170 protein-coding genes, 3 tRNA genes, 1 other RNA gene and 5 pseudogenes are annotated in these 205,844 nt (G+C 61.9%); 107 read left to right on the top strand and 72 right to left on the bottom strand.

Going from position 1 to position 205,844, the window contains the following annotated elements:
• Window positions 1-133 precede the first annotated feature (133 nt).
• From recC to J4D52_RS05665, 6 genes are all read left to right on the top strand, one after another.
• Window positions 134-3,586: an exodeoxyribonuclease V subunit gamma gene (gene recC / locus J4D52_RS05690; protein WP_102676222.1), complete on the top strand. Its 3,453-nt coding sequence runs from the start codon at window positions 134-136 to the stop codon at window positions 3,584-3,586.
• On the top strand, window positions 3,583-7,275 hold the full coding sequence (recB, locus tag J4D52_RS05685; protein WP_063428203.1) for an exodeoxyribonuclease V subunit beta: 3,693 nt from the start codon (window positions 3,583-3,585) through the stop codon (window positions 7,273-7,275). Before recC ends, recB begins: the two co-directional genes overlap by 4 nt.
• Window positions 7,272-9,347, top strand: a complete 2,076-nt coding sequence (gene recD, locus J4D52_RS05680) for an exodeoxyribonuclease V subunit alpha (protein WP_063428205.1) — start codon at window positions 7,272-7,274, stop codon at window positions 9,345-9,347. Before recB ends, recD begins: the two co-directional genes overlap by 4 nt.
• Before the next feature lie 438 nt (window positions 9,348-9,785).
• The gene (locus tag J4D52_RS05675) at window positions 9,786-10,364 is read left to right on the top strand and encodes a YfiR family protein (RefSeq protein WP_063428207.1); all 579 of its coding nucleotides are present in this window, start codon (window positions 9,786-9,788) and stop codon (window positions 10,362-10,364) included.
• Complete coding sequence (locus J4D52_RS05670) at window positions 10,361-11,629, top strand: diguanylate cyclase domain-containing protein (protein WP_063428209.1); 1,269 nt, start codon at window positions 10,361-10,363, stop codon at window positions 11,627-11,629. The genes J4D52_RS05675 and J4D52_RS05670 overlap by 4 nt, the downstream gene beginning before the upstream one ends.
• A 4-nt stretch (window positions 11,630-11,633) precedes the next feature.
• Entirely contained in the window at window positions 11,634-12,137 is a 504-nt protein-coding gene (locus J4D52_RS05665; protein WP_063428212.1) for an OmpA family protein, read from the top strand.
• 133 nt (window positions 12,138-12,270) lie between these two features.
• Here the strand turns inward: J4D52_RS05665 and J4D52_RS30475 are convergent, their stop codons facing one another.
• From J4D52_RS30475 to J4D52_RS05650, 5 genes and pseudogenes are all read right to left on the bottom strand, one after another.
• Window positions 12,271-12,693, bottom strand: a complete 423-nt coding sequence (locus J4D52_RS30475; protein WP_081251607.1) for a hypothetical protein — start codon at window positions 12,691-12,693, stop codon at window positions 12,271-12,273.
• Window positions 12,662-12,934 (bottom strand): annotated as a pseudogene (locus J4D52_RS30470) (hypothetical protein); the annotation flags it as partial. The gene J4D52_RS30475 and the pseudogene J4D52_RS30470, both read right to left, overlap by 32 nt.
• A 152-nt stretch (window positions 12,935-13,086) precedes the next feature.
• A complete protein-coding gene (locus tag J4D52_RS05660; protein WP_063428217.1) occupies window positions 13,087-13,662 on the bottom strand; it encodes a hypothetical protein in 576 nt (191 codons plus the stop codon).
• Window positions 13,643-14,914, bottom strand: a complete 1,272-nt coding sequence (locus J4D52_RS05655) for a PAAR domain-containing protein (protein ID WP_063428219.1) — start codon at window positions 14,912-14,914, stop codon at window positions 13,643-13,645. Before J4D52_RS05655 ends, J4D52_RS05660 begins: the two co-directional genes overlap by 20 nt.
• 230 nt (window positions 14,915-15,144) lie before the next feature.
• A complete protein-coding gene (locus J4D52_RS05650; RefSeq protein ID WP_063428221.1) occupies window positions 15,145-16,095 on the bottom strand; it encodes a LysR family transcriptional regulator in 951 nt (316 codons plus the stop codon).
• A 153-nt stretch (window positions 16,096-16,248) separates the two neighbouring features.
• On the opposite strand from J4D52_RS05650, the gene J4D52_RS05645 reads away from it, so the two are divergent.
• The 4 genes from J4D52_RS05645 to J4D52_RS05630 all read left to right on the top strand — a co-directional run bounded on the left by J4D52_RS05645 (window position 16,249) and on the right by J4D52_RS05630 (window position 20,087).
• The gene (locus J4D52_RS05645; protein ID WP_025809939.1) at window positions 16,249-17,775 is read left to right on the top strand and encodes a CoA-acylating methylmalonate-semialdehyde dehydrogenase; all 1,527 of its coding nucleotides are present in this window, start codon (window positions 16,249-16,251) and stop codon (window positions 17,773-17,775) included.
• A gap of 11 nt (window positions 17,776-17,786) precedes the next feature.
• The gene (gene mmsB / locus J4D52_RS05640) at window positions 17,787-18,674 is read left to right on the top strand and encodes a 3-hydroxyisobutyrate dehydrogenase (protein WP_063428223.1); all 888 of its coding nucleotides are present in this window, start codon (window positions 17,787-17,789) and stop codon (window positions 18,672-18,674) included.
• A 248-nt stretch (window positions 18,675-18,922) separates the two neighbouring features.
• Window positions 18,923-19,321: a hypothetical protein gene (locus J4D52_RS05635; RefSeq protein ID WP_063428225.1), complete on the top strand. Its 399-nt coding sequence runs from the start codon at window positions 18,923-18,925 to the stop codon at window positions 19,319-19,321.
• A gap of 67 nt (window positions 19,322-19,388) precedes the next feature.
• On the top strand, window positions 19,389-20,087 hold the full coding sequence (locus J4D52_RS05630; protein ID WP_063428227.1) for a hypothetical protein: 699 nt from the start codon (window positions 19,389-19,391) through the stop codon (window positions 20,085-20,087).
• A gap of 122 nt (window positions 20,088-20,209) precedes the next feature.
• Here J4D52_RS05630 and J4D52_RS05625 read toward each other — a convergent pair whose 3' ends face one another.
• The gene (locus J4D52_RS05625) at window positions 20,210-20,560 is read right to left on the bottom strand and encodes a cupin domain-containing protein (RefSeq protein WP_023969491.1); all 351 of its coding nucleotides are present in this window, start codon (window positions 20,558-20,560) and stop codon (window positions 20,210-20,212) included.
• Window positions 20,561-20,826: 266 nt separating this feature from the next.
• Between J4D52_RS05625 and kynB the strand changes: the two genes are divergently transcribed.
• Window positions 20,827-21,468 (top strand): arylformamidase, encoded by a 642-nt coding sequence (gene kynB / locus J4D52_RS05620; protein ID WP_063429354.1) that lies wholly within the window; start codon window positions 20,827-20,829, stop codon window positions 21,466-21,468.
• A 107-nt stretch (window positions 21,469-21,575) separates the two neighbouring features.
• A complete protein-coding gene (kynA, locus tag J4D52_RS05615) occupies window positions 21,576-22,430 on the top strand; it encodes a tryptophan 2,3-dioxygenase (protein WP_063428229.1) in 855 nt (284 codons plus the stop codon).
• A 197-nt stretch (window positions 22,431-22,627) separates the two neighbouring features.
• On the opposite strand, the gene J4D52_RS05610 is transcribed toward kynA, so the two are convergent.
• The 4 genes from J4D52_RS05610 to antA form a co-directional block, all read right to left on the bottom strand.
• A complete protein-coding gene (locus J4D52_RS05610; RefSeq protein ID WP_063428231.1) occupies window positions 22,628-24,025 on the bottom strand; it encodes an amino acid permease in 1,398 nt (465 codons plus the stop codon).
• 73 nt (window positions 24,026-24,098) lie between these two features.
• Window positions 24,099-25,118, bottom strand: coding sequence for an anthranilate 1,2-dioxygenase electron transfer component AntC (antC, locus tag J4D52_RS05605; RefSeq protein WP_063428233.1), 1,020 nt, complete (start codon window positions 25,116-25,118; stop codon window positions 24,099-24,101).
• A gap of 12 nt (window positions 25,119-25,130) precedes the next feature.
• Window positions 25,131-25,622: an anthranilate 1,2-dioxygenase small subunit gene (gene antB, locus J4D52_RS05600; RefSeq protein WP_025809954.1), complete on the bottom strand. Its 492-nt coding sequence runs from the start codon at window positions 25,620-25,622 to the stop codon at window positions 25,131-25,133.
• Window positions 25,623-25,624: 2 nt separating this feature from the next.
• Entirely contained in the window at window positions 25,625-27,010 is a 1,386-nt protein-coding gene (antA, locus tag J4D52_RS05595) for an anthranilate 1,2-dioxygenase large subunit (protein WP_063428235.1), read from the bottom strand.
• Between the two features lie 500 nt (window positions 27,011-27,510).
• Between antA and J4D52_RS05590 the strand changes: the two genes are divergently transcribed.
• A complete protein-coding gene (locus J4D52_RS05590) occupies window positions 27,511-28,524 on the top strand; it encodes a helix-turn-helix domain-containing protein (RefSeq protein ID WP_025809956.1) in 1,014 nt (337 codons plus the stop codon).
• 3 nt (window positions 28,525-28,527) lie between these two features.
• Here J4D52_RS05590 and J4D52_RS05585 read toward each other — a convergent pair whose 3' ends face one another.
• Window positions 28,528-29,001, bottom strand: coding sequence for an Lrp/AsnC family transcriptional regulator (locus tag J4D52_RS05585; RefSeq protein WP_009046863.1), 474 nt, complete (start codon window positions 28,999-29,001; stop codon window positions 28,528-28,530).
• 186 nt (window positions 29,002-29,187) lie between these two features.
• Here J4D52_RS05585 and kynU point away from each other — a divergent pair, with 186 nt between their 5' ends.
• Window positions 29,188-30,438 (top strand): kynureninase, encoded by a 1,251-nt coding sequence (kynU, locus tag J4D52_RS05580; protein WP_102676223.1) that lies wholly within the window; start codon window positions 29,188-29,190, stop codon window positions 30,436-30,438.
• Between the two features lie 206 nt (window positions 30,439-30,644).
• Window positions 30,645-32,057, top strand: a complete 1,413-nt coding sequence (locus J4D52_RS05575; RefSeq protein ID WP_164486994.1) for an amino acid permease — start codon at window positions 30,645-30,647, stop codon at window positions 32,055-32,057.
• A gap of 106 nt (window positions 32,058-32,163) precedes the next feature.
• On the opposite strand, the gene J4D52_RS05570 is transcribed toward J4D52_RS05575, so the two are convergent.
• Window positions 32,164-33,048, bottom strand: coding sequence for a LysR substrate-binding domain-containing protein (locus tag J4D52_RS05570; protein ID WP_102676224.1), 885 nt, complete (start codon window positions 33,046-33,048; stop codon window positions 32,164-32,166).
• Window positions 33,049-33,252: 204 nt separating this feature from the next.
• Between J4D52_RS05570 and J4D52_RS05565 the strand changes: the two genes are divergently transcribed.
• On the top strand, window positions 33,253-34,017 hold the full coding sequence (locus tag J4D52_RS05565) for a sulfite exporter TauE/SafE family protein (RefSeq protein ID WP_102676225.1): 765 nt from the start codon (window positions 33,253-33,255) through the stop codon (window positions 34,015-34,017).
• Here the strand turns inward: J4D52_RS05565 and J4D52_RS05560 are convergent.
• Window positions 34,007-34,321 (bottom strand): putative quinol monooxygenase, encoded by a 315-nt coding sequence (locus tag J4D52_RS05560; RefSeq protein ID WP_102676226.1) that lies wholly within the window; start codon window positions 34,319-34,321, stop codon window positions 34,007-34,009. The two genes, J4D52_RS05565 and J4D52_RS05560, sit on opposite strands and share 11 nt — an antisense overlap.
• 202 nt (window positions 34,322-34,523) lie before the next feature.
• On the opposite strand from J4D52_RS05560, the gene J4D52_RS05555 reads away from it, so the two are divergent.
• The 8 genes from J4D52_RS05555 to J4D52_RS05520 all read left to right on the top strand — a co-directional run bounded on the left by J4D52_RS05555 (window position 34,524) and on the right by J4D52_RS05520 (window position 43,884).
• Entirely contained in the window at window positions 34,524-35,114 is a 591-nt protein-coding gene (locus J4D52_RS05555; protein WP_102676227.1) for an NAD(P)H-dependent oxidoreductase, read from the top strand.
• A 170-nt stretch (window positions 35,115-35,284) separates the two neighbouring features.
• Window positions 35,285-36,196 carry a LysR family transcriptional regulator gene (locus J4D52_RS05550; RefSeq protein WP_053277355.1) on the top strand — a complete coding sequence of 304 codons (912 nt, stop codon included), beginning with the start codon at window positions 35,285-35,287 and terminating at the stop codon, window positions 36,194-36,196.
• 229 nt (window positions 36,197-36,425) lie between these two features.
• Entirely contained in the window at window positions 36,426-37,319 is an 894-nt protein-coding gene (locus J4D52_RS05545) for an NAD-dependent epimerase/dehydratase family protein (protein WP_102676228.1), read from the top strand.
• A gap of 377 nt (window positions 37,320-37,696) precedes the next feature.
• Window positions 37,697-39,364 carry a gamma-glutamyltransferase gene (ggt, locus tag J4D52_RS05540; protein WP_102676229.1) on the top strand — a complete coding sequence of 556 codons (1,668 nt, stop codon included), beginning with the start codon at window positions 37,697-37,699 and terminating at the stop codon, window positions 39,362-39,364.
• Window positions 39,365-39,696: 332 nt separating this feature from the next.
• Entirely contained in the window at window positions 39,697-41,046 is a 1,350-nt protein-coding gene (locus J4D52_RS05535) for a gluconate:H+ symporter (protein WP_025809973.1), read from the top strand.
• A 15-nt stretch (window positions 41,047-41,061) separates the two neighbouring features.
• The gene (locus J4D52_RS05530) at window positions 41,062-41,922 is read left to right on the top strand and encodes a MurR/RpiR family transcriptional regulator (RefSeq protein ID WP_102676230.1); all 861 of its coding nucleotides are present in this window, start codon (window positions 41,062-41,064) and stop codon (window positions 41,920-41,922) included.
• A gap of 1 nt (window position 41,923) precedes the next feature.
• Window positions 41,924-43,384: an amidohydrolase family protein gene (locus tag J4D52_RS05525; protein ID WP_102676231.1), complete on the top strand. Its 1,461-nt coding sequence runs from the start codon at window positions 41,924-41,926 to the stop codon at window positions 43,382-43,384.
• A gap of 131 nt (window positions 43,385-43,515) precedes the next feature.
• Window positions 43,516-43,884, top strand: a complete 369-nt coding sequence (locus J4D52_RS05520; protein WP_009046877.1) for a glyoxalase superfamily protein — start codon at window positions 43,516-43,518, stop codon at window positions 43,882-43,884.
• Between the two features lie 106 nt (window positions 43,885-43,990).
• Here the strand turns inward: J4D52_RS05520 and J4D52_RS05515 are convergent, their stop codons facing one another.
• Complete coding sequence (locus J4D52_RS05515; RefSeq protein WP_063428249.1) at window positions 43,991-45,004, bottom strand: AraC family transcriptional regulator; 1,014 nt, start codon at window positions 45,002-45,004, stop codon at window positions 43,991-43,993.
• A 257-nt stretch (window positions 45,005-45,261) separates the two neighbouring features.
• Between J4D52_RS05515 and J4D52_RS05510 the strand changes: the two genes are divergently transcribed.
• The 3 genes and pseudogenes from J4D52_RS05510 to J4D52_RS05500 all read left to right on the top strand — a co-directional run.
• Window positions 45,262-45,822, top strand: a complete 561-nt coding sequence (locus J4D52_RS05510; protein ID WP_063428250.1) for a hypothetical protein — start codon at window positions 45,262-45,264, stop codon at window positions 45,820-45,822.
• A gap of 1,092 nt (window positions 45,823-46,914) precedes the next feature.
• A complete protein-coding gene (locus tag J4D52_RS05505; protein WP_063428252.1) occupies window positions 46,915-47,319 on the top strand; it encodes a DUF3077 domain-containing protein in 405 nt (134 codons plus the stop codon).
• Between the two features lie 379 nt (window positions 47,320-47,698).
• Window positions 47,699-47,890 (top strand): annotated as a pseudogene (locus J4D52_RS05500) (hypothetical protein); the annotation flags it as partial.
• Window positions 47,891-47,959: 69 nt separating this feature from the next.
• Here J4D52_RS05500 and J4D52_RS30725 read toward each other — a convergent pair.
• Together J4D52_RS30725 and J4D52_RS30720 are read right to left on the bottom strand one after the other, a co-directional pair.
• Window positions 47,960-48,664, bottom strand: a complete 705-nt coding sequence (locus tag J4D52_RS30725; RefSeq protein ID WP_404940393.1) for a methyl-accepting chemotaxis protein — start codon at window positions 48,662-48,664, stop codon at window positions 47,960-47,962.
• Window positions 48,665-48,865: 201 nt separating this feature from the next.
• A pseudogene (locus tag J4D52_RS30720) lies at window positions 48,866-49,744 on the bottom strand (methyl-accepting chemotaxis protein); the annotation flags it as partial.
• A gap of 460 nt (window positions 49,745-50,204) precedes the next feature.
• On the opposite strand from J4D52_RS30720, the gene J4D52_RS05490 reads away from it, so the two are divergent.
• From J4D52_RS05490 to J4D52_RS05480, 3 genes are all read left to right on the top strand, one after another.
• Entirely contained in the window at window positions 50,205-50,915 is a 711-nt protein-coding gene (locus J4D52_RS05490) for a histidine phosphatase family protein (protein WP_219736184.1), read from the top strand.
• A gap of 25 nt (window positions 50,916-50,940) precedes the next feature.
• Complete coding sequence (locus J4D52_RS05485) at window positions 50,941-51,798, top strand: phosphatase PAP2 family protein (protein WP_102676234.1); 858 nt, start codon at window positions 50,941-50,943, stop codon at window positions 51,796-51,798.
• 163 nt (window positions 51,799-51,961) lie between these two features.
• Window positions 51,962-52,297, top strand: coding sequence for a hypothetical protein (locus J4D52_RS05480; protein WP_063428261.1), 336 nt, complete (start codon window positions 51,962-51,964; stop codon window positions 52,295-52,297).
• 89 nt (window positions 52,298-52,386) lie between these two features.
• Here the strand turns inward: J4D52_RS05480 and J4D52_RS05475 are convergent, their stop codons facing one another.
• Window positions 52,387-53,841: a glycosyltransferase family 39 protein gene (locus J4D52_RS05475; protein ID WP_102676235.1), complete on the bottom strand. Its 1,455-nt coding sequence runs from the start codon at window positions 53,839-53,841 to the stop codon at window positions 52,387-52,389.
• Window positions 53,842-54,114: 273 nt separating this feature from the next.
• On the opposite strand from J4D52_RS05475, the gene J4D52_RS05470 reads away from it, so the two are divergent.
• The gene (locus J4D52_RS05470; RefSeq protein WP_053277373.1) at window positions 54,115-54,459 is read left to right on the top strand and encodes a hypothetical protein; all 345 of its coding nucleotides are present in this window, start codon (window positions 54,115-54,117) and stop codon (window positions 54,457-54,459) included.
• A gap of 6 nt (window positions 54,460-54,465) precedes the next feature.
• On the opposite strand, the gene J4D52_RS05465 is transcribed toward J4D52_RS05470, so the two are convergent.
• Entirely contained in the window at window positions 54,466-55,020 is a 555-nt protein-coding gene (locus tag J4D52_RS05465) for a GNAT family N-acetyltransferase (protein ID WP_102676236.1), read from the bottom strand.
• A gap of 342 nt (window positions 55,021-55,362) precedes the next feature.
• On the opposite strand from J4D52_RS05465, the gene J4D52_RS05460 reads away from it, so the two are divergent.
• Complete coding sequence (locus J4D52_RS05460; RefSeq protein WP_009046893.1) at window positions 55,363-55,680, top strand: hypothetical protein; 318 nt, start codon at window positions 55,363-55,365, stop codon at window positions 55,678-55,680.
• Between the two features lie 80 nt (window positions 55,681-55,760).
• Here the strand turns inward: J4D52_RS05460 and J4D52_RS05455 are convergent, their stop codons facing one another.
• The gene (locus J4D52_RS05455) at window positions 55,761-56,366 is read right to left on the bottom strand and encodes a TetR/AcrR family transcriptional regulator (protein ID WP_102676237.1); all 606 of its coding nucleotides are present in this window, start codon (window positions 56,364-56,366) and stop codon (window positions 55,761-55,763) included.
• 130 nt (window positions 56,367-56,496) lie between these two features.
• On the opposite strand from J4D52_RS05455, the gene J4D52_RS05450 reads away from it, so the two are divergent.
• The 3 genes from J4D52_RS05450 (at window position 56,497) to J4D52_RS05440 (ending at window position 60,259) form a co-directional block, all read left to right on the top strand.
• Window positions 56,497-57,573: a sugar phosphate isomerase/epimerase gene (locus J4D52_RS05450; protein WP_102676238.1), complete on the top strand. Its 1,077-nt coding sequence runs from the start codon at window positions 56,497-56,499 to the stop codon at window positions 57,571-57,573.
• Between the two features lie 2 nt (window positions 57,574-57,575).
• Window positions 57,576-58,457 (top strand): alpha/beta fold hydrolase, encoded by an 882-nt coding sequence (locus J4D52_RS05445; RefSeq protein ID WP_102676239.1) that lies wholly within the window; start codon window positions 57,576-57,578, stop codon window positions 58,455-58,457.
• Window positions 58,458-58,621: 164 nt separating this feature from the next.
• Window positions 58,622-60,259, top strand: coding sequence for a glycosyltransferase family 39 protein (locus J4D52_RS05440; RefSeq protein WP_102676240.1), 1,638 nt, complete (start codon window positions 58,622-58,624; stop codon window positions 60,257-60,259).
• Window positions 60,260-60,301: 42 nt separating this feature from the next.
• On the opposite strand, the gene J4D52_RS05435 is transcribed toward J4D52_RS05440, so the two are convergent.
• Together J4D52_RS05435 and J4D52_RS05430 are read right to left on the bottom strand one after the other, a co-directional pair.
• Window positions 60,302-61,402, bottom strand: a complete 1,101-nt coding sequence (locus J4D52_RS05435; protein ID WP_102676241.1) for a polyamine ABC transporter substrate-binding protein — start codon at window positions 61,400-61,402, stop codon at window positions 60,302-60,304.
• 245 nt (window positions 61,403-61,647) lie between these two features.
• Window positions 61,648-62,553: a LysR family transcriptional regulator gene (locus tag J4D52_RS05430; protein WP_102676242.1), complete on the bottom strand. Its 906-nt coding sequence runs from the start codon at window positions 62,551-62,553 to the stop codon at window positions 61,648-61,650.
• Window positions 62,554-62,662: 109 nt separating this feature from the next.
• Between J4D52_RS05430 and J4D52_RS05425 the strand changes: the two genes are divergently transcribed.
• Window positions 62,663-63,901, top strand: coding sequence for an SGNH/GDSL hydrolase family protein (locus J4D52_RS05425; protein WP_102676243.1), 1,239 nt, complete (start codon window positions 62,663-62,665; stop codon window positions 63,899-63,901).
• Between the two features lie 69 nt (window positions 63,902-63,970).
• Here J4D52_RS05425 and J4D52_RS05420 read toward each other — a convergent pair whose 3' ends face one another.
• The gene (locus tag J4D52_RS05420; RefSeq protein WP_102676244.1) at window positions 63,971-64,357 is read right to left on the bottom strand and encodes a DUF6124 family protein; all 387 of its coding nucleotides are present in this window, start codon (window positions 64,355-64,357) and stop codon (window positions 63,971-63,973) included.
• 511 nt (window positions 64,358-64,868) lie between these two features.
• Window positions 64,869-65,612 (bottom strand): hypothetical protein, encoded by a 744-nt coding sequence (locus J4D52_RS05415; RefSeq protein WP_146017989.1) that lies wholly within the window; start codon window positions 65,610-65,612, stop codon window positions 64,869-64,871.
• 573 nt (window positions 65,613-66,185) lie between these two features.
• On the opposite strand from J4D52_RS05415, the gene J4D52_RS05410 reads away from it, so the two are divergent.
• The 5 genes from J4D52_RS05410 to J4D52_RS05390 all read left to right on the top strand — a co-directional run bounded on the left by J4D52_RS05410 (window position 66,186) and on the right by J4D52_RS05390 (window position 72,248).
• Complete coding sequence (locus tag J4D52_RS05410) at window positions 66,186-67,358, top strand: hypothetical protein (RefSeq protein WP_102676245.1); 1,173 nt, start codon at window positions 66,186-66,188, stop codon at window positions 67,356-67,358.
• Window positions 67,351-67,812 carry a three component ABC system middle component gene (locus J4D52_RS05405; protein ID WP_102676246.1) on the top strand — a complete coding sequence of 154 codons (462 nt, stop codon included), beginning with the start codon at window positions 67,351-67,353 and terminating at the stop codon, window positions 67,810-67,812. Before J4D52_RS05410 ends, J4D52_RS05405 begins: the two co-directional genes overlap by 8 nt.
• Window positions 67,809-69,803 carry a DUF3732 domain-containing protein gene (locus J4D52_RS05400; RefSeq protein WP_102676247.1) on the top strand — a complete coding sequence of 665 codons (1,995 nt, stop codon included), beginning with the start codon at window positions 67,809-67,811 and terminating at the stop codon, window positions 69,801-69,803. Before J4D52_RS05405 ends, J4D52_RS05400 begins: the two co-directional genes overlap by 4 nt.
• Before the next feature lie 162 nt (window positions 69,804-69,965).
• A complete protein-coding gene (locus tag J4D52_RS05395) occupies window positions 69,966-70,688 on the top strand; it encodes a methyltransferase domain-containing protein (protein ID WP_102676248.1) in 723 nt (240 codons plus the stop codon).
• Window positions 70,689-70,862: 174 nt separating this feature from the next.
• Window positions 70,863-72,248, top strand: coding sequence for a hypothetical protein (locus J4D52_RS05390; RefSeq protein WP_102676249.1), 1,386 nt, complete (start codon window positions 70,863-70,865; stop codon window positions 72,246-72,248).
• 74 nt (window positions 72,249-72,322) lie between these two features.
• Here J4D52_RS05390 and J4D52_RS30465 read toward each other — a convergent pair.
• From J4D52_RS30465 to J4D52_RS05355, 8 genes and pseudogenes are all read right to left on the bottom strand, one after another.
• Window positions 72,323-72,460 (bottom strand): annotated as a pseudogene (locus J4D52_RS30465) (transposase); the annotation flags it as partial.
• Between the two features lie 574 nt (window positions 72,461-73,034).
• Window positions 73,035-73,426: a transfer-messenger RNA gene (gene ssrA / locus J4D52_RS05385) on the bottom strand.
• 85 nt (window positions 73,427-73,511) lie between these two features.
• Window positions 73,512-73,793, bottom strand: a complete 282-nt coding sequence (locus J4D52_RS05380; protein WP_063428292.1) for a hypothetical protein — start codon at window positions 73,791-73,793, stop codon at window positions 73,512-73,514.
• Window positions 73,794-74,098: 305 nt separating this feature from the next.
• Window positions 74,099-76,909, bottom strand: coding sequence for an FAD-binding and (Fe-S)-binding domain-containing protein (locus tag J4D52_RS05375; protein WP_063428293.1), 2,811 nt, complete (start codon window positions 76,907-76,909; stop codon window positions 74,099-74,101).
• Window positions 76,906-77,577: a lactate utilization protein gene (locus J4D52_RS05370; RefSeq protein WP_063428295.1), complete on the bottom strand. Its 672-nt coding sequence runs from the start codon at window positions 77,575-77,577 to the stop codon at window positions 76,906-76,908. Before J4D52_RS05370 ends, J4D52_RS05375 begins: the two co-directional genes overlap by 4 nt.
• The gene (locus J4D52_RS05365) at window positions 77,574-79,031 is read right to left on the bottom strand and encodes a LutB/LldF family L-lactate oxidation iron-sulfur protein (protein WP_102676250.1); all 1,458 of its coding nucleotides are present in this window, start codon (window positions 79,029-79,031) and stop codon (window positions 77,574-77,576) included. Before J4D52_RS05365 ends, J4D52_RS05370 begins: the two co-directional genes overlap by 4 nt.
• A complete protein-coding gene (locus J4D52_RS05360; RefSeq protein ID WP_028681631.1) occupies window positions 79,028-79,852 on the bottom strand; it encodes a (Fe-S)-binding protein in 825 nt (274 codons plus the stop codon). Before J4D52_RS05360 ends, J4D52_RS05365 begins: the two co-directional genes overlap by 4 nt.
• Before the next feature lie 144 nt (window positions 79,853-79,996).
• Complete coding sequence (locus tag J4D52_RS05355) at window positions 79,997-81,682, bottom strand: lactate permease LctP family transporter (RefSeq protein WP_102676251.1); 1,686 nt, start codon at window positions 81,680-81,682, stop codon at window positions 79,997-79,999.
• Window positions 81,683-81,943: 261 nt separating this feature from the next.
• Here J4D52_RS05355 and J4D52_RS05350 point away from each other — a divergent pair, with 261 nt between their 5' ends.
• Window positions 81,944-82,711 (top strand): FCD domain-containing protein, encoded by a 768-nt coding sequence (locus J4D52_RS05350; protein ID WP_102676252.1) that lies wholly within the window; start codon window positions 81,944-81,946, stop codon window positions 82,709-82,711.
• Between the two features lie 81 nt (window positions 82,712-82,792).
• Here J4D52_RS05350 and smpB read toward each other — a convergent pair whose 3' ends face one another.
• The gene (gene smpB / locus J4D52_RS05345; RefSeq protein WP_009042112.1) at window positions 82,793-83,275 is read right to left on the bottom strand and encodes an SsrA-binding protein SmpB; all 483 of its coding nucleotides are present in this window, start codon (window positions 83,273-83,275) and stop codon (window positions 82,793-82,795) included.
• Window positions 83,276-83,392: 117 nt separating this feature from the next.
• Between smpB and J4D52_RS05340 the strand changes: the two genes are divergently transcribed.
• The 3 genes from J4D52_RS05340 to J4D52_RS05330 are packed head-to-tail and all read left to right on the top strand — an operon-like array spanning window position 83,393 to window position 85,551.
• Window positions 83,393-84,796, top strand: a complete 1,404-nt coding sequence (locus tag J4D52_RS05340; protein WP_102676278.1) for a sodium-dependent transporter — start codon at window positions 83,393-83,395, stop codon at window positions 84,794-84,796.
• Between the two features lie 7 nt (window positions 84,797-84,803).
• Window positions 84,804-85,238 carry a type II toxin-antitoxin system RatA family toxin gene (locus J4D52_RS05335; protein WP_053277400.1) on the top strand — a complete coding sequence of 145 codons (435 nt, stop codon included), beginning with the start codon at window positions 84,804-84,806 and terminating at the stop codon, window positions 85,236-85,238.
• Window positions 85,231-85,551 (top strand): RnfH family protein, encoded by a 321-nt coding sequence (locus J4D52_RS05330; RefSeq protein ID WP_173678527.1) that lies wholly within the window; start codon window positions 85,231-85,233, stop codon window positions 85,549-85,551. The genes J4D52_RS05335 and J4D52_RS05330 overlap by 8 nt, the downstream gene beginning before the upstream one ends.
• Window positions 85,552-85,609: 58 nt before the next feature.
• Here the strand turns inward: J4D52_RS05330 and J4D52_RS05325 are convergent, their stop codons facing one another.
• Complete coding sequence (locus J4D52_RS05325; protein WP_025810030.1) at window positions 85,610-86,137, bottom strand: outer membrane protein assembly factor BamE; 528 nt, start codon at window positions 86,135-86,137, stop codon at window positions 85,610-85,612.
• A gap of 98 nt (window positions 86,138-86,235) precedes the next feature.
• On the opposite strand from J4D52_RS05325, the gene fur reads away from it, so the two are divergent.
• The gene (gene fur / locus J4D52_RS05320; RefSeq protein ID WP_007920840.1) at window positions 86,236-86,640 is read left to right on the top strand and encodes a ferric iron uptake transcriptional regulator; all 405 of its coding nucleotides are present in this window, start codon (window positions 86,236-86,238) and stop codon (window positions 86,638-86,640) included.
• A 90-nt stretch (window positions 86,641-86,730) separates the two neighbouring features.
• Here the strand turns inward: fur and recN are convergent, their stop codons facing one another.
• Window positions 86,731-88,404 carry a DNA repair protein RecN gene (gene recN / locus J4D52_RS05315; protein ID WP_102676253.1) on the bottom strand — a complete coding sequence of 558 codons (1,674 nt, stop codon included), beginning with the start codon at window positions 88,402-88,404 and terminating at the stop codon, window positions 86,731-86,733.
• A gap of 252 nt (window positions 88,405-88,656) precedes the next feature.
• On the opposite strand from recN, the gene grpE reads away from it, so the two are divergent.
• The 8 genes from grpE to J4D52_RS05275 all read left to right on the top strand — a co-directional run bounded on the left by grpE (window position 88,657) and on the right by J4D52_RS05275 (window position 99,135).
• Window positions 88,657-89,223, top strand: a complete 567-nt coding sequence (gene grpE / locus J4D52_RS05310) for a nucleotide exchange factor GrpE (protein ID WP_053277403.1) — start codon at window positions 88,657-88,659, stop codon at window positions 89,221-89,223.
• Window positions 89,224-89,325: 102 nt separating this feature from the next.
• A complete protein-coding gene (gene dnaK, locus J4D52_RS05305) occupies window positions 89,326-91,242 on the top strand; it encodes a molecular chaperone DnaK (protein ID WP_102676254.1) in 1,917 nt (638 codons plus the stop codon).
• Window positions 91,243-91,566: 324 nt separating this feature from the next.
• On the top strand, window positions 91,567-92,691 hold the full coding sequence (gene dnaJ / locus J4D52_RS05300) for a molecular chaperone DnaJ (RefSeq protein ID WP_007920853.1): 1,125 nt from the start codon (window positions 91,567-91,569) through the stop codon (window positions 92,689-92,691).
• Window positions 92,692-92,701: 10 nt separating this feature from the next.
• Window positions 92,702-93,508, top strand: coding sequence for a 4-hydroxy-tetrahydrodipicolinate reductase (gene dapB, locus J4D52_RS05295; protein WP_063428302.1), 807 nt, complete (start codon window positions 92,702-92,704; stop codon window positions 93,506-93,508).
• Window positions 93,509-93,766: 258 nt separating this feature from the next.
• Window positions 93,767-94,903, top strand: a complete 1,137-nt coding sequence (gene carA / locus J4D52_RS05290) for a glutamine-hydrolyzing carbamoyl-phosphate synthase small subunit (RefSeq protein WP_102676255.1) — start codon at window positions 93,767-93,769, stop codon at window positions 94,901-94,903.
• A 104-nt stretch (window positions 94,904-95,007) separates the two neighbouring features.
• The gene (gene carB, locus J4D52_RS05285; RefSeq protein ID WP_007920860.1) at window positions 95,008-98,229 is read left to right on the top strand and encodes a carbamoyl-phosphate synthase large subunit; all 3,222 of its coding nucleotides are present in this window, start codon (window positions 95,008-95,010) and stop codon (window positions 98,227-98,229) included.
• Window positions 98,226-98,702, top strand: a complete 477-nt coding sequence (gene greA / locus J4D52_RS05280) for a transcription elongation factor GreA (protein WP_025810040.1) — start codon at window positions 98,226-98,228, stop codon at window positions 98,700-98,702. The genes carB and greA overlap by 4 nt, the downstream gene beginning before the upstream one ends.
• Window positions 98,703-98,730: 28 nt before the next feature.
• Complete coding sequence (locus J4D52_RS05275) at window positions 98,731-99,135, top strand: hypothetical protein (protein ID WP_063428304.1); 405 nt, start codon at window positions 98,731-98,733, stop codon at window positions 99,133-99,135.
• Between the two features lie 12 nt (window positions 99,136-99,147).
• Here J4D52_RS05275 and J4D52_RS05270 read toward each other — a convergent pair whose 3' ends face one another.
• Complete coding sequence (locus J4D52_RS05270; RefSeq protein ID WP_007920867.1) at window positions 99,148-99,456, bottom strand: YhbY family RNA-binding protein; 309 nt, start codon at window positions 99,454-99,456, stop codon at window positions 99,148-99,150.
• A 106-nt stretch (window positions 99,457-99,562) separates the two neighbouring features.
• On the opposite strand from J4D52_RS05270, the gene rlmE reads away from it, so the two are divergent.
• The 16 genes from rlmE to J4D52_RS05190 all read left to right on the top strand — a co-directional run bounded on the left by rlmE (window position 99,563) and on the right by J4D52_RS05190 (window position 115,068).
• Complete coding sequence (gene rlmE / locus J4D52_RS05265) at window positions 99,563-100,192, top strand: 23S rRNA (uridine(2552)-2'-O)-methyltransferase RlmE (RefSeq protein WP_007920869.1); 630 nt, start codon at window positions 99,563-99,565, stop codon at window positions 100,190-100,192.
• Window positions 100,193-100,393: 201 nt separating this feature from the next.
• On the top strand, window positions 100,394-102,298 hold the full coding sequence (gene ftsH / locus J4D52_RS05260) for an ATP-dependent zinc metalloprotease FtsH (RefSeq protein WP_009046930.1): 1,905 nt from the start codon (window positions 100,394-100,396) through the stop codon (window positions 102,296-102,298).
• Between the two features lie 8 nt (window positions 102,299-102,306).
• Window positions 102,307-103,158: a dihydropteroate synthase gene (folP, locus tag J4D52_RS05255; RefSeq protein WP_097305652.1), complete on the top strand. Its 852-nt coding sequence runs from the start codon at window positions 102,307-102,309 to the stop codon at window positions 103,156-103,158.
• Between the two features lie 16 nt (window positions 103,159-103,174).
• Window positions 103,175-104,512 carry a phosphoglucosamine mutase gene (gene glmM, locus J4D52_RS05250; protein WP_009046932.1) on the top strand — a complete coding sequence of 446 codons (1,338 nt, stop codon included), beginning with the start codon at window positions 103,175-103,177 and terminating at the stop codon, window positions 104,510-104,512.
• A gap of 66 nt (window positions 104,513-104,578) precedes the next feature.
• Window positions 104,579-105,334: a triose-phosphate isomerase gene (gene tpiA, locus J4D52_RS05245; protein WP_102676256.1), complete on the top strand. Its 756-nt coding sequence runs from the start codon at window positions 104,579-104,581 to the stop codon at window positions 105,332-105,334.
• A gap of 4 nt (window positions 105,335-105,338) precedes the next feature.
• Window positions 105,339-105,722 (top strand): preprotein translocase subunit SecG, encoded by a 384-nt coding sequence (secG, locus tag J4D52_RS05240; RefSeq protein WP_009042126.1) that lies wholly within the window; start codon window positions 105,339-105,341, stop codon window positions 105,720-105,722.
• 29 nt (window positions 105,723-105,751) lie between these two features.
• Window positions 105,752-105,837: transfer RNA gene (locus J4D52_RS05235), tRNA-Leu, on the top strand.
• 96 nt (window positions 105,838-105,933) lie between these two features.
• Window positions 105,934-106,010, top strand: a tRNA-Met gene (locus tag J4D52_RS05230).
• Window positions 106,011-106,140: 130 nt separating this feature from the next.
• Window positions 106,141-106,599, top strand: coding sequence for a ribosome maturation factor RimP (gene rimP / locus J4D52_RS05225; protein ID WP_007920877.1), 459 nt, complete (start codon window positions 106,141-106,143; stop codon window positions 106,597-106,599).
• A 47-nt stretch (window positions 106,600-106,646) separates the two neighbouring features.
• Window positions 106,647-108,128 (top strand): transcription termination factor NusA, encoded by a 1,482-nt coding sequence (gene nusA, locus J4D52_RS05220; protein ID WP_009046934.1) that lies wholly within the window; start codon window positions 106,647-106,649, stop codon window positions 108,126-108,128.
• A gap of 26 nt (window positions 108,129-108,154) precedes the next feature.
• A complete protein-coding gene (gene infB / locus J4D52_RS05215; RefSeq protein WP_053277412.1) occupies window positions 108,155-110,668 on the top strand; it encodes a translation initiation factor IF-2 in 2,514 nt (837 codons plus the stop codon).
• Between the two features lie 159 nt (window positions 110,669-110,827).
• Entirely contained in the window at window positions 110,828-111,223 is a 396-nt protein-coding gene (gene rbfA / locus J4D52_RS05210) for a 30S ribosome-binding factor RbfA (protein WP_009046936.1), read from the top strand.
• A 3-nt stretch (window positions 111,224-111,226) separates the two neighbouring features.
• A complete protein-coding gene (truB, locus tag J4D52_RS05205) occupies window positions 111,227-112,144 on the top strand; it encodes a tRNA pseudouridine(55) synthase TruB (protein ID WP_007920884.1) in 918 nt (305 codons plus the stop codon).
• 140 nt (window positions 112,145-112,284) lie between these two features.
• Window positions 112,285-112,554, top strand: coding sequence for a 30S ribosomal protein S15 (gene rpsO, locus J4D52_RS05200; protein WP_009042128.1), 270 nt, complete (start codon window positions 112,285-112,287; stop codon window positions 112,552-112,554).
• A gap of 195 nt (window positions 112,555-112,749) precedes the next feature.
• A complete protein-coding gene (pnp, locus tag J4D52_RS05195) occupies window positions 112,750-114,855 on the top strand; it encodes a polyribonucleotide nucleotidyltransferase (RefSeq protein WP_063428311.1) in 2,106 nt (701 codons plus the stop codon).
• 137 nt (window positions 114,856-114,992) lie between these two features.
• A tRNA-Thr gene (locus J4D52_RS05190) sits at window positions 114,993-115,068 on the top strand.
• A 106-nt stretch (window positions 115,069-115,174) separates the two neighbouring features.
• On the opposite strand, the gene J4D52_RS05185 is transcribed toward J4D52_RS05190, so the two are convergent.
• Window positions 115,175-116,035 carry a LysR substrate-binding domain-containing protein gene (locus J4D52_RS05185; protein WP_063428312.1) on the bottom strand — a complete coding sequence of 287 codons (861 nt, stop codon included), beginning with the start codon at window positions 116,033-116,035 and terminating at the stop codon, window positions 115,175-115,177.
• A gap of 133 nt (window positions 116,036-116,168) precedes the next feature.
• Here J4D52_RS05185 and J4D52_RS05180 point away from each other — a divergent pair, with 133 nt between their 5' ends.
• The 4 genes from J4D52_RS05180 to J4D52_RS05165 all read left to right on the top strand — a co-directional run bounded on the left by J4D52_RS05180 (window position 116,169) and on the right by J4D52_RS05165 (window position 120,444).
• Window positions 116,169-117,218: an agmatine/peptidylarginine deiminase gene (locus J4D52_RS05180; RefSeq protein ID WP_102676257.1), complete on the top strand. Its 1,050-nt coding sequence runs from the start codon at window positions 116,169-116,171 to the stop codon at window positions 117,216-117,218.
• Window positions 117,219-117,222: 4 nt separating this feature from the next.
• Window positions 117,223-118,131, top strand: a complete 909-nt coding sequence (aguB, locus tag J4D52_RS05175; RefSeq protein ID WP_102676258.1) for an N-carbamoylputrescine amidase — start codon at window positions 117,223-117,225, stop codon at window positions 118,129-118,131.
• Window positions 118,132-118,133: 2 nt separating this feature from the next.
• Entirely contained in the window at window positions 118,134-119,237 is a 1,104-nt protein-coding gene (locus tag J4D52_RS05170; protein ID WP_102676259.1) for an extracellular solute-binding protein, read from the top strand.
• An 82-nt stretch (window positions 119,238-119,319) separates the two neighbouring features.
• Window positions 119,320-120,444: an agmatine/peptidylarginine deiminase gene (locus J4D52_RS05165; RefSeq protein WP_102676260.1), complete on the top strand. Its 1,125-nt coding sequence runs from the start codon at window positions 119,320-119,322 to the stop codon at window positions 120,442-120,444.
• A 368-nt stretch (window positions 120,445-120,812) separates the two neighbouring features.
• Here J4D52_RS05165 and J4D52_RS05160 read toward each other — a convergent pair whose 3' ends face one another.
• The 3 genes from J4D52_RS05160 to J4D52_RS05150 form a co-directional block, all read right to left on the bottom strand.
• Complete coding sequence (locus tag J4D52_RS05160) at window positions 120,813-121,667, bottom strand: 3-hydroxyacyl-CoA dehydrogenase family protein (protein ID WP_197678039.1); 855 nt, start codon at window positions 121,665-121,667, stop codon at window positions 120,813-120,815.
• A 14-nt stretch (window positions 121,668-121,681) separates the two neighbouring features.
• Window positions 121,682-122,338 (bottom strand): acetyltransferase, encoded by a 657-nt coding sequence (locus tag J4D52_RS05155; protein ID WP_097305643.1) that lies wholly within the window; start codon window positions 122,336-122,338, stop codon window positions 121,682-121,684.
• Window positions 122,339-122,807: 469 nt separating this feature from the next.
• Window positions 122,808-123,938 (bottom strand): hypothetical protein, encoded by a 1,131-nt coding sequence (locus J4D52_RS05150; protein ID WP_256581456.1) that lies wholly within the window; start codon window positions 123,936-123,938, stop codon window positions 122,808-122,810.
• A 338-nt stretch (window positions 123,939-124,276) separates the two neighbouring features.
• Between J4D52_RS05150 and J4D52_RS05145 the strand changes: the two genes are divergently transcribed.
• Window positions 124,277-124,573 (top strand): DUF6388 family protein, encoded by a 297-nt coding sequence (locus J4D52_RS05145; RefSeq protein ID WP_025810064.1) that lies wholly within the window; start codon window positions 124,277-124,279, stop codon window positions 124,571-124,573.
• Window positions 124,574-124,639: 66 nt separating this feature from the next.
• Here the strand turns inward: J4D52_RS05145 and nadC are convergent, their stop codons facing one another.
• Window positions 124,640-125,488: a carboxylating nicotinate-nucleotide diphosphorylase gene (gene nadC, locus J4D52_RS05140; protein WP_097305641.1), complete on the bottom strand. Its 849-nt coding sequence runs from the start codon at window positions 125,486-125,488 to the stop codon at window positions 124,640-124,642.
• Between the two features lie 342 nt (window positions 125,489-125,830).
• On the opposite strand from nadC, the gene J4D52_RS05135 reads away from it, so the two are divergent.
• From J4D52_RS05135 to J4D52_RS30710, 5 genes and pseudogenes are all read left to right on the top strand, one after another.
• Window positions 125,831-128,035, top strand: coding sequence for a DUF1631 domain-containing protein (locus J4D52_RS05135; RefSeq protein ID WP_102676261.1), 2,205 nt, complete (start codon window positions 125,831-125,833; stop codon window positions 128,033-128,035).
• 62 nt (window positions 128,036-128,097) lie between these two features.
• The gene (gene ampD, locus J4D52_RS05130) at window positions 128,098-128,658 is read left to right on the top strand and encodes a 1,6-anhydro-N-acetylmuramyl-L-alanine amidase AmpD (protein ID WP_007922273.1); all 561 of its coding nucleotides are present in this window, start codon (window positions 128,098-128,100) and stop codon (window positions 128,656-128,658) included.
• The gene (gene ampE, locus J4D52_RS05125; RefSeq protein ID WP_025810068.1) at window positions 128,655-129,491 is read left to right on the top strand and encodes a regulatory signaling modulator protein AmpE; all 837 of its coding nucleotides are present in this window, start codon (window positions 128,655-128,657) and stop codon (window positions 129,489-129,491) included. Before ampD ends, ampE begins: the two co-directional genes overlap by 4 nt.
• Before the next feature lie 240 nt (window positions 129,492-129,731).
• A pseudogene (locus J4D52_RS30715) lies at window positions 129,732-130,871 on the top strand (HAMP domain-containing protein); the annotation flags it as partial.
• Between the two features lie 144 nt (window positions 130,872-131,015).
• Window positions 131,016-131,729 (top strand): methyl-accepting chemotaxis protein, encoded by a 714-nt coding sequence (locus tag J4D52_RS30710; RefSeq protein WP_408980326.1) that lies wholly within the window; start codon window positions 131,016-131,018, stop codon window positions 131,727-131,729.
• A 1-nt stretch (window position 131,730) separates the two neighbouring features.
• On the opposite strand, the gene J4D52_RS05115 is transcribed toward J4D52_RS30710, so the two are convergent.
• Both J4D52_RS05115 and cra read right to left on the bottom strand, forming a co-directional pair.
• Complete coding sequence (locus tag J4D52_RS05115) at window positions 131,731-132,519, bottom strand: TatD family hydrolase (RefSeq protein ID WP_063428327.1); 789 nt, start codon at window positions 132,517-132,519, stop codon at window positions 131,731-131,733.
• Between the two features lie 2 nt (window positions 132,520-132,521).
• A complete protein-coding gene (gene cra, locus J4D52_RS05110; RefSeq protein WP_063428329.1) occupies window positions 132,522-133,517 on the bottom strand; it encodes a catabolite repressor/activator in 996 nt (331 codons plus the stop codon).
• Window positions 133,518-133,813: 296 nt separating this feature from the next.
• Here cra and ptsP point away from each other — a divergent pair, with 296 nt between their 5' ends.
• From ptsP to J4D52_RS05090, 4 genes are all read left to right on the top strand, one after another.
• Window positions 133,814-136,675 (top strand): phosphoenolpyruvate--protein phosphotransferase, encoded by a 2,862-nt coding sequence (ptsP, locus tag J4D52_RS05105; protein ID WP_102676262.1) that lies wholly within the window; start codon window positions 133,814-133,816, stop codon window positions 136,673-136,675.
• Window positions 136,675-137,616 (top strand): 1-phosphofructokinase, encoded by a 942-nt coding sequence (gene pfkB, locus J4D52_RS05100; RefSeq protein WP_063428332.1) that lies wholly within the window; start codon window positions 136,675-136,677, stop codon window positions 137,614-137,616. Before ptsP ends, pfkB begins: the two co-directional genes overlap by 1 nt.
• 11 nt (window positions 137,617-137,627) lie before the next feature.
• The gene (locus tag J4D52_RS05095) at window positions 137,628-139,370 is read left to right on the top strand and encodes a PTS fructose-like transporter subunit IIB (protein ID WP_063428334.1); all 1,743 of its coding nucleotides are present in this window, start codon (window positions 137,628-137,630) and stop codon (window positions 139,368-139,370) included.
• Between the two features lie 864 nt (window positions 139,371-140,234).
• Window positions 140,235-140,567 carry a DUF6124 family protein gene (locus tag J4D52_RS05090; protein ID WP_036998027.1) on the top strand — a complete coding sequence of 111 codons (333 nt, stop codon included), beginning with the start codon at window positions 140,235-140,237 and terminating at the stop codon, window positions 140,565-140,567.
• A 198-nt stretch (window positions 140,568-140,765) separates the two neighbouring features.
• Here J4D52_RS05090 and J4D52_RS05085 read toward each other — a convergent pair whose 3' ends face one another.
• The 3 genes from J4D52_RS05085 to J4D52_RS05075 all read right to left on the bottom strand — a co-directional run bounded on the left by J4D52_RS05085 (window position 140,766) and on the right by J4D52_RS05075 (window position 143,628).
• On the bottom strand, window positions 140,766-141,989 hold the full coding sequence (locus tag J4D52_RS05085) for an MFS transporter (protein ID WP_063428336.1): 1,224 nt from the start codon (window positions 141,987-141,989) through the stop codon (window positions 140,766-140,768).
• Between the two features lie 71 nt (window positions 141,990-142,060).
• A complete protein-coding gene (locus J4D52_RS05080) occupies window positions 142,061-142,927 on the bottom strand; it encodes an NAD(P)-dependent oxidoreductase (RefSeq protein WP_063428337.1) in 867 nt (288 codons plus the stop codon).
• Window positions 142,928-143,046: 119 nt separating this feature from the next.
• A complete protein-coding gene (locus J4D52_RS05075) occupies window positions 143,047-143,628 on the bottom strand; it encodes a TetR/AcrR family transcriptional regulator (protein ID WP_025806380.1) in 582 nt (193 codons plus the stop codon).
• A gap of 220 nt (window positions 143,629-143,848) precedes the next feature.
• On the opposite strand from J4D52_RS05075, the gene J4D52_RS05070 reads away from it, so the two are divergent.
• The gene (locus tag J4D52_RS05070) at window positions 143,849-145,390 is read left to right on the top strand and encodes an alkaline phosphatase (RefSeq protein WP_025806381.1); all 1,542 of its coding nucleotides are present in this window, start codon (window positions 143,849-143,851) and stop codon (window positions 145,388-145,390) included.
• 99 nt (window positions 145,391-145,489) lie between these two features.
• Here the strand turns inward: J4D52_RS05070 and J4D52_RS05065 are convergent, their stop codons facing one another.
• Both J4D52_RS05065 and J4D52_RS05060 read right to left on the bottom strand, forming a co-directional pair.
• Window positions 145,490-148,015, bottom strand: coding sequence for a sulfite reductase flavoprotein subunit alpha (locus J4D52_RS05065; protein WP_102676264.1), 2,526 nt, complete (start codon window positions 148,013-148,015; stop codon window positions 145,490-145,492).
• A gap of 167 nt (window positions 148,016-148,182) precedes the next feature.
• Window positions 148,183-150,456, bottom strand: a complete 2,274-nt coding sequence (locus tag J4D52_RS05060) for a TonB-dependent siderophore receptor (RefSeq protein ID WP_102676265.1) — start codon at window positions 150,454-150,456, stop codon at window positions 148,183-148,185.
• A 205-nt stretch (window positions 150,457-150,661) separates the two neighbouring features.
• On the opposite strand from J4D52_RS05060, the gene J4D52_RS05055 reads away from it, so the two are divergent.
• Together J4D52_RS05055 and J4D52_RS05050 are read left to right on the top strand one after the other, a co-directional pair.
• The gene (locus J4D52_RS05055; RefSeq protein WP_102676266.1) at window positions 150,662-151,342 is read left to right on the top strand and encodes a Fe2+-dependent dioxygenase; all 681 of its coding nucleotides are present in this window, start codon (window positions 150,662-150,664) and stop codon (window positions 151,340-151,342) included.
• 3 nt (window positions 151,343-151,345) lie between these two features.
• Entirely contained in the window at window positions 151,346-152,134 is a 789-nt protein-coding gene (locus tag J4D52_RS05050; protein ID WP_102676267.1) for a tetratricopeptide repeat protein, read from the top strand.
• A 176-nt stretch (window positions 152,135-152,310) separates the two neighbouring features.
• Here J4D52_RS05050 and J4D52_RS05045 read toward each other — a convergent pair whose 3' ends face one another.
• The 5 genes from J4D52_RS05045 to J4D52_RS05025 all read right to left on the bottom strand — a co-directional run bounded on the left by J4D52_RS05045 (window position 152,311) and on the right by J4D52_RS05025 (window position 157,581).
• Window positions 152,311-153,474: a type III PLP-dependent enzyme gene (locus J4D52_RS05045; RefSeq protein WP_025806386.1), complete on the bottom strand. Its 1,164-nt coding sequence runs from the start codon at window positions 153,472-153,474 to the stop codon at window positions 152,311-152,313.
• A gap of 654 nt (window positions 153,475-154,128) precedes the next feature.
• Window positions 154,129-155,286: a betaine/proline/choline family ABC transporter ATP-binding protein gene (locus J4D52_RS05040; RefSeq protein ID WP_025806387.1), complete on the bottom strand. Its 1,158-nt coding sequence runs from the start codon at window positions 155,284-155,286 to the stop codon at window positions 154,129-154,131.
• Complete coding sequence (locus J4D52_RS05035) at window positions 155,283-155,936, bottom strand: ABC transporter permease (RefSeq protein ID WP_025806388.1); 654 nt, start codon at window positions 155,934-155,936, stop codon at window positions 155,283-155,285. The genes J4D52_RS05040 and J4D52_RS05035 overlap by 4 nt, the downstream gene beginning before the upstream one ends.
• A gap of 14 nt (window positions 155,937-155,950) precedes the next feature.
• Window positions 155,951-156,844 (bottom strand): glycine betaine ABC transporter substrate-binding protein, encoded by an 894-nt coding sequence (locus J4D52_RS05030; RefSeq protein ID WP_102676268.1) that lies wholly within the window; start codon window positions 156,842-156,844, stop codon window positions 155,951-155,953.
• 20 nt (window positions 156,845-156,864) lie between these two features.
• The gene (locus tag J4D52_RS05025) at window positions 156,865-157,581 is read right to left on the bottom strand and encodes an ABC transporter permease (RefSeq protein ID WP_028681655.1); all 717 of its coding nucleotides are present in this window, start codon (window positions 157,579-157,581) and stop codon (window positions 156,865-156,867) included.
• Between the two features lie 520 nt (window positions 157,582-158,101).
• Between J4D52_RS05025 and J4D52_RS05020 the strand changes: the two genes are divergently transcribed.
• Together J4D52_RS05020 and J4D52_RS05015 are read left to right on the top strand one after the other, a co-directional pair.
• Window positions 158,102-159,685 (top strand): peptide chain release factor 3, encoded by a 1,584-nt coding sequence (locus J4D52_RS05020; RefSeq protein ID WP_053277444.1) that lies wholly within the window; start codon window positions 158,102-158,104, stop codon window positions 159,683-159,685.
• A gap of 378 nt (window positions 159,686-160,063) precedes the next feature.
• The gene (locus tag J4D52_RS05015) at window positions 160,064-160,324 is read left to right on the top strand and encodes a hypothetical protein (protein WP_063428352.1); all 261 of its coding nucleotides are present in this window, start codon (window positions 160,064-160,066) and stop codon (window positions 160,322-160,324) included.
• Between the two features lie 120 nt (window positions 160,325-160,444).
• On the opposite strand, the gene J4D52_RS05010 is transcribed toward J4D52_RS05015, so the two are convergent.
• The 11 genes from J4D52_RS05010 to J4D52_RS04960 all read right to left on the bottom strand — a co-directional run bounded on the left by J4D52_RS05010 (window position 160,445) and on the right by J4D52_RS04960 (window position 173,537).
• Window positions 160,445-161,416, bottom strand: a complete 972-nt coding sequence (locus J4D52_RS05010) for a peptide ABC transporter ATP-binding protein (RefSeq protein ID WP_053277446.1) — start codon at window positions 161,414-161,416, stop codon at window positions 160,445-160,447.
• Window positions 161,416-162,384, bottom strand: coding sequence for an ABC transporter ATP-binding protein (locus J4D52_RS05005; protein ID WP_009046966.1), 969 nt, complete (start codon window positions 162,382-162,384; stop codon window positions 161,416-161,418). The genes J4D52_RS05010 and J4D52_RS05005 overlap by 1 nt, the downstream gene beginning before the upstream one ends.
• Before the next feature lie 10 nt (window positions 162,385-162,394).
• On the bottom strand, window positions 162,395-163,321 hold the full coding sequence (locus tag J4D52_RS05000; RefSeq protein ID WP_007927027.1) for an ABC transporter permease subunit: 927 nt from the start codon (window positions 163,319-163,321) through the stop codon (window positions 162,395-162,397).
• 11 nt (window positions 163,322-163,332) lie between these two features.
• The gene (locus J4D52_RS04995; RefSeq protein ID WP_007927028.1) at window positions 163,333-164,343 is read right to left on the bottom strand and encodes an ABC transporter permease subunit; all 1,011 of its coding nucleotides are present in this window, start codon (window positions 164,341-164,343) and stop codon (window positions 163,333-163,335) included.
• 73 nt (window positions 164,344-164,416) lie between these two features.
• On the bottom strand, window positions 164,417-166,012 hold the full coding sequence (locus J4D52_RS04990) for an ABC transporter substrate-binding protein (RefSeq protein ID WP_102676269.1): 1,596 nt from the start codon (window positions 166,010-166,012) through the stop codon (window positions 164,417-164,419).
• A gap of 81 nt (window positions 166,013-166,093) precedes the next feature.
• Window positions 166,094-167,515, bottom strand: coding sequence for an OprD family porin (locus J4D52_RS04985; protein WP_063428356.1), 1,422 nt, complete (start codon window positions 167,513-167,515; stop codon window positions 166,094-166,096).
• Window positions 167,516-167,687: 172 nt separating this feature from the next.
• A complete protein-coding gene (locus J4D52_RS04980) occupies window positions 167,688-169,289 on the bottom strand; it encodes an ABC transporter substrate-binding protein (protein WP_063428358.1) in 1,602 nt (533 codons plus the stop codon).
• 305 nt (window positions 169,290-169,594) lie between these two features.
• Window positions 169,595-171,220 carry an ABC transporter substrate-binding protein gene (locus tag J4D52_RS04975; protein WP_102676270.1) on the bottom strand — a complete coding sequence of 542 codons (1,626 nt, stop codon included), beginning with the start codon at window positions 171,218-171,220 and terminating at the stop codon, window positions 169,595-169,597.
• Window positions 171,221-171,286: 66 nt separating this feature from the next.
• Window positions 171,287-171,772 carry a hypothetical protein gene (locus J4D52_RS04970; RefSeq protein ID WP_173678528.1) on the bottom strand — a complete coding sequence of 162 codons (486 nt, stop codon included), beginning with the start codon at window positions 171,770-171,772 and terminating at the stop codon, window positions 171,287-171,289.
• A gap of 262 nt (window positions 171,773-172,034) precedes the next feature.
• Window positions 172,035-172,598, bottom strand: coding sequence for a cupin domain-containing protein (locus tag J4D52_RS04965; RefSeq protein WP_038582113.1), 564 nt, complete (start codon window positions 172,596-172,598; stop codon window positions 172,035-172,037).
• Between the two features lie 222 nt (window positions 172,599-172,820).
• Complete coding sequence (locus J4D52_RS04960) at window positions 172,821-173,537, bottom strand: SIMPL domain-containing protein (RefSeq protein WP_025806400.1); 717 nt, start codon at window positions 173,535-173,537, stop codon at window positions 172,821-172,823.
• 314 nt (window positions 173,538-173,851) lie between these two features.
• On the opposite strand from J4D52_RS04960, the gene J4D52_RS04955 reads away from it, so the two are divergent.
• From J4D52_RS04955 to J4D52_RS04940, 4 genes are all read left to right on the top strand, one after another.
• On the top strand, window positions 173,852-175,114 hold the full coding sequence (locus tag J4D52_RS04955) for an ATP-binding protein (RefSeq protein ID WP_009046974.1): 1,263 nt from the start codon (window positions 173,852-173,854) through the stop codon (window positions 175,112-175,114).
• Window positions 175,107-175,667, top strand: a complete 561-nt coding sequence (locus J4D52_RS04950) for a response regulator transcription factor (RefSeq protein WP_009046975.1) — start codon at window positions 175,107-175,109, stop codon at window positions 175,665-175,667. Before J4D52_RS04955 ends, J4D52_RS04950 begins: the two co-directional genes overlap by 8 nt.
• 97 nt (window positions 175,668-175,764) lie before the next feature.
• A complete protein-coding gene (locus J4D52_RS04945) occupies window positions 175,765-177,492 on the top strand; it encodes an ABC transporter ATP-binding protein/permease (RefSeq protein ID WP_102676279.1) in 1,728 nt (575 codons plus the stop codon).
• A gap of 67 nt (window positions 177,493-177,559) precedes the next feature.
• Window positions 177,560-178,309, top strand: a complete 750-nt coding sequence (locus J4D52_RS04940; protein ID WP_025806403.1) for a FadR/GntR family transcriptional regulator — start codon at window positions 177,560-177,562, stop codon at window positions 178,307-178,309.
• Window positions 178,310-178,533: 224 nt separating this feature from the next.
• Here J4D52_RS04940 and J4D52_RS04935 read toward each other — a convergent pair whose 3' ends face one another.
• Both J4D52_RS04935 and J4D52_RS04930 read right to left on the bottom strand, forming a co-directional pair.
• Complete coding sequence (locus J4D52_RS04935; protein ID WP_102676271.1) at window positions 178,534-178,725, bottom strand: hypothetical protein; 192 nt, start codon at window positions 178,723-178,725, stop codon at window positions 178,534-178,536.
• Window positions 178,726-178,738: 13 nt separating this feature from the next.
• Window positions 178,739-180,376: a phospholipase gene (locus J4D52_RS04930; RefSeq protein ID WP_102676272.1), complete on the bottom strand. Its 1,638-nt coding sequence runs from the start codon at window positions 180,374-180,376 to the stop codon at window positions 178,739-178,741.
• 234 nt (window positions 180,377-180,610) lie between these two features.
• On the opposite strand from J4D52_RS04930, the gene kdgD reads away from it, so the two are divergent.
• From kdgD to J4D52_RS04905, 5 genes are all read left to right on the top strand, one after another.
• The gene (gene kdgD, locus J4D52_RS04925) at window positions 180,611-181,522 is read left to right on the top strand and encodes a 5-dehydro-4-deoxyglucarate dehydratase (protein ID WP_025806406.1); all 912 of its coding nucleotides are present in this window, start codon (window positions 180,611-180,613) and stop codon (window positions 181,520-181,522) included.
• A gap of 67 nt (window positions 181,523-181,589) precedes the next feature.
• Window positions 181,590-183,035, top strand: coding sequence for an aldehyde dehydrogenase family protein (locus tag J4D52_RS04920; RefSeq protein WP_102676273.1), 1,446 nt, complete (start codon window positions 181,590-181,592; stop codon window positions 183,033-183,035).
• 98 nt (window positions 183,036-183,133) lie between these two features.
• On the top strand, window positions 183,134-184,495 hold the full coding sequence (locus J4D52_RS04915; RefSeq protein ID WP_025806408.1) for an MFS transporter: 1,362 nt from the start codon (window positions 183,134-183,136) through the stop codon (window positions 184,493-184,495).
• Between the two features lie 12 nt (window positions 184,496-184,507).
• Window positions 184,508-186,061, top strand: coding sequence for a galactarate dehydratase (gene garD, locus J4D52_RS04910; RefSeq protein ID WP_102676274.1), 1,554 nt, complete (start codon window positions 184,508-184,510; stop codon window positions 186,059-186,061).
• 169 nt (window positions 186,062-186,230) lie between these two features.
• Window positions 186,231-187,172, top strand: a complete 942-nt coding sequence (locus J4D52_RS04905; protein WP_102676275.1) for an AEC family transporter — start codon at window positions 186,231-186,233, stop codon at window positions 187,170-187,172.
• A gap of 83 nt (window positions 187,173-187,255) precedes the next feature.
• Here the strand turns inward: J4D52_RS04905 and J4D52_RS04900 are convergent, their stop codons facing one another.
• The 6 genes from J4D52_RS04900 to gatC form a co-directional block, all read right to left on the bottom strand.
• The gene (locus tag J4D52_RS04900) at window positions 187,256-187,636 is read right to left on the bottom strand and encodes a carboxymuconolactone decarboxylase family protein (RefSeq protein ID WP_025806411.1); all 381 of its coding nucleotides are present in this window, start codon (window positions 187,634-187,636) and stop codon (window positions 187,256-187,258) included.
• A complete protein-coding gene (locus J4D52_RS04895) occupies window positions 187,633-188,706 on the bottom strand; it encodes a calcium/sodium antiporter (protein ID WP_256581458.1) in 1,074 nt (357 codons plus the stop codon). The genes J4D52_RS04900 and J4D52_RS04895 overlap by 4 nt, the downstream gene beginning before the upstream one ends.
• Before the next feature lie 41 nt (window positions 188,707-188,747).
• Entirely contained in the window at window positions 188,748-189,119 is a 372-nt protein-coding gene (locus tag J4D52_RS04890) for a septal ring lytic transglycosylase RlpA family protein (protein WP_102676277.1), read from the bottom strand.
• A gap of 133 nt (window positions 189,120-189,252) precedes the next feature.
• Entirely contained in the window at window positions 189,253-190,698 is a 1,446-nt protein-coding gene (gene gatB / locus J4D52_RS04885) for an Asp-tRNA(Asn)/Glu-tRNA(Gln) amidotransferase subunit GatB (protein WP_025806413.1), read from the bottom strand.
• A 10-nt stretch (window positions 190,699-190,708) separates the two neighbouring features.
• The gene (gatA, locus tag J4D52_RS04880; RefSeq protein WP_063428366.1) at window positions 190,709-192,160 is read right to left on the bottom strand and encodes an Asp-tRNA(Asn)/Glu-tRNA(Gln) amidotransferase subunit GatA; all 1,452 of its coding nucleotides are present in this window, start codon (window positions 192,158-192,160) and stop codon (window positions 190,709-190,711) included.
• Between the two features lie 16 nt (window positions 192,161-192,176).
• Window positions 192,177-192,464, bottom strand: a complete 288-nt coding sequence (gene gatC / locus J4D52_RS04875) for an Asp-tRNA(Asn)/Glu-tRNA(Gln) amidotransferase subunit GatC (RefSeq protein WP_009042181.1) — start codon at window positions 192,462-192,464, stop codon at window positions 192,177-192,179.
• Between the two features lie 210 nt (window positions 192,465-192,674).
• Between gatC and mreB the strand changes: the two genes are divergently transcribed.
• From mreB to tldD, 8 genes are all read left to right on the top strand, one after another.
• Window positions 192,675-193,712: a rod shape-determining protein MreB gene (gene mreB / locus J4D52_RS04870; RefSeq protein ID WP_002555108.1), complete on the top strand. Its 1,038-nt coding sequence runs from the start codon at window positions 192,675-192,677 to the stop codon at window positions 193,710-193,712.
• 141 nt (window positions 193,713-193,853) lie between these two features.
• On the top strand, window positions 193,854-194,960 hold the full coding sequence (gene mreC, locus J4D52_RS04865) for a rod shape-determining protein MreC (RefSeq protein WP_081251592.1): 1,107 nt from the start codon (window positions 193,854-193,856) through the stop codon (window positions 194,958-194,960).
• Window positions 194,960-195,436: a rod shape-determining protein MreD gene (gene mreD, locus J4D52_RS04860; protein ID WP_009042183.1), complete on the top strand. Its 477-nt coding sequence runs from the start codon at window positions 194,960-194,962 to the stop codon at window positions 195,434-195,436. The genes mreC and mreD overlap by 1 nt, the downstream gene beginning before the upstream one ends.
• Before the next feature lie 43 nt (window positions 195,437-195,479).
• Window positions 195,480-196,079: a nucleoside triphosphate pyrophosphatase gene (locus tag J4D52_RS04855; RefSeq protein ID WP_025806416.1), complete on the top strand. Its 600-nt coding sequence runs from the start codon at window positions 195,480-195,482 to the stop codon at window positions 196,077-196,079.
• Between the two features lie 58 nt (window positions 196,080-196,137).
• Complete coding sequence (gene rng / locus J4D52_RS04850; RefSeq protein ID WP_007929907.1) at window positions 196,138-197,595, top strand: ribonuclease G; 1,458 nt, start codon at window positions 196,138-196,140, stop codon at window positions 197,593-197,595.
• A 75-nt stretch (window positions 197,596-197,670) separates the two neighbouring features.
• Complete coding sequence (locus J4D52_RS04845; RefSeq protein ID WP_063428368.1) at window positions 197,671-201,474, top strand: YhdP family protein; 3,804 nt, start codon at window positions 197,671-197,673, stop codon at window positions 201,472-201,474.
• Window positions 201,475-201,532: 58 nt separating this feature from the next.
• A complete protein-coding gene (locus tag J4D52_RS04840) occupies window positions 201,533-202,372 on the top strand; it encodes a carbon-nitrogen hydrolase family protein (protein WP_025806418.1) in 840 nt (279 codons plus the stop codon).
• Window positions 202,373-202,399: 27 nt separating this feature from the next.
• Window positions 202,400-203,842, top strand: coding sequence for a metalloprotease TldD (gene tldD / locus J4D52_RS04835; protein WP_007929903.1), 1,443 nt, complete (start codon window positions 202,400-202,402; stop codon window positions 203,840-203,842).
• Window positions 203,843-203,890: 48 nt separating this feature from the next.
• On the opposite strand, the gene yjgA is transcribed toward tldD, so the two are convergent.
• Window positions 203,891-204,412 (bottom strand): ribosome biogenesis factor YjgA, encoded by a 522-nt coding sequence (gene yjgA / locus J4D52_RS04830; RefSeq protein WP_063428370.1) that lies wholly within the window; start codon window positions 204,410-204,412, stop codon window positions 203,891-203,893.
• 108 nt (window positions 204,413-204,520) lie between these two features.
• On the opposite strand from yjgA, the gene pmbA reads away from it, so the two are divergent.
• Window positions 204,521-205,844, top strand: a 1,324-nt coding sequence (gene pmbA, locus J4D52_RS04825) for a metalloprotease PmbA (RefSeq protein WP_207272116.1), incomplete at its 3' end; no start/stop codon positions are given.

Raw genomic sequence — 205,844 nt, 5'->3', positions numbered from 1 at the left:
GTTGGGGTTTTGTTTTTGTGCGACAAAAAATGCCTCATCCCTCGCAACACTCATGTTGGTCCTCTCAGCTGTCACCGCTGCGCGACAGTGCTAAGGTTCGGCCCTAGCTTTTGCATTTTCCAAGGAAGCCCTTATGCCGGACGCCATGTCCCTCAGCGCTGGTTTTATGGTGGTTCACGGTAACCGCCTGGACGAATTGCGCAGCCTGGTGGTCAGCTGGATGCGGCGTTATCCCTTGGCGCCTCTGGAGAATGAGATCGCCCTGGTGCAGAGCAACGGCATTGCCCAATGGCTGAAGCTGGCACTGGCTGAGGATCCCGAGGAAGACGACATGGGCGGCTGCGGCATCGCCGCCGCCATCGACGTGCAACTCCCCGGCAGTTTCATGTGGCAGCTTTATCGCATGGTGCTGGGACGGGATGAAATTCCGCCTAAATCCCTGCTGGATAAAGCGCCGCTGACCTGGCGCCTGATGCGGCTCTTGCCCGAGCTGATCGATCAGCCTCACTTCGAACCGCTGCGACGCTTCCTCACTCACGACACGGATCTGCGCAAGCGCTATCAATTGGCCGAGCGCCTGGCTGACCTGTTCGACCAATATCAGGTCTATCGTGCCGACTGGCTGGAAGACTGGGCCGCAGGACGGCATCAGCTGCGCAGTGCTCGAGGCGAGCCCAAGGCCCTGACCCCCGCCAACTGCTGGCAGGCCGAACTGTGGCGTGCATTGTTGCTTGATGTGGGAGAGGAGGGCATGGCGCAGAGTCGCGCCGGCGTTCACCAACGGTTCATCGAACGCATCCTCAGCCTGGAAACGGCGCCCCAGGGATTACCCTCGCGAGTGATCGTTTTCGGGATTTCCTCTCTGCCGGCACAAGCCCTTGAAGCCCTGGCCGGATTGGCCCGCTTCAGTCAGGTCCTGCTGTGTGTGCACAACCCTTGTCGTCACCATTGGGCGGATATCGTCGCCGACAAGGACCTGCTGCGCCATCAATACAAACGTCAGGCGCGCAAGGCGGGAATGCCCGCAGTGCTTGACCCGCAGACCCTGCATCAACATGCCCACCCGCTGCTCGCCGCCTGGGGTAAACAGGGCCGTGACTACATCAACCTGCTCGACAGCTACGACGATCCCAACAGCTATCGTTCGGCCTTTCGCGACGGCCGTATCGATCTGTTCAGCGAGAGTCAGCCGCAGACCCTGCTGAACCAGCTGCAGGACGATATTCTCGAATTGCGCCCGCTGGAGGAGACCCGTCAGTTATGGCCGGCGGTCGATCTGCAGCAGGACAAGTCGATCCGTTTTCACATTGCCCACAGTGCCCAGCGCGAAGTGGAGATTCTCCACGACCAACTGCTAGCGCGCTTCAGTGAGGACCCCGAATTGCGCCCGCGGGATGTGATCGTGATGGTCCCTGACATCGACAGTTACGCGCCGCATATTCGCGCGGTCTTCGGCCAGCTGGAGCGTGACGATCGGCGTTTCATTCCATTCACCCTGACGGACCAGGGCCAGCGTGGCCGTGACCCACTGCTGATTGCCGTGGAGCATCTGCTCAAGCTGCCGGACAGCCGTTTCCCCGTCAGTGAAATCCTCGACTTGTTGGACGTCCCTGCATTACGCGCACGTTTTTCTGTGGATGAAGCCGATCTGCCGACCTTGCATCGCTGGATCGAAGGCGCCGGCATCCGCTGGGGCATGAACGCCGAACAACGGGCCGACCTGGGACTGCCAGAAGAACTGGAGCAAAACAGTTGGTGTTTCGGCCTGCGCCGCATGTTGCTGGGCTACGCCGTGGGGCGCTCCGATGCCTGTGAGGGAATCGAGCCTTACGATGAAATCGGTGGCCTGGACGCGGCACTGATCGGGCCGCTGGTGGCCTTGCTCGATGCACTGGAGACGGCGTATCAGAACCTCACCTTGCCGGCTTCGCCGCCGCAGTGGGGCGAGCGCCTGCAAGCCCTCACGCAGCAGTTCTTCCTGGCCAGTACCGAGCATGACGACTATCTGCTGAGCCAACTTGAAGACTTGCGCGAAACCTGGCTGGAAACCTGCGAGTCGGTCGGCCTGCACGATGAGTTGCCGCTGACCGTGGTCCGCGAAGCCTGGCTGGCCGGCCTGGACCAGGGGCGCTTGTCCCAACGTTTCCTGGCTGGTGCGGTGAATTTCTGCACGCTGATGCCGATGCGTGCGATTCCATTCAAGCTGGTATGCCTGCTGGGGATGAACGACGGTGACTACCCGCGGGCACAACCGCCGCTGGACTTCGACCTGATGGGCAGCGACTACCGGCCCGGCGACCGCTCGCGGCGCGAGGACGACCGTTACCTGTTGCTGGAGGCACTGCTTTCGGCGCGGGATCAGTTGTACGTCAGCTGGGTTGGTCGCAGCATTCGCGACAACAGCGAACGTCCGGCCTCGGTGCTGATTGGCCAGTTGCGCGATCACCTGGCCAGCGGCTGGAAGTTGGCGAATGACCAGGACGACCTGCTCGACGCCATGACCCAGGAGCACCCACTGCAACCTTTCAGTGCCCGCTACTTCCATGAAGGCAATGGGCTATTCAGCTATGCCCGGGAGTGGCAGCTGTTGCACCAGGCTCAAGCGGCTCCTCAAACAGTCGAGCTTCTGGCGCCCTATGTCCAGGAAGAGCCTTTGAGCCTGGGGCAGTTGCAGGATTTCCTGCGTAACCCGGTGCGGCACTTCTTCAGCCAGCGTCTCAAGGTGTTCTTCGAGGCGGCCGACGCACCCTTGGCCGACGAAGAACCTTTTGTGCTCGACGCGCTGCAACGCTACAGCCTGAGCGATAGTCTGTTGGAAGCGGCGTTGAACAGCGTCGATGACCCGGACCAGGCCTTGCAAACCCAGGCGCAGCGGCTGCAGGCCAGCGGTTTGCTGCCCATGGTCGGTTTTGGCGAGAGCCTGCAAAGAGAGCTGATTGAGCCCTTGCCGGATTTGCTGATGCGCTATCGGCAATTGCTGGAGCTATGGCCAACGCCGGTCACCAGTGCCTTGCCAATTACCCTTGAACTCAAGGACGTGAAGCTCGAAGGCTGGCTGAGCGGCCTGCATCAACGCAGCGATGGCGGGCTGCTGTCGGTCACTACTATCCCCAACAGCATCGGCTCGCCCAAGACCCGCAAGTGGCACCGCTTGACCCGGCCCTGGGTCAATCACCTGGTGGCCTGTGCCAGCGGCTATACCTTGACCACTGCGCTGGTGGCCAGCGACGACACCTTATTGCTGCCACCTCTGGACCGCGATTCGGCGTTGCAGAGTCTCGGCGACCTGCTGCTGGCCTGGCAGGCGGGTATGTGCCAGCCGCTGCCGGTAGCCGTGAAAACCGCTTTTGCCTGGCTGGGCCAGAGCGACCCGGGCAAGGCCGACGCGGCGGCGCGCAAAGCTTATGAGGGCGACGGCCAGACCAGCGATGGCGAGCGTCGGGAAAGCCCGGCCCTGGCGCGCCAGTACCCGGACTACAACGCACTGATCGCCGACGAAACCTTCAGTGGTTGGGTTGATGTCTTGTACCGTCCACTATTACAGGCGCCCTGGCGCTCCGCGGCCAATGGGGAGTCTGACGCATGACCCGGCAAGCACCTTTGGCCCTGGCGTTCCCGCTACGGGGCAGCCAACTGATCGAAGCCAGCGCCGGTACTGGCAAGACCTTTACCATCTCGGCGCTTTACCTGCGCCTGGTGCTGGGGCACGGCGGCGAGCAGGCCGGGTTCGACCGCGAGTTGTTGCCACCGCAAATTCTGGTGGTGACCTTTACCGACGCGGCAACCAAGGAACTGCGCGAACGGATCCGCACCCGCCTGGCTGAAGCCGCGCGCTTCTTCCGCGAGGAAACCACCGCGCCTGACGCGCTGATTGCCGAGTTGCGCGATCAGTTCGCCGCCGAGCAATGGCCGGGTTGCGCCAGCCGCCTGGATATCGCCGCGCAATGGATGGATGAGGCTGCGGTCTCGACCATCCACAGTTGGTGCCAGCGCATGCTGCGCGAGCACGCGTTCGACAGCGGCAGCCTGTTTACCCAGACCCTGGAAACCGACCACAGCGATCTGCTGGGCGAAGTGTTGCGCGACTACTGGCGCCTGTTTTGCTACCCGATGCAGGGCGATGCCCTGAACTGGGTACGGGCCAACTGGGGCGGGCCCGCGGCCTTGCTGCCCAGGGTGCGGGCGCTGTTCGGCAGCGAGCGTGAAGTGGACCAGGAGCAGACGCCAGCACAGCTGATCGAAGCCTGCCTGCTGGAGCGCCGCGCCGCCCTGGTGCAGCTCAAGGCACCCTGGCTGCAATGGGCTGCGCAGTTGCGGGAGATCTGCTTGCAGGGCGTCGCCAGCAAGGCGGTCGATGGCCGCAAGATGCAGGCGCGTTACTTCGAGCCCTGGTTCGAAAAGATCACGGCCTGGGCCGAAGACGAATCCATAGAGCAATTGGATATCGGCACCGGCTTCAGTCGCCTGACCCCCGAAGGCATGGCCGAGGCCTGGAAGGGCGATGCGCCGGATCATCCCGCGCTGGAGGCCATGGCTGGGCTCAAGGCCACGCTCGATGCCTTGCCGAGCCCTGACGCCGCGGTGTTGCAACACGCCGCGCGCTGGGTCGGCGCGCGCTTCGAGGAGGAGAAGCGTCGGCGGGCCGAGATGGGCTTCGACGACATGCTGTTGCGCCTCGACGCGGCGTTGCAGGCCGAGGGCGGCGAGCGTCTGGCGACGCTGATTCGCGAGCAGTTTCCGGTGGCCCTGATCGACGAATTCCAGGATACCGACCCGGTGCAGTACCGGATCTTCGAAAGCATCTACCGCATCGAGGACAACAACCCCGAGACCGGGCTGTTCCTGATCGGCGACCCCAAGCAGGCGATCTACGCCTTCCGCGGCGCGGACATTTACACCTACCTGCGCGCTCGCCAGGCCACCAGCGGCCGTTTGCACACCCTGGGTACCAACTTCCGTTCCAGCCACGCCATGGTCAAGGCGGTGAACCATGTGTTCGAGCGTGCCGAGCGCCGTGAGCAAGGACGCGGCGCGTTCCTGTTCCGGGAGAAAAGCGGAGAGAACCCGGTGCCGTTCCTGTCGGTGGCATCGCAGGGGCGCAAAGAGCAGCTACAGAGAGAAGGGCAGGTGGTACCGGCGCTGAATATCTGGCACCTGGCCACGGAGCAAGCCATTTCCGGTGCGCTGTACCGGCAGCAACTGGCGGCGGCCTGCGCCAGCGAAATCGTCGCCTTGCTCAACGGCGGGCAGCAGGCCAGCGCCGGTTTCGCCCGTGACGGCCAGCCCTTCAAGGGGTTGCTGCCGGCGGACATCGCCATTCTGGTCCGTGATGGCAAGGAGGCTCAGGCCGTGCGTGGCGAGCTGGCCGCACGCGGAGTGCGCAGCGTGTACCTGTCGGACAAGGACTCGGTGTTCGCCGCCCAGGAAGCCCAGGACCTGCTGGCCTGGCTCAAGGCCTGTGCCGAACCGGATATCGAGCGTCCGCTGCGTGCCGCGCTGGCCTCCATCACCCTGAATCTACCGCTGGTTGAGCTGGAGCGCCTGAACCAGGACGAGCTGGCCTGGGAGAGCCGGGTCATGCAGTTCCGCGGTTATCGCCTGATCTGGCGCACCCAGGGTGTGCTGCCGATGCTGCGGCGCCTGCTGCATGACTTCCAGTTGCCCCAGGCCTTGATCGCTCGCAGCGATGGCGAACGGGTCCTGACCAACCTGTTGCACCTGTCCGAACTGTTGCAGCAGGCGGCTGCCGAACTGGATGGCGAACAAGCGCTGATCCGCCATCTGGCCGAGCACCTGGCCTTGTCCGGGCAGGCTGGCGAAGAACAGATCCTGCGCCTGGAAAGCGACGAACAGCTGGTCAAGGTGGTGACCATCCACAAGTCCAAGGGCCTGGAGTATCCGCTGGTGTTCCTGCCGTTCATCTGTTCGGCCAAGCCGGTGGATGGCAGTCGCCTGCCGCTGCACTACCACGATGAGTCGGGCAAGGCCCAGGTGACGCTGCGGCCGACCCCGGAGCTGATTGCCCAGGCCGACGACGAACGCCTGGCCGAGGACCTGCGCCTGCTCTACGTGGCCCTGACTCGCGCCCAGCATGCCTGCTGGCTGGGTGTCGCCGACCTCAAGCGCGGCAACCACAACAGCTCGGTGTTGCACCTCTCTGCCCTGGGTTACCTGTTGGGCGGCGGTGCGCTGTTGAGCGAGTCGAGCGGTCTGGCTCGCTGGCTGCAAGACCTGCAACAAGGCTGCGAGGCCATGAGTGTCAGGGAAATGCCCAGCGCCACCGACAGCTGCTTCCATCCACCGCGCAACGACGCCACCCTGTTGGCGCCCCTGGCTCCCAAGCGGCGTGCCGCGGAAAACTGGTGGATCGCTTCCTATAGCGCCCTGCGCATCAGCGACAGCCTGGGGGCCGGTAGTACCGAGGCGCCGGAAAGCCCGCAGGCGCAGAAACTCTTCGACGACGAACGCCTCGACCCCGATGCCCCACGTGAAGTCGTGGCCAGCGGCGCGGACATCCATCGGTTCCCCCGTGGACCGAACCCCGGGACTTTCCTCCATGGCCTGCTGGAATGGGCCGGTGATGAGGGTTTTGCCGCCGACCCCGCTGCCATCGAGGATGCCATTGGTCGTCGCTGCAATCGCCGCGGTTGGGAAGGCTGGATTCGCACATTGAGCGACTGGTTGCGGCACCTGTTGCAACTGCCTTTGCCAGCCGGAGCGGGACGATCACCGGTGGTGCTCGCGCAATTGACCCAGTATCGGGTCGAGATGGAGTTCTGGTTCGCCAGCCACAAGGTCGATGTGCTCAAGCTCGACGAACTGGTGCGCCAGTACACCCATCAAGGCGTGCCGCGGGTGACCGCCGAACCGGTACTGCTCAATGGCATGTTCAAGGGCTTTATCGACCTGACCTTCGAGCATGAAGGGCGTTATTACGTGGCCGACTACAAATCCAACTGGCTGGGCGTGGATGACGCCGCCTATACCGAGCAGGCCATGGAACAATCGATTCTCGACAACCGTTACGACCTGCAATACGTGCTGTACCTGCTGGCCCTGCATCGCCAGTTGCGGGCACGCCTGGCGGACTACGATTACGACCGGCACATGGGCGGCGCCCTGTATCTATTCTTGCGCGGTACAGGCTCGGCCAGCCGCGGCGTGTTTTTCACCCGGCCACCCCGTGAGCTGATCGAGCGCCTGGACCGCCTGTTCCAGGGCAAACCCGAGCAGCCCAGGGCCGAGCCGGCGTGGGAACAGGGAGTATTGCTGTGATCGAGGACCTGCTGACGCCACTGCAACCCCAGCCCCAGTCCGACCTGGCGCCCCTGGTACGGGCCGCCGATCTGCTGCTGTTGCTCGATCGTTGGGTCGAGCGCGGCTGGCTACGCGCCCTGGACAAGGCTTTTGTAGGCTTCCTGCATGAACTGGAGCCGCAAGGCGATCCTCTGGTGCTGATGGCCGCTGCATTGACCAGCCATCAACTGGGCCACGGTCATGTCTGCCTGGACCTGTTCGAAACCCTCAAGGAGCCGGATTTCGCCCTGTCCCTGCCGCCGGAAGGCGATCTGCAAAGCACCGCGGCGGTGCTGCCGTCGCAGGTGCTGGCGACGCTGGACGGGGCGCACTGGTGCAAGGCTCTGGCGGCCAGTCGCCTGGTGGCGCTGGCGGCCGACCAGAGCGAGCAGGCCCGCCAGCGGCCCCTGGTGTTGTCGGGCAAGCGCCTGTATCTGCGCCGCTACTGGGCCTATGAGCGGCGCATCGACAATGCCTTGCGCCAGCGCCTGGCGGTGCAGGAGGAAACCCCCGAGGACCTGGCCGAGCGCCTCGGCGGCTTGTTCGGCGCGGCCAAGGCGACAGGGCCGGTCGACTGGCAGAAGCTCGCCTGTGCCCTGGCCACTCGTGGTGCCTTCAGCATCATTACCGGTGGGCCCGGTACCGGTAAAACCACCACTGTGGTGCGCCTGCTGGCCTTGCTTCAGGCGCCGGCTGTCGAAGCCGGCAAGCCTTTGCGTATCCGCCTCGCGGCACCCACCGGCAAGGCGGCGGCGCGTCTGACCGAATCCATCAGCTTGCAAGTGCGTTCCCTGTCGGTGGATGACAGCGTGCGTGAGAAAATTCCCAGTGACGTAACCACCGTGCACCGGCTGTTGGGCAATCGTCCGGGTACCCGACACTTCCGTCATCACGCCGGTAACCGCTTGCCGCTGGATGTGCTGGTGGTTGACGAAGCCTCGATGATCGACCTGGAGATGATGGCCAATCTGCTCGACGCGTTGCCGGTGCACGCGCGCCTGGTGTTGCTCGGGGACAAGGATCAACTGGCCTCGGTGGAAGCCGGCGCGGTGCTCGGCGATCTGTGCCGCGACGCCGAGGCCGGCTGGTACAACCCACAGACCCGCAGCTGGCTCGAGGCCGTCAGCGGCGAACAGTTGGCGGACAGCGGTCTGCAGGAAGACAACGCCGGCACTCACCCACTGGCCCAGCAGGTGGTGATGCTGCGCCACTCCCGGCGCTTCGGCGAAGGCAGCGGCATCGGCCAACTGGCGCGCTGGGTCAACCAGCAGCAGGCCGAGGAAGCGCGTCGTCTGTTGGCCGCTCGCAGTCACGCCGACCTGTATGGCTTGAGCCTCAAGGGCGAGCAGGACCGCGCCCTGGAGCGCTTGCTGCTGGAGGGCCATGGTGACGGGCCGCAGGGTTATCGGCATTACCTGAGCCTGCTGCGTGGCCAGCGCCCGCCCGCCGGTACGGCGCTGGAAGATCCGCGCTGGACCGCCTGGGCCCGCGATGTACTGCAGGCTTTCGACCAGTTCCAGTTGCTCTGCGCGGTGCGCAAGGGACCTTGGGGTGTCGAGGGGTTGAACCAGCGGATCACCGCCGCCCTGTTCAAGGCGCGGCTGATTGAAAGCGATCAGCAGTGGTACGAAGGTCGTCCGGTGCTGATGACCCGCAACGATTACGGCCTGGGCTTGATGAACGGCGATATCGGCATTGCCCTGAAACTGCCTGAGCACGAAGGCACGCAGGACGGGCGCCTGGTGCTGCGGGTGGCCTTCCCGCGCAACGACGGCCAGGGTGGTGTGCGTTTCGTGTTGCCGAGCCGGCTCAACGATGTGGAAACCGTGTACGCCATGACCGTGCACAAATCCCAGGGCTCGGAATTCGCCCACACCGCGCTGATCCTGCCCGAAGCGCTGAACCCGGTGCTGACCAAGGAGCTGATCTACACCGGCATCACCCGAGCCAAGGACTGGTTCAGCCTGATCGAGCCGCGGGCTGGGGTGTTCGAAGAGGCGGTGCGGCGCAAGGTCAAGCGTCTGAGCGGGTTGATGCTCGACCTGGGTTGAGCATCGGGCATCAGATCAGTGGCGCCCCCCGATTCCAAGGCGATTGTCCCGCAGAAAAGGCCGAATTCGCCGTGTTGGCGAGCTTGCAAAGGGCTGCGGGCTTCCCTACCGTCGAACCCGCCGCCAGCAGTTCATCGATTGCCTGGTTCGCTGGCGCCATAACCCTTGAATGCGCGGAATATTTCCAGTTGCATCGGCTAACCTCAAAGAGGTCTTGGTTCCGCAGCGGCACATGGCCGAGGGCGATGCAGGCGGCTCATTCTGACGCTGATCTTGGGTGGGCAAAATGCAGGCTATGAAGAACAGGAAGACTCAAATTGGAACTGCGTTTTTTTCTGCCCCGATAGTCCGCTCCGCATGCCTGGGAGCCTCGCGGCCATTTCACCGGCTGTGCTATCGTTGCGGCATCATTGTATGAAGATCAAAGAGAATCCCTGCATGAACGTGGCTGTCTCGGCGACAGAGCGCTTTTCGGGCTGGAGGCAGGTACTGCTGTCCGCCCTGGTCTGTCTGCTGAGCACTTTTGCCGTCGCGCAACCCGAGCCTGCCGCTGTCAGCCTGGCGGACCAGCGCGCCAAGGCAGTGACTCAAGTGGTTCTGGGCATCCTCAGTTATGCACGCTGGCCGGTGGAGCCGGCACAGCTGCGTCTGTGCGTGGTGGGGCCGACCGAATACACCGACGACCTGGTCAAGGGTACGACCCAGGCCACCGGTCGCCCGGTCCTGGTGCGGCGCTTGCTGGCCGACAACCCGACCATCGTCAGCGAGTGCGATGCGGTGTACATCGGCAAGCTGACCGACGACCAGCGCGCCCGCCTGTTCACTTCCCTGGTCGGTCATCCGGTGTTGAGCATCAGCGAGGGCGGCGACCAGTGCACGGTCGGCAGCCTATTCTGCCTGCGCGTCAGTGACAATCAGGTGTCATTCGAGGTCAACCTGGATTCGGTGGCCCGCAGTGGCGTGCGGATTCATCCAAGCGTGCTGCAACTTTCCCGTCGTCGACCGGCGGCGCCATGAGCTTCTTCAAGTCGCCTGCTCGCCCTACATTGCGTTCGGTCATTGGCCGCGGGCATCTGATTGTCGCCCTGCTGGCCATTTCCATGGCCAGCCTGTCCCTGACATTGCTCGGGGTGCTGGCGTTGCGGGTGTATGCCGATCACAACCTGCACCTGATCGCGCGTTCGATCAACTACACGGTCGAGGCAGCGGTGGTGTTCAACGACAGCGCCGCGGCGACCGAGGCCCTGGCCCTGATTGCCTCCACCGAAGAGGTGGCCGATGCCCAGGTACTCGACGCCCGGGGCCGCGTGCTGGCCCACTGGGAGCGGCCAGAAACCGGTTTGCTGACCGATCTGGAAATGCAGATCGCCCGCGCCTTTCTCGAGAAGCCCATCACGGTGCCGATCATGCATCAGGGCCAGGAAATCGGCAGCATCGCCTTGACCGGGCACGGCGGCAGCCTGCTGCGCTTCTTGCTCAGTGGGCTGGTGGGGATTGTCCTGTGCATCGCGGTGAGTGCCTGGGTGGCGCTGTACCTGGCGCGCCGTCAGTTGCGCGGCATTACCGGGCCGCTGCGCAGCCTGGCCGATGTGGCCCATGCCGCGCGCCGCGAGCGGGCATTCGACGTACGGGTGCCGCCGGCGGAAATTGCCGAGCTGGACAACCTGGGCAACGACTTCAATGCCCTGCTCGATGAGCTGGAAGCCTGGCAAACCCATTTGCAGAGTGAAAACGAAACCCTGGCCCACCAGGCCAGCCACGACAGCCTGACCGGGTTGCCGAACCGGGCGTTTTTCGAGGGCCGGCTGATCCGCGCATTGCGCAGCGCCAGCAAGCTCAACGAACGGGTGGCGGTGCTGTTTCTCGACAGCGACCGCTTCAAGGGCATCAACGACAACTTCGGTCACGCCGCCGGCGATGCGGTGCTGATGGCGGTGGCGTCGCGGGTGCGGGCACAGTTGCGCGAGGAAGACCTGGTGGCGCGCCTGGGGGGCGACGAGTTCGCCATTTTGCTGACCCCGCTGCACCGCATCGAGGACGCCGAGCGTATCGCCGAAAAAATCATCGCCAGCATGGAGATGCCGATTGCCTTGCCAGGCAGTACTTCGGTACTGACTTCGCTCAGTATCGGTATTGCCGTCTACCCTGATCATGGCACCACCCCGGGTGCTCTGCTCAACGCCGCCGATGCGGCGATGTATCAGGCCAAGCGTGTCTCTCGAGGCGGGCAACACACTGCGGGGTCGGAGCCCCCCGTCGTTCACGTTCAATCCAGGAGCTAATTCTTTGTTTTCACTGACTCGACCTTTCTTGCGACTTTTCACCACCGGCCTGCTGCTGGCGCTGCTTTCATTGACCGGCTGCCAGAGCGTGCCGCCCAAGGGGCTGACCCCGCAGCAAGTAGCGGTGCTCAAGCAGGAGGGCTTCGAGCTGACGGATGAGGGCTGGGCCTTCGGCCTGTCCGGCAAGGTGCTGTTCGGCAGCGATATCGAGACACTGAATGCCGCCAGTACCGAGATCGTCGAGCGTATCGGCAAGGCCCTGGTCAGCGTGCACATCGACAAGGTCCGGGTCGATGGCCACACCGATGCCTCGGGCAAGGAGACCTATAACCAGCAACTGTCCCTGCGTCGGGCAAAAAGCGTGAGCAAGGTGCTGGTGGCCACGGGCATGCGCGAAGAAAACATCCAACTGCGCGGCCTCGGCAGCAGCGAACCGGTGGCCTCCAACACCACGGTGGCCGGACGTACCGAAAACCGTCGCGTTTCGATCGTGGTCATCGCCGACTAATCGGCAAACACCATCCCCCGGGTCTGCCCCATCAGCAGGCCCTGATTCTGTTTGGTCACGTTGCTGATGTAGTCCCAGAACAGGGTGATCCCGCTTGAGTTTGCAGTTCTTCGCGGCGTTGTTGGCAGGAAGCTTAGGGCCGGAAAGGATCAGGCTCGCCCGGGCATTGTTTCAAGCGGGAAATGACGTCAGGGCCGGTTTTTGAGGTGTCGACTCTCCCTGTTGCATCAAGGTAGATATCTATCTTTCTTCCCCATTTGGGAGTGATATCGATACATCTCTGAGCACCCTTCTCGGTTCCCCAAAAGAACACCATGAAAAACTCTGCGTTAGGGAAGATATGACCAGTGTCTACCGTGGCTTGGCCTGGAAGAATCCTCTCCCTATAAATGCGATGCTGCGTGTCCCATATTGAGCGCAGTTCCTCGGTCCCCTCTTTGGAGTAATGAACAATTACGCTGGGGGTCGCGGCATACCAAAACGCCAAAGGAGCCAGTAAGAGGAATAGAACTATGTAGCGAGTCTTAAATTTTTTTGCATGTGTGGACACGGACACCTTCCCCCCATTGTTCTGGTGCGACTGCAAGGACTTCGGCCATTATCATTTCTGCCGTGATTCCACCGTTAGGATGCTGACTAAATAGCTTGATGCCGATACTGATTGATATCCGATCTGGGGCGTCATCCCAAGCGCGAAGCCCGTCAACGCCTTCTGCGCGCTGCGGCCCCTTCCGTTTCTGCTCCTCCTTTGGAGTTGACGCCATCTCCTGCAATTTCCTTAGCGAGTCCGAGGCAATAGCTGATCCGCGGGAGAAAAACTCGGCTCCTTGTGGAGCTTTGCGAACCTAGCAAGTGGCGATGGGCAAGGCTTTAGGAGGATTCTGAACTTGGATGGAGTCTGGTGACCTCATAGCGGCACTGGTAGAGAACAATCGGCAAACTGATGCCTTTACTGTGGAGCAGGGCAGCTCTTGATGGCGGCCTGGAGCGCCTTGGCGTAGTCCACGTATGTTTTGGGGTCATAGGGTTCGGCGGTTACTTTGAAGCTGGATTTGCCGTAGTAGCTGATTGACTGGTCTACCTCCACAGCCCATGACCGGCCAGCGTGCTGGGCGACCAGATAGAACGCATGGGAATTCAAGTCGCTGCTCTCATCCAGTGCGGAGTAGAGATAGCGCAGATTCTTATACCAGTCGCGAATGCCCGTAACAGCCCTCAATGCCTCCTTGGCAGGCTGCTCGTCTACCTCTTTCAGGAAGGCATTCCCAATGGTGAGTCTCCCTGCACTTTCCAGTTCGGAGAGCGGGACTGGCAGCGGCTCACGGCTGATCAGTCGCGAATACTCGCAGTCGAACACCCAGCGGCCGGTCTTCACGTAATCGTCGGCATAGATCACTACACCGTTGCCCAAGTCCGTCTTGTATACACTCGTCATTACCTTGAATCCGTAGTTGGCCGCCATCAGCAGCAAAGGAGAAATAATGGTGAAGGCTATCCAGAAGCCTTTACTTCGGTAGAAACTCAAAATGGCCTCCTGGTACGCCAATAGGCGTGTCGCCTGAGATCACAGGGTTGATGGCCCCCATGGTCTGATAGGTGAACCTATGTTTCTTGTGAGATAGCTTTCGCTCGTCCTTCAGTGTGCCCCATTTCCTACACCATTCTTTCCCAGGTGCTGCGTTGTCACTAATTCCGCAAAGATCGCCCATGCGGCGCTCTTCGAACGAACCCCAGGTGTTCTTGTAGTCCGAACGCCTAACAAAGGCATGCACTTTGATCCGCAGGTGGTTGGCCAGCAACTGCGCCAGACTTTCGTTGGTCTGTGGAAAGAACTGGATGCCATCTTCGACAGGGAAGTCCGACCGATTGCCCATACCGGTCCTACAGGCGTAGCTGTTGATCTGCGCCGAACTGGCAAACGCCGAAGGTGAAATCTTGTCGTAGCTCAGTACGTCCAGGGACATTTGGAAGTCCCCGGCAAGCTGATAGCCGAAGGCGATCCGATGCGGCACGCCGTGGCTGAACAGCGATAAGTGTTCGATGGGTGATTGCTTGCGGTCCTTGCCTTGGTTCAGGTAGTCGATCAGCTCCTGGGCGTCCGTCACGGTGACAACACCAGCACCATAGCCTTTGGCAGATCCACGTGCCGCACTGAGCATTGCTTCACTGTACGACGGGGTGAATATTACCAGCGTGCGCGTCAGGTCAGGTTTGCTGCGTTTGAACTCGGCCAGTTCGCGCACGGCTTGGCCGATGAACATCATTTGGTTGCCCGAGCTTTTGTCGTGCTGGCTTCCGGCGATTGCGATTAGCTCGGGAGTCAGCGGTTCCTCAGGGGCTGTTGAGGAGGAACTGCCAGGTTGTACCAGAGCGCCCGAGAGCAAAGCACGCTGCTCCAGCTGTGGATCGGCCAACAGGGTAGCCATCTTCTCATCATCTACAGAGCCATCCGGCCTGATTGCCCCGAGCGCCGCGAAGTTGATGATGGCAGCCCCAGGAGTGGGCCCCATGACAAAGCCACCGAAGGTGTCACCCGACCCCGTGATGATCGTCCCACCGTGACTGGTAGGGCTCCCCAGGTGGGCCATAGGGCGACCATTCAGGAGGATCGAGGGAAACCCCGTGGTGATGACGGCACCACAGCCGCAAGTGTCACCCACACGGGCCGCGCCCATGGAGTTGATATTGATGTCGGAGGAGGCTGAGGCAATCGGGGTGGTACCGTGACCGGGAAGAGGGCAGACGTGTTTGTCGCCCAGGCGAGCAGAAGAGAGCATTTTATCGTCCCTGCGTTGACTGATCCGCGAGGCTCTTTGTAGAGCTTTGCGAACCTAGCAAGTGGCGATGGGCAAGGCTTTAGGACGATTCTGAACTTGGATGGAGCCTGGTGAGGCTGAGAGTCTGGTCGGAAAGTCTGAATGATCAGCGCATTGTGCCTACGTGTGCTGGTTCCTCCGTAGGCTCTCGCGTTGGCAAAGGCCTGCTGCCCTCCTGATTCCTCGTATGACTATGAATCCGCAAACACCATCCCCCGGCTCTGCCCCATCAGCAGGTCCTGATTCTGTTCGGTCACGTTGCGGATGTAGTCCCACAGCAGGGTGATCCGCTTGAGCTTGCGCAGGTCCTCGCGGCAGTACATCCAGAACTGCCGGGTGATGTCTATTTCCTTCGGCAGCACTGGCAGCAGGCGTGGGTCCTGGGCTGCCAGGAAGCAGGGCAGGATCGCCAGCGAGCGCCCTTGCTGCGCCGCCACGTACTGGGCGATGACGCTGGTGCTGCGCAGGTTGGCGCTGGCGCCGGGCAGCACATTGGCCAGGTACAAGAGCTCCGAACTGAACGCCAGGTCGTCCACGTAGCTGATGAATTGATGCTCGCTCAAGTCCGCAGGGCGGCGGATCGGTGGGTGCTGGTCGAGGTATTCCTGGGTCGCATAGAGCTGCAGGCGGTAGTCGCAGAGCTTGCAGCAGACATAGGGGCCATGTTCCGGGCGCTCCAGGGCGATGACGATATCGGCTTCGCGCTTGGACAGGCTGATGAAGTGCGGCAGCGGCAGGATGTCCACCGAGATCGCCGGGTAGGCGTCGACGAAATGGCTCAACTGCGGGGTGATGAAAAAGCTGCCGAAACCTTCGGTGCAGCCCATGCGCACATGGCCGGACAGGGCCACGCCCGAGCCTGAAACCTGCTCGCAGGCCATGTGCAGGGTGCTTTCGATCGACTCGGCATAACCCAGCAGGCGTTGGCCCTCGGCGGTCAGGACAAAGCCGTTGGTCCGGGACTTTTCGAACAGCAGGGTGCCCAGCGCGCCTTCCAGCGAACCGATGCGCCGCGACACCGTGGTGTAGTCCACTGCCAGGCGCTTGGCCGCGCTGCTGGCCTTGCGGGTACGGGCCACTTCGAGGAAAAACTTCAGGTCGTCCCAGTTCAGCGAGCCGAGGGATGTGATGTTTTTTTGCATGATGGACCGGCTTTTATGTGCGTTCTTATTAGAAGTTTGCACATCTATACTCCAAAAACAGTCCGACAACCAACTCGCGACGCACGCCTCATTTCAAGGCGGTCCCACGCCTTGGCTCCCTGCATAAGAACCTCAAGAAGTCAGGAGACCCGTATGAACGCATCCCTCAATCCCGACGGCACCACTTTGCAGCAGGTCAAGCTGCTGATCGACGGTCAGTGGGTCGAATCCCGGACCAGCGAGTGGCACGACATCACTAACCCGGCCACCCAGCAGGTGCTGGCCAAGGTGCCTTTCGCCACGGCGGATGAAGTCGACGCCGCCATCGAAGCTGCGCAGCGCGCCTTCCAGACCTGGAAACTGACCCCGATCGGCGCGCGGATGCGCATCATGCTCAAGCTGCAGGCGCTGATCCGCGAACACTCCAAGCGCATTGCCCAGGTGCTTAGCGCCGAACAGGGCAAAACCATCGCCGATGCCGAAGGCGACATCTTCCGCGGCCTGGAAGTGGTCGAGCATGCCTGCTCGATCGGCAGCCTGCAGATGGGCGAGTTCGCCGAGAACGTCGCCGGTGGCGTCGATACCTACACCCTGCGCCAGCCGATCGGCGTCTGCGCCGGGATCACCCCGTTCAACTTCCCGGCGATGATTCCGCTGTGGATGTTCCCGATGGCCATCGCCTGCGGTAACACCTTCGTCCTCAAGCCTTCGGAGCAGGACCCGCTGTCGACCATGCTGCTGGTGGAACTGGCGCTGGAAGCCGGGGTTCCGCCTGGCGTGCTCAACGTGGTGCATGGCGGCAAGGACGTGGTGGACAAGCTGTGCACCCACCCGCACATCAAGGCGGTGTCGTTCGTTGGCTCCACGGCGGTGGGCACCCACGTCTACGACCTGGCGGGCAAACACGGCAAGCGCGTGCAGTCGATGATGGGCGCGAAGAACCACGCCGTGGTGCTGCCCGACGCCAACCGCGAACAGGCGCTCAATGCCCTGGTTGGTGCCGGTTTCGGCGCGGCCGGCCAGCGTTGCATGGCCACCTCGGTAGTGGTCCTGGTGGGCGCGGCGAAACAATGGCTGCCGGACCTCAAGGCGCTGGCGCAGAAGCTCAAGGTGAATGCCGGCAGCGAGCCGGGCACCGATGTTGGGCCGCTGATTTCCAAGCGCGCCAAGGAGCGTGTGCTGAGCCTGATCGAAAGCGGCATCAAGGAAGGCGCCAAGCTGGAATTGGACGGTCGCGACGTCAAGGTGCCGGGTTTCGAGCAGGGCAACTTCGTCGGCCCAACCCTGTTCTCCGGGGTGACCACCGACATGCAGATCTACACCCAGGAAATCTTCGGCCCGGTGCTGGTGGTGCTGGAAGTGGACACCCTCGACCAGGCCATCGCCCTGGTCAACAGCAACCCCTTCGGCAACGGCACCGGCCTGTTCACCCAGAGCGGCGCGGCGGCCCGCAAGTTCCAGACCGAAATCGATGTCGGCCAGGTCGGGATCAACATCCCGATTCCGGTACCTGTGCCGTTTTTCAGCTTCACCGGTTCCCGCGGTTCCAAGCTGGGCGACCTGGGCCCTTACGGTAAGCAAGTGGTGCAGTTCTACACTCAGACCAAGACTGTCACCAGTCGCTGGTTCGACGATGACAGCGTCAACGATGGCGTGAACACCACCATCCATTTGCGTTGAGGAGTCGGCTCATGAAAATCGCATTCATCGGTCTGGGCAACATGGGCGCACCCATGGCGCGCAACCTGCTCAAGGCCGGGCATCAGTTGAACCTGTTCGACCTGAACCAGGCCGTGCTCAAGGAACTGGCTGAACTGGGCGGCAGCATTAGTACCTCGCCGCGCGCCGCCGCCGAAGACAGCGAGCTGGTGATCACCATGCTGCCGGCCGCGCCCCATGTGCGCAGCGTCTGGCTGGGTGACGATGGGGTGCTGGCGGGTATCGCCCGTGGCACGCCGGCGGTGGATTGCAGCACCATCGACCCGCAGGCCGCCCGCGACGTGGCCGCGGCCGCCGCCAAGCAAGGCGTGGCCGTGGCCGATGCGCCGGTATCCGGCGGTACCGGCGGCGCGGCGGCAGGCACCCTGACCTTCATGGTCGGCGCCAGCGCCGAACTGTTCGCCACCCTGCAGCCGGTGCTGGCGCAGATGGGCCGCAATATTGTGCACTGCGGTGAAGTGGGGACCGGGCAGATCGCCAAGATCTGCAACAACCTGCTGCTGGGCATTTCGATGATCGGCGTCAGCGAGGCCATGGCCCTGGGCGATGCCTTGGGGATCGACACCAAGGTGCTGGCGGGCATCATCAACAGCTCCACCGGGCGCTGCTGGAGCTCCGACACCTACAACCCCTGGCCCGGCGTGATAGAGACCGCACCGGCCGCCCGCGGCTACACCGGCGGCTTCGGCGCCGAGCTGATGCTCAAGGACCTTGGGCTGGCCACCGAGGCCGCCCGCCAGGCACATCAGCCGGTGGTACTGGGCGCCGTGGCGCAGCAGCTGTACCAGGCCATGAGCCAGCGCGGGGAAGGGGGCATGGACTTCTCGGCTATCGTCAACAGCTATCGCAAGCCGACCTAGGCCCTACCAAGCCTGCGCTCTTTAAAGAGCGCAGGCTTCGCCAGCCTTTGTGAACGCTGCAAACTTTCCGGGACTCACGTCGGGTGGGCTCCCGGTTTTTTGCACGTGTATCCGGGGGCATGTGGATTTGGTGCGCGCTCGTAGTAGCACTGCGAAATCACTGGCTATTCCCGTTATTCTGATCGGTTACAAGTGGGCTCTTGATGGCGATCTACAGTCAATCTGAATGCCACAGGGAGGGCTGAAAGATGATTGATGAACTGACGCATGCCAAGGAGATTCTGGCCGCTCAAGAGCAGAAATACCGCAGGTCAGCTTTCAAGTGGAAGCTTGGCTACAGGACCCTCTTGATCATCTCGGCAGTTCTAGCTTCCGCTGCGGCAATCGTCTCGAAGCTACACTTTATCGAAAGTAAGGAAACTGCCGCCGACTTGTCATCAATCTTGGCGGGCGCTGCGGCTGTGGCCATGACCATCATTGCTTCGCTGGATTTCGAGTCGAACTTCCGCATAAATCGACGTTCTCGTCATCAGGTCCAGCTCCTGCTGCTCGAGGCGCAGAAGTCCCAGGTTAAAGCGGATACTTTGCTGGATGGGCTGAAGGACGTAGTCAACCGTCGTACTCTTGAACTGGACAAACCTGATTGATCTTCGCTGTAGAGAGCATTAGGGGTAAGCCGACTCATGAGCGCTGAGCTTCGACAGGAGAGCCAATATGACAATGGAAGAGCAGATCGCAAGGCTGGAGTCAGAGGTAGCGAAGCTCAAGGATCGGGGAAAAGACGGTTGGGACAAGTTTGGTGTCGCCTGCTCGGCGCTGATACCGATCGCCATTGCCGGTGTGGGTGGGTATTACTCCTACCATTCTCAGCACACGGCTACGGCGGTGGCGGATATTCGGGCGGCGGCCGAGTCAAAAATCAAGCAGGCTGAACTGGTCTCGAAGTTTTTCGAGCCCTTGATGGGTAACGATCCAAAGCGAAGCGAATTTGCCGTGCGGGCGCTTCTGGTGGCGGCCCCGGACTATGGTCCGACCCTGGTTCGTGTCGTCGCCGAAAATACCAGGGCGCCCGCCGAGGCGGCCTATGCAAGCGATGCTCTGAGCGAGCGACGGGATGCGCTGATCAGGCAGATGTTCAGTGATGATGCTCGTCAGCGAGTGGACGGCTACCAGCAGTTGCTGGCGTCTTGGGGAAGCGACGAACTCTTGATCCCAGCGGTCATCGCCTATGGCAGTGGCAATACGTCCAATGGCAATGGTATTTACAACTCATTGGTACTACTGAGTCATATGCAACGCGACACCATTCAAAAGCGTAAGGTCGACATCATCGCCTTCACTAAATTGGTGGAAGGAAAGGGCGATAAAATTCGCGAGCGTGCGGATGTCCTGCGTTCACGTCTTGGGGCCTGAGGCCTGGTTTTTGAGGTTTTCAGGGGGGCGGTCCGGCTGGTGAAAGGAAGAGAAGCAGTTCCTCGATAGGGATTGCAGCAACCTGTATCGAAGCATTTGTTTCTCTCCTTTCCGGATATTCGTTAAGCAAAAACGAAATACTTGCGCACGGTCTCCACCACTTCCCAGGTGCCTTTCATCCCCGGCTCGACCACGAAGATATCGCCGGCGCGCAGGTGGATAGGTTCCATGCCGTCCGGGGTGATCACGCAGTAGCCTTCCTGGAAATGGCAGTACTCCCATTTCACGTAGTCCACGCGCCATTTGCCGGGCGTGCAGATCCAGGTGCCCATGATCTTGCTGCCGTCTTCGCTGGTGTAGGCGTTGAGGTTGACGGTATGCGGGTCGCCTTCGAGTTTTTCCCATTTGCAGGCATCAAGCACCGGCAGCGGGTGAGTGTCGCGCAGAACGGTGATGGGGGCAGTCGCGGTCATGAGGACTCCGGGGTCTTGGCTGAGAACTGAAGTCGCACCCTATAGCGCCCGGCGCCCGGTCAGTTGTCTGTACTCGACATCGGGGTGCCCAGAAACGCAGTATCCGCCCGCGAAGTGTTGCCGGGGTTTGCATTGAAATTTCCAAGCGTGAATCAGTGATTTCCTGGCAGTTCTTGCGAAAGATTCGGCGGTCGCCGGAGCATTTCGCAAGAATCTTCACGGGCATCGCTCGTATGATTCAGGTCGAAGTGGCCGAGAGCAGCGCTATGAACACAACCCCAAGCTGGTGGGACATCAGCCCGCCCCTGAGTACCGCGACCCCGATCTGGCCCGGCGACACGCCGTTCCAGGAAGAGCGGGTCTGGCAGTACGGACCCGAGTGCCCGGTGAATGTCGGGCGCATCACCCTGTCGCCGCACACCGGTGCCCATGTCGACGCGCCGCTGCATTACAGCGCCGATGGCGCGCCGATCGGCGAGGTGCCACTGGACGTCTACCTCGGCCCGTGCCGGGTGGTGCATTGCCTGGGCTGTGGCCCGCTGGTATTGCCCCAACACCTGGAAGGCCACCTCGACAACCTGCCCGAGCGGGTGCTGTTGCGCACCTATCGCCAGGCGCCGTTGAGCACCTGGGACCCGGACTTCAGCGCCGTGGCCAAGGAAACCGTCGAGCTGCTGGCCAGCCACGGCGTGCGCCTGATCGGCATCGATACCCCGTCCCTCGACCCGCAGCAATCGAAAACCATGGATGCCCATAACGCTGTGGCCCGCCATGGGCTGGCGATTCTCGAAGGCATCGTGCTCGACGAAGTGGCCGAGGGCGACTACGAACTGATCGCGCTGCCCCTGCGTTTCGCTCATCTGGATGCGAGCCCGGTGCGCGCCATCCTGCGGCCTTTGCCGCGATAATTCCTACAATAGTATTTACAACAACAAAGCTTCGACCCCGCGCGCCCTCGATCAAGACTGGCACCGGGTGATCGATCAGCCGCGACCTGACATGAGGAGCCCACGCGATGAGTCAATGTCCCTATTCGAGCAACCCGCCGCCCGATGGCTGGCATAACGCCGAGCTGAATTTTTCCAATTCCATGAGCTACGGCGACTACCTGGACCTGGAGCGCATCCTCAATGCCCAGCACCCCTTGTCGCCGGACCACAACGAAATGCTCTTCATCATCCAGCACCAAACCTCGGAGCTGTGGATGAAACTGATGCTGCACGAGCTCAATGCGGCTCGCGAGCATGTGCATCAGGGGCAGTTGCAGCCAGCGTTCAAGATGCTGGCGCGGGTGTCGCGGATCTTCGACCAGCTGGTGCATGCCTGGGCGGTGCTGGCGACCATGACCCCGTCCGAGTACAAGTCGATCCGGCCCTACCTGGGGCACTCGTCGGGCTTCCAGTCGTTCCAGTACCGCGAGATTGAGTTCATCCTCGGCAACAAGAGCGAGACCTTGCTGCGTCCCCATGCCCATCGTCCGGAACTGCTCAAGGAACTGGAGCTGGCGATCGCCACGCCGTCGCTGTACGACGAAGCCATCGGCCTGATGGCCAAGGCCGGCCTGGCCATCGACCCCGAGCGCCTGGCCCTGAACAGCAAGGCGCCGACCCAGCATGACCCGTCGGTGGAAGCCGCCTGGCGCGAGGTCTACACCGACCCGTCGCGCTACTGGGACCTGTACCAGTTGGCGGAGAAATTCATCGACCTGGAGGATTCCTTCCGCCAGTGGCGCTTCCGCCATGTGACCACGGTGGAACGCATCATCGGCTTCCAGCCCGGCACCGGCGGCACCGAAGGCGTCGGTTACTTGCGCAAGATGCTCGACACCGTATTGTTCCCCGAGCTGTGGCGCGTGCGTTCGACGCTGTAAGCGACAGGCCAATAAAAAGGCCCGGCATTCATCGAATGCCGGGCCTTTTTATTGGCTGAACACGTGGCGTTGTAATCAGGGCCACCCTGTCATCACCAATCGCGGGCAAGCCTCGCTCCTACGGTAACGACGTTCATCGCGAGCAAGCTCCGTTTCTGTAGGAGCGAGGCTTGCCCGCGATGGGCGCGCCGCCGTTGTCAGGCCACCGCCCGAGTACCAGTCCTGGCCACCCGCATGCGGTAGAACACCCAGATCAGCGCGACCCACACCGGGATGGCGTAGACCGAAACCCGTATCCCGGGAATCATCAGCATCACGCTGACGATCATCAGCATGAAGGCCAGGCACAGGTAATTGCTGAAGGGGAACCAGAAGGTCTTGAACGACGGTACTATGCCTTGCTGGCCCATGGACTTGCGGAACTTCAGGTGGGTCAGGCTGATCAGCGCCCAGTTGATCATCAGGGAGGCAACGACCAGGGCCATCAGCAGTTCCAGCGCTTCCTGCGGCGCCAGGTAGTTGACCACCACGCAGAGCAGGGTGATCAGCGCCGAAACGCCCAGGGCCAGCAATGGCACCCCCTGTTTGTTCAGCTTCATCATCGCCTTGGGCGCGTCGCCCTGTTCGGCCAGGCCGTAGAGCATACGGCTGTTGCAGTACACGCCGCTGTTGTAGACCGACAGCGCCGCGGTCAGGACCACGAAGTTGAGGATATGCGCCGCGGTGTCGCTGCCGATCAGGGCAAAGATCTGCACGAACGGGCTGCCGCTGTAGGAGTCGCCGGAAGCGTTGAGGGTCTGCAGCAACTGGTCCCAGGGGTACAGCGACAGCAGCACAGTGAGGGCGCCGACGTAGAAGATCAGCACCCGGTACACCACCTGGTTGATCGCCTTGGGGATCACTTTGCGCGGTTCGCTGGCCTCGGCGGCGGTGATGCCCACCAGTTCCAGGCCGCCGAAGGAAAACATGATGAAGGCCATGGCCATCAGCAGGCCGGTGCCGCCATTGGGGAAGAACCCGCCGTGGCTCCACAGGTTGCTCACCGCGGCCTGCGGGCCGCCGCTGCCGCTGGCCAGCATGTAGCAGCCCAGGGCGATCATGCCGATGATGGCCACCACCTTGATGATGGCGAACCAGAACTCGGCTTCGCCGAAGAACTTTACGTTCATCATGTTGATCAGGTTGACCAGCACGAAGAACACCGCCGCACTGACCCAGGACGGGATTTCCGGCCACCAGAACTGCACGTACTTGCCCACGGCCGTGAGTTCGGCCATGCCCACCAGCACATAGAGCACCCAGTAGTTCCAGCCGGCGAGGAAGCCGAAGTAACCGCCCCAGTACTTGTGCGCGAAGTGGCTGAAGGACCCGGCCACCGGCTCCTCGACGATCATTTCGCCAAGCTGGCGCATGATCAGGAAGGCGATGAACCCGGCAATCGCATAACCGAGGATCATCGAAGGGCCGGCGGACTTGAGCACGCCGGCGGAGCCAAGGAACAGGCCGGTGCCGATCGCCCCGCCCAGGGCAATCAGCTGAATATGGCGGTTCTTCAAGCCACGCTTGAGTTCGCCGGGTTTCAGGATTTCATCCACTAATCACGCTCTCTTCTCATTGTTATCGGATCTGTCCGTGTTCGCGGCCAGATCGCGGCTGACTGCGGACGGATCAGATATTACTCTCGGTGAACTTCTCGTAATACAGCTGAACGCTCTCAAGTCGCTGATCTTGCAACCAGTTCTTGATCGACTCGACCATCGGTGGCGGTCCGCAGACGTACATGTCCACCGGACTATCGCGCAGTTCGGCGCAGTCGAAATGCTCGGCGATATAGCCGCGCTTGCCCGGCCAGTCCGCCGTCGGCTCGCTGATCACCGCAGTGTAGCGAAAGCCCGGCAGCTGGCCGGCATAGGCCTCGATACGCGCGGTTTCGCACAGGTCGGCGACGTTGCGCACTCCGTAGTACAGGTGCACCGGCTGGGTGCAGCCGTCGGCGACCAGCTGTTCGAGCATCGCCAGCAGCGCCGACAGCCCGGTGCCGCCGGCCACCAGTACCAGCGGCCGGACGATATGGCGCAGATAGAAGGCCCCCAGCGGCGCCTCCAGCTCGATACGGTCGCCGACCTGGCAACGTTCGCGGATGTAGTTGCCCATGGCCCCGTCGGGCAGCAGGCGCACGAGGAATTGCAGCTGCTGGCTGCCCGAGCGGTTGGCGAACGAGTAGGAGCGTTTGCTCGAAGTGCCGGGGACCGACAGCCGGGCGTATTGCCCTGGCAGGAAGTCCAGCGCCGCCTGGTCCTGGTCGAGTTGCAGTTGCAGGATCGCCGTGCTGTCGGAGACCTGGCGCACCTCGCTGACCGTAGCGCCCAGCTGTGCGGGCCCCGCGGCGCTGCACAGGCTGGAATCGAAATCGAAGTAGAAGGTGGCATCGGACTGCACCCGGGTCTGGCAACTGAGCATCTTGCGTTGCTCCAGGTCCGCGCTGGAGAGGGCTTCCTCGTCCACGTAGTCCTGGCTGTAGGTGCCCGATTCGCAGCGGCCCTGGCAGGTGCCGCAGACACCTTCGCGGCAGTCGAGGGGGATCTTGATGCCGTTGCGCAGGGCGGCATCGAGCAGTATTTCGTTGGCGTGTACGGGGAAGAACAGCGTCTTGCCATCGGCAAAGCTGAACGCGACCTTGTGGTTCATGCCCGGTCTCCGTCAGAGGTGGTAGAAATCGAGCACCGAGTTGATGGTGTCGTTGAGCAGCAGCACATGCTTGCGGGTGATCAGCCAGCTGTCGCCGTGGGCCTTGAGGTTGTAGGTGGCGTGGCCGAAGAACTGCTCGGCGGTGGCCAGGCGATAGAACAGGGTGTGCCAGTTCAGCCGTACTTGCAGGCTGCCATCGGCCTGCTCGGCGATCCGCACATTGCTGATGTTGTGCAGGGTGCGCGGCATCGGAATGGTCGAGGCGGCCTTGCCGGTGCGGATACGGAACACCCGGTCCTCCAGGCCCGAGCGGTTGGCGTAGTAGATCAGCGACATGCCGCGTTTCGGGTCGGTGGTGTAGACATGCTCGGAATCCCACTGCGGCAGGTGGAACTCGCTCTGCGGGTCGAAGAGTTCGAGGTAGGCGTCCCAGTCCTGGGCGTCGCACAGCTCGGACTTGCGATAGAAAAACTGCTCGATACGGTATTGCAGTTGCGCACTCATGTTCACACCTCACGCAGTTTCAGGGATTGTCTGGCCAGCCCGTCGAGGAGGAATTTCTGCCAGTTGCGGTGCTGGTTGACGTACAGCCCTTCGTGGGTGAATTCGGTGCCGGTCATGGCCGGCTGGATGCCGATGGCCTCGCTGTTGCGGGTCGGCCCGGTTGCCCAGCGGTGGCTGCCGCGGGAGATGTCGCTCCAGCGTTCCAGGCGGCCCTGGAAGCCGCGCTGGGCTTCGCGGAATTCCACCAGGTCGTCGGGGGTGCCCATGCCCGAGACGTTGAAGAAGTCCTCGAACTGGCGGATGCGGTTTTCCCGGTCGGCGTCGGATTCGCCCTTGACCCCGATGCACTGGCTGATGATCTCGGTCTTGTTCCAGGCCAGCGGGCGGATGATCCGCAGCTGCGAGCTGATCTGGTCGAGGAAGAACAGGCTCGGGTAGACGTTGAGGTTGCGCAGGCGGTGCATCATCCATTCGGCCTTTTCCTGGCCGTACTCCTCCACCAGCCGCGGCATGATGGTGGCGTAGCCGGAGCGCACCGAAGGGTTGGGCATGTCGCTGAACAGCACGCTGTGGCCGTTGTTGAAGGCGAACCAGCCGTCGTCGGTGTTGGCGTCGCCGGCGCCGAGCTTGCTGTAGTCGAGGGTGGCGCTGGCGCCGCCGTTTTCGCTGTTGACCTGCTGGCGGTGCTGCACCGTGGCCACGTAGTTGTAGTGCACGGTGCTCACGTGATAACCGTCGAGGCCGTTCTCGTTCTGCAGTTTCCAGTTGCCGTCGTAGGTGTAGGCGGACTTGCCGGGCAGGACTTCCAGTTCACCGGTGGGTGACTGGGCGACCATCATGTCGAAGAACACCTTTGCGTCGCCGAGGAAGTCCTCCAGGGAGTTGTCGGCGTGGACGTCGAGGCTGATGAAGACAAAGCCCTTGTAGCTGTCGATGCGGGCCTTCTTCAGGCCGCGGGTGGCCTTGTCGAAGTCTTCGGGATATTCCCCCGGCGCCTTGACCTTCACCAGGCGCCCGTCGCTTTTGTAGCACCAGGCATGGAACGGACAGGTGAAGGTGGACTGGTTGCCCTTGCCGACCCGGGTCAGGGTGGTGCCGCGGTGCTGGCAGGCGTTGATCAGCGCGTTGAGCCGGCCTTCGCCGTCGCGGGTGATGATCATCGGCTGGCGCCCGGCGCGCAGGGTGACGAAGTCGTGGTTGTTGGCCAGCTCGCTTTCGTGACAGGCGTAGATCCAGTTCTTCTCGAAGATCAGCTCCATCTCCAGGTCGAACAGCTCGGGTTCGGTGAACATGTCCCGGGCAATGCGGAATACGCCGTCGTCCGGACGAAAGTCCAGGCAGCCGTCGATGAAGCTTTTCCATTGTTCTGCGTTTCTTGCACCACTCATGAGTGATTACCTTTTTTATAGATGCGGTTTTATTCAGGCCAATCAGTGGGTGCATTAGAGGGAGTGCGGGGCAGGGGTGGCTATCCGCTTAGTCGGCCAAGGCCATCCATAAAATTGAATGGCGCTGAGGGCTTCTGTAGGAGCGAAGCTTGCTCGCGATAAAGGATCACGCGGTGCATCCGCCAAAGCGCGCCGTACCCATCGCGGGTAAGCCTCGCTCCTACGGGCGCGGGGGGTAACACCTGGGGGCTGAATACCCACGGCCTGCGCCCCAGGCGATCAACGGCTGCACTGCGATGTCGCGATGAGCTACTGTTTGGCGCAGTCTTGCGTGGGTTTTGCGTACCGGGTGGAGAGGCTCTATCCACTTAGTTGGCGATTGCTATCCAGTCGGTTGGCAGTGCCGGGCGGTGGCGCAAAACTTGCTCTTGCAGGTCAGGACTTCAAATCAGACGCGCCGTCAGAGCGCGCAAAAAAAATATTGCCGTGGGTGCGCCGTGATGAATAGCAAGGCTGATTCGCAGTTTCGCGATATTCGTATCGATCGCTACGACCTCGAGGGGGCGAGAAGCTGGATGTCCGGCATTTGCGGGCCACACCGGCTCGAGACCAGCACCCCCGAGCGCATCCGCTTTCACCACAGTGCCAACGTGTTCAAGTCGCGGGCCACGACCCTGGGCACCATCGAGTACGGCACCGACGTCACTATCGACATCGAAGACGCCGAGCATTTCAGCAGCTACAGCCTGAGCCTGCCACTGAGCGGCGATCAGGAGCTGAGCAAGGACGGCCGGCTGCTGCGTTCCAACCGCGACCAGGGGGTGATCATCGCGCCCAACGAAAGCCAGATGCTGGCGATCTCCGGCGACTGCCGCAAAGTCCAGGTGGTGATTACCCGGGCGGCCATGAGCGAAGCGCTGGAGGCTTTGCTGCAACGGCCACCGGAAGCGCCGCTGCGCTTCGAGGCGGTGATGGATGCGGTGGAAGGGGCCTCGGCGTCCTGGTGGCGCATGGCGCGCTATTTCATCGCCGAACTGGAGCGCAGCAGCGAGCTGTACGAACAGCTGGCCTTCACCCGCGACCTGGAAAGCTCATTGATCAAGGGCCTGATCCTCGCCCAACCGAACAACTACTCGGCGGAGCTGCGCGAGGTGCTGGAGGTCAAGTTGCCTCACTACCTGGTCCGCGCCCGCCAATACATTCACGCCAACGCCCGCGAACCGCTGTGCCTGGAGGACCTGGAAGCCGCCGCGGGGGTCTCGCGCTTCAAGCTGTTCGAGGCCTTCAAGAAGTATTTCGCCCTGTCGCCGATGGTCTACCTGAAGAAGTACCGGCTCAATGCGGTGCGCCAGGAGATCCTCGAACATGGCTCGGCGCGGACCATTTCCGAGATCGCCCTGGGCTGGGGCTTCAGCCATCTGGGGCGGTTCTCCGCCGAATACCGCAAGCTGTTTGGCGAGTCGCCCAGCACCACCCTGCAGCGCCACGATGCGCGGCGCCTGGGTGGTTTCTAGGGCTTACTTGCGCAGCACCAGGTCGAGCAGGCCGTCCTGTTCCTTGATTTTCTGCAGGACGATTTCCGAACGGATGTCAGTGACCCCGGACGTGCGGTTCAGGTGATTGACGATGAAATCCGAGAAGTGCTTGAGGTTGCGCGCCTGGACCCGCAGAACATAGTTGCTGGCGCCGGTGATCACATAGGCGGTCACCACTTCCGGCCACTGCTGGACCTTCTTGATAAAGGTCTCGTGCCAGTCCGCCACGTCCTGGCGCAGCGACACGTGGACGATGGCCTCCAGCTCGATCCCCAGGCGCTCGGCGTTGAGCACTGCGCGATAACCGCTGATGATGCCTTCGCCCTCCAGCAGACGCAGGCGCCGCAGGCAGGCCGAGGGCGAGAGGGCGACTTTCTCCGCCAGCTCCTGGTTGCTGATACGGCCGTCCTGTTGCAGGAAGTGCAGGATTCGCAGGTCTGTCGAGTCGAGAATCATGGTTGGCATTTATCCGCGTTTTTTTAAGTTGTAGTCGAATAATCTTCGAGGCTGTGCCGCTCTCATAGCGCATTTTGCACGAAAATTCTCCAGGGCTTCGTTCATTATTTCTTCACCGTGCAGCCGCCGATACCTCCCTCGGCATCGCGTGCGTTGCCGCATGCCATAGTGAAAACAGGACCTCCCATGACAACAAGAAACCACTGCCTGGCCCTCGACGCACAGGACCCGCTGGCGCCGCTGCGCAACCAGTTCGCGCTGCCCGACGGGGTGATCTATCTCGACGGCAACTCCCTCGGCGCGCGCCCGGTCGCGGCCCTGCAACGGGCGCAACAGGTGATTGCCGAGGAATGGGGCAATGGCCTGATCCGCAGCTGGAACACCGCCGGCTGGCGCGACCTGTCGCAGCGCCTCGGCGACCGCCTGGCCCGGCTGATCGGCGCCGATGCCAACGAAGTGGTGATCACCGATACCACCTCGATCAACCTGTTCAAGGTGCTTAGCGCGGCCTTGCGCGTGCAGGCGCTCAAGGCGCCGCAGCGGCGGGTGATCGTCAGCGAGAGCAGTAACTTTCCCACCGACCTGTACATCGCCGAAGGCCTGACCGAGATGCTGCAGCAGGGTTATTCCCTGCGCCTGGTGGACAGCCCCGAGGAGCTGCCCCTGGCCATTGGCGAAGACACCGCGGTGGTCATGCTCACCCACGTCAACTACAAGACCGGCTACATGCACGACATGCAGGCGGTGACCGCGCTGACTCACGAATGTGGCGCGCTGAGCCTGTGGGACCTGGCCCACTCCGCTGGCGCGGTGCCGGTGGACCTGAAGCAGGCCGGCGCCGACTACGCCATCGGCTGCACCTACAAGTACCTCAACGGTGGCCCGGGTTCCCAGGCCTTCGCCTGGGTTTCGCCGGCGCTCTGCGACCTGGTCAAGCAGCCGCTGTCCGGCTGGTTCGGCCATGCGCGGCAGTTCGACATGGAAGCGCAATACCGGCCGAGCAGCGGCATCGCCCGCTACCTGTGCGGCACCCAGCCGATCACTTCGCTGGCCATGGTCGAGTGCGGCCTGGAGATCTTCGAACAGACCGACATGGCCAGCCTGCGGCGCAAGTCCCTGGCCCTGACCGACCTGTTCATCGAACTGGTGGAGCAGCGCTGCGCGGCCCATGGCCTGAAGCTGGTCACCCCGCGCGAACACGACAAGCGCGGCAGCCATGTCAGCTTCGAACACCCCGAAGGTTATGCGGTGATCCAGGCCCTGATCGCCCGGGGCGTGATCGGCGACTACCGCGAACCGCGGATCATGCGCTTCGGTTTCACGCCGCTGTACACCCGCTTCAGCGAAGTCTGGGACGCGGTGCAGATCCTCGGTGAAATCCTCGACGAAAAGACCTGGGCCCAGCCGCAGTTCCAGATCCGCCACAGCGTGACCTGACCCGTAGCCGCTGCCGCAGGCTGCGATCGGCGGCGCAGCCGTCGCAAACCCGGAGGCCACGGTCTGCCTGATAGACCGCGGCGCCTGGAAGTGCGAGTCCTGCGGCCTCGAGCGCAGCCTGCGGCAGCGGCTACAGGGCGATACCAGAACCGGCCAGGGACGGCTCGCGACACCGATCAACGCGTGCAAACAATAATAAGAGGCTGATGAACGTGACCACGACCAACAAGGGTTTTGCAGCGATTTCCAATCGTGAACAGGGCTTGCGCCGCCAGCTCACGGCCGGGCAGATGAGCATGATCGCCATCGGCGGGGCGATCGGCACCGGGCTGTTCATGGGCAGCGCCTACGCCATCGGTTACGCCGGCCCCAGCGTGCTGCTCAGCTACGCCATCGGCGCGGTCATCACCCTGCTGCTGATGGGCTGCCTGGCGGAAATGACCGTGGCCCATTCCACCTCCGGCTCCTTCGGCGCCTATGCCGAGTTCTACATCAGCCCGCTGGCCGGGTTCCTGGTGCGCTACGCCTACTGGGCGGCCATCGTCCTGGCGGTCGGCGCCGAGGTCACGGCCATCGCCATGTACATGAAGTACTGGTTCGCCCACGTGCCGGAATGGGTGTGGATCGTCTCGTTCTCCAGCGTGCTGATCCTGCTCAACGCCATCAGCGTGAAAACCTTCGGCAACTTCGAGTACTGGTTCTCCACCATCAAGATCGCCGCCATCGTCGGCTTCATCATCCTCGCGGTGTACGTGGTGTTCGGCTCCGGCAATGCCGACTACGGCCTGCACAACTACAGCGCCCACGGCGGCTTTTTCCCCAACGGTGTGCAGGGCATGTGGATCGCGGTGATCGTCTCGATCTTCAGCTACCTGAGCGTGGAGATGATCGCAGTGGCCGCCGGCGAAGCCGAGGACCCGCAGCGGGCGGTGAAAAAGGCCTTTCGCGCGACCATGGTGCGGCTGGTGGTGTTCTACCTGCTGACCCTGGCGCTGATGCTGGCCATCGTGCCCTGGGTCCAGGCCGGCAAGGCGCAGAGCCCGTTCGTCACGGTGATGCAGACCATCGGCATTCCCGGCGCCACCGGGGTGATGAACTTCGTGATCCTGATCGCCGCGCTGTCGGCGATGAACAGCCAGCTGTACATCACCACGCGCATGATGTTCAGCCTGTCCCGTGGCGGTTATGCGCCCAAGTCCATGGGCGCCCTGAGCAAGAGCGGCATCCCGCTGAACGCCTTGCTGCTGTCCAGTTCGGGCATCGGCCTGGCGACCCTGATCAACGTGCTGTACCCGGAAAGCTCGTTCACCCTGATGATGGCGATCTCGATGTTCGGCGCGATCTTCACCTGGTTCATGATCTTTCTCACCCACTACTGCTTCCGCCGTTACCACCAGCGCCACGGCGAGCAGCAGCTGTCGTTCCGCATGCGCCTGTTCCCCTGGAGCACACTGCTGGGCCTGGTGCTGATGGGCGCGGTGATGATCACCACCTACTTCACCGAAGCCTTCAAGATGACCCTGGTGTTCGGCGTGCCGTTCCTGGCGATCCTGACCCTGGCGTACTGGCTGTTCTTCAGGAAATCCCGGGCGCCGGCAGGGGCGCTGTCCAAGGTCTGACTCAAAACCTGTAGGAGCGAAGCTTGCTCGCGATAGCGTTCGTCGCGACGCCGCAGTGGATGGCCGCTGCGCGGATTGCGAGCAATCGAGCGTCGACCGGCTGCTCCTACAGTTGGCTCAGGGTTTCCAGGAGGGCCTTGGCGTAGGCGGGCAACTGCTCGAAATTCCGGGCGCACAGCAGCAGCTTGCGTTGCGCCCAGGCCTCCATCAGCGGCAGCACTGTGAGCGATGCATCCGGCCCCCGGCGCTCGACGGCGGCCCGGGGCACCACCGACAGCCCGGCGCCCCGGGCGACCATGCGCATCACCCCATCGAAGCCGTCGGCGCGAATGCGGATCGGCATCCGCAGTCCCAGGTGCAAGGCCTGTTCTTCCAGGTACACGGCCAGGGCGCTGTGGGCGGCGAGGCCGACATAGTCGTGGTGCAGGCTGTCGCTGAAACTCACGGCCCGACCGTCCGCCAGCGGGTGCTGGGCGGGCAGGACCAGCACCAGCGGGTCGTCGCGAAAGGCCTGGGTCTGCAGGTCCTGGGTATCCACCGCGTCGGACACTATTCCCAGGTCCGCCGCGCCCTGGCGCAGGGCGTGGGTGATGCGCAGGCTGGGCAGTTCCTGCAGGTCGATATCCAGGTTGGGGTGGGCGCAGAGAAAGTCTGCCAGCGGCTCCGGCAGGTATTCGCTGAGCGCCGTGGTGTTGCACAACAGGCGCACCTGGCCTTTGACGCCCCGGGCGTATTCGGCCAGATCCTGCTGCAGGTGTTCGGCCTGTTGCAGCAGGCCGCGCGCATGCTGGGCCAGGGCCTTGCCAGCGGGTGTCGGGCTGACGCCACGGCGGCCACGCTGCAGGAACTCGGTGCCCAGGGAGGCCTCCATGGCGCGGATCCGCGCACTGGCCGCGGCCAGGGACAAATGGCTGCGGCTGGCGCCGGCGGTGATATTGCCGGCGTCGAGGATGTTCAGGTACAGGCGCAGGTCGGTCAGGTCGAAGTGCATGGGGCGGGTCCCTTGAAAGCGCCGCTGCGCGGCTATCGCGGGCAAGCCTCGCTCCTACAAGGACAGTGCAATACCTGTAGGAGCGAGGCTTGCCCGCGATAAGGCCATCACAGCCGCCGAAAATCCAGAGCCTCTCGCCAAGCAAGAGGCTGCCTCAGTATATGGCAGATTTTCAGCCCACCACCGCCGGCGCAGGATAGCGCCATGAACACTTCCCTCGCGTTTTACCAGAACCTCGGTTTGCTCCTGTCCCTGCTGGTGATCGGCACCTTTGTCCTGGCCGGCATGATCAAGGGCGTGATCGGCCTCGGCCTGCCGACCATCGCCATGGGCCTGCTCGGCCTGGCTATGGCGCCGACGCAGGCTGCGGCCTTGCTGATCATTCCGGCGACCCTGACCAATGTCTGGCAACTGGCGTTCGGCGGGCACCTGTGGGCTTTGCTCAAGCGGTTGTGGCCGATGCTGCTGGCGATCTTTATCGGCACCGGCCTGGGCAGCCTGTGGCTGGGGATCGACGGTGGGCGCTGGGTGGTGCGGGCGCTGGGAGCTGCGTTATTGCTCTATGCCCTGAGCGGATTGCTGCTGCCGACCCTGCGGCTGCGGCCGCGAATGGAAACCTGGCTGGGCCCGGCCTGTGGCCTGGTGACGGGGGTCATCACCTCGGCCACCGGGGTGTTCGTGATTCCGGCGGTGCCTTATCTGCAAGCCTTGGGCTTGCACAAGGATGAGCTGGTGCAGGCCCTGGGGCTGTCGTTCACCGTCTCGACCCTGGCCCTGGCAGCCGGCCTGTACTGGCGCGGCGCCCTGGGCGGCGGCGAACTCAGCGCCTCGCTGCTGGCGCTGATCCCGGCCCTGCTCGGCATGTGGCTGGGCCAGGCGTTGCGCCAGCGCATCAGCGCCGTGCTGTTCAAGCGGGTGTTCTTTTGTGGCCTTGGGTTACTCGGCGGCCACCTATTAATCAACGGCTAGCAGACGACAGGCTGAGCATATCGATGCGGCGGATATCGAAGTCCCGTTCCAGGTAATCCATGCGCTTGTCGAAGAACGCCTTCATGTGCGGCAGGTTGGAGTGCACGTCCAGGTGCGCCTGGGATTCCCAGATCTCATAGAAGATGAACAGGCTTGGGTCCTGCTGGTCGCGCAGCATGTGGTACTCGATGCAGCCGGGCTCGGCGCGGCTCGGCTCGACATAGGCGCGAAACAGCGCCTCGAAGGCCTCGGACATTTCCGGGCGGGTCTTGGCGTGGAGGATAAAACCGTGCTGTGCGGACATGCTGCGTTCCTGGGTAAGGGTGTTTTAAAAATTCTACGACACGAATCCGCCGCCTATTCGTGCGTATTGGTCAAATGTTTTTTGCCTGGACCGCGCTTATTCATATCGTCTTTCGACGATATTCTCCGCCCCATCGTTTTTAATCTTCTCGACCCGGCCTTGCAGCGCAGCGCCAAAGGGTTGTTCCTGATGAGGCTGGATCATGAAAAAAGTACTGTTGCTCAACGGTGGCAAGAAGTTCGCCCACTCCGACGGCCGCTACAACGCGACCCTGCATGAAACCGCGGTGGCGGTGCTGGACCGTGGTGGCGTGGACGTGAAAGTCACCCACATCGACGAGGGCTACGACATTAAAGAAGAAGTGGCCAAGTTCCTCTGGGCCGACGTGATCGTCTACCAGATGCCGGGCTGGTGGATGGGCGCGCCCTGGACCGTGAAAAAGTACATCGACGAAGTCTTCACCGAGGGCCACGGCAGCCTCTACGCCAGCGACGGCCGTACCCGCTCCGACGCCTCGCAGAAATACGGCAGCGGCGGCCTGATCCACGACAAGCAGTACATGCTGTCGCTGACCTGGAACGCTCCGCAGCAAGCCTTCGACGACCCGACCGACTTCTTCGAAGCCAAGGGCGTGGATGCGGTGTACTTCCCGTTCCACAAGGCCAACCAGTTCCTCGGCATGCGCGGCCTGCCGACCTTCCTCTGCGTCGATGTGATGAAGCGCCCGAACATCGAAGCCGATGTGCAGCGTTACGAAGAACACCTCAAGGCGGTGTTCAACCTCCCCGCGTAAATCCGGCTACTATCGGTGGCGTGCCACAAGCCCGACACAGGATGTAGCCGCTGCCGTAGGCTGCGATCGCCACCGAAGGGGGCGCAAGGTCGTGAGATCGTTGAAGGCCTTCGGCCTTATCGCAGCCTGCGGCAGCGGCTACAGGCGCCCAACCGAGATAGAGGACTTACGTGAAAGCCAGATCCGACGAACTCCAGATCTTCGTCTGCGTCATCGAGTGCGGTTCGATTTCCGCGGCGGCCGAGCAGGTCGGGCAGACGCCGTCGGCGGTCAGCCGCACCCTGTCGCGCCTGGAAGCCAAGCTCGATACCACACTGATCAACCGCACCACGCGGCGCATGGACCTGACCGAAGAGGGCAAGTACTTCTTCGAGCAGGCCAAGCTGATCCTCGACCAGATGGACGAGCTCGAAGAACGCCTGTCGTCCCGCCAGCAAACACCATCCGGGCGCTTGCGGATCAACGCCGCCTCGCCGTTCATGCTGCACGCCATCGTGCCCTACATCGCCGAGTTCCGTAGCCTGTACCCGGACATCCAGCTGGAGCTCAACAGCAACGACCTGATCATCGACCTGCTGGAACAGAGCACCGATATCGCGATCCGCATCGGCACCCTGGCGGACTCGACCCTGCATGCGCGTTCGCTCGGTTGCAGCCCGCTGCACATCCTCGCCAGCCCCGCCTACCTGAAGCAGCACGGCACACCCGCCACCGTGGCTGAGCTGAGCGAACATACCCTGCTGGGCTTCACCCAGACCGAAACCCTCAACCACTGGCCGCTGCGCCATGTGCACGGCGACCGCTGGCCGATCCAGCCGGGCATCAGCGCCTCCAGCGGTGAGACGGTGCGTCACCTGGCGCTGGAAGGGCAGGGCATCGCCTGCCTGTCGCACTTCATGACCATCGACGACATCCGCGCCGGGCGCCTCACGCCGATCCTCGCCCAGTTCAACAGCGGCTATCGCCAGCCGATCAACGCCGTGTACTACCGCAACTCGCAGCTGGCCCTGCGTATCCAGTGCTTCCTCGACTTTATCCAGGGCAAGCTGGCCGATTACGCCAACCCGCTGTTCGAAGGCTGAGGCCTTGTCCCTGTAGGAGCCGGCTGCCGGCGATAGGGCCGGGCGCCTTGCACCGCCCGGGCAGGCGCCGTCGCTGGCAAGCCAGCTCCTACACAGGTCAATTCCCGTGGGAAGGCTGATCCCTGATTCGTGATCCCTGCGCAAGAGTGATTTGGGCCAGCCTGCCTGTTTCGGCAGGAGTCGCCCGCCGATACTGGCGCCATCACTTATCCACCCAGGGAGTTTCTCCATGAATGTATTCGTCACCGGCGCCGCGGGTTTTATCGGTGGTTCCATCGCCACCGGCCTGGTCCGGGCCGGCCATCAAGTCACCGGCCTGGTGCGCAGCGCCGAACAGGCCGCCGAACTCACTGCCCTGGGCATCAAGCCGGTGCTCGGCAGCCTGGACGGCAGCGCCGTGCTGACCGAGCAGGCCCGCGCCGCCGATGCGGTGATCAACGCCGCCAGCAGCGACCATCGTGGCGCGGTGGAGGTCCTGCTCGCAGCCCTCAAGGGCTCGAACAAGGTCTTCCTGCACACCAGCGGTTCGAGCATCGTTGGCGACGCTTCGGGCGGCAAGGCCAGCGACGTCATCTACTATGAAGACCAGTTGCCGGAGCCGACTGTCGACAAGGCCGCGCGTGTGGCCATCGACAACCTGGTGCTGGCCGCGGCCAGGGACGGGGTCAACTCGGCGGTGCTCTGCAACACCCTGATCTACGGCCACAGCCTCGGGGTGAAACGCGACAGCGTGCAGCTGCCGCGGCTGCTCAAGCAGGCGCGCAACAGCGGCGTGGTGCGGCATGTCGGGCCGGGGCAGAACATCTGGTCCAACGTGCATATCGAAGACGTGGTGGCGCTGTACCTGCTGGCGCTGACCTGCAACATTGCGGGCACCTTCTACTTCGTCGAAAGCGGTGAGGCCTCGTTCATCGACATGACCACCGCCATGGCCCAGGCCCTGCACCTCGCTGCCCCGCAAGACTGGCCGCTGGCCCAGGCCGAAGCCGAGTGGGGCTATGAAATGGCCAACTACGGCCTGGGCTCCAACAGCCGCGTACGCGGCAAGAACGCCCGCGAACTGCTGGGCTGGGTACCGCGGCGCACCTCGGTGCTGGAGTGGATTCGCAACGAGATGGTCTGACCCGCTATCCCTGTAGCCGCTGTTGAGCGCCAGCGAGGCTGCGCTCGGCGGCGCAGCCGTCGTAAATCGGCTGGCGCGTTTTTCCAGGCAGTTCGCGGGTTCAGGTTTTGCGGCAACTGCGTTGCCGATCGCAGCCTCGCAGGCTCGGCAGCGGCTACACGGGCAGCGTGATCCTGTAGCCGCTGTCGCAGGCTCGGGCCGCGTTCGGACGATCGACCGGTACGGTCGTGACGACCTCAAGCGCGGCACCGTAGCTACCGTCACTCTTCCCCTCGCCAGACGGCCGCTTCAAGCGGCCGTTTTTATTTGCCGATTGCTCCACCCTCGATCTTGCCCCTATCGTTCGACCTGCCAAAAACAATAAAAGGACGGACCTTATGCGCATTGTTCTGTTTAAGACCTTGGCTCTGACAGCGGCCATCGCCGCCAGCTCGCCGGCTTTCGCCGCGCTGCTGGAAGGGGGCGCGGTCGCCGCGCCGAACCAGTATGGCGCCGACGTCGCGGCGCAGATTCTGAAGAAGGGCGGTAACGCGGTGGATGCCGCGGTCGCCACCGCCTTCACCCTGGCGGTGACCTACCCCGAGGCCGGCAACATTGGTGGCGGTGGTTTTATGACCCTGTTCATCGACGGCAAACCCTACTTCCTCGACTACCGCGAAACCGCGCCCAAGGCCGCGACCCGCGACATGTACCTGAACGAAAAAGGCGAGGTCATCGAGAACCTCAGCCTGGTCGGCGCGCGCGCCGCGGGGGTGCCGGGCACGGTGATGGGCCTGTGGGAAGCGCACAAGAAGTTCGGCAAGCTGCCCTGGAGCGAGCTGATCACCCCGGCGGTGGGCTATGCGAAAAACGGCTTCAAGGTCGCCGACAAGCAGTACCAGTACCGCGAGGACGCGCTGAAGCTGTTCAAGGACAGCACCAACTTCGGCGACTATTTCGGCAGCATGAAAGCCGGCGAAACCTTCCGCCAGCCGGAACTGGCTGCGACCCTGGAGCGCATCGCCGACCAGGGCGTCAAGGATTTCTACGAAGGCAAGACCGCCGACCTGCTGGTGGCGCAGATGCAGGCCGACAAAGGCCTGATCACCAAGCAGGACCTGCAGGACTACAAGGTCGCCTGGCGTGAGCCGCTACAGGTCAACTGGCGCGGCAACACCCTGTACACCGCGCCGCCGCCCAGCTCCGGCGGTGTGGCCCTGGCGCAGTTGATGACCATCAAGGAAGAGCGCACGGCGGACTTCAAGGGCGTCGAGCTGAACTCGGCCAAGTACATCCACCTGCTGGCGGAAATCGAAAAACGCGTGTTCGCCGACCGCGCCGATTACCTCGGCGACCCGGCGTTCTCCGAGGTGCCGGTCAAGCAGCTGACCGACCCGGCCTACCTGAAAAAACGCGCCGCCGAGATCAACCCGACGGCCATCTCGCCCACCGAAAAAGTCCGCCCGGGCCTGGAGCGGCACCAGACCACCCACTTCTCCATCGTCGACGCCGATGGCAACGCGGTGAGCAATACCTACACCCTCAACTGGGACTACGGCAGCGGTGTGGTGGTCAAGGGCGCGGGGTTCCTGCTCAACGACGAAATGGACGACTTCAGCGCCAAGCCCGGGGTGGCCAACGCCTTTGGCGTGGTCGGCGGCGATGCCAACGCCATCGCGCCGGGCAAGCGCATGCTGTCGTCCATGAGCCCGAGCCTGGTGACCCGCGACGGCAAGGTCACCCTGGTGCTGGGCACGCCAGGCGGGTCGCGGATCTTCACCTCGATCTTCCAGGTGCTGAACAACCTCTACGACTTCAACCTGCCGCTGGAAAAAGCCGTGGCCGCGCAGCGTGTGCATCACCAGTTGCTGCCCAAGGACACCATCTACTACGACGCCTACGCACCGCTCAGCGGCAAGGTCGCCGACGAGCTGAAAGCCATGGGCTACACCCTGGAAGACCAGGGCTGGGAGATGGGCGATATCCAGGCGATCCGGGTCACCGGCAGCCAGCTGGAAACGGCCTCCGACCCGCGCGGGCGCGGCGTGGGCAAAGTCGTCAAATAACCCTTCGATCACGAGCAAGCTTCTGTAGGAGCGAAGCTTGCTCGCGATTATCGGGGCCCCGCGGTGTGTCAGAAACGACGCCATCGCGGGCAAGCCTCGCTCCTACAGAACCGCACTCAACCTTCACCTCTCCCCCCAGAAGCTCTATCTCTTCCGCTACAGCGGATGAAAATACCCCTCGCCGATTTTCATTATTCGCGACACGACTTGTCTGTCCGCGACAAAGCTTGTCTCTATACGAAAGTTACTTTCATGCGGTTTGAAAATCCGGTCACGAAATGATTTATGAGTTTCACAAGCATTCGACGTGACCCTTTTTCGAGGAGTACCGCATGACACCTGCATTGGGCTACTGGCTGCTGGGCTATGCCGCCATCGCCATCATCGCGCTGATCGTCCTGATCGCGCGTTACCGGATCAACCCGTTCATTGTCATCACCCTGGTCTCGGTGGGCCTGGCGCTGATGGCCGGGATGCCGCCGTCCGGCGTGGTCGGGGCCTACGAGGCGGGTGTTGGCAAAACCCTCGGGCACATCGCCCTGGTGGTGGCCCTAGGCACCATGCTCGGCAAGATGATGGCCGAGTCCGGTGGCGCGGAGCAGGTGGCACGGACCCTGATCGACCGTTTCGGCGAGCGCAACGCGCACTGGGCGATGGTCTGCATCGCCTTCCTGGTGGGCCTGCCGCTGTTCTTCGAGGTCGGTTTCGTGTTGCTGGTGCCGATCGCCTTCACCGTGGCGAAGCGTGTCGGCGTGTCGATCCTGATGGTCGGCCTGCCGATGGTCGCCGGCCTGTCGGTGGTGCATGCCCTGGTGCCGCCGCACCCGGCGGCGATGCTGGCGGTGCAGGCCTATCAGGCGTCGGTGGGGCAGACCCTGCTGTACGCGATCCTGATCGGCATTCCCACGGCGATCATCGCCGGCCCCGTGTATGCCAAATTCATCGTGCCGCGCATCCAGCTGCCGGCGGAGAACCCGCTGGCGCGCCAGTTCCTCGACCGTGAGCCGCGCACCCGCCTGCCCAGTTTTTCGATCACCATGGCCACCATTCTGTTGCCGGTGGTGCTGATGCTGATCGGCGGCTGGGCCAACCTGATTTCCACCCCGGGCAGCGGCCTCAACCAGTTCCTGCTGTTTATCGGCAACTCGGTGATCGCCCTGTTGCTGGCGACCCTGCTGAGCTTCTGGACCCTCGGCCTGGCCCAGGGCTTCAACCGCGAATCGATCCTCAGGTTCACCAACGAATGCCTGGCGCCGACCGCCAGCATCACCCTGCTGGTGGGCGCCGGTGGTGGCCTCAACCGGATCCTGGTGGACGCCGGGGTCACCGACCAGATCGTCGGCCTGGCCCATGAGTTCCAGCTGTCGCCGCTGCTGATGGGCTGGTTGTTTGCCGCGCTGATGCGCATCGCCACCGGCTCGGCCACCGTGGCCATGACCACCGCCTCGGGCGTGGTGGCGCCGGTGGCCATCGGCCTGGGTTACCCCCATCCGGAACTGTTGGTGCTGGCCACCGGCGCCGGCTCGGTGATCTTTTCCCACGTCAACGACGGCGGCTTTTGGCTGATCAAGGAATACTTCAATATGACCGTGACCCAGACCTTCAAGACCTGGACGGTGCTGGAGACCCTGATCTCGGTGGTCGCCTTCGCCCTGACCGTCGGTCTTGCCCAACTGCTTTGAGCCCAGGTGCCGCCCATGGACATCCTCTACCAGATCCGCTCCCGCCAGGATTCCTTCAGCGCCGGCGAAGGCCGCATCGCCCGCTTGATGCTGGATGACGTCGGTTTCGCCGCCTCGGCCAGCCTGGAAGAACTGGCGCAGCAGGCGGAAGTCAGCGCCGCCACCCTGTCGCGTTTTGCCCGCAGCGTGGGCTGTCGCGACCTGCGCGACCTGCGCCTGCAACTGGCCCAGGCCAGCGGGGTTGGCAGCCGCTTTCTCGATCCAGCGGACGCGCCGGAGCAGTCGGGGTTCTACCGGCAGATCGTCGGCGATATTGAGTCGACCCTGCACCAGCACCTGGCGGGGTTCGACGAGTCGCGCTTTGGCGACGCGGTGCGCTTGCTGGGCAAGGCGCAGATGATCCACGCCTTCGGCATGGGCGGCTGTTCCACCTTGTGCAGCGACGAATTGCAGGTGCGCCTGGTGCGCCTCGGCTATCCCATCGCCGCCTGCCACGACCCGGTGATGATGCGGGTGACCGCCGCGGCTTTGGGCCCGCAACACGCGCTGATCGCCTGCTCCCTGACCGGCATCACCCCCGAATTGCTGGAGACCGTCGAACTGGCCCGCAGCTACGGCGCCAGCGTGCTCGCCATCACCCTGGCCGACTCGCCGCTGGCGCAGCTGGCGAACGTGCTGCTGCCGCTGCAAAGCGCCGAGACCTCCTTTATCTACAAACCCACGGCCGCGCGCTACGGCATGTTGCTGGCCATCGATGTACTGGCCACCGAGCTGGCGCTGGCCCTGCCCGAAGACAACCAGGAACGCCTGCGCCGGATCAAACTGGCCCTGGACGATTACCGCGGTGGTGACGATTGCCTGCCGCTGGGAGACTGACATGCTTTACGACACCCTGATCCGCAACGCCCTGGTGATCGACGGCAGCGACCGCCCGGCTTACCCCGCCGATGTCGCCCTGCTCGATGGCCGCATCGCCCGCATCGGCGACCTGCAAGGCGCCCGCGCCAGCGAAGAAATCGACGCCGCCGGGCAGGTGCTGGCCCCCGGCTTTATCGATGTGCACACCCACGACGACACCGTGGTGATCCGCCAGCCGCAGATGCTGCCCAAGCTCAGCCAGGGCGTGACCACGGTGATCGTCGGCAACTGCGGCATCAGCGCCTCGCCGGTGAGTCTGCGCGCCGAACCACCGGACCCGATGAACCTGCTGGGCAGCCAGGCGGCCTTCGTCTACCCGCGATTTCGCGACTACCGCGACGCGGTGGACGCCGCGCAACCGGCGGTCAATGTGGCGGCGCTGATCGGCCACACGGCGCTGCGCAGCAACCATCTGGACGACCTGTATCGCACCGCTACGGCCGAGGAAATCGCTGCCATGCGCGAGCAACTGCGCGCCAGCCTGGAAGACGGTGCCCTGGGCTTATCCACCGGCCTGGCCTACGCCAGCGCCTTCTCGGCCGAGACCGACGAGGTGCTGCAACTGGCCGAGGAACTGAGCGCCTTCGGCGCGGTGTACACCACCCACCTGCGCAGTGAATTCGAGCCGGTGCTGGAGGCCATGGACGAGGCGTTCCTGATTGGCCGCCACGCCAAGGCGCCGGTGATCATTTCCCACCTCAAATGCGCGGGGGCGGGTAACTGGGGGCGCAGTCCGCAGTTGCTGGCGTCCTTGGAGCAGGCGGCGAAAGACCATCCGGTGGGCTGCGACTGCTACCCCTACGCGGCCAGTTCCTCGACCCTCGACCTCAAGCAGGTCACCGACGCCTTTCGCATCACCATCACCTGGTCCACCCCGCACCCGGAACTGGGTGGCCGCGACCTGATAGACATCGCCATCGAGTGGGGCACGACCCTGGTTGAGGCCGCGCGACGCCTGCAACCGGCCGGCGCGGTGTACTACGGCATGGACGAAGCCGATGTGCGGCGCATCCTTTCCCACCCGCTGTCGATGATCGGTTCCGACGGTCTGCCGGAAGACCCGTTCCCCCATCCACGGTTGTGGGGCGCCTTTCCGCGGGTGCTCGGGCACTTCAGCCGCGACCTCGGCCTGTTCCCGCTGCACACCGCCGTGCACAAGATGACCGGGCTGTCGGCGGCGCGCTTCGGCCTCAAGCAGCGTGGCGAAATCCGCGAAGGCTACTGGGCCGACCTGGTGCTGTTCGACCCGGCGCGGGTCCGCGATGTCGCTGACTTCAAAAGCCCGCAACAGGCTGCCGAGGGGATCGAGGGCGTATGGGTCAACGGCGTGCGCAGCTATGCCGAAGGCCAGGCCAACGGCCGCAGGCAAGGGCGCTTCCTGGCGCGGGAAGGGGACTTGCGCGAAGGGTTCAACGGCTGAAGGCGCGCGGCGCCGAATAGGTGAACGCCGTCACAGTGATGGCCTGATGATATTAAAGAAAGCCTTGGCCTAGCCGAAGTGCTGACATCCACCTGCTATACCGTGGACATCTTTCATCAGGGAGTCGCGCAATGAGCTTTGGCAAAACCACCCCCATCCTGCGGATCTTCGACGAGGCCAAGGCGCGGGAGTTCTATATCGACTTCCTGGGCTTCACGCTCGATTGGCAGCACCGCTTCGAAGACAACTTCCCGCTGTATATGCAGGTGTCGCGTGGGGAGTGCGTGCTGCACCTGTCGGAGCACCATGGCGACAGCACGCCGGGCTCCGCGTTGCGCATCGAGACCGACGAGCTGGAGGCCTTCCAACAGCAGTTGCTGGCCAAGGATTACCGCTTCGCCCACCCGCAGATCCAGGCCATGCCCTGGGGCAGCCAGGACATGACGGTGCTCGATCCGTTCGGCAATCGGCTGGTGTTCACCAACGCCATTTGCGTGTAGTTCGAAGGCCCTATCGCGGGCAAGCCTCGCTCCTACAGAAGAGCACTGCGTACTTTGTAGGAGCGAGGCTTGCCCGCGATAGGGCCCGTAAGAACACCCACGACCCTCACTTGCCGCGCTGCCGAAACTCCCCCGGCGTCATCCCGGTCCGCCCCTTGAACGTGCGGTGAAACGAGCGCGGTTCGGTAAAGCCCAGGTAATAGGAAATGTCCTGGATCGGCAGGTCGCTGTGCAGCAGGTAATGCTCGGCCAGTTCCTGGCGCAGGTCGTCGAGGATCTGCTGGTAGGAGGTGCCGGCCTGCTGCAACTGGCGCTGCATGGTGCGCGGCGACATTGCCAGCAGATCGGCCACCTGTTCCTTGCGCGGCAAACCTTCCTTGAGCAACTGCCGCAGGGCGTTCTTCACCTGCAGCGCCAACGGTGCCTCTTCCAGCGACGCCATCAGGCTCATGGCGTGCTCTTCCAGGGTTCGCAGCAGCTGGGCGTCGGCCTGGCGCAACGGCAGTTGCAGGTAACTCAGCGGTGCCAGCAAGGCCGAGCAGCTTTGTTCGAACAGCACCGGGCAAGCAAAAAACGCTTCGTATTGTTCCAGTGTGGTACCGGCTGGCAGCGGGTGTTCGAACCACACGGCGCTCGGTGAGAGCTGGGTGTCGGCAATCCAGCGGGCATAAAGCAGCCAGGAGGCGAGCACGTTTTCCACCAGCTGGCGGCGAGTGTCGGAGGTCGGCAGGCGGCAGCTCCAGATCAGGCGGACCTGCTCCTCGGCCATCTCGATGCGGCTCACCCCCATGTCGCCTACCAGTTTCTCGAACGGCATGATCCGGCTCATGGCTTCGCCCAGTGTGGCACAGTTCATGGTGATGTAGCCGAGCACGCTCCAGGAGTTGGGCAGCACGTAGCGGGCGGCGTTGAGGCCGAACAGCGGGTCGCCGGAGTGTTGGCAGAAATACCCCAGCAGGCGTTCGTGGACCTCGACGGGCAGGCGCAGGCTGTTGTCGTTCAGTTGTTCGGCGGCAAGGCCCGCGGCCTGCAGCGCGGGGGCTGTTGGCAGGCCGAGGTGTTCGGCGTGGCGCAGGTATTTGAGCAGCGGTGGGACCGAGGTGTAACCAAGGGGCTGCATGGTGGGGTTCCTGGCGGTGGACGCGCTTTTTGAGGGTAAAGGTAATGGGCCGGGACCGTGGGTGCAACGCTGGTCTTGCGGCCACGGCGGGTGGACGTCCGATTGTCCGCGATGGCGGTCGGTTCTGCGGTCACAGGCGGCGATGGGTTCAAGACTGTCGGCCGATGGCCGATCTGTGAAGGGTGGGCATGCGGCAGGGATTGACCCACTTATGGGGGCGATGGCTCCCTTCATCCTTCAAGGAACGGAATTCAACGATGAATGCACCCATGGTGTGGCCGGAGGTTTTTCTCGGGGCTTTTGCTGCGATCAGCGAGCGCATGGCGCAGGTATTGGAGCTGAGCGATTGCCGGGAGCACTGGATTCAGGCGGAACTCAGCCTGTATGCCTGGCAGCAGGGTTATCCGGATATCTGGACCGGCGGCAACGCCGGTGGACGCACGAAAGTCGACCTGTACACGGAAGATCTCGACATGGCGGCCGAGGTGAAATGCCTGGGGGATGTGTCTTTTGCCAAGTGCCTGATGGGCAAGGGGATGGGCGAGACCCGATCCGTTCTTCGAGAGGATGGCGATGGGCGACTCTGGTTTCCGCAGGTTGATCCGGATGAGTCCGTTGAGTGGTCGGTGTTTGCGGATCTGCGCCGTTTGCAACGGATGGTGGGGGTTCGGAATAAGTTTCTTGTTCTGGTGATTGCCAGGAACTACGTGGCTAAGACGGAGATGGGGGAGACGCTGCAGCGGCTTCGTCTATCGGAAGAGGAGTGGTCGGTTGAGTTGGAGAAAAATGTCACCGTGCGGATCTGGCGTATCGAGTAACTCAGGTACAGCGTGCTTCTGTAGGAGCGAGGCTTGCTCGCGATAGCGGTGGTTCTGGCGCTGCATTTTTTGGATGGTGTACATATCCGTTCCTGCGGTAACGGCCACTTATGGTTTCGCCCTTACGGCGAGTCCCTTTTTACAAACGCCTAAAAAGGAACCAAAAACGCTTGCCCCTGCGTACGGCCTTCGCTGCGCTCAGGTTCCCTCGCTCCGGCGTCCATCAGGGGGCATCGACTCCGGTCGGCTTCGCTTCGACCTCCATACGATGTCCTCGACTGCGTCGAGGGGCGCTGCGCGCCATCCCCCTGATGAACACCTCCACTCGGCCTCCCGATGGGGCGGGTAGATCAAAAGCAAGATCAAAAGCCAAAGCCAAAGCCGGGCGCGACCTGCTGGTCGGCGCTGAACCCTGTAGCCGCTGCCGAGCCTGCGAGGCTGCGATCGACCCCGAAGGGGGCGCAAAGTTTGGAGACCGCTGGAGGACCTTCGGTCCTATCGCAGCCTGCGGCAGCGGCTACAGGGAGGGTGTTTGTAGTGATTGTTTCGTGTGGCGCGTACGGTTTTTCTCTTTGATTTGTAGGGCGTTTCCGAGAGAATCGCCGGGTTACATTTCAGTGGTTTTGGCGTCTTGTGCCTGCTGAATGTTCGGGGCTAGGCTGCCCCGGTCGCTGCAAAATCAGCGACTGGGTTTGGTAGCCCGAACGATCTTCAGGCGCATAGAGCGTCGCTATTCCTTTGGCAGATATTCATTCTGCTGTTGCGTTATGGCGGCTGTGCGCAGGGCACCTTGTGTGCGCTGGGTTCCTGGAGTCCCGGTCTACCAACCTGTGTACAGCCGCCACCCTTTCGTTTGGTAGCGATTCGTGGCGGCACCCACTTCTCCAGGAGTTGTGCCATGAAAAAAGTCGTTCCTGATCCGCCCATTCACCCTGCATCAAAAAAGGCTGCCTGGGTGTCTATGGCAGTTGCGTGCGAGAGGTCTACGGATCTGCCAGGTTTGCTTCTTCCTGGTCTTGCAGACTCGCATGCCGCTGCCACCTACTCTCTGCGTGACGTTGGCTATCGCCGTGGAAGAGGGGGCCTTGGATCATGAAGAAAATCATTTCCGAGTCTCTTATCCCTCAACCCAGTCGCGCCCTGATCACTGAGCTGGAGTCCCCCAATCGCTCCCTGCTCGACGCTTTGCAAGACAACGCGTCCGGTCATCCTTTGCATCAGGCGTTGGTTGAAACCGGCAGTACGTCTTTCGGTTGTCGCGACGGTAACGGTCGGCCGTTGTTTGCGGTGCGTGCCGGGGTCAGTGCCGAGGAGGCGTTGTTGCATGTGTCGTTATTGCTCAAGTGCGCCGAGGAGACGGCGGATGAGATCACCAGTGCCAGCGGCATCGAGCGTGGCCTGATCTGGTCGATGATCCATTCGGTGGAGATGGCGCGGGCGGTGGTGGATGCGTTGTTGGATGGAACGGGCCGGCGGCGGGATGTAGAGGTGGGTTGAGGGCGGTCTACTACAAGTACGCTCGCTCCTACATGGGGTCATACATTCCTGGAGGAGCGAGCATCAGATCGCCTGGATGACGCTTTTTGTCGTGCAAGGCGCAGTCTTAAGGTGAGGCTCTTCTCTTTCTTTCGTAAGGCATTTCCGAGAAGCTCCGGGCCGCTTGCGTCCGGGGTGGGGGCTGTCTAGCCTCGGGTGTCGCTGGTTTTTCAGTGATCGGGTTTAGCTGCTCGCTTCCAAGTCACGCCGGTATCGCTGTCAGCTCAACCCATCTTTCTCGGTTGCTGTTATGGCGGCTGTGCGTGGGGCGCCTTCGGGTGCGCCGGGATTCTTGGCCCGGTCTGCTAACCCGCGTACAGCTGCCACCCTCATTTGCAACGAAGAGACGTTGTTGCATGTGTCGATCCTGCTAAAGGCAGCTGAAGAGGTTTCCGATGAAATTACCGAGCGTGCCAGCGGCATCGAGCGTGGCTTGATCTGGTCGATGATCCATTCGGTGGAGATGGCGCGGGCGGTGGTGGATGCGTTGCTGGATGGCGCGGGCCGGCAGGGGGTGTTGCGGGAGGGGTGATTGCGCGGTGGCGATGGGGGCCCACTTCCTTGTGGGCGCCTCGTTTTTCCCGTGGTGGGAAGGCGAGGGTCAGACGCGGAAGTGGCTGACCATCATTTGCAGCTGGTTGCCCAGGCGGGCCAGTTCGACGCTGGAGGCGGCGGTTTCATCGCTGGCGGCGGCGGTCTGTTCCGAGACGTCGCGCACGTTGATGATGCTGCGGCTGATTTCCTCGGCCACGGCGCTCTGTTCTTCGGCAGCGGCGGCGATCTGCTGGTTCATCGACTGGATGTTCGACACCGTGCGGGTGATGTTCTCCAGGGAGGCACCGGCCTTGCGGGTCAGGTCGACGCTGCTGTCGGTCAGGCTGCGGCTGTTGTTCATCACCAGGGCCACTTGCTGGGTGCCGTTCTGCAGGCCGGCCACCAGGCCTTCGATTTCCTCGGTGGATTTCTGCGTGCGTTGCGCCAGGGCACGGACTTCGTCGGCGACCACGGCGAAACCACGACCGGCTTCACCGGCGCGGGCGGCTTCGATGGCGGCGTTCAGGGCCAGCAGGTTGGTCTGTTCGGCCACGGCCTTGATCACGTCCATGACGCTGCCGATCTTCTGGCTTTCCTGTTGCAGCACGGTCATGGCGTCGGTGGAGCGCACCACTTCGCTGGCCAGGCGTTCGATCTGGGCGATGGCTTCGGCCACCACCTTGTCGCCTTCGCGGGCTTCGCCGTCGGCGGCGGAGGCGGCTTGCGAGGCTTCTTCGGCGTTGCGCGCGACTTCCTGCACGGTGGCGGTCATCTCGTGCATGGCGGTGGCCACCTGGTCGGTCTCGATCTTCTGGCTGTTGACCCCGGCGCTGGTTTCTTCGGTCACCGCCGACAGTTCTTCGGCGGCGCTGGCGATCTGGGTCACGCCGTCGCGGATGCCGCCGATCAGTTCGCGCAGGGTCACGCCCATGCGGCCGATGCCTTGTTGCAGCACACCGAGCTCGTCGCGGCGGGTGACGCGCACGTCCTGGGTCAGGTCGCCGGAAGCGATGCGCTCGACCACGGTCATGGTTTCACGCAGCGGACGGGTGATCTGGCGGGTGATGACCACCGCGGCCAGGATGCCCACCAGCAGCGCCAGCAGGGTGCTGATCATTTGCAGGCTGCGGGCCTGGACGCTTTCTTCGTCGCGGCGGTCGAGCTGGAACTGGTACAGCTCTTCGCTCTGGCTGACGATCAGGGCGCCTTGTTCGGTCATTTCCTTGCGCGCCTGGCCGGCTTCGCCGACGGCGGTCTTGAAGGTCAGCAGGGAGGTGCGGTAGTCGCCCAGGGCGGCTTTGAGCTGACGCAGGGCATCGCCCTGGGTGCTGCTGAAATGGCTGTCCAGGGGGCCCAGTGCGGCAATCGCGGCGTCCATTTGCGCGACGGCGTTGCGTTCGGCGTCCGGGGTGCTGTTGTAGATGTATTCACGGGCTTCGAAGCGCGCCAGCAGGAATTCTTCGCGGGCCTTGGTGATGGCCTGGAACTGCTCGAAGCGCTGGTCGCTCAGGGGCATCTGCTGCACGTGCGCGGTGATGGAGTTGATCAGGTTGCGCGCCGCTTCGGAGTTACCGTTCATCACCACGCGGGCGGCATTGGCGTTGCGGTAGGCGTTGCGCATCTTGTTCAGGGACGCTTGGTAGGCGCTGATGGTGGCGCCCTGTTCCTTGAGCAGCTTGACGTTGGCCGGGTTCTTGAAGCTGTTCTGCAGCTTCTGCTGCTGGGTCGAGAAGTCGTCCAGGGTGGTCTGCACATTCTGCGCGGCGGTTTCGTCACCGTTGGTCAGCATGTATTGCAGGCGGGTCACGCGCAGCTTGGTCAGCCCGGCGTTCAATTGGGTGATGTCGCTCATCCAGTTGCTGCGGTCGATCAGACCGCCCAGGCTGGTCCAGCCCGTGATGGCGAGAATGGTAGTCAGGGCCAGGACCAGGCCGAAGCCCAGGCCTAACTTGAGATTGACGCTGATGTTGCCGAACCAGCTATTCATGCAATTCCTCCAGGAACGTTGTGCTTCTTGATCGTGTATCGCTGGAAGATTGTTGTTATTGGTGGCCAGCAAGGATTTGTTCGCAGGTGTGTATCGGCGGCAAGGGCAATAGCTGAAACGATTTCATCGGATTAGTTTTGTGCACCATTTTGGGGCTTTCCAAGGGCCTGATTTCCCTACGGAAACCGTCTGGCCGATTGAGATTTTTTTCACATCCGTTTCACCCCTGGCCCACGCCAGGCTCCCTAGAGTCCGCCCATCGATCGGGTGCCTCGCGCTCGATTGTCATGGGCGGCGGTTAGCTTGGGCGGCGCTGCTCGATTTTATGTCTGGTGGTCATAGGGGCGGCTCGAACGTGACGTCAGGACTCAGTCTTCCGGTGGTAAAACCCGCGCTTGTCGCGAGCCGTTTTGCCCGTTATCGCAACACCCTGGTGATAAGCCTGGTGGCCTTGCTGGTGCTGCCGCTGGTGTTCTTTCTGCTCAAGCCCGCGGCGGTGCCGGACCTGGCCCACGGCAACCTGGCCGGAGCCAAGGCGCTGAGCGCCGGTTGGGCCAAGGGCCAGATGATTGTGCTGATTCGTCACGTCGAGCGTTGCGACCATTCCAGGGCCGCTTGCCTGAACCTGCCCGATGGCATCACCGACCGTGCCCGTGACGTGGCGGTGGGCGTCGGCGCGCAGTTCGAGCACCTGGGGCTGGACAAGGCCGACATCTATCACAGCCCGCTGACCCGCGCGGTGCAGACCTCGGGCTATATGTTCAGCAAGGCCGGCAGCGGCGAAGACTGGCTGATCAACTGCAAACGCAGCATGTTGCGCGATGCCCTGGCGCACAAAGTGGCCGGGCGCAACCTGGTGCTGGTGACCCACAGCGAATGCATGGCCGCGCTGGAGAAGGCGCTGAAGCTGCCGTCTTCGACCCTGGGCTACGGCGCCTCGTTGTTCGTCTCCACCGATACCCCAGGCGGGCGTCCGCACATGCTCGGCTTCATCGAAGCCAGCGACTGGCGCTCCGTTGCCTTCAATCGTCCCTGACCGTCCCTTGCCCGAGACCCTGACTATGCAGGCGCTTTCCCGTTCCCGCGCTGATGCGTGGCGTTTTTATGGATGGAACCTTGGCCTCCCGCTGCTGTGCGCGGCGCTGGTGTTCCTGATGTTCGACATGACCAAGATCGACATCGCCTTCAGTGACCTGTTCTTCGATCCGGTGAGCCAGACTTTCCCGCTGGACCATTCCCACCTGTTTGAGAAGATCACCCACAAATGGGCGCGGATCATTCCCAACTGGACGGGCGAGTTGGCGCTTATCGGGCTGCTGCTGTCATTCGTCTGGCCGCTGTTCAAGGGCGCAAGGTTCGGCCGCGGCAAGGCTTTGCTGGAGAAGATCCGGGTAGCGCCGGTGCTGCGTTTTACCGCGCGCCATCGCCGGGACTTTTTGTTCGTGGTGGTGGCCTTCGCCCTGTGCACCGGGGCGATTCACTACCTCAAGGGCCACACCAGCGTGTACTGCCCGGTGGAAACCACCCAGTACGCCGGCAAGATCGAGCACAAGGAGTGGTACCAGAACTTCGAGCTGTTGAAGACCGCCGGTGACGGCCGCTGCTGGCCGGGCGGCCATGCCTCGGGCGGTTTCACCATGCTGGCGCTGTACTTCGTGGCCCGGCGTTATCGCTGGCGCCATTCCAAGGCGCTGCTGCACGGCTCGCTGCTGCTGGGCTTCGTCTATGGCACCACCCGGGTGCTGCAGGGCTGGCACTACATGTCCCATACCTTCTGGGCGGGCATCGTGGTGTGGCTCACCTGCCTGCTGGTCGCGCTGCTGTTTTATGGCCGGGAGCGCCTGGAACAGCCGGTGCTGGCGCACACCGAACCGGGGCCCGTCCCGTCCGCGGTGCCGATCGCAGCGGCGGACCGATAAGGGGGCTGCAGTAGCTGACCCAATCGTCGTTGCCAGGCACCTGGCGGGAGAGGGCCAAAGGGCAATTTTTGGCGCTTGCCGAGGTTTTTTTGCTGATCAGAACTGTTAGGGTGCGCGCCCCCGGAGAAAAGAGTTCCCGGGTTCCTGGTTTATGGAGTCATGCATGAAACACTTGAGCAAAATCGCCGCCTCTGCGCTGGTTGTCCTGGTCCTGGCCGGCTGCACCGGCACCGCGATGAAAACTCAGCAACTTGATAGTAGCCAGTACACCGTGGTCGGTCACAGCGAAGCAACGGCTACCGGCATCATGCTGTTCGGGGTCATTCCAATCCGGCAGAACAACCGCTTCGTCCGCGCCCAGACCGCCGCCATCCAGGCCAAGGGCGGTGACGCAATGATCAACACCCAGATCCAGGAAAACTGGTTCTGGGCCTGGGTACTGAGCGGTTACACCACCAAGGTCTCCGGCGATGTGGTCAAGCTGAAAACCGTTCAGTGAGCCATGGCGGCGCCGGCGCGAAAGCCTGGCGACGAGATTGAAAAAGGCACCCATGAGGGTGCCTTTTTTATGGGCGCTCACTGTGCCGGTCATTGGCTGACAAAGTAGTAGGCCTGGCGACTGACCGTGATCTTCTTCAGTACCTTGAGCGGTGGCTTGGGGTCTTCCTGCAGGGCCATGACCGCCACGTGAGTTGGCGAAGCGCTGAGGTATTCCTGCAACTGGGCCTCGGTCTGCACATCCTTGAGCAGGCTCTGGGTGTAGAACACGCTGGCGCCGCCCGTGCGCTCGTTGGCCTGATACAGCGCCACCTGTTGCCCGGCGGCCTGCAGCGTCTGGATCTCAGTGATCAGCGGCACGAAGGACAGCTTGCGATCGGCGCGTGGCGCGGCCCACTGCGCGGCCACCAGGTAACTGCACACCACCAGCGTCAGCACGCCAATGGCCAGACCGCGGCGCTGGCGCCCCACGGCACTCCAGAATCCCTCACCGGCGGCGCGCAGGCGCAGGCGTTCGTACAGTACTGTCGCGTATTCGGCGGCCAGCACCGCCGCGGCCGGGGTCAGCGACATCAGGTACACGGTGCGCTTGCTCGACGCCAGGCACAGCAGGGTGAACTGGGCCACCAGCCACAGGCTGAAAAACAGCAGGTAGCGGTTTTTCACCAGGCTTTTGCGAAAGTGCCACAGGCCCAGGTAGACCAGGATGTTCCACGGCAGGAAGGCTTGCGGCAGCTTGGCCAGGTAGTAATAGAACGGCTCGTAATGCCCGGCCTCGACAAAGGAGCCATCGAAGCGCCCGACGCTGTTGGTCCACAGCACTTCGCCCAGGGCGTGCAGGCCTCCGCGCTGGTACAGCAGGTAGAGCCAGATCAGCAGGGGGACCAGGCCGAGGAGGGTGAGCAGGCCGGGCTTGAGCCAGTGGCCGAGGGCGAAGCGCTTTTCGATCAGGCTGTCGGCCAGCAGGTAAGCGAAGATCACCACGCCCGGCATCGCCAGGCCCAGCACGCCCTTGCTCAGGGTGGCGATGGCGATGCCGAGGGCGAACAGCAGCCAGCTCAGGGTGGCCGGCTGGCGTTCGGCCTGGCGTCGTTGCGTCTGGAAAAACGCCAGCAGCGCCAGGGTCACGCCGAGGCTGAGCAGGGCATCTTCACCGACCCCGCGCACATTGCCCCAGTAACTGGCCATGGTCGCCAGCATGGCGCCGGCCACCCAGGCCACCACCTTAGGGCGGCCGAAGCGGCGCAGCATGGCGTACAGCAGCATGACGCTGAACAGCCCGGCGAAGGCCGAGGCCAGGCGCACCGCCCACGGCGTGCCACCGAATACGCGGATGGCGCTGGCGTCGAGCCACAGGCTCAGCGGCGGTTTTTCCAGGAAGGGCTGGCCGAACAGGCGGGGCGTCACCCAGTCATCGTCCAGGTGCATCTGCATGGCGATCCCGGCCACCCGGGCTTCGGTGGAGCCTTGCAACTGGTGGTTGCCCAGGGCGAAGAAGAACAGCAGAGCGGCAAGCAGAAGCAACAACGGTGCGGGTCGCGACATGGGGGAACTGCCGAAGAGGTTGCGCCGGGGAGGATCAGGCGCTCCGAGTATACGGAGGCGATTCTTAACAAATCGTGAACGAGCGAGGGATCGGATTGCAGGACAAGTCCTGCCTGTTTTCCCTGCTGAATGTGGCACACCACGGGACGTTGGACGGCCACAGGCAGGTTGTGGCAATCGTCACTACGCTGGAAGGTGCGCCCGGCGGGCCTTCAGGCCCCTGAAAACGCTCCGGGCGCCTTTCTTCCCCGCGGCTGAACAGGTGCCTTGAACATGCGCAAACTGTGGCGAAAGTATCTGGATCTGCTGGACGGCGACCTGAATACGCGGGTCTTCGACAACTTCAAGAACCTGCTGGTCTGTGCCTTGCTGTTCGCCGCCGGGACCAATGCGCTGCACAGCGAGCAACATGTGTTCATGGGCCTGTTCGGCTCCCGCCTGACCGGCTGGGGGCTGATCGCGGTGTCGGCGCTGCTGATGCTGCTCAATGTCAGCGACGGCCTGCGCCGGCTGGCCAAGCTGCCTTATCACCGGGTGCTGCAGGTCGCGCTGTTCCTGCTGTACCTGATCCTGGCGGTGCGGCTGGTGGAGATCGTCTGGAACTTCCGGGCCGAGTAACGCCCGTCAAACCAGGGCGTCATTGACCCGGGCGGTGAGCACATGATCCTGCCAGCGTCCGGCGATCTGCAGGTAGGCCCTGGCATAACCTTCACGCTCGAACCCCAGGCGTTCCAGCAACGCGGCACTGCGCTGGTTGTCGGGGATGTAGTTGGCCATGATCCGGTGCAGCTTCAGCTCGTCGAACATATGGCCGATGGCGGTCTGCAGCGCCTCGTGCATCAATCCCCGGCCCTGATGGGCCGCGGCAAGGGAATAACCCAGGTAACAGGCCTGGAACGCTCCGCGCATGATCCCGGTGAAATTGCACGTGCCGACCATCTGGCCGCTGGTCTTTTCCAGCAGGGCGAAATGCACGGCATTGCCGAAACCGTAGGCGACCGCCTGCTGTTCCAGGCGCAGGCGCACCTGTTCGGGGTTGTAGTAGTGGGCAGGGCGCAACGGCGACCAGGGCGCCAGGTGCTGCTGGTTGTCCAGGTGGTAGGCGCTTTCGAGTTCGGCCTGGGCCGGGGCCAGCACCACCAGGTCGAGGCGGGCGCTGTGGAGTTCAAGGAGGGCCATGGATGCATCTCGAATAAGGAGGACAAAGGCTTGCCGGGGCATCATCGCGACAACACACAAATGCACTACAAAAAACGCATGTCGACCGCCTCGGAAATACCCTATACAGATAGCGGCCCGCAACCGCCCATGGCGCCAGCGGGCGCCCGTACCACCCACTACGCAGGAGATGGACATGTTCAGGTTCCTTATGGTCACTGAATTAGAGCAAACCCCTCGGCATCGTCATGGCGGCTCCGTCAGCGGAGCCATTGCTGCCTGGGAGCTGAAAAATCTGGCTCTCAATACCAAGGGGTTTGTCATATGTCCAAAGAATTACTCGGAGTTTCTGCTGTAGGGCTGATGGTGCTGGGCGAGTTTTGCGCGATCTACAGCGAAGTGGTCGCCGCCCGCCTGGCGCATACGGGCAATACGTCATGGCCGGACCTGGCGTTGCCCGTGCTGATCATGTGTTTCGCCGGTATCTGTCTGATTGGCGCCTATTGGCTGGGCTACCTGGCGGTCGGCGATATCTGGATGATCACGGTGGTGTCGGTGACCTCGCTGTTGCTGCTCGAACCGCTGGTGATCTGGTCGGTGTTCCGTGAGTTGCCGGGACGCGGCACCCTGATCGGCTGTTGCCTGGGCGCGCTGGGCATGCTCTCGGCGGTCTTTCTGTAACTCGCGCAATGACTCGAATGCGGCCTGGCGGTGATCCCGCCGGGCCGTTTTTATGTCCGCGGTTGGCGGTTCGGTGAGGGCTATGTGGCCGCTTCGCTTTGCGCATCGAAGGCCGCCATGGCCATGGGAATCATCGCCAGCAGTCGCGACTTGCCGATGCCGTCCCGGGCCTGCACCGACAGCCCATGCAGCACCGTGGCATAGCAGTCCCCGAGGGACATCACGTCGGTGCGCTTGGGCAGCTCGCCAGAGCGCACGGCCTGCTCCAGGCGCTCGATGATGGAGCGGGTCCTGTCGCGGCGGTGTTCGGCCAGCCATTCTCTGATGCCGTCGTTGTCCGCCGAGCAATTGGTGGCGGAGGACACCACCATGCAGCCCAGGGGCCGGTCGGGCTGGGTGTAGAGTTCGACGGCTTCCCTGAGCATGCGCTCGATGGCATCGCGGGCACTGATGTCGTCGCCCAGGGCGGCATCGGCAAAGGCGCCGTCGCCCGACTCGTAGGCTTCGATGGCCTCGCGAAACAGCGCTTCCTTGGAACCGAAGGCCGCATAGATGCGCGCCGAGGCAATGCCCAGCGCGTCCACCAGGTCGGACATGGACGTGGCCTCGAAGCCGCGCTGCCAGAACACATCACGCGCCTTGTACAGGGCCTGCTTTCGGTCGAATTCGCGGGGTCTGCCAGCCATGTCCAGTTCTCGATGCAAAGGGAGTGCTGCCAATTATTGGTCGATCGACAAAAAAATCAAGTCGCCGTATTGACGGTGTGCCGAGGCTCACCCTATTGTTTGTCGGTCGACAAATAATAGGAGGTTGACGATGAAAACCCTCAAGGGACCGAGCCTGCACCTGGCTCAATTCAGTGACGCGGCGCCGCCATTCAATACCCTGCCCGCCATTGCCGCGTGGGCGGCGGGGCTGGGGTTCAAGGCGCTTCAAGTGCCGGCCTGGGATGAGCGCCTGTTCGATGTGCGCCTGGCGGCCAGCAGCCAGGATTATTGCGATGAAGTCAGCGGCACCCTGGCCGAACATGGCCTGGTGATCAGCGAACTGACCACCCACCTGTTCGGCCAGTTGGTGGCTGTGCATCCCGCCTACGACACCCTGTGCGACGGCTTCGCCCCACCGGCCCTGCGGGGCGACAGTGGCGCCAAGACCCAGTGGGCCCTCGAACAGCTGAAGCTGTCCGCCAAGGCGTCTCGCCGGCTGGGCCTCAGCGATATGGGGACCTTTTCCGGCTCGTTCGCCTGGCCCTATTTCTTTCCCTTTCCACAGCGCCCGGAAGGCCTGGTCGACTCGGCGTTCAATGAACTGGCCAAGCGCTGGCTGCCGATTCTCGACGCTTGTGACGAGCAGGGGGTGAACCTGTGCTACGAGATCCACCCGGGCGAGGACCTGCATGACGGCGTGACCTTCGAGATGTTCCTGGAGCGGGTCGGCAACCATCCGCGCTGCAAGATGCTCTTCGACCCCAGCCATTTTGTCCTGCAGCAGCTCAATTACCTGGACTACCTGGATATCTACCACGAGTTCATTCGCATGTTTCATGTGAAGGACGCCGAGTTCAATCCCAGCGGCCGCCAGGGCATTTACGGCGGTTATCAGCCCTGGGCCGACCGGGCCGGGCGGTTCCGTTCGCTGGGCGACGGGCAGGTGGATTTCAAGGGGATCTTTTCCAAGCTGGCGCTTTATGACTATGCCGGCTGGGCGACCCTGGAATGGGAGTGCTGCCTGAAAGACCAGGAGCAGGGCGCGCGCGAGGGCGTGGCCTTTATCAACCAGCACATCATCCAGGTGACGGACAAAGTCTTCGACGACTTCGCCGGCGCGCCGCTGGACCAGACCCAGATCAACCGACTGCTGGGCATTGCCCAGCCCTCTCATCAAGGACGCTGAGCATGGATCTTTTCGAACAGCAGGCTTTTGCCGGGCGTGACTACCACCATGGCTACGTACAGGTGGACGGCGGGCGCATTCACTATGTCAGCGAGGGCCAGGGCCGGCCTGTGCTGTTGATCCCCGGGTGGCCGCAGACCTGGTTCACTTGGCGCCACGTCATGCAGGCGCTGGCCGGGCAGGGTTACCGGGCGATCGCGGTCGACCTCCCCGGCATGGGCCTGTCCGACCGTCCCGAGCAGGGCTACGACACCGGCAGCACGGCGTCTCGCCTGCAGGCCTTGATGCTGGCGCTGGGTTACAGCCAGTACTCGGTGGTGGGGCATGACGTCGGCATGTGGGTGGCCTACGCCTTGGCCAGCGACTATCCGCAGGCGGTGGAGAAACTGGCCCTGACGGAGGCGGTGATTCCCGGCCTGGCCGAGGCGCCGGCGATCTTCGCGCCGCCCGGGCAGAACATCTTTCTCTGGCACTTCATGTTCAACCAGTTGCAGGACCTGCCGGAGATGCTGATCGCCGGGCGCGAGGCGCAGTACTTGGCCTACATGTTCGAACAGTGGTCGGTGCACCAGGAGCGGGTGGCGGTCGAGACCTATGTCAAAGCCTACTCGGTACCCGGCGGACTGCGGGGTGGGTTCGCCTATTACCGGGCCATCCCCGAGAGCATCCGGCAGAACCGCGAGCGCGCCAGCCGCCCGCTGGAAATGCCGGTCCTGGCCATTGGCGCCGAACATGCCACCCATGACGCGCCGCTGCTGACGATGCAGGGCAACGCGCTGAATCTTCAGGGGGCGATAGTGCCGGGGTGTGGTCACTTCATCACCGAGGAGGCGCCCGAGGCCTTTATTGCTCATCTGCTGCCGTTTCTTCGGCAGGAGGACTGAGTACGCCAGGCTGAGTGGGGCGTCAGCCTGTCTTTGCGAGTAGGGTTGATGGCAGGGCCGGGATTTTTTTGCGGCCTGTTCAGGGATGGTTCAGGGCCTGCGGCTGCAACATGGCAGCCGGCATGCCCAAGCCTTCGGGCAATGCACCCTCTGACGGATCGTCCATGAACCACCACCGCATTCGCCTCGAGATGTTGGGCGTCTTTCTGCTCGCCCTGCTGCTGTTCACGTTCGGCATCTGGGACCAGCCAGCACAAGGTTTCGACGGGCGCTGGTGGTTGTTTTTGCAGGAGATGTTCCGCCACGGCGCGAGCCTGTTCCCCACCACCTACGGCGAGCCTTACCCGGACTATCCGGGCACCGCCACCTTGTTCAGCTATGGCTTTGCCCAGCTGTTCGGCGCGCCCAACCAATTGGCCAATATCCTGCCCACGGCGCTGGCCTCGGCCGGGGTGCTGGCGCTGCTGTACCGCCTGCTGGCGCCGCTCGATCGCACCTGGGCATTGCTGGCGGTGCTGCTGACGGTGTTGACCACCCAGTTGCTGGAGAAGTCGCGCTCGGTGTGCCTGGACCAGATGGTCTCGCTGCTCTGCCTGGGCTGTTTTTACCTGCTGCACAGCGGCGAGCAGATGGGCTCTAAATGGCGGCAGTACGCGATTTTCCCGTTGTTCGTTATTGCCTTCGCCATCCGTGGCCCCCTGGGGCTGATCGAGGTCTGCGGCGTGGCCTGCACCTATTGGGCGCTGGGGCGTTACCGTTTCCGGGACGACGCCTGGCGGCTGGCGAGGAAGGTGATGGTCCATGGGGCGATCGGCCTGCTCCTGCTGGCCGCCTGCTGGTGGTCGTTGATGCAGCTGGCGCAGTTCAGCGGCGGCGAGGCTTTCGCCCGGCAGGTCTACCAGATGCAGGTGAGCGGGCGTCTGGATGAAAGCGGCGAGCCGTTCTACTTCTACTTCCAGCTCAGCCTCTACCGTTACTTCCCCGTGGTGCCGCTGGCGCTGGCGACCCTGTTCGTCCTGCGCCGGCAATGGTCCGCGCGGCATACGGACGATCAGGTGCAATTGCTGGTGCGCCTGGGCGCCTGCGGACTGATGATCCTGCTCGGCTTATCGGTGCCGCACTTCAAGCGTGCCTATTACATCCTGCCCATGGTGCCGATGTTCGCGGCGGTCGCGGCTTACGGCCTGCTCAAGCCGCAGCGCTGGCTGGTTGGGGCGCGGCGGTTTTATCTCGGCCTGGTGGCGCTGTTGCCGGGGTTGTGTGTCGTGGTGCTGCTGGTCTGCCGGCACAGCTGGCAGAAGCACGGTTATTGGCCGGCGCTGTCATTGCCGCTGATGATTGCGGTCTTTCTCGGTTTGCAGGGGCTGGCGCTGTACTGCTGGCGAACCACTCGCGACTTGCCGGGGCGGCGCCTGGTGCTGCTCAGCCTGTTGGCCCTGGCGGCACAGTGGTGGCTGCTGGTGAAGGTGATCGAGCCGGCCAAGGACCTGCAATTCGACACCCGGGGTTTTGTCGGGCAGGTGGAGCAGCTGCGTGGGGAGGACCGCGGAACCCTGGTATTTCTCAACCTGGGCAAAGACACCTGGGCGGTGCGCTACATGATGAACCTGGACCACGACGAGCAGCCGCGGTTTATCAGCAAGGACGATCTGTCGCCGCTGGCCTCGTTGCCGCGTCCGGCCTGGGTGATCCTGGCGCGCAAGGATCGGGCGTTATTGGCGGGGACTGCGTTGGAGCAGGCGACCCCAGTGTTCGAAGGGCGTTTGAATGACAATCCCTGCCTGGTGTTCGAATTGAAGTGAAGACCAGGCAGCCCCAGGGCGGGGGCTGCCTGAGGGGGCGGATCATTTATCCGACTTGATGCTGGTCCAGACCCGGGTCCGCACCCGCTCCAGCTTTTGCGGCAAAGGCTGCACTACATAGAGTTTCTTCAGGGCCTCGCTGGTGGGCGTCAGGTCGGTGTTGCCGGTGATAGCCTTGTCGATCAGCGCGATCGAGTCCTTGTTGGCATTGGGGTAGCCAAGGAAGTCACTGATGGGCGCGATGACTTTCGGGTCCAGTAGAGTGTTGAGGAACTCATGGGCCTCGGCGACATTTTTCGCGCTCTTGGGAATGGCGAAGGTGTCGAACCAGATCGGCGCGCCTTCCTTGGGCAGGCGCCAGTCCACCACCACGCCGTTGCCGGCCTCTTTGGCGCGATTGCCGAACTGGTAGAAACTGCCGGAGTAACCGATGGCCACGCAGATGTCGCCGTTGGCGATATCGGTCATGTACTTGGCCGAGTTGAAGTAGGTGACGTAGGGGCGGATTTTCAGCATCAGCTCCTTGGCTTTTTCGTAGTCCTGCGGGTTCTGGCTGTTGGGGTCCAGCCCCAGGTAATGCAGGGCCAGCGGCAGGATTTCCGACGGCGAGTCGAGCATGGCCACGCCGCAGGATTTGAGCTTCTCCATATTCTCCGGCTTGAACACCAGGTCCCAGCTGTCCACCGGCGCGTTGTCGCCCAGCGCTGCCTTGACCAAGGCCTTGTTGAAGCCGATCAGCACCGTGCCGTACATGTAGGGCACGCCGTATTGGTTACCCGGGTCGTTGCTGTCCAGCAGCTTGAGCAGCGCCGGGTCCTGGTGCTGCCAGTTGGGCAGCTTGGACTTGTCAAGCTTCTGGAACACCCCGGCCTTGATCTGGGTATCGAGGAACTGGTTCGACGGCACCACCAGGTCATAGCCCGAGTTGCCGGTTAGCAGCTTGGCTTCGAGGGATTCGTTGGTATCGAAGGTGTCCCAGGTGACCTTGATGCCGCTGTTCTTGGCGAAGTCCTTGGGCACCGACGGCAGGATGTAGTCGGCCCAGTTGTACACCCGCAGCTCGCGCTGCTCGGCCTGCGCCGCGCCGGCCAGCAGCGACAGCCCACAAACGGTGGCACTCAGTATGGTTTTCATAGTGGCCATGAATTTTTTCCCCAGCGTGGCGATGGTTTTTATGTTCTGTACGCGGCAGGCGGTCCTTTAAAAGGGCAAAGGACAAAGAGGGTCAAGGTTCACAAGGGCGGTTCTGGTGACAGCCTGGGTCACTGAGTCAGTGGTCCGGGTTCGATTCTTGCCGACGCCCCCTGGGATTCACAGCACGGGGTTGGCCAAAAGGGGATCGTAATGGCCATTGATCGTGTCCGGGGCAGGCATCGATGTTTATTGGGTCAGGCAATGAAGCCGGGTAGCTGCGGTACCCGTTCGGCCAGGTACTCCATGAGCAAGCGCACGCGCAGGGGCCGGTAGCGGCGCTCGGGGTAGATCAGGAACGCCTCGTTCGCTGGCCCGCTCCAGTCGGGCAGGACCCGCACCAGTTGCCCGCTGTCCAGCAGGTCACTGACCAGCCAGGCCGGGGTGATACAGAGCCCGGCGCCCTGCAGCACGCCATCGCGAATGGCCAATGAGCTGTTGCTCCGGTAGCGCCCTTGGGCGGTGACGCTGACCTTTTCGCCGCTCGGGCCGCTCAGCTCCAGGCGGTCGCCCGTCGCCAGCCAGGCGAAGCGCAGGAAGTTGTGTGCACTCAGGTCGGCCGGGCTGTTCAAGGGCGAATGTTGGCGCAGGTATTCCGGCGCCGCCACCAGGTAGCGCGGCGATGTCGCGATGCGCCGGGCGATGGCGTTGGGCGGCAGGTCACCGCCCAGGCGCAGGGCCAGGTCGACGTTCTCCTCGGTGAGATCGACGAAACGATCGTTGAGGATCAGCTCCACCTCGATGTCCGGGTATTGCACCATGAATGCCAGCAGCAACGCATTCAGGCGCAACACCCCCAGGCTCACCGGCACATTGACCCGCAGCACGCCCTCGGGGCGCTCGGTCAGGCCGCGTACTTCGGCCACTGCTTCGCTATATTCCTCCAGCACGGCTTTCGCCCGCTCGTAGAAACGCTTGCCTTGTTCGGTGGGTGTCAGCCCGCTGGTGCCCCGGGTGAGCAGGCGGGTACCCAACTGCTGTTCCAGGGCCGCCACCAGCTTGCTGACAGTGGGTTGCGTGCTGCCCAGCTCCCGGGCGGCCGATGACAGGCTGCCCAGCTCGACGGCGCGGACGAAGCAATGCATCGCTTTGAGGCTGTCCATGGGTATTCGATATCAGAATGGGCTGTATGAACTTATGCCTTCTATCACGGTTATTTCGAATGGAGCAATCTGGCTCGCCTCAGCCTTACTGCCTCAAGGAGCTACCCGGATGAAAGCCCTGCACTTGCGATTTTCCCTGCCGCTGATAGTCACCGCCCTGCTTGCCGCGGGTCCTGCCCTGGCCCAGGACAATTGGCTCACCACCTGGATGGCCAGCCCGCAACCGACCTGGGGCAACGAGTTGCCGCTGCCCACGCGGATTCCCGAGGCCCTGTCCGACAGCACCATTCACCAGAAGCTGCGTGTCAGCGTCGGCGGCAGCCAGGTACGGGTGGTGGTGTCCAACGAATACGGCAAGCAGCCTCTGCTGATTGGCGCGGCGCGGGTCGCCGCCGTGGAGGAGGGCGAGTCCGTTCGCGCAGGCTCCGGGCAAATCCTCAGGTTTGGTGGCGAAGAACAGGTCAGCATCGCGCCGGGCGAAACCCGGACCAGCGACCCGGTAGCACTGGCGGTGCCGGCCCTCGGTGATCTGCTGGTCTCGTTGTATCTGCCACAGCGCACACCGCTGACCACCTTCCATTGGGACGGCAAGCAAACCGCGTTTATCAGTCCGGGCAATCAGGTCAATACGCAGCGGCTGGAAGGCAAGGAACAGGTGGAGGCGCGGCTGTTCCTCAGCGACATCCTGGTGGACGCCCCGCTCGACGCCCGTGCCCTGGTGGTGCTCGGCGACTCCATTACCGACGGCAACGGCTCGACCTTGGACAGCAACCGACGCTGGCCCGACTTCCTCGCCCAGCGCCTGGCCAGAGAGAAAGTCGCCGTGCTCAACGGCGGCATCTCCGGCGCGCGCCTGCTCGAAGACGGCATGGGCGCCAGTGCAGCAGCGCGTTTCGAGCGCGATGTGCTGAGCAAACCCGGGGTGAAAACCGTAGTGCTGATGCTGGGGATCAACGACATCAGCTGGCCCGGCACCGCCTTCGCGCCGAATGTTCCGTTGCCTTCTTTGGACGGGCTGATCACCGGCTATCGGCAACTGATCGACCAGGCGCATCGCCACAACCTCCGCATCATCGGCACCACACTGCTGCCCTTCGAAGGCGCCCTGCAGGGCAGCATCATCGAGCACTACCACAGCGCCTCGAAGGAACAACTGCGCCAGGCGCTCAACCAGTGGATACGCACCAGCCAGGCATTCGACGCGGTGATCGACTTCGACCAGCTGACCCGTGATCCGCAGCATCCAACGCGTTTGTTGCCGTTTGTGGATTCGGGCGATCACCTGCATCCGGGGGATGCGGGTAATAAGGCGATGGCAGAGGGGGTGGATTTGAAGGCGTTTTTTTGAGTGTTTAGTAGATGCGTTAAGGAACAGCGCGGCAGGTCGTGCTGCCGCGCCGTGCTTTCGCGGGGCGTTCTACTTCAGCGATGGCGTGTGGCGACTGCCATCGAGCAAGGCATCCACCACGGCCCGCGCCATCTCCACCGAGTGCACCAGGGACCAGATCAAACCACGCTCGATGCCACTGCCGCGCTCGGTGATTTCATCGGAAACTTCTTCGGCGCTTTTCAGCAGCAGGGAGACGTGGAGCAGGGCTTCTTCGGCGTTGATGCCTCCCCGAACCGAGAACAAAGAATCGCGGCTCACCGGGATACTGACGGTTTTTTTGAGCGACTGAATCAGAGACGCATCAGCAGGCTGAACTGACAGTTTCTGCCGGATCTGCTGATTGGCCAGATCGTGTTCAAGGTTTCTGACGCGTTGGGTAGCAGTGCGGGGCGGATCGGGGACAAGCTTCTTCATGGCGTAACTCCTAGTACTGTCATAGGAGCCATCACCGTCGCTGCTAAACGATTGGGTGGCGGCCGTTTGCAGGTTAGCAGACCGGTGACTAGGACCCCGGCGCACCCGAAGGTGCCCTGCGCACGGCCGCCATAAAACGGAGCCAAAAAAAGCGCCACGTAATGGGGGCGCCATGCGCCTAGTTACACGTCGAGCTGCTAAACCCGGTCACTGAATTTGCAGTGACAGAGCGAGGCTAGCCAGCGGGTACACCAGGCGCAAGCGGCTAGGAGTTTCTAGGAAAGTTCGCACAATAGAAAGAGACTTAACGCTGCTTCGGGGGAGCGAACGCTGGGTCTGTGAGTGCGGGGAGGGGCGGTTGGCGATGGTGGCGGAACGTTAAGGCCAGAAACAACAAAGCCCGCACAAGGCGGGCTTTGTTGGTGCTTTGTTTGGTGGAGCCGGGGGGATTTGAATCCCCGTCTGAACCTTGTAATTCGTGGCTTTCAGTCTTCATGCTGCCATTTTGCCGTCATTTCGGTCCGGCTGTGAGTTTCCCTTTTTCCCAAAGCCTGAAGCTGATGCTGCCCGGGGTGCTATTGCTGGCGTGCTTGAATGCGACCTTGGTGGTTTCACCCTCAAGCAAATGAAACGCCAAAAAAGACTGAGTAAATTGAGAGGCAACCGCTCCATGCACACTATGAAACGGAGCAATAAAATGGCTAAAGACGTCTATATCGGATAGTTTTCCACCGACCGATTTATAACCAGTTTTACAGCATAGAGAAATAGCTACTTTCTTCAAAGATTTGAGAGGACCGATTGCATCTTCAATCTGCGCCGGGTTGCACCAACCGTTGTTTGCGAAGTCGATACCAGCTTGGCTCCCGTGACCAATGATTATCAAGTGTGAGCAATTGTCTTGCTCTGTGCTCCATACAGTTTTCAACTCTTCAAGAGAGCGAATTTTATAAGCCCTAATATAATCGTCTGGAACCAGCAATCTGCAGTATTGAAGTATTGATTTGGCTAAAGGATCAAGCAGTGTCGGTTCGGTCTTTAAATCACCTACTGTCAAAATTAGTAGGCCAAGGTTTTTGTGGCATAGGCTGGATCCTATTTCTTCAGACTCCACTCCTCCGCGAAGATCAACCGTGATGCTTCGTCCTTTTACCGAACGAACTGTTGTAGGCCAAAAAACCGAAGGCAAGTCATCCATTCCTTTGATACGCGAGCATGGGACAAAGACCTTTTCACCAATCTTGAATCTTGCCATGTCAAATCCTTAGAGAAATTAATCCTTCGTCGCAGTGACCAGCGGCCGCTAACTGATCTTGGTTGATGGCATTATGCCGAGGCTTGTGTGTGTTTCGCACTAGGAAACGGTGTCAGCAATCGCAGAGATCACGCATTGGGGGATAGCGTAGGTTTGCATTTGCCGTGCTGACATGCCAGTTGAGCTTGCACTGAGTGTATTAGCGCTTCGCTCGCAGGTTTTTTGGGCCACATCAAGTGGGAAAGATACCCAAAAGATACCCTTTTGGTATTCCTCGGATATTCAATAAATATTGTTGGACTAATACAAAAGATTTTACTTAAAAAGTTGCGTAGTGGCCCTTTGCGATCATGGACTTTCCAGTGCTACTATTGAACGGATCCAACGCGTGTTTCTGTATTTTCATCCAGTATATATCAGAGTGGTTACTGTTTTTTTGTACAGTATCGTTTCTAGGCTTAACCGGTTTCTGAGATGTAAATCTCCGCCCTAGGCACAGTGTGCTCATCCCGCTGACGAGTTTCTCTCTTTGACCTACAAGAGCTTACCTGTAAAGGCAGTCGTGGAATATTTATGGATAAATTGCCAGATAAGTTGCCGTTTGATGCTACGAAACTGTTCGAAGCGCTGCAGTACCAGCTCGTTGTAGCGCTTGAGTATTGCTACAAGCTGGAGAAGGGAAAGCGCCTGTGGGTCGAGGTGTTCGGGGATGTGACCCTGGAGGGAGCGGCTCAGGTCGAGGTCAAGCTGTATGCGGACACCCTGAGGGATGGCCACCAGAATATCTGGAATACCCTGAACAACTGGCTCAACAAGGCGTTTGATCACTGTGCTTATGAGAGCTTGGTGCTGGTGACGAACCAGGAATTCTCGCCTAGGTCGACACTGACGGATTGGAACGCCAGCACCGCTACCGAGAAGCTTGCCCTCTTGACCGCTATCTACGACGGCGCGGAGCAACGGTTCACTGCTTCCAAGGCCAAAGAGCCCTCGGAGACACTGGAACTGCAGCGTTTGGTAATGGCCCCGGCGTTGAAAGATGAGCTGCTGGAGGTGCTGGAAAGGGCTGTGTTCATTACCGGCTCGCCTTCACTTCAACAGCGCCTGCACGATTTCAAGGTGCTGCACCTGAGGGCGATCCGTGCATCGAAGCATCAGAGCTTCCTTGACGACATCTTGGGCTTCATCGGCAGCACCAAGTTCATCGATACCGGCTGGGAAATCACCTGTGAGGAGTTCACGGACAAGGTTGCCGAGCTGACCAAGCGTTACATGACGCATACAAGCATCTTCCCAGAGGTCGATGTCGACGCCCTGAAGCAGAACATTGACCTGGCCGAGATTGCCGATCGCCCGTTCGTGAAGAAGATTCGGGAAATCGATGGCGAGATGCGCGTCAAACAGGCCGCTTTGCAGTTGCTCATCGCTGGCGAGGTCATTGATGAGCTTTACAGGGATAGCTTGGCCTCAGAATTTGATATCCAGCGCTATCAGAAAAACCATCTGGATCGTCATCTGGATGGACGACTGAGTGCGATGATCGACTGCATGGATGAAAGTTGCTCCATACAGCTCAGGCGCAAGTCACTTAAGTTTTTCTTCCAGCAGCACGCTGCCGAAGTGGTTCAGCTGAAAACCTTTGAAGATACCACGGCGGATTTTCGAAATGGCATCTACCACATGTTGGCTGATGTGAAAGCCGACGACGAGGAAAAGGAGTTTTACTGGAGGCTTTGGAATGAGTAAGAGCGCTGCAGATCACATTTACACCTTGCGGCGGACACCCTTCGCTCTCGCTCCCGTGATCCACTCGTTCTACGATCACTGGGATCCTACGGAGAAGGATGTTCTGCTTAGTTACCTGATTCTTCCGATGATAACTTACAAGCCGATTCATAAATTCCTGCACAACGCCAACAGGAAAAGTTCGATTCGTACATTGTTGCAGGATCCGAGTCGAGTCTTGGGTCTGGAGCTGCGAGTGGAGGAATTCAAACCGATTACTCATGCGGCGCTGCTGATCCTTAACTCCGAAAAGAGTGTGCTGATTAACGAAGATATGTCGGTGGCCCCGCAGGGCAAGATTCGAGAAGAGAATGCCGACGAAGCGCTCATGAAATACGCACGCAAGCTGGCGGTGGTTTTCACCGGTGAGAATGTTGTTTCTATTTACAGGGCGTTGGGGCTCAAATCGCTATGAATTGCTATGTAAGCTATATCGGTGTCGTCGACAAAGATAAGGAGCTTCACTTTGTCCCGCTCACCCCAGGCCTGAATATCATCACCGGTCGATCGTCCACCGGCAAAAGCGCCATCTTGGAGATATTCGACTACTGCTTGGGTAGTAGCGAAGACACCATCCCGGATGGCAAGTTGACCGAGCGTGGCGAGATGTTCTTCACTGTCCTGCAGTTCCCCTCCCTAACGCTCGTGACGGGCCGTGCAGCGGCATCCAAGCGTTGCTTCCTGCGCGAAGTCACCGGGCCGGAGGCTGAGGACATCGTGGGGCTGATGAAGCACGTGGATTACTTCTTCGACGACCGTTTCTTTATCCACAAGGATCAGTACCTCAAGAGTCTAGGTAAGTACTTCGGTGTGACACTGGAAAACATTGACGTTGACCCTATGTACCAGGAAATCACTGGAAAGAAAGGGGCCACGCCATCGGTGCGCAGCTTCCCGTCGCTGATGCTTCAGCACCAGAATTTGGTGGCGAACAAGCACGCAATCTTCTACCGCTTCGACGAAAAGGTTAAGCGGGATCAGGCGATCGACCACTTCAAGATCCTTATGGGAATCGTGGGGGAGGAGTATTTCGATCTGGCCAAGGAGCACACCGAGGCCAGCTACGAGCTTCGCCGGGTTAAGCTCAAAATCCCCAAGGACGATAAGCTCAAGCAAGAAGTCGTCACCACATTCGATCGGTTCCTCTCGGAATACAAGGCGCTCGCCGGCAAGCCTTTGTTCGACATGACTGCTGATGAGATCTACCTCAAGCCCCTGGCTGCTTTGAAGCTCATGTTGGGCTCCCCGGTCACGGTTGATGGCTTGGCAGATGATTACGAAAAGACCCTCAAGGAGCTGCGGGAGAAGAAGTCCAAGCTGGTCTCCGAGTTGCGTTCGGCCCTTGGCAGGAGCGATTTGCTGGAACGCTCTGTCGAGCAGGCGAAAGGTATCGGCAACAATTTTGCTTCGTTGACGGTCCCCCGCTCGACCAACCTTGAACACACCTTCTGCCCTGTGTGCGAATCTCACTCCGACATTCCAGAAGATCAGGCGAACAAACTCACCGAGGCCATCGAGTGGCTGAACGGCCAGTTGAAGCTCTCGTCCTATGCGCGGGAGAGTCTGGGACAGGAAAGCCGCGACCTGAAAGACGAAATCAAGGGCATCCGCCTGCAGCTCAAGGAAGTCCAAACTGCTCTCAAGCCTTTCGAGGAGCAGGAGGTGCTACGAGCAGAGGCGAACACTCTGGAGGATGCTCCTAGAAAAACGAAGTTGCGTCTCGAAATCGAGATCGACAAGTTCATCGACAATCCTCCGTCAGATCTGAAGAAAATGGAGGAGTACTGGCAGGGTCAGGTCGATAAGCTCCAAGAGCTAATGGATAAGTACGACGTTGATATCGAGCTTGATAGGCTTGCGCGAGATATCAATAAAAAGATGAAAGAGCTTGGTAAGAACTTCCACTTTGAACAAACCTATAGAACAGGGTCGCTTAAGTTTGACGTGAATAGCTTCGATCTTTGGCACGAGAAGGATGCATTTAAGAAGGTCTTCCTGAGGTCGATGGGCAGTGGCGCAAACTGGGTTTACTCGCATCTCACCCTGTTCATGGCGCTTCACTACCAATTTGCGGCGCGGGCAGAGAAGTGCAAGATTCCGCCGATCCTCTTCTTGGATCAGCCTACCCAGGTCTATTTCCCCACAGCTGATGAAGGGAATGAGTTTGTTGCGGCCAATCTCAGGTCTGATGAGCTCAAAGACACCAACTTGCATGACGATCTTGATGCGGTTGCCAACATGTTCACCCAGCTCGCGAAGTTCTGTGATGACACCAAGCGTGATACTGGGGTAATGCCTCAGATTATCGTCTGTGATCATGCGGACGGTCTCGCGCTTGGGGAGGATTATAATTTTAACGATTTTGTCAGAGCGAGGTGGCGGCAACGCGGGCTGATCGCGGACTGACTTAGGGTTTGGGGCTGCAGATTCAAGAAATCTAAAAAGCACAGCAGTCTACCGAGGCCTCATACATACAGGGGTGACCTTGCGGTATGAGGCCTTGATCTGGTGAGAGTGCAGCGCTGCTGCAAAGATGTGTTTTTTTGATTTCTGTCCTATGGAGTAAGTATGAATCAGCTTTCGAACGCCATTCAGTATTCCGGCCTATGGGAGCGTGAGTCTCAATCACTTGAGTCTCACGATGTGTATCAGAAACTTGCCAAGGCGGTCCCTAACGAGCGTGTGCTGGAGATCGGCTGTGGTGTTGGCAACGGCACCAAACACCTGGCTGATGGACGTGAAGTGCTCGCTCTGGACAACAATGAGCATTTGATCGCCAAAGCTGCAGCTCGCTTGAAAGATGCTGGTCTGACCGCTCAGATCCATCACTGCGATCTCTTTGAGCTCAGTGACGAAGACTTGAAGGTGATCACCGACTTCCAGCCAAAGGTCGTCGTAGCCTGGTTCATCGGTTCGCACGGCCACGATATCTTCAGCCGTACTCCAGCTGATTTCGATGCCAGCCAGCGGAGCAAGCTGTACCGGGAACACATCGAAGACATCGTCGCCTCAGACAAGGTGACCATCGGTTCCGTCGACATCGTTAATTTTGCAATTCGCGGTGGGATGGCGACGTCGTTCAGCGCTGAAGAAATCTTCCAGGCCCAGAAAGAAGACTTCGATAAATACGTCTTCAGCGATGTAGGTTTCGAGGTCTACGACGTGAAAGTTCATCTCTGGGATCGGTCGGGTAGCACCTTCGAATACGGGAACGCCCCGAACCCAAATTTCGCAGGGGGTGAAACGGCTCAGGTGATTACGTCGATCCTGGCCCGTCGCAAGGCCTCCTAAGGGCTGCTGAGCGCAGCCAACCAGCGAAGCCTAGCCTCACGGTTGGGCTCTGCTACTTTTTCCAGTTTGTAGCTGCTTGCTCACAGCCCCTTTTTCGGTGCATCCAGAGGGCTTTAGTGGCTGATTGATATCTTGTCAGGCTACTTTCCAAATTCCTCATATGGAGAGACCACAATGGATGTTCGCAGTCGGATTGAGCGCGCGAGAACCAAGGCGTTTTACAAGCTACTGGTGGATAGGTTGGGAATCGAAGCCTGGGAGGCGCGCAAGGCCGCCTATGTAAAGCGCATACGAGAGAAGGAGGCGCAATTCGATATCAGGTTGCCGATTGAGCCGCAGCTCTTCACACCGGTCGAAGGTGACATCGACTGGTACATCATGGCCGCATACCTGTCCCATGATTTTCCATACAGCGACGTCACCTACAGCACCAGACGCATCTTCCCATACGCAATGGCTATTGGGGCGGTTGCTGAGGAACTGCGCGAGGTACCTCATGTCAACGACGTCCTGGACAAGATGTTGGCGAACAACTCCAAGCCTGAAACGCAGATTTTCGAACTGCTGACAGCCTCGTTCTATCTGAAAAATGGCTACCAGGTTTCCTTCATCCCGGAGAACAGCATCACCTGGCCGGATGGCAAAACCAAGAAGTCACCCGACATGCTTGTCAAGTCAGATGAGCTTGAGTTTTATGTCGAGTGCAAGCGAGCGGATAAGCAGACCAAATACGCGCAGGCTGAGGAGCAGGTTTGGGCTGATATGTGGGATCAGCTGAGCCACCACATGCTCAAGGTAGCTCCCTGGAGCACTGTTGACTTGGTCTTCCATGACCAACTCACTGACGTGACGGCAGAGCAGGTGATCAAGGCGGTGGATCTGGCCATCAAGGCGGGGGCGGGCAAGGTTAGGGAAGGGGCGATCAGCGCCCAGATGCACGTCATCGACAAGGTGGGGCTGAAGCAGCACTACCGCAAGTCTAGGGTCAGAGCCGAAAGCCCTCAGCAGGAGTTGCTGGTTTTCGGCAACATCGACAGCAACGAGAAGCGCAGCATTGCGACCATCGCTAAGCGGGTATTTCGACCTGGCACAAACAACGACATTCTCAACCTGTTTGTGGAGGACGTCGCCAAGTGCGTGGGGGCTCAGTGGTGCTGCGACCATGAGGCTTCGCTTGGGCTGCGCTCTAGGCACTTCAAAGGCCTGGTCAACGATGGCGTCTCGCAGATACCTCCAGATAAGAACGGTGTGGTGCATATCTGGTATGAAACCCGCGAGGGTATCGAAATCGAGGAACTGCGCAGGGACAAGAACATCGAGAACATCACCGCGTACAACGCCTCGGAAACCTCAGTTTGGGGTGTGCTAATGCATGGGGTGAATTACTACCCGTTCGAGGACGACTACGAGTGGGCAGAAACCGTACAGGATTTTGGCCGGGTACCCGATTTGATGGAGCTTTACCCTTGGCAGTCCTTGATGCTCGGATCTGAAACTACTGAAGAGGTCGAGGGGGCTACCCACTGGGGGCAGGATAAGGCGGCAAAAATAACGCTGTGATCGGATGTGCCAGGTTGGTGCCTTCCATACTGGCTTGGCGCATTTTTGCATTTTGAGTCTGGTTGCATGTCCATGATATCTCGCGAAGCAGCACCGGAGCAGAGCCCCCAGAGCACGCCATCGAGCATCAGTCGATCGTTCAAGCGAGGCCGCCCCCTGCCATGGGTTTTGATGAAAAGATCAGAGGCCACATACCAGGCTCCGTCCGACAGTTCGTAACGCTTTGGCCATCACAGAATTCCTTTCCGTTGATGGCGGGTGACTCTACAAAATCTCAGCGTCCGATGGGCGATGATTGGGTTTCTCGGGATTTCGTACAGAGATCCGGTCGGTCTCCATCACATTCGCTGATTTTATTCTCGAGCCAGGCTTCTACCTCCGCGACGACGAAGTAAACGTCGGCCTGTTTACTTGACCCAAATTTGATGGGACGAGAGAAACTGGGATCGGCTTCGCGCAACTTTCGAGGCCGGAGCGGCTCTTGTCAAAGCAGTACTGCAGAGAGGTGTGGCTGATCAGGTATTTTTTGGGGCATGTGTAAGCATGTGTGGGTTTCTGTGTGTAAGCTGACACAGATTTAATACCCCTGACAGACTGCTGTGGCGCGACTTCAAACCGGAAAAGCGTCGGAAAACGTTTTGTCGGTGGTTGAGGTAAAGACGACAGCCGCGGATGGGCTTCGAGGGTAGACAGGCTGTCATAAAGCTGGCATTACCCAGCTAAAACAGCCCTAACAGACACAAAAAAGGCACTTTCGATAATCGATAAGTGCCTGATTTGTATGGTTGGTGGAGCCGGGGGGATTTGAACCCCCGTCCGCCAGTACTCCGCTGTCGGTACTACATGCGTAGCCGTGTCTATTGAGTTAACCCTCAGCGACCCGACGGGCAGGGTGCTTTGGGCGAGTTGTGTAAGTTTTAGCCGCTTCGTCCACAACGTACTGCACGGCGATTCTGTTCTGTATGACAATCATTTCGGGTTTACAGACATCCCCTGATGATTGCTGGACCCGAAGGTACCAGAAGGAAGGCTAGCGCCGCTTACGCAGCGAGAGCGTATTCCCCGTAGGTTTCGTCATTGGCAACTATAGGAAGTTGCAACAGTGGATTTACGAGTTCTGTTACCAACTCGGCATGCACCTAAAGTTTCGCAACCGGCGTCGAATCCTAAACGGCCCCGAACCTGCTGTGCATTACCAGCAGGTTTGTAGAGTCTACGCCAAAATGGCCCGCAAGGCCATCCCGAAGGCTGATCCCGCGTGTATCAATGTTCGCTCTTGGGGCTGTTCTGGATGCTCTGGATCGCGCGGGTGGTCAGGGCGATGCATTCCTTGGTGCCTTCCTCGGTGTTTTTTGCCTGGGCTGCCTGGGCTTGTTGCACGGTGGCGTCGATGTTGGCCTGCAGGTCTGCGGCCTGGATGCTGGTCCGGGCGTCGCGGATGGTTTGCAGGTTCATCTGGCATAGGTCTTCCTGGTTCCCGGCGAAGCTGGGGGAGGCCAGGAGCGAAGCGGTGACGAACAGGCCTAAGAGTACAGAGCGTTTCATATGCGTCTCCTTGAGCTGAGGGCCTGGCGCTGCTGGCCATCAGCACGGACTGCCGGGTTCTCGGGAAACTCCCGTTTTGGGAAGCACGATCTGTGGACTGCGGTGGAGGGGCAGGGTTCTATTTTTCTGACCGGCGTCGCGACCGCTGAACATCCGGGCGTAAAAAGGGGCGAAACACCTAATACCTGCGTAGGAGCGAAGCTTGCTCGCGATGATCGTTAACGGTAGCGCGTATTTACTGGGTAAATGCAGCGCTCTCAAGTCCATCGCGAGCAAGCTTCGCTCCTACAGTTGGTACATGCCGATCAAGCCGTTCTAGCCCGGGTCACCCGGTCCACCAGGTAAACCAGCCCGTGATAGTCGATCCCGCCATGCTGGCTCAGGCCGATTTCACAGGTGCGGCTGGTGGAGATGCCTTCGCTGCAGTGCTGCACCGCGTCCTTGAGGCTGCGCAGGGCGTGGGCGTTGAGTTGCGGCGTGGTGAAGCCTTTGTCGCCGGCGAAGCCGCAGCAATGGATGCCTTCCGGGATCACCACGTTATTGCTGCAACGCCGCGCCAGATCGACCAGCGCCTGGCTTTCGCCCAGGTGCTGGGTGCTGCAGGTGACGTGCACGGCGACCGGCGCTTCCTGCGGGGTGAACTCGAGCTTGTCCATCAGGTGGGTGCGGATGAAGCGCACCGGGTCGTACAGGTCCAGGCGCACGTCGCCCAGGTCCTGCACCAGGCGCAGGGTGCAGGGGCTGGTGTCGCAGTAGATCGGGTCGAGGCCGCCGCGGCTGGCGTGGAGCAGGGCGCCGATCAGTTCCTGGCGCTTGTGCTCGGCCTGTTCCGCGTAGCCCTTGGAGGCGAACGGCTGGCCGCAGCACAGGCTCTCCACGTTGTCCGGGATCACCACCTGGTAACCGGCTTTTTCCAGCAGGCCGCGGGTCTTGTCGTAGAGCGAGCTTTGCTCTTTGTCCCCGGCCGCCGGGCCCATGACCCGCGACACACAGGCCGCCAGATAGACCACCCGTGGCCGCTGGTCGCTGACCGCCGGGCTGAACCGAATGGCCCGTTCCGGCTGCGGCATGGCGCTGGTCCATTGCGGCACCTGGCCCTTGGACAGTTTGGTCAGCGCCGCCGAAACCCTGGCCAGGCGTGGCGCCCCCAGCAGCATCCGCGCACCGTTGGCCACATGCAGGGTGAACCGCGCGCCCTGCAAAGTGGCGGCGAAATGCGAGCCAATCCAATCGGCCGCCTTGGCGTGGGTGGCGTGCTGGCTGCGCAGTTTCTTCACCAGCTCGCCGGTGTTGATGCCCACCGGGCAGCGCTGGGCGCACAGGCCGGTGGCGGCGCAGGTGTCGAGGCCCTGGTATTGATAGGCCGCTTCCAGTTCCGTGGTGTCGATGCCGGCGCGTTTGCGCGCCTGAATATCGCGCCAGATCACGATGCGCTGGCGCGGGCTCAGGGTCAGCCCCTTGGATGGGCACACCGGTTCGCAGAAACCGCATTCGATGCACTTATCCACAATCTCGTCGGCCGCCGGCAGCGGCTTGAGGTGCTTGAGGTGGATCTGCGGGTCTTCGCTGAGCACCACGTCCGGGTTGAGGATGCCGTTGGGGTCGAGCAGGCGCTTGAGTTGCCACATCAACTGGTAGGCGTCGCTGCCCCATTCCAGCTCGACGAAGGGCGCCATATTGCGCCCAGTGCCGTGCTCGGCCTTGAGCGAGCCGCCGAACTCCACCGCCACCAGTTGCGCCACGTCATCCATGAAGGCCTGGTAGCGCGCCACTTCCTCGGCACTGTTGAAGCCCTGGGTGAAGACGAAATGCAGGTTGCCCTCCAGCGCATGGCCGAACAGGATCGCCTCGTCGTAGCTGTGCTTGTCGAACAGCGCGATCAGGCGATTGACGCCGATGGCCAGCTGTTCCACCGGGAAGGTCACGTCTTCGATGATCACCGTGGTGCCGGTCTTGCGCACCGCGCCGACGGCGGGAAAGGTGTCCTTGCGGATCGCCCAGAGCCTGGCGTTTTCCTTCGGGTCTTCGGTGAAGTCGACCTGCTTCTCCACTGGGAAAGAGGCGAGGGACGCCATGATTTGCGCCAGTTGTTCCTGCAGCAGCGCGGAAGACGCGGCGCGGGATTCGATCAGCAGCGCGCAGGCATTGGCGGACAGTTGCTGGACGAAGGCCAGCATTCCGGGTTTGTCCTGTACCGAGCGCAGGCTGCGGCGGTCCAGCAGTTCCACGGCGGACACCGGCTGGTTTTTCAGCACGCTCACCGCGTTGCAGCAGGTTTCCACATCCGGGAAGACGATCAGCGCCGAGGCCTTGTTTGGGTGGTCGACCACCGTGTCGTAGGTCACCGCGCTGATAAAACCCAGGGTGCCCTCGGAGCCCACCAGCAGGTGGCTGAGGATGTCCAGCGGCTCATCGAAATCCACCAGGGCGTTGAGGGACAGGCCGGTGGTGTTTTTCAGGCGGTATTTGTGGCGGATCTTCGCCGCCAGTTCGCTGTTGGCGCGGGTCTCGCGGCCCAGGCTGGCCAGGCGTTCCAGCAGCTCGCCGTGGCTGCTGCGAAAGGCCGCGATGCTGGCGGCGTCTTCGGTGTCCAGGCGGGTGCCGTCGGCCAGCACCAGGCGCAGGCCGGCCAGGGTGTGATAGGTATTTTGCGCGGTGCCGCAGCACATGCCGCTGGCATTGTTGGCGACGATGCCGCCGATCTTGCAGGCGTTGATCGAGGCAGGGTCCGGGCCGATCTTGCGCCCGAACGGCGCTAGCCAGGCGTTGGCCTGGGCACCGATCACCCCCGGTTGCAGGCGGATCTGCTGGCCCTGGTCGCGGATCTCGCGGGTATTCCAGTTGTCGCCGAGCACCAGCAGCACCGAATCGCTGATGGCTTGTCCCGACAGGCTGGTGCCGGCGGCGCGGAAAGTCACTGGCACGCGGTCGCGCTGGGCCAGCTTGAGCAGGGCCACCACTTCATCTTCGGACTCGACGCGGATCACCAGTTGCGGAATCAACCGATAAAAACTCGCGTCGGTACCGAAGGCCAGGGTGGAGAGCGGATCGTCGAAGCGCCGCTCCTGGGGAATCAGTTGTTGTGCATCACGCAGAAAAGCCGCCGGTAGACTCATTGGTCCTCCAGGATCAGCACCACCAGGTCTTTCGGGCCGTGGGCGCCATACGCCAGGACCTGCTCGATATCGGCGGTTTTCGATGGGCCGGACACCAGCAGCGCGTTGGTCGGCATGCCCTGGGCCCAGGCGTATTCCTGCTGGACCTGATAGAAGTTGTCGCGGATCTCGCTGGCCTTGAGTAGGGCGAAATGTACCGGCGGCACCAGGCTCATCAGCCGCGGCTCTTCGCGGGTCGGCCAGAGGATCAGGCTGCCGGTGGCGGCGATGGCGCCGAGGGTGGTGGTGAGGCTGGCCGGGGTGTCGTTGAACAGCTCGGCTTTCCATTGCTCGACCGGCCGATCGTAGGCCTTCAACGTCGGCAGCCCGGGATGCTCGGACCAGTATTGGCTGACACGCTGGCCGTGGGGCGTGGTCGGGGCGATCAGCAGGCTCGGCAACTGGCGCTCGCCCAGCAGGCGGGCGAGCAGCGCCGGCCAGTCCTGGCCAGTGGTCTGGTGAATCTCGGTGTGCACCGCTTCCATCTGCTTGCGCAACTGCGGGATGCGCTGTTCCGGGGTGTAGGTATAAGGCTCGGTGACCAGTGCCTCATCGAAGTTATCCACAATCGGCGTGGTACCGGTCAGGCTGCTGCGCAGCTTGCCGAGGATGTTCTGTTTGGCGCTCATCGACGTTCTCCCTGTTTGGCCAGATGCTCGCGGGCCAGGTCGTGCAAGGACCGGGCGGCGGGTTTCGGTGCGCTGTGGTTTTGCGTCCAGGGGCCGACGTTGCTCGGGGTCAGCGCGCGCAGGCGGGTGGCCGCCAGGCTGAACAGGCGATACAAGGTCGGCGAACTGTTGAGCCTGGCCCAGGCATTCCAGATAAAACGCTCCTTGCGCGAGTATTTGCTGCCCTGGCCGCGCATCACCTGATGGGGGCTGTCTGGAGCCTTGACGTTCTCTTCGCGCAGGCGGCGCAGCAGGCTCGGGATCGGGATCTTCACCGGACACACTTCGCCGCAGGCACCACACAGCGAGGACGCGCTCGGATGGTCCGGCACCTTGGCCAGGCCGACCATGTGCGGGGTGATGATCTTGCCGATGGGGCCGGGGTAGACCTCGCCGTAGGCGTGACCGCCGATGCGGGTGTAGACCGGGCAATGGTTCATGCAGGCGCCGCAGCGGATGCAGTTCAGGGTCTGGCGCAGTTCGCTGTCGGCGAAGGCCTGGCTGCGGCCGTTGTCGAGCAGCACCAGGTGCACTTGTTGTGGGCCGTCCAGCTCATGCTCCTGGCGCGGGCCGGAGATCATGTTGACGTAGGTGGTGATCGGCTGGCCCAGCGCCGAGCGGGTCAGCAGCGACAGCAGCGGCACCACGTCGCGCAGGTTCTCGACGACCTTCTCGATGCCGGTGACGGCGATGTGCACCGGCGGCACCGTGGTGGACATGCGGCCGTTGCCTTCGTTTTCCACCAGCAGCAGGGTGCCGGTTTCGGCCACGGCGAAGTTGACGCCGGAGACGCCGATGTCCGCTTCGAAGAATTTCTGCCGCAGGACCCTGCGACCGATCTGAATGAGTTGGTCAACGTCCTTGGTGTACTCCACGCCGAGTTTGTCGTGGAACAAGGACGCGACCTGACCGGCGTTCTTGTGGATCGCCGGCATGATTATGTGTGAAGGCTTCTCGTGGTCGAGCTGGACGATGAACTCGCCCATGTCCGACTCAAGGCATTCAATGCCTTGTTCAGCGAGGACATGGTTCATCTCCATCTCTTCGCTGACCATCGATTTGCCCTTGATCACTTGCCGCGCCTCGTGAGCCCGGATGATCGAGAGGACGATGCCATTGGCCTCGTCCACCGTTTCCGCCCAGTGCACTGTCACACCGTTGCGGGTCAGGTTCTGTTCAAGCTGCTCGAGCAGGTCGGGCAGCTTGGATAACGCACGGGCCTTGATCGCATTGCCCAGGGCCCGCAGGTGTTCGCGTTCGTGGGCATCGCTGAACGAGGCCGCACGTTTGGCCATGAGGGAATCCATGGCACTGCGAAAGTTGTTTCGCAGTTGTTGGTCACCCAGGGCCTGGTGGACCCGGGTGCGAAAATCGTCCGACACAGTCAGGGTCGGAATCAGCTCCGGGGCGCTCATGCGGCACCTCCGGTACGCTGCCAGAGGAAGCTGGCCAGGTGTTGGCCGCGCAGCGCTTCCCGTTGTTTCTCCAGCGAGCCGTTGATGTTCATCAAGCAGCCGCAGTCGGCACTCAGTACCTGGTGGGCGCCGGACTCCTTCAGCGCACGGGTCTTGTCCGCGACCATCGCGCCGGAGATGTCCGGCATTCGGACGCTGAAAGTCCCGCCAAAGCCACAGCATTCGCTTTCGTGGTCGTGTTCTACCCGCTCCACGTTGCCCAGTTGTGCCAGCAGCTCACGACCGTGCAGGTGGGTATTCATCTCACGCCGTGCCGAGCAGGAGGTGTGCAGCGCCACCTTGACCGGCTCGCCACTGTCCTTGAGCTGCACCTTGCACACATGCAGCAGGAACTCGGCCAGCTCATAGGTACGTTCGGCCAGGGCCTGCACCTGCTTCAAGGTCTGCGGCTCATCCTTGAACAAGTCCGCGTAGTGTTCGCGAATCATCCCCGCACAGGAACCCGACGGCACCACCACCGGATAGTCGCCGGCGAACAGCGCCAGTTGCGAGCGGGCCACGGTGCGCGCCTGCTCGGTGTAACCCGAGGTGTAGGCCGGTTGTCCGCAGCAGCTTTGCCCTTGCGGGTACTCCACGCGAATGCCTTCGCGCTCGAGCAGGTGAATCGCGTCCATCCCGGCTTCGGGGTAGAACAGGTCGACCACACAGGTGCCGAACAGGTAGACCCGCGACGGTTTCTCGCTGGGGTACTGGCGCGGTTCGGCCAAGGGCGGTGCGACACGGGTCGCGTTAGGCACGGCGTTGTAAAAAAGCTCGCTCATCAGGCGTGTCTCCGGGTGGTCCCGGTTATCCGTCTGCCGCGGCTGCTGAATATAGAGAGACAAGCTTTCAGCAGCCTTGCAGACCGGGTTGTGAGTTGCAGACGCCGCACGTGTGGGCCGGTGTCGGTTTTTTCGGTATCGCGATCAGTGCACCAGCATGCCGGTGAACCAGTAGGCCTGGGCCAGGGTGATCAGGCCGACGATGGTGGCAAAGAATAGGCTGTGCTTGAGGGTAAAGCGGAACAGGTCCGATTCCTTGCCCACCAGGCCGGTGGCGGCGCAAGCCACGGCGATCGATTGCGGCGAGATCATCTTGCCGGTCACGCCGCCGCTGGTGTTGGCCGCGACCAGCAGGGTGTCGTTGACGCCGATCTGGTGCGCGGTGGTGGCTTGCAGCGAGCTGAACAGGGCGTTGGACGAAGTGTCCGAACCGGTCAGGAACACCCCCAGCCAGCCGAGGAACGGCGAGAAGAACGGGAACGCTGCGCCCGTGCCGGCCAGCACCAGGGCCATGGTCGAAGACATGCCGGAATAGTTGGTGACGAAGGCGAAGGCCAGCACCATGCCGATGGACAGGATCGGCCAGCGCAGTTCGTAGAAGGTCTCTTTCAAAGTGGTCAGACCAGTTTTGAAATTGATTTTCAGCACCAGCATCGAGATCAGCGCGGAGAAGAAAATCGCTGTGCCGGTCGCGGAAATCGGGTCGAGCTTGAACACCGCCGGAATCGCGGTCGGAGTGGCGACGATCGGCGCGCTCTTGATCACCAGTTGATCCAGGTGCGGAATCGCGAAGTTGAATACCCAGCTGTACATCGAGCCGCCGGCGGCGAACATCGCCTTGAACGGCTTGAGGGTCCAGATGGTGACCAGCACGGTGAGGATCAGGAACGGCGACCAGGCCTTGAAGATTTCACCGAAGCTGTAAGGCGAAGGTTGAGTCGTGCGTGGCTGGCCGAAGCCACCATTCTGCACGACCGCGGCGCCGACGCTGGCGGTGGCCGCGGCGAACGAACGCTTGGGTTGCCAGACCTTGAGGAACAGGGTCAGGGCAATCAGGCTGGCCAGGGCCGAGGTGATATCCGGCAGTTCCGGGCCGATGAAGTTCGAGGTGAAGTACTGGGTCACGGCAAAGCTCAGGCCGGCCACCAGGGCTGCGGGCCAGGTCTCTTTGACACCGCGCAGGCCGTCCATCATGAACACCAGCCAGAACGGTACGAACAGCGACAGCAGCGGCAGTTGGCGACCGGTCATGGCGCCGATCTTGAACGCGTCGATGCCGGTCACCTGGCCAGCCACGATGATCGGAATACCCAGGGCGCCAAAGGCCACCGGGGCGGTGTTGGCGATCAGGCACAGGCCGGCGGCGTACAGTGGGTTGAACCCCAGGCCGACCAGCAGCGCGGCGGTAATGGCGACCGGCGCGCCAAAGCCGGCGGCGCCTTCGAGGAAGGCGCCGAAGCAGAAACCGATCAGCAGCACCTGCAGGCGCTGGTCGTCGGTGATCGACAGCACGGAGCTGCGGATGACCTCGAACTGGCCGCTCTTGACCGTCAGTTTGTAGAGGAAGACGGCGGCGACGATGATCCAGGCGATGGGCCACAGACCGTAGGCAAATCCATAGCCAGCGGCGGCAAGCGCCATGTCGGCAGGCATCTGGAAGGCGAAGATCGCCACCAGAATCGACAACGCCAGGGTGATGCTGCCGGCGACGTGTCCTTTGAGACGGAACACGGCCAGAGCCAGGAAGAAGAAGACGATCGGGATGACGGCGGCGAGGGCGGACAGGCCGAGGCTGCCGAGCGGGCTGTAGAGCTGTTGCCAGGTTTGCATATGGGGTGGCCCCTAATTGTTGTTGGTCAGGCACTGGTCAGCGTATTTGGTTAATTGGTAAGACCAATTTACAATCGCTGTTGGCTAGGGTAAAAGCCTTGTGAGCGGTGTGTCAATTTGCCGCCCTAAAACTTTTGTCGAAGGTGCGGTGCAGATGACTTCTGATCTGCTCGCCGACGTTCGTTCTGATAGGTGCTGGCGCAGCCCCGATAGGCCAGAATAGAGAGCCCGGCGCGCGGTCGGGATCGTGGAGAATGAGTTATGGGGTTTGATCAGATTCGTCAGCGCCGTTTGTCTGACGACATTGTCGAGCGGCTCGAGGGGATGATCCTCGAGGGCACGCTGAAGTCCGGTGAGCGCCTGCCGGCAGAGCGTGCGTTGGCGGAGCAGTTCGGTGTCTCGCGGCCTTCGTTGCGCGAGGCGATCCAGAAGCTGACGGCCAAGGGCTTGCTGGTCAGTCGCCAGGGCGGCGGCAACTATGTGGTGGAGTCGCTGGGTTCGACCTTCAGTGATCCGCTGCTGCAGTTGTTGGAAAGCAATCCTGAAGCCCAGCGCGACTTGCTGGAGTTTCGCCACACCCTGGAAGCCTCATGTGCCTATTACGCCGCGTTGCGTGCCACCGATGTGGACCGTGAACGGCTCACGACGGCCTTCGAGGAATTGCAGGACTGCTATTCCCGGGCGGGCGATGCGACCCGGGCGGAGGAGGGGGCGGCGGACGCGCAATTTCACCTGGCGATTGCCGAGGCCAGCCACAACGCTGTATTGCTGCACACCATTCGGGGGTTGTTCGATCTGCTCAAGCGCAACGTGGTGACCAACATTGGCGGCATGTACAAGCAGCGCACCGAAACCCGCGACATGCTGATCAGCCAGCACCGCGATCTGTACCAGGCGATTATCGAAGGGCGTGCCGAGCAGGCGCGCGAAGTCTCCAGCCGGCACATTCTGTATGTGCAGGAAGTGCTGGAAGAGGTGCGTCAGGAAGTGCAGCGCATGGCCCGGGCGGAGCGGCGCAAGGGGATTTAGTCTGGAGGGATTCATCGCCGGCCAGCTCGTTCCTGGTAGGAACGAGCTGGCTCGCGATCATGGCATCAAGGCAGAAGGGCGTTACTCTTCCTTGCCCTTGTTGCGCACCGCGCGATGCAGCTCACGATCGGAGTCGCGCTCGCGTTCGGTGTGACGCTTGTCGTATTCCTTCTTGCCCTTGCCGAGTGCGATCTCGCACTTGACCATGTGCTTGCTCCAGTAGAGCGACAGGCACACGCAGGCATAACCCTTCTGCTGCACGGCAGCGAACAGCTTCTCCAGCTCGCGCTTGTTGAGCAGCAGTTTGCGCGAGCGCACGGGGTCGGCGATCACATGGGTGCTGGCGGTGGTCAGCGGCGTGAAGTGGCTGCCCAGCAGCCAGGCTTCGCCGTCCTTGAGCAGCACGTAACTGTCGACCAGTTGTGCCTTGCCTGCACGCAGACTCTTTACTTCCCAGCCGGCCAGGACCATGCCAGCCTCGAACCGATGTTCGATGAAGTAATCGTGACGCGCCTTTTTATTTTGCGCGATGGTCCCTGTTGGGTGTTTCTTCTGTTTAGCCATAGGGGCGGCATTATAGGCAGTTGCACGCGTGTCGGCTACGGTGAAGCTGCGTGCTTGAGCAGGTTGAGTGAATCCCGGACAATGCGCGCTCTTTTTTCTCGGTTGGGCGTGTTTTTGATGTCGACGGACAAGGTTTCTGTCCACGGCGGCTGGGCCAGTCGCTGGGTTTTCATACTCGCTGCGACTGGTTCTGCCGTGGGCCTGGGCAGTATCTGGAAATTCCCTTACATGGTCGGCGTCTACGGTGGTGGCGCCTTTGTCCTGGTATTTCTGGCCTGCATCGCACTGATCGGCGTGCCGGTGATGCTGGCGGAAACCCTGATCGGACGTCGCGCCCGGCAAAGCCCGGCCAATGCCTTGAAGGCGCTGGCCCTGGAAGCCGGGCATTCGGCCAAGTGGTCCTGGGGCGCGTTCGCCGGGATGATCACCGCCCTACTGATTCTTTCCTTTTACAGCGTGGTCGGTGGTTGGTCGCTGGACTACATCATCGATATGGGCCGTGGCGATTTCCAGGGTGTGACGGCGGAGCAGGTCGGTGCCTATTTCGGCAATGTGATCGCCGACCCCTGGCGGCTGACGCTGTGGCACACGCTGTTCATGTTGTTGTCGGCGGCCGTCATTGCCAAGGGTGTGGTGGCCGGTCTTGAGCGCAGCCTGCGGATCATGATGCCGCTGCTGTTCGTGATGCTGGTGATCCTGCTGGGATACAGCATGACCACCGGGCATTTCATGGAAGGCGTGCATTTCATGTTCGACTTCAGCACCGACAAGCTGCTCGACGGCCTGTTGCCGGCCATGGGGCATGCGTTCTTTTCCCTGAGCGTCGGCGTCGGTTCCATCATGATCTACGGCGCTTACATGCCGAAGCATTCGTCCATTTCCGGCACTATTGTCGGGGTGGCGCTGCTGGATACCTTCGTTTCACTGCTGGCGGGGCTGGCGCTGTTCCCGATCGTATTTGCCGCCGGGCTGAACCCGAGTGAAGGTCCGGGGCTGATGTTTGTCAGTTTGCCTTTTGCCTTTGGTAATGTGGCGTTCGGCCAGTTGATGGGCGTGGTGTTTTTTGTCCTGGTGGCCATTGCCGCCTGGAGTTCGGCGATTTCGCTGTTGGAACCGATGGTGGCTTATCTGGTGGAGCGGACTCGAATCCGCCGCGGCTGGGTGACGTTCTGGCTGGCGTTTACCTGCTGGTTCGTCGGATTGGGGACGGTGTTCTCCTTCAATATCTGGCAGCAGGCCAAGTTTTTCGTGAACGAAGGCGGGGCTTTCCATCTCTACCAATGGGCGGCGGCGGGTGGTCTGGATTTCTTCGGGGTGATCGATTTCTTCACCTCTCGGATCATGTTGCCCTTGGGTGGCCTCTGCTTTGTAGTGTTCGCGGGTTGGGTGATGGGGCGCGAGGCGGTTCGTGATGAACTGTCGATTCGCAGCCCGCTGCTTTTTGCCCTGACCCTGTTTTTGATGCGCTATGTGGCGCCCATCGGCATTCTTATAGTGTTTGCCGCCCAGTTGTGGAAATGACGCTGACATGACGACACATATTCAACGCTCGGCCCTGCTGCCTTATCCGGCGCAGTTTTTGTACGACCTGGTCAATGACGTGGCGCGCTACCCGGAGTTTCTGCCCTGGTGCTCGTCGGCCGAAGTGCTGGAAAGCAGTGAGGTGCAGATGCGCGCCAGCCTGGCCGTTGCCAAGGGCGGGCTCAGCCAGCATTTCGTGACGCGCAATACCCTGGTGCCGGGCCAGTCGATCGAGATGAACCTGGAGGAAGGGCCGTTCAACCAGTTGCACGGCGTGTGGGTTTTCAAGCCGCTGGGGGAGAAGGCCTGCAAGATCAGCCTGGATTTGTCGTTCGACTACGCCGGTCCACTGGTTCGCGCGACCTTGGGGCCGCTGTTCAATCAGGCGGCCAACACCCTGGTCGATGCGTTTTGTCAGCGGGCCAAGCAGCTGCATGCTTGAGTCAATGATCGAAGTCGAGGTGGTGTATGCCGCGGTCGACCGGCAGCTATTGCTCAGCGTTGCTGTGCCGCCGGGGACTACTGTCCGTGCGGCAGTGAAAAGCTCCGGGATAGGTGCGCAATTTCCAGAGCTGGACCTGGACAGCTGTCCGCTGGGGATCTTTGGCAAAGCGGTTGCGGACCCAGGGACGCAGGTGGTTCGGGCGGACGATCGCATCGAAATCTACCGTCCATTGCTGGCCGATCCCAAAGAGGTTCGACGTCTGCGCGCAGCAAAGGCAGCGCAGGCCCGGGCTCGTACTTCAGAGTCCTGAACAAATCGACAGACAACAAAAAGCCCGGACTCGCCGGGCTTTTTTATTCCACCACAAATTATTGCGGCGAGGTGTCCAGAGGTTCTGGTGTTGGCACCGGAACGGTCTCGACGTTGTCGACGTCCTTCTGGATCTGATCGAGCAGAGAACCTGGCTTGGCCGGTTTTTCCGGTTTTGGCTGCTCGGCGTTTGCGGCAGGGGTGGTCACGGTAGTGCCGCTGTCCTTGCCCAGGATGGCTTCGTCGCGGCTTACGCCAGGCATGAAGTCACCGGAAAGGCTGACCAGTTGGTCGTTACCGTTGAAAATAACGCTGACGCGCTCCTGCTGGCGTTCACCGCCACCTGGTTGCAGGCTGTACAGATAATCCCAGCGATCGGCGTGGAACGTGTCGGTCAACAGAGGGTTGCCCATGATAAACCGTACTTGCCGGCGGGTCATTCCCGGGCGTAACTGGTCTATCATGTCCTGCGTGACGACATTGCCCTGCTGGATGTCGATTTTGTAAACCCCGGGGAATGAACAACCGGCGAGTGCGAGCAGTCCCACGAAGGTGAAACTGGTTAGCAAGAGCTTGGTGTTTTGCATCGGTGGGCGACTTCCACTATCTTGGCTGGGACAACGTAAACCCCGATCATACCCGCATTAAGAGAAGCTGCGAAGCAGCATCCGCGAGAAAGCTGACCATGGTTGAAAATAGCGAACTACGTAAAGCCGGCCTTAAAGTGACTCTGCCACGGGTCAAAATTCTACAAATGCTCGATTCCGCCGAGCAGCGACACATGAGCGCCGAGGATGTTTACAAGGCGCTGATGGAAGCTGGCGAGGATGTCGGTCTGGCCACGGTTTACCGTGTTCTGACCCAGTTTGAAGCAGCAGGCCTTGTGGTACGCCACAACTTTGATGGCGGTCATGCTGTATTCGAACTGGCTGACGGCGGTCACCACGACCACATGGTCAACGTGGATTCCGGTGAAGTGATCGAATTCTTCGACGAAGAAATCGAGAAGCTTCAGAAGGCGATTGTCGAGAAGCATGGCTTCGAGTTGGTGGATCACAACTTGGTGCTGTACGTACGCACGAAGAAATAAGCATGTCGCGCGGATGCTGTCCGCGAAACGATCGAAGGCGACCCAAGGGTCGCCTTCGTGCTTTCTGCTCTTTATTAAAGTGGCAGCTACTCAAGCCTTGGCGGTCACCACCATCTTTTTCGCGTGGGCCAGCGACTCCTTGGTCAGGTCGATGCCGCCCAGCATGCGTGCCACCTCTTCGATCCGCTCGGTCTTGCCCAATTTGGAAACCGCGGTGTGAGTCGCATCGCTGCCGCGCACCTTGTGCACAAAAAGATGTTGATGGCCCTGGGCTGCCACCTGCGGCAAGTGGGTGACCGTCAAGACCTGGCCGCGCTCGCCGAGGCGGCGTAACAGCTGGCCGACGATTTCCGCGGTCGGGCCGCCGATGCCGACGTCCACTTCGTCGAATACCAGGGTAGGAACGCGAGAGGTTTGCGCGGTAATCACCTGGATCGCCAGGCTGATCCGCGACAGCTCGCCTCCGGATGCCACTTTGGCCAGGGCCTTGAGCGGCTGGCCGGGGTTGGCGCTGACCAGCAGCTCGACCTGCTCGAGGCCGTTGGGCTGCAATTCGTCGCTGTTGTTGGCGCGCAGTTCGATGGTGAAGCGGCCCCCGGGCATGCCCAGGCGCTGGATTTCCTGTTCGACGGCGCTGGCCAGGCTGGTTGCCGCCTGTTGGCGCAGTTCGCTCAGCTCCCGGGCCTTTTCGTGATAGTGCCGGGCAAAGGATTTCAGCTCGTCGCCCAAGCGCTCGATGGACTCGTCGTTGGCATCCAAGGTTTCGATTTCCTCCAGCAGTTTCTGCTGCATGGCCGCCACCTCGGTGGGCTGGATCCGGTGTTTGCGAGCCAGGGTGTAGATAGCGTCCAGCCGCTCCTCCAGCTGTTGCAGGCGCGCTGGGTCCGCATCGAAATGGTCGACGAAGCGATTCAGTTCGCCGACCGCCTCTTCGACCTGGATCTGCGCGCTGGCCAGCAAGTTGGTGGCTTCCGCCAGGGCGCCGGAGCTGTTGCCGATGCTCGACAGGCGATTGAGGCTCACGGTCAGGGCGCTGAGGACATTGCCCGAATCACTTTCGCTGCAATGCTCGACGACCTGTCGGCAGATACCCAGCAGGCTTTCGGCATTGGTCAGGTTTTTATGTTCGAGCTCCAGTTGCTCAAGTTCGTTTTCGCCGAGGGCAAGGTTCTCCAGTTCCTCCAGCTGATAGCTGAGGAGCTGGTGGCGAGCCCGCTGCTCGTCCCCGGAATTGGACAGGCGCTCCAGTTCCTGGCGGGTCTGGCGCCAGCGCTGGGCCGCCAGCGATACCTGGCGGGCCAGGTCGGTGGCGCCGGCGTACTCGTCGAGCAGGCGGCGGTGGGTGTCGGTTTTCAGCAGCGACTGGTGTTCATGCTGGCTGTGGATATCGATCAGCAGTTCGCCGAGGGCCTTGAGGTCGCCTAGCGGGCAGGGAGAACCGTTGATATAGCCGCGGGAACGGCCTTCGGCGGTGATGACCCGGCGCAGTATGCACGGGCTGTCGTTGTCCAGGTCGCGTTCGGCGAGCCAGGTGCGTGCCTCGGGGATGTCTTCCAGGTCGAAGGTGGCGAGAATGTCGGCCTTGTCGGCGCCTGGGCGTACCACGCCGCTGTCGGCGCGATCACCCAGGGTCAGCCCCAGGGCGTCGAGCATGATCGACTTGCCGGCGCCGGTTTCACCCGTGATGACGCTCATCCCGCGATCCAGCTCCAGATCGAGATGTTCAACGATGGCGTAGTTGTGTACGGACAGGTGCACCAGCATAAAGGCCGCTCCCAAGCTTTAGGTCTGGTTATTTATACAGTGTTTTGTTTTCGGCTGACAATGCCCGGCATTAGCTCGATTCGCTTGTTTGGTGGATTTTTTTATCGCGTGTGGGAATGGTTGATGAACGGTGTTTTGCCTCGCGCAATGATTTTTGCCGAGGGCGCAGCCCTTGAACCTGAAAAATGCGGCCCCATATACCGGGGCAGAAGCGTGAGTTGAGCTCACGGACGATATTGAAAGGAGAATTTTATGGCTGACGAACAGACGCTGGACACGCAAAACCCCGACGCCAATCAGGCCCCTGAGGCTTCGGGCGAAGATCTGGCGGCTCGTGTGCAAGTGCTCGAAGAGCAGTTGGCTGGCGCTCAGGATCAGGCACTGCGTGTTGCGGCCGATCTGCAGAACGTCCGCCGCCGTGCCGAGCAGGATGTAGAAAAAGCTCACAAATTCGCCCTCGAGCGTTTTGCTGGCGACCTGCTGCCGGTGATCGACAGCCTCGAGCGCGGTCTTGAGTTGTCCAGCCCGGACGACGAAAGCATTCGCCCGATGCGTGAAGGTATCGAGCTGACCCTGAAGATGTTCCAGGACACCCTGAAGCGTTATCAACTGGAAGCGATCGACCCGCATGGCGAACCGTTCAACGCTGAGCAGCACCAGGCGATGGCCATGCAGGAAAGTGCCGACGTCGAGCCGAACAGCGTTCTCAAGGTGTTCCAGAAGGGCTATCAGCTCAACGGCCGCCTGCTGCGCCCGGCCATGGTCGTGGTCAGCAAGGCGCCTGCACCGGTTTCGCCTTCGATTGACGAGAAGGCTTGAAATCGCGCACAGGGCCCCCATTTATAGGCCAAGCGTTTAAGTGCTACCGCAGTCGGCCACCACTGCTGCGGCAACAAAATCTAAAGTTTCGGGAGAGTTAACATGGGCAAAATTATCGGTATCGACCTGGGGACTACCAACTCCTGCGTCTCCATTCTTGAAAACGGCAACGTAAAAGTTATCGAAAACGCTGAAGGCGCGCGTACCACGCCGTCCATCATCGCTTACGCCAACGATGGCGAAATTCTGGTTGGCCAGTCGGCCAAGCGTCAGGCAGTGACCAATCCGCACAACACCCTGTACGCGGTGAAGCGTCTGATCGGTCGTCGTTTCGACGAAGAAGTCGTGCAGAAAGACATCCAGATGGTCCCTTACAAGATCGTCAAGGCTGACAATAACGATGCCTGGGTTGAAGTGAACGGCCAGAAAATGGCTCCGCCACAGATCTCGGCTGAAATCCTCAAGAAAATGAAGAAGACCGCCGAAGACTACCTCGGCGAGGCTGTGACCGAAGCGGTGATCACTGTTCCGGCCTACTTCAACGACAGCCAGCGCCAGGCGACCAAAGACGCCGGCCGCATCGCTGGCCTGGACGTAAAACGTATCATCAACGAACCAACCGCGGCCGCTCTGGCTTACGGCATGGACAAGGCTAAGGGCGATCACACCGTGATCGTTTATGACCTGGGTGGCGGTACCTTCGACGTTTCCGTGATCGAAATCGCTGAAGTCGATGGCGAGCACCAGTTCGAAGTACTGGCAACCAACGGTGACACCTTCCTCGGTGGTGAAGACTTCGATATCCGTCTGATCGACTACCTCGTGGACGAGTTCAAGAAAGAAAGCGGCATGAACCTCAAGGGTGACCCGCTGGCCATGCAGCGCCTGAAAGAAGCTGCTGAAAAGGCCAAGATCGAGCTGTCCTCGAGCCAGCAGACCGACGTCAACCTGCCGTACATCACCGCAGACGCCACCGGTCCTAAGCACCTGAACGTGAAGATCTCCCGCGCCAAGCTGGAATCGCTGGTTGAAGACCTGGTTCAGCGCACCATCGAGCCTTGCCGCATCGCCATGAAAGACGCCGGTATCGACGTCAGCAAGATCGACGACGTGATCCTGGTCGGCGGTCAGACCCGTATGCCGCTGGTGCAGAAGCTGGTGACCGATTTCTTCGGTAAGGAAGCACGCAAGGACGTGAACCCGGACGAAGCTGTTGCCATGGGTGCTGCCATCCAGGGCGCGGTACTGGCCGGTGACGTGAAAGACGTGCTGCTGCTGGACGTCAGCCCGCTGACCCTGGGTATCGAAACCATGGGTGGCGTGATGACCGCGCTGATCGAGAAAAACACCACGATTCCTACCAAGAAATCGCAAGTGTTCTCGACTGCCGACGACAACCAGGGCGCAGTGACCATTCACGTGCTGCAGGGCGAGCGTAAGCAAGCCGCGCAGAACAAGTCCCTGGGCAAGTTCGACCTGGCCGAGATCCCGCCAGCTCCACGTGGCGTGCCGCAAATCGAAGTGACTTTCGACATCGACGCCAACGGCATCCTGCACGTAGGTGCGAAAGACAAGGCGACCGGCAAGACCCAGTCGATCGTGATCAAGGCCAACTCCGGTCTGTCCGAGGAAGAAATTCAGCAGATGGTTCGTGATGCTGAAGTCAACGCCGAAGAAGACCGTAAGTTCGAAGAGCTGGCCAGTGCGCGTAACCAAGGCGATGCCCTGGTTCACTCGACTCGCAAGATGGTCGCTGATGCGGGCGACAAAGTGACCGCTGAAGAGAAGACTGCGATCGAAGCTGCCGTGGTTGCCCTTGAAGCTGCTATCAAAGGCGACGACAAGGCCGCCATCGACGCCAAGGTCGAAGAGCTGTCGAAAGTGTCGGCTCCGGTTGCCCAGAAGATGTACGCCGAGCAGGCTCAGCCAGCAGAAGGCGCAGCTTCGCAGGCCGAGTCGGCCGAGAAAGCCGACGACGTCGTCGACGCTGAGTTCGAAGAAGTAAAAGACCACAAGTAAGACTGCTTGTTGGTCGGCCGGTTGACTGCCTTTGTGCGGTGACTGGTAGGATGTCGCCGCGCGGGAGCTTGCTCCCGCGTTGGCGTGTCTGGAGCAAGCGAATTTTTTACGGCGTGCGGCTCTTTTCGCGCGCTGGCGGTACGGTCGGAAATGCTCCTGCTTTCCGTTCGGGATTACCGCAATTGTCGGCCAGTCTGTTGGTCGTCTATCCAAGACCAGGATCGTTGAATTGACGTGAGTTGGGTCCGGGCCTGTATTGGGGCTCAACGAGTTTGACGAGGCTCAGGAGAGCGTTGTCGAACGTCCTTAAGAGTGCGAAGACTTATGGCAAAGCGTGACTATTACGAAGTATTGGGTGTGGAGCGAGGCTCGAGCGAAGCCGACCTGAAAAAGGCTTACCGCCGCCTGGCGATGAAGCACCACCCGGACCGTAATCCCGGCGACAAAGCGTCGGAAGATATGTTCAAGGAGGCCAACGAGGCCTACGAAGTATTGTCTGACTCGAGCAAGCGCGCGGCTTATGACCAGTACGGTCATGCCGGTGTCGATCCGAGCATGGGCGGTGGTGGCGCCGGTTTCGGTGGCCAGAACTTCTCCGACATCTTTGGCGATGTCTTCAGTGATTTCTTTGGTGGCGGTCGTGGTGGCTCCCGTGGCGGCGCTCAGCGTGGCAGCGACTTGCGCTACACCCTGGAGCTGAACCTGGAAGAGGCGGTGCGCGGTACCACCGTGAATATCCGCGTTCCGACGCTGGTCAACTGCAAGCCTTGCGATGGCTCGGGTGCCAAGAAAGGCTCCTCGCCCGTTACCTGTCCGACCTGTGGCGGTATTGGCCAGGTGCGTATGCAGCAGGGCTTCTTCTCGGTGCAGCAGACCTGCCCGCGCTGCCATGGTCAGGGCAAGATCATTTCCGACCCGTGCGATTCCTGTCACGGCGAAGGCCGTGTCGAAGAGTACAAGACGCTGTCGGTGAAGGTGCCGGCGGGTGTCGATACCGGCGATCGCATTCGTCTGTCCGGCGAAGGGGAGGCGGGTACCCAGGGTGGCCCTACAGGCGACCTGTATGTGGTGATCAATGTGCGTGAGCACTCGATCTTCCAGCGCGACGGCAAGCACCTGTTCTGCGAAGTGCCTATCAGCTTCGTTGACGCGGCGCTGGGCGGCGAGCTGGAAATCCCGACGCTGGATGGCCGGGTCAAGCTGAAGATCCCTGAGGGGACCCAGACCGGCAAGCAGTTCCGCGTGCGTGGCAAGGGCGTGGCTCCGGTTCGTGGCGGTGGCGCTGGCGACTTGATGTGCCGCGTTGCGGTGGAAACGCCGGTGAACCTGAGTCGTCGTCAGCGTGAGTTGCTCGAAGAGCTGCGTGGCTCCCTGGCGGATGACAATACCCACTCGCCGAAAACCACTGGTTGGTTCGAAGGCGTGAAGCGCTTCTTCGGCGACCTGTAAGGAGCGCGGCATGCGACGTATAGCTGTAATGGGCGCCGCGGGGCGCATGGGTAAGAATCTGGTGGAGGCGGTGCAGCAACGCTCGCCGCTCTCCGGGCTTACTGCGGCCATCGTGCGGCCTGGCAGTTCCTTGGTCGGTGCCGATGCTGGCGAGCTGGCATCGCTGGGGCGCATCGGTGTGCCGATGTCCGACAGCCTGGAAAAGGTCGCCGATGAATTCGATGTGTTGATCGATTTCACGCTTCCGGAAGTGATGCTGAAGAACCTGGCGTTTTGCCGCAAGGCGGGCAAGGCCATGGTGATCGGTACCACGGGGCTGGGTGCCAAGGAAAAGCAGGTGCTGGCCGAGGCGGGCAAGGATATTCCGATCGTGTTCGCCGCCAACTTCAGTGTTGGCGTCAACCTGTCGCTGAAGCTGCTCGACATGGCGGCCCGCGTGCTGGGCGATGATGCGGACATCGAAATCATCGAAGCGCATCACCGGCACAAGATCGACGCGCCTTCGGGTACCGCGTTGCGCATGGGTGAGGTGATTGCCGATGCGTTGGGGCGTGATCTGCAGAAGGTCGCGGTGTATGGTCGCGAAGGTCATACCGGTGCCCGCGAGCGTGAAACCATTGGGTTCGCCACTGTTCGTGGCGGTGATGTGGTTGGTGATCACACCGTATTGTTCGCTGCCGAGGGCGAGCGCCTGGAGATCACCCACAAGGCCTCCAGCCGCATGACTTTCGCCAAGGGCGCGGTACGTGCTGCATTGTGGCTGGACGGTCGTTCGGCGGGTCTTTATGACATGCAGGATGTGCTGGATCTGCGTTGAGATGCATCCAAAACAGGGCTCGGCTTCGCGCTTGAGCCCTGTTTTACTCCGCTAAGCGATGTTCTGTCGCATTCCTCTGCCTTTAAGGCTCTTTAGCGGTGGACCAAAAAAGCCTTTTTCTGTAAGCTACAGCTTTAGTGTGTCCACTAAAAGCGCGCAGAATAATTCAGTGAAGAAGCGGGGTGACGTGTCCATACGTCACTCCGCTTTTTTACAACCTGCGATCGCCCTTTCAGGCTTTATTTACGGGAGGTCTTCTTGACTAAGCCAGCCATACTCGCCCTTGCTGATGGCAGCATTTTTCGCGGCGAAGCCATTGGAGCCGACGGTCAGACCGTTGGTGAGGTGGTGTTTAACACCGCAATGACCGGCTATCAGGAAATCCTTACCGATCCTTCCTACGCCCAACAGATCGTTACCCTGACTTACCCGCACATCGGCAACACTGGCACCACGCCGGAAGACGCCGAGTCCGATCGTGTCTGGTCGGCCGGTCTGGTGATTCGCGACCTGCCACTGGTTGCGAGCAACTGGCGTAACACCCTGTCCCTGTCCGATTACCTGAAAGCCAACAATGTCGTGGCGATCGCCGGTATCGACACCCGTCGCCTGACGCGCATCCTGCGCGAGAAAGGCGCACAGAACGGCTGCATCATGGCCGGCGACGACATCTCCGACGAAGCGGCGATTGCTGCTGCACGCGGCTTCCCTGGCCTGAAAGGCATGGATCTGGCGAAGGTCGTCAGCACCAAGGAAAGCTACGAGTGGCGCTCCAGTGTCTGGAGCCTGAAGACCGACAGTCATCCGACTATCGAAGCTTCCGAGCTGCCTTATCACGTGGTTGCCTACGACTACGGCGTCAAGCTGAACATCCTGCGCATGCTGGTCGAGCGCGGTTGCCGCGTGACCGTAGTGCCTGCGCAAACCCCGGCCAGCGACGTCCTGGCACTCAAGCCTGACGGTGTGTTCCTGTCCAACGGTCCTGGTGACCCCGAGCCTTGCGATTACGCCATCCAGGCGATCAAGGACGTGCTGGAAACCGAGATTCCGGTCTTCGGTATCTGCCTGGGCCACCAACTGCTGGCACTGGCCTCCGGCGCCAAGACGGTGAAGATGGGCCACGGTCACCACGGTGCCAACCACCCGGTCCAGGACCTGGACAGCGGTGTAGTGATGATCACTAGCCAGAACCACGGTTTTGCGGTGGACGAAACCACCCTGCCGGGCAACGTGCGGGCGATCCACAAGTCGCTGTTCGACGGCACCCTGCAAGGCATCGAGCGTACCGACAAGAGTGCATTCAGCTTCCAGGGCCACCCTGAAGCGAGCCCGGGCCCGAACGATGTGGCGCCGCTGTTCGATCGTTTCATCAACGAGATGGCCAAGCGACGCTGAGTGCCCGCCCCTGAAGGTGGCCCCGGCATCGGCGGCCCCTTCAGCGCTTCAGAGATTTGATCAAGACGGCTTGCCGACTGACCTGCGGATTTGAGTGACAACCCATGCCAAAACGTACAGACATTAAAAGCATCCTGATTCTCGGCGCTGGCCCGATCGTGATCGGCCAGGCCTGCGAATTCGATTACTCCGGCGCCCAGGCTTGCAAGGCCCTGCGCGAAGAGGGTTACCGGGTCATCCTGGTGAACTCCAACCCGGCGACCATCATGACCGACCCGGCCATGGCCGACGCCACCTACATCGAGCCGATCAAGTGGCAGACCGTTGCCAAGATCATCGAGAAAGAGCGTCCGGACGCTCTGCTGCCGACCATGGGTGGCCAGACTGCACTGAACTGCGCCCTGGACCTGGAGCGTGAAGGCGTTCTGGAGAAGTTCGGCGTGGAAATGATCGGCGCCAACGCCGACACCATCGACAAAGCCGAAGACCGTTCGCGCTTCGACACCGCGATGAAGGCGATCGGCCTGGAGTGCCCGCGCTCCGGTATCGCCCACAGCATGGACGAGGCCAATGCGGTCCTCGAGAAGCTGGGCTTCCCGTGCATCATCCGCCCGTCCTTCACCATGGGAGGTACCGGTGGCGGTATCGCCTACAACCGTGAAGAGTTCGAAGAAATCTGCGCCCGCGGCCTGGACCTGTCGCCGACCAAGGAACTGCTGATCGACGAATCGCTGATCGGCTGGAAAGAGTACGAGATGGAGGTGGTCCGCGATAAGAAGGACAACTGCATCATCGTTTGCTCGATCGAAAACTTCGACCCGATGGGCGTGCACACCGGTGACTCGATCACCGTGGCTCCAGCACAGACCCTGACCGACAAGGAATACCAGATCCTGCGTAACGCCTCCCTGGCGGTACTGCGCGAGATTGGCGTGGAAACCGGTGGCTCCAACGTCCAGTTCGGCATCTGCCCGAACACTGGCCGCATGGTAGTGATCGAGATGAACCCGCGGGTGTCCCGTTCTTCGGCCCTGGCTTCGAAAGCTACCGGCTTCCCGATTGCCAAGGTCGCGGCCAAGCTGGCCGTGGGTTACACCCTGGACGAACTGTCGAACGACATCACCGGCGGCAAGACCCCGGCGTCCTTCGAACCGTCCATCGACTACGTCGTGACCAAGCTGCCACGCTTCGCCTTCGAGAAGTTCGCCAAGGCTGACGCCCGCCTGACCACCCAGATGAAGTCGGTGGGTGAAGTGATGGCCATCGGCCGGACCTTCCAAGAGTCCCTGCAGAAAGCGCTGCGCGGCCTGGAAGTGGGCGTCTGCGGTCTGGATCCGAAGCTCGACCTGAGCAACCCGGAAAGCATGAACGTGCTCAAGCGTGAGCTGACCGTGCCGGGCGCCGAGCGTATCTGGTACGTGGCTGACGCCTTCCGTGCCGGCATGACCGTCGAGCAGATCTTCGGCATGAACATGATCGACCCTTGGTTCCTGGTGCAGATCGAAGATCTGATCAAGGAAGAGGAGAAGGTCAAGACTCTGGGGCTGTCGGCCATCGACCGCGACCTGATGTTCCGCCTCAAGCGCAAGGGCTTCTCCGACCAGCGTCTGGCCAAGCTGCTGGGCGTGACCGAGAAGAACCTGCGTACCCACCGCCACAAGCTGGAAGTGTTCCCGGTCTACAAGCGTGTCGACACCTGCGCGGCCGAGTTCGCCACCGATACCGCCTACCTGTACTCGACCTACGAGGAAGAGTGCGAGGCAGCACCTTCGGGGCGTGACAAGATCATGATCCTGGGTGGCGGTCCGAACCGTATCGGCCAAGGCATCGAGTTCGACTACTGCTGCGTGCACGCGGCACTGGCGCTGCGTGACGATGGTTATGAAACCATCATGGTCAACTGCAACCCGGAAACCGTTTCCACCGACTACGACACCTCCGATCGCCTGTACTTCGAGCCAGTGACCCTGGAAGACGTGCTGGAAATCGTCCGCGTCGAGAAGCCAAAAGGCGTGATCGTCCAGTACGGCGGCCAGACTCCGCTGAAACTGGCGCGTGCCCTGGAAGCGGCGGGCGTGCCGATCATCGGTACCAGCCCTGACGCCATCGACCGTGCCGAAGATCGTGAGCGCTTCCAGCAGATGGTCGAGCGCCTGAACCTGCGTCAGCCGCCAAACGCCACCGTGCGCAGCGAAGACGAAGCGATTCGTGCCGCAGCCAAGATCGGCTACCCGCTGGTAGTGCGTCCGTCCTATGTGCTGGGCGGCCGGGCGATGGAAATCGTTTACGAAGAAGAAGAACTCAAGCGCTACCTGCGTGAAGCGGTGCAAGTGTCCAACGACAGCCCGGTGCTGTTGGACCACTTCCTCAACTGCGCCATCGAGATGGACGTGGATGCAGTCTGCGACGGCAAGGACGTGGTGATCGGCGCGATCATGCAGCACATCGAACAGGCTGGCGTGCACTCCGGTGACTCTGCTTGCTCGCTGCCACCGTACTCGCTGCCTGCGCACATCCAGGACGAGATGCGTGAACAGGTCAAGAAGATGGCGCTGGAGCTGGGTGTGGTTGGCCTGATGAACGTACAGCTGGCCCTGCAGGGTGAGCAGATCTACGTCATCGAAGTGAACCCGCGTGCTTCCCGTACCGTGCCGTTCGTTTCCAAGTGCATCGGTGTCTCCCTGGCAATGATCGCTGCGCGCGTCATGGCGGGTAAGACCCTGAAAGAGCTGGGCTTCACCAAGGAAATCATTCCTAACTTCTACAGCGTCAAGGAAGCGGTGTTCCCGTTCGCCAAGTTTCCAGGCGTCGACCCGATCCTCGGCCCAGAGATGAAGTCGACCGGTGAAGTGATGGGCGTCGGTGACACCTTCGGCGAAGCCTTTGCCAAGGCCCAGATGGGCGCCAGCGAAGTGCTGCCGACTGGCGGTACCGCATTCATCAGCGTGCGTGACGACGACAAGCCGCTGGTTGCGGGCGTGGCGCGTGATCTGATCAACTTGGGCTTCGAAGTGGTCGCCACTGCCGGCACTGCCAAGCTGATCGAAGCGGCAGGCCTGAAGGTGCGCCGTGTGAACAAGGTGACTGAAGGTCGTCCGCACGTGGTCGACATGATCAAGAATGACGAAGTCACGCTGATCATCAACACTACCGAAGGTCGTCAGTCGATCGCCGACTCTTACTCCATTCGTCGTAACGCCTTGCAGCACAAGATCTACTGCACCACTACCATTGCTGCGGGCGAGGCCATCTGTGAAGCGCTCAAGTTCGGTCCGGAAAAGACCGTGCGCCGCTTGCAGGATCTACATGCAGGATTGAAGGCATGATCAAATACCCAATGACTGTCCAGGGCGCTCGCGCCCTGGAAGAAGAGTTGACTCACCTGACCAAGGTCGTTCGTCCGAAGCTCAGCCAGGACATCGGTACGGCCCGCGAGCTGGGTGATTTGAAGGAAAACGCGGAATACCATGCTGCGCGCGAACAGCAAGGCATGGTCGAGGCGCGGATTCGTGATATCGAGGGTCGCATGCAGAATGCGGTGATCATCGATGTCACCACCATCCCTCATTCCGGTAAGGTGATTTTCGGCACCACCGTCGAAATCGCCAACGTCGAAACCGATGAAAGCGTCACCTACCAGATCGTTGGTGAGGATGAGGCTGACATCAAGCTCGGAAAGATCTCTGTAGGTTCGCCCATTGCCCGTGCCTTGATCGCCAAGGAAGAGGGTGATGTGGTTACCGTTAAAACGCCTAGCGGCGTGATCGAGTACGAGATTGTCGAAGTCCGCCACATCTGAACGAGGGCGCCTGCTGAGTGCGGGCGCCATGCTTTGGCAACTGACCCAGATGTTGTGGGTTGGCGGTGTGTGGTTGTTGCATGTCGGCTTATTACCGGTGCTGGGCCAGATCGGCCTGGCGCCGCTGCTGATCGAAGAGATCGGTCATGTGCTAAGTGCACTGCTGGTTGGTTTTTCAGCGGTATGCATCGTTCTTCAGATGCTGGTATTGGTACGTGCTGAAGGGCTGGCGAGCCTGTGGCGGGATATGCGTGGGCAGTTGCTGTTGATGGCGTTATGCGCGTGCGCGATGTATTTCGTGGTGCGCTTAGGGCTGTCGGATGCCGAGCGTTGGCAGTTGTTCAGCTATCTTGTCTTGGGTTTTTCCGGCCTGGTACTGGTATTGCAGCCGGTGCCTGGATGGAGTGGCGGGGCGCGCGAAGCACGCCCTTGACCCCTGTCGACGTCAGTGGAAGCGATGGACGTTGGACAGTTGCTTGTTTACCTTGGCGTTCTTGCGATAAATCAGCGCCATTTTGCCGATGACCTGCACCAGATCCGCTTTGCCGGCCTTGCACAGTTCGGCAATGGCTTCCAGGCGGGACTCGCGTTCGAGGATGTTGAGCTTGATCTTGATCAGTTCGTGATCGCTCAAGGCGCGTTCAAGTTCGGCCAACACACCTTCGGTCAAACCGTTGTCAGCCACAGTCAATACTGGTTTCAGATGGTGGCCAATGGATTTGTACTGTTTCTTCTGCTCTTGAGTGAGCGGCATAATCTGACCCCTGCGTCTGATCTTGTAAAAAGCGGCGGCCAGTTTACCCGAGCGCGTCCGGGACCGCCCAGTTAATCACGACCCGTTTTATTTTTTGAGGTGGCCCGTGGCCCGTTCCAAGACAAGCCATAACTGGCTGAAAGAGCACTTCAACGACCCATTCGTCAAGATGGCGCAAAAAGATGGGTACCGTTCACGTGCCAGCTACAAATTGCTGGAAATCCAGGAAAAGGATCGTTTGATCCGGCCGGGCATGAGCGTCATCGACCTGGGTGCGGCGCCAGGAGGCTGGTCGCAGGTGACCAGTCGTCTGATTGGCGGGCAGGGCCGGCTGATCGCGTCCGACATCCTGGAAATGGACAGCATCCCCGATGTCACCTTTATTCAGGGCGACTTCACCGAAGACGCAGTGTTGGCTCAAATCCTCGAGGCAGTCGGAAATTCCCAGGTTGACCTTGTGATTTCCGATATGGCCCCCAATATGAGTGGTACGCCTGCCGTAGATATGCCGCGGGCGATGTTTCTGTGCGAGTTGGCACTTGATTTGGCGGGGCGGGTTCTTCGTCCCGGTGGCGACTTCCTGATAAAGATTTTCCAGGGAGAAGGTTTCGACGAATACCACAAGAACGTTCGCAAGATGTTCGACAAGGTAGTGATGCGCAAACCGAGTTCTTCCCGTGATCGTTCTCGCGAGCAATATCTGCTGGGACGTGGTTTTCGCGGGCGTATCGAGTAAAGGTTGTTTTTGACCGGGTTGATAGTTTTTTCGTATTTCGCCCCGGGGGCTTAAGCGAATATTGTGTAATCTGGGTTTCACAAAGGGTTACAGACAGCGCCTGCCAGAGCTGTAGGTAATGTAGTAAGTTAGGTCGGTGAATATCATGCGAAGCGCGCGCCAGCAGCGGAGCTTGCTTCAGAGGGTAGTTAATTGAACGATATGGCAAAGAATCTGATCCTGTGGTTGATCATCGCGGCTGTCCTGGTGACGGTGATGAACAACTTCTCCAGCCCTAACGAGCCGCAGACCCTCAACTATTCCGACTTTATCCAGCAAGTTAAGGATGGCAAGGTCGAGCGCGTAGCCGTTGATGGTTATGTGATTACCGGCAAGCGCAACGATGGCGATAGCTTCAAGACCATTCGTCCTGCGATTCAGGACAATGGCCTGATCGGTGACCTGGTGGATAACCACGTGGTTGTCGAAGGCAAGCAGCCTGAGCAGCAAAGCATCTGGACTCAACTGCTGGTCGCCAGCTTCCCGATCCTGGTGATCATCGCCGTCTTCATGTTCTTCATGCGGCAGATGCAGGGTGGTGCCGGTGGCAAGGGCGGGCCGATGAGCTTTGGCAAGAGCAAGGCGCGCCTGCTGTCCGAAGATCAGGTGAAAACCACCCTGGCGGATGTCGCAGGTTGCGACGAGGCCAAGGAAGAAGTGGGTGAGCTGGTTGAGTTCCTCCGCGATCCGGGCAAGTTCCAGCGTCTGGGCGGCCGCATTCCTCGCGGTGTACTGATGGTTGGTCCGCCGGGTACCGGTAAGACCTTGCTGGCCAAGGCCATCGCTGGTGAAGCCAAGGTTCCGTTCTTCACCATTTCCGGTTCCGACTTCGTCGAAATGTTCGTTGGTGTAGGTGCCAGCCGCGTTCGCGATATGTTCGAGCAGGCAAAGAAACATGCTCCGTGCATCATCTTCATCGACGAAATCGATGCCGTCGGTCGCCATCGTGGTGCCGGCATGGGCGGTGGTCATGATGAGCGTGAACAGACTCTCAACCAGTTGCTGGTCGAGATGGATGGCTTTGAAATGAATGACGGCATCATTGTCATTGCCGCCACCAACCGTCCAGATGTGCTGGACCCGGCGCTGTTGCGTCCAGGTCGCTTCGACCGTCAGGTCGTGGTTGGTCTGCCGGATATCCGTGGTCGCGAGCAGATCCTGAAAGTTCACATGCGTAAAGTGCCAATGGGTGAGGATGTCGCACCGGCGGTGATCGCTCGTGGTACGCCAGGCTTCTCCGGTGCTGACCTGGCCAACCTGGTGAACGAGGCGTCGCTCTTTGCTGCCCGTAGTGGCAAACGCATCGTTGAGATGAAAGAATTCGAACTGGCCAAAGACAAGATCATGATGGGCGCGGAGCGCAAATCCATGGTCATGTCCGAGAAAGAAAAGCAGAACACCGCTTATCACGAAGCTGGCCATGCCATCGTCGGTCGCGTAGTGCCTGAGCACGATCCGGTCTACAAGGTTTCGATCATCCCGCGTGGCCGGGCTCTGGGTGTAACCATGTTCCTGCCGGAAGAAGATCGCTACAGCCTGTCCAAGCGTGCGCTGATCAGTCAGATCTGCTCGCTGTACGGCGGTCGTATCGCTGAAGAAATGACATTGGGCTTTGACGGTGTAACTACCGGTGCTTCCAACGACATCATGCGCGCCAGTCAGATTGCGCGGAACATGGTGACCAAGTGGGGGCTTTCCGAGAAGTTGGGCCCGTTGATGTACGCCGAAGAAGAGGGCGAGGTCTTTCTGGGGCGCAGTGCTGGCAGCCAGCATGCCAGCCTGTCTGCGGAAACCGCTAAGCTGATCGACTCCGAAGTTCGTAGCATCATCGACCAGTGCTATGGCACCGCCAAGCAGATCCTCACGGATAACCGCGACAAGCTGGATGCGATGGCCGATGCCTTGATGAAGTATGAAACCATCGATGCCGAGCAGATCGACGACATCATGGCTGGTCGTACCCCTCGCGAGCCTCGCGATTGGGAGGGCGGTTCGGGTACCACACCTCCGGTGGTGCAGAATGAACGTCCAGAAACACCGATCGGCGGCCCGGCTGCTGACCACTAAGGTTTGAAATGACTTCTATGTCGTCCTCGACCCGGTTGCCTTGCGGCAACCGGGTTCTTGATTTGGCCCATACGCATGTCATGGGCATTCTTAATGTCACTCCCGATTCCTTCTCTGATGGTGGCCGCTTCAGCCAGCTGGATGCTGCCTTGCGCCATGCCGAGGGTATGGTGCAGGCGGGCGCGACGCTCATCGATGTGGGGGGCGAGTCCACTCGGCCTGGTGCGCGGGCGGTATCGCCGCTTGAAGAGCTGGAGCGCGTAGCGCCTATCGTCGAGCGCATCCATCGTGAACTGGATGTCATTATTTCGGTCGATACCTCCACGCCTGCGGTCATGCGCGAAACTGCGCGCCTTGGCGCGGGCTTGATCAACGATGTTCGATCGTTGCGACGGGATGGCGCGCTGGATGCGGCGGCAGCCACAGGTTTGCCGGTCTGCCTTATGCATATGCTCGGTGAGCCAGGCGATATGCAGGACAATCCGCAGTATCGGGATGTAACCAAGGAAGTGGGGGAGTTCCTGGCTGAGCGTATGGCTCAGTGTGCAGCGGTGGGTATTGGGGCGGAGCGGATCATTCTGGATCCAGGTTTCGGCTTCGCGAAGACCCTGCAGCACAACTTGAGCCTGTTCAAGCATATGGATGCCCTGCATGCCCTTGGTCAGCCTTTGCTGGTTGGTGTTTCGCGAAAGAGCATGATAGGTCAGGCATTGAGTCGCCCTGTTGGAGAGCGCCTGTATGGCGGGCTGGCTCTTGCTGCTTTGGCTATGTCCAAAGGGGCAAAGATCCTGCGGGTCCATGATGTGGCCGAGACGGTGGATGTCGTGCGGATGATTACAGCTGTGGAATCAGCTGAATAAGAATGATGGAGCACTTATGAGCAAAAAATACTTTGGCACCGACGGCATTCGCGGTCGTGTGGGTGTATACCCTATTACTCCCGATTTCATGCTCAAGCTGGGCTGGGCCGCGGGTATGGCTTTCCGCAGCATGGGCGCCTGTCGCGTGTTGGTGGGTAAAGACACGCGCATTTCCGGTTATATGTTCGAGTCCGCGCTTGAAGCGGGACTGTCCGCTGCCGGGGCGGATGTAATGCTGCTGGGGCCGATGCCCACTCCTGCTATCGCCTATCTGACCCGCACTTTCCATGCCGAGGCAGGGATCGTGATCAGCGCGTCGCATAATCCTCACGATGACAACGGCATCAAGTTCTTCTCGGGTGAAGGCACCAAGCTCCCGGATGAAGTCGAGCTGATGATCGAGGAGTTGCTGGATGCGCCGATGACCGTGGTGGAGTCGAGCAAGCTGGGCAAGGTCTCGCGCATCAATGATGCGTCGGGCCGTTACATCGAATTCTGTAAGAGCAGCGTTCCATCCAGTACTAGCTTTGCTGGGCTGAAGATCGTGGTCGATTGTGCCCATGGCGCAACCTACAAGGTAGCGCCAAGCGTTTTCCGTGAGTTGGGCGCTGAGGTGGTGGTGCTCTCCGCGCAGCCTAATGGCCTGAACATCAACGACAACTGCGGTTCGACCCACATGGGGCAGTTGCAGGCTGCGGTATTGGCCGAGCACGCCGATCTGGGTATCGCCTTTGATGGTGATGGCGATCGGGTACTGATGGTCGACCATACAGGCGCCATCGTCGACGGCGACGAACTGTTGTTCATCATCGCCCGGGACCTGCACGCGCGTAACAAGCTGCAGGGTGGCGTGGTCGGTACCTTGATGAGCAATCTGGGTCTCGAGTTGGCCTTGGCTGACCTGGGGATTCCATTTGTACGCGCCAATGTTGGCGACCGTTATGTCATTGCCGAGCTGCTTGAGCGCCAATGGCTGGTAGGCGGTGAAAACTCCGGCCATATCGTGTGCTTTCAGCACACCACCACCGGTGATGCGATCATTGCTGCCCTGCAGGTGTTGATGGCGCTGAAACGACGTGATGAAGGGCTGGCGCAGTCGCGTCAGGCGTTGCGCAAGTGTCCGCAGATTCTGGTCAATGTGCGCTTTGGTGGCGGAGCCAATCCCGTCGAGCATCCTGCTGTGAAAGAGGCCTGCGCGCGCGTCACTACCGCGATGGCCGGGCGTGGGCGAGTGTTGCTGCGCAAGTCGGGTACCGAGCCTTTGGTTCGCGTCATGGTCGAAGGTGACGATGAAGCCCAGGTCCGTGGCTATGCTGACGAACTGGCAAAACTGGTTGCGGAAGTTTCTGCCTGATTTCGGCTTGCCAGTGTTGATGCGGTTGGGTAACATCTGCGCCCACTTTGACCGACGAGGTACAGCATGCGTCGCCCTATGGTAGCTGGTAACTGGAAAATGCACGGTACCCGCGCCAGCGTCGCTGAGCTGATCAATGGCCTGCGTCATCTGGCCTTGCCTAGCGGTGTTGATGTCGCGGTATTCCCGCCTTGCTTGTATATCAATCAAGTGATTGATGGCTTGAAAGGCAAGTCGATTTCGGTCGGCGCGCAGAACTCTGCGGTGGAGCCCATGCAAGGTGCGCTGACAGGAGAAATTGCTCCGAGTCAGCTGGTGGATGCAGGTTGTTCCCTGGTGCTGGTTGGGCACTCCGAGCGTCGCCTGATGATGGGTGAGCGTGATGGTACGCTGAATCGCAAATTCGCAGCAGCACAGGCTTGTGGCTTGAAGCCGGTCTTGTGTGTAGGGGAAACCCTCGAGCAGCGCGAGGCCGGGAAGACTCTTGAGGTTGTCGGGCGTCAGCTGGGCAGCATCATCGAAGAGTTGGGTATTGGTGCGTTTGCCAATGCCGTTATCGCTTACGAGCCGGTCTGGGCCATTGGTACCGGGCTGACTGCTTCGCCGCAACAGGCCCAGGATGTGCACGCAGCCATCCGGGCGCAGTTGGCGGCAGAGAATTCTGAAGTGGCGCGAGGTGTGCGACTTCTATACGGCGGCAGCGTGAAGGCGGCCAATGCGGTCGAACTGTTCGGCATGCCGGATATCGATGGGGGGCTCATTGGTGGAGCTTCCCTGAATGCAGATGAGTTCGGTGCGATCTGTCGCGCCGCGGGAAACTGAAAAAATGCTGGAAACAGTCGTAGTCGTTTTTCATCTGCTGGGTGCGCTGGGCGTAGTAGCTCTGGTATTGCTGCAGCAGGGTAAAGGTGCGGACGCTGGCGCGTCTTTCGGAGCAGGTGCTTCAAATACTGTGTTCGGAAGCCAAGGTTCCTCTACCTTTCTTAGTAAGTTTACTGCTATACTTGCCGCAGGTTTTTTCATAACCAGCTTAGGGTTAGGTTACTTTGCTAAAGAGAAAGCTCACGAGCTGACTCAAGTAGGTTTGCCAGATCCAGCGGTGCTTGAAGCGCCAAAGCAAAAACCGGCTTCTGATGATGTCCCGGTGCTCCAAGAGCAAAAGTCGGCAACCAATGCGACTGATGTGCCTCCAGCTCAAGAGCAGAAGTAAGAAGAGTTTCACGCAGTAACGCAGTCTATGCCGAGGTGGTGGAATTGGTAGACACGCAACCTTGAGGTGGTTGTGCCCATAGGGTGTAGGGGTTCGAGTCCCCTTCTCGGTACCAATTATCAGGAGAGCCCGCTGTTGCGGGCTTTCTTGTAGGTGGAAGGTTACATTGACCCAAAAAGGGATCGGTCGTATACTTCCGCCCCAGCTTTGTCGCGGGGTGGAGCAGTCTGGTAGCTCGTCGGGCTCATAACCCGAAGGTCGTCGGTTCAAATCCGGCCCCCGCAACCAGTTTTAGCGGAGCCCCTTTTCAGGGGCTTTTTGTTAGCTGGACACTTTATAACGCCGCTATTCAACGGCGTTTCCGGGATGGGCGCTTCGCCCATTTTTTATTTGCACAAGCATGCACGAGGGGGTTCAGGTGTCGAGCAAGCTAGAACAGTTGCAGGCCTTGTTGGCCCCGGTGGTCGTGGCCCTTGGCTATGAATGCTGGGGTATCGAGTTTTCGGCTCAAGGTCGCCACTCACTGTTGCGCGTTTATATCGATAAAGAAGGCGGTGTGCTGGTGGACGACTGTGCCATCGTCAGCCGTCAGATCAGCGGCGTTCTGGATGTCGAAGATCCGATCTCCGTTGAATACACCCTTGAAGTTTCCTCTCCTGGCATGGAACGCCCGCTGTTCACCCTTGAACAGTTTGCCAAGTATGTCGGTGAACAAGTGAAGATCAAGCTGCGCTCGCCTTTTGAAGGTCGGCGTAATTTTCAGGGCCTTCTCCGCGGGGTGGAGGAGCAGGACGTCGTGGTGCAGGTGGAAGACCATGAGTTTCTGTTGCCGATCGACATGATCGACAAGGCCCACATAATTCCCAGTTTTGACTGAGACGCGGATCCCGCGGATCCAATGGCTTGCGAAAGGCGAGGCGTACGATGAGCAAAGAAGTACTGCTGGTTGTTGAGTCGGTATCCAATGAAAAGGGTGTACCGGCAAGCGTAATTTTTGAAGCGCTGGAGCTGGCTCTGGCCACTGCTACCAAAAAGCGTTTCGAGGACGAAGTCGATCTGCGTGTGGAAATCAATCGCCACACCGGTGCTTACGAGACTTTCCGTCGCTGGACGGTAGTCGAGGAAGCCGATCTGGACGATCCGGCTGTGGAAACCTGGCCGAGCAAGGTCCAGGAAACCCATCCGGGCGCCAAAGTCGGTGATGTCGTCGAAGAAAAGATCGAATCGATCGAGTTCGGCCGCATTGCTGCGCAGACCGCCAAACAGGTCATCGTGCAGAAAGTCCGCGAAGCCGAGCGAGCTCAAGTCGTTGACGCTTACCGCGAGCGCCTGGGTGAAATTATCTCCGGCACCGTGAAAAAAGTGACCCGCGACAACGTGATCGTCGATCTGGGTAACAACGCCGAAGCGCTGTTGGCCCGTGAAGACATCATTTCCCGCGAGACTTTCCGGGTTGGCGTGCGTCTTCGCGCGCTGCTCAAGGAAATCCGCACCGAGAACCGCGGCCCGCAGCTGATCCTGTCGCGTACCGCGCCGGAAATGCTGATCGAGCTGTTCCGTATCGAAGTGCCGGAAATCGCCGAAGGCCTGATCGAAGTCATGGCCGCTTCCCGTGATCCGGGTTCGCGCGCCAAGATCGCGGTCCGTTCCAAAGACAAGCGCATTGACCCTCAGGGCGCGTGCATTGGCATGCGCGGTTCGCGCGTCCAGGCCGTTTCCGGTGAGTTGGGCGGTGAGCGTGTGGATATCGTCCTGTGGGACGACAACCCGGCGCAGTTCGTGATCAACGCCATGTCGCCGGCCGAAGTCGCGGCAATTATCGTCGACGAAGATGCCCATGCCATGGACATCGCCGTTGGCGCAGACAATCTGGCTCAGGCCATCGGTCGCGGTGGTCAGAACGTGCGTCTGGCCAGCCAGTTGACTGGCTGGACCCTGAACGTGATGACCGAATCGGACATCCAGGCTAAGCAGCAAGCTGAAACCGGCGACATCCTGCGCAACTTCATCGAAGAGCTGGAAGTCGATGAAGAGCTGGCACAGGTGCTGGTTGATGAAGGCTTCACCAGCCTGGAAGAGATTGCCTACGTACCGTTGGAAGAAATGCTCAACATCGACGGCTTTGACGAAGACATCGTCAACGAGCTTCGCGCTCGTGCCAAGGATCGCTTGTTGACTAAAGCCATCGCTACTGAGGAAAAGCTGGCAGACGCCCATCCGGCCGAAGACCTGCTCTCGCTTGAGGGTATGGACAAGGATTTGGCGATGGAACTGGCGGTGCGCGGCGTAATTACCCGCGAAGACCTGGCCGAGCAGTCTATTGACGACCTGCTCGACATCGACGGCATTGACGATGATCGTGCCGGCAAGTTGATCATGGCCGCCCGAGCCCATTGGTTCGAGTAATAGGCGCGGCCTGAGGAGAGAAGTGCATGACGCAAGTCACGGTGAAACAACTGGCCGATGAGGTCAAAACACCGGTAGAGCGCCTGTTGCAGCAGATGCGTGAGGCAGGTCTGCCGCACACCGCCGCCGAGGAACATGTGACCGACAGTGAGAAGCAATCCTTGCTGACTCACTTGAAGAGCAGCCACAAGGCGAAAGTGGAAGAACCGCGCAAGATCACTTTGCAGCGTAAAACCACCAGCACCCTGCGTGTTGCCGGCAGCAAAAGCATCAGCGTTGAAGTACGCAAGAAGAAAGTCTTCGTACAACGCAGCCCGGAAGAAATCGAAGCCGAGCGCCAGCGTGAACTGGAAGAACGTCGCGCAGTAGAAAATGCTGCCCGTCAGAAGGCTGAAGAAGAAGCCAAGCGTCGCGCCGAAGAAGAAGCGCGTCGCCAGCCTGCTGCTGCGCAACCTGCTGTCGTTGAAGCTGTCGCCGCCCCTGCGGTGGTTGCCGAACCGATTGTTGAAGACGTCCCTGTTGTCGCTCCAGCGCCGGTCGCTGAAGTACGCAAGAAGGACGAGCAGCGTCGCCCGGACAAGAGCCGCAACGACGACAACCGTCGTGGTGGCGATGGCGAGCGTAAAAACGCTCCGCATCGTGCTTCCGTCAAAGAAAAGGCACCGGCTCCACGCGTTGCCCCACGTACTACCGACGAAGAAAGCGATGGCTTCCGTCGTGGTGGTCGTGGCAAGGCCAAGCTGAAAAAGCGTAACGCTCACGGCTTCCAGAGCCCGACCGGTCCTGTCATTCGTGAAGTGAAGATCGGCGAAACCATCACTGTTGGCGATCTCGCCCAGCAGATGTCGGTCAAGGCTGCCGAAATCATCAAGTTCATGTTCAAGCTGGGCACCCCGGCCACCATCAACCAGGTACTGGACCAGGAAACTGCCCAGCTGGTGGCTGAAGAGCTGGGCCACAAAGTGACCCTGATCAGCGACACCGCCCTGGAAGATTCCCTGGCCGAGTCCCTGAAGTTTGAAGGTGAAGCGGTTCCTCGTGCGCCGGTAGTGACCGTAATGGGTCACGTTGACCACGGTAAGACCTCGCTGCTCGACTACATCCGTCGTGCCAAGGTAGCGGCTGGCGAAGCCGGCGGCATCACCCAGCACATCGGTGCATACCACGTTGAAACCGAGCGCGGCATGGTCACCTTCCTCGATACCCCGGGTCACGCCGCGTTTACCGCCATGCGTGCTCGTGGTGCCAAGGCGACTGACATCGTGATCCTGGTGGTTGCAGCAGACGACGGCGTGATGCCGCAGACCGTTGAAGCCGTTCAGCACGCCCAGGCGGCTGGCGTACCTCTGGTGGTCGCGGTGAACAAGATCGACAAGCCGGGTGCCGACCTCGATCGCATCCGTAGCGAACTGTCGGTTCACGGCGTGACTTCCGAAGACTGGGGTGGCGACACTCCATTCGTTCCGGTTTCCGCGAAGATGGGTACCGGTGTCGACGAATTGCTCGAAGCCGTACTGCTGCAGGCCGAAGTTCTCGAACTGACCGCCACCCCTTCGGCTCCTGGCCGTGGCGTCGTGGTTGAGTCGCGTCTCGACAAGGGCCGCGGCCCAGTGGCGACCGTACTGGTTCAGGACGGTACCCTGCGTCAAGGCGACATGGTGCTGGTCGGCTCGAACTATGGCCGCGTGCGCGCCATGCTCGATGAGAACGGCAAGCCGATCAAGGAAGCAGGCCCGGCCATTCCGGTCGAGATCCTCGGCCTGGACGGTACCCCGGACGCTGGCGACGAGATGAGCGTGGTTGCCGACGAGAAGAAAGCCCGTGAAGTGGCTCTGTTCCGTCAAGGCAAGTTCCGCGAAGTCAAACTGGCTCGCGCTCACGCCGGCAAGCTGGAAAACATCTTCGAAAGCATGGGTCAGGAAGAGAAAAAGACGCTCAACATCGTCCTCAAATCCGACGTCCGTGGTTCGCTGGAAGCTCTGCAAGGCGCTCTGAACGGCCTGGGCAACGACGAAGTGCAAGTGCGCGTAGTCGGCGGCGGCGTCGGTGGTATCACCGAAAGCGACGCCAACCTGGCACTGGCTTCCAACGCTGTACTGTTCGGCTTCAACGTGCGTGCCGATGCCGGCGCTCGCAAGATCGTCGAGCAGGAAGGTCTGGATATGCGTTACTACAACGTGATCTACGACATCATCGAAGACGTCAAGAAAGCCCTGACCGGTATGCTGGGCAGCGACGTTCGGGAGAACATCCTGGGTGTTGCCGAGGTTCGTGACGTGTTCCGTTCGCCGAAGTTTGGCGCGATCGCCGGTTGCATGGTGATCGAGGGTGTCGTTCACCGTAACCGTCCAATCCGTGTACTGCGTGAAGACATCGTTATCTTCGAAGGCGAGCTGGAATCTCTGCGCCGCTTCAAGGATGACGCTTCCGAAGTGCGTGCCGGCATGGAATGCGGTATCGGCGTGAAGAGCTACAACGACGTCAAAGTCGGTGACAAGATCGAAGTCTTCGAGAAGGTTCAGGTTGCTCGCAGCCTCTAACTCGCGCACTTCAAGAGCCATGATGGGCAGCCGCATGCAAATGCACGGCGCATCGTCCGGACTCTAAACGCAACGCCCGGTCTGGCTTCTGTCAGGCCGGGCGTTTGCCGCTTTCAGACCTTGCGGGTTTCACCGCGAGGCAGCAACAGGTAACAAGACATGGCAAAAGAATACAGCCGTACCCAACGCATCGGCGACCAGATGCAGCGTGAGCTCGCTCAGCTGATCCGTCGTGAAGTCAAAGATCCGCGCGTCGGCCTGGTCACCATCACCGCCGTTGAAGTCAGCCGTGACGTTGGTCACGCCAAGATCTTCATCACCGTGATGGGTCAGGACAACGCTGACGATATCGCCCAGAGCATCAAGGTGCTCAACTCGGCCGCCGGCTTCCTGCGCATGCAGTTGGCTCGCGAGATGAAGTTGCGCAGCGTTCCACAGCTGCACTTCCACTACGACGAAAGCGTCGTGCGGGGCGCGCATCTGTCGGCCCTGATCGAGCGCGCCGTGGCCGAAGACAGCCAGCACGCCGCTGAACCCGAAGACGCCAAGGAGTAAGCGGTGGCTCAGGTCAAGCGTATCCGTCGTAACGTCAGCGGTATCATCCTGCTCGACAAGCCGCTGGGGTTCACCTCCAACGCGGCGCTGCAGAAAGTCCGTTGGTTGCTCAATGCCGAAAAGGCCGGGCACACCGGCAGCCTCGATCCCCTGGCCACCGGCGTGCTGCCGTTGTGCTTTGGCGAGGCGACCAAGTTCTCGCAATACCTGCTCGATTCCGACAAGGGTTACGAAACCCTGATGCAGTTGGGCAAGACCACCACCACGGCCGATGCCGAGGGTGAAGTCCTGCAGACTCGCGAAGTGACCGTTGGTCGCGCCGATATTGAAGCGGTGTTGCCGGAATTTCGCGGGCAAATCAGCCAGATACCGCCGATGTACTCGGCCCTCAAGCGTGATGGCCAGCCACTTTACAAGCTGGCCCGTGCAGGCGAAGTGGTGGAGCGCGAAGCGCGTTCTGTTACTATTGCGCGCTTGGAATTACTGGCCTTTGAAGGCGATACTGCGCGGCTAGCGGTGGACTGCAGTAAAGGCACCTATATCCGGACCCTGGTGGAGGATATCGGTGAGAAGCTGGGTTGTGGTGCTTACGTCGCGGAACTGCGTCGCACCCAGGCCGGTCCTTTCAGTCTGGCCCAGACCGTCACGCTGGAAGAGCTTGAAGCGGTACATGCCGAAGGCGGCAACGAAGCGGTGGATCGCTTCCTGATGCCATCGGACAGCGGCCTGCTGGATTGGCCACTGCTGCAGTTCTCGGAGCACAGCGCGTTCTACTGGCTCAACGGCCAGCCGGTACGGGCTCCCGATGCACCGAAGTTCGGCATGGTGCGGGTACAGGATCACAACGGTCGCTTTATCGGTATCGGTGAAGTGAGCGAAGACGGGCGCATCGCGCCGCGTCGACTGATTCGGTCGGAATGACCGGAACCAGCCTGCGTAACAACAGGCTGGAGAGGGTGGCTGTTAACAGGCACGGTCACAGCTCATTTATAGATACGGGGATTTGTCCCTGGCCTGTTGGTGGCGTTCTTCGGAACGTTGCCTTTTGAGAGGAAAGCCAAATGGCACTCAGCGTTGAAGAAAAAGCTCAAATCGTAACCGACTACCAGCAAGCTGTTGGTGACACTGGTTCGCCAGAAGTGCAAGTTGCACTGCTGACCGCCAACATCAACAAACTGCAAGGTCACTTCAAGGCCAACGGTAAAGACCACCACTCCCGTCGTGGTCTGATCCGCATGGTTAACCAGCGTCGTAAGCTGCTGGACTACCTGAAAGGCAAAGACCTGAGCCGTTACAGCGCTCTGATCGGTCGCCTGGGCCTGCGTCGCTAATCAGCGATTGCGCTAGAGGTTGGTTGTTTGCCGTGCGTCAGTGGGTTCCCCGCAGGCGCATGGCAGGCTCCCAGCCTCAAGTTTTATCTGGACAGTAGTTTTACCTGGACAATCTGGCCGGGCCGATTCCCGGAATTGCCCAAGAATTTCGCAAGAAACCAGTTCCCCCAAGAGCCACAAAGAAGGTAGGACACCGTGAACCCGGTAATCAAAAAATTCCAGTTCGGTCAGTCGACCGTTACCCTCGAGACTGGCCGTATCGCCCGTCAGGCCTCCGGCGCAGTATTGGTCACCGTTGACGACGACGTCAGCGTATTGGTGACCGTGGTTGGCGCCAAGCAAGCCGATCCAGGCAAGGGTTTCTTCCCTCTGTCTGTTCACTACCAGGAAAAGACTTACGCTGCCGGTAAGATCCCTGGCGGTTTCTTCAAGCGTGAAGGCCGTCCTTCCGAGAAAGAAACCCTGACCTCGCGTCTGATCGACCGTCCGATCCGCCCTCTGTTCCCAGAAGGCTTCATGAACGAAGTGCAGGTTGTCTGCACCGTGGTTTCCACCAGCAAGAAGACCGATCCGGACATCGCTGCGATGATCGGTACCTCGGCTGCCCTGGCGATCTCCGGCATTCCTTTCGACGGTCCGATCGGTGCTGCCCGCGTTGCTTTCCACGAAAGCACCGGCTACCTGCTGAACCCGACTTACGAGCAACTGGCCGCTTCGAGCCTGGACATGGTCGTAGCCGGTACCGAAGAAGCGGTACTGATGGTTGAATCGGAAGCCAAAGAGCTGACCGAAGACCAGATGCTGGGCGCCGTACTGTTCGCCCACGACGAATTCCAGGCCGTTATCCAGGCCGTCAAAGAGCTGGCTGCCGAAGCCGCCAAGCCAACCTGGGACTGGGCTCCGGCTCCAGAAGCTACTGACCTGCTGGGCGCTATCCGCTCCGAGTTCGGCGAAGCGATCTCCCAGGCCTACACCATCACCGTCAAGGCCGACCGTTATGCTCGCCTGGGCGAGCTGAAAGACCAGGTCGTCGCCAAGCTGTCCGGCGAAGAAGGCCAGCCTTCCGCCAGCGATGTCAAAGCCGCTTTCGGTGAAATCGAATACCGCACCGTTCGCGAAAACATCGTCAACGGCAAGCCACGTATCGACGGTCGCGACACCCGCACCGTGCGTCCGCTGAACATCGAAGTCGGCGTTCTGCCGAAGACCCACGGTTCGGCCCTGTTCACCCGTGGCGAGACTCAGGCCCTGGTAGTCGCGACCCTGGGTACCGCCCGTGACGCACAGCTGCTGGACACCCTGGAAGGCGAGAAAAAAGACCCCTTCATGCTGCACTACAACTTCCCTCCGTTCTCGGTGGGCGAGTGTGGCCGCATGGGCGGCGCTGGTCGTCGTGAAATCGGTCACGGCCGTCTGGCCCGTCGTTCGGTCCAGGCCATGCTGCCTGCCGCCGACCTGTTCCCCTACACCATCCGCGTCGTATCGGAAATCACCGAGTCCAACGGTTCCAGCTCCATGGCTTCCGTTTGCGGTGCTTCCCTGGCGCTGATGGACGCTGGCGTGCCGATGAAGGCACCGGTTGCCGGTATCGCCATGGGCCTGGTCAAGGAAGGCGAGAAATTCGCCGTCCTGACCGACATCCTGGGTGACGAAGACCACCTGGGCGACATGGACTTCAAGGTAGCCGGTACCGCCAAAGGCGTGACCGCGCTGCAGATGGACATCAAGATCAAAGGCATCACCGAAGAAATCATGGAGATCGCCCTGGGCCAGGCCCTGGAAGCTCGCCTGAACATCCTCGGCCAGATGAACCAGATCATTGGCCAGTCGCGTACCGAACTGTCGGCCAACGCTCCGACCATGATCGCGATGAAGATCGACACCGACAAAATCCGTGATGTCATCGGTAAAGGCGGCGCGACCATCCGTGCGATCTGCGAAGAGACCAAGGCTTCGATCGACATCGAAGACGACGGCTCGATCAAGATCTTCGGCGAAACCAAGGAAGCCGCAGAAGCCGCGCGTCAGCGCGTTCTGGGCATCACCGCGGAAGCCGAGATCGGCAAGATCTACGTTGGTAAGGTTGAGCGCATCGTCGACTTCGGCGCATTCGTCAACATCCTGCCTGGCAAGGACGGTCTGGTTCACATCTCCATGCTGAGCGATGCTCGCGTCGAGAAAGTGACCGATATCCTGAAAGAAGGTCAGGAAGTGGAAGTACTGGTACTGGACGTGGACAACCGCGGCCGTATCAAGCTGTCCATCAAAGACGTGGCAGCAGCCAAGGCTTCGGGCGTTTAAGACTCCCGACGCTCTAAGCTGAACAAGCAAACGCCCCGACTGGTTCGGGGCGTTTTGCTATCTGCCGTTTGAGTCTTGCTCCCTGCCGGGCAGGCGATATGGCAAAACCCCGGCCTCGGTGCTAGGTTTAGCCCAGCGCCCGTGTAGCTCAGCCGGTAGAGCAGCGCACTCGTAACGCGAAGGTCGCAGGTTCGATTCCTGTCTCGGGCACCAGTCAAACCATCCATGAAGGTCTGTCAGACACCTGGAAATCCCGCACGGCGCGGGTTTTGTCGTTTCTAGGGGGGCATTCACGGATATCGTGGCCCCAAGACCCTGTTCATTCCTCCTCAAGCGCCCCAACCAGCCAGTCGCAGAAACTGCGGGTAAGGGCGTCGCCTTCGCTATCGCGGTGCACCAGCCAACTCCAGTTCGGGCCGCGTACCCTCTGCTCCACCAGCGGCACCAGCAGCCCCTGATTTCGCACGCGGCCGGCCAGCAGTTGGCTGACCAGGGCTATCCCCAGGCCCTGGCTGGCGGCATCCAGCAGCAGGCCGGGGTCGGAGAAGTTCAGACCCTGGCTGTGCTGGCCTACATCGGCGCCGCCCTGTACCTGCCAATGGCTCCAGTCCATCTCACGCTCGCCGTGCAGGGTGGTGCGCGCGTCCGCTGCCTGCTCCAGCAAGGCGGGATGGCAGGCCGGGTACAGGCGGTCTTCCAGCAGTACGCGAAAGCTGCATTCGGCCTGGGCGCTGAGATCGTCACGCACGGCGATGTCGATGGTCTGGGTGGCCATATCGGGTGTTTCGTCGGTGGTCAGCAGCCAGAGATCAACCTGCGGATGAAGCCGATGAAAGTCCGCCAGGCGCGGTACCAGCCAGTGGCGGGCGAAGGCCGGGGTGGTGTTGACCACCAGCTGGTTGGGTTTGCGGTACTGGTCCAGGCGGCGGATGCCCACGGCCAGTTGCTGCAGCAGCGACTGGGTGGTGCTGAGCAGGTCGAAGCCGGCATCGGTCAGCGCCACGCTGCGGCCGTTACGGAAGAACAGCGGCTGTTCGAGGAAGCTTTCCAGGCTGCGAATCTGCTGGCTGATGGCCGACTGGGTGAGGTGCAGCTCTTCGGCGGCCTTGTGGAAGCTGCCCAGGCGGGCGGCGGCTTCGAAGCCGCGCAGGGCATTCAGGGGTGGCCAGTGTTTAAGCATGATCGATAAGCCTAGCTAATCAGAATTCGACAAAATCTATCGTTTGTTCGGTCGTTTTTACAGGCCTAGCATACAAGCCATCACCGCGGTCGCGGTTTTCAGTGATAACAAAATCTTAACTGAAGGCACTTGTATGCAATTCAACGATGCGCAGAACGGCTGGCTCATGCCCGCCGAATGGGTACAGCACGCCGCCACCTGGATGGCTTTTCCCCATAACCAGGCCCTGTGGGAAAACAGCTGGGGCGTGACCCTGGCCGATGTGCAGGTCGACTTCGCCCGTGTGGCCAACGCCATCGCCCGTTTCGAACCGGTGAAGATGGTGGTTGATCCCTGTGCGGTGGCGCGGGCCCGTGAGTTGTGTGGAGCGAATATCGAACTGGTCGAGCTGGCAATCAACGACAGCTGGTGCCGCGACTCCGGTCCGAGTTTCGTCTGCCATCCGCGCCTGGGCACGGCCGGGGTCAACTGGCGTTTCAACGCCTGGGGCGGCAAGTCCGCCTGCGACCTGGACCAAAGCCTGGCGCGGCGCATCCTCGACAGCCTCGGCCTGCAATGCTTCGACACAGCGCTGACCAACGAAGGCGGCGCCATCCATGTGGACGGGCAGGGCACCCTGATCACCACCGAATCGGTACTGCTCAACGGCAACCGCAACCCCGGCATGAGCAAGGCCGAAATGGAGGAGATCTTCGCGCGTCTGCTGGGCGTGAAGAAAACCATCTGGCTGCCTGGCGACCCCGACTACGTGACCGGCGACATGACCGATGGTCACATCGACGGCGTCTGCGCCTTCGCCCGTCCCGGTGCGCTGCTGGTGGATGCGACCCGGGATTCATCTTCGGTGTACGCCGAAGTCGTGCGCGAGAACCGCCGTGCCCTGGAACTGGCCACCGATGCCCAGGGGCGTCGCTTCGAAATGCTCGAACTCTTCGAAGCCAGCGACGCCGTGGACCAGGAGGCCGAGGTGTTCTGCGCCTCCTACACCAATTTCTACATCGCCAATGGCGCGATCATCATGCCGGCCTACGGTATCGGCGCCGATGACGAGGCGGCGGCGACCCTGCGCCTGGCGTTCCCCGGGCGTGAGGTGGTGCCGGTGCGGATCAACCAGCTGGCCCACGGCGGCGGTGGCGTGCACTGCATCACTCAACAACAACCGGCCTGGCCGCTGAAGGGGTAATGTCATGACTCATCTGACCGTCGCTACCACCCAGTTCGCCTGCAGCTGGAACCTGGAGGACAACCTCGACCAGGCCGAGCAACTGGTGCGGGAAGCCGCCGCCAAGGGCGCGCAATTGATCCTCCTGCAGGAGCTGTTCGCCACCCCGTACTTCTGCATCGAGCAGGACCATAAGCACCTGGCCCTGGCGCAGGAGTATGGCAAAAGCACCGTGCTCAAGCGCTTCGCCGATCTTGCCCGGGAACTGGGCGTGGTGCTGCCGTTGAGCTGGTTCGAGCGCGCCGGCAACGCCTTCTTCAACTCGCTGGCGGTGGCCGATGCCGACGGCCGCCTGCTTGGCGTCTACCGCAAGACCCACATCCCCAACGCCATCGGCTACCAGGAGAAGGAATACTTCAGCCCCGGCGATACCGGCTTCCGTGTCTGGGACACAGCTTTCGGCCGCATAGGCGTGGGCATCTGCTGGGACCAGTGGTTCCCCGAGACCGCCCGCTGCCTGGCCTTGATGGGCGCCGAGGTGCTGCTCTATCCCACCGCCATCGGCTCCGAGCCGGGCGCCGCCGGGCTGGACTCGCGCGACCACTGGCAACTGACCCAGCGTGGCCACGGGGCCGCCAACATCCTGCCGGTGATAGCGGCCAACCGTATCGGGCAAGAGGTGGCGACCACCGATCCGCAGCTGAGGATGGGTTTCTACGGCTCGTCCTTTATCACCGATCACAAGGGCAAGCTGCTGGCCGAGGCCGACCGTGACACCAGGGGCGTGCTGGTGCAGAGGCTGGACCTCGGCGCCATGGCCGACGAGCGCCTGAGCTGGGGCATCTACCGGGATCGCCGCCCGGAAATGTACGGCCCGCTGCTGGGGCTGGACGGTCGACAAACCCACCAACACTGGCAGCGCCAGGGGGCCTGAAGATGAATCTCATCAAGAAACTGTCGGTGCTCGTGTTGGGCCTTGGCCTGGGCTGTATGCAGTTCACCGTCCAGGCCGAGGACAAGGTCCTACGCCTGTACAACTGGGCGGACTACTTCGCCCCGCAGACCCTTGCATCCTTTACTCGCGAGACCGGCATCCAGGTCATCTACGACGTGATGGACAGCAGCGAGACGCTGGAAGCCAAGATGATGTCCGGCCACAGTGGTTATGACCTGATCTTCCCCGGCGACACCGTGGCCGAACGCCTGATGCGTGCCGGTGCCCTGCAGAAGCTCGACCAGGGCAAGCTCGAGCACTTGGATGACATCGAGCCCGGCCTGCGCACGTTGCAGGCCCGTTATCCGCACTCGCGGCATGCCACCGTACCCTACACCTGGGGCACCATCGGCCTGACCTGGAACCAGGCGATGATCGACAAGCGTCTGAATAATGCGCCGGTGAACAGCCTGGATATGATCTTCAAGCCCGAGATCGCGGCGAAGTTCGCCGACTGCGGCATCTCCATGATCGACTCGCCCGACGAAGTGCTGGCTGTGGTGCTCAACTATCTTGGCCACGACCCGCGCAGCAGCAAGCCGGACGAACTGGCCGAGGCGGTGGCGCTGCTCAAGGGCATCAAGCCCTACATTCGCAAGTTCCAGTCGCAGCCGGTGACCCAGTTGGTCAACGGCGATATCTGCCTGTCCCTCGGCTATAGCGGCGACATGACCCAGGCCCAGCGTTCCGCCGACGAGGCCGGCAAGGGGACGCGCTTTGAGTACCGCATTCCGCGGGAGGGCACCACGGTATGGATGGACACCATGGCCATCCCGGCCGATGCCCGCCACCCGGAATACGCCTATGCGCTGATCAACTTCATCATGCGCCCGGAAAACATGGCGGCGATCAGCAACGCCACCGGCTATCCGACCGCCAGCGCCAAGGCCAGGCCGATGGTGGCGGCCGACATGCGCAATAATCCGGATATCTATGTGGACGAGGCCACCTACGGGCGGCTGATCCCCGGCAAGGACATTGCGCAGCGCGACATGCGGGCGCGAATGCGCGCCTGGACCACCTTCAAGACCAGCCTTCACGACTGAAGCTGCCAGCTACCAGAGCGGGGCGGGTACCCGGCAGCCGGATGGCCACGCCCTTCGAGATTCACTCAACAGAGAACACCTCATGTCTACACGCCGTGACTTCATCAAGCAGCTGATGGCCGCCAGCGGAGTCGGTGCCGCCGCCTCCCTTGGCCTCGGCTTCGGCGCCCCACGCATTTTCGCCGCCCCGGCCGGCAACTGGTACATGCCCGACGAGCACGGCCCGCAGGAGCGGGTGATCCTAGCCTTCGGCGCGTCGTCCCGGGTCTGGGAGGACTGGGCGGGCGCGGTGAACGACACCATCGCCCTGCTGGCCAGGACCATCGCCAAGTACCAGCCGGTGACCGTGCTGTGCCGCGCCAACCAGCTGTCATTGGCCAAGAGCAAGTGTGGCACCAGCAATATCGACTTCCTGACCCTGTCGCTGGACGACGTCTGGGTGCGCGACTACGGCGGCTGCTTCGTGGTCGACGGCGCGGGCGGCCTGGGCCTGGTGGATTTCAACTTCAACGGCTGGGGCGACAAGCAGGCCTCGGCCAACGACACCCGCGTGGCCGACGCCCTGAGCGAGGAGATGGAGGCCGACTACATCCGTAGCGCGCTGGTGGGCGAGGGTGGTGGCGTCGAGGTGGACGGGCATGGCACCGCGATCATCACCGAGAGCTGCTGGATCAACGACAACCGCAACCCGGGGCTGGGCAAGGCGCAGATCGAAGCCGAACTGAAGGCCAACCTCGGCCTGCGCAAGATCATCTGGTTGCCGGGTATCAAGGACAAGGACATCACCGATGCCCACGTCGATTTTTATGCGCGTTTCGTCAAGCCCGGCGTGGTGATCGCCAATCTGGACGACGACCCCGAGTCCTATGACTACGCCGTGACGCGCAAGCACCTGGAAATCCTCAATGCCGCCACCGACGCCGATGGCCGCAAGCTGGTGGTCCACACCCTGCCGCCGCCGACCAAGATGCGCAGCAACCAGTACACCCGCGACAACCCGGATTTCGCGCCGGGCTATATCAACTTCCTGCCGATCAACGGCGCGGTGATTGCCCCACAGTTTGGTGATGCGGCGGCGGACAAATACTGCAAGGACCTGCTGACCAGGCTTTATCCGGGGCTAGTGGTGGAGCAGGTCAATATCGACCCGATCGCCGCGGGTGGCGGCGGCATTCATTGCGTGAGCAAGCATCTGCCACGGGTGTGAGGTGGCTTTGGGGGGGGCGTAAGACCTGGGGAGCGGATCTGACTCGATCCTTCATGCACAACAAAGCCCGCATCGAGCGGGCTTTGTCATTCTTATCGGGCAGGTCCAGATGATTCAGGCAATTAGTTTTCTAATTTGAACCATGACCTCATACCGCTAATTAGTGAGGTTTCAGCTCTGACAATTGGTAACGTGATTCCTGAGTCGCACTGTTCCATGATCGACAGCGGCCTAGGACTAAATTGCAAGGCCGTCTGTCAGGTGCATATGGAAAGTGACTGGGTGAGTTGGAGCGTACAAGCCAGGATCAGGTGTCCCGAACTTCTTGGTGTGAAGTGGCCTTCGATCCAAGAAAGTCGGAGTATCAACTAATAGTTGTAGAACCCAATGCCTGTTTTTCGTCCAAGTCGATTGGCTCTGACCATTTTCCTTAATAATGGATGGGCTCGATATTTCGGGTCGCCCGTTTCGTTGTGAAGCGTTTCCATGATCGACAGGTTTACATCGTTGCCAATTAGGTCTGCAAGAGCCAGTGGGCCAATAGGGTGGTTGGCACCAAGCTTCATGGCTTTATCGATTTCCTCGGGGCTAGCCACACCTTCCGCCAATATGCCAATAGCTTCATTGATCATCGGTATGAGCATTCGGTTAACGATAAAGCCAGGGGCTTCATTAACCAATACTGGCTCTTTGCTTAATTCTTTTGCGAAGTTAAATGCCCAGGTGGCGGTTTCATTGGAAGTAGATAGACCGACAATGACCTCGACCAGTTTCATCACTGGTGCAGGGTTGAAAAAGTGCAGGCCGACGACGTTCTCGGGGTTTTTAGTAATGCTCGCAAGTTCGGTAATGGAGAGCGACGATGTATTCGTCGCGATCACCGACTGAGCATTGGCATGCTTGGCAATCTCTCGGAATACTTCGTGTTTGGCCGTCATGTCCTCGGTGATGGCTTCAAGAACCAGGTCGCAGTTTGAAATTTCTTCGAAGCTGCCGGCAACGGATATCTTGGCAGAGTAACTTTGGGCGTCTTCACGCAAAAGCCTCTTTTTATTGATCATCCTTTCCCATTGGGAGTTCAGATCATCAAGCGCGGAGCAGCAGCCGGATTCGGAGCGGCCAAGCCATACCAACGAATGGATGATATTGGACTGGGCCAGAATCTGGACGATTCCTTTTCCCATCGTCCCAGACCCAATGACCGCAACTTTAATTTCTTTCATGCTGCAAGGAGTCCTTATTTGGAAATTTTGTTTAGAGGCTTCGCTGGATTGCCGAACACTGTTGTATAGGGGGCGACGCTTTTTGTTACAACGGATCCCATCCCAACCACTGCGCCTTCGCCGATAACTATCGGCCTGTCTGGTGTTCCTTGGCGAATCATTGCGCCAGTCCCAATATAAGCGTGGTCTTCAATGACCACGCTACCATTGCATTGAACATTGGGTGCGAACGTCACGTAATCACCAATCACGCAATCATGTGCTACGTACGAATAGATGTTTGCGTGAAAAAACTTGCCTATCTTGGCGTTGGCTGTAACCGTCGTGAATGGGCAAAATATCCCGCCTTCCCCTATGATGTTATGGCTCAGTTTTACTGAGTTTGTTGCAGATATAGAGAAGGGTTTTATGCCTGAGGCGATAAATTGCTCAGCAATTTTCTGTCTAATCTTGCTGTTGGCGATTGTGATGTTGAAGAACTTTTCGCCATCCATGTTCAAGAAGCTGGCGGTATCCACGAGGTTAATTCCGTTGATGTTTTTTTCTGTCTGGTTATCGTCAACGAAAATTATCTGAAACTCTTCTTCATTACGCATGCTAATCATTTCTTGTGCTAGAGGTGCTACCTCACGCCCAAAGCCGCCAGCACCAACGATTGCATAAACTTTCATGTTCGATCCTTCAATTCTGTGTAAAGGGACGCGTCTCGAGCCGTGACGGGCTTGAGTCGCTACCGACGCAATGGACGCGGCCGGATTCTACATTCGAAATAGCTCAATGTCAGGACGTCCAGATAGCTGGGCGCAATACCTAGTAGGCAATGACGATGCAGAGGAGGGCGGTACCGTACAATGTTCTCGCGAGGATACCCTTGTGCATCGTGTGTTCCTTTTGTCGGTTATGTAGGCAGGGTTAGCCGGCCAGTAGGGAGCTTGATACAGACGAATAGGAAATGTAGGGACAGGAGAGTTTTGGTAGGTCATGAACGAAGGCGAAAGTACACAGGGTTGTGGTTTCTCTGTTTCTCTTGTGTATCTCTGAGCCTGTATCGAGTGTCCATAGTCGACAATTGGCGATCTCAAATCGCACGAACGACAAAGCCCGCATCGAGCGGGCTTTGTCGTTTTTACCGGCCTTGAATCACTTCACCTTGCTTCTCAGGTCCTCGAGGCTGCGTTTGAGCTGGTCCAGGTTCTGGCTCTGATTGCTGACCTCGCTCTTGAGGCTGGACAGCTCGCTGGAGCTCGAACTGGAGCTAGAGCTGCTGCCACGCTTGAGGTCATCGATCTGTCTTTCCAGCTTGTCCAGGGTGCCGGCTTGACTGCTGACCGTGCTCTTGAGGCTGGACAGGTCGCTGGAGCTCGAACTGGAGCTTGAGCTGCTGCCGCGCTTGAGGTCGTCGATCTGACTCGTCAGCTTATCCAGGGTGCTGGCCTGACTGCTGACCGTGCTCTTGAGGCTGGACAGGTCGCTGGAGCTCGAACTGGAGCTTGAGCTGCTGCCACGCTTGAGCTCCTCGATCTGCTTGCCGAGCTTGTCCAGTTCACTGGCTTGGCTACCGAGCGTACTCTTGAGGTTGCTCAGTTCGCTGGAGCTCGAACTGGAGCTTGAGTTGTTGCCGCGCTTGAGTTCCTCGATCTGCTTACCGAGTTTGTCCAACTCACTGGTCTGGCTACCGACCGTACTCTTGAGGCTGCTCAGCTCGCTGGAGTTCGAGCTGGAGCTTGAACTGCTGCCGCGCTTGAGCTCCTCGATCTGTTTGCCGAGCTTGTCCAGTTCGCTGGCCTGGTCGCTGGTAACGCGCTTGAGGTTGTTCACTTCACTGGCGCTCGAACTGGAGCTGGAGCCGCTGTTGCGCTTGAATTCTTCAAGCTGGGTTTCCAGTTTTTTCAGCTGGTTGGCTTGCTCGCCGGTGGTTTTCTTGAGGTTGCTCACCTCACTGGCATTGGAGCTGGAGCTGCTGCCAGTGTTGCGCTTGAGCTCTTCGATCAGGCGGGCCTGGCTGTTGACGAGGTCCTTGAGTTTTTCCAGCTCGGCGGTGCTGCTCTTGAGGCCGTCCTGCAGCTTTTGCAGGTCGTCCACGGTGAAGCCGCTGGGGCGCACGGTGAACTTGAGGTCCACTTCCTGGTGCAGGGCCGAGATCCTGTCCGAGTACGAGGCGCTGCTGGAGTTGAATTCGACGGCCTGGGTGGGGAGTGACAGGCTGCTGAGGATCAGGGTGGAGAGACTGGTGGCGAGGAAGGCGGACGAACGCTGAGTGCGGCTGAACATCACTGGGTTTCCTTGTGAAGTGCCGATATGGCACATCGCTATGACTGCGTTCTTGCCTGCTTGTTCCAGGGGCAAGAAGGCGGCTCGGGGAGAGGAATGTAACAACGTATTTTTCATGAAAGTGCCTTGAGCGAACGGACAGGTTTTTTGTCGGTGCGCTGCAAGGATTCGTAGGCATCCGCAGACAAAGGCCCTATATTCGCAGCCTGTCTGAATGGCTTTCAGATGATCCCGAATGGTTCACGGCCAGATAAATCGGCTTTCACAGCGTTTTTTTGCGGCAAAGAGATCCCAACGATCCAGATCCATCTTCCATTCCCATGATCAGAGAGAACAAGATGATTCCTAAAGAAGCCAGAATTGACGTAGCCCTTGAAAAGTACCTGGCTGCCACGCCTTCCTTGCAGGAAGAAATCAGCGACCTGAGCCCGCAAGAGCAGAAGCAGCAGGCCCAATGGGCGTTCGAGGACGAAGCGGAGTCGCGCGGCATCGAGCCGTGGGAACTTGTGCTGGAGTTGGTGGCCGAGTCGCCCGAGGAGCTCAAGGCCATGCGCCTGGAGGTCCATCAGGAAGTGGCCGAGGCCCTGGGCATGGACCTTCAGGACTACCTGGAACTCAACGAAATCGACGACTGATGCAAAAACGCCAGCCTTTCAGGGGCTGGCGTTTTTCTTTGGGGTGCCGCGCAAAGCTTCAGGAATTCAGAGGCTCAAGCGCATCGACAGGTCGACCGCCTTCACATCCTTGGTCATCGCCCCGATCGAAATGTAATCGACGCCGGTCTCGGCGATCGGGCGCAAGGTGCTTTCATTGATCCCGCCGCTGGCTTCCAGCTTGGCCTTGCCGGCATTCAGGCGAACCGCCTCGCGCATGTCGTCCAGGCTCAACTCGTCGAGCATGATGATGTCCGCGCCCGCCGCCAGGGCTTCCTTGAGTTCTTCCAGGCTTTCCACTTCGACTTCCACCGGCTTGCCCGGGGCGATCTTGTGGGCGGCGCTGATTGCCTGGGCGATGCCGCCGCACGCGGCAATATGGTTTTCCTTGATCAGGAAGGCGTCGTACAGGCCGATGCGGTGGTTGTGGCAGCCACCGCAGGTCACCGCGTACTTCTGCGCCAGGCGCAGGCCTGGCAGGGTCTTGCGGGTATCCAGCAACTTGACCTGGGTATCGGCGACGAAGTCGGCGTAGTACTGCGCGCGGGTGGCCACGCCGGACAGCAACTGCAGGAAGTTCAGGGCGCAGCGTTCGCCGCTGAGCAGCGAACGGGCCGGACCTTCGAGGTGGAACAGCACCTGGTTGGGGCTGACACGCTCGCCGTCATGCACCTGCCAATGCACGGCGACCCGCGGGTCGAGCTGGCGGAACACCGCGTCGACCCAGGCCGTGCCACTGATGATCGCCGCTTCGCGGGTGATGATGGTGGCTTTGGCCAGGCGTTCGGCCGGGATCAGTTGCGCGGTGATATCGCCGCTGCCGATGTCTTCCAGCAACGCACGGCGCACGTTGGCTTCGATTTCGGCGGTCAGGTCGGCGAGGCGTAGATTCGGCATAACGGGCTCCACAAACAAAGTGGCCCGATTATAGGGCCATGGCGCAAGCGAACCCAAGGCAAGCACCCTCCCGTAGCTGCATTTGGTCGCCTGGCATGAGCCGTTTGCGAGAAAGGGCGGTCGCTATATGAACGCTATTTCAAAGCCCGCGCAGAGTCTGCTGGCACAAGAAGGGGCTTTTGCCAGATAATCCGACTTCTAATTGACGTCATAGCTTTGACGTTTGTTTGGCTCCCCGATATTTGAAATGCAGCGGCGCGTATCGATGCCCGCTGGGACTCGACTGTGAGCGTCGGCCGACCTTTCATCGCGCGGCAGAGAAAACCCTTTCAGGAGGCTTGGATGCACAACGACGGGAATGTAGTGCCTTTGCACAAGGCGGCTACGGATCAGGCGAACGCTTCGCCGCTCGCCCGCCTGCCTGTGATTCTGCTTCAGGTCCGTGACAAGGCCGCCCAACAACTGCGCCATGGCCTGCAGGAACTGTTCGATAACGCCGACGACACCTTGTTCGAGATGGCCGACCGGGCCCAGAACAATGTCGACCAGAACACCTTTTTCGAAGCCATGCGCGACCTGCGCCTGAAACGCAAAAGCATCGAGCGCGGCTTCCTGGAAAAACTCTTCGAGGCCTTTGTCGGCCTGGTCCAGTACGACCCCGCGCCGGCGATCGCCCAGGCCGTCGCCTATGTTCCACCCGCCGATACCTGCCGTGACGACCTGGAGCGTACCCTGGCCCTCGAGGCGATGGTCGCCAAGGCGGGCAACCGTGACGGCTTTGCCCTTGGCCAACTCACCGCGCGCCTGAACGTGCTGCTGGGCAAGCGCCTGGATGACCGCAGCAACCCCCTGGGCCCGGCCATGCTCTGTGAATACTTCCTTGAATCCGGGCGCAACCTGGGGGTGGAGATCAAGGTCAAGCTGATCATTCTCAAGCTGTTCGAGCGTTATGTACTCAGCGAGGCCGACCAGCTGTACGCCGAAGCCAACCAGCTGCTGGCCGCCACCGGCGTATTGCCGGAACTCAAGCCGGCGCCGGCGCGCCGGGCCCTCGACCAGGCGGCCGCGAGTATCCAGGCCACGCCCGAGCCCGGCGTGGCGCAGATGGACGAAAGCGTTCAGGAAGTGTTCGCCGCCTTGCAGGAGCTGCTGCTGCATGTCCGCGGCAGCGTGGTGCCGACCCTGGAGGCGAGCGCCGAAACCCAGCCGATTTCCACCCGCGACCTGCTGCGCCTGCTGTCGCACCTGCAGCACTACGTGCCGGCAGGCACCCAGGACGATTTCGACCTGCGCAACCACTTGGAACAGTTGCTGACCCGGGTCAGCGTGAAAAGCGGCAAGTCACGGGTGGTCGGGGTGGCCGACGAGGATGTGATCAACCTGGTGGCCATGCTCTTCGAGTTCATCCTGGCCGATCGCAACCTGCCGGAATCCTTGAAGACCCTGATTGGCCGCTTGCAGATCCCCATGCTCAAGGTCGCGGTGCTGGACAAGAGCTTCTTCAGCCGCAGCAGCCATCCCGCCCGCCGCCTGCTCAACGAAATCGCCGCCGCGGCCATGGGCTGGGGCAGCTGTGACGATTATCAGCGCGACAGCCTGTACCTGCGCATCGAGCAGGTGGTGCAGCGGCTGTTGAGCGACTTCGTCGACGACCCGGCGATCTTTTCCGAGCTGCTCGCCGAGTTTCTCGCTTTCACCAGCGACGAGCGCCGCCGCAGCGAGCTGCTGGAGCAGCGCACCCGTGACGCCGAAGAGGGGCGGGCCAAGGCCGAGCTGGCGCGGCGTCGCGTCGAGCAGGCGTTGAACGAGGGGTTGCTGGGCAAGGTCCTGCCCCTGACAGTCGTCGAGTTCGTGCAACAGGCCTGGAGCAAGGTCTTGCTGCTGACCTGTCTCAAGCATGGCGAGCACTCCAGCGAATGGCGCCAGGGCCTGCAGACCATGGAGCAACTGATCTGGAGCGTGCAGCGCCACACCGACCCGGATGCCGCCATGCAGTTGCTGGCGCTGGTGCCCGACCTGCTCAAGGCGCTGCGCGACGGCTTGAACAGCGCCGCGTTCGATCCGTTCGCCACCAGCGAGTTCTTCAGCCAGTTGGAAGCCCTGCACCTGCAACTGTTCGAGCACATAGGCCAGAGCGTCGAGCCGCAGCAGCCGGGCGTGGCGGACGAGCAGCCGGCGATGGTCGCGGTCGAGGAGGAAATCACTCTGCCCTGTGCCGAGGAGGGCCCGCTGGAGGCCGCCCCCCTGGCGCTGGCGCCCAACGATCCCGGGTTGCTGCGGGTCGAACAGCTGCGGCTGGGGGCCTGGGTCGAGTTCCTCGAGGACGAGGACAACAGCGTGCGCTGCAAGCTGGCGGCCATCGTTCAACCCGGCGACAAGTACATCTTCGTCAACCGCACCGGCATGAAGGTGCTGGAGCGCACCCGGGTCGGCCTGGCCCTGGAGTTTCAGCGCGGCGCTGTGCGTGAGCTGGACGACACCTTGCTGTTCGACCGGGCGCTGGAGTCGGTGATCGGCAGTTTGCAGCGACTCAATCGCGGCAAGTGATCGCAACCTGAGCGTGGAACGCGGCATACTGAGCCGTCACAGGCTTCGTTGAAGGAATCGGTATGCAGTTGGACCCCGCAAGCGGCTGGTGTCACGGCGTTCGCCATTGCCCGTCACCCAATTTCAACGCACGCCCCGCGGATGAAATCTCCCTGCTGGTGATCCACAACATCAGCCTGCCGCCGGCGCAGTTCGCGACGGGCAAGGTGCAGGAATTCTTCCAGAACCGTCTTGATGTCACAGAGCATCCCTATTTTGCCGGGATCGCCGACCTGCGCGTGTCCGCGCATTTCCTGATCGAACGTGACGGAACCGTCACTCAGTTTGTCTCCTGTCTGGACCGCGCCTGGCACGCCGGCGTGTCGTGGTTCGACGGGCGCGAAAGCTGCAATGATTTCTCCCTGGGGATCGAGCTGGAAGGCACCGACGAGTTGCCGTTCACCGATGCCCAGTACGACGCATTGATTGCCTTGACCCGGCAGTTGCAGCAGGCCTTCAAGGCCATCACCCCACAGAGGATTTGTGGGCACAGCGATATCGCTCCGGGGCGCAAGACCGATCCGGGGCCCGGATTCGACTGGGTACGCTATCGCGCGGCCCTGAACGAAGGGGAAGGACAATGAGTTTTCTGGTGTTGCTGCTGGCGGTATGGATCGAGAAATTCTCGGCCTTGCGCCAGCGCGTTCAGCATGACGAGCCGTGGTTGCGCCAACTGTTCCGGCAGGAGGCCAGCCCGCGTCTGGCCAAGCGTCCCTGGTGGGTGCTGGCCTTGCTGGTGCTGCTGCCGGCAGTGCTGCTGGGGCTGCTGTTGCTGGTACTGGAGCCGCTGGCCTACGGCCTGCTGGCGTTGCCGGTGCATCTGCTGGTGGTGATCTACAGCCTGGGGCGGGGCGACCTGCTGGGCGGCCTCGGGCCGTTTCGCGATGCCTGGCGCCGCGAGGACCTGCAAGCCGCGGCGCATGTCGCCAAGCGCGACCTGGATATCTGCGCCGACAGTGGCGAGCAGTTGCTCGGGCAGGTTCAAGGGCATCTGCTGTGGCAGGCCTACCAGAGCTTTTTCGCGGTGATCTTCTGGTACTTCCTGCTGGGGCCGGTGGCCGCATTGAGCTATCGCCTGCTGGCGCTGGCCGCCGAACACAGCAAGAACCCGGCGGTCGCCGAGCGCGCCGGGCAACTGCGGCATGCCTTCGACTGGTTGCCGGTACGCTTGCTGGCGGCCAGCTTCGCCCTGGTGGGCAACTTCGTCGCGGTCAGTCGCGTAATGCTCCACGAGTTGCTGAACTGGAACATCAGCGCCGCGCAGCTGGTGGAAAAGGTCGGCCTGGTCGCCGCTGAAATTCCCGCGCCGATCACCGGGCCGGATGGCATTCTCAGCCTGGACCGGATCTGGGAGCTGTTGCTGCGGGCCGCGGTGCTCTGGTACGCCGGTTTCGCCCTGTGGACCGTGCTGCCCTGAGGGCGAGCCGCGAGTGAGCGCTGGCAAGCCTTCCTGGTCTTGCCAGCGCAGATAAAGCCGTCCTTCCGTCCGCCGCCCGCGCGGTTAACCTTAAGTTACAAACCCTTTTGCCGATTTGAGCTATACAGAAGCAGCGCCAAATAGTGGCTATCTGCCGTGTTCGCGCACCTGCCAATAAAAATAAAAGCAAAAAAAGGGGGACTTCTTGTGAAGAGCTTGCTCTATCCCGCCATTGCCCTGATGAACCGCCTGAGCTTCGGCATGAAGTTCAGCCTGATCAGCGTGCTGTTCTTTCTGCCGATGCTGGTCACCAACTTCTATCTGGTGCGCGATTCCTACCGTGAATTCCAGGGCACCCAGGTCGAGCTGCAAAGCCTGGACCTGCTGGGCAGCAGCCTGACCCTGCGCCGCGACCTGGAAACCCTGAACAACATGGTGCAGATCAACGCGACCCTGGGGCAGTCCGGCAAGGCCGGGGATATCGAAAGCAAGATAGTCACCCTGGAAAAGTCCGTGCTCGAACGCTTGCAGGGCCTGGCCGCGGTCACCGTGGACCCCGAGCAGATCGGCGTGTTCGACGGCAAGCGCGATGAAATGATTGCCGCCTTCAAGGCGCAGCAGGCGGAAAGCTCGCTGCAAAGCAAAAGCGCGCTGATCGGCAAGCTCTTGGGCAGCGCGCAGATTTTCAGCCAGATCATCGCCAGCCAGTCCGGCCTGAGCCGCGATACCCAGAGCGATGTGCGGCAGTTGAGCGAACTGGTGACCAGCGTCACGCCGCAGGTTACGCAGATTCTTGGCGAAGGGCGGGCGATGGGCGCGTATTCCCTGGGCCAGGGTTTTCTCAACTCATCCGCCAGCACCCGCTTTGATGAGCTGCTGGTGCAGATTGAGAAACTCCAGGCCGAATACGGCCTGAAACTGCAGGATGCGCTGGGCTCGAGCAAGGCCGCCCAAGGCGCGCTGGACAGCCTGGCCAGCGCCAGCAAAGGCAGCCTCAAGCAAGCCAGCGAGCTGTTCGAAGAGCAGGTGGTGATGGCCGATACCCTGGACGCGCCCTGGCAGGGCTTTTATGACCAGGTCAGCGGGCTGATGGCGCAGACCTACCAGCTCAACGAGGCGACCCTGAAGTTTCTCGGCGAGGAGCTGCAGCAGCGGCTGGGGCAGAACCGTACGCAGATGGTGCTGCTGGTGGTGGCGCTGGCGGCGGTGTTCCTGCTGATCTTCTATCTCTATGGCGCGTTCTACGTCTCGACCCGCACCACCCTCAAGCGTCTGGGCGCGATGATGGACAAGGTGGCGGCCGGTGACATGACCGTTACCTTCAATGCCCAGAGCCGTGACGAGCTGGGAGAGTTGGGCACGGTGTTCAACGGCACCGTGGCGAAGATCCACGACCTGATCGAACTGGTGGGCAAGACCGTCGGTGAGGTCGAGCGCCAGGCCGGGCAGGTGGAAGCCGTGTCGGCCCAGAGTAACCAGGCGGTGGCCGGGCAGCGCAGCCAGATCGAGCAGGTGGCGACGGCGATGAACCAGATGTCCGCCACGTCCCAGGAAGTCGCGCGCAGCGCCGCGGCGGCGGTCAGCAGCGCCCACAGCGTCAACGACGAGACCATCAGCGGGCGCGGGCTGGTGGAGTCCCAGCAAGGCAGCATTGCCCAACTGGCCAGCGAGATCGACCAGTCGGTGCTGGTGATCAATCAGCTGGCCAGCGACAGCCAGGCCATCAGCCGGGTGCTGGAGGTGATCAAGAGCATCGCCGAGCAGACCAACCTGCTGGCGCTCAACGCCGCCATCGAAGCGGCCCGCGCTGGCGAGCAGGGGCGGGGCTTCGCGGTGGTGGCCGACGAGGTGCGGACCCTGGCCAAGCGTACCCAGCAATCGACCGAGGAAATCGAGCAGATGATCGTCAAGCTCCATGGCGGCGTGGGGGCGGCGGTCAAGGCCATGGGCATCAGCCATGAGATGGCCAATGGCACGGTCGGGCAATCGGAGAAGGTCCAGCAGGCGCTGGAGAACATCCTCGGCGCGGTGGGCATGATCGTCGACCAGAACCAGCAGATCGCCGCGGCGGTGGAGCAGCAGACCGCGGTGGCCCACGACATCGATCAGAACATCGTCGAGATCAACCGAGCCGGCGAGCGCACCGCCGAAGGCGCGTACCAGACCGAAAACGCCAGTCGCCAGCTGTCGGCGCAGGTGGTGCAGTTGAAGCAGTTGATCAGCGCGTTCCGGGTCTGATTCAGGCGTTGTGGGGCCAGCCGAACAGCGCGCAGGCGTTGGCGGTACTGGCCGCCGCCAGCTGTTCGGGGCTGACGGCCATGATCTCGGCCAGGGCCGCGCAGATCTCCGGCAGGTGTCGCGGGCTGTTGCGCTGGCCCGGGTACATGGCGGGCGCCATATCCGGCGAGTCGGTTTCCAGCACCACCGCGTCCAGCGGCAAGTCGGCGATGACCTTGCGCAGGCGCAGCGCCTGTGGCCAGGTCGCGGCGCCCCCCAAGCCCAGCTTGAACCCCAGCTTGATGTATTCGCGGGCCTCTTCGCGGCTGCCGGCGAAGGCGTGGATGATGCCGGCGCGCTTGAGCTTGAAGCGCTTGAGGGTGGCAATCACCGCGGCATGGCTGCGCCGTACGTGGAGCAGGGCGGGTAGCTGGAAGTCCGCGGCCAGTTGCAGTTGCGCTTCGAACAGCTGCTGCTGGCGCTGGCGATCCAGCTGTTCGAGAAAATAATCCAGGCCGAACTCACCCACCGCGCACAACTGCGGATGGCCCGCCAGGCGGGTCAGCCAGTCGCCCAGCTCAATCAGGTCGGCCGGCCTGTGCTCGTCGAGATAGACCGGGTGCAGGCCGAAGGCGGCATGCAGGTCGGCATCGCTCTGCACCAGCTCCCAGAGCCGCTGCCAATTGCGCTGATAGACTCCCAGCACCACCATCCGCCGCACGCCGAGGGCGCGGCTGGCCGCCAGCAGCGCCTGACGATCCGCGTCGAAATCCGGAAAATCCAGGTGGGTGTGGCTGTCGATCAGCTCCACGGTCAAGCCTCGTGAATGCGCTGCTTGAAGGTCCGGGCGATGGCGTTCACGCCGGGTTGGTAATGGGCTTCTTCAATGGCGGCCAGGGCCAGTTGCAGGGCCTTGTCGGCAATCAGCTGGTGCTGCTGGGCCATGGCGTTCACCGGCAGCGGCAGGAAGTCCAGTAGCTGGGTATCGCCGAAGGTGCCCAGGCGCAGCGGGCGCGACTTGAGCGGGAAGTCGTGCAGTGCGTCGAACACCCCTTGCAGCAGCACATAGGAGGTGGTCACCAGGGCATCCGGCAGGTGGCCCAGGCGCTCCAGCAACGCTTCCATCAACTGGCGACCGCAGTCGCGGCTGAAGGCTTCGCCCTGTTCGATCAGCACCTGGCCCTCGAAACCTTCCAGCGCCTGCTTGAAGCCGGCGGCGCGTTCCTGGCTGATGCCCAGCTCGGGGCGGGCGCCGATCAGCGCGATCTGCCGCGGCTGGGGCTGCAACAGGCTGCGGGTCAGGTGCAGGCTGGCTTGCTGATCGTCGCTGATCACCGAGCAGAAAAACTCCGGCTCCATCACCCGGTCGATGGCGATGATCGGCAGGCCCTGGGCCTGCAACAGGCGATAGGTGTCATCCTCGGGCGGCAGGCAGCTGGCGACGAACAGCGCGTCGCAGCGGCGCGCGCGGAACAGTTGCAGCAGCTGTCGCTCGCTGTCCGGGGCATCGTCGGAGCTGGCGATCAGCAGCTGGTAACCACGGGCGCGGGCGCCTTGCTCGAGCAGCTTGGCGATACGCGCGTAACTGGGGTTTTCCAGGTCTGGCAGGATGAAACCCAGGGTCCGGGTCCGCCGGCTGCGCAGCCCGGCGGCTTGAGGGTTGGGCGTGAAGCCATGTTCCTCGACCACCGCCCGGACCCGTTCGACGGTCGCGTTGCTGATACGTTGCTGTTCGGCCTTGCCGTTGATGACGTAGCTGGCGGTGGTGACGGACACACCGGCCAGTCTGGCGATATCACTGAGTTTCAACCCGGGTTTTCCTTGTTTTCTGGAGCTTGCCCCGACATTTTCGCCAATCCTAACCGATATAGGCAGGCGACCAATGTCGGAACATGCAGCCGACAGGTAGGGCTTCAAGGATGGAAGATTATCGAGTAACGTGCCCAATATTCTAGATTAAACGTTTCAGCACGCGTATTTTCTAGGGGTATGGGCAGACGGGAACAGGGCCTTGCCAAGCCGGCGGTCCCGTTTGTGGCATTAAAGCCGCCTGACTGATTCACTCAAAACAATACCTAGCGCCCCGGCGCTAAATAGGAGAAAGCATGCTCGAGCTCACTATTGAGCAGATATCCATGGGCCAGTCGGCTGTGGATAAGTCCGCTGCACTGCACCTGCTCGCCGACAAACTGGTGGCCGACGGCCTGGTCGCCGAAGGTTACCTGGCTGGCCTGCAGGCCCGCGAAGCCCAGGGCTCGACGTTTCTCGGTCAAGGTATTGCCATTCCCCACGGCACCCCGGAAACCCGCGACCAGGTGTTCGCCACCGGCGTGCGCCTGCTGCAATTTCCCGAGGGAGTGGACTGGGGCGATGGCCAGATCGTCTACCTGGCGATCGGCATCGCCGCCAAATCCGACGAACACCTGCGCCTGCTGCAACTCTTGACCCGCGCCCTCGGCGAGACCGACCTGGGCCAGGCCCTGCGCCGCGCCAGCTCGCCGGAAGCCCTGCTGAAACTGCTGCAAGGCGCGCCGCAGGAGCTGGCGCTGGATGCGCAGATGATCGGTCTGGGCGTGGCCGCCGAAGACTTCGAAGAGCTGGTGTGGCGCGGCGCCCGCCTGCTGCGCCAGGCCGACTGCGTGAGCAACGGTTTTGCCGCCGTGCTGCAACAGGTCGAAGCGCTGCCCCTGGGCGATGGCCTGTGGTGGCTGCACAGCGAGCAGACCGTCAAGCGCCCGGGCCTGGCCTTCGTCACCCCGGACAAACCGATTCGCTACCTCGGCCAGCCATTGGCCGGGCTGTTCTGCCTGGCCAGCCTGGGCGAGGCCCATCAGGCCCTGCTCGAGCGCCTGTGCGCGCTGTTGATCGAAGGCCGCGGCCATGAACTGGGCCGGGCCACCAGCAGCCGCGCGGTATTGGAAGTGCTGGGCGGCGAACTGCCAGCCGACTGGCCGAGCGCGCGCATCGTCCTGGCCAACGCCCACGGCTTGCATGCACGCCCGGCGAAGATCCTCGCGCAGCTGGCGAAAAGCTTCGAGGGCGAGGTCCGTGTGCGCATCGTCGACGCGCCGGGCTCCGCGGTTTCGGTGAAGAGCCTGAGCAAGCTGCTGAGCCTCGGCGCCCGTCGTGGCCAGACCCTGGAACTGATCGCCGAACCGAACATCGCCGCCGACGCCCTGCCAGCCTTGCTGGCGGCCATCGCCGAAGGTCTGGGGGAAGAAGTCGAGCCGGTTCCAGAAGCCAGCGCGCCCCAGGAAGTGCCGGAAGAAGTCGAGGTGCCCATCAGCGCGCCGGCTTCCGGCAGCCTGGTCCAGGCCATCCCGGCGGCCCCCGGCATCGCCATCGGCCCGGCGCATATCCAGGTGATCCAGCCGTTCGATTACCCGTTGCGCGGCGAATCCACCGCCATCGAGCGCGAGCGCCTGCAACGAGCCCTGGCCGAGGTCCGGCATGACATCGACGGCCTGATCCAGCGCAGCAAGGCCAAGGCCATTCGCGAGATCTTCGTCACCCACCAGGAAATGCTCGACGACCCGGAACTGACCGACGAAGTCGACACTCGCCTCAAGCAGGGCGAAAGCGCCGAAGCGGCCTGGATGACCGTGATCGAAGCCGCCGCCCGGCAGCAGGAAGCCTTGCACGACGCGCTGCTGGCCGAACGCGCCGCCGACCTGCGGGACATCGGCCGGCGGGTGCTGGCGCAGTTGTGTGGCATTGAAACTCCGACCGAGCCGGATGAGCCCTACATCCTGGTGATGGATGAAGTCGGCCCATCGGACGTGGCGCGCCTCGATCCGGCGCGGGTGGCCGGTATTCTCACCGCCCGTGGCGGCGCCACTGCGCACAGCGCGATCGTCGCCCGCGCCCTGGGGATTCCGGCGCTGGTCGGGGCCGGTGCCGGCGTGTTGCAGCTCAAACCGGGCACGCCGCTGCTGCTCGATGGCCAGCGCGGTCGCCTGCATGTGGATGCCGATGCCAGCACCCTGCAACGGGCCACCGAAGAGCGCGACACCCGCGAACAACGGCTCAAGGCCGCCGCGGAACAACGCCATCAACTGGCGCATACCACCGACGGCCACCACGTCGAAGTCTTCGCCAATATCGGCGAAAGCGCCGGGGTGGCCAGCGCCGTGGAAAACGGCGCGGAAGGTATCGGCCTGCTGCGCACCGAACTGATTTTCATGGCCCACCCGCAAGCGCCGGACGAAGCCACCCAGGAAGCCGAATACCGCCGCGTGCTCGATGGCCTGGCCGGGCGGCCGCTGGTGGTGCGGACCCTGGATGTCGGCGGCGACAAACCGCTGCCGTACTGGCCGATCGCCAAGGAAGAAAACCCCTTCCTCGGCGTGCGCGGCATCCGCCTGACCCTGCAGCGCCCGCAGATCATGGAAGCCCAACTGCGGGCCTTGCTGCGCTCGGCGGACAACCGCCCGCTGCGGATCATGTTCCCCATGGTCGGCAGCGTCGATGAATGGCGCGCCGCCCGCGACATGACCGAGCGCCTGCGCCAGGAAATCCCGGTGGCCGACCTGCAACTGGGGATCATGATCGAAGTGCCGTCCGCTGCCTTGCTGGCGCCGGTGCTGGCCAAGGAAGTGGACTTCTTCAGTGTCGGCACCAACGACCTGACCCAATACACCCTGGCCATCGACCGTGGTCATCCAACCCTGTCGGCCCAGGCCGACGGCCTGCACCCGGCGGTGCTGCAACTGATCGACATCACCGTGCGCGCGGCCCATGCCCACGGCAAGTGGGTCGGCGTGTGCGGCGAGCTGGCGGCCGATCCGCTGGCGGTGCCGGTGCTGGTCGGCCTGGGTGTGGACGAACTGAGCGTCTCCGGACGCAGCATCGCCGAGGTCAAGGCACGCATTCGCGAGCTCAGCCTGACCCAGGCACAAACCCTTGCGGAGCAGGCCCTGGCCGTCGGCAGCGCGAACGATGTGCGCGCCCTTGTGGAGGCCATGTAATGGCAAAGATTCTTACCCTGACCCTGAACCCGGCGCTGGACCTCACCGTCCAGCTGACGCGCCTGGAACCGGGGCAGGTCAACCGCAGCGAAGCCATGCACACCCATGCCGCCGGCAAGGGCGTGAACGTGGCCCAGGTGCTGGCCGACCTTGGCCATCAGCTGACCGTCAGCGGCTTCCTCGGTGAAGACAATCCCCAGGCGTTCGAGGCGTTGTTCGCCCGCCGCGGTTTTGTCGACGCCTTTGTCCGTGTGCCCGGGGAAATCCGCAGCAACATCAAGCTGGCCGAACAGGACGGGCGCATCACCGATCTCAACGGCCCCGGCCCGGAGGTTGACGAAGCGGCGCAACAGGCCTTGCTCGCACGCCTGGAACAGATCGCCCCGGGGCATGACGCGGTGGTGGTGGCCGGCAGCCTGCCGCGCGGCGTCAGCCCGCAATGGCTGCACGCCTTGCTGACCCGTCTTAAGGCGCTGGGGTTGAAAGTGGCGCTGGACACCAGCGGCGAAGCCCTGCGCGCCGGCCTGGCCGCCGGGCCCTGGCTGGTCAAGCCCAATACCGAGGAACTGGCCGAGGCCCTGGGCAGCCCGCTGCTGTCGCTGGCGACCCAGGCCGAAGCCGCCAGGCGCCTGCACGCCCAGGGTGTCGAGCATGTGGTGATTTCCCATGGCGCCGAAGGCGTGAACTGGTTCAGTGCCGCGCCGGCCTTGCAGGCGCTGCCGCCCAAGGTCAGCGTGGCCAGTACCGTCGGCGCCGGCGACTCGTTGCTGGCCGGCATGCTCCACGGCCTGCTCAGCGCCCACGCTTTCGAACAGACCCTGCGCACCGCCACGGCCATCGCCGCCATGGCCGTGACCCAGATCGGTTTCGGCATCACCGATGCCACGCAGTTGGCACAGCTTGAACAGGGGGTGCGCGTTCATCCCCTCATAGAACAATAAGAGGGTTGGTCATGAAGTTAGCCATTGTTACCGCCTGCCCGAACGGCATGGTCACCAGTGTGCTGTGCGCCCGGTTGCTGGACGCCGCGGCCCAACGCCAGGGCTGGAGCACCAGCGTCGAAGTGCATGACGAGGCGCATCCGGAACGGCAATTGTCGGCCGCCACCCTCGAAGCGGCCGAATGGGTGCTGGTGGTCAGCACCGGGCCTTTGGACATGTCGCGGTTTGTCGGCAAGCGGGTGTTCCAGAGCTCGCCCTCAGTGGCCCTGCAGGACGTCGACGGCGTGCTGCGGCGCGGCGCCGAGGAGGCCCAGGTGTATGTCGCGGCCGCAGCCGTGGCCGAGCCGGCGCCGGCCAGCAAAAACGCGCCCCGGCTGGTGGCGGTCACTGCTTGTCCGACCGGCGTGGCCCACACCTTTATGGCGGCCGAGGCCTTGCAACAGACCGCCAAGCGCCTGGGGTATGAGCTGCAAGTGGAAACCCAGGGCTCGGTCGGCGCGCGCAACCCGTTGAGCGCCGAGGCCATCGCCGCGGCGGACGTGGTGCTGCTGGCGGCGGATATCGAAGTGCCCACCGAGCGCTTCGCCGGCAAGAAGATCTACCGCTGTGGCACCGGCATCGCCCTCAAGCAATCCGAGGCGACCCTGAACAAGGCCCTGGCCGAGGGGCAGGTGGAATCGGCAGCGGCGGGCGCTGCTGCGGCCTCGGCCAAGCAGGAGAAAACCGGGGTCTACAAGCACCTGCTGACCGGTGTCTCGTTCATGCTGCCGATGGTGGTGGCGGGCGGTCTGATGATCGCCCTGTCCTTCGTCTTCGGTATCACCGCGTTCAAGGAAGAGGGCACCCTGGCTGCCGCCTTGATGCAAATCGGCGGCGACACCGCGTTCAAGCTGATGGTGCCGCTGCTGGCCGGCTATATCGCTTACTCCATCGCCGACCGGCCGGGCCTGGCGCCGGGGATGATCGGCGGCATGCTTGCCAGCACGTTGGGGGCAGGGTTTATCGGCGGGATCATTGCCGGTTTTATCGCCGGCTATACGGCCAAGGCCATCAGTAAATACGCGCGCTTGCCCCAGAGCCTGGAGGCATTGAAGCCGATCCTGATCATCCCGTTGCTGGCCAGCCTGTTCACTGGCCTGGTGATGATCTATGTGGTGGGCAAACCGGTGGCCGGGATGCTTGCTGGCCTGACCCATTTCCTCGACAGCATGGGCACCACCAACGCGATCCTGCTGGGTGTGTTGCTCGGCGGCATGATGTGCGTCGACCTCGGCGGGCCGATCAACAAAGCGGCCTATGCCTTCTCCGTGGGACTGCTGGCGTCGCAGAGTTACGCGCCGATGGCGGCGACCATGGCAGCCGGCATGGTGCCGCCGATCGGCCTGGGCATCGCGACCTTTATCGCCCGGCGCAAGTTTGCCCAGACCGAGCGTGAAGCGGGCAAGGCGGCGCTGGTGCTGGGGCTGTGCTTTATCTCCGAAGGCGCGATTCCGTTCGCCGCCAAGGACCCGTTGCGGGTGATCCCGGCGAGCATCGCCGGCGGCGCGCTGACCGGGGCGCTGTCGATGTATTTCGGCTGCAAACTGATGGCGCCCCATGGTGGGTTGTTTGTGATGCTGATTCCGAATGCGATCAATCACGCATTGCTGTATTTGCTGGCGATTGTCGCGGGGAGTTTGTTGACGGCGGTGGTGTATGCGGTGGTGAAGCGGCCGGAGGTGACCGAGCTGGCGCTGGAGCCGGTCAAGGCCTGACCTTTGTGTTTGCGGTTTACCTCGATGGCGCCCTCAGTGGCGCCATCGTTGTTTCTGCTGATCGCTGACTCTGTAGGAGCGAGGCTTGCCCGCGATGGCGTCCGTACTGGCGCTGCATTTTTTGGACGGGGTACATATCCATTCCTGCGGTCACGGCCGCTTATGGTTCCGCCCTTACGGCGGGTCACTTTTGGCAAACGCCCCAAAAGTAACCAAAAAGTCTTGCCCCTGCGTACGGCCTTCGCTGCGCTCAGGTTCCCTCGCTCCGGCGTCCATCAGGGGGCATCGACTCTGGTCGGCTTCGCTTCGACCTCCATTCGATGTCCTCGACTGCGTCGAGGGGCGCTGCGCGCCATCCCCCTGATGAACACCGGAACGAAGCCTCCCGATGGGGCGGGTGGATCAAAAGCCAAAGCCAAAGCCAGAGCCAGAGCAAAAGCGATATTGCGGTTTGATGGTAATTGGCGACTGACGCTAAACCCTGTAGCCGCTGCCGAGCCTGCGAGGCTGCGATCGACCGCGAAGCGGGCGCAGGGGGCTTGAGACCGCTGGAGGACCTTCGGTCCTATCGCAGCCTGCGGCAGCGGCTACAGGGATCGTGTGTATCAGGTCCTATGGATGACAGTTTTGTTGTGTAAGACGCTGTCTGAAAGTGAGGCTCTTCGTTTTCCTTTGTAAGGCTTTTCCGAGAAGCTCCGGGCCGCTTGCGTCTGGGAAGGGCGCTGTCTAGCCTCGGGTTTGTCACTGGTTTTTCAGTGATCGGGACTAGCAGCCCGGGTCAGGGGATTTCGGTCCCGTGTTCATCGTTCGGTGTTTCACTTGTTCTGATGAGTCATGGCGACTCCATTTATTCGGAGGAGCATCATGAAAAGCCCAAATTCTGTCCCCCAGGTTTCTCGCGCTCGTCGCTTGTGCGATTTCAAGCACGATGAGGCCAACCGCTCGGTGCTTAAAGCGCTTAAAGAAACAGCCTGCGCCACCATCGGCAACAACTCGCTCTTCAGCGTCCGCCCAGGCATCAGCGCCGAAGAGGCGTTGCTTCACGTTTCCATGCTGCTCAAATCCGCCGAGGAGGTCTCCGATGAAATCACCGAACACGCCAGCGGTATCGAGCGTGGCCTGATCTGGTCGCTGGTGCATTCCGTGGAGATGGCGCGTGGTGTGGTGGATGCCTTGCTCGATGGCAATCGTCTCTGAGCTGCAATCGTTGCTGAAGGTGGCGATCGATCCGGGCGGTTTGGTTCTGGCTGGTTTGTTATGGCGGCTGTACGTGGGGCACCTTCGGGTGAGCCGGGTTCCTGGGCCCTGGTCTGCTAACCCACGTCCAGCCGCCACCCGATAAGGCGGAGCGCTCCGGCTGGGGCGCTCTCATTTATGACTAGGCTACCGAGCGCCTCAAGGCGCGACAGTTCGCTGACCGGGGCGGAAGCCCTGGCGGCGGGCTGACCAGGCTACGGCCAGCCCCAGTAGGGCGAGCAAGGCCAGGGCCCAGGGGAAGGATGCCGGTCCCATGTGTTCCAGCAGCAGGCCGCCGGCGATGCCGCCGCCTGCCACGGCGAGGTTGAACACGGTCACCAGCATGGATTGCGCGACGTCGGCGTTATCGCCTGCGGTATCGGCGATCGCCGTTTGCAGCAGCGTGGGGGCGCCGCCGAAGGTGATTCCCCAGGTCGCAATGCCCAGCAGTACGAGGGGCGCGGAGCCATTGGCGAAACCCAGTATCAGCGCGGCCAGGGTGAACACCGCCAGACTGAGCAGGGTCAGCCGGCGTAGCCAGCGATCCACCAGCAGGCCGGTGATCCAGATGCCGACGATGGAGGCGACACCGAACAGCAACAGCACGCTGTCTACCCGCTGCCCCAGGCCCACGGAGGTGAGGTAGGGCGCGATGTAGGTGTACAGGATGTTGTGCGCCAGTATCCAGGCGAACAGCGTCAACAGCACCGGACGTATGCCCGGCATCAGGAAGATCCGTCGGATCGGCAGGCGCTGGCGCTGCGTCTGGCCGGCGAAGTCCGGCACGGCAAAACGGACCCAGGCGAGCAGCACCAGGGCCAGGGCCGACATGATCCAGAACACGCCGCGCCAGTCGAACAAGGTGCCCAGCCAAGTGCCCAGGGGCACGCCGATGGACAGGGCGATGGGCTGGCCGATCCCCACCACGGCCAGCGAGCGGCCTTGCAGATGGTGGGGCACCATGCGCCGCGCGTAACCGGCCAGCAGGCCCCAGATCACGCCGGCGGCCATGCCGGCGATAAAACGCGCCACCAGCGTCACCTGGTAATCCGTGGACAGGGCCGTGACGCTGTTGAACACCAGCAACCCGGCGATGGCCAGCAGGAATAGCGGCCGTCGCCGCCAACTGCGGGTGACGGCGATGACCGGGATGGCCGCCAGCACCGAGCCGAGGGCATAGAGGGTGACCAACTGCCCGGCCAGGGCCTCGGACACGCCCAGCCCCAGGCTGATCTGTGGCAGCAGCCCGGCCGGCATGGTTTCGGTCATGATGGCGATGAAGCCCGCCATGGTGAAGGCCAGCAACTTCCACACGGGAAGCCCCTGATCAAGCGTGTCGAACGGGGCCGCCGCAAGGGCGCCGTCGTTGCCCTGAATACTCATACGCAATCTCTCTGTCTATGGATGTGTGCCGGGCGCCCGCAAAGCGGTGAGTGCTTGCAGGCGTCGTGGGGTCAGGCGAGGTAGGAGGCGGCCATGTCCTTGTCGCCATGGCCGGCCTCGAGGGCGCGTTCGAAACGCGACAACCCGGCCTGGGCGGCGTCCACCCGCACGCCGGCCTGGAGCGCGGCATCGACCACCAGGCGGGCGTCCTTTACCGCGTTGGCGATGGAGAAACTGGTGCTGTAGTCGTCCGCCAGGATCGCGGCGGCCTTGAGCCGGAAGTAGCCGCTGTCCAGCGGCCCGTCCTTGACCACATCGACCACCAAGGCCGGATCGACGCCCAGCCCCTTGGCGATGGCGATGCTTTCGGCGATGCCATGGGTCAAGGCAAAGACCCAGCTATTGAGCGCCAGTTTGAGGCGGCTGCTGGCGCCGACCTGCTCGGAGACCCAGAGGGTGCGCTTGCCGATGGCATCGAAGACCGGTTGCACATCCGCGCGCGCCGCGGCGGGGCCAGAGGCCAGAATGATCAGCTGGCCTTGTTCCGCGGGCTGTCGGGTGCCCTGGACCGGGGTGTCGTAAAACACCAGGCCGTGCTCGGCGGCGAACGCGGCCAGGGTGGCCGTATCCTCGATGCCGACCGTACTCAGCTGCAGCCACAGGGTGCCTTTCGACAGCGCGGGGGCGGCGGCCTGCATGGCTTGCAGCACGCTGGGGCCGTCCTTGAGCAGGGTCAGGACGATGTCCGCGCCCTGTACTGCGTCAGCCGGGCTGGAAAATACCTGGATGCCGTCCGGGGCCAGCGCTTGCGCCTTGGCAGCCGTGCGGTTCCAGGCGTTCACCCGGAAGCCGTGCTGGCTCAGGTTGCGTGCTACGGGCGCGCCGATCAGGCCGGTGCCAAGGACGGCGAGGGTGAGAGGTTTGCGGTCGATAGTCATGGGGTAACTCCGAGGGTTGGGAAATGGCTGAATGCTTAACTGGAACGATCAGTCCAAAACTGGGCGAATAAAAACCCGAGGGCCGCGCAACGAGGTGTGGCGCAGCCGTCAGGTGCTGGTCAGAGCGCTTCCAGCGCTATCTCGAGTACATCCATGAGGCGTTCGCGCCGCTCCTGCGGTGGGCTGCCTTTGCTCACGACGCGCATGCCCTGGATGGTGTTGACGATGAAGCGTGCCAGGGCGCGCGGCTTTTTATCGGGGGCGAGGGTTCCTTCCTGCTGGCCACGGATGAGCAACTGTTCCAGCGCATTCTCCAGGCGCAGGAAGTTCTGGCTCACCAGGGCGGCGACCGCCGGGTCCTGGGCTGCCAGTTCCAGGGTGGCATTGGCCACCAGGCAGCCGCGCTGGCGGGGATCGCCCATTTCATCCTCGACGATGCGCATCAGCAGTTGGCGAACCAGCGCTGCTGCCGGTTCGGACTGGGACAGCAGGTCGACATTGGCCTGGGTCAGTTGGTGATAGCGGCGCAGGGCCTGCTGGTACAGGCCGTTCTTGCTTTCAAAGGCGTTGTACAGGCTGCTTCGCGACAGGCCGGTGCCTTCGACAAGGTCCTGGATCGAGGTGGCGGCGTAGCCTCGCTGCCAGAACACCTGCATGGCGGAGTCAGCGACTTCGTCTGGCTCAAACTCTTTAGCGCGCACGGGATTCACCGTATTGGAATGATCGTTCCTGAAAAGTCTGGAGGTTTATCCCGAGCGAGTCAAGCGGCCTTGCACAAGCGACACAGGCGGAGCGAAAGTTGTTTATCAGTCGGCGGTTCCCACCTTGTGTCGCGCAGCGCCCTGGAATGCACGTTGTCATACGGGCTTCATCCCTGCTGACTAAGGTTTGCTTTTTCGGTTTATGTCGGAGGGATCCACGATGAGCGATTTCACTCTCGGTCGGCGGCGTTTGATTCAGGTGGCGGGGGCAGGGCTGTTGCTGCCGGGGTTGGCGCCGGCGGTGATTGCCTCGGGCAAGGACCGGCCGAAGATGGTCGATGGCGTGCAGTCCGGGGATCTGCTCGGCGATCGGGCGATGGTCTGGAGCCGTACCGACCGGCCGGCGCGGATGGTGGTGGAGTGGGATACCCGCAGCCTGTTCAGCAACCCGCGCAAGTTTGTCTCACCCCTGGCCGATGCCCGCACCGACTTCACCGCGCGGGTCGAGCTGGGCGGGCTGCCCACCGACCAGGCGATTTTTTATCGGGTGTATTTCGAGGACGCCCAGACCGGCGTGCGCAGCAAACCCTGGTTCGGCCACTTACGCAGCGTGCCGCAGACCCGTCGCGATATCCGCTTTGTCTGGAGCGGCGACACTGTCGGCCAGGGGTTCGGCATCAACCCGGACATCGGCGGCATGCGCATCTACGAGGCCATGCGCCGGCGCCTGCCTGACTTTTTTATCCACAGCGGCGACACCATTTACGCCGACGGCCCGGTGCCGGCGCAGCTGACCACCGAGAATGGCCGGGTATGGCGCAATATCACCACCGAGGCCAAGAGCAAGGTCGCCGAGACCCTCGACGAATACCGCGGCAACTACCGCTACAACCTGCTGGACGAGAACGTGCGGCGCTTCAACGCCGAGGTGCCGCAGATCTGGCAGTGGGACGATCACGAGGTGGTCAACAACTGGTCGCCGAGCAAGGTGCTGGATGAGCGCTACACCACCAAAGATATCCACACCCTGGTGGGCCGCGCGCGGCAGGCCTGGCTGGAATATGCGCCGATGCGCTTGCAGAGCGCCGACCAGGGCGGGCGGATCTATCGCAAACTGAGCTACGGGCCGCTGCTGGATGTGTTCGTGCTGGACATGCGCAGCTATCGCGGCGGCAACGACGACAACCTCGGCGCGGCCAAGCCGTTCCTCGGCCGCGAGCAGCTGGACTGGCTCAAGCAGGGGCTCAAGCACTCCAAGGCGCAGTGGAAGGTGGTGGCGGCCGACATGCCCATCGGCCTCGGCGTGCCGGACGGCGAGGTCAGTCCCGGCGTGCCGCGCTGGGAGGCGATCGCCAACGGCGACCCAGGCCCGGCCCAGGGCCGCGAGCTGGAGATCGCCGAGTTGCTGGCGTTCCTGCGCAAGCACAAAGTGCGCAACCATGTGTGGCTGACGGCGGACGTGCATTACTGCGCGGCGCACCATTACCACCCGGACCGCGCAGCGTTCCAGGATTTCGAGCCGTTCTGGGAATTCGTCGCCGGGCCTTTGAATGCCGGCAGTTTCGGGCCCAACGCGCTGGACAAGACCTTCGGCCCGGAGGTGGTGTTCCAGAAGGCGCCGCCGGCGCAGAACACCTCGCCGTTCGCTGGTTTCCAGTTCTTCGGCGAAGTGCAGATCGAAGGGCAGAGCGGGGAGTTGAGCGTGATCCTGCGGGACCTGGATGGGGTGGCGGTGTTCGAGCGCAAGTTGCAGCCGGTGTAGGAGCGAGGCTTGCCCGCGATGGGGGCGACGCGGTGTGTCTGAGACACCGCGTTATCGTTCATCGCGAGCAATCGAGCGTCGACCGGCCGCTCCTACAGATCAATAGACATCCCGGCGATAACGGCCTTGCTCGATCAGGCGCTCGACCACCTCGGCGCCCAGCACTTCGTTGAGCACTTGATCCACCCCCGAGGCCATGCCTTGCAGGCTGCCGCAGATATAGATCGAGGCACCGTCGGCCAGCCATTGCTTGAGGCGTTCGGCCTGTTGGCGCAGGCGGTCCTGGACATAGATCTTCTCTGCCTGATCGCGGGAGAAGGCCAGGTCCAGGCGGCGCAGGTCGCCGGCGGTCAGCCATTCCTGCAGCTCGTCCTTGCAGTAGAAATCATGCTCGGCGTTGCGCTCGCCGAAGATCAGCCAGTTGTCTTGCTGGCCCTCGGCGATGCGCGCCTTGAGCAGGCTGCGCAAGCCGGCCAGGCCTGTGCCGTTGCCTAGCAGGATCAGCGGGCAAGGCTCGGCCGGCGGATGGAAGCCGCTGTTGCGCCGCACTCGCAGGCTGATGCTGGAACCGACCGGCGCATGCTCGGTGAGCCAGCCGGAGCCGATGCCCAGGCTGCCGTCGGGGTGGCGTTCCTGGCGCACCAGCAGTTCCAGCTGGCCGTCGCTGGCCAGCGAAGCGATGGAGTATTCGCGCATCGCCAGCGGCACCAGGGCATCCACCAGCGCCTGGGCGTGCAGGCCCACCAGATGGGCACGGTTTTCCGGGAGCTGGCGGCTGGCCAAGGCCTGGGTCAGGGTTTCCGTCAGGCCGTCGAGCTGCACCGTGGCGCTGCCGTCCAGGCCCAGGCCGTCGAGGAAGAACTCGATGGCCCATGCGCAGTTGCGCGGCAGCACTTCCACCAGGTCGCCGGCGAGCCAGCTGCTCGGTTGCGGTGGGGTAAGGCCCAGCAGGTAAACGCCGGAGCCGCTGCTGTCGGGGTTGAGGAGCAGGCGTTGGTTCAGGGTCCAGTTGTCGTAGGCGGGGGCCTGCCACAGGTCCACCGGCGCCTGGCCGATCAGTTGCCCCAGTTGCTGCTGCCAGTGGCGCAGGGCGTAGCTGTCGCCGCTGTCGACTTCCACCGGAGCGAACAGGGTGTTGCCGCCATGCTCGGCCAGCCAGCCATGCAGGCGCTTGGCAAAACCGCAGAAGTGCGGGTATTGCCGGTCGCCCAGGCCCAGTACGGCGTACTTGAGATTCTCCAGGGACAAGGCGCGGCTCAGCACCTTGCGCTCGAAGCCGCGGGCGCTGTCCGGCGCTTCGCCGTCGCCGAAGGTACTGACTACGAACAGCGCGTTCTGGGTGTTCAGCAGGTCTTGCTCGCTGACGCTGGCCAGCGGCTGGACCTTGGTCGGTACGCCGGCGGCCTGCAATTGCCCGGCGGTCTGCCAGGCCAGTTGTTCGGCGAAACCGCTCTGGCTGGCGAAGCCGATCAGCCAGGCCGAAGCATCGCCGGTGTCGGTGCTCAGGCCCTGGCGCGCGTCCTTGATCTGGCGTTTCTTGCGCCGGCGATCCAGGTACAGCAGCCAGCCGGTAATAAAGAACAGCGGCATGGTCAGCGAAGCGAGGGTCACCAGGATGCGCCCGACAATGCCGAAGTAGCTGCCCACGTGCAGGGCATAGATGCTGGTCAGCAACTGCGCCTTGAGGCTCTTGTCGCTGTAGCGGTCATGGCGGCTGACCACGCCGCTGTTAGGGTCGATGGTGATCTGGTTCAGCGCCCGGTCGTGGGGCGAGTTCTTGAGCAGATAGAACACGGTCGCCGGCTGGCCGGCCACCGCTGGCATGCGGATGTTGTAGGAACTCAGGTCCTTGCCGGCGGTGCTGTAGATGCCCAGCCACATGGCGTTGTAGTCGGCGGTCGGCGCCGGGCCCTGGGGCGGCGCGCCACGGCTTTTCATGCGTTGGCTCTGTGGCGAGTCGGCCAGCAGTTTGTTCAGGCCCTTGTTGTACCACTCGTAGGACCAGGACAGACCGGTCAGCGCCGCCAATAGATAGAACAGCAGGCACCAGGTACCGGCCACGGCGTGCAGGTCCCAGTTGAAGCCACGGCCTTTTTTCGCCCAGTCCAGGGTCAGCCAGACGCGCCAGCTCGCCACCTGGCGCGGCCAGCGCAGGTACAGGCCGGACAGGCAGAAGAAGATCAGGATCAGGGTGCAGGCGCCGGTGATCTGCCGGCCGCTGTCGCCCATGGCCAGGAAGCGGTGCAGTTGCAGCATCAGGCCGAAGAAGTCCTGTCCCAGGGCAGTGCCCATGAACTCGCCGGTGTAGGGGTCGAAATAGCGCATCTCGCCGCGGCGCTGGCCCGGTGGCGGGGTGAACCACACGCGGGCGGCGTTGCCGCTGTCGGCCTCCACGGTGAGCATCGACACGGTCTTGCCTGAGGCGGCCTGGATTTTTTCCACCAGCTCGGCGGGTGGCAGGACGCCGGCCGGCTGTTTTTCCACCTGCAGTGTGGAGGGATTGAGGGCACGCAGGATTTCATCCTGGAACGACACGGTCGCTCCGGTAATGCCCATCAAGGCCAGGACCAGGCCGGCGCTGATGCCGAAAAACCAGTGCAACTGGAACAGGGTTTTCTTCAACACATCGACCGCCTCGTTGGTTCTTAAGTCTGTGCCACGGCGCGCATTATGCCGTGAGTTGTCGAGAAACATTCTTTCTTACGCACAAAAGCCCCACTCATCGAAATGCGTGGGGCTCAGGTGGTTACCGCTACGACGCCCGGATGCGCCAGGCGTCGCGTTCCACCTCGTCAGAAGTGGAAGTTGGTGGTGAACAAGGCGGTACGGCCGGCTGCCTGGTTGGCGAAGTGCGCCGAGTAGGCTTTGTCGTAGTAGGTCTTGTCGGTCAGGTTCTGCACATTCAGCTGCAGGTCGACGTTCTTGCTCAGCTTGTAGCTGGCCATGGCGTCGTAGCGGGTGTAGGACGGCACATACACGGTGTTGCCGGCATCGCCATACACCTCGTCGACATAGAACGCACCGCCGCCCACGGTCAGCTTCGGCATCACTTCATAAGTGGTCCACAGGCTGAAGCTGTTTTTCGGTGTGTTCGGCATTTCATTGCCTTTGTTCGAACCGGCGCTGATCACCCCGTTACGACCGTTGAAGCCCGGGTCCACCAGCTCGCTTTTCAGGTAGCTGTAGCCGGCGAAGACTTGCCATTTGTCGGTGATCTTGCCGCTGGCCGACAGTTCCAGACCGTCGACGCGGGATTCACCGGCGTTCTGGTAGGTCAGGGCGTCCACCAGGATGCGGGTGTTTTTCTTCTCGGTACGGAACACCGCGGCGGTCAGGGACAGGCGGTCGTTGAACACGTCCCACTTGGTGCCCAGCTCGTAGTTGACGGTTTCTTCCGGTTGCAGGTCGCTGACGCTGGCGCCGGCAGACAGCGGGTTGCCGTCCGAACCTTCGCCGACCAGGCCGCCCGCTGGCGAGGCCGAGGTGGCGTAGGAGGCGTAGACGCTGCCGTTGTCCGTCGGTTTCCACACCAGGCCGGCCTGCCAGTTCCAGAACTGGCTGTCGTCCTTGATCTTGGTGCGCCCGGTGGCGGTGTCGGTATTGGCCACGGTGTCGAAGGTGTCGTAGCGCAGGCCGACGTTCAGCAGCCATTGCGGATCGAGTTCGATGGTGTCGAACACATAGGCCGCGCGGCTGGTGGCTTTAGTGTTGGTGCCGTAGTAGTTGCGGCTGATCGCGCCGGTCCAGGCATCGTCCGGGTTCGGGTTGCTCAGCGAGGTGCAGCTCGGGATGCTGCCCGGATTACAGACCTTGGCGGTGTTGCCGGCGATGTTGTAGCTGCTGACACGAGTCTCTTCGCCGGTGAACTCAAGACCGGTGGAGTAGTTGTGCTTGAAGCCCAGGGCCTGGAACTCGCCGAACAGGTCGGTCTGGTTGGTGGTGGTTTCGGTGGTGGACACCCGCGAGTTGGCGCGACGCCACACGGTGCCGTACTTGTTGACGTTGAACTTGCTGTCGTCCGGCTGGGTGAGGATGTAGTCCTGGCCGGTGTTGCCATGACGCAGGGTGTTTTTCAGCGTCATGTTGTCGTTCAGGTCGTGCTCGATGGAGATGGTGCTGATGTCCGCGCGGGTCTTGCGGAAGTCACGATCCTTCAAGCCATAGAAGTTGTCGCTGTCGCCGCCGTCGGTCGGTTTGTCATGTTTGTGGGCGGTGGCGCTGGCCGAGCTGTAGCCATAGGGAATGCCCGAATCCGGCAGGTCGTCGCTTTCCATGTGGTAGTAGCTGAAGTTGACGCGGGTCGGGGTGCCCAGGCCGAAGGTCAGGGACGGTGCCACACCCCAGCGGTCGTAGTTGACGGCATCGCGACCGGCCACGTTCTGCTCGTGGCTCATCAGGTTCAGGCGGAAGGCGGCGCTGTCGAGGAACTGGCGGTTCACGTCCAGCACATAACGGCGGGTCTGGTCGGAGCCATAGGTGAAGCCACCGTTGAGGAAGTCTTGCTGCTTGGGCGTCTTGCTCACCAGGTTGAGGCTGCCACCGGCCGAGCCGCGCCCGCCGAAGGAGGAGTTGGGGCCCTTGCTGACTTCGATCGATTCGATGTCGAAGATCTCGCGGCTCTGGCCGCCGGTGTCGCGCACGCCATCGAGGTAGGTGTCGCCCTGGGCGTCGAAGCCGCGGATGAACGGACGGTCGCCTTGCGGGTTGCCGCCTTCGCCGGCGCCGAAGGTAATGCCCGGCACGGTGCGCAGCGCATCCTGCAGCGAGGTGGCGGCGGTGTCCTTGAGGACTTGTTGAGGCACCACGGTGACCGAGCGCGGCGTGTTGACCAGCGGCGCGGTGTACTTCTGCGACGAGGCCTTTTCGACCTGGTAGGACGTCTGGTCCTGGGCTTCACCGGTGATGCTGGTGGCATCCAGGGAAATGGCATTGCCCGCGGCTTTCTTCTCGGTGTTTTCCGCGGCAAAAGCCATATGGGCTGCGGAGCCGGCGGTGATCGCCACGCCAATTGCAGACGCCAGCAGGCGTGGTGAACCGAGCGGTAATTGTGGTTGTTGGCGCGACATGGTGATTCCCCTCCCCAAGGATTTGAGGCGGCGGAATATAAGGCGAACAAGTATTTGTATCAATTGCGAAATATTGCTATTCGCACGGAATTTACATTCTTTACAATTTCCCTTTACGGTTTTTACGTTTTCATTCGTCTGCGCATTTTACATTTGCAATAAGAATCAATATCATTTGCGTCCCTTTGCTTTCAGGTATTGCCTCATGCTCCTGCATATTCCCGGCCTGTTCTCCCGTGAAGAAGTGCTGCGTATCCGTGAGGCCCTGGAGCAGGCGGACTGGGCCGATGGCAAGATCACCGCCGGTTATCAGTCGGCCAAGGCCAAGCACAACCTGCAGTTGCCCGAAGGCCATCCGCTGGCCCAGGAAATCGGCGCGGCGATGCTCGAGCGCTTGTGGCAGCATCCGCGCTTCATGTCGGCGGCGCTGCCGCACAAGGTTTTCCCGCCGCTGCTCAACTGCTACAGCGCCGGTGGCAGTTTCGACTTCCATATCGACAACGCCGTGCGCCAGCCCAAGGGCAGTGTCGAGCGGGTGCGGACCGACCTGTCGTCGACTCTGTTTTTCAGTGACCCGGAGGACTACGACGGCGGCGAGCTGGAAATCCAGGACACCTTCGGCACCCAGCGGGTGAAGTTGCCGGCCGGCGACATGGTGCTGTACCCGGGCACCAGCCTGCACAAGGTCAATGCGGTCACCCGCGGCACCCGTTATGCGTCGTTCTTCTGGACCCAGAGCCTGGTGCGCGAAGACAGCCAGCGCGCCCTGCTGTTCGAGATGGACGAGGCGATCCAGCAACTGACCCGCGACATGCCGGATCATCCGTCGCTGATCCGCCTGACCGGCACCTACCACAACCTGTTGCGCCGCTGGGTCGAGGTGTAGACCGTGAGTTTCCAGTTACGCCGCGAGGAAGTCCTCGACGGCGAGCAACTGCGCGCCATGCTCGAACAGAGCCCGGCCCGGGCTGCCCAGGCGATCCTGCTGGCGGCCGGGGAGGACGTGCTGGATGCCCAGGCGCTGCTCGGGCAGATTCTGCTCGACGGCCTGGGCATCGAGCAGGATCAGGCGCTAGCGCTGCGCTGGTTCACGATCGCCGCCAAGGGCGGGCACCTGATGGCGCGCAATATGCTGGGGCGTTGCGCTGAACACGGCTGGGGTCGCGAGGCCGATGCCAAGGCGGCTGCCGGGCATTATCGCCAGGCGGCCGAAGCCGGGCTGGACTGGGCGCTGTACAACTACGCCAACCTGCTGGCCACCGGTCGCGGGGTCGCTGAAAACCACGCCCTGGCCTTGAACTGCTACCGCCGCGCGGCGGCCATGGGCCATGCCAAATCCATGAACCTGTTGGGCCGTTATCTGGAGGAGGGGCGTCACTGCCAGAGGGATGTTGCGGCGGCCTGCGACTGGTATCGCCGTTCCGCCGAGGGCGGGGATTTCCGTGGGCAGTTCAGCCACGCCGCGGTGCTGGCCGATGCCGGGCGTATCGATGAGGCGCTGGGTTGGCTAAACAAGGCCCTGGAAGGCGGCAACCTGAACTTCCTGCGGGTCGCCCGTGGCGCTTTGTTGCAGGCCGCTCATCCGCAGATCCGCGACCTGGCCCTGGCGTATCACCAGCGTGCGGCGCAGTTAGGGAATGAAACCGACCGCGAAGCGTTAGCTCAACAGCTTCTGTAGGAGCGAGGCTTGCCCGCGATGGCGGTATCAAGGCCGCCACCGGCCTTCGGCCTATCGCGAGCAAGCTTCGCTCCTACAGAGGCAACGTGTTCGCTACATAGGCGTAAGCCACCGCCATCGCGCAGGCATAAAAAAGCCCATGACACGTCATGGGCTTTTTCGTTACGGCGTGGCGCTTATACGTAGAAGGATTTCAGTGGCGGGAAGCCGTTGAATTCCACTGCGCTGTAGCTGGTGGTGTAGGCACCGGTGGACAGCCAGTACAGGCGGTCGCCGATGGCCAGGTTCAGCGGCAGGCCGTACTTGTAGTTCTCGTACATGATGTCGGCGCTGTCGCAGGTCGGGCCGGCGATCACCACTTCTTCAGTCTCGCCTTTCTTCTCGGTCCAGATCGGGAACTTGATGGCTTCGTCCATGGTTTCGATCAGGCCGGAGAACTTGCCCACGTCGGTGTAGATCCAGCGCTCCACGGCGGTACGGGATTTACGCGCCACCAGCACCACTTCGCTGACCAGGATGCCGGCGTTGGCGATCAGCGAACGGCCTGGCTCGAGGATGATTTCCGGCAGCTCGTCGCCGAAGTCTTCCTTGAGGAAGCGGATGATTTCCTCGGCGTAGGTTTCCAGGCTGTTGGTACGGGTGATGTAGTTGGCCGGGAAGCCGCCACCCATGTTGATCAGCTTGAGGTGGATGCCGTCTTCTTCCTTCAGGCGTTCGAAGATCACCTTGACCTTGGCGATCGCCGCGTCCCAGACGCTGATGTCGCGCTGTTGCGAACCCACGTGGAACGACACGCCGTATGGCACCAGGCCCAGGTCGCGGGCGAGGATCAGCAGGTCCATGGCCATGTCGGTCTGGCAGCCGAACTTGCGCGACAGCGGCCAGTCAGCGGTGGTCGAGCCTTCGGTGAGGATCCGCACATAGACTTTCGAGCCCGGCGCGGCCTTGGCGATGTTGCGCAGGTCGGCTTCGGAGTCGGTGGCATACAGGCGCACGCCCTTCTCGTAGAAGTAGCGGATGTCCTTGGATTTCTTGATGGTGTTGCCGTAGCTGATCTGGTCCGGGCTGACGCCGCGGCTCAGCACCTTGTCCAGCTCGTAGATCGAGGCGATGTCGAAGTTCGAGCCTTTTTCCCGCAGCAGGTCGATGATTTCGACGGCCGGGTTGGCTTTTACCGCGTAGTAGACCTTGGCGAACTCGAAACCGGCGCGCAGGTCATCGTAGGCCTGGGCGATCATCTGGGTGTCGATGACCACGAACGGGGTTTCTTGCTTGTCGGCGAACGCCTTCATTTTCTGAAAGGTTTCGCGCGCGAAATAGTCTTCGACCTGAATCGACATACCTGGGAGCTCCTAATGGCAAACGGGTAAAAACAATGGGTGCAAATGAACGTCCTCCGTATCCCCACTTTGGTTCGCCTACTTCCCAAGGCATGTCGCCGAAAGCAAAAAGGCCATGGGTCGCTGCCCTTGGCCTTGCTGTCTCGTCGTCAGTACTTGAGCCGGATGGATCGTTTCCAGCATGGACGTTCGGCGCGAACTTTAGGGCGTGAGGGGCCTGAGATCAACTAAAAATGTCGCGTTTTTGCACGCTTCTGACGTGCGACGCGGGCATCACTCTTTGTAGCCGACCCAGATGACGGACAGATGTTCCCCGGGAATTTTGAAGTGTTAAAAATACCTGCACGTTCGATGCTGTTGTCTGCCAAGTCGTCGATAAGTGCGATGGCGTCAACATCGGCGACGTTGGCGGCGAGAGAAGGGTATGGAGAGGGGGTTGGCTGTTTCGGAAGGAGTTTTCGGACAGCTTTCACGGGGATGGGTGTTGATATTTTTTTCCGGCCTGTGGAGCACTGAAAAATCGCACCGAACCTGTGGGAGCCAGCCTGCTGGCGATGACAGTTTCATCATCAAGACAGCTTTGGCTGATATTGCCCTATCGCTAGCAGGCTGGCTCCTACAGGTTTTTGCATTTTTACCGGGCGATTTGCGCTATCAGGCGAGCACGGCTTCCGCTGGGGAAACGATATTGGTCTTCATCCCCCGCGAGCGCCCGGAGCTGAGGTAGGCGGCAATCGATTCCTGGGTCACCTCGCCGAGGAACACCCGCTCGGCATCCAGCACCGGCAGCCACGAACGGTTGAACTCGTACATCCGCGACAGCAGGATGCGCAGGTGTTCGTCGTAGGCCGCGGTGGCGTTGAACTCGCGCAGGTACTGGGCGCAGGTGCCGGCCTGGCGGTGCAGGTCGCGGCGGCGTACATAACCCAGGGCCTTGTTCTCGGCGCAGGTCACCACCAGGTAACGGCGGTCGTGTTCGTCCATCAGTTCCAGGGCGTCGGCCACCGGAGTTTCCGGGCTCACCGAGGGTGCGTTGTCGGCGGCGTCCTCGGCTTTCACCAGCAGCAGGCGCTTGAGGGTGCTGTCCTGGCCGACGAAGTTGCTGACGAAGTCGTCCGCCGGATGGGCCAGCAGGGTGTCCGGGTGGTCGATCTGCAGCAGCTTGCCGGCGCGGAAGATGGCGATCTTGTCGCCGAGCTTGATGGCTTCGTCGATGTCGTGGCTGACCATGATCACGGTCTTGTTCAGCGCCCGTTGCATCTCGAAGAACTCGTTCTGGATCATCTCGCGGTTGATCGGGTCGACCGCGCCGAAAGGTTCGTCCATCAGCAGCAGCGGCGCATCGGCCGCCAGCGCGCGGATCACCCCGATCCGCTGTTGCTGGCCACCGGACAGCTCGCGGGGATAACGATGCAGGTACTGCTTGGGTTCGAGCTTGATCATGCTCATCAGCTCGCGGGCGCGCTCGTGGCATTTCTGCTTGTCCCAGCCCAGCAGACGCGGCACCACCACGATGTTTTCCTCGATGGTCATGTTGGGGAACAGGCCGATCTGCTGGATCACGTAGCCGATGTTGCGGCGCAGGGTCACTTCGTCCAGGCCGGTGGTGTCCTCGCCGTTGATCAGCACCTTGCCCGAGGTGGGCATGATCAGGCGGTTGATCATTTTCAGCGTGGTGCTCTTGCCGCAGCCCGATGGCCCGAGGAACACGCAGATTTCACCTTCATTGACGGTCAGGCTTACGGAGTCAACGGCGGTGATGGTCTTGCCGTTGCTTTGGAAGGTCTTGGTCAGGTTCTGAAGTTCGATCATTTGAGCAGTCCTTTTGGAGTCAGCGAGCGTTGCAGCCATTGCAGAAGCAGGTCGGCGAAGATGGCCAGGAGACTGACCAGCACGGCGCCAACGATCAGCATCGACATGTCGCTGCGGCTGATGGAAGCAAGAATGAGCACACCCAGGCCGCCGGCGCCGATGGTGGCAGCGATGGTCATGACGCCGATGTTCATCACCACGGCGGTGCGTACGCCGGCGAGGATCACCGGCACGGCGATCGGCAGCTCGACCATGCGCAGGCGCTGGCCGAAGGTCATGCCGATGCCGCGGGCGGCTTCGCGGATCCCTGGCTCGACGCCGGTCAGCGCCAGGTAGGTGTTACGCATGATCGGCAGCAGGGAATAGAGAAACACCGCGGTGATTGCCGGCAGCGGCCCCAGGCCCTGGCCGAACTTGGAATAGAACGGCAGCAGCAGGCCGAACAGGGCGATGGACGGGATGGTCAGCAGCACGGTGGCGCTGGCTTGCAGTGGACCGGCCAGGGTCGGGAAGCGGGTCATCAGGATCCCCAGGGGCACGCCGAAGAGGATCGCCAGGGTCACGGCGATGCCCACCAGAGTGATGTGCTGCCAGGTCAGCTGGATGACTTGCTGCCAGTCGAGATGGGAAAAGGCGTTGAGCAATTCCATGGCTTTTTCCTCCCTCAATTCAGTGGATGCCGGCGCAGGAAATCTGCGGCAACGGCGGATGGGCTTTCATGGTCGACGTCGACCCGGGCGTTGAGCTGGCGCATGGTCTGGTCGTCGAACAGTTCGGCCAGCGGCTTGAGGTCGGCGGCCAGTTGCGGGTGGGCGTCGAGGTAGGCCTGGCGCACCACGGGGGCCGCGGTGTAGTCGGGGAAGTAATGCAGGTCGTCGTTCAGCAACTTCAGATTGAAGGCATTGAGCCGGCCGTCGGTGGTGTAGACCAGGCCGGCGAACACCTGGCCGTTACGCAGGGCGGTGTAGACCAGCCCGGCGTCCATCTGCCGGATGTTCCTTCGGGTCAGGTCCATGCCGTACAGCTCGACCATGCCTTGCAGGCCGTCGGAGCGGTTGGCGAACTCGGTGTCCAGGGCGATCAGGTGGTGGTCCTGGCGTTCGGCGTCGAGGACGTGTTTCAGGTCGCTGACGCTGTTGATCTGCGGGTATGCGTCCGCGACGTTTTTCGGCAGGGCCAGGGCGTAGGTATTGCTGAACTTCGACGGCGTCAGCCAGACCAGGCCTTTTTTCCCGTCGAGTTCCTTGACCCGCTCATAGGACTCTTGGCTGTCGAGTTTTTCCGTCACGTGGTTGTAGGCCACCAGGGACACCCCGGTGTATTCCCAGAGCATGTCCAGCTGCCCGCTTTCGTGGGCGCTGCGCGCCAGGTTGCTGCCCAGGCCGCCGGTGACCCGGGTGTCGTAGCCCTTGCTGCGCAGGTACTGCGAGGTGATTTCCGCCAGCAGCGTCTGCTCGGTGAAGACCCGGGCGCCGATGCGGATCACCGGCTTTTGCGCGGCTTGGGCAATTCCCGCGCACAGCAGGACGCAGCCTATGATCAAAGCTATTTTTTTCATGTGAATTCCTTCGCGCAGGCTTAAGACGGGCGCAGGCCTCGTTCCAGCCAGAGGCGGCTGGCCAGTGTCACCAGGCCGTCGAGCAGCAGGGCCAGCAAGGCGGTGCAGGCCGCGCCGAGCAGCAGTTGCGGCTGATTGTTCAGGGCGATGCCGGGGAAGATCAGGCTGCCGAGGCTGTTGGCGCCGATCAGGAAGGCCAGCGGCGCGGTGCCGACGTTGATCGCCAGGGCCACGCGCACGCCACCGATGATGATCGGCACAGCGTTGGGCAGCTCGACTTTCCACAGTACCTGGCGCGGCGTCATGCCGATGCCGACGGCGGCTTCCTTGAGGGAGCCCTGGACGTTTTTCAGGCCTTCGTAGGTGTTGCGCACGATGGGCAGCAAGGAGGCGAGGAACAAAGCGAAGATGGCCGGCCCGCTGCCGATGCCGAGGATCCCCAGGGCGATGGCCAGGACGGCCAGGGGAGGGACGGTGTTGCCGATGTTGAACAACTGCATGAAGCGCTCGGCACGCCCGACCATCTGCGGTCGGCTGAGGAAGATGCCGGCGGGTATCCCCACCACGAGGGCGGCGAACATTGAAGCGAGTACCAGGTACAGATGGGCTTGCAGGTAAAACAACAGATCGTCGCGGTAGTGTTCGATCGTACTGATGCCGATCCAGTGGACCAGCAGGGCCAGGAGAGCGATGACCGCCGCGCCTCCTATCAGCCCTTTGCCATAGCGAATAGCCACAGGCGGACTCCTTTTTTATGTCGGCGAGCCTTCTTTCGTGTGGCAAGGCCATACCTGGCTGCCAAAAGAACGGTCGCGAGAAGCAGCTCGTCGCTGCGCTGGAAACAGCGCGGGATCGAGCCATACGCATAGCCTCGTCAGGCTAACTTGCTGATTTTTCTACCCCTGACGAAAACTCGTAACAGGGGAGTGGACGCCTCCACCTTTTAAAAGGTTCCATATTTGGCCGCGTTTGGCCACCCTCGATCCCGTAACTCCGATATCTCTGATAGCTGACGTCTGTAGCCGCTGCCGAGCGCAGCGAGGCTGCGATCGGCAGCGCAGCCGTCGCAAACCTGCCTCCTCGGCATACCTGACCGAGCGCATCGGAATGCCGCCCGGGCCAATCGCAGCCTCGCGCTGCTCGGCAGCGGCTACAGGGCAAGGGTTACAGAGGCTCCAGGCCGAACGGTGGTCCGTGGAGCTTGCTTTGCGCTATACTCGCCGCCCTTTTTTTGAATCACCTGCCAGGCGATTTCCCATGACCAAACAGGCCGCCGAAGTCGCGAAACGCCGCACTTTCGCCATTATTTCCCACCCGGATGCGGGTAAAACCACCATCACCGAGAAGCTCTTGCTGATGGGCAAGGCGATTGCCGTTGCCGGTACGGTGAAATCCCGCAAGTCCGACCGTCATGCCACCTCCGACTGGATGGAGATGGAGAAGCAGCGGGGTATTTCCATTACCACGTCGGTCATGCAGTTCCCTTATCGCGAACACATGATCAACCTGCTCGACACCCCGGGCCACGAAGACTTTTCGGAAGACACCTACCGCACCCTGACCGCGGTGGACTCGGCGCTGATGGTGCTCGACGGCGGTAAGGGCGTAGAGCCACGGACCATTGCCCTGATGGACGTCTGCCGTCTGCGCGACACGCCGATCGTCAGCTTCATCAACAAACTCGACCGCGATATCCGCGACCCGATCGAACTGCTCGACGAAATCGAAGCGGTCCTGAAGATCAAGGCGGCGCCCATCACCTGGCCGATCGGTTGCTACCGCGACTTCAAGGGCGTGTACCACCTGGCGGGCGACTACATCATTGTCTACACCGCCGGCCACGGCCACGAGCGCACCGAAACCAAGATCATCGAGAAGCTCGATTCCGATGAGGCCCGTGCCCACCTGGGCGACGAGTACGAGCGTTTCATCGAGCAGCTGGAACTGGTGCAGGGCGCCTGCCACGAGTTCGACCAGCAGGAGTTCATGGACGGCCAGTTGACCCCGGTGTTCTTCGGTACCGCCCTGGGCAACTTCGGTGTGGACCACGTGCTCGACGCCGTCGTCGACTGGGCCCCGCTGCCGCTGGCACGCGTGGCCAACGAGCGCAGCGTGGAGCCGCAGGAAGAGAAGTTCACAGGCTTCGTGTTCAAGATCCAGGCGAACATGGACCCGAAACACCGCGACCGTATTGCCTTCATGCGTATCTGCTCGGGCAAGTACGAGAAAGGCATGAAGATGCGCCACGTGCGCACCGGCAAGGACGTGCGTATCGGCGATGCGCTGACCTTCTTCTCCTCTGAGCGCGAACAGCTCGAAGAAGCCTACGCCGGTGACATCATTGGTTTGCACAACCACGGCACCATCCAGATCGGCGACACCTTCACCGAAGGCGAGGCCCTGGGCTTCACCGGTATCCCGCACTTCGCCCCGGAGCTGTTCCGCCGCGTGCGCCTGCGCGACCCGCTGAAATCCAAGCAGCTGCGCCAGGGCCTGCAACAGCTGGCCGAAGAAGGCGCGACCCAGGTGTTCTTCCCCGAGCGCAGCAACGACATCATCCTCGGCGCTGTCGGTGTGCTGCAGTTCGATGTGGTCGCCAGCCGCCTGAAAGAGGAATACAAGGTCGAGTGCTCCTACGAGCCGATCACCGTGTGGTCCGCGCGCTGGATCGATTGCAGCGACAAGAAGAAGCTCGAGGAATTCTCCAACAAGGCCGTGGAAAACCTGGCGCTGGACGGTGGCGGTCACCTGACCTACCTGGCCCCGACCCGGGTCAACCTGGCGCTGATGGAAGAGCGCTGGCCCGACGTGAAATTCCGCGCGACCCGCGAGCATCACTAAGGTCTGAGCCAAGCCTCACAAAAAAGCCCCGCGGCCCAAACCGCGGGTTTTTTTATGTCCAGCGTTATCCCGCCCCCGTAGGAGCGAGGCTTGCCCGCGATAGCGTCCGCCCGGCCAATGAACTTCTCCCGGCAGAACCGCGGTGGCAGGTTTTGGGGCTGCTGCGCAGCCCATCGCGAGCAAGCTTCGCTCCTACGGAAACAGGGCATAACCGCAGGTTTTAAGGCCTAGTCGAAAGCCGTCTATCCAGTGGGCGAATAGATAGCTTCCTATCTGGCAAAGCGCCGGCTTCGGGACTAGGTTTCATACGAAGCCTCGCCTTGCAGGTCAGGGCCTGTGGCCATTATTGATTCACCTACACAAAGGGACGGAATCAACATGAATGTTTTCCAACGGGTTGTGCTGTTGCTTAAGGTGCTGGTGCTGTTGTCGCTGGGCATGTCCGCGGCCTGGGCCAGCGACCAGGCCGCGCGGATGCCGGGTTTCTGGGGGCCGGGGCATCTGCAGAGCGGGGTGCAGATGATCGCCAGATCGGAATCCGAACCGGGCGATCAGGGGCAGGGTGGCAGCGAGGGCGATGACGACTCGACCACCGACGAGCCGGATACCGACAGCGAAGACGAGGCTAACCAGGGCTGAGCTTGCGTCTGCGGAAAAAAGAAAACCCCCTCTGCCGGACTGATGCGCAATCCGGCAGAAGGGGTTTGGTCAACACTGATCAGGCGCCTCGGGCAACCGCGGCGCCTTTTTCTTGCCGGGTCAGCCGAGGAACTGCTCGGCGTAATGGCAGGCCACCTGGCGGGTGTCGAGCAGGCGCAGGGCCGGCTCTTCGGTGCTGCAACGCTCGGTGGCATACGGGCAGCGCTTGTGGAAAGCACAGCCGGATGGCGGGTTCAGCGGGTTGGGCAGCTCACCGACGATCTTGATCTTCGGCTTGTCCGGGTCCGGGTGAATGGTCGGCGTGGCCGACAGCAGCGCCTGGGTGTAGGGGTGCAGGGGACGGGTGTAGATGTCCTCTTTCGGGCCCATTTCCACCGGACGGCCGAGGTACATCACCATCACGTGATCGGCGACGTGACGCACCACCGCCAGGTTGTGGGAGATGAACACGTAGGCGGTGTTGAACTCCTGCTGCAGGTCCATGAACAGGTTCAGCACCTGGGCCTGGATCGACACGTCGAGGGCCGAGGTCGGTTCGTCCGCCACCAGCACTTTCGGTTGCAGCATCATCGCCCGCGCCAGGGCGATACGCTGGCGCTGGCCGCCGGAGAACATGTGCGGGTAGCGCTGATAATGCTCGGGGCGCAGGCCCACCTGCTTCATCATCGCCTGGACCTTTTCACGGCGCTCGCTGGCTGACAGCTTGGTGTTGATCAGCAGCGGCTCGGCCAACTGATCGCCGATCTTCTGCCGTGGGTTGAGCGAGGCGTAGGGGCTCTGGAACACCATCTGCACGTCTTTGCGCAGTTGCTTGCGCTGGGCCTTGTCGGCGCCGGCGACTTCCTGGCCGGCGATTTTCAAGGACCCGGAGGACGGCTCTTCGATCAGGGTCAGGGCGCGGGCCAGGGTGGACTTGCCGCAGCCGGATTCACCGACCACCGCGAGGGTCTTGCCGGCTTCCAGCTCGAACGACACGCCGTTGAGGGCGCGCACGGTCGCATGGCCCTTGAACAGGCCGCGGGACACTTCGTAGTGGCGGGTCAGGTTGCGGGCGGTAAGAACGACGGCCATTACGCCACCTCCTGATTCAGCGGGTAGAAGCAGCGCGCGAGGCTGGCGGCTTTCGGGTCGAGGCTTGGACGCTGCTGACGGCAGTTTTCCTGCACGTACGGGCAGCGTGGCGAGAGCAGGCAGCCTTGCGGACGGTCGTAGCGACCGGGAACGATGCCCGGCAGGGTCGACAGGCGCGCGGCGCCCATGCTGTGCTCAGGAATCGCCGCCAGCAGCGCTTCGGTGTAGGGGTGGGCGGGGATGTCGAACAACTCCGGCACCTTGCCCACTTCCACCGCTTGCCCGGCGTACATCACGCACACGCGCTGGGCGGTTTCGGCGACCACGGCCAGGTCGTGGGTGATCAGCACCAGGCCCATGTTCTGCTCGCGTTGCAGGTTGAGCAGCAGGTCCATGATCTGCGCCTGGATGGTCACGTCCAGGGCGGTGGTCGGTTCGTCGGCGATCAGCAGTTTCGGCTCGCCGGCAATCGCCATGGCAATCGCCACACGCTGGCTCATGCCGCCGGACAATTGGTGCGGGTAGGCGTCCATGCGGCTGGCGGCGCCCGGGATCTCGACTTTTTCCAGCAGTTCGATGGCGCGCTTGCGGGCCGCCTTGCCGGACATCTTCAGGTGCAGGCGCAGCACTTCCTCGATCTGGAAGCCCACGGTGTAGCTCGGGTTCAGCGCGGTCATCGGGTCCTGGAACACCATGGCCAGGTCCTTGCCGACGATCTGCCGGCGTTGCCGGGCGCTGAGCTTGAGCATGTCCTTGCCGTCGAAGCTGAGGGCGTCGGCGGTGACGATGCCGGGATGCTCGATCAGCCCCATCAGCGCCATCATGGTCACGGACTTGCCGGAGCCGGATTCGCCCACGATGGCCAGGACTTCGCCCTTGTCCACGTTCAGGTCCAGGCCATCCACCACGGGAACGGCCTGGGCGTCGCCGAAGCGCACGTTGAGATTCTTGATTTCTAGCAGTGACATGGGAATCTCCTCAGGCGGCATTCTTGAGTTTCGGGTCCAGCGCATCGCGCAGGCCGTCGCCCATCAGGTTGATTGCCAGCACGCTGAGCAAAATGGTCAGACCGGGCAGGCTCACGACCCACCAGGCGCGTTCGATGTAGTCGCGGGCCGAGGCCAGCATGGTGCCCCACTCAGGGGTGGGCGGCTGGACGCCAAGGCCGAGGAAGCCCAGGGCCGCGGCATCGAGAATCGCCGAGGAGAAGCTCAGGGTCGCCTGGACGATCAGCGGCGCCATGCAGTTGGGCAGCACGGTGATGAACATCAGGCGCGGCAGGCCGGCACCGGCCAGGCGCGCGGCGGTCACGTAGTCGCGGTTCAGCTCGCCCATCACCGCGGCGCGGGTCAGGCGCACGTAGGACGGCAGCGATACCACGGCGATGGCGATCACGGTGTTGATCAGGCCTGGGCCGAGGATGGCGACGATCGCCACGGCCAGCAGCAGCGACGGCAGGGCCAGCATGATGTCCATCAGACGCATGATGGTCGGGCCGAGCAGGCGCGGGAAGAACCCGGCGAACAGGCCCAGGAGGATGCCCGGGATCAGCGACATGACCACCGACGACAAGCCGATCAGCAGCGACAGGCGCGAACCGGTGATCAGGCGCGACAGCAGGTCGCGGCCCAGTTCGTCGGTGCCGAGGATGAATTGCCATTGGCCGCCTTCGAGCCAGACCGGCGGGGTCAGCAGGAAGTCGCGGTATTGCTCGCTCGGGTTATGCGGGGCGACCCAGGGCGCGAAGATCGCGCAGAAGATCACCAGCAGCATGAACAGCAGGCCGGCCACCGCGCCCTTGTTGCGCGAGAAGGCCTGCCAGAATTCCTTGTACGGCGAGGGGTACAGCAGGCTTTGATCCACGGCCACGGCGGATACGGCTACTGAGGAGGTTGGAGTGCTCATGAGTATTGTCCTCAGCGCTGGTGGCGAATGCGTGGGTTGGCAAAGCCGTAGAGGATGTCCACCACGAAGTTGACCAGGATCACCAGGCAGGCGATCAACAGGATGCCGTTCTGCACCACGGGATAGTCCCGGGCGCCGATGGCTTCGATCAGCCATTTGCCGATGCCGGGCCAGGAGAAGATGGTTTCGGTCAGGACCGCGCCGGCCAGCAGGGTGCCGACTTGCAGGCCGACCACGGTCAGCACCGGAATCAGCGCGTTGCGCAGGCCGTGCACGAACACCACGCGGGCGGGCGACAAGCCCTTGGCCTTGGCGGTGCGGATGTAGTCTTCGCGCAGCACTTCGAGCATCGAGGAACGGGTCATCCGGGCGATCACCGCCAGCGGAATGGTGCCGAGCACGATGGCCGGCAGGATCAGGTGGTGCAGGGCGTCGAAGAAGGCGCCGGTGTCATCGGCCAGCAGGGTGTCGATGAGCATGAAGCCGGTTTTCGGCTCGATGTCGTAGAGCAGGTCGAGCCGCCCGGAAACCGGGGTCCAGCCCAGGCTCACGGAGAAGAACATGATCAGGATCAGGCCCCACCAGAAGATCGGCATCGAATAGCCCGCGAGGGAGATGCCCATCACCCCGTGGTCGAACAGGGATCCTCGTTTCAGCGCGGCGATCACCCCGGCCAGCAGGCCGATCACGGCGGCGAACAGCATCGCGGCCGAGGCCAGCTCCAGGGTCGCCGGGAACAGGGAGGTGAACTCGCTCCACACACTCTCGCGAGTACGCAGGGATTCACCCAGGTCGCCCTGGGCGAGTTTGCCGATGTAGTCCAGGTACTGGGCGTACAGCGGTTTGTTCAGACCAAGGCGTTCCATTGCCTGGGCATGCATCTCAGGGTCGACCCGGCGCTCGCCCATCATGACTTCCACGGGATCGCCGGGAATCATGCGAATCAATGCGAACGTCAGCAAGGTGATGCCGAAGAATGTGGGAATCAACAACCCCACACGGCGGGCAATAAAACTAAACATCTTCTGGTGTACCTCATCAGCCGGTTAGGCGTGTCCGGCATCCCTGGGGTCAGGGATGCCGGGCGTTTCTTATCTACTTCACCTGGGTGGTAGCGAAGTTGTTGGTGGTCAGGGGGCTCTGGTGGTAGCCCTCGACGTTCTTGCGCATTGCGGTGAACATTTTCGGATAGGCCATGGGGATCCAGGGTTGTTCCTTGTCGAAAATGTCCTGGGCCTGTTCATAGAGTGCGGTCCGTTTTGCCGGCTCGGACTCGGCGCGGGCCTGATCGATCAGGCTCTGGAACGCTTTATTGCACCAGCGAGCGTAGTTTTCGCCGTTTTTGGCGGCCTCGCAACTGAGGTTGGGGGTCAGGAAGTTGTCCGGGTCCCCGTTATCCCCCGCCCAGCCGGCGGAAACCATGTCGTGCTCGCCGTTCTTGGCGCGCTTGAGCATCTCGCCCCATTCCATGACGCGGATATCGATCTTGAGGCCGATCTTCGCCAGGTCGGACTGCATCATCTGCGCGCCGAGCAGCGGGTTGGGGTTGGTCGGGCCACCGCCGTTGCGGGTGAACAGGGTGAAGACCGTGCCATCCGGCACGCCGGCTTCCTTGATCAGGGCGCGGGCCTTGTCCAGGTCGCGGGCCGGGTTGCCCAGGCTGGTGTTGAAGCCCAGCAGGGTCGGTGGGTAGGGGCCGGTGCCGACCAACGCGTTGCCCTTGCCGTACAGGCTGTTGACATAGGCTTCCTTGTCGAAGGCGATGTTGATGGCCTGACGGACACGCGGGTCGCTCATGTACTTCTTGGTGGTGTTCAGGGCGACGTAACCCACGGTCATGGCGGCCAGGTCGTCGACCTTCAGGTTGGTGTCGGCCTTGATGCTCGGGATGTCGTCGGGTTTCGGATACAGGGCGACCTGGCACTCGTTGGCCTTGAGCTTCTGCAGGCGCACGTTGTTATCGGTGGTGATCGCCAAGATCAGCGCGTCGGCCGGTGGCTTGCCGCGGAAGTAGTCCGGGTTGGCCTTGAACCGCACCTGGGCATCTTTGGCGTAGCGCTGGAAGATGAACGGGCCGGTGCCGATCGGCTTGCTGTTCAGCTCGCCGGTCTTGCCTTCCTTGAGCAACTGGTCGGCGTATTCGGCCGGGAAGATCGAGGAGAAGGCCATGGCCACGTCGGCCAGGAAGGGTGCTTCGCGACGGGTCAGGGTGAAGACCACGGTGTGGTCGTCGGTTTTCTCGACGCTTTTGAGCAGCTCCTTGAAGCCCATGCTCTCGAAATAGGGGAAGCCCACGCTGGACTTGTCATGCCACGGGTGTTTCGGGTCCAGCTGGCGCTGGAAGCTCCAGAGCACGTCGTCGGCGTTCATCTCGCGGGTCGGCTTGAAGTAATCGGTGCTGTGGAACTTGACGCCTTTGCGCAGGTGGAAGGTGTAGGTCAGGCCGTCCGGGCTGATCTCCCAGGACTCGGCCAGGGCCGGCTCGATGTCCGTGGTGCCGGGCTTGAAGTCCACCAGGCGGTTGAAGATGGTTTCCGCCACCGCGTCGGCAGTGACTGCAGTCGTGTACTGGACCATATCGAAGCCTTCCGGGCTGGCTTCGGTACAGACCACCAAGGGCTTGGCCGAGACGCCTGCGGCGACGCTCAGCAGTGCGGCAGCGATGGCCGCTCTTAGGGGAAGCATTTTCATCTAGAACCCTCTGCAATCGGTTGAACCAGAGTAGCTGGAATGGCGAATTCGTCATGAGTTCGCCATCCAGCCGGTGTGTTTTTAGAGAATGTTGAACGGGATGGTGGTGACCAGGCGGAACTCGTTGATGTTGCCGTCGGCCTGATGTTCGCTGGCCCGGTGCGTGGTGTAGGTCGCACGAATGGCGGTGGCCTTGAGCGGACCACTCTGAACTGCATAAGACGCGCCAATACCGTATTCGTAGTGGGTTTCGCCATCCATCAGGCTCAGGTCGCCACGCTGGGCGCCCGGGTCGGTGTAGGCGGTGCCGCGGTAGTGGGTACCGTCAATGCCCCAGCCACGCGCCTGGTAGATGTTGAACTTCAGGCCCGGTACGCCGTATTCGGCCATGTTGAGGCCGTAGGCGATCTGGAAGGATTTCTCGTTCGGGCCGTTGAAGTCCGAGAGCAGGGAGTTGGCCAGGTAGATGCCGTTGGTTTCGTGCAGGTAGTCGAAGTAGGTGTCGCCGTTCACTTCCTGGTACGAGAAGGTCAGGCTGTGCGCCTGGTGAGCCAGACCGAGCGACAGCGAGTAGGTGTCGTTGTCGATCTCGCCCATCAGCTTTTTGCCTTCGTCGACGGTTTTGTAGTAGTTCAGGCCGGTGGTCAGGCTCAGTACCTGGCTGTCACCCAGTTCGTGGGTGGCGCCGAAGTAGTACTGGTTCCAGAAGTCTTCGACCTTGGCGCCATACAGGCTGGTCTTCAGGCTCTTGAACGGCTGGTAGTTCACACCTGCGGTGTAGACCTTGTCGGTTTCCACGCCGGTGGCGGAGTACTCGGTACGGAATTTCGACAGGCTCTGTTCGCTCCGTGGCGAAACGCGGTCGAAGCCGGCCAGGTCGAACGACAGGTTGTTCAGCTCTTCGCTGTGCAGGCTGATGCCTTCAAAGCTGGAAGGCAGCGCACGGTTGCCGATGACGTCGACAATCGGGGTGCTGAAGTTCTGACGACCGGCGGTCAGCGTGGTATTCGATACCCGGAACTTGACGTTGGCCAGGCCCAGTTTGCTCCACTGATCTACAGCGTCGCCGTTGGAGTCCGCCAGGGTACGGTTGGAGCCACCGGCAATGTCCTTGCGATCACGATCCAGGGCGATGGCGTTGTAGGCAGCCACTTCGGTGCTGACGCCAACGGTGCCCTGGGTGAAGCCCGAGGTGTAATTGAGGATGGTGCCCTGGACCCAGTTGATACGACGGGCGGTCGGGGTCTTGGGTGCAGTGGGATCGTTTTTGACGCTGTTTTTCTTGTAGCTGAACCGGTCGTCACGACGCTTCAGTTCATTGGCATACCAGTTGCGGGTAGTGCCCCCAAGGCTCTGTCCGTCAATGAAACCCTTGGCTTCGCTTTGGGCATTGGTACCGGCCAGGGTCGTCGGAATGAATTCCTGGCTCACGCTTTCCGCATGGGCCATGGCCGTGATGCTGCTGATGGCCAGGGCCAGTAACGCGGTGTTGCTCGGTTTCATGGGTGAAGCTCCTTTGCTTTCTTTATTTTTATGCCGGTCTTTTTGGGTTGACCGGCTTTTGCTTTACAACTCATTCAAGGCATCGCAAACGTTTGCATGAGGCGTGATCGCCGAATTCAGGCAACAGATTTGCGTGGGGGCGAATATCGCCCCCAGCGGCCTGGCTAATCATTTATTGGTCGATGCTGACGCCCGAGAACACGTTGCGGCCGAAGGGGCTGACCTTGAATCCTTCGACTTTGGCGCTCAACGGCTGGTTGACCGTCGAGTGGGCGACAGGGGTGATCGGTACCTGCTGCTTGAGCAACTGCTGGGCCTGTTGGTAGAGCACCGTGCGCTGTTCGCGATCGGTGACGATCTTGGCCTGCTTGATCAGCTTGTCGTACTGCGGGTCGCACCACATGGAGTAGTTGTTGCCGCCAATGGCGTCGCAGCTGTACAGGGTGCCGAGCCAGTTGTCCGGGTCACCGTTGTCGCCGGTCCAGCCGATCAGGCTGATGTCGTGCTCGCCATTCTTGGTGCGCTTGATGTACTCGCCCCATTCGTAGCTGACGATCTTCACTTTCAGGCCGATCTTGCCCCAGTCGGACTGGAGCATTTCGGCCATCAGCTTGGCGTTCGGGTTGTAGGGACGTTGCACGGGCATGGCCCATAGGGTGATTTCCGTGCCTTCCTTGACCCCGGCGGCCTTGAGCAGCTCACGGGCCTTTTGCGGGTTGTAGGCGGCGTCCTTGATGCTGGTGTCGTAGGACCACTGGGTCGGCGGCATGGCGTTGACCGCCAGTTGGCCGGCGCCCTGGTACACGGCGTTGAGGATGCCCTGCTTGTTCACCGCCATGTCCAGCGCCTGGCGCACTTCGAGCTGGTCGAAGGGCTTGTGGCGAACGTTGTAGGCGATATAGCCGAGGTTGAATCCGGGCTTTTCGATCAGTTGCAGTTTCGGGTCTTTTTTCAGCGCTTCGACATCGGCTGGCCGCGGGTGCAGGGTGATCTGGCATTCGCCGGCCTTGAGCTTCTGCACGCGCACCGAGGCGTCGGTGTTGATGGCGAAGATCAGCTGGTCGAGCTTGACCCGGCTCGGGTCCCAGTACTGCTTGTTGGCGGTGTAGCGGATGTTCGAGTCTTTCTGGTAGCTCTTGAACGCGAACGGCCCGGTGCCGACCGGCTTCTGGTTGATCTCGCTGGGCTTGCCGGCCTTGAGCAACTGGTCGGCGTATTCGGCCGAGAGAATCGCGGCGAAGCTCATGGCGATGTTCTGGATGAACGCGGCGTCCACCGAGTTCAGGGTCATCACCACGGTCAGCGGCCCGGTCTTCTCGACCTTGGCGATGTTCTTGTTCAGGCTCATCCCGTTGAAGTAGGGAAACTCGGTCGGGTAGGCCTTACGGAAAGGGTGCTCGGCGTCGAGCATGCGGGTGAAGGTGAAGACCACGTCGTCGGCGTTGAAATCACGAGTCGGCTTGAAGTACGGCGTGGTGTGGAACTTCACCCCTTCGCGCAGGTGGAAGGTGTATTGCAGGCCGTCCGCGGAAATATCCCAGCGGGTGGCCAGGCCCGGCACCACGTTGGTCGCGCCTTTTTCGAACTCCGCCAGGCGGTTGTACAGCGGCTCTGCCGCGTCGTTGTCGGTGGCGGTGGTGTATTGCGCGGTGTCGAAACCGGCCGGGCTGCCTTCGGAGCAGAACACCAGGCTATTGCCGGCCGCCAGGCTGGCGGAGGTCGCGGTCAACAGACCTGTGCCCAGCAGGGCGGATAAAACCAGGGAATGACGCATGACGATCCCTCTCCCTTTTTATTGTTTTGATCGATGAGCAGTCGCCCCATCCGGAGGCGGTCATGTCATTGATCCCAAGTCTCGCTTGCAGCAAATGCCGGGCAATGGATGCACCACTCCATGCTTTGACGGTAGGGGTCGCAGCATGGGTAGTAAATGCCAAAGAGCCTGAAAGACATGTAGGGAACTTCCGAAATGCCCGTACTCACCACGATGGGGCGCAGCAAGAGGAAGAGCGTTCGAGTTCCGGCCGTCCTGGCAGGTAAGGCAACGGCGACGTCAGATGACGTCGCCGTTGCGGGCCCTTATTTGCTGATGCTGACGCCGTAGAACGAGTTCAGACCAAAGGGGCTGATCTTGAAGTCCTGCACGTTGGCGCGCATGGGTTGGAACACCGTCGAGTGTGCGATAGGTGTCATCGGGACTTGGTCTTTGAGGAGGTGTTGCGCCTGCTTGTACAGCTCGGTGCGTTTGGCCACGTCCGGGGTGGCTTTGGCTTGCTTGATCAGTGCGTCGTACGGCTTGTCGCACCATTTGGAGAAGTTGTTGCCGTTCATGGCGTCGCAGCCGAACAGGGTGCCGAGCCAGTTGTCCGGGTCACCATTGTCGCCGCTCCAGCCGATGATCATCGCCTGGTTCTCGCCGCCCTTGGAACGCTTGATGTACTCGCCCCATTCGTAGCTGACGATGTTGACCTTCAGGCCGATCTTCGCCCAGTCGGACTGCAGCATTTCAGCCATCAGCTTGGCGTTCGGGTTGTACGGACGCTGCACGGGCATGGCCCACAGGGTGATCTGGGTGCCTTCCTTGATGCCGGCTTCCTTGAGCAGCGCCTTGGCTTTCTCAGGGTCGTACTTGGCATCCTTGATGGTGTCGTCATAGGACCACTGGGTCGGTGGCATGGCGTTGACCGCCAGCTGGCCCGCGCCCTGGTAGACCGAGTCGATGATCTGCTGCTTGTTCACCGCCATGTCCAGCGCCTGACGAACCTTGAGGTCGGCCAGCGGGTTGGCGTCGGTGCGGCCCTTGAGCACAGGCATCACGTTGTAGGCGATGTAGCCGAGGTTGAAGCCGGCCTGCTGCGGCAGCTTGAGGGTCTTGTCCTCGCCCAGGGCCTTGAGGTCGGCCGGGCGCGGGAACAGGGTGACCTGGCATTCGTTCTTTTTCAGCTTCTGGATGCGTACCGACGGGTCGGTGGTGATGGCGAAGATCAGGTTGTCGATCTTCACGTCTTCAGGCTTCCAGTACTCCTTGTTGCCGGTGTAACGGATGTTGGAGTCTTTCTGGTAGCTCTTGAACACGAACGGGCCAGTGCCGATCGGCTTCTGGTTGATGTCGCCCGGCTTGCCTTCCTTGAGCAGCTGGTCGGCGTACTCGGCGGACTGGATGGAGGCAAAGCTCATTGCCAGGTTCTGGATGAACGCGGCGTCCACGGTTTTCAGGGTGAACTTGACGGTCTTGTCGTCGACTTTCTCGACCTTGGTGATGTTGGTGTCCATCCCCATGTCGGTGAAGTAAGGGAATTCGGTCGGGTACGCCTTGCGGAACGGCATGTCCTTGTCGAGCATGCGGTTGAACGTGAAGAGCACGTCGTCGGCGTTGAAATCACGGGTCGGCTTGAAGTACGGCGTGGTGTGGAACTTCACCCCATCGCGCAGATGGAAGGTGTAGGTCAGGCCATCGTCGGAAATGTCCCAACTGGTCGCCAGGCCAGGAACGACGGCGGTGCCGCCACGCTCGAACTGGCTGAGACGGTTGAACATGGTTTCTGCTGAGGCGTCGAAGTCGGTTCCGGTGGTGTACTGGCCTGGGTCGAAACCGGCCGGGCTCCCTTCGGAGCAGAACACCAGGTTAGTCGCCGCCTGGGCGAAGGGGGCGCTGGCGAGCAAGCCGGCGCTGACTAAAAGCGGAATGACTGCTTGTTTGAACATGGTTGCCTCATGATTTGTTGTCATTTTTGGTGTAGAGGGCGACCTTATGAGTCGACCCGCCGATACTTATGCAGGCCCCATACCCAATGCAAGATGCGGGGCCGTCACAAGTATCAAGGAGTGGAACGAACGTACAGGAATGACGCATTTGTATAAATATTGACGAATTTGACCGTATGCGCTGGTTTTTTCTGGTGCATGGGTTGCCTTCTTGCGGGGCATCCAGGGCGAGCCGTGCCTCCGATTGGTGCGTCGCTGGGGCGGGTGTCGACTGGCTTCTGGTTGAGCCGCCTGACCTGGCCTGCCTGGCGCAAATGTTGGGCGCATTGGGTTGACCGGATGAAGTAGGGCGACTTGCTGAGGGAGGCCGTGGGAGAACGGATGCCCGGGATCTTGCAGGCGATGGCGGGTGAACAGCACATCGTCGGCGGTGTTGACGTTGTGGCTCGCAGTGAAGTTGTCACTGTGGAGGTTGCGGGTGGCGTGTGATGGCGGGGTGCCGAGGATCAGCCCCGCTGTCTGCCAAACCTGGAGCGGAAAGGTCTTACGCATGCAAACCTCAATTTTTTCTTTTTCTAGGGCGCATCTGAGGATTGGCCTTGTGGGCCGGGACAACTCGCCTTCTATGGGGAATGGATGCACCCCCATGGACCCTGTGTGGCGACGGCGATCGCTTGTTGTGTGGTTGATTGACGATTCGCCGATGCCGAAATTAAGTCATGCTGAAATCGTGGTCAACGAAAATTAAGCGTGACTAACATTTCTCTTGCGCACGAGGTGTCTGTGAGGTTGCGCAGGCGGCCATGGGGCGGGTTCAGGCCGCTGAATGGTCGTCGAACAGGCCCATGGTCGTGACGGTCAATACTTCCGCCGGGTCGTTGCCGGCGTTAGCCAGATAGTGCGGTTTGGTCGAGTCGAAGTGCACCGAGTCGCCGGCGCCGAGGGGATACTGCTGCCCCTCGATGGTGTAGACAATCTGCCCCGCAAGAACGTAGGAGAACTCGGCGCCATCATGGGAAATCAGTTCCGACTGGTAGCCCACCGGTATGTTCATCTTCACCGCGTTGATCAGGTTGCCGGGAAAGGAACTGGACAGCCGCTCGTAGGACAGGGGCTGGCCTTCGATGGTGTAGCGCACCCGCTTGCCGTCGTGGGAGTCGGGTTGTGCCTGGGTCGGCTGGTCGAAGAGGGCGTTCAGCGGAACGTTCAGGGACTTGGCAATGTTGACCAGGGAGGAGATCGAGACTCCGGTGAGATTGCGTTCCGCCTGGGAGAGGAAACTGGCGGTCAGACCGGATTCGCTGGCAATCTGGCGCAGGGTTTTCTTGGCGGCGCGGCGATAGCGACGCAGGCGTTCGCCGATGCGGTCTGCGGTCATTGGAGAGACTCTTATAGGAAAGGCGCAGTATACCCGGTGGCCGTCAATGACGTCTGATAGGCGCAATACCGAGGTCGGTAACTTTAGCATTACCGACGCGGCTGAACTCAACCCTCCCCAAGGCGAGTCCCTCAGGCTCGGGTTGAAATAGTTGGTAGCAAAAACCGCGGTAACCTGATTTCGTGCTGGAGGTTACCGCCGTCTGGGAAGGCAGGGAAAACGTTACTGCATCAGGACTTCGATCGAGCCATCGGCGGTCATGCTGACCTGGCTGGTGCCGGCTTCGACTTCCGGAGTGACCGGCGCCGCATCCATGCTCGCGGCTTTCATCATCATCTGGCCACGCAGGTACGGCTGTGGATAACCGTTGCTGTTGAGGTTCAGGTTGACGATCTTGTAGCCCTTGCCGCCCAGCGCCTCGGTGGTCAGCTGCGCGCGGGCCTTGAAGGCGTCGACCGCTTCCTTGAGCAGCTTGTCTTCGCTGGCCTTGCGGGTCGGGTCGGCGATGGCGAAGTCCATGCCGCCCATCTTCAGGTCTGTCAGCAGTTCGCCGGTGAGCTTGGACAGTGCGGCGAAGTCAGAGCTTTCCAGGCGCAGCTCGGCGCGTTCGCGCCAGCCGGTGATCTTCTGGCCCTTGGTGTCGTAGATCGGATAGCTGTTGCGGCTGCCCTGGCGCAAGGTGATGTCCTTGACCTGGCGTGCCTGGCCCAGGGCCTTGTTCATGGTGGTGGTGATTTCCGCGGCGAGCTTGGCCGGGTCGGCGTTCTGCGATTCGCTGTAGAGGGTGACGATCATCAGGTCGCGAGCCACTTCCTGACTGACTTCGGCGCGCAGGGAGATCTGGTTGTAATGAAGCTCATCGGCGGCCAGGGCCGGCAGGCTGGCGAGGGTGCCGACACTGAGGGCGAGAAGGGCGGCGCTGCGACTGAATGTGTGCATGAAAACTCCTTGAGTACGGTCCGCAGGTATTGGGTCCCAGCCTGCGTGAAACCATCAGACTCTAGCTTTTATTGTCTGGTTCGACCCGTTAACAACTTCTATACATCTATAGGGTATTGCTGGTCGGCGAACGCTTTGCGCTCTATCGCGGGCAAGCCTCGCTCCTACCAAAGCGACGCGTATCTGTAGGAGCGAGGCTTGCCCGCGATAGGCCGTTGCATAAAACTGTGGCGGTTTGCCGCAGTTTTGCCTGTCTGGGCCGCTGCTTGGTTATACTCGTCGCGATCCGCCTGGAGCGCTCATCAGGAGAGCTCATGCTCGCCCCCGTACAACTGCTTTCCGCCACTCGCCAGAACCTCTGGCGTCTGACTTTCATCCGCATTCTGGTTCTGGCCGCTCAGGCCGGTTCGGTGGGGCTCGCCTACTGGTTCGACCTGCTGCCGCTGCCCTGGCTGCAACTGGCCGTCACCCTGGGCCTGTCGCTGATTCTCTGCGCCTTCACCGCCATTCGCCTGCGTACTTCGTGGCCGGTCACCGAGCTGGAATATGCCGTGCAATTGGCCTGTGACCTGTTTATCCACAGTGCCCTGCTGTATTTCTCCGGCGGCTCGACCAACCCCTTCGTCTCCTATTACCTGGTGCCGCTGACCATCGCTGCCGTGACCTTGCCATGGCGTTACTCGGTGGTTCTTTCCGGCATCGCGCTGACCATGTACACCTTGCTGCTGGCGCAGTTCTACCCGCTGCAGACTTTCCCCATCGCCCGGGAAAACCTGCAGATCTATGGGATGTGGCTGAGCTTCGCCCTGGCCGCGGCGGTGATCACCTTCTTCGCCGCGAGAATGGCCGAGGAGCTGCGACGGCAGGAGGAGCTGCGGGCGATCCGCCGCGAAGAGGGGCTGCGCGACCAGCAGTTGCTGGCTGTCGCCACCCAGGCCGCTGGCGCCGCCCACGAACTGGGAACGCCCCTGGCGACCATGAGCGTGCTGCTCAAGGAAATGCGCCAGGACAACCTCGACCCGCTGCTGCAAGATGATCTGGGCGTGCTCCAGGATCAGGTCAAGCTGTGCAAGGAAACCCTGCAGCAACTGGTGCGCGCCGCCGAGGCCAATCGCCGGATGGCCGTGGAAATGCAGGATGTCACCGTCTGGCTCGACGAAGCGCTGAACCGCTGGCACCTGATGCGCCCCGAAGCCACCTATCGTTTCCAACTGCTGGGCCAGGGCCCGATGCCGCGGGTAGCGCCGCCGCCGGACTTGACCCAGGCGTTGCTCAACCTGCTGAACAATGCCGCCGACGCCTGCCCGGAAGGGCTGGAAGTACAGCTGGATTGGGACGCCGAGACCCTGACCATCAGCATTCGCGACCACGGCGCCGGTGTGCCGCTGGCCATCGCCGAGCAGATCGGCAAACCGTTTTTTACCACCAAGGGCAAAGGTTTCGGCCTGGGCCTGTTTTTGAGCAAAGCCAGCGTGACACGCGCCGGCGGCTCAGTGAAACTCTACAGTCATGAGGAAGGCGGCACGCTCACCGAGCTGCGTCTGCCCCACGGCGCCCGAGGAGACCAACATGAGTGACGAAATCCAAGTCGAAGGCGAAGAACTGCCGCATCTGTTGCTGGTGGATGACGACGCCACCTTCACCCGGGTGATGGCGCGGGCCATGAGCCGTCGCGGCTTCCGCGTCAGCACCGCGGGGTCCGCCGAGGAAGGCCTGGCCCTCGCCCAGCAGGACCTGCCGGACTTCGCCGCGCTGGACCTGAAGATGGACGGCGACTCCGGCCTGGTGCTGCTGCCCAAGCTGCTCGAGCTCGATCCGGAAATGCGTGTGGTGATCCTCACCGGTTATTCGAGCATCGCCACCGCGGTCGAAGCGATCAAGCGCGGCGCCTGCAACTATCTGTGCAAACCGGCCGACGCCGATGACGTGCTGGCCGCGCTGCTCTCCGAGCACGCCGACCTCGACACCCTGGTGCCGGAAAACCCGATGTCGGTGGATCGCCTGCAATGGGAGCATATCCAGCGGGTGCTGACCGAACACGAAGGCAACATCTCCGCCACTGCCCGCGCCCTGGGCATGCACCGCCGAACGCTGCAGCGCAAGTTGCAGAAGCGCCCGGTTCGTCGCTGAACCGCGACTGAACGAATGTCCTCGGGACAAGTGAAAAAGCGAGCCGATCCTCTATGATCGGCTCGATGCTTGTCCCTATCCCAATCGAGCCTTGATGATGAATCAGAACGCTGAGTATTCCGCGGTCAACGATGCTGTGCGCGGGCAGTTTTTCCGTCGTGTCTGGGAAATGACTACGCCTTACTGGCGCAGTGAGGAGAAGGGCAAGGCCTGGTTGCTGCTGTTCGCGGTGGTCGCCTTGACCCTGTTCAGCGTGGCGATCTCGGTGTGGATCAACAGCTGGTACAAGGATTTCTACAACGCCTTGCAAAAGAAGGACGAAGCGGCGTTCTGGCAACTGATCCTGTATTTCTGCGGGATTGCCGCGGTGGCCATTCTCGCCGCAGTCTACCGGCTCTACCTGACCCAGATGCTGACCATCCGCTGGCGGGCCTGGCTCACGGAAAAACACTTCGCCCGCTGGCTGGGCCACAAGAACTACTACCAGCTGGAGCAGGGCGGCTACACCGATAACCCGGACCAGCGGATTTCCGAAGACCTCAACAGCTTCACCAGCAATACCCTGGGGCTGGCCCTGGGCCTGCTGCGTACCGTGGTCAGCCTGGTGTCGTTCTCGATCATCCTGTGGGGCGTGTCGGGCAGCATCGAAGTCTTCGGCTACAGCATTCCCGGCTACATGTTCTGGTGCGCCCTGGTGTATGCCGCCGTCGGCAGCTGGTTGACCCATCTGATCGGTCGACGCCTGATCGGCTTGAACAACAACCAGCAACGTTTCGAGGCAGACCTGCGTTTCTCCATGGTGCGGGTGCGCGAGAACGCCGAGAGCATCGCCCTGTACAACGGCGAACCGAATGAGAACACGCGCCTGAGCGGCCGTTTCGGCATGGTCTGGCACAACTTCTGGGACATCATGAAGGTGTCCAAGCGCCTGACCTTCTTCACCTCGGGCTACGGCCAGATCGCGATCATTTTCCCCTTTATCGTCGCGGCTCCCCGTTACCTGACGGGCAAGATCGAGCTGGGCGAGCTGATGCAGATCAACTCGGCATTCGGCAACGTCCAGGAGAACTTCAGCTGGTTCATCACCGCCTATTCCGAGCTCGCGGCATGGCGCGCCACCTGCGACCGTCTGCTGAGCTTCCGCCAGGCCATGAGCGAAAACGAAGAACGCGCGCCGGCCATCGACGTGCAGAGCCAGGGCGAAACCCTGCAGGTGCATAACCTCGGCCTGGATCTGGCGGACGGCCGGCACCTGCTGGCCGGTGCCGAGATGACCGTGACGGCCGGTGAGCGCCTGATGCTCAGCGGTCGTTCCGGCAGTGGCAAGAGTACCCTGCTGCGGGCGATGGGGCGGCTCTGGCCGGCCGGTCACGGCAGCATCCGCATGCCCGCCGAGCGTTATCTGTTCCTGCCGCAGAAGCCTTACCTGCCGATCGGCAGCCTGCGCGAAGCCTTGAGTTATCCACAGTCGGGCGACACCTACCCGCAGGAGCGTTATGCGCAGGTGCTGGAAACCTGCCGCCTGCCGCACCTGGTGTCCCGCCTGGACGAGAGCAATCACTGGCAGCGCATGTTGTCCCCGGGCGAGCAGCAACGCCTGGCCTTTGCCCGCGCGTTGCTCTACGCGCCGCAATGGCTGTACATGGATGAGGCCACCTCGGCCATGGACGAAGAGGACGAAGCGACCCTGTACCAGGCGCTGATCGACCAGCTTCCGGGGCTGAGCATTGTCAGCGTCGGGCATCGCAGCAGCCTCAAGCGTTTCCACCCGCGGCACATCCGTATCGAGCGCGGGCATCTGGTCGACCAGGCGGTGACGGTGTAGTCAACAGTGATCGTACAACTCGGCTGAGCTATGATGCGTCATCAGTTTTCGGAGAAAGATCTTCACCATGGACAACCAGAACACGGCGCCCCGCCTTCCACGCAAGCGCCGTAGCCTCGCCCAGGAACTGGTGACCGTGCTCTCGGAGCAGATCCGCGACGGTCTGCTCAAGCGCGGTGACAAGTTGCCCACCGAGTCGGCGATCATGGAGGCCCATGGCGTCAGCCGCACCGTGGTGCGCGAGGCCATTTCCCGGTTGCAGGCCGCCGGCCAGGTGGAAACCCGCCACGGCATTGGCACCTTTGTGCTCGACACGCCGAGCCCGAGCGGCTTCAGGATCGATCCGGCGACCGTGGTGACCTTGCGCGATGTGCTGGCGATCCTGGAGTTGCGCATCAGCCTGGAAGTGGAGTCGGCCGGGTTGGCCGCGCAGCGGCGCAGCTCCGAGCAATTGGCGGCGATGCGCGCGGCGCTGGATGCCCTCAACGAAAGCGCGGCCCACGACAGCGATGCGGTGGCCTCGGATTTCCAGTTCCACCTGCAGATTGCCCTGGCCACGGGCAACCGCTATTTCACCGACATCATGACCCACCTGGGGACCAGCATCATTCCGCGCACCCGCCTGAATTCGGCGCGCCTGGCCCACGACGATCAGCAGCACTACATGAGCCGCCTGAGCCGTGAACACGAAGAAATCTATGAAGCCATTGCCCGCCAGGATTCGGACGCGGCCCGAGCGGCCATGCGTCTGCACCTGACCAACAGCCGCGAACGGCTGCGCCATGCCCACGAAGAGGCAGAGGCGCAGCGCGGGTAAACGCAACAGGCGCCAGACCCGGGAGGTTTGGCGCCTGTTATCGGGCTGTCGCGAGCAGGCTTTCTATCGAATTCGTAGCGGCGTCCTAAATGGCTACCGCTGTTCTGCCGGAAGAAAATCATCGCTTGGGCAGCCTTTATCGCGGGCAAGTCGGATCGCCGCCCGCTCGCTCCTACAGAAACACTGCTTGGCTTCGGTAGGAGCGAAGCTTGCTCGCGATGCTTTTAGCGGCCTTTGAGAATCGAGCGATCCACCCTCACGGCCAGTTGCCCGGCTGCGGGTTTGGCATCGAAGGTCACGCGCCCTTGCTTGTCGACGGTTGCCCGCGCCACGGGAGCGCCGTTGACCAGCAGTTCCAGGGGCGCACCCTGCAGGGATTGGCCCGAGGCCAGTTCTAGAGTCAGATTGATAGCCATGTCGATGTCCTTATCAGGCATTGCGGTCGATGTAGGTGGTGGCGGTCTTGTCGATCGAGGCGATCAGCTCCGGCGAGCCGCCGCGGAACTGGCGGAAAATGTTGCGCCCGCTGGAGTTGCTGCTGGTATCCACCGGCACATTCAGGGTTGGCTGGAAGCGTTCGCTCAGCTCGGCGTAGGCGGACCAGGGGCCGATGTACGACTCGTTCACCCCGTTGGTGTAGCTGAAGGCATAACGCACGGCATTGCCTGGCAGCCAGTTGGGTTCGCTGGGTACCTGGCTCTGCCAGCCATTGGCCTGGATGCTCGGGGCAAGCGTCGGTGCTTCCAGGTAGCCCGCCGGCTTGTTGGGCTTGTAGTCCTTGAGCAGCAGGTAAGTGCTCCAGCCCCACCAGTTGTCGATGGTCTTGGTGTCGTTCAGGTTGTTCACGTCGCTGCGGCGCAGCACCTTGTCGCCTTGCATCACGAACAGCGGTGAAAAATTGCCGCTCTTGGCTGCGTTCAGGTCCGGCAGCAGCTTCAGCGCCGTGAAGTTGCCGGGCGTCGGGGCCGATCCGCTGAGGTAGCTTTCGAAGATTTCGTCCGCCGAGCGCTGCACCGCCAGCTTGACCTGCTTGCGGTTGTTGCTGTCGATGGTGTCGAAATAACGCTTGTCGCCATAGGCATGCCAGCGGTTGCCCTGGGCGTTGCTGACGTTGAGGCCGAACTTGCTGTCTTCGTCGTGCATGAAGCGGGTGATCAGCGAGCCGAGATCGCTCGGCGTGACTACCGCCGCCACTTGCTTGCGCGGCACCCGCACATGGCCGGCGGAGAACAGGTCGGTGAGGAAGTGATCGGCGAAGGCGTTCATGGCATAGGCCAGTTCCAGCTGCTTCTCGTCGGCGTTCTTGTGCGCCAGCACCGCCTGCTGCAGGGCGGCGGTGTGCCCGGCGACATAGGCCAGCAGTGCCCACTCACCGAAATGGTCGGCATTGTTGGCCGCCAGTTTCAGGTAGCGACCCAGGGGGAACAGCGCCGAGGCGAAACTGCCGCCGCCGGTGATCTTGTTCCACTCTTCGGACAACGTATCTCCCAGGGCGTCATAAGCCTCGTGGGGTTGCCGGCCGTCCTTGAGTGCCTGGTTGGCGGCGGCGATTTCCTTCTGCATCACCGCGAGAATCTGTTTCGCTTCGTCCTTGGCCGCCGGCAACACGGCGAGGGAGTTGAACGCGGCGGTAAAGCGCTGCAAACGATCCTCCGGCGTCGCACCTTCGCAGATCGGCTGGTCGGGGATGCCATAAAAATCGCCACCCAGCGCCACCACCTGGCCATAGGTCAGGGCCAGGCCGTTGGGCAGGTGCAATTCGACCTGCCAGGCCGGAACGCCGGGGGCGTCCTTGACGAAACGCAACAGGGTGGCGTCGCCGATGGCGGTGTGCTCGCCACCCTCGAAACGCAGCTGGGGCAGGGCCTTGAGGTTTTTGCCCGGTGCCGCGGGGAGGATCCCGGGTTTGTGGTACTTGATGGTGTGATGACCGTCGGCGATCAGCACCAGATGGTCGCCGTCACCGGAAATGGCAATGCCGCGTTCGCTGAAAAGGCTGTCCAGATCGGCAACGATCTGGCTTTTGTGCTGCAGCTGTTCCCGCTGCTGAGTGTGTAGACCTGACATTTCTAGCTCCTTGATATGTCGTAGGTATTTCAGAAAATTAACTGTATGCATATACAGTTGTTTGCGAGCATAAAGCAAAATCCTGACTCGTCAAGCAGGTATTTTTTGCGGCGCATTTGGGCAATGGCTGACGAATTGCGGTTGACGATTGTTTTTTAAGTTGTACGATGACTTACAACTTCAGCCAGGGCTGAGGTGTTTTTCATCACAACGTGCGTCCAGGGTGTTCGAATAATGAATCCACAAGAACTGAAGTCCATCCTCTCCTCCGGGCTGCTGTCTTTCCCGGTGACCGATTTCAATGCCCAGGGCGATTTCCATCGCGCGGGCTACATCAAGCGCCTGGAATGGCTGGCCCCATACGGTGCCTCGGCGCTGTTCGCGGCAGGCGGCACCGGTGAGTTCTTCTCCCTGGCCGCCAGCGAATATTCGGAAATCATCAAGACCGCGGTCGACACCTGCGCCTCCAGCGTGCCGATCCTGGCCGGCGTCGGCGGTTCGACCCGCCAGGCCATCGAATACGCCCAGGAGGCCGAGCGCCTGGGCGCCAAGGGCCTGTTGCTGTTGCCGCACTACCTGACCGAGGCCAGTCAGGACGGGGTCGCCGCTCATGTGGAAGCGGTGTGCAAATCGGTGAAGATCGGTGTGGTGGTCTACAACCGCAACGTCTGCCGCCTGACCGCGCCGCTGCTGGAGCGCCTGGCCGAGCGCTGCCCGAACCTGATCGGCTACAAGGACGGCCTGGGCGATATCGAGCTGATGGTGTCGATCCGCCGCCGTCTCGGCGATCGCTTCAGCTACCTGGGCGGCCTGCCGACCGCCGAAGTCTACGCCGCGGCCTACAAGGCCCTGGGCGTGCCGGTGTACTCCTCGGCGGTGTTCAACTTCATCCCGAAAACCGCGATGGATTTCTACCACGCCATTGCCCGGGAAGATCACGCCACCGTCGGCAAGATCATCGACGACTTCTTCCTGCCTTACCTGGATATCCGCAACCGCAAGGCCGGTTACGCGGTGAGCATCGTCAAGGCCGGAGCCCGCATTGTCGGCCATGACGCAGGCCCGGTGCGGGCGCCGCTGACCGACCTGTTGCCGGAAGAATATGAAGCGCTGGCGGCGTTGATCGACGCCCAGGGCGCGCAGTAACCCATCCACGGGGCCGCTGAGCGATCAGCGGCCTTTTGCGTAAGGCTTTTGTGTAAGGAGAGGGCGCGTGGCAGAGGTAAAACGCTTCGATAACTACATCGGTGGCCAATGGCTTGCCGGTGCCGACTACTCGACCAATATCAACCCGTCCGAGTTGTCCGATGTCATTGGCGAATACGCCAAGGCCGACCTGGCTCAGGTGCACGCCGCGATCGATGCGGCGCGCGATGCATTCCCGGCCTGGTCGACCTCCGGTATCCAGGCGCGCAGCGATGCCCTGGACAAGGTCGGCAGCGAGATCCTCGCCCGCCGCGAAGAGCTCGGCACGTTGCTGGCACGGGAGGAGGGCAAGACCCTGCCTGAAGCCATCGGCGAGGTAACCCGCGCCGGCAACATCTTCAAGTTCTTTGCCGGCGAATGCCTGCGTCTGTCGGGGGATTACCTGCCGTCGGTGCGTCCGGGCGTCAACGTCGAAGTGACCCGCGAAGCCCTGGGTGTGGTCGGCCTGATCACCCCCTGGAACTTCCCGATCGCCATCCCGGCGTGGAAGATCGCCCCGGCCCTGGCCTACGGCAACTGCGTAGTGCTCAAGCCCGCCGAGCTGGTGCCGGGCTGTGCCTGGGCCCTGGCGGAAATCATTTCCCGTGCCGGTTTCCCGGCCGGGGTGTTCAACCTGGTGATGGGCAGCGGCCGGCTGGTGGGCGATGCCCTGGTCAACAGTCCGAAGGTCGACGGCATCAGCTTCACCGGTTCCGTGGGCGTGGGTCGGCAGATCGCTGTCAACTGCGTCTCGCGCCAGTCCAAGGTGCAGTTGGAGATGGGCGGCAAGAACCCGCAGATCATCCTCGACGATGCCGACCTCAAGCAGGCGGTGGAGCTGGCGGTACAGAGCGCCTTCTATTCCACCGGGCAGCGCTGCACCGCGTCCAGCCGGCTGATCGTCACCGCGGGCATCCACGACCGGTTCGTCGAGGCGATGGCCGAACGCATGGGTTCGATCAAGGTCGGCCATGCGCTGAAGGCCGGTACCGATATCGGTCCGGTAGTGTCCCTGGCGCAGCTCGAGCAGGACCTGAAGTACATCGATATCGGTCACTCCGAAGGGGCGCGGCTGGTCAGCGGTGGCGGCCTGGTGACTTGCGATACCGAGGGTTATTTCCTGGCGCCGACCCTGTTCGCCGACAGCCAGGCCTCGATGCGCATCAGCCGCGAAGAGATCTTCGGTCCGGTGGCCAACGTGGTGCGCGTGGCCGACTATGAGGCGGCGCTGGCCATGGCCAACGACACCGAGTTCGGCCTGTCGGCGGGCATCGCCACCACGTCGCTGAAATACGCCAACCACTTCAAGCGCCATTCCCAGGCCGGGATGGTCATGGTCAACCTGCCGACGGCCGGCGTCGATTACCACGTACCTTTTGGTGGTCGCAAAGGCTCATCCTATGGCTCCCGCGAGCAAGGTCGCTACGCGCAGGAGTTCTACACCCAGGTGAAGACTTCCTACATCGGATCCTAAGTCCCGCTGTACCCCCCGCCGGCCTTTGCCTGAGGCCCGGCGGGGGCGATGAAACGCCTGTTTACCCGCATAAAAATAACTAGTGGGAGTACATCCATATGCAAGCGACCAAGCCGACTCGCGTCCGCTATCTGATCCTGTTCATGCTGTTCCTGGTGACCACGATCAACTATGCCGACCGCGCCACCATCGCCATCGCGGGCTCCAGCCTGCAAAAAGACCTCGGTATCGACGCCGTCACCCTCGGTTATATCTTCTCCGCATTCGGCTGGGCCTATGTGGCGGGACAGATCCCCGGCGGCTGGTTGCTCGACCGCTTCGGCTCGAAAAAAATCTATGCCCTGAGCATCTTCACCTGGTCGCTGTTCACCGTGCTGCAGGGTTATGTCGGTGAGTTCGGCGTCTCCACCGCGGTGGTGGCGCTGTTCATGCTGCGGTTCCTGGTGGGGCTGGCCGAGGCGCCGTCCTTCCCCGGCAATGCGCGGATTGTCGCGGCCTGGTTCCCCACCGCCGAGCGCGGCACGGCTTCGGCGATCTTCAACTCGGCGCAGTATTTCGCCACGGTGCTGTTCGCGCCGCTGATGGGCTGGATCGTCTATCGCTTCGGCTGGCAGCACGTGTTCATCGTGATGGGCGTGATCGGCATCGTCTTCTCGCTGGTCTGGCTCAAGGTGATCTACAGCCCGCGCCAGCATCCGCTGATCAACGAGGCCGAGTTCAAGCACATCGCCGACAACGGCGGCATGGTCGACATGGACCAGGACGGCAAAGGCAAACGCAGCGATGGCCCGAAATGGGACTACCTGCGCCAGTTGCTGACCAATCGCATGATGCTCGGCGTATACCTGGGCCAGTACTGCATCAACGGCATCACTTACTTCTTCCTGACCTGGTTCCCGGTGTACCTGGTGCAGGAGCGTGGCATGACCATTCTCAAGGCCGGTTTCATCGCGTCCTTGCCGGCCATCTGCGGCTTTATCGGTGGGGTGCTCGGCGGGGTGATTTCCGACTACCTGCTGCGCAAGGGGCATTCCCTGACCTTCGCCCGCAAGGCGCCGATCATTGCCGGCCTGCTGGTCTCCAGCAGCATCGTGGCCTGCAACTATGTGGAGATCGAATGGATGGTGGTGGGCTTCATGGCCCTGGCGTTCTTCGGCAAAGGCGTGGGCGCGCTCGGCTGGGCGGTGGTGTCCGATACCTCGCCGAAGCAGATCGCCGGCTTGAGCGGCGGCCTGTTCAACACCTTCGGCAACCTGGCGTCGATCACTACGCCGATCGTCATTGGCTACATCATCAGCTCCACCGGCTCGTTCAAATGGGCGCTGGTGTTCGTCGGCTGCAACGCGCTGCTGGCGGTGTTCAGCTACCTGGTGATCGTCGGTCCGATCAAGCGCGTGGTGCTCAAGGAGCCACCGAGCAATGGCCCCGAGCTGAGCCAACTTTCCCAAGCGCATTCCTGAAGGGGCGGCGTCATGCAGTTGATTGAACATTCTGATTCGCCACGCTACATCCGCTTGCACGAACGGGACAACGTGGTGGTTGTGGTGAATGACCAGGGCGTGCCGGCGGGCACCGCGTTCGCCGACGGCCTGGTGACCCTGGACTTCGTACCCCAGAGCCACAAGGTGGCGCTGGAGGAGATCGCCGAAGGCGGCCCGGTGGTTCGTTACGGCCAGACCATAGGTTATGCCTTGCAGCCGATCGCCCGCGGCAGTTGGGTCAGGGAGGAGCAGTTGCGCATGCCCAGCGCGCCGCCGCTGGACAGCCTGCCGCTGTCCACCGAGGTGCCGGCCACCCAGGCGCCCCTGGAAGGTTTCACCTTCGAGGGCTATCGCAATGCCGACGGTACGGTCGGTACGCGCAACATCCTGGGCATCACCACCACTGTGCAATGCGTGACCGGGGTACTCGATCATGCGGTCAAGCGGATCAAGGACGAACTGCTACCCAAGTATCCCCACGTCGACGATGTGGTGGCGCTGACCCACAGCTATGGTTGTGGCGTGGCGATCACCGCCACCGATGCCTATATCCCGATCCGCACTGTGCGCAACCTGGCGCGCAACCCGAACCTGGGGGGCGAGGCCCTGGTGATCAGCCTGGGCTGCGAGAAGTTGCAGGCCGGGCAGGTGATGCACGAAGGCGACAGGTCGGTGGACCTCAGCGAGCCCTGGTTGTACCGCCTGCAGGACTCCAGCCAGGGTTTTACCGAGATGATCGAGCAGATCATGGAGCTGGCCGAGGTGCGTTTGCAGAAGCTCGATCAGCGGCGCCGGGAAACCGTGCCGGCCTCGGAGCTGGTCCTCGGCATGCAATGCGGCGGCAGCGATGCCTTTTCCGGGATCACTGCCAACCCGGCGCTGGGGTATGCCTCGGACCTGCTGTTGCGGGCCGGCGCGACCGTGATGTTTTCCGAAGTCACCGAGGTGCGCGATGCGATCTATCTGCTGACCTCCCGTGCCGAATCCGCAGAGGTGGCCCGGGAGCTGGTGCGTGAGATGGATTGGTACGACCGTTACCTGGCCAAGGGCGAGGCCGACCGCAGCGCCAATACCACGCCGGGCAACAAGAAGGGCGGGTTGTCGAACATTGTCGAGAAGTCCCTGGGGTCCATCGTCAAGTCCGGCAGCAGCGCGATCAATGGCGTGCTGGGGCCGGGCGAGCGCTTTACCCGCAAAGGCCTGATCTTCTGTGCGACGCCGGCCAGCGACTTTGTCTGCGGGACCTTGCAGCTGGCGGCGGGGATGAACCTGCATGTGTTCACCACCGGGCGTGGCACGCCTTACGGGCTGGCGATGGCCCCGGTGGTCAAGGTCTCGACCCGTTCCGAACTGGCCCAGCGCTGGCCGGACCTGATCGACATCGACGCCGGGCGCATCGCCACCGGGCGGGCGAGCATCGAAGAGCTGGGCTGGGAGCTGTTCCACTTCTACCTGGACGTGGCCAGCGGCAAGCAGCAGACCTGGGCCGAACGGCACAAGCTGCACAACGACATCACCTTGTTCAATCCGGCGCCGATTACCTGACCGGTAGCCGCTGCCGCAGGCTGCGATCGACCGCAACGCGGGCGTGGCGTTTCATAATGTCGAACTCCTGTGGCCCGATGGATCTGCTTTCCGGGCAAATCCATCGGGCTTAAGAGTGCCGGCTGGCTTATCATTAGCCGCCTAACGACAGGCTCAAGGTTGACCCGGCATGCTGGCCATTTTTCTCGAAACGCTGAACATCACCGCGCCGGTATTTGCCATGTTGTTTCTTGGTGTGCTGCTCAAGCGCATCGGCTGGATCGACGACGGTTTTATCCACACGGCGTCGGCCCTGGTGTTCAACGTCACCATGCCGGCGCTGCTGTTTCTCGGCATCCTCCATGCCGACCTGCATTCGGCGCTCAAGCCCGGGTTGCTGATCTATTTCGCCGTGGCCACCCTGGCCAGCTTTGCCTTCGCCTGGGTCTGGGCGATCTGGCGCTGCCCGCGGGAGGATCGGGGCATCTACACCCAGGGCGCGTTTCGCGGCAATAACGGAGTCATCGGCCTGGCGCTCGCGGCCAGCATGTATGGCGACTACGGGATTTCCCTCGGGGCGATTCTCGCGGCGCTGGTGATCCTGTTCTACAACACCCTGTCGACCATCGTCCTGGCGGTGTACAGCCCGGTGATCAAGTCCGATCCGTGGAGCATCTGCAAAAGCGTGGTCAGCAATCCCTTGATCATCAGCGTCCTGGCGGCCACGCCTTTCGCGGTTTTCCAGATCGGCCTGCCGACCTGGCTGGAAACGTCCGGCCAGTACCTGGCACAGATGACCCTGCCGCTGGCATTGATCTGTATCGGCGGCACCCTGTCCCTGGCGGCGCTGCGCGCGAGCGGCGACCTGGCCCTGAGTTCGAGCCTGGTGAAAATGGTTGGTCTGCCGGTCCTCGCCACCCTGGGGGCCTGGCTTTGCGGATTCCGCGGGGCGGAGCTGGGGATTCTGTTCCTGTATTTCGGCAGCCCGACCGCGGCGGCGAGCTTTGTCATGGCCCGGGCGGCCAATGGCAATCATGAACTGGCGGCAGCGATCATCGTCATCACCACGCTGATGGCGGCGGTGACCACCAATATCGGGATCTTCCTGCTGCAGTGGGGCGGGTGGATCTAGCCCTCTTCTGTAGGAGCGAGGCTTGCCCGCGATAGCGGTGTATCAGGCAGACCGCCATCGCGGGCAAGCCTCGCTCCTACGGATCACTCGGGTTTCTGGTAGGTATCGATCACTTCCTGGGCGGCGCGGAACGCGTCGATCGCCGCCGGTACGCCGGCATACACCGCGCAATGCAGCAGCGCCTCGCGAATCTCTTCCACCGTGCAGCCGTTATTCAGGGCACCACGGACATGTCCCTTGAGTTCCTGCGGGCACTTGAGCGCGGTCAGGGCGGCGAGGGTGATCAGGCTGCGGGTTTTCAGCGGCAGGCCTTCGCGGTTCCAGACGCTGCCCCAGGCATGTTCGTTGACGAAGTCCTGCAGCGGCTGGCTGAACTCGGTGGCGTTGCCCAGGGCGCGATCGACGAAGGCATCACCCATCACCTGGCGGCGCATCTCCACGCCCTGCTTTTTATTCTCGCTCATTGCGCTTCCCCTTTTTTATGTTGGCGGCGCCAGGCCCGCAGCGAACTGAACAGCAGGAACGCCACCAGCACTGGCAGGACGAAAAACAGCATCAAGTCTTCCAGCTTGCCGGCCAGCGGCATGCCGGTGGTGAAGGACACCACGTGCAGCCCATAGGCCAGGTACAGGCCGAGAAACAGCAGGCCTTCGGCGCGGGTGACCCGATAACCCGAATAGAACACCGGCAGGCACAACACGGCGACGCCGAGCATCACCGGCAGGTCGAAGTCCACGGCGTTGGGCGATACCGACAGGGGCGTGGGCGCCACCAGGGCGGTGAAACCCAGGACTCCCAGCAGGTTGAACAGGTTACTGCCGATGACGTTGCCCACGGCAATGTCGCGTTGGCCACGCAAGGCGGCGATCAGCGAGGTGGCCAGGGCCGGCAGGGAGGTGCCGACGGCAACTATGGTCAGGCCGATGATGCGCTCGGACAGCCCCAGGTCGGTGGCGACTTCCACCGCTGCTTCGACCAACAGGTGGCCGGCGAACACCAGCAGGAGCAGGCCGCCGATCATCCACGACAGGCTGCTCAGCCAGTGCGGGCGGGGCGCGTCGGGGGCTTGCTGGGACTGCGGGCGCGCCGAGTGCCGCGACTGGCGCAGCAACAACCCCAGGTAGAGGACCAGGGTGGCCAGCAGGATCAGTCCGTCGAGGGGCGTCAGTTCTTCGTTGTAGGCCAGGGCGAACACCTGCAGGCTGGCGAGGATCATCAACGGAATGTCCAGCCGCACCAGCTGGCGGGACACCCGCAGCGGGATGATCAGGGCGGACAGGCCGAGGGTTACCAGGATGTTGAAGATGCCGCTGCCGATCACGCTGCCGACGGCGATGTCGGTGTTTTCAGCCAGGGTGGCTTGCAGGCTGACGGCCATCTGCGGGGCGCTGCTGCCGAAGGCGACGATGCTCAGGCCGATGATCAGCGCTCGTACACGCAGGCGGGCGGCGAGGCGGACCGCGCCGCGTACCAGCAATTCGGCGCCGGCGACCAGCAGGACCAGGCCACTGAACAACTGGAGGACGCTGAGCAGCGGTAAATCGGTTAATCCGAAAATGATCAGGGCTCCGTGGGTCAGTCTCTGATGGCTTGCACGCGCACCTTGGCGGTGCCGCTTCTGATCATACCCAACTGTTGCGCGGCGGCACGCGACAAATCGATCAGGCGGCCGCGGGTATGCGGGCCACGGTCGTTGATCCGGACCACGACGCTCTTGTCGTTATTGAGGTTGGTGACCTTGACGCGGGTGCCGAACGGCAGCTCGCGGTGCGCGGCGGTCATGCCGTGCTGGTTGAAGGGTTCGCCGCTGGCGGTGCGTTTGCCGTGGTGTTTGGCGCCGTAATAGGAGGCGACGCCGGTCTTGTCGTAACCCCGCGGGTCGATGACATGGCTGGCGCAGCCGGCCAGGAGAAAGAGCAGGGAGCAGGCAGCCAGTAGCGACTTCATAAAAGGGAGCCCTAAATGCGAATGCAGGAGCGGACTTGCTCGCGATAGCGTTGTGTTTGAGACAACGTATCGCCAGCAAGTTCGCTCCTGCACAGGGCGGCGCACTATCGAATGCCCGCCATCCACGCCGCTATCAGCCTTCGAGTTTGCTTTTCAGCAGTTCGTTGACCTGTTGCGGGTTGGCCTTGCCTTTGGAAGCCTTCATCGCCTGGCCGACGAAGAAGCCGAACATCTTGCCGCGCTTGGCTTCATCGGCGGCGCGATACTGTTCGACCTGCTCGGCGTTGGCCGCCAGCATTTCGTCCAGCACGGCGGAGATGGCGCCGGTATCAGTGACCTGCTTGAGGCCGCGCTTGTCGATGATCTCGTCGGCCTGGCCTTCGCCATTGGCCATGGCTTCGAACACGGTCTTGGCGATCTTGCCGGAGATGGTGTTGTCCTTGATGCGCAGCAGCATGCCGCCCAGTTGCTCGGCCGAGACTGGTGCCTCGTCGATTTCCAGGCCCTGCTTGTTCAGCAGGCTGCCCAGCTCGACCATGACCCAGTTGGCCGCCAGCTTGGCGTCACCGGCGATCTTCACCACCTGCTCGAAGTAGTCCGCCTGCTCGCGGCTCGAAGCCAGCACGCTGGCGTCGTAGACCGAGAGGCCGAACTGCTCCTGGAAGCGCTCGCGTTTCTGCGGTGGCAGTTCCGGCAGGGTGGCGCGTACCTGGTCGAGGAACGAGTCCTCGATGACCACTGGCAGCAGGTCCGGGTCGGGGAAGTAACGGTAGTCGTTGGCTTCTTCCTTGCTGCGCATCGGACGGGTCTCGTCCTTGTTCGGGTCGTACAGGCGAGTCTGCTGGATGACCTTGCCGCCGTCCTCGATCAGTTCGATCTGGCGCTGGACTTCCGAGTTGATGGCTTTCTCGATGAAGCGGAACGAGTTGACGTTCTTGATCTCGCAGCGAGTGCCGAACTCGGCCTGGCCTTTCGGGCGTACCGAGACGTTGCAGTCGCAACGCAGGGAGCCTTCGGCCATATTGCCGTCGCAGATCCCCAGGTAACGCACCAGGGCGTGGATCGACTTGACGTAGGCCACGGCTTCCTTGGCGCTGCGCATGTCCGGCTCGGAAACGATTTCCAGCAGCGGGGTGCCGGCGCGGTTCAGGTCGATGCCGCTGGCGCCGCTGAACTCTTCGTGCAGGCTCTTGCCGGCGTCTTCTTCCAGGTGCGCGCGGGTGATGCCGACACGTTTGACCGTGCCGTCTTCCAGCGGGATGTCCAGGTGGCCCTTGCCAACGATCGGCAGTTCCATCTGGCTGATCTGGTAGCCCTTGGGCAGGTCGGGGTAGAAGTAGTTCTTGCGGGCGAACACGTTGTGCTGGCCGATCTCGGCGTCGATGGCCAGGCCGAACATGACCGCCATGCGCACCGCTTCCTGGTTCAGCACCGGCAGTACGCCGGGCATGCCCAGGTCTACCAGGCTGGCCTGGGTGTTGGGCTCGGCGCCGAAGGCGGTGGAGCTACCGGAGAAAATCTTCGATTTGGTGGTGAGCTGGGTGTGAATCTCCAGCCCGATCACGACTTCCCATTGCATGTGTTTCTCCTCAGAAGCCGGTTGGTGTGCGGGTGTGCCAGTCAGTGTTCAGCTGATACTGGTGGGCAACGTTCAACAGACGGCCTTCCTGGAAATACGGGGCGAGCAGTTGCACGCCGACCGGCAAGCCGTCGACGAAGCCGGCGGGCATGGACAAGCCCGGCAGACCCGCGAGGTTGGCGGTGATGGTGTAAACGTCTTCCAGATACGCAGCGACCGGGTCGCTGCTCTTGTCGCCGATTTTCCAGGCCGGGTTCGGCGTGGTCGGGCCAAGGATGATGTCGACTTCATTAAAGGCAGCCATGAAGTCGTTCTTGATCAGGCGACGGATCTTCTGCGCCTTTAGGTAGTAGGCGTCGTAGTAACCGGCCGACAGGGCGTAGGCACCGACCATGATCCGGCGCTGCACCTCGCTGCCGAAACCTTCGCCACGGGAACGCTTGTACAGGTCGGTGAGGTTCTTCGGATCTTCGCAGCGATAGCCGAACCGCACGCCGTCGAAGCGCGACAGGTTGGAGGAGGCTTCCGCCGGAGCGATCACGTAGTACGCCGGGATGGCGTGCTGCATGTTCGGCAGGCTGATTTCCTTGATCACGGCGCCAAGCTTTTCCAGCTCCTTGACGCTGTTGTGGATCAGCTCGGCGATGCGCGGGTCGAGGCCGGCGCTGAAGTATTCCTTGGGTACGCCGATGCGCAGGCCCTGCAGCGAGCCGTTGAGGCTGGCGCTGTAGTCCGGTACCGGTTCGTCGATGCTGGTGGAGTCCTGCGGGTCGAAGCCGGCCATGCCTTGCAGCAGGATCGCGCAGTCTTCGGCGGTGCGTGCCAGTGGGCCGCCCTGATCGAGACTGGAGGCGTAGGCGATCATGCCCCAGCGCGAAACGCGACCGTAGGTCGGCTTCAGGCCGGTGAGGTTGGTCAGCGCCGCCGGCTGGCGAATCGAGCCGCCGGTGTCGGTGCCGGTGGCGGCAGGCAGCAGGCGCGCGGCCACCGCGGCGGCCGAACCGCCGGACGAGCCGCCCGGAACGCGTTCCAGGTTCCACGGGTTTTTCGCCGCGCCGTAATAGCTGGTCTCGTTGCCCGAGCCCATGGCGAATTCGTCCATGTTGGTCTTACCCAGGGTCACGGTCCCGGCAGCGGCCAGCTTGGCGACCACGGTGGCGTCGTAGGGCGCCTTGAAATTGTCGAGCATCTTCGAGCCGCAGCTGGTGCGGATGCCCTGGGTGCAGAACAGGTCCTTGTGGGCGATCGGCGCGCCGAGCAGGGCGCCGCTCTCACCGTTCGCGCGACGGGCGTCAGCGGCCTTGGCCTGCTGCAGCGCGAGATCTTCGGTGAGGCTGATGAAGCTGTTGAGCTGCGGGTCGAGCTGGGTGATGCGCGCCAGCAGGGTCTTGGTCAGCTCTTCGGAGGAAAACTTCTTGTCGGCGAGTCCGCGGGCGATCTCAGCCAGAGTCATATGATGCATTGCAGGCTCTTTCCCTTTAGTCGATGACTTTCGGAACCAGGTACAGGCCGTTTTCGACCGCTGGTGCGATGGACTGATAGGCCTCGCGATGATTGGACTCGGTCACAACGTCTGCGCGCAGGCGCTGGCTGGCTTCCAGCGGGTGGGCCAGGGGCTCGATACCGTCGGTATCGACTGCCTGCATTGCATCCACCAGCCCGAGAATGCTGTTCAGGTCGGAGGTGATGTGTGGAAGATCGGCTTCATTGAGGCCAAGGCTGGCCAGATGAGCGATTTTTTCCACGTCGGAGCGTTCAAGCGCCATGGGATTCTCCAGTGGAAAACAGAACGGATCTCGTCCGTGTGTTAGATTGTCGGAACACTACCGCATTTCTACGGTCTTACGGCCGCGATTGTGGGGGTTGGTGCACAGAAAAGCAGTCAATTTAACATATTGGCGCCTTGCCCAAAATCCCTGTCGTTGTTAGAGTTTGCCGCACTTTTTTACCCACGCGTTGCCTAGGGTCCCTTTCCCATGTTCAAGAAACTGCGTGGCATGTTTTCCAGCGATCTTTCCATTGACCTGGGCACTGCCAACACCCTTATTTACGTGCGCGAGCGCGGTATTGTCCTGAATGAACCATCGGTTGTGGCCATTCGGACCCACGGTAATCAGAAAAGTGTTGTGGCTGTCGGTACCGAAGCCAAGCGCATGCTCGGTCGTACTCCGGGCAACATTGCTGCCATTCGTCCGATGAAGGACGGCGTGATCGCCGACTTCAGTGTCTGCGAAAAGATGCTGCAATACTTTATCAACAAGGTTCACGAAAACAGTTTTCTGCAGCCCAGCCCTCGTGTGCTGATCTGCGTTCCATGCAAGTCCACCCAGGTTGAACGTCGCGCCATCCGTGAATCGGCCCTCGGTGCCGGTGCCCGTGAAGTGTTCCTGATCGAAGAGCCGATGGCGGCCGCGATCGGTGCCGGCCTGCCGGTCGAAGAAGCCCGCGGTTCGATGGTCGTGGATATCGGTGGCGGTACCACCGAGATCGCCCTGATCTCCCTGAACGGTGTGGTGTACGCCGAATCCGTGCGTGTCGGCGGCGACCGTTTCGACGAAGCGATCATCACCTACGTGCGTCGCAACTACGGCAGCCTGATCGGCGAATCCACCGCCGAGCGCATCAAGCAGGAAATCGGTACTGCCTACCCGGGCGGCGAAGTCCGTGAAGTCGACGTTCGTGGCCGTAACCTGGCCGAAGGCGTGCCACGCGCATTCACCCTGAACTCCAATGAAGTGCTGGAAGCTCTGCAAGAGTCCCTGGCAACCATCGTTCAGGCCGTGAAAAGCGCGCTGGAGCAATCGCCTCCGGAACTGGCTTCGGACATCGCCGAGCGCGGTCTGGTGCTGACCGGTGGTGGCGCCCTGCTGCGTGACCTGGACAAGCTGCTGGCCCAGGAAACCGGTCTGCCGGTGATCGTCGCCGAAGACCCGCTGACCTGCGTAGCCCGCGGCGGTGGCCGTGCATTGGAAATGATGGACAAACACACCATGGACCTGCTCTCCAGCGAATAATCGCGCCGGGTGCATCCATGTGTTCCGCTCGCAGGCAGCACTTTGCAGTGCTGCCTGTTGGCGTTTATCTTCTGTCATTCTGCTCCAGGCCGGTTTGAAGCCGTATGAATAAAGAGAACATTTGCCTGGGAGGAGCGGCTTATTAAACCGCTTTTCGCCAAAGGCCCCTCATTGGGCGTACGCCTGTTGGTGCTGGTCGTGCTATCGGTCGCGCTGATGGTGGTCGATGCCCGCTTCACACTGCTCAAGCCAGTGCGTAGCCAAATGTCGCTGGTGCTGATGCAGTCCTACTGGATCACCGACCTGCCGCAACGGCTATGGCAGGGTGTGGCCAGTCAGTTTGGCAGCCGCACCGAGCTGGTCGCCGAAAACGAAAAACTCAAGACCGAAAACCTGTTGCTCCAGGGCCGCATGCAAAAGCTCGCCGCCTTGACCGAGCAGAACGTTCGCCTGCGCGAGTTGCTCAACTCTTCCGCGCTGGTCAACGAGAAGGTCGAAGTGGCCGAGCTGATCGGCATGGACCCCAACCCCTTCACCCATCGCATCATCATCAACAAGGGTGAGCGTGACGGCGTGGTGCTCGGGCAACCGGTGCTCGACGCCCGTGGCCTGATGGGGCAGGTGGTCGAGCTGATGCCTTACACCTCTCGCGTGCTGCTGCTCACCGACACCACCCACAGCATTCCAGTCCAGGTAAACCGCAACGGTCTGCGGGCGATTGCCAGCGGTACCGGCAACCCGGAGCGCCTTGAACTGCGTCATGTGGCCGACACCGCGGACATCAAGGAAGGCGACCTGCTGGTCAGTTCCGGCCTGGGTCAGCGTTTCCCGGCGGGTTACCCGGTGGCGACGGTCAAGGAAGTGATTCATGACTCCGGCCAGCCATTTGCCATAGTTCGCGCCGTGCCGACGGCGGCCTTGAATCGCAGCCGTTACCTGTTGCTGGTGTTCAGCGATAACCGCACCGCCGAAGAACGTGCCAACGACGCCGCCCAGGCTCAGGAAGCGCAGGACCAGCAGGGCGGCACCGCCACGCCGGTAGTCCCGGCGACCGTGCCCAAGCCTGTCGTGCCCGCGACGCCGGCCACCGCGACCGCTCCTGCCGCACCGGCAGCAGCCCCCGCGACGCCAGCCGCCACGCCGGTCAAACCCGTGGCCCATCCGGCTCCGGTCAAGCCTGCCGCCACCAGACCCGCCGCGCCCAAGCCGCCTGCAGCGGCCCCGGCCTCCACGGGAGGAAGAGAATAATGTCCCGAAACGGCTGGATGGTCTGGCTGACCTTCGCCATCGGCATGCTGCTCAGCGTGTCGCCCTTGCCGCAATTCATGGAAATCCTGCGCCCGCTCTGGCTGGCCTTGCTGCTGGCGTTCTGGGCCCTGGCCCTGCCGCATAAGGTCGGCATGGTCACGGCCTGGTGCCTGGGGCTGGCCGAGGATGTGCTGTACGGCACCTTGCTGGGGCAGAACGCGCTGATCCTGACCCTGATCACCTTCCTGGTGCTGTCGCTGCAGCAGCGCTTGCGCATGTTCCCGATGTGGCAGCAAAGCCTGGTGATCCTGGTGATCTTCGGCCTGGCGCAACTGGTCCAGCTGTGGCTCAGCGCCTTGACCGGCAACCGGCAACCGACCCTGGCGCTGGTTCTGCCGGCTTTGGTCAGTGCCTTGCTCTGGCCTTGGGTCAGCTTCGGTTTGCGCGGGTTGCGCCGACGTTTCAAAATCAACTGATTCGGTCAGGCATTTGCCCGTACCTCGACAGGGAGATGTCTTGATGAAATCGCTTTACCTCGCTTCAGGCTCGCCGCGTCGACGGGAACTGCTCACGCAGATCGGCGTGCCTTTTACCGCCCTCAGCGCGGATATCGACGAAACTCCTCTCCCCGATGAAAGCCCCGCGGCCTATGTCGAGCGCCTGGCGCGCGACAAGGCGGCGGCCGGGCATGCGCTGATTGCCGCTGGCCAGTCTGCGGCCTGTGTCCTGGGCGCCGACACCGCGGTGGTCCTGGATGGGCGAATTCTTGGCAAACCCCTGGACCAGGCCGATGCGCAGTCGATGCTCATGGCCCTGTCGGATCGCGAACATGAAGTACTGACCGCCATTGCCGTGCTCGATGGCCAGCGCTGCGAGTCGCGGGTGGTACGCAGCCTGGTGCGCTTCCGGGCGATCGGCGATGACGAGGCAGCCCGCTACTGGGCCAGCGGCGAACCTTGCGACAAGGCTGGCGGCTATGGCATCCAGGGGCTTGCGGCGGTATTCGTGGCAGGGCTCAATGGCAGTTATTCCGCTGTCGTCGGCTTGCCGGTATGCGAAACCGCAGAACTACTTGGCCATTTCGGCATACCCTGTTGGCAAAACCTTGCAGTGCGCTAAGCGCCGTACCTGACTGATGCGGCCAACCATAGTGAATATGCCTGAACGAGACCCTGCCATGAGTGAAGAGATTCTGATCAACATCACGCCGATGGAGTCGCGCGTGGCGGTGGTCGAAAACGGTGTGCTGCAAGAAGTCCATGTCGAGCGTACCCAGCGTCGCGGCATTGTCGGCAATATCTATAAAGGCAAGGTGGTCCGGGTTCTGCCGGGCATGCAGGCGGCGTTCGTCGATATCGGCCTGGATCGTGCGGCGTTCATTCATGCATCGGAAATCTCCCTGCGCGAAGGCCCCGCGGTGGAAAGCATCGGCGCCTTGGTCCATGAAGGGCAGAGCCTGGTGGTGCAGGTGACCAAGGACCCGATCGGCTCCAAGGGCGCGCGCCTGACCACCCAGCTGTCGATCCCTTCGCGTTACCTGGTGTACATGCCGCGCACCGCCCATGTCGGCATCTCGCTGAAGATCGAGGACGAAGCCGAGCGCGAGCGCCTGAAACAGGTGGTCAGCGATTGCGTGGCCCAGGAAGGTATCAAGGAAGCCGGCGGTTTTATCCTGCGTACCGCTGCCGAGGGCGCGGGCGCCGACGAAATCATGATGGACATCCGTTACCTGCGTCGCCTGTGGGACCAGATCGGCGCGCAGATCAAGACCATCGGCGCCCCCAGTGTCATTTACGAAGACCTGGGCCTGGCCCTGCGTACGTTGCGGGATCTGGTCAGCCCGAAGATCGAGAAGATCCGTATCGACTCCCGGGAAACCTTCCAGAAAACCACGCAGTTCGTCGCCGAACTGATGCCGGAAATCGCCGATCGCCTGGAGCACTATCCGGGCGAGCGGCCGATCTTCGACCTGTATGGCGTCGAAGACGAAATCCAGAAAGCCCTGGAACGCAAGGTGCCGCTCAAGTCCGGCGGTTACCTGGTGGTCGATCCGGCGGAAGCCATGAGCACCATCGACGTCAACACCGGAGCTTTCGTCGGTCACCGCAACCTCGAAGAAACCATCTTCAAGACCAATCTCGAGGCGGCGACCGCCATTGCCCGCCAGCTGCGCCTGCGCAACCTGGGTGGGATCATCATCATCGACTTCATCGACATGGAAGATGAAGAGCACCAGCGCCAGGTGCTGCGCACCTTGGAAAAACAGCTGGAGCGCGATCATGCCAAGACCAACATCATTGGTATTACCGAGCTGGGCCTGGTGCAGATGACCCGCAAGCGTACCCGGGAGAGCCTGGAGCAGGTGCTGTGCGAACCCTGCAGCAGCTGCCAGGGCAGGGGCAAGCTGAAGACTCCGGAAACCATTTGCTACGAAATCTTCCGGGAAATCCTGCGCGAGGCGCGGGCCTATCAGGCCGAAGGTTATCGGGTCCTGGCGAACCAGAAAGTCGTCGACCGGCTGCTCGACGAAGAGTCGGGCAACGTCGCGGAACTGGAGGCCTTTATCGGCCGGACCATCCGTTTTCAGGTCGAAACCATGTATTCCCAGGAACAATACGACGTGGTGCTGCTCTGAGTCCGCGTACCTTACATTTACCGGATACAGCTGGCCTTGGTTCGTGCATGACTCTTGCCACGGGGGCCAACTGACATGGAGCGTCTGATGCGCTTTCTCGCTGCTCTGACCCGCTGGGGGCTGGGGCTTTGTGCGTTGCTGCTGGTGCTGACGGCCTTGTACGTCAGCCTGGGTCGGGAACTGACCCCGCTGGTGGCTGAATATCGGGCCGAGGTCCAGGCCAAGGCTCAGGAAGCCTTGGGCATGCCGGTGCAGATCGGCCGGCTGGAAGGCAGCTGGAGCGGTTTCTCGCCCATCCTGTTGGCCCACGACGTGACCGTCGGCGAGGGCGCCAATGCCTTGCGCCTGGATCAGGTGCGGGTGGCACCCGATCTGCCCGGCAGCGCCCTGGCGCGCCAGCTGCGGGTCAAGCATCTTGAATTCAGCGGCCTCAACCTGAGCCTGAAGGAAGGCCCGGATGGGCGTTGGGCGCTCGAAGGCCTGCCGGTGCAGGATAACCAGCCCCTCGACCCCGAGCAGTTGCTCAACCGCATGCAGATGGTCAGTGAGCTGTCGGTGCTCGATAGCCAGGTGACGTTGCAACCGCTCGATCATCCCGCGATCGCCTTGACCTACGTTGGCCTCAATCTGCGTGTCGGCCCCAGCCGTCAACGCCTGGATGCGCGCCTGACCCTGCCGGACGGTCAGCCTCTGGCTGTCAGCTTGCGCACTCGAATCCGCGCCAGCGCCTGGCGCGAAGGGCTGGTCGACGCCTACCTGAGCCTGCCGCAAAGCGACTGGGCGAAATGGCTGCCGCCGCGGGTGACCCAACAGTGGAAGTTCTCCGAGCTCAAGGCCGGTGGCGAGTTCTGGATCAGCTGGGGCGATGGCCTGTTGCGCAGCATGGTGGCGCGCCTGAATGCGCCGCAGATCAGCGGGGCCTATGACGAGCGCAAGCCGATTACCGTGAAGAACCTGGCGCTCAACGCCTACTTCCAGCGCGACGGGCAGAGCTTCAACGTTATCTTCGATTCACTGGCCATGAACCTCGGCGAGACGCGCTGGGAGTCGCGCCTGCAGCTGCAACAAACCGGGACCGTCAACAGCGCTGAAGAACTCTGGCACTTGCAGGCCGACCGCCTCGACCTGACGCCGATCACGTCGGTCCTGGACGCCTGGGCGCCGGTGCCGGAAAAGGTCGCGGCGATCATCGACAACCTCAAGGTCACGGGCGCGCTGCGTAATATCCTGCTCGACTTCCGGCCGCAGGTCAGCGGCGATCAGCGCCTGAGTTTTGCCGCCAACCTGGAGCAGGTCGGGTTCAACGCCTATCGCGGCGCGCCGGCGGCCCGTAACGTCAGCGGCAGCATCAGCGGCGACCTGGGGCAGGGCGAGTTGCGCATGGACAGCAAGGACTTTGCCTTGCACCTGGACCCGATCTTCGCCAAGCCCTGGCAGTACCTCCAGGCCAATGCCCGGCTGACCTGGAAGCTCGATCAGCAGGGCTTCACCCTGATTGCGCCGTACCTCAAGGTCCTGGGCGAGGAGGGCAAGATCGCTGGCGACTTCCTGATCCGCCTGCATTTCGATCACACCCAGGAAGACTACATGGACCTGCGGGTCGGTCTGGTCGATGGCGACGGTCGTTATACCGCCAAGTACCTGCCCGAGGTGCTCAGCCCGGCGCTGGACGAATGGCTGCGCACGGCAATCCTCAAGGGCGCGGTGGATGAAGGTTTCTTCCAGTACCAGGGTTCGCTGAACCATGGCGCGGCCGACACCGCGCGCAGCATCAGCCTGTTCTTCAAGGTGCACGATGCCGAGCTGGCCTTCCAGCCGGGCTGGCCGCATATCGGCAAGGTCAGCGGCGATGTATTCATCGAGGACAGCGGCGTGCGCATCCTGGCCAGCCAGGGTCAGTTGCTCGACACCCAGGTGAAGGATGTCTACGTCAATATTCCCCATGTGCCCGCGGGGCAAAGCACCCACATGTTTATCGACGGCGAGTTCGCCGGTGGCCTGGGCGATGGCTTGAAGATCCTTCAGGAAGCGCCGATCGGCACGGGCCCGACCTTTGCCGGCTGGCAGGGCGATGGCGACCTGCAGGGCAAACTGAAGCTGGATATCCCGCTGGTCAAGGGCGAAGAACCGAAGGTGCTGGTGGACTTCAAGACCAGCAAGGCACGACTCAAGTTGAGCGAGCCGGAACTGGAGTTGAGCCAGCTCAAGGGCGATTTCCGCTTCGACAGCAGCAAGGGCCTGAGCGGCCAGGGCATCAGCGCCCAGGCCTTCGAGCGCCCGGTGACCGCGCAGATCTTTGCCGACGGTCGTCCCGGCAAGCTCGATACCCGGGTTGTCGCCAAGGGCCAGGTGTCGGTCAATAAGCTCACGGAGTGGCTGAAATACAACCAGCCGTTGCCGGTTTCCGGCGATATTCCCTACCAGTTGCAGCTCAACCTCGACGGTGCGGACAGCCAACTGATGGTCAGCTCCAGCCTCAAGGGGGTTGCCGTCGACTTGCCCGCGCCTTTCGGCATGGCGGCGAGCCAGGGGCGTGACAGCGTATTCCGCATGACCTTGCAGGGCGCCGAGCGGCGTTACTGGTTCGATTACGGCGATCTGGCCAACTTTACCTTCGCCGCGCCGAGCGGCAATTTTGCCGATGGCCGTGGCGAGTTGTTCCTCGGCGAGGGCGACGCCGTGCTGCCGGGGGCCAAGGGTCTGCGGGTGCGCGGTGTGCTGTCGGAACTGGATGTGGAACCATGGAAGACGCTGGTCGATCGTTATGCCGGGCAAGACGCGGGCGGCAGCGCCAAGCAGCTGCTCAGCGGCGCCGACTTCAGGGTCGGCAAGCTCAGCGGTTTCGGCACTACCCTGGACGAGGCCCGTGTGCAGTTGACGCGCAAGCCGTCCTCCTGGGCCCTGCAACTCGATAGCCTGCAGGCCAAGGGCAACGTGGCGATTCCCGATGCCAAGGCCGCGCCGATGGCGATCAATCTGCAGTACGTGCGCCTGCCGGCCGCCGATCCGACGGTGCAGGCCGACGAGAACGCGCCGGACCCGCTGGCCTCGGTCGACCCGAAAAAAGTCCCGGCGCTGGATCTCTCGATCAATCAGCTGTACCAGGGCAACGACCTGATCGGCGCCTGGTCGCTGAAAGTGCGTCCGACCGCCAAGGGCATGGCCTTCAACAGCCTCGACCTGGGTCTCAAGGGCATGGTCCTGCAGGGCGCCGGCGGTTGGGAAGGCGAACCCGGCGCGGCCACCAGCTGGTACAAGGGCCGCCTGGGCGGCAAGAACCTGGCGGACGTGCTCAAGGGCTGGGGCTTTGCGCCGACCGTGACCAGCGAAGAGTTCCACCTGGATGTGGACGGGCGTTGGCCTGGCTCGCCGGCTTGGGTCGGGCCCAAGCGGTTCTCCGGCAGCCTGGATGCGACCCTGCGCAAGGGCCAGTTCGTGGAAGTCGAAGGCGGGGCGCAGGCCCTGCGGGTATTCGGTTTGCTGAACTTCAACTCCATCGGCCGGCGCCTGCGCCTGGACTTCTCCGACCTGTTCGGCAAGGGCCTGAGCTACGACCGGGTCAAGGGTTTGCTGGTGGCCAGCAACGGTGTCTACGTAACCCGCGAACCCATCACCCTGACCGGGCCGTCGAGCAACCTGGAACTCAATGGCACCCTGGACCTGGTGGCCGACCAGGTGGATTCGAAGCTGTTGGTGACGCTGCCGGTGACCAACAACCTACCGATCGCTGCGTTGATCGTTGGTGCGCCGGCGGTCGGCGGGGCGCTGTTTCTGATCGACAAGCTGATCGGCGACCGGGTGTCGCGCTTCGCCAGCGTCCAGTACAGCGTCAAGGGACCCTGGAAAGACCCGAAAATCACCTTCGACAAGCCTTTTTGAAAAACCCTGGCCCGGGTCTATGGAGTAGCATGGCCACATATCCAACCTGGAGTGCGCCATGTCTCTTGCGGTGATTCAAATGGTCAGCCAGAGCGACGTGCTGGCCAATTTGCAGCAGGCGCGAAACCTGCTGGAACAGGCTGCTGCCGGCGGTGCGCGGCTGGCCGTACTGCCGGAGAATTTCGCCGCCATGGGCCGCCGCGACGCGGCGGCCATCGGTCGTGCCGAGGCCCGGGGCGAAGGCCCGATCCTGCCCTGGTTGAAACAGGCCGCACGCGACCTCAAGTTATGGATAGTGGCCGGCACCTTGCCGCTGCCTCCGGTGGACCAGCCTGAGGCCAAGGCCCGTGCCTGCTCGCTGCTGATCGACGAGCACGGCGAGCAAGTGGCGCGTTACGACAAGCTGCATCTGTTCGACGTGGACGTGGCCGACAATCGTGGCCGTTACCGGGAGTCGGATGACTATGCTCATGGAGAGCAGGTGGTGGTCGCGGATACGCCGGTGGGCCGGGTTGGCCTGACTGTGTGCTACGACCTGCGTTTCCCCGAGTTGTACAGCGAATTGCGAGCCGCCGGGGCGGAGCTGATCAGCGCTCCTTCGGCATTCACCGCGGTGACCGGCGCGGCGCATTGGGACGTATTGATCCGTGCCCGGGCCATCGAGACCCAGTGCTACCTGCTGGCGGCGGCGCAAGGCGGCATTCATCCGGGACCCCGGGAGACCTTCGGCCATGCGGCCATCGTCGACCCCTGGGGACGGGTGCTGGCGCAACAGGATCAAGGCGAGGCCGTGCTGCTGGCCGAGCGCGACAGCAGCGAACAGGCGTCCATCCGGGCGCGCATGCCGGTGGCCAGTCACCGGCGCTTTTTCTCGCAAGGCGCGCAGCGACTTGCTTAAGAACGACGAATTTAAGGCGTAAAGCATATGAGCGGGTTGTTATCTTCAGTCAGTGAACACCTTCTGGCGCCCGGCGGCGTGACCCTGGAAAGCCTGCAAGGCGTGCTCGGCGACCTGGCCGGCCCGGGTATCGATGCCGCCGACCTGTATTTCCAGGGGCAGATTTCCGAGTCCTGGTCGCTGGAAGACGGCATCGTCAAGGAAGGCAGCTTCAATCTGGACCAGGGCGTTGGCGTGCGGGCGCAGTCGGGTGAGAAAACCGGTTTTGCCTACAGCAATGCCATCACCCTTGAAGCGCTCGGCCTGGCTGCCCGGGCCGCGCGCTCGATTTCCCGTGCCGGGCAGAACGGCACCGTGCAGGCCTTTACCACCCAGGACGTGGCCCAGCTGTATGCGCCGGACAACCCCCTGGAAGTCATCAGCCGTGCGGAAAAGGTCGAGCTGCTCAAGCGTGTCGACGCCGCGACCCGTGCCCTCGACCCACGTATCCAGCAGGTCAGCGTCAGCATGGCCGGGGTCTGGGAACGCATCCTCGTCGCTTCCACCGACGGTGGCCTGGCGGCGGATGTGCGGCCTTTGGTGCGCTTCAACGTCAGCGTGATCGTCGAGCAGAACGGCCGCCGCGAGCGTGGCGGTCATGGCGGCGGCGGGCGTACCGATTACCGTTATTTCCTCAGTGAAGACCGCGCCATGGGTTATGCCCGTGAGGCTTTGCGTCAGGCCCTGGTCAACCTGGAAGCCATCCCTGCGCCAGCTGGCACTCTGCCGGTGGTACTAGGTTCCGGCTGGTCCGGCGTGCTGTTGCACGAAGCGGTAGGCCATGGCCTGGAAGGCGATTTCAACCGCAAGGGCAGTTCGGCCTACAGCGGCCGCATGGGCGAGATGGTGGCCTCGAAACTCTGCACCATCGTTGACGATGGCACCTTGGCCGGGCGACGCGGCTCGCTGAGCATCGACGATGAAGGCACCCCGACCGAATGCACCACCCTGATCGAGAACGGTGTGCTCAAAGGCTACATGCAGGACAAGCTCAATGCCCGCCTGATGGGTGTGGCCCGCACTGGCAACGGTCGTCGCGAGTCTTATGCGCACCTGCCGATGCCGCGCATGACCAATACCTACATGCTGGGTGGCGAAAGCGATCCGGCGGAAATCATCGCCTCGGTGAAAAAAGGCATCTACTGCGCCAACCTGGGTGGCGGTCAGGTGGACATCACCAGTGGCAAGTTCGTGTTCTCCACCAGCGAGGCGTATCTGATCGAAGACGGCAAGATCACCGCGCCGGTCAAAGGCGCGACCCTGATCGGCAACGGGCCGGAAGCCATGAGTCGAGTGTCGATGGTCGGTAACGACCTGGCGCTGGACAGCGGCGTGGGGACCTGTGGCAAGGATGGGCAGTCGGTGCCGGTGGGTGTCGGCCAGCCAACCTTGAAGATTGATGCGATCACCGTGGGTGGCACGGGCGCTTGAGGCGTGAAGCGGCGGGTGAGTTGCAGGGCAACCCACCCGAATCGAGGCTCAGCGCAGACCGCGTTGAGTCTCGTCCAGCTCGCGAATGTATTTGAAGATTTTACGGCTGGAGGCAGGCGGCTTGTTATGGGCCACCTCATGCTGGGCCTGACGAATCAGGGAGCGCAGCTGCTGACGATCCGCTGCCGGATAGTCGGTAACGAACTTCTCCAGGACCGCGTCATCGCCCGCGATCAAGCGATCGCGCCAGCGCTCCAGGCCATGGAAGCGTTCGTTGTACTGGCGAGTCGAGGCGTCGAGTTGGTCCAGCAGCACCAGGATCGCGCTGGTGTCTTGATCGCGCATCAGCTTGCCGATGAATTGCAGGTGGCGTTTACGCGCGATATGGGCGACATGCTTGGGCGCATCCGCCAGGGCCCGGCGCAGAGCGTCGGTCAACGGCAGTTTGTTCAGCAAGTCGGGCTTGAGTGTTGTAAGGCGCTCGCCGAGGTCAACCAGAGCATGCAGCTCGCGTTTGACCTGGGATTTGCTTTTCTCCCCATCGAGGGAGTCGTCGTAAGAATCAACCATGGTGGCAGTCCGCAAAGAAACGCCGCCATGATAACCAGTCGGGGGCCGCTTGTCCGGCCCGGTCGCTCGAAGGCCTTAACCGAAAGCAGAATTTGAGTGGAGAAAACCATGAGTGCAGCACAAAGCGTCGGCCCGCAGGCTTTGCCGGCACTGCAGGAACAAGTCGAGCAGATCATCGCCGAGGCCAAGCGCCAGGGCGCCAGTGCCTGCGAAGTGGCGGTTTCTCTGGAGCAGGGCCTGTCGACTTCAGTTCGCCAGCGGGAAGTGGAAACCGTCGAATTCAATCGCGACCAGGGTTTTGGTATCACGCTGTACGTCGGCCAGCGCAAGGGCTCGGCCAGCACCTCGGCCAGTGGTCCCGAAGCGATTCGCGAAACCGTCGCTGCGGCCCTGGCCATCGCCAAGCACACCTCGGAAGACGAAAGCTCGGGGCTGGCCGATGCCGCCCTGATGGCCCGGGACGTGCCGGACTTCGACCTGTTTCACGCTTGGGACATTACCCCGGAGCAAGCCATCGAACGGGCGCTGGCCTGTGAAGCCGCGGCCTTTGCCGCCGACAGCCGGATCAAGAACGCCGACGGCACCACCCTGAGTACCCATCAAGGCTGCCGTGTGTACGGCAACAGCCACGGTTTTATCGGCGGTTATGCTTCGACTCGTCACAGCTTGAGCTGCGTGATGATCGCCGAGGCCGACGGCCAGATGCAGCGTGACTACTGGTACGACGTCAATCGCCAGGGCCATCTGCTGACGGACCCGGTGACCATCGGCCAGCGCGCCGCGCAACGTGCCGCGAGCCGCCTGGGCGCGCGTCCGGTACCGACCTGCGAAGTGCCGGTGCTGTTTTCCGCAGAACTGGCTGGCGGATTGTTCGGCAGCTTCCTCGGGGCGATTTCCGGCGGCAACCTGTACCGCAAGTCGTCCTTCCTCGAGGGCGCGCTGGGGCAGCGGCTGTTCCCCGAGTGGCTGACCATTGATGAGCGTCCGCACTTGATGCGCGCGCTGGGCAGTTCGGCCTTCGATGGCGATGGCCTGGCCACCTACGCCAAGCCTTTCGTCGAGAACGGCGAGCTGGTGTCCTACGTGCTGGGGACTTATTCCGGGCGTAAGCTCGGCCTGCCCAGCACCGCCAACGCCGGTGGCGTGCACAACCTGTTCGTGACCCATGGCGAGGAAGACCAGGCGGCCTTGCTGCGCCGCATGGGCCGGGGCTTGCTGGTCACCGAACTGATGGGCCACGGCTTGAACATGGTCACCGGCGATTACTCCCGGGGCGCGGCCGGTTTCTGGGTCGAAAATGGCGAAATCCAGTTCGCCGTCCAGGAAGTGACCATTGCCGGCAACATGCGCGACATGTTCAAGCAGATCATTGCCGTGGGTAACGATCTGGAGCTGCGCAGCAACATCCGCACCGGTTCGGTATTGATCGAAC

Source organism: Pseudomonas sp. GW460-12-10-14-TSB1, from assembly GCF_017349775.1.
GTDB classification, from domain to species: Bacteria; Pseudomonadota; Gammaproteobacteria; order Pseudomonadales; family Pseudomonadaceae; genus Aquipseudomonas; species Aquipseudomonas piscium.
The sequence above is the reverse complement of the archived record's forward strand: the minus strand, read 5'-3'. Positions and strand labels throughout refer to the sequence as shown.

Bases quoted from the DNA above. Each gene is read 5' to 3' on its own strand.
- recC (WP_102676222.1), top strand. From the start codon at position 134: ATGCCGGACGCCATGTCCCTCAGCGCTGGTTTTATGGTGGTTCACGGT.
- recB (WP_063428203.1), top strand. From the start codon at position 3,583: ATGACCCGGCAAGCACCTTTGGCCCTGGCGTTCCCGCTACGGGGCAGC.
- J4D52_RS05675 (WP_063428207.1), top strand. From the start codon at position 9,786: ATGAACGTGGCTGTCTCGGCGACAGAGCGCTTTTCGGGCTGGAGGCAG.
- J4D52_RS05670 (WP_063428209.1), top strand. From the start codon at position 10,361: ATGAGCTTCTTCAAGTCGCCTGCTCGCCCTACATTGCGTTCGGTCATT.
- J4D52_RS05655 (WP_063428219.1), bottom strand. From the start codon at position 14,914: ATGCTCTCTTCTGCTCGCCTGGGCGACAAACACGTCTGCCCTCTTCCC.
- J4D52_RS05650 (WP_063428221.1), bottom strand. From the start codon at position 16,095: ATGCAAAAAAACATCACATCCCTCGGCTCGCTGAACTGGGACGACCTG.
- J4D52_RS05645 (WP_025809939.1), top strand. From the start codon at position 16,249: ATGAACGCATCCCTCAATCCCGACGGCACCACTTTGCAGCAGGTCAAG.
- mmsB (WP_063428223.1), top strand. From the start codon at position 17,787: ATGAAAATCGCATTCATCGGTCTGGGCAACATGGGCGCACCCATGGCG.
- J4D52_RS05635 (WP_063428225.1), top strand. From the start codon at position 18,923: ATGATTGATGAACTGACGCATGCCAAGGAGATTCTGGCCGCTCAAGAG.
- J4D52_RS05630 (WP_063428227.1), top strand. From the start codon at position 19,389: ATGACAATGGAAGAGCAGATCGCAAGGCTGGAGTCAGAGGTAGCGAAG.
- J4D52_RS05625 (WP_023969491.1), bottom strand. From the start codon at position 20,560: ATGACCGCGACTGCCCCCATCACCGTTCTGCGCGACACTCACCCGCTG.
- kynB (WP_063429354.1), top strand. From the start codon at position 20,827: ATGAACACAACCCCAAGCTGGTGGGACATCAGCCCGCCCCTGAGTACC.
- kynA (WP_063428229.1), top strand. From the start codon at position 21,576: ATGAGTCAATGTCCCTATTCGAGCAACCCGCCGCCCGATGGCTGGCAT.
- antC (WP_063428233.1), bottom strand. From the start codon at position 25,118: ATGAACCACAAGGTCGCGTTCAGCTTTGCCGATGGCAAGACGCTGTTC.
- antB (WP_025809954.1), bottom strand. From the start codon at position 25,622: ATGAGTGCGCAACTGCAATACCGTATCGAGCAGTTTTTCTATCGCAAG.
- antA (WP_063428235.1), bottom strand. From the start codon at position 27,010: ATGAGTGGTGCAAGAAACGCAGAACAATGGAAAAGCTTCATCGACGGC.
- J4D52_RS05590 (WP_025809956.1), top strand. From the start codon at position 27,511: ATGAATAGCAAGGCTGATTCGCAGTTTCGCGATATTCGTATCGATCGC.
- J4D52_RS05585 (WP_009046863.1), bottom strand. From the start codon at position 29,001: ATGATTCTCGACTCGACAGACCTGCGAATCCTGCACTTCCTGCAACAG.
- kynU (WP_102676223.1), top strand. From the start codon at position 29,188: ATGACAACAAGAAACCACTGCCTGGCCCTCGACGCACAGGACCCGCTG.
- J4D52_RS05575 (WP_164486994.1), top strand. From the start codon at position 30,645: ATGAACGTGACCACGACCAACAAGGGTTTTGCAGCGATTTCCAATCGT.
- J4D52_RS05570 (WP_102676224.1), bottom strand. From the start codon at position 33,048: ATGCACTTCGACCTGACCGACCTGCGCCTGTACCTGAACATCCTCGAC.
- J4D52_RS05565 (WP_102676225.1), top strand. From the start codon at position 33,253: ATGAACACTTCCCTCGCGTTTTACCAGAACCTCGGTTTGCTCCTGTCC.
- J4D52_RS05560 (WP_102676226.1), bottom strand. From the start codon at position 34,321: ATGTCCGCACAGCACGGTTTTATCCTCCACGCCAAGACCCGCCCGGAA.
- J4D52_RS05555 (WP_102676227.1), top strand. From the start codon at position 34,524: ATGAAAAAAGTACTGTTGCTCAACGGTGGCAAGAAGTTCGCCCACTCC.
- J4D52_RS05545 (WP_102676228.1), top strand. From the start codon at position 36,426: ATGAATGTATTCGTCACCGGCGCCGCGGGTTTTATCGGTGGTTCCATC.
- ggt (WP_102676229.1), top strand. From the start codon at position 37,697: ATGCGCATTGTTCTGTTTAAGACCTTGGCTCTGACAGCGGCCATCGCC.
- J4D52_RS05535 (WP_025809973.1), top strand. From the start codon at position 39,697: ATGACACCTGCATTGGGCTACTGGCTGCTGGGCTATGCCGCCATCGCC.
- J4D52_RS05530 (WP_102676230.1), top strand. From the start codon at position 41,062: ATGGACATCCTCTACCAGATCCGCTCCCGCCAGGATTCCTTCAGCGCC.
- J4D52_RS05525 (WP_102676231.1), top strand. From the start codon at position 41,924: ATGCTTTACGACACCCTGATCCGCAACGCCCTGGTGATCGACGGCAGC.
- J4D52_RS05520 (WP_009046877.1), top strand. From the start codon at position 43,516: ATGAGCTTTGGCAAAACCACCCCCATCCTGCGGATCTTCGACGAGGCC.
- J4D52_RS05515 (WP_063428249.1), bottom strand. From the start codon at position 45,004: ATGCAGCCCCTTGGTTACACCTCGGTCCCACCGCTGCTCAAATACCTG.
- J4D52_RS05510 (WP_063428250.1), top strand. From the start codon at position 45,262: ATGAATGCACCCATGGTGTGGCCGGAGGTTTTTCTCGGGGCTTTTGCT.
- J4D52_RS05505 (WP_063428252.1), top strand. From the start codon at position 46,915: ATGAAGAAAATCATTTCCGAGTCTCTTATCCCTCAACCCAGTCGCGCC.
- J4D52_RS30725 (WP_404940393.1), bottom strand. From the start codon at position 48,664: ATGACCGCCACCGTGCAGGAAGTCGCGCGCAACGCCGAAGAAGCCTCG.
- J4D52_RS05490 (WP_219736184.1), top strand. From the start codon at position 50,205: ATGTCTGGTGGTCATAGGGGCGGCTCGAACGTGACGTCAGGACTCAGT.
- J4D52_RS05485 (WP_102676234.1), top strand. From the start codon at position 50,941: ATGCAGGCGCTTTCCCGTTCCCGCGCTGATGCGTGGCGTTTTTATGGA.
- J4D52_RS05480 (WP_063428261.1), top strand. From the start codon at position 51,962: ATGAAACACTTGAGCAAAATCGCCGCCTCTGCGCTGGTTGTCCTGGTC.
- J4D52_RS05475 (WP_102676235.1), bottom strand. From the start codon at position 53,841: ATGTCGCGACCCGCACCGTTGTTGCTTCTGCTTGCCGCTCTGCTGTTC.
- J4D52_RS05470 (WP_053277373.1), top strand. From the start codon at position 54,115: ATGCGCAAACTGTGGCGAAAGTATCTGGATCTGCTGGACGGCGACCTG.
- J4D52_RS05465 (WP_102676236.1), bottom strand. From the start codon at position 55,020: ATGGCCCTCCTTGAACTCCACAGCGCCCGCCTCGACCTGGTGGTGCTG.
- J4D52_RS05460 (WP_009046893.1), top strand. From the start codon at position 55,363: ATGGTGCTGGGCGAGTTTTGCGCGATCTACAGCGAAGTGGTCGCCGCC.
- J4D52_RS05455 (WP_102676237.1), bottom strand. From the start codon at position 56,366: ATGGCTGGCAGACCCCGCGAATTCGACCGAAAGCAGGCCCTGTACAAG.
- J4D52_RS05450 (WP_102676238.1), top strand. From the start codon at position 56,497: ATGAAAACCCTCAAGGGACCGAGCCTGCACCTGGCTCAATTCAGTGAC.
- J4D52_RS05445 (WP_102676239.1), top strand. From the start codon at position 57,576: ATGGATCTTTTCGAACAGCAGGCTTTTGCCGGGCGTGACTACCACCAT.
- J4D52_RS05440 (WP_102676240.1), top strand. From the start codon at position 58,622: ATGAACCACCACCGCATTCGCCTCGAGATGTTGGGCGTCTTTCTGCTC.
- J4D52_RS05435 (WP_102676241.1), bottom strand. From the start codon at position 61,402: ATGGCCACTATGAAAACCATACTGAGTGCCACCGTTTGTGGGCTGTCG.
- J4D52_RS05430 (WP_102676242.1), bottom strand. From the start codon at position 62,553: ATGGACAGCCTCAAAGCGATGCATTGCTTCGTCCGCGCCGTCGAGCTG.
- J4D52_RS05425 (WP_102676243.1), top strand. From the start codon at position 62,663: ATGAAAGCCCTGCACTTGCGATTTTCCCTGCCGCTGATAGTCACCGCC.
- J4D52_RS05420 (WP_102676244.1), bottom strand. From the start codon at position 64,357: ATGAAGAAGCTTGTCCCCGATCCGCCCCGCACTGCTACCCAACGCGTC.
- J4D52_RS05415 (WP_146017989.1), bottom strand. From the start codon at position 65,612: ATGGCAAGATTCAAGATTGGTGAAAAGGTCTTTGTCCCATGCTCGCGT.
- J4D52_RS05410 (WP_102676245.1), top strand. From the start codon at position 66,186: ATGGATAAATTGCCAGATAAGTTGCCGTTTGATGCTACGAAACTGTTC.
- J4D52_RS05405 (WP_102676246.1), top strand. From the start codon at position 67,351: ATGAGTAAGAGCGCTGCAGATCACATTTACACCTTGCGGCGGACACCC.
- J4D52_RS05400 (WP_102676247.1), top strand. From the start codon at position 67,809: ATGAATTGCTATGTAAGCTATATCGGTGTCGTCGACAAAGATAAGGAG.
- J4D52_RS05395 (WP_102676248.1), top strand. From the start codon at position 69,966: ATGAATCAGCTTTCGAACGCCATTCAGTATTCCGGCCTATGGGAGCGT.
- J4D52_RS05390 (WP_102676249.1), top strand. From the start codon at position 70,863: ATGGATGTTCGCAGTCGGATTGAGCGCGCGAGAACCAAGGCGTTTTAC.
- J4D52_RS05380 (WP_063428292.1), bottom strand. From the start codon at position 73,793: ATGAAACGCTCTGTACTCTTAGGCCTGTTCGTCACCGCTTCGCTCCTG.
- J4D52_RS05375 (WP_063428293.1), bottom strand. From the start codon at position 76,909: ATGAGTCTACCGGCGGCTTTTCTGCGTGATGCACAACAACTGATTCCC.
- J4D52_RS05370 (WP_063428295.1), bottom strand. From the start codon at position 77,577: ATGAGCGCCAAACAGAACATCCTCGGCAAGCTGCGCAGCAGCCTGACC.
- J4D52_RS05365 (WP_102676250.1), bottom strand. From the start codon at position 79,031: ATGAGCGCCCCGGAGCTGATTCCGACCCTGACTGTGTCGGACGATTTT.
- J4D52_RS05360 (WP_028681631.1), bottom strand. From the start codon at position 79,852: ATGAGCGAGCTTTTTTACAACGCCGTGCCTAACGCGACCCGTGTCGCA.
- J4D52_RS05355 (WP_102676251.1), bottom strand. From the start codon at position 81,682: ATGCAAACCTGGCAACAGCTCTACAGCCCGCTCGGCAGCCTCGGCCTG.
- J4D52_RS05350 (WP_102676252.1), top strand. From the start codon at position 81,944: ATGGGGTTTGATCAGATTCGTCAGCGCCGTTTGTCTGACGACATTGTC.
- smpB (WP_009042112.1), bottom strand. From the start codon at position 83,275: ATGGCTAAACAGAAGAAACACCCAACAGGGACCATCGCGCAAAATAAA.
- J4D52_RS05340 (WP_102676278.1), top strand. From the start codon at position 83,393: ATGTCGACGGACAAGGTTTCTGTCCACGGCGGCTGGGCCAGTCGCTGG.
- J4D52_RS05335 (WP_053277400.1), top strand. From the start codon at position 84,804: ATGACGACACATATTCAACGCTCGGCCCTGCTGCCTTATCCGGCGCAG.
- J4D52_RS05330 (WP_173678527.1), top strand. From the start codon at position 85,231: ATGCTTGAGTCAATGATCGAAGTCGAGGTGGTGTATGCCGCGGTCGAC.
- J4D52_RS05325 (WP_025810030.1), bottom strand. From the start codon at position 86,137: ATGCAAAACACCAAGCTCTTGCTAACCAGTTTCACCTTCGTGGGACTG.
- fur (WP_007920840.1), top strand. From the start codon at position 86,236: ATGGTTGAAAATAGCGAACTACGTAAAGCCGGCCTTAAAGTGACTCTG.
- recN (WP_102676253.1), bottom strand. From the start codon at position 88,404: ATGCTGGTGCACCTGTCCGTACACAACTACGCCATCGTTGAACATCTC.
- grpE (WP_053277403.1), top strand. From the start codon at position 88,657: ATGGCTGACGAACAGACGCTGGACACGCAAAACCCCGACGCCAATCAG.
- dnaK (WP_102676254.1), top strand. From the start codon at position 89,326: ATGGGCAAAATTATCGGTATCGACCTGGGGACTACCAACTCCTGCGTC.
- dnaJ (WP_007920853.1), top strand. From the start codon at position 91,567: ATGGCAAAGCGTGACTATTACGAAGTATTGGGTGTGGAGCGAGGCTCG.
- dapB (WP_063428302.1), top strand. From the start codon at position 92,702: ATGCGACGTATAGCTGTAATGGGCGCCGCGGGGCGCATGGGTAAGAAT.
- carB (WP_007920860.1), top strand. From the start codon at position 95,008: ATGCCAAAACGTACAGACATTAAAAGCATCCTGATTCTCGGCGCTGGC.
- greA (WP_025810040.1), top strand. From the start codon at position 98,226: ATGATCAAATACCCAATGACTGTCCAGGGCGCTCGCGCCCTGGAAGAA.
- J4D52_RS05275 (WP_063428304.1), top strand. From the start codon at position 98,731: ATGCTTTGGCAACTGACCCAGATGTTGTGGGTTGGCGGTGTGTGGTTG.
- J4D52_RS05270 (WP_007920867.1), bottom strand. From the start codon at position 99,456: ATGCCGCTCACTCAAGAGCAGAAGAAACAGTACAAATCCATTGGCCAC.
- ftsH (WP_009046930.1), top strand. From the start codon at position 100,394: ATGGCAAAGAATCTGATCCTGTGGTTGATCATCGCGGCTGTCCTGGTG.
- folP (WP_097305652.1), top strand. From the start codon at position 102,307: ATGACTTCTATGTCGTCCTCGACCCGGTTGCCTTGCGGCAACCGGGTT.
- glmM (WP_009046932.1), top strand. From the start codon at position 103,175: ATGAGCAAAAAATACTTTGGCACCGACGGCATTCGCGGTCGTGTGGGT.
- tpiA (WP_102676256.1), top strand. From the start codon at position 104,579: ATGCGTCGCCCTATGGTAGCTGGTAACTGGAAAATGCACGGTACCCGC.
- secG (WP_009042126.1), top strand. From the start codon at position 105,339: ATGCTGGAAACAGTCGTAGTCGTTTTTCATCTGCTGGGTGCGCTGGGC.
- nusA (WP_009046934.1), top strand. From the start codon at position 106,647: ATGAGCAAAGAAGTACTGCTGGTTGTTGAGTCGGTATCCAATGAAAAG.
- infB (WP_053277412.1), top strand. From the start codon at position 108,155: ATGACGCAAGTCACGGTGAAACAACTGGCCGATGAGGTCAAAACACCG.
- rbfA (WP_009046936.1), top strand. From the start codon at position 110,828: ATGGCAAAAGAATACAGCCGTACCCAACGCATCGGCGACCAGATGCAG.
- rpsO (WP_009042128.1), top strand. From the start codon at position 112,285: ATGGCACTCAGCGTTGAAGAAAAAGCTCAAATCGTAACCGACTACCAG.
- J4D52_RS05185 (WP_063428312.1), bottom strand. From the start codon at position 116,035: ATGCTTAAACACTGGCCACCCCTGAATGCCCTGCGCGGCTTCGAAGCC.
- J4D52_RS05180 (WP_102676257.1), top strand. From the start codon at position 116,169: ATGCAATTCAACGATGCGCAGAACGGCTGGCTCATGCCCGCCGAATGG.
- aguB (WP_102676258.1), top strand. From the start codon at position 117,223: ATGACTCATCTGACCGTCGCTACCACCCAGTTCGCCTGCAGCTGGAAC.
- J4D52_RS05170 (WP_102676259.1), top strand. From the start codon at position 118,134: ATGAATCTCATCAAGAAACTGTCGGTGCTCGTGTTGGGCCTTGGCCTG.
- J4D52_RS05165 (WP_102676260.1), top strand. From the start codon at position 119,320: ATGTCTACACGCCGTGACTTCATCAAGCAGCTGATGGCCGCCAGCGGA.
- J4D52_RS05160 (WP_197678039.1), bottom strand. From the start codon at position 121,667: ATGAAAGAAATTAAAGTTGCGGTCATTGGGTCTGGGACGATGGGAAAA.
- J4D52_RS05155 (WP_097305643.1), bottom strand. From the start codon at position 122,338: ATGAAAGTTTATGCAATCGTTGGTGCTGGCGGCTTTGGGCGTGAGGTA.
- J4D52_RS05150 (WP_256581456.1), bottom strand. From the start codon at position 123,938: ATGTTCAGCCGCACTCAGCGTTCGTCCGCCTTCCTCGCCACCAGTCTC.
- J4D52_RS05145 (WP_025810064.1), top strand. From the start codon at position 124,277: ATGATTCCTAAAGAAGCCAGAATTGACGTAGCCCTTGAAAAGTACCTG.
- nadC (WP_097305641.1), bottom strand. From the start codon at position 125,488: ATGCCGAATCTACGCCTCGCCGACCTGACCGCCGAAATCGAAGCCAAC.
- J4D52_RS05135 (WP_102676261.1), top strand. From the start codon at position 125,831: ATGCACAACGACGGGAATGTAGTGCCTTTGCACAAGGCGGCTACGGAT.
- ampD (WP_007922273.1), top strand. From the start codon at position 128,098: ATGCAGTTGGACCCCGCAAGCGGCTGGTGTCACGGCGTTCGCCATTGC.
- ampE (WP_025810068.1), top strand. From the start codon at position 128,655: ATGAGTTTTCTGGTGTTGCTGCTGGCGGTATGGATCGAGAAATTCTCG.
- J4D52_RS30710 (WP_408980326.1), top strand. From the start codon at position 131,016: ATGAACCAGATGTCCGCCACGTCCCAGGAAGTCGCGCGCAGCGCCGCG.
- ptsP (WP_102676262.1), top strand. From the start codon at position 133,814: ATGCTCGAGCTCACTATTGAGCAGATATCCATGGGCCAGTCGGCTGTG.
- pfkB (WP_063428332.1), top strand. From the start codon at position 136,675: ATGGCAAAGATTCTTACCCTGACCCTGAACCCGGCGCTGGACCTCACC.
- J4D52_RS05095 (WP_063428334.1), top strand. From the start codon at position 137,628: ATGAAGTTAGCCATTGTTACCGCCTGCCCGAACGGCATGGTCACCAGT.
- J4D52_RS05090 (WP_036998027.1), top strand. From the start codon at position 140,235: ATGAAAAGCCCAAATTCTGTCCCCCAGGTTTCTCGCGCTCGTCGCTTG.
- J4D52_RS05085 (WP_063428336.1), bottom strand. From the start codon at position 141,989: ATGAGTATTCAGGGCAACGACGGCGCCCTTGCGGCGGCCCCGTTCGAC.
- J4D52_RS05080 (WP_063428337.1), bottom strand. From the start codon at position 142,927: ATGACTATCGACCGCAAACCTCTCACCCTCGCCGTCCTTGGCACCGGC.
- J4D52_RS05070 (WP_025806381.1), top strand. From the start codon at position 143,849: ATGAGCGATTTCACTCTCGGTCGGCGGCGTTTGATTCAGGTGGCGGGG.
- J4D52_RS05060 (WP_102676265.1), bottom strand. From the start codon at position 150,456: ATGTCGCGCCAACAACCACAATTACCGCTCGGTTCACCACGCCTGCTG.
- J4D52_RS05055 (WP_102676266.1), top strand. From the start codon at position 150,662: ATGCTCCTGCATATTCCCGGCCTGTTCTCCCGTGAAGAAGTGCTGCGT.
- J4D52_RS05045 (WP_025806386.1), bottom strand. From the start codon at position 153,474: ATGTCGATTCAGGTCGAAGACTATTTCGCGCGCGAAACCTTTCAGAAA.
- J4D52_RS05040 (WP_025806387.1), bottom strand. From the start codon at position 155,286: ATGATCGAACTTCAGAACCTGACCAAGACCTTCCAAAGCAACGGCAAG.
- J4D52_RS05035 (WP_025806388.1), bottom strand. From the start codon at position 155,936: ATGGAATTGCTCAACGCCTTTTCCCATCTCGACTGGCAGCAAGTCATC.
- J4D52_RS05030 (WP_102676268.1), bottom strand. From the start codon at position 156,844: ATGAAAAAAATAGCTTTGATCATAGGCTGCGTCCTGCTGTGCGCGGGA.
- J4D52_RS05020 (WP_053277444.1), top strand. From the start codon at position 158,102: ATGACCAAACAGGCCGCCGAAGTCGCGAAACGCCGCACTTTCGCCATT.
- J4D52_RS05015 (WP_063428352.1), top strand. From the start codon at position 160,064: ATGAATGTTTTCCAACGGGTTGTGCTGTTGCTTAAGGTGCTGGTGCTG.
- J4D52_RS05010 (WP_053277446.1), bottom strand. From the start codon at position 161,416: ATGGCCGTCGTTCTTACCGCCCGCAACCTGACCCGCCACTACGAAGTG.
- J4D52_RS05005 (WP_009046966.1), bottom strand. From the start codon at position 162,384: ATGTCACTGCTAGAAATCAAGAATCTCAACGTGCGCTTCGGCGACGCC.
- J4D52_RS05000 (WP_007927027.1), bottom strand. From the start codon at position 163,321: ATGAGCACTCCAACCTCCTCAGTAGCCGTATCCGCCGTGGCCGTGGAT.
- J4D52_RS04995 (WP_007927028.1), bottom strand. From the start codon at position 164,343: ATGTTTAGTTTTATTGCCCGCCGTGTGGGGTTGTTGATTCCCACATTC.
- J4D52_RS04990 (WP_102676269.1), bottom strand. From the start codon at position 166,012: ATGAAAATGCTTCCCCTAAGAGCGGCCATCGCTGCCGCACTGCTGAGC.
- J4D52_RS04985 (WP_063428356.1), bottom strand. From the start codon at position 167,515: ATGAAACCGAGCAACACCGCGTTACTGGCCCTGGCCATCAGCAGCATC.
- J4D52_RS04980 (WP_063428358.1), bottom strand. From the start codon at position 169,289: ATGCGTCATTCCCTGGTTTTATCCGCCCTGCTGGGCACAGGTCTGTTG.
- J4D52_RS04975 (WP_102676270.1), bottom strand. From the start codon at position 171,220: ATGTTCAAACAAGCAGTCATTCCGCTTTTAGTCAGCGCCGGCTTGCTC.
- J4D52_RS04970 (WP_173678528.1), bottom strand. From the start codon at position 171,772: ATGCGTAAGACCTTTCCGCTCCAGGTTTGGCAGACAGCGGGGCTGATC.
- J4D52_RS04965 (WP_038582113.1), bottom strand. From the start codon at position 172,598: ATGACCGCAGACCGCATCGGCGAACGCCTGCGTCGCTATCGCCGCGCC.
- J4D52_RS04960 (WP_025806400.1), bottom strand. From the start codon at position 173,537: ATGCACACATTCAGTCGCAGCGCCGCCCTTCTCGCCCTCAGTGTCGGC.
- J4D52_RS04955 (WP_009046974.1), top strand. From the start codon at position 173,852: ATGCTCGCCCCCGTACAACTGCTTTCCGCCACTCGCCAGAACCTCTGG.
- J4D52_RS04950 (WP_009046975.1), top strand. From the start codon at position 175,107: ATGAGTGACGAAATCCAAGTCGAAGGCGAAGAACTGCCGCATCTGTTG.
- J4D52_RS04945 (WP_102676279.1), top strand. From the start codon at position 175,765: ATGAATCAGAACGCTGAGTATTCCGCGGTCAACGATGCTGTGCGCGGG.
- J4D52_RS04940 (WP_025806403.1), top strand. From the start codon at position 177,560: ATGGACAACCAGAACACGGCGCCCCGCCTTCCACGCAAGCGCCGTAGC.
- J4D52_RS04935 (WP_102676271.1), bottom strand. From the start codon at position 178,725: ATGGCTATCAATCTGACTCTAGAACTGGCCTCGGGCCAATCCCTGCAG.
- J4D52_RS04930 (WP_102676272.1), bottom strand. From the start codon at position 180,376: ATGTCAGGTCTACACACTCAGCAGCGGGAACAGCTGCAGCACAAAAGC.
- kdgD (WP_025806406.1), top strand. From the start codon at position 180,611: ATGAATCCACAAGAACTGAAGTCCATCCTCTCCTCCGGGCTGCTGTCT.
- J4D52_RS04915 (WP_025806408.1), top strand. From the start codon at position 183,134: ATGCAAGCGACCAAGCCGACTCGCGTCCGCTATCTGATCCTGTTCATG.
- garD (WP_102676274.1), top strand. From the start codon at position 184,508: ATGCAGTTGATTGAACATTCTGATTCGCCACGCTACATCCGCTTGCAC.
- J4D52_RS04905 (WP_102676275.1), top strand. From the start codon at position 186,231: ATGCTGGCCATTTTTCTCGAAACGCTGAACATCACCGCGCCGGTATTT.
- J4D52_RS04900 (WP_025806411.1), bottom strand. From the start codon at position 187,636: ATGAGCGAGAATAAAAAGCAGGGCGTGGAGATGCGCCGCCAGGTGATG.
- J4D52_RS04890 (WP_102676277.1), bottom strand. From the start codon at position 189,119: ATGAAGTCGCTACTGGCTGCCTGCTCCCTGCTCTTTCTCCTGGCCGGC.
- gatB (WP_025806413.1), bottom strand. From the start codon at position 190,698: ATGCAATGGGAAGTCGTGATCGGGCTGGAGATTCACACCCAGCTCACC.
- gatA (WP_063428366.1), bottom strand. From the start codon at position 192,160: ATGCATCATATGACTCTGGCTGAGATCGCCCGCGGACTCGCCGACAAG.
- gatC (WP_009042181.1), bottom strand. From the start codon at position 192,464: ATGGCGCTTGAACGCTCCGACGTGGAAAAAATCGCTCATCTGGCCAGC.
- mreB (WP_002555108.1), top strand. From the start codon at position 192,675: ATGTTCAAGAAACTGCGTGGCATGTTTTCCAGCGATCTTTCCATTGAC.
- mreD (WP_009042183.1), top strand. From the start codon at position 194,960: ATGTCCCGAAACGGCTGGATGGTCTGGCTGACCTTCGCCATCGGCATG.
- J4D52_RS04855 (WP_025806416.1), top strand. From the start codon at position 195,480: ATGAAATCGCTTTACCTCGCTTCAGGCTCGCCGCGTCGACGGGAACTG.
- rng (WP_007929907.1), top strand. From the start codon at position 196,138: ATGAGTGAAGAGATTCTGATCAACATCACGCCGATGGAGTCGCGCGTG.
- J4D52_RS04845 (WP_063428368.1), top strand. From the start codon at position 197,671: ATGGAGCGTCTGATGCGCTTTCTCGCTGCTCTGACCCGCTGGGGGCTG.
- J4D52_RS04840 (WP_025806418.1), top strand. From the start codon at position 201,533: ATGTCTCTTGCGGTGATTCAAATGGTCAGCCAGAGCGACGTGCTGGCC.
- tldD (WP_007929903.1), top strand. From the start codon at position 202,400: ATGAGCGGGTTGTTATCTTCAGTCAGTGAACACCTTCTGGCGCCCGGC.
- yjgA (WP_063428370.1), bottom strand. From the start codon at position 204,412: ATGGTTGATTCTTACGACGACTCCCTCGATGGGGAGAAAAGCAAATCC.